At 42.9% G+C, this 230,686-nt stretch carries 192 protein-coding genes, 1 tRNA gene, 1 pseudogene and 1 riboswitch (2 of these 195 only partly in view); of the genes and pseudogenes, 101 read left to right on the top strand and 93 right to left on the bottom strand.

Annotated features, from left to right (window positions below):
• The 5 genes from BN8908_RS08920 to BN8908_RS08900 all read right to left on the bottom strand — a co-directional run.
• Positions 1–692: the 5' portion of a toprim domain-containing protein gene (locus BN8908_RS08920; protein WP_068690151.1), read on the bottom strand. The gene continues 196 nt to the left of window position 1, outside the view; 692 of the gene's 888 nt are visible here — the first part of the coding sequence; it begins with the start codon at positions 690–692; its stop codon lies beyond the left edge, outside the window.
• Between the two features lie 105 nt (positions 693–797).
• Positions 798–1,898 (bottom strand): AAA family ATPase, encoded by a 1,101-nt coding sequence (locus BN8908_RS08915; RefSeq protein WP_005807066.1) that lies wholly within the window; start codon positions 1,896–1,898, stop codon positions 798–800.
• The gene (locus tag BN8908_RS08910; RefSeq protein ID WP_008781592.1) at positions 1,876–2,250 is read right to left on the bottom strand and encodes a helix-turn-helix domain-containing protein; all 375 of its coding nucleotides are present in this window, start codon (positions 2,248–2,250) and stop codon (positions 1,876–1,878) included. Before BN8908_RS08910 ends, BN8908_RS08915 begins: the two co-directional genes overlap by 23 nt.
• A 200-nt stretch (positions 2,251–2,450) precedes the next feature.
• Positions 2,451–3,143, bottom strand: a complete 693-nt coding sequence (locus BN8908_RS08905) for a hypothetical protein (RefSeq protein ID WP_068690148.1) — start codon at positions 3,141–3,143, stop codon at positions 2,451–2,453.
• Positions 3,144–3,348: 205 nt separating this feature from the next.
• A complete protein-coding gene (locus BN8908_RS08900) occupies positions 3,349–4,482 on the bottom strand; it encodes a site-specific integrase (protein WP_005807062.1) in 1,134 nt (377 codons plus the stop codon).
• 383 nt (positions 4,483–4,865) lie between these two features.
• Between BN8908_RS08900 and BN8908_RS08895 the strand changes: the two genes are divergently transcribed.
• From BN8908_RS08895 to BN8908_RS08880, 4 genes are all read left to right on the top strand, one after another.
• Positions 4,866–5,279 carry a dihydrofolate reductase family protein gene (locus BN8908_RS08895; RefSeq protein WP_068690146.1) on the top strand — a complete coding sequence of 138 codons (414 nt, stop codon included), beginning with the start codon at positions 4,866–4,868 and terminating at the stop codon, positions 5,277–5,279.
• Between the two features lie 246 nt (positions 5,280–5,525).
• Complete coding sequence (locus BN8908_RS08890; RefSeq protein WP_004315320.1) at positions 5,526–6,137, top strand: RteC domain-containing protein; 612 nt, start codon at positions 5,526–5,528, stop codon at positions 6,135–6,137.
• A 128-nt stretch (positions 6,138–6,265) separates the two neighbouring features.
• Positions 6,266–7,720 (top strand): ATP-binding protein, encoded by a 1,455-nt coding sequence (locus BN8908_RS08885; protein ID WP_004315321.1) that lies wholly within the window; start codon positions 6,266–6,268, stop codon positions 7,718–7,720.
• 5 nt (positions 7,721–7,725) lie between these two features.
• On the top strand, positions 7,726–8,139 hold the full coding sequence (locus BN8908_RS08880) for a hypothetical protein (protein WP_048927473.1): 414 nt from the start codon (positions 7,726–7,728) through the stop codon (positions 8,137–8,139).
• Between the two features lie 94 nt (positions 8,140–8,233).
• Here the strand turns inward: BN8908_RS08880 and mobC are convergent, their stop codons facing one another.
• The 4 genes from mobC to BN8908_RS19090 form a co-directional block, all read right to left on the bottom strand.
• Positions 8,234–10,243: a conjugal transfer protein MobC gene (gene mobC, locus BN8908_RS08875; protein ID WP_068690144.1), complete on the bottom strand. Its 2,010-nt coding sequence runs from the start codon at positions 10,241–10,243 to the stop codon at positions 8,234–8,236.
• Between the two features lie 41 nt (positions 10,244–10,284).
• Entirely contained in the window at positions 10,285–11,535 is a 1,251-nt protein-coding gene (gene mobB / locus BN8908_RS08870; RefSeq protein WP_008645860.1) for a conjugal transfer protein MobB, read from the bottom strand.
• Positions 11,514–11,942 carry a conjugal transfer protein MobA gene (gene mobA / locus BN8908_RS08865; protein WP_005776212.1) on the bottom strand — a complete coding sequence of 143 codons (429 nt, stop codon included), beginning with the start codon at positions 11,940–11,942 and terminating at the stop codon, positions 11,514–11,516. Before mobA ends, mobB begins: the two co-directional genes overlap by 22 nt.
• A gap of 320 nt (positions 11,943–12,262) precedes the next feature.
• Positions 12,263–12,454, bottom strand: coding sequence for a hypothetical protein (locus BN8908_RS19090; RefSeq protein WP_438356996.1), 192 nt, complete (start codon positions 12,452–12,454; stop codon positions 12,263–12,265).
• A gap of 170 nt (positions 12,455–12,624) precedes the next feature.
• Between BN8908_RS19090 and BN8908_RS08855 the strand changes: the two genes are divergently transcribed.
• From BN8908_RS08855 to BN8908_RS08770, 18 genes are all read left to right on the top strand, one after another.
• Positions 12,625–13,380 (top strand): ParA family protein, encoded by a 756-nt coding sequence (locus BN8908_RS08855; protein WP_005643916.1) that lies wholly within the window; start codon positions 12,625–12,627, stop codon positions 13,378–13,380.
• A gap of 5 nt (positions 13,381–13,385) precedes the next feature.
• Entirely contained in the window at positions 13,386–13,835 is a 450-nt protein-coding gene (locus BN8908_RS08850; RefSeq protein WP_004311202.1) for a DUF3408 domain-containing protein, read from the top strand.
• Positions 13,832–14,221, top strand: coding sequence for a DUF3408 domain-containing protein (locus BN8908_RS08845; protein ID WP_287647342.1), 390 nt, complete (start codon positions 13,832–13,834; stop codon positions 14,219–14,221). The genes BN8908_RS08850 and BN8908_RS08845 overlap by 4 nt, the downstream gene beginning before the upstream one ends.
• On the top strand, positions 14,218–14,958 hold the full coding sequence (locus tag BN8908_RS08840) for a hypothetical protein (protein WP_005643920.1): 741 nt from the start codon (positions 14,218–14,220) through the stop codon (positions 14,956–14,958). Before BN8908_RS08845 ends, BN8908_RS08840 begins: the two co-directional genes overlap by 4 nt.
• Positions 14,959–15,159: 201 nt before the next feature.
• Complete coding sequence (locus tag BN8908_RS08835) at positions 15,160–15,471, top strand: DUF4134 domain-containing protein (RefSeq protein WP_004311205.1); 312 nt, start codon at positions 15,160–15,162, stop codon at positions 15,469–15,471.
• 10 nt (positions 15,472–15,481) lie between these two features.
• The gene (locus tag BN8908_RS08830; RefSeq protein WP_004311206.1) at positions 15,482–15,814 is read left to right on the top strand and encodes a DUF4133 domain-containing protein; all 333 of its coding nucleotides are present in this window, start codon (positions 15,482–15,484) and stop codon (positions 15,812–15,814) included.
• Positions 15,811–18,315, top strand: coding sequence for a TraG family conjugative transposon ATPase (locus BN8908_RS08825; RefSeq protein WP_005643922.1), 2,505 nt, complete (start codon positions 15,811–15,813; stop codon positions 18,313–18,315). The genes BN8908_RS08830 and BN8908_RS08825 overlap by 4 nt, the downstream gene beginning before the upstream one ends.
• A gap of 37 nt (positions 18,316–18,352) precedes the next feature.
• Positions 18,353–18,736 (top strand): DUF3876 domain-containing protein, encoded by a 384-nt coding sequence (locus tag BN8908_RS08820; protein WP_004308928.1) that lies wholly within the window; start codon positions 18,353–18,355, stop codon positions 18,734–18,736.
• Between the two features lie 30 nt (positions 18,737–18,766).
• Positions 18,767–19,396 (top strand): DUF4141 domain-containing protein, encoded by a 630-nt coding sequence (locus BN8908_RS08815; protein WP_005643923.1) that lies wholly within the window; start codon positions 18,767–18,769, stop codon positions 19,394–19,396.
• Positions 19,397–19,399: 3 nt separating this feature from the next.
• Positions 19,400–20,404: a conjugative transposon protein TraJ gene (traJ, locus tag BN8908_RS08810; protein ID WP_005643924.1), complete on the top strand. Its 1,005-nt coding sequence runs from the start codon at positions 19,400–19,402 to the stop codon at positions 20,402–20,404.
• Positions 20,405–20,435: 31 nt separating this feature from the next.
• Complete coding sequence (gene traK / locus BN8908_RS08805; RefSeq protein ID WP_004308925.1) at positions 20,436–21,059, top strand: conjugative transposon protein TraK; 624 nt, start codon at positions 20,436–20,438, stop codon at positions 21,057–21,059.
• 5 nt (positions 21,060–21,064) lie between these two features.
• A complete protein-coding gene (locus tag BN8908_RS08800) occupies positions 21,065–21,373 on the top strand; it encodes a TraL conjugative transposon family protein (protein WP_005643926.1) in 309 nt (102 codons plus the stop codon).
• Positions 21,354–22,703: a conjugative transposon protein TraM gene (traM, locus tag BN8908_RS08795; RefSeq protein WP_005643927.1), complete on the top strand. Its 1,350-nt coding sequence runs from the start codon at positions 21,354–21,356 to the stop codon at positions 22,701–22,703. The genes BN8908_RS08800 and traM overlap by 20 nt, the downstream gene beginning before the upstream one ends.
• A gap of 69 nt (positions 22,704–22,772) precedes the next feature.
• A complete protein-coding gene (traN, locus tag BN8908_RS08790) occupies positions 22,773–23,759 on the top strand; it encodes a conjugative transposon protein TraN (RefSeq protein WP_005643929.1) in 987 nt (328 codons plus the stop codon).
• A 2-nt stretch (positions 23,760–23,761) separates the two neighbouring features.
• Positions 23,762–24,337, top strand: coding sequence for a conjugal transfer protein TraO (locus BN8908_RS08785; protein WP_005643932.1), 576 nt, complete (start codon positions 23,762–23,764; stop codon positions 24,335–24,337).
• Positions 24,338–24,345: 8 nt separating this feature from the next.
• Positions 24,346–25,224 (top strand): toprim domain-containing protein, encoded by an 879-nt coding sequence (locus BN8908_RS08780; protein ID WP_068690141.1) that lies wholly within the window; start codon positions 24,346–24,348, stop codon positions 25,222–25,224.
• A gap of 18 nt (positions 25,225–25,242) precedes the next feature.
• Positions 25,243–25,749, top strand: a complete 507-nt coding sequence (locus BN8908_RS08775; protein WP_005643936.1) for a DUF3872 domain-containing protein — start codon at positions 25,243–25,245, stop codon at positions 25,747–25,749.
• Entirely contained in the window at positions 25,746–26,273 is a 528-nt protein-coding gene (locus BN8908_RS08770; RefSeq protein ID WP_005827312.1) for a glycoside hydrolase family protein, read from the top strand. Before BN8908_RS08775 ends, BN8908_RS08770 begins: the two co-directional genes overlap by 4 nt.
• Positions 26,274–26,335: 62 nt before the next feature.
• Here the strand turns inward: BN8908_RS08770 and BN8908_RS08765 are convergent, their stop codons facing one another.
• From BN8908_RS08765 to BN8908_RS08725, 10 genes are all read right to left on the bottom strand, one after another.
• Positions 26,336–26,557, bottom strand: a complete 222-nt coding sequence (locus tag BN8908_RS08765) for a DUF7688 family protein (RefSeq protein WP_004310300.1) — start codon at positions 26,555–26,557, stop codon at positions 26,336–26,338.
• Positions 26,558–26,673: 116 nt separating this feature from the next.
• Positions 26,674–26,982 (bottom strand): hypothetical protein, encoded by a 309-nt coding sequence (locus BN8908_RS08760; protein ID WP_004310301.1) that lies wholly within the window; start codon positions 26,980–26,982, stop codon positions 26,674–26,676.
• Positions 26,983–27,035: 53 nt separating this feature from the next.
• Positions 27,036–27,341, bottom strand: a complete 306-nt coding sequence (locus BN8908_RS08755; protein ID WP_005643944.1) for a DUF6956 domain-containing protein — start codon at positions 27,339–27,341, stop codon at positions 27,036–27,038.
• Positions 27,281–27,511 carry a DUF3873 domain-containing protein gene (locus BN8908_RS18170; protein ID WP_005643946.1) on the bottom strand — a complete coding sequence of 77 codons (231 nt, stop codon included), beginning with the start codon at positions 27,509–27,511 and terminating at the stop codon, positions 27,281–27,283. The genes BN8908_RS08755 and BN8908_RS18170 overlap by 61 nt, the downstream gene beginning before the upstream one ends.
• Positions 27,512–27,531: 20 nt before the next feature.
• Complete coding sequence (locus BN8908_RS08750) at positions 27,532–27,789, bottom strand: hypothetical protein (protein WP_005827305.1); 258 nt, start codon at positions 27,787–27,789, stop codon at positions 27,532–27,534.
• A 24-nt stretch (positions 27,790–27,813) separates the two neighbouring features.
• Positions 27,814–29,079 carry a PcfJ domain-containing protein gene (locus BN8908_RS08745; RefSeq protein WP_004310303.1) on the bottom strand — a complete coding sequence of 422 codons (1,266 nt, stop codon included), beginning with the start codon at positions 29,077–29,079 and terminating at the stop codon, positions 27,814–27,816.
• A complete protein-coding gene (locus BN8908_RS08740; RefSeq protein ID WP_004310304.1) occupies positions 29,076–29,495 on the bottom strand; it encodes a PcfK-like family protein in 420 nt (139 codons plus the stop codon). The genes BN8908_RS08745 and BN8908_RS08740 overlap by 4 nt, the downstream gene beginning before the upstream one ends.
• A 23-nt stretch (positions 29,496–29,518) precedes the next feature.
• Positions 29,519–29,740: a hypothetical protein gene (locus BN8908_RS08735; protein WP_005643956.1), complete on the bottom strand. Its 222-nt coding sequence runs from the start codon at positions 29,738–29,740 to the stop codon at positions 29,519–29,521.
• Positions 29,741–29,751: 11 nt separating this feature from the next.
• Positions 29,752–29,967 carry a hypothetical protein gene (locus BN8908_RS08730; RefSeq protein ID WP_005643957.1) on the bottom strand — a complete coding sequence of 72 codons (216 nt, stop codon included), beginning with the start codon at positions 29,965–29,967 and terminating at the stop codon, positions 29,752–29,754.
• A gap of 7 nt (positions 29,968–29,974) precedes the next feature.
• Positions 29,975–30,310 carry a hypothetical protein gene (locus BN8908_RS08725; RefSeq protein WP_004310306.1) on the bottom strand — a complete coding sequence of 112 codons (336 nt, stop codon included), beginning with the start codon at positions 30,308–30,310 and terminating at the stop codon, positions 29,975–29,977.
• Between the two features lie 453 nt (positions 30,311–30,763).
• Between BN8908_RS08725 and BN8908_RS18795 the strand changes: the two genes are divergently transcribed.
• Positions 30,764–30,919: a hypothetical protein gene (locus tag BN8908_RS18795; RefSeq protein ID WP_004314171.1), complete on the top strand. Its 156-nt coding sequence runs from the start codon at positions 30,764–30,766 to the stop codon at positions 30,917–30,919.
• 73 nt (positions 30,920–30,992) lie between these two features.
• Here the strand turns inward: BN8908_RS18795 and BN8908_RS19040 are convergent, their stop codons facing one another.
• From BN8908_RS19040 to BN8908_RS08680, 10 genes are all read right to left on the bottom strand, one after another.
• The gene (locus tag BN8908_RS19040) at positions 30,993–31,121 is read right to left on the bottom strand and encodes a hypothetical protein (protein ID WP_262361108.1); all 129 of its coding nucleotides are present in this window, start codon (positions 31,119–31,121) and stop codon (positions 30,993–30,995) included.
• 237 nt (positions 31,122–31,358) lie between these two features.
• Positions 31,359–33,506 carry a polyribonucleotide nucleotidyltransferase gene (pnp, locus tag BN8908_RS08720; protein WP_021988285.1) on the bottom strand — a complete coding sequence of 716 codons (2,148 nt, stop codon included), beginning with the start codon at positions 33,504–33,506 and terminating at the stop codon, positions 31,359–31,361.
• Positions 33,507–33,660: 154 nt separating this feature from the next.
• Positions 33,661–33,930, bottom strand: a complete 270-nt coding sequence (rpsO, locus tag BN8908_RS08715) for a 30S ribosomal protein S15 (RefSeq protein ID WP_021988286.1) — start codon at positions 33,928–33,930, stop codon at positions 33,661–33,663.
• A gap of 112 nt (positions 33,931–34,042) precedes the next feature.
• Positions 34,043–35,116, bottom strand: coding sequence for a DUF1573 domain-containing protein (locus BN8908_RS08710; protein WP_068690137.1), 1,074 nt, complete (start codon positions 35,114–35,116; stop codon positions 34,043–34,045).
• A 14-nt stretch (positions 35,117–35,130) separates the two neighbouring features.
• Positions 35,131–36,195: a DUF1573 domain-containing protein gene (locus BN8908_RS08705; protein ID WP_161945859.1), complete on the bottom strand. Its 1,065-nt coding sequence runs from the start codon at positions 36,193–36,195 to the stop codon at positions 35,131–35,133.
• Between the two features lie 250 nt (positions 36,196–36,445).
• Positions 36,446–38,212, bottom strand: coding sequence for a (Fe-S)-binding protein (locus BN8908_RS08700; RefSeq protein ID WP_068690133.1), 1,767 nt, complete (start codon positions 38,210–38,212; stop codon positions 36,446–36,448).
• A gap of 29 nt (positions 38,213–38,241) precedes the next feature.
• Positions 38,242–38,571 (bottom strand): 4Fe-4S dicluster domain-containing protein, encoded by a 330-nt coding sequence (locus BN8908_RS08695; protein ID WP_021988291.1) that lies wholly within the window; start codon positions 38,569–38,571, stop codon positions 38,242–38,244.
• Positions 38,572–38,599: 28 nt separating this feature from the next.
• Positions 38,600–39,628, bottom strand: a complete 1,029-nt coding sequence (locus tag BN8908_RS08690; protein WP_068690131.1) for an FAD-dependent oxidoreductase — start codon at positions 39,626–39,628, stop codon at positions 38,600–38,602.
• Positions 39,629–39,787: 159 nt separating this feature from the next.
• Entirely contained in the window at positions 39,788–40,858 is a 1,071-nt protein-coding gene (locus BN8908_RS08685; protein ID WP_021988293.1) for a heterodisulfide reductase-related iron-sulfur binding cluster, read from the bottom strand.
• A 73-nt stretch (positions 40,859–40,931) separates the two neighbouring features.
• Entirely contained in the window at positions 40,932–41,621 is a 690-nt protein-coding gene (locus BN8908_RS08680; RefSeq protein ID WP_021988294.1) for a 4Fe-4S dicluster domain-containing protein, read from the bottom strand.
• Positions 41,622–41,895: 274 nt separating this feature from the next.
• On the opposite strand from BN8908_RS08680, the gene rbr reads away from it, so the two are divergent.
• The 7 genes from rbr (at position 41,896) to BN8908_RS08645 (ending at position 52,487) form a co-directional block, all read left to right on the top strand.
• Complete coding sequence (rbr, locus tag BN8908_RS08675; RefSeq protein WP_021988296.1) at positions 41,896–42,474, top strand: rubrerythrin; 579 nt, start codon at positions 41,896–41,898, stop codon at positions 42,472–42,474.
• A gap of 87 nt (positions 42,475–42,561) precedes the next feature.
• Positions 42,562–44,412, top strand: a complete 1,851-nt coding sequence (locus BN8908_RS08670) for an OmpA family protein (protein ID WP_068690129.1) — start codon at positions 42,562–42,564, stop codon at positions 44,410–44,412.
• Between the two features lie 2 nt (positions 44,413–44,414).
• Positions 44,415–45,167: a biotin--[acetyl-CoA-carboxylase] ligase gene (locus tag BN8908_RS08665; protein ID WP_235837427.1), complete on the top strand. Its 753-nt coding sequence runs from the start codon at positions 44,415–44,417 to the stop codon at positions 45,165–45,167.
• 7 nt (positions 45,168–45,174) lie between these two features.
• Entirely contained in the window at positions 45,175–47,871 is a 2,697-nt protein-coding gene (locus tag BN8908_RS08660) for a transglutaminase-like domain-containing protein (protein WP_235837426.1), read from the top strand.
• A gap of 147 nt (positions 47,872–48,018) precedes the next feature.
• Entirely contained in the window at positions 48,019–50,166 is a 2,148-nt protein-coding gene (locus tag BN8908_RS08655) for an HRDC domain-containing protein (RefSeq protein ID WP_068690127.1), read from the top strand.
• 212 nt (positions 50,167–50,378) lie between these two features.
• Entirely contained in the window at positions 50,379–51,335 is a 957-nt protein-coding gene (locus BN8908_RS08650) for a carbamate kinase (protein ID WP_021988301.1), read from the top strand.
• Positions 51,336–51,485: 150 nt separating this feature from the next.
• Positions 51,486–52,487 carry an ornithine carbamoyltransferase gene (locus BN8908_RS08645; RefSeq protein WP_021988302.1) on the top strand — a complete coding sequence of 334 codons (1,002 nt, stop codon included), beginning with the start codon at positions 51,486–51,488 and terminating at the stop codon, positions 52,485–52,487.
• A gap of 53 nt (positions 52,488–52,540) precedes the next feature.
• Here BN8908_RS08645 and BN8908_RS08640 read toward each other — a convergent pair whose 3' ends face one another.
• Positions 52,541–52,885, bottom strand: a complete 345-nt coding sequence (locus BN8908_RS08640; protein ID WP_068690125.1) for an STAS domain-containing protein — start codon at positions 52,883–52,885, stop codon at positions 52,541–52,543.
• A 380-nt stretch (positions 52,886–53,265) separates the two neighbouring features.
• Between BN8908_RS08640 and gcvT the strand changes: the two genes are divergently transcribed.
• The 6 genes from gcvT (at position 53,266) to BN8908_RS08610 (ending at position 62,727) form a co-directional block, all read left to right on the top strand.
• Positions 53,266–54,363 carry a glycine cleavage system aminomethyltransferase GcvT gene (gene gcvT, locus BN8908_RS08635; protein WP_021988304.1) on the top strand — a complete coding sequence of 366 codons (1,098 nt, stop codon included), beginning with the start codon at positions 53,266–53,268 and terminating at the stop codon, positions 54,361–54,363.
• A 169-nt stretch (positions 54,364–54,532) separates the two neighbouring features.
• Complete coding sequence (gene serC / locus BN8908_RS08630) at positions 54,533–55,609, top strand: 3-phosphoserine/phosphohydroxythreonine transaminase (RefSeq protein WP_021988306.1); 1,077 nt, start codon at positions 54,533–54,535, stop codon at positions 55,607–55,609.
• Between the two features lie 83 nt (positions 55,610–55,692).
• Positions 55,693–56,613: a 3-phosphoglycerate dehydrogenase gene (locus BN8908_RS08625; protein ID WP_021988307.1), complete on the top strand. Its 921-nt coding sequence runs from the start codon at positions 55,693–55,695 to the stop codon at positions 56,611–56,613.
• 96 nt (positions 56,614–56,709) lie between these two features.
• Positions 56,710–57,963, top strand: coding sequence for a DUF1015 domain-containing protein (locus BN8908_RS08620; RefSeq protein WP_021988308.1), 1,254 nt, complete (start codon positions 56,710–56,712; stop codon positions 57,961–57,963).
• A 72-nt stretch (positions 57,964–58,035) separates the two neighbouring features.
• A complete protein-coding gene (locus BN8908_RS08615; protein WP_068690123.1) occupies positions 58,036–60,246 on the top strand; it encodes a S9 family peptidase in 2,211 nt (736 codons plus the stop codon).
• Positions 60,247–60,486: 240 nt separating this feature from the next.
• Positions 60,487–62,727 carry an inorganic phosphate transporter gene (locus tag BN8908_RS08610; protein WP_068690120.1) on the top strand — a complete coding sequence of 747 codons (2,241 nt, stop codon included), beginning with the start codon at positions 60,487–60,489 and terminating at the stop codon, positions 62,725–62,727.
• A 21-nt stretch (positions 62,728–62,748) separates the two neighbouring features.
• Here BN8908_RS08610 and BN8908_RS08605 read toward each other — a convergent pair whose 3' ends face one another.
• From BN8908_RS08605 to BN8908_RS08560, 10 genes are all read right to left on the bottom strand, one after another.
• Complete coding sequence (locus tag BN8908_RS08605; protein ID WP_021988311.1) at positions 62,749–63,786, bottom strand: linear amide C-N hydrolase; 1,038 nt, start codon at positions 63,784–63,786, stop codon at positions 62,749–62,751.
• Between the two features lie 233 nt (positions 63,787–64,019).
• Positions 64,020–65,369, bottom strand: coding sequence for a TolC family protein (locus BN8908_RS08600; protein WP_068690118.1), 1,350 nt, complete (start codon positions 65,367–65,369; stop codon positions 64,020–64,022).
• A 39-nt stretch (positions 65,370–65,408) separates the two neighbouring features.
• A complete protein-coding gene (locus BN8908_RS08595; RefSeq protein ID WP_021988313.1) occupies positions 65,409–66,506 on the bottom strand; it encodes an efflux RND transporter periplasmic adaptor subunit in 1,098 nt (365 codons plus the stop codon).
• A 35-nt stretch (positions 66,507–66,541) separates the two neighbouring features.
• Complete coding sequence (locus BN8908_RS08590) at positions 66,542–67,798, bottom strand: ABC transporter permease (protein ID WP_021988314.1); 1,257 nt, start codon at positions 67,796–67,798, stop codon at positions 66,542–66,544.
• 40 nt (positions 67,799–67,838) lie between these two features.
• The gene (locus BN8908_RS08585) at positions 67,839–69,083 is read right to left on the bottom strand and encodes an ABC transporter permease (protein WP_068690116.1); all 1,245 of its coding nucleotides are present in this window, start codon (positions 69,081–69,083) and stop codon (positions 67,839–67,841) included.
• A 73-nt stretch (positions 69,084–69,156) separates the two neighbouring features.
• Entirely contained in the window at positions 69,157–69,858 is a 702-nt protein-coding gene (locus tag BN8908_RS08580) for an ABC transporter ATP-binding protein (protein WP_021988316.1), read from the bottom strand.
• A 220-nt stretch (positions 69,859–70,078) separates the two neighbouring features.
• Complete coding sequence (locus tag BN8908_RS08575) at positions 70,079–71,413, bottom strand: ABC transporter permease (protein ID WP_068690114.1); 1,335 nt, start codon at positions 71,411–71,413, stop codon at positions 70,079–70,081.
• A 29-nt stretch (positions 71,414–71,442) separates the two neighbouring features.
• Positions 71,443–72,360 (bottom strand): ABC transporter ATP-binding protein, encoded by a 918-nt coding sequence (locus tag BN8908_RS08570; protein ID WP_021988318.1) that lies wholly within the window; start codon positions 72,358–72,360, stop codon positions 71,443–71,445.
• A 60-nt stretch (positions 72,361–72,420) separates the two neighbouring features.
• Complete coding sequence (locus tag BN8908_RS08565; protein WP_021988319.1) at positions 72,421–72,732, bottom strand: biotin/lipoyl-containing protein; 312 nt, start codon at positions 72,730–72,732, stop codon at positions 72,421–72,423.
• Between the two features lie 18 nt (positions 72,733–72,750).
• Positions 72,751–74,295 (bottom strand): acyl-CoA carboxylase subunit beta, encoded by a 1,545-nt coding sequence (locus tag BN8908_RS08560; protein WP_021988320.1) that lies wholly within the window; start codon positions 74,293–74,295, stop codon positions 72,751–72,753.
• A 381-nt stretch (positions 74,296–74,676) separates the two neighbouring features.
• Between BN8908_RS08560 and BN8908_RS08555 the strand changes: the two genes are divergently transcribed.
• Positions 74,677–75,306, top strand: coding sequence for an NAD(P)H-dependent oxidoreductase (locus BN8908_RS08555; RefSeq protein ID WP_021988321.1), 630 nt, complete (start codon positions 74,677–74,679; stop codon positions 75,304–75,306).
• A gap of 35 nt (positions 75,307–75,341) precedes the next feature.
• Here BN8908_RS08555 and BN8908_RS08550 read toward each other — a convergent pair whose 3' ends face one another.
• The 6 genes from BN8908_RS08550 to BN8908_RS08525 all read right to left on the bottom strand — a co-directional run bounded on the left by BN8908_RS08550 (position 75,342) and on the right by BN8908_RS08525 (position 85,337).
• Positions 75,342–76,532 (bottom strand): FprA family A-type flavoprotein, encoded by a 1,191-nt coding sequence (locus tag BN8908_RS08550; RefSeq protein WP_021988322.1) that lies wholly within the window; start codon positions 76,530–76,532, stop codon positions 75,342–75,344.
• A gap of 119 nt (positions 76,533–76,651) precedes the next feature.
• Entirely contained in the window at positions 76,652–77,842 is a 1,191-nt protein-coding gene (locus BN8908_RS08545) for a C1 family peptidase (RefSeq protein WP_021988323.1), read from the bottom strand.
• A gap of 199 nt (positions 77,843–78,041) precedes the next feature.
• Positions 78,042–78,944, bottom strand: a complete 903-nt coding sequence (locus tag BN8908_RS08540; RefSeq protein WP_068690112.1) for a CPBP family intramembrane glutamic endopeptidase — start codon at positions 78,942–78,944, stop codon at positions 78,042–78,044.
• 14 nt (positions 78,945–78,958) lie between these two features.
• The gene (locus tag BN8908_RS08535; RefSeq protein ID WP_068690110.1) at positions 78,959–81,532 is read right to left on the bottom strand and encodes an FtsK/SpoIIIE family DNA translocase; all 2,574 of its coding nucleotides are present in this window, start codon (positions 81,530–81,532) and stop codon (positions 78,959–78,961) included.
• A 371-nt stretch (positions 81,533–81,903) separates the two neighbouring features.
• The gene (locus BN8908_RS08530; protein WP_068690108.1) at positions 81,904–83,550 is read right to left on the bottom strand and encodes an AMP-binding protein; all 1,647 of its coding nucleotides are present in this window, start codon (positions 83,548–83,550) and stop codon (positions 81,904–81,906) included.
• A gap of 140 nt (positions 83,551–83,690) precedes the next feature.
• On the bottom strand, positions 83,691–85,337 hold the full coding sequence (locus tag BN8908_RS08525; protein ID WP_068690106.1) for an AMP-binding protein: 1,647 nt from the start codon (positions 85,335–85,337) through the stop codon (positions 83,691–83,693).
• 192 nt (positions 85,338–85,529) lie between these two features.
• Between BN8908_RS08525 and gad the strand changes: the two genes are divergently transcribed.
• Positions 85,530–86,930, top strand: coding sequence for a glutamate decarboxylase (gad, locus tag BN8908_RS08520; protein WP_021988327.1), 1,401 nt, complete (start codon positions 85,530–85,532; stop codon positions 86,928–86,930).
• Positions 86,931–87,156: 226 nt separating this feature from the next.
• A complete protein-coding gene (locus tag BN8908_RS08515) occupies positions 87,157–89,409 on the top strand; it encodes a PAS domain-containing hybrid sensor histidine kinase/response regulator (RefSeq protein WP_068690104.1) in 2,253 nt (750 codons plus the stop codon).
• 240 nt (positions 89,410–89,649) lie between these two features.
• Here the strand turns inward: BN8908_RS08515 and BN8908_RS08510 are convergent, their stop codons facing one another.
• A complete protein-coding gene (locus BN8908_RS08510; RefSeq protein WP_068690102.1) occupies positions 89,650–90,879 on the bottom strand; it encodes an LruC domain-containing protein in 1,230 nt (409 codons plus the stop codon).
• A 255-nt stretch (positions 90,880–91,134) separates the two neighbouring features.
• On the opposite strand from BN8908_RS08510, the gene BN8908_RS08505 reads away from it, so the two are divergent.
• The gene (locus tag BN8908_RS08505) at positions 91,135–91,629 is read left to right on the top strand and encodes a GNAT family N-acetyltransferase (protein WP_068690100.1); all 495 of its coding nucleotides are present in this window, start codon (positions 91,135–91,137) and stop codon (positions 91,627–91,629) included.
• A gap of 221 nt (positions 91,630–91,850) precedes the next feature.
• Positions 91,851–93,251 (top strand): class II fumarate hydratase, encoded by a 1,401-nt coding sequence (gene fumC, locus BN8908_RS08500; protein ID WP_068690098.1) that lies wholly within the window; start codon positions 91,851–91,853, stop codon positions 93,249–93,251.
• Between the two features lie 99 nt (positions 93,252–93,350).
• Here the strand turns inward: fumC and BN8908_RS08495 are convergent, their stop codons facing one another.
• Positions 93,351–93,743 carry a hypothetical protein gene (locus tag BN8908_RS08495; RefSeq protein WP_068690096.1) on the bottom strand — a complete coding sequence of 131 codons (393 nt, stop codon included), beginning with the start codon at positions 93,741–93,743 and terminating at the stop codon, positions 93,351–93,353.
• Between the two features lie 391 nt (positions 93,744–94,134).
• On the opposite strand from BN8908_RS08495, the gene BN8908_RS08490 reads away from it, so the two are divergent.
• From BN8908_RS08490 to BN8908_RS08480, 3 genes and pseudogenes are all read left to right on the top strand, one after another.
• Positions 94,135–94,905 (top strand): hypothetical protein, encoded by a 771-nt coding sequence (locus BN8908_RS08490; protein ID WP_068690093.1) that lies wholly within the window; start codon positions 94,135–94,137, stop codon positions 94,903–94,905.
• A 203-nt stretch (positions 94,906–95,108) separates the two neighbouring features.
• A complete protein-coding gene (locus tag BN8908_RS08485) occupies positions 95,109–95,480 on the top strand; it encodes a hypothetical protein (protein WP_021988335.1) in 372 nt (123 codons plus the stop codon).
• Positions 95,481–95,486: 6 nt separating this feature from the next.
• Positions 95,487–96,965, top strand: a pseudogene (locus BN8908_RS08480) (FAD-binding oxidoreductase); the annotation flags it as partial.
• Positions 96,966–97,061: 96 nt separating this feature from the next.
• On the opposite strand, the gene BN8908_RS18150 reads toward BN8908_RS08480, so the two are convergent.
• Positions 97,062–98,291, bottom strand: coding sequence for an IS4 family transposase (locus BN8908_RS18150; protein ID WP_068688501.1), 1,230 nt, complete (start codon positions 98,289–98,291; stop codon positions 97,062–97,064).
• A gap of 85 nt (positions 98,292–98,376) precedes the next feature.
• Between BN8908_RS18150 and BN8908_RS08470 the strand changes: the two genes are divergently transcribed.
• The gene (locus tag BN8908_RS08470) at positions 98,377–99,762 is read left to right on the top strand and encodes a (Fe-S)-binding protein (protein WP_235837425.1); all 1,386 of its coding nucleotides are present in this window, start codon (positions 98,377–98,379) and stop codon (positions 99,760–99,762) included.
• A gap of 49 nt (positions 99,763–99,811) precedes the next feature.
• On the opposite strand, the gene BN8908_RS08465 is transcribed toward BN8908_RS08470, so the two are convergent.
• Complete coding sequence (locus tag BN8908_RS08465) at positions 99,812–101,173, bottom strand: deoxyribodipyrimidine photo-lyase (protein ID WP_148453248.1); 1,362 nt, start codon at positions 101,171–101,173, stop codon at positions 99,812–99,814.
• 228 nt (positions 101,174–101,401) lie between these two features.
• Between BN8908_RS08465 and BN8908_RS08460 the strand changes: the two genes are divergently transcribed.
• The 3 genes from BN8908_RS08460 to BN8908_RS08450 all read left to right on the top strand — a co-directional run bounded on the left by BN8908_RS08460 (position 101,402) and on the right by BN8908_RS08450 (position 104,555).
• Positions 101,402–102,190, top strand: a complete 789-nt coding sequence (locus BN8908_RS08460) for a M48 family metallopeptidase (RefSeq protein WP_068692180.1) — start codon at positions 101,402–101,404, stop codon at positions 102,188–102,190.
• 284 nt (positions 102,191–102,474) lie between these two features.
• Positions 102,475–102,987: a ferritin-like domain-containing protein gene (locus BN8908_RS08455; protein ID WP_068690083.1), complete on the top strand. Its 513-nt coding sequence runs from the start codon at positions 102,475–102,477 to the stop codon at positions 102,985–102,987.
• Between the two features lie 326 nt (positions 102,988–103,313).
• Positions 103,314–104,555: a cupin domain-containing carboxymuconolactone decarboxylase family protein gene (locus BN8908_RS08450; RefSeq protein WP_068690081.1), complete on the top strand. Its 1,242-nt coding sequence runs from the start codon at positions 103,314–103,316 to the stop codon at positions 104,553–104,555.
• A 120-nt stretch (positions 104,556–104,675) separates the two neighbouring features.
• Here the strand turns inward: BN8908_RS08450 and BN8908_RS08445 are convergent, their stop codons facing one another.
• The 4 genes from BN8908_RS08445 to BN8908_RS08430 all read right to left on the bottom strand — a co-directional run bounded on the left by BN8908_RS08445 (position 104,676) and on the right by BN8908_RS08430 (position 108,913).
• Positions 104,676–105,596, bottom strand: a complete 921-nt coding sequence (locus tag BN8908_RS08445) for a FimB/Mfa2 family fimbrial subunit (protein WP_068690079.1) — start codon at positions 105,594–105,596, stop codon at positions 104,676–104,678.
• A 111-nt stretch (positions 105,597–105,707) separates the two neighbouring features.
• Entirely contained in the window at positions 105,708–107,117 is a 1,410-nt protein-coding gene (locus tag BN8908_RS08440; protein ID WP_068690077.1) for an Mfa1 family fimbria major subunit, read from the bottom strand.
• 106 nt (positions 107,118–107,223) lie between these two features.
• Positions 107,224–108,288: a DUF3868 domain-containing protein gene (locus BN8908_RS08435; protein WP_068690075.1), complete on the bottom strand. Its 1,065-nt coding sequence runs from the start codon at positions 108,286–108,288 to the stop codon at positions 107,224–107,226.
• Between the two features lie 43 nt (positions 108,289–108,331).
• Positions 108,332–108,913, bottom strand: coding sequence for a DUF3575 domain-containing protein (locus BN8908_RS08430; RefSeq protein ID WP_021988344.1), 582 nt, complete (start codon positions 108,911–108,913; stop codon positions 108,332–108,334).
• 309 nt (positions 108,914–109,222) lie between these two features.
• On the opposite strand from BN8908_RS08430, the gene BN8908_RS08420 reads away from it, so the two are divergent.
• Together BN8908_RS08420 and BN8908_RS08415 are read left to right on the top strand one after the other, a co-directional pair.
• Positions 109,223–110,191: a hypothetical protein gene (locus tag BN8908_RS08420; protein ID WP_068690071.1), complete on the top strand. Its 969-nt coding sequence runs from the start codon at positions 109,223–109,225 to the stop codon at positions 110,189–110,191.
• 247 nt (positions 110,192–110,438) lie between these two features.
• On the top strand, positions 110,439–112,601 hold the full coding sequence (locus BN8908_RS08415) for a hypothetical protein (protein WP_068690069.1): 2,163 nt from the start codon (positions 110,439–110,441) through the stop codon (positions 112,599–112,601).
• Positions 112,602–112,915: 314 nt separating this feature from the next.
• Here the strand turns inward: BN8908_RS08415 and BN8908_RS08410 are convergent, their stop codons facing one another.
• Positions 112,916–113,989: an alpha/beta hydrolase gene (locus BN8908_RS08410; protein ID WP_068692178.1), complete on the bottom strand. Its 1,074-nt coding sequence runs from the start codon at positions 113,987–113,989 to the stop codon at positions 112,916–112,918.
• 112 nt (positions 113,990–114,101) lie between these two features.
• On the opposite strand from BN8908_RS08410, the gene BN8908_RS08405 reads away from it, so the two are divergent.
• From BN8908_RS08405 to BN8908_RS08385, 5 genes are all read left to right on the top strand, one after another.
• Complete coding sequence (locus BN8908_RS08405; RefSeq protein WP_068690067.1) at positions 114,102–114,326, top strand: hypothetical protein; 225 nt, start codon at positions 114,102–114,104, stop codon at positions 114,324–114,326.
• 170 nt (positions 114,327–114,496) lie between these two features.
• Positions 114,497–115,510 carry a hypothetical protein gene (locus BN8908_RS08400; RefSeq protein ID WP_068690065.1) on the top strand — a complete coding sequence of 338 codons (1,014 nt, stop codon included), beginning with the start codon at positions 114,497–114,499 and terminating at the stop codon, positions 115,508–115,510.
• A gap of 244 nt (positions 115,511–115,754) precedes the next feature.
• Positions 115,755–116,288, top strand: a complete 534-nt coding sequence (locus tag BN8908_RS08395; protein ID WP_068690063.1) for a TetR/AcrR family transcriptional regulator — start codon at positions 115,755–115,757, stop codon at positions 116,286–116,288.
• Between the two features lie 8 nt (positions 116,289–116,296).
• A complete protein-coding gene (locus tag BN8908_RS08390; RefSeq protein WP_068692175.1) occupies positions 116,297–116,671 on the top strand; it encodes a DUF6463 family protein in 375 nt (124 codons plus the stop codon).
• A 68-nt stretch (positions 116,672–116,739) separates the two neighbouring features.
• Positions 116,740–117,252 (top strand): DUF2867 domain-containing protein, encoded by a 513-nt coding sequence (locus BN8908_RS08385; protein WP_068690061.1) that lies wholly within the window; start codon positions 116,740–116,742, stop codon positions 117,250–117,252.
• A gap of 476 nt (positions 117,253–117,728) precedes the next feature.
• On the opposite strand, the gene BN8908_RS08375 is transcribed toward BN8908_RS08385, so the two are convergent.
• The 8 genes from BN8908_RS08375 to BN8908_RS08340 form a co-directional block, all read right to left on the bottom strand.
• Entirely contained in the window at positions 117,729–118,601 is an 873-nt protein-coding gene (locus BN8908_RS08375) for a hypothetical protein (RefSeq protein WP_068690057.1), read from the bottom strand.
• A gap of 145 nt (positions 118,602–118,746) precedes the next feature.
• A complete protein-coding gene (locus BN8908_RS08370) occupies positions 118,747–119,202 on the bottom strand; it encodes a hypothetical protein (RefSeq protein WP_068690055.1) in 456 nt (151 codons plus the stop codon).
• Positions 119,203–119,268: 66 nt separating this feature from the next.
• Positions 119,269–121,125, bottom strand: a complete 1,857-nt coding sequence (locus BN8908_RS08365) for a DUF6714 family protein (protein WP_068690053.1) — start codon at positions 121,123–121,125, stop codon at positions 119,269–119,271.
• Between the two features lie 276 nt (positions 121,126–121,401).
• Positions 121,402–121,791 carry a RhuM family protein gene (gene rhuM, locus BN8908_RS08360; RefSeq protein WP_227461945.1) on the bottom strand — a complete coding sequence of 130 codons (390 nt, stop codon included), beginning with the start codon at positions 121,789–121,791 and terminating at the stop codon, positions 121,402–121,404.
• 329 nt (positions 121,792–122,120) lie between these two features.
• A complete protein-coding gene (locus BN8908_RS08355) occupies positions 122,121–122,795 on the bottom strand; it encodes an ion channel (RefSeq protein WP_068690051.1) in 675 nt (224 codons plus the stop codon).
• Positions 122,796–122,844: 49 nt separating this feature from the next.
• Positions 122,845–123,807, bottom strand: coding sequence for a glutaminase A (gene glsA, locus BN8908_RS08350; RefSeq protein WP_068690049.1), 963 nt, complete (start codon positions 123,805–123,807; stop codon positions 122,845–122,847).
• Positions 123,808–123,825: 18 nt separating this feature from the next.
• Positions 123,826–125,397 (bottom strand): glutamine/gamma-aminobutyrate antiporter GadC, encoded by a 1,572-nt coding sequence (gadC, locus tag BN8908_RS08345; RefSeq protein ID WP_021988360.1) that lies wholly within the window; start codon positions 125,395–125,397, stop codon positions 123,826–123,828.
• 116 nt (positions 125,398–125,513) lie between these two features.
• A complete protein-coding gene (locus BN8908_RS08340) occupies positions 125,514–126,707 on the bottom strand; it encodes an MFS transporter (protein WP_068690047.1) in 1,194 nt (397 codons plus the stop codon).
• Positions 126,708–126,823: 116 nt separating this feature from the next.
• Here BN8908_RS08340 and BN8908_RS08335 point away from each other — a divergent pair, with 116 nt between their 5' ends.
• Together BN8908_RS08335 and BN8908_RS08330 are read left to right on the top strand one after the other, a co-directional pair.
• A complete protein-coding gene (locus BN8908_RS08335; RefSeq protein WP_068690045.1) occupies positions 126,824–128,281 on the top strand; it encodes a bifunctional metallophosphatase/5'-nucleotidase in 1,458 nt (485 codons plus the stop codon).
• Between the two features lie 107 nt (positions 128,282–128,388).
• Positions 128,389–129,729 carry a radical SAM/SPASM domain-containing protein gene (locus BN8908_RS08330; protein WP_021988363.1) on the top strand — a complete coding sequence of 447 codons (1,341 nt, stop codon included), beginning with the start codon at positions 128,389–128,391 and terminating at the stop codon, positions 129,727–129,729.
• Here the strand turns inward: BN8908_RS08330 and BN8908_RS08325 are convergent.
• Positions 129,726–130,913 (bottom strand): class I SAM-dependent methyltransferase, encoded by a 1,188-nt coding sequence (locus BN8908_RS08325; RefSeq protein ID WP_068690043.1) that lies wholly within the window; start codon positions 130,911–130,913, stop codon positions 129,726–129,728. The genes BN8908_RS08330 and BN8908_RS08325 overlap by 4 nt on opposite strands.
• Positions 130,914–130,950: 37 nt before the next feature.
• Positions 130,951–132,378, bottom strand: coding sequence for a sodium:proton antiporter NhaD (gene nhaD, locus BN8908_RS08320; RefSeq protein ID WP_068690040.1), 1,428 nt, complete (start codon positions 132,376–132,378; stop codon positions 130,951–130,953).
• 152 nt (positions 132,379–132,530) lie between these two features.
• Between nhaD and BN8908_RS08315 the strand changes: the two genes are divergently transcribed.
• A complete protein-coding gene (locus BN8908_RS08315; protein WP_068690038.1) occupies positions 132,531–132,923 on the top strand; it encodes a hypothetical protein in 393 nt (130 codons plus the stop codon).
• 132 nt (positions 132,924–133,055) lie between these two features.
• Positions 133,056–133,586, top strand: a complete 531-nt coding sequence (locus tag BN8908_RS08310) for a hypothetical protein (protein WP_068690036.1) — start codon at positions 133,056–133,058, stop codon at positions 133,584–133,586.
• Positions 133,587–133,637: 51 nt separating this feature from the next.
• Here BN8908_RS08310 and BN8908_RS08305 read toward each other — a convergent pair whose 3' ends face one another.
• Positions 133,638–134,018, bottom strand: a complete 381-nt coding sequence (locus BN8908_RS08305) for a helix-turn-helix domain-containing protein (protein ID WP_068690034.1) — start codon at positions 134,016–134,018, stop codon at positions 133,638–133,640.
• Positions 134,019–134,585: 567 nt separating this feature from the next.
• Here BN8908_RS08305 and trxB point away from each other — a divergent pair.
• From trxB to BN8908_RS08285, 4 genes are all read left to right on the top strand, one after another.
• Complete coding sequence (gene trxB, locus BN8908_RS08300) at positions 134,586–135,542, top strand: thioredoxin-disulfide reductase (RefSeq protein ID WP_021988369.1); 957 nt, start codon at positions 134,586–134,588, stop codon at positions 135,540–135,542.
• Between the two features lie 750 nt (positions 135,543–136,292).
• Positions 136,293–136,766: a hypothetical protein gene (locus BN8908_RS08295; RefSeq protein WP_021988370.1), complete on the top strand. Its 474-nt coding sequence runs from the start codon at positions 136,293–136,295 to the stop codon at positions 136,764–136,766.
• A 33-nt stretch (positions 136,767–136,799) separates the two neighbouring features.
• Positions 136,800–137,459 (top strand): porin family protein, encoded by a 660-nt coding sequence (locus BN8908_RS08290; RefSeq protein WP_068690032.1) that lies wholly within the window; start codon positions 136,800–136,802, stop codon positions 137,457–137,459.
• Between the two features lie 84 nt (positions 137,460–137,543).
• Positions 137,544–138,263 carry a hypothetical protein gene (locus tag BN8908_RS08285; protein WP_068690030.1) on the top strand — a complete coding sequence of 240 codons (720 nt, stop codon included), beginning with the start codon at positions 137,544–137,546 and terminating at the stop codon, positions 138,261–138,263.
• Positions 138,264–138,494: 231 nt separating this feature from the next.
• On the opposite strand, the gene BN8908_RS08280 is transcribed toward BN8908_RS08285, so the two are convergent.
• Positions 138,495–139,484: a DUF2027 domain-containing protein gene (locus tag BN8908_RS08280; protein ID WP_068690028.1), complete on the bottom strand. Its 990-nt coding sequence runs from the start codon at positions 139,482–139,484 to the stop codon at positions 138,495–138,497.
• Between the two features lie 183 nt (positions 139,485–139,667).
• Here BN8908_RS08280 and BN8908_RS08275 point away from each other — a divergent pair, with 183 nt between their 5' ends.
• The 7 genes from BN8908_RS08275 to BN8908_RS08245 all read left to right on the top strand — a co-directional run bounded on the left by BN8908_RS08275 (position 139,668) and on the right by BN8908_RS08245 (position 151,057).
• The gene (locus tag BN8908_RS08275) at positions 139,668–140,507 is read left to right on the top strand and encodes a phospholipase A (protein WP_068690026.1); all 840 of its coding nucleotides are present in this window, start codon (positions 139,668–139,670) and stop codon (positions 140,505–140,507) included.
• 563 nt (positions 140,508–141,070) lie between these two features.
• A complete protein-coding gene (locus tag BN8908_RS08270; protein ID WP_068690024.1) occupies positions 141,071–143,980 on the top strand; it encodes an RHS repeat domain-containing protein in 2,910 nt (969 codons plus the stop codon).
• A gap of 100 nt (positions 143,981–144,080) precedes the next feature.
• Positions 144,081–148,073 carry an RHS repeat domain-containing protein gene (locus BN8908_RS08265; protein WP_068690022.1) on the top strand — a complete coding sequence of 1,331 codons (3,993 nt, stop codon included), beginning with the start codon at positions 144,081–144,083 and terminating at the stop codon, positions 148,071–148,073.
• 9 nt (positions 148,074–148,082) lie between these two features.
• Positions 148,083–148,733, top strand: a complete 651-nt coding sequence (locus BN8908_RS08260; protein ID WP_148453244.1) for a hypothetical protein — start codon at positions 148,083–148,085, stop codon at positions 148,731–148,733.
• Positions 148,734–148,884: 151 nt separating this feature from the next.
• Entirely contained in the window at positions 148,885–149,538 is a 654-nt protein-coding gene (locus BN8908_RS08255; RefSeq protein WP_068690020.1) for a hypothetical protein, read from the top strand.
• Between the two features lie 147 nt (positions 149,539–149,685).
• Complete coding sequence (locus BN8908_RS08250) at positions 149,686–150,336, top strand: hypothetical protein (RefSeq protein WP_068690019.1); 651 nt, start codon at positions 149,686–149,688, stop codon at positions 150,334–150,336.
• Between the two features lie 241 nt (positions 150,337–150,577).
• Positions 150,578–151,057 (top strand): hypothetical protein, encoded by a 480-nt coding sequence (locus BN8908_RS08245; protein WP_068690017.1) that lies wholly within the window; start codon positions 150,578–150,580, stop codon positions 151,055–151,057.
• A gap of 120 nt (positions 151,058–151,177) precedes the next feature.
• Here the strand turns inward: BN8908_RS08245 and BN8908_RS08240 are convergent, their stop codons facing one another.
• Both BN8908_RS08240 and BN8908_RS08235 read right to left on the bottom strand, forming a co-directional pair.
• Entirely contained in the window at positions 151,178–152,620 is a 1,443-nt protein-coding gene (locus BN8908_RS08240) for a TlpA family protein disulfide reductase (RefSeq protein WP_068690015.1), read from the bottom strand.
• A gap of 420 nt (positions 152,621–153,040) precedes the next feature.
• The gene (locus tag BN8908_RS08235; protein ID WP_074042459.1) at positions 153,041–155,734 is read right to left on the bottom strand and encodes a leucine-rich repeat protein; all 2,694 of its coding nucleotides are present in this window, start codon (positions 155,732–155,734) and stop codon (positions 153,041–153,043) included.
• A gap of 214 nt (positions 155,735–155,948) precedes the next feature.
• Between BN8908_RS08235 and BN8908_RS08225 the strand changes: the two genes are divergently transcribed.
• The gene (locus BN8908_RS08225; RefSeq protein ID WP_068690010.1) at positions 155,949–157,958 is read left to right on the top strand and encodes a urocanate hydratase; all 2,010 of its coding nucleotides are present in this window, start codon (positions 155,949–155,951) and stop codon (positions 157,956–157,958) included.
• A 42-nt stretch (positions 157,959–158,000) separates the two neighbouring features.
• On the opposite strand, the gene BN8908_RS08220 is transcribed toward BN8908_RS08225, so the two are convergent.
• From BN8908_RS08220 to BN8908_RS08210, 3 genes are all read right to left on the bottom strand, one after another.
• Positions 158,001–158,071: transfer RNA gene (locus BN8908_RS08220), tRNA-Gln, on the bottom strand.
• Positions 158,072–158,157: 86 nt separating this feature from the next.
• The gene (locus BN8908_RS08215) at positions 158,158–160,092 is read right to left on the bottom strand and encodes a SpoIIE family protein phosphatase (RefSeq protein WP_082989235.1); all 1,935 of its coding nucleotides are present in this window, start codon (positions 160,090–160,092) and stop codon (positions 158,158–158,160) included.
• Between the two features lie 312 nt (positions 160,093–160,404).
• A complete protein-coding gene (locus tag BN8908_RS08210) occupies positions 160,405–162,090 on the bottom strand; it encodes a peptide MFS transporter (RefSeq protein WP_021988385.1) in 1,686 nt (561 codons plus the stop codon).
• A gap of 94 nt (positions 162,091–162,184) precedes the next feature.
• Here BN8908_RS08210 and BN8908_RS08205 point away from each other — a divergent pair, with 94 nt between their 5' ends.
• From BN8908_RS08205 to BN8908_RS08185, 5 genes are all read left to right on the top strand, one after another.
• Positions 162,185–163,729 (top strand): NAD(P)H-hydrate dehydratase, encoded by a 1,545-nt coding sequence (locus tag BN8908_RS08205; protein WP_082989234.1) that lies wholly within the window; start codon positions 162,185–162,187, stop codon positions 163,727–163,729.
• On the top strand, positions 163,726–164,856 hold the full coding sequence (locus tag BN8908_RS08200; RefSeq protein ID WP_068690004.1) for a DUF4831 family protein: 1,131 nt from the start codon (positions 163,726–163,728) through the stop codon (positions 164,854–164,856). Before BN8908_RS08205 ends, BN8908_RS08200 begins: the two co-directional genes overlap by 4 nt.
• 52 nt (positions 164,857–164,908) lie before the next feature.
• Entirely contained in the window at positions 164,909–166,687 is a 1,779-nt protein-coding gene (locus BN8908_RS08195; RefSeq protein WP_021988387.1) for a chloride channel protein, read from the top strand.
• 14 nt (positions 166,688–166,701) lie between these two features.
• On the top strand, positions 166,702–167,580 hold the full coding sequence (locus BN8908_RS08190) for a cation diffusion facilitator family transporter (RefSeq protein WP_068690003.1): 879 nt from the start codon (positions 166,702–166,704) through the stop codon (positions 167,578–167,580).
• Between the two features lie 95 nt (positions 167,581–167,675).
• On the top strand, positions 167,676–167,897 hold the full coding sequence (locus BN8908_RS08185) for a DUF2795 domain-containing protein (protein ID WP_009135471.1): 222 nt from the start codon (positions 167,676–167,678) through the stop codon (positions 167,895–167,897).
• Between the two features lie 229 nt (positions 167,898–168,126).
• Here BN8908_RS08185 and BN8908_RS08180 read toward each other — a convergent pair whose 3' ends face one another.
• Positions 168,127–170,946 (bottom strand): PD-(D/E)XK nuclease family protein, encoded by a 2,820-nt coding sequence (locus BN8908_RS08180; RefSeq protein ID WP_068690000.1) that lies wholly within the window; start codon positions 170,944–170,946, stop codon positions 168,127–168,129.
• Between the two features lie 172 nt (positions 170,947–171,118).
• On the opposite strand from BN8908_RS08180, the gene BN8908_RS08175 reads away from it, so the two are divergent.
• Positions 171,119–171,682 (top strand): nitroreductase family protein, encoded by a 564-nt coding sequence (locus BN8908_RS08175; RefSeq protein WP_021988390.1) that lies wholly within the window; start codon positions 171,119–171,121, stop codon positions 171,680–171,682.
• A gap of 13 nt (positions 171,683–171,695) precedes the next feature.
• Positions 171,696–172,262, top strand: coding sequence for a hypothetical protein (locus BN8908_RS08170; protein ID WP_021988391.1), 567 nt, complete (start codon positions 171,696–171,698; stop codon positions 172,260–172,262).
• Positions 172,263–172,408: 146 nt separating this feature from the next.
• Here the strand turns inward: BN8908_RS08170 and BN8908_RS08165 are convergent, their stop codons facing one another.
• From BN8908_RS08165 to BN8908_RS08155, 3 genes are all read right to left on the bottom strand, one after another.
• Positions 172,409–174,091, bottom strand: a complete 1,683-nt coding sequence (locus tag BN8908_RS08165) for an AMP-binding protein (RefSeq protein ID WP_068689998.1) — start codon at positions 174,089–174,091, stop codon at positions 172,409–172,411.
• A 158-nt stretch (positions 174,092–174,249) separates the two neighbouring features.
• Positions 174,250–175,710: an aminoacyl-histidine dipeptidase gene (locus tag BN8908_RS08160; RefSeq protein ID WP_068689996.1), complete on the bottom strand. Its 1,461-nt coding sequence runs from the start codon at positions 175,708–175,710 to the stop codon at positions 174,250–174,252.
• Between the two features lie 111 nt (positions 175,711–175,821).
• On the bottom strand, positions 175,822–177,948 hold the full coding sequence (locus tag BN8908_RS08155) for a S9 family peptidase (protein WP_235837423.1): 2,127 nt from the start codon (positions 177,946–177,948) through the stop codon (positions 175,822–175,824).
• Between the two features lie 348 nt (positions 177,949–178,296).
• On the opposite strand from BN8908_RS08155, the gene BN8908_RS08145 reads away from it, so the two are divergent.
• The 7 genes from BN8908_RS08145 to pfkA all read left to right on the top strand — a co-directional run bounded on the left by BN8908_RS08145 (position 178,297) and on the right by pfkA (position 185,223).
• Positions 178,297–179,613, top strand: coding sequence for an MATE family efflux transporter (locus tag BN8908_RS08145; RefSeq protein ID WP_068689992.1), 1,317 nt, complete (start codon positions 178,297–178,299; stop codon positions 179,611–179,613).
• A 214-nt stretch (positions 179,614–179,827) separates the two neighbouring features.
• Positions 179,828–181,192, top strand: coding sequence for a FimB/Mfa2 family fimbrial subunit (locus tag BN8908_RS08140; protein WP_068689990.1), 1,365 nt, complete (start codon positions 179,828–179,830; stop codon positions 181,190–181,192).
• A 123-nt stretch (positions 181,193–181,315) separates the two neighbouring features.
• Positions 181,316–181,837 (top strand): O-acetyl-ADP-ribose deacetylase, encoded by a 522-nt coding sequence (locus tag BN8908_RS08135; RefSeq protein WP_021988397.1) that lies wholly within the window; start codon positions 181,316–181,318, stop codon positions 181,835–181,837.
• A 19-nt stretch (positions 181,838–181,856) separates the two neighbouring features.
• Positions 181,857–182,396 (top strand): NUDIX domain-containing protein, encoded by a 540-nt coding sequence (locus BN8908_RS08130; protein ID WP_021988398.1) that lies wholly within the window; start codon positions 181,857–181,859, stop codon positions 182,394–182,396.
• A gap of 217 nt (positions 182,397–182,613) precedes the next feature.
• Positions 182,614–183,309: a (d)CMP kinase gene (cmk, locus tag BN8908_RS08125; RefSeq protein ID WP_068689986.1), complete on the top strand. Its 696-nt coding sequence runs from the start codon at positions 182,614–182,616 to the stop codon at positions 183,307–183,309.
• 27 nt (positions 183,310–183,336) lie between these two features.
• Positions 183,337–184,188, top strand: coding sequence for a 4-hydroxy-3-methylbut-2-enyl diphosphate reductase (locus tag BN8908_RS08120; RefSeq protein WP_068692173.1), 852 nt, complete (start codon positions 183,337–183,339; stop codon positions 184,186–184,188).
• A gap of 51 nt (positions 184,189–184,239) precedes the next feature.
• Positions 184,240–185,223 carry a 6-phosphofructokinase gene (pfkA, locus tag BN8908_RS08115; protein ID WP_021988402.1) on the top strand — a complete coding sequence of 328 codons (984 nt, stop codon included), beginning with the start codon at positions 184,240–184,242 and terminating at the stop codon, positions 185,221–185,223.
• Positions 185,224–185,357: 134 nt separating this feature from the next.
• On the opposite strand, the gene BN8908_RS08110 is transcribed toward pfkA, so the two are convergent.
• Positions 185,358–186,194: a TonB family protein gene (locus tag BN8908_RS08110; RefSeq protein ID WP_068689984.1), complete on the bottom strand. Its 837-nt coding sequence runs from the start codon at positions 186,192–186,194 to the stop codon at positions 185,358–185,360.
• Between the two features lie 226 nt (positions 186,195–186,420).
• Between BN8908_RS08110 and priA the strand changes: the two genes are divergently transcribed.
• On the top strand, positions 186,421–188,856 hold the full coding sequence (gene priA, locus BN8908_RS08105; RefSeq protein WP_068689982.1) for a replication restart helicase PriA: 2,436 nt from the start codon (positions 186,421–186,423) through the stop codon (positions 188,854–188,856).
• A gap of 17 nt (positions 188,857–188,873) precedes the next feature.
• Here the strand turns inward: priA and menA are convergent, their stop codons facing one another.
• Positions 188,874–189,773: a 1,4-dihydroxy-2-naphthoate octaprenyltransferase gene (gene menA / locus BN8908_RS08100; RefSeq protein ID WP_068689980.1), complete on the bottom strand. Its 900-nt coding sequence runs from the start codon at positions 189,771–189,773 to the stop codon at positions 188,874–188,876.
• 85 nt (positions 189,774–189,858) lie between these two features.
• Positions 189,859–191,148: an arginine deiminase gene (locus tag BN8908_RS08095; RefSeq protein WP_068689978.1), complete on the bottom strand. Its 1,290-nt coding sequence runs from the start codon at positions 191,146–191,148 to the stop codon at positions 189,859–189,861.
• A gap of 247 nt (positions 191,149–191,395) precedes the next feature.
• Here BN8908_RS08095 and BN8908_RS08090 point away from each other — a divergent pair, with 247 nt between their 5' ends.
• A complete protein-coding gene (locus BN8908_RS08090) occupies positions 191,396–193,468 on the top strand; it encodes a M3 family metallopeptidase (RefSeq protein ID WP_235837422.1) in 2,073 nt (690 codons plus the stop codon).
• A 90-nt stretch (positions 193,469–193,558) separates the two neighbouring features.
• On the opposite strand, the gene BN8908_RS08085 is transcribed toward BN8908_RS08090, so the two are convergent.
• From BN8908_RS08085 to BN8908_RS18790, 6 genes are all read right to left on the bottom strand, one after another.
• Entirely contained in the window at positions 193,559–193,921 is a 363-nt protein-coding gene (locus tag BN8908_RS08085) for a hypothetical protein (RefSeq protein WP_222860028.1), read from the bottom strand.
• Positions 193,922–194,058: 137 nt separating this feature from the next.
• Positions 194,059–196,251 (bottom strand): peptidase domain-containing ABC transporter, encoded by a 2,193-nt coding sequence (locus tag BN8908_RS08080; RefSeq protein ID WP_068689974.1) that lies wholly within the window; start codon positions 196,249–196,251, stop codon positions 194,059–194,061.
• A gap of 38 nt (positions 196,252–196,289) precedes the next feature.
• Positions 196,290–197,582: a radical SAM protein gene (locus BN8908_RS08075; protein ID WP_068689972.1), complete on the bottom strand. Its 1,293-nt coding sequence runs from the start codon at positions 197,580–197,582 to the stop codon at positions 196,290–196,292.
• Between the two features lie 58 nt (positions 197,583–197,640).
• Positions 197,641–197,853: a hypothetical protein gene (locus BN8908_RS08070; protein WP_147379541.1), complete on the bottom strand. Its 213-nt coding sequence runs from the start codon at positions 197,851–197,853 to the stop codon at positions 197,641–197,643.
• Positions 197,854–197,907: 54 nt separating this feature from the next.
• Positions 197,908–200,220 (bottom strand): TonB-dependent receptor, encoded by a 2,313-nt coding sequence (locus BN8908_RS08065; RefSeq protein ID WP_068689970.1) that lies wholly within the window; start codon positions 200,218–200,220, stop codon positions 197,908–197,910.
• A 117-nt stretch (positions 200,221–200,337) separates the two neighbouring features.
• Positions 200,338–200,997, bottom strand: a complete 660-nt coding sequence (locus BN8908_RS18790) for a hypothetical protein (RefSeq protein ID WP_068689968.1) — start codon at positions 200,995–200,997, stop codon at positions 200,338–200,340.
• Positions 200,998–201,167: 170 nt separating this feature from the next.
• Between BN8908_RS18790 and BN8908_RS08055 the strand changes: the two genes are divergently transcribed.
• Positions 201,168–201,920 carry a helix-turn-helix domain-containing protein gene (locus BN8908_RS08055; RefSeq protein WP_021988414.1) on the top strand — a complete coding sequence of 251 codons (753 nt, stop codon included), beginning with the start codon at positions 201,168–201,170 and terminating at the stop codon, positions 201,918–201,920.
• 1 nt (position 201,921) lies between these two features.
• Here the strand turns inward: BN8908_RS08055 and BN8908_RS08050 are convergent, their stop codons facing one another.
• The 4 genes from BN8908_RS08050 to BN8908_RS08035 form a co-directional block, all read right to left on the bottom strand.
• Complete coding sequence (locus BN8908_RS08050) at positions 201,922–202,680, bottom strand: ThiF family adenylyltransferase (RefSeq protein WP_068689966.1); 759 nt, start codon at positions 202,678–202,680, stop codon at positions 201,922–201,924.
• 139 nt (positions 202,681–202,819) lie between these two features.
• Complete coding sequence (locus BN8908_RS08045) at positions 202,820–203,590, bottom strand: 4Fe-4S binding protein (RefSeq protein WP_068689965.1); 771 nt, start codon at positions 203,588–203,590, stop codon at positions 202,820–202,822.
• Between the two features lie 11 nt (positions 203,591–203,601).
• Positions 203,602–204,834, bottom strand: a complete 1,233-nt coding sequence (locus BN8908_RS08040; protein WP_068689964.1) for an MFS transporter — start codon at positions 204,832–204,834, stop codon at positions 203,602–203,604.
• Positions 204,835–205,075: 241 nt separating this feature from the next.
• Positions 205,076–205,678 (bottom strand): nitroreductase family protein, encoded by a 603-nt coding sequence (locus BN8908_RS08035; RefSeq protein WP_068689962.1) that lies wholly within the window; start codon positions 205,676–205,678, stop codon positions 205,076–205,078.
• A 266-nt stretch (positions 205,679–205,944) separates the two neighbouring features.
• On the opposite strand from BN8908_RS08035, the gene BN8908_RS08030 reads away from it, so the two are divergent.
• Complete coding sequence (locus BN8908_RS08030) at positions 205,945–206,811, top strand: bile acid:sodium symporter family protein (RefSeq protein ID WP_021988419.1); 867 nt, start codon at positions 205,945–205,947, stop codon at positions 206,809–206,811.
• Here the strand turns inward: BN8908_RS08030 and mgtE are convergent.
• Positions 206,808–208,172 carry a magnesium transporter gene (mgtE, locus tag BN8908_RS08025; RefSeq protein ID WP_021988420.1) on the bottom strand — a complete coding sequence of 455 codons (1,365 nt, stop codon included), beginning with the start codon at positions 208,170–208,172 and terminating at the stop codon, positions 206,808–206,810. The genes BN8908_RS08030 and mgtE overlap by 4 nt on opposite strands.
• Before the next feature lie 11 nt (positions 208,173–208,183).
• Positions 208,184–208,966, bottom strand: coding sequence for a 16S rRNA (adenine(1518)-N(6)/adenine(1519)-N(6))-dimethyltransferase RsmA (rsmA, locus tag BN8908_RS08020; RefSeq protein WP_068689960.1), 783 nt, complete (start codon positions 208,964–208,966; stop codon positions 208,184–208,186).
• A gap of 259 nt (positions 208,967–209,225) precedes the next feature.
• On the opposite strand from rsmA, the gene BN8908_RS08015 reads away from it, so the two are divergent.
• The 4 genes from BN8908_RS08015 (at position 209,226) to rho (ending at position 214,613) form a co-directional block, all read left to right on the top strand.
• Positions 209,226–210,236 carry a lysylphosphatidylglycerol synthase transmembrane domain-containing protein gene (locus BN8908_RS08015; RefSeq protein ID WP_021988422.1) on the top strand — a complete coding sequence of 337 codons (1,011 nt, stop codon included), beginning with the start codon at positions 209,226–209,228 and terminating at the stop codon, positions 210,234–210,236.
• Positions 210,237–210,258: 22 nt separating this feature from the next.
• Positions 210,259–210,900 (top strand): 16S rRNA (guanine(527)-N(7))-methyltransferase RsmG, encoded by a 642-nt coding sequence (gene rsmG / locus BN8908_RS08010; protein WP_068689959.1) that lies wholly within the window; start codon positions 210,259–210,261, stop codon positions 210,898–210,900.
• A gap of 239 nt (positions 210,901–211,139) precedes the next feature.
• On the top strand, positions 211,140–212,609 hold the full coding sequence (locus BN8908_RS08005; RefSeq protein ID WP_021988424.1) for a glycoside hydrolase family 125 protein: 1,470 nt from the start codon (positions 211,140–211,142) through the stop codon (positions 212,607–212,609).
• A 126-nt stretch (positions 212,610–212,735) separates the two neighbouring features.
• Entirely contained in the window at positions 212,736–214,613 is a 1,878-nt protein-coding gene (gene rho / locus BN8908_RS08000; protein ID WP_068689956.1) for a transcription termination factor Rho, read from the top strand.
• A gap of 90 nt (positions 214,614–214,703) precedes the next feature.
• Here the strand turns inward: rho and BN8908_RS07995 are convergent, their stop codons facing one another.
• On the bottom strand, positions 214,704–215,900 hold the full coding sequence (locus BN8908_RS07995; protein ID WP_068689954.1) for a C1 family peptidase: 1,197 nt from the start codon (positions 215,898–215,900) through the stop codon (positions 214,704–214,706).
• Between the two features lie 1,277 nt (positions 215,901–217,177).
• Between BN8908_RS07995 and BN8908_RS07990 the strand changes: the two genes are divergently transcribed.
• The 7 genes from BN8908_RS07990 (at position 217,178) to BN8908_RS07960 (ending at position 228,879) form a co-directional block, all read left to right on the top strand.
• Complete coding sequence (locus tag BN8908_RS07990; RefSeq protein WP_068689952.1) at positions 217,178–218,353, top strand: AAA family ATPase; 1,176 nt, start codon at positions 217,178–217,180, stop codon at positions 218,351–218,353.
• Positions 218,354–218,460: 107 nt separating this feature from the next.
• Positions 218,461–221,997, top strand: coding sequence for a pyruvate:ferredoxin (flavodoxin) oxidoreductase (gene nifJ, locus BN8908_RS07985; protein WP_068689950.1), 3,537 nt, complete (start codon positions 218,461–218,463; stop codon positions 221,995–221,997).
• Positions 221,998–222,262: 265 nt separating this feature from the next.
• Entirely contained in the window at positions 222,263–222,562 is a 300-nt protein-coding gene (locus tag BN8908_RS07980; protein WP_068689948.1) for a hypothetical protein, read from the top strand.
• A gap of 156 nt (positions 222,563–222,718) precedes the next feature.
• Positions 222,719–222,816, top strand: a riboswitch (TPP riboswitch).
• A 27-nt stretch (positions 222,817–222,843) separates the two neighbouring features.
• Entirely contained in the window at positions 222,844–225,129 is a 2,286-nt protein-coding gene (locus BN8908_RS07975) for a TonB-dependent receptor (RefSeq protein ID WP_068689946.1), read from the top strand.
• A gap of 127 nt (positions 225,130–225,256) precedes the next feature.
• A complete protein-coding gene (gene pnuC / locus BN8908_RS07970) occupies positions 225,257–225,820 on the top strand; it encodes a nicotinamide riboside transporter PnuC (RefSeq protein WP_068689945.1) in 564 nt (187 codons plus the stop codon).
• 102 nt (positions 225,821–225,922) lie between these two features.
• Positions 225,923–226,567 carry a thiamine diphosphokinase gene (locus BN8908_RS07965; protein ID WP_068689942.1) on the top strand — a complete coding sequence of 215 codons (645 nt, stop codon included), beginning with the start codon at positions 225,923–225,925 and terminating at the stop codon, positions 226,565–226,567.
• A 137-nt stretch (positions 226,568–226,704) separates the two neighbouring features.
• The gene (locus BN8908_RS07960) at positions 226,705–228,879 is read left to right on the top strand and encodes an alpha-galactosidase (RefSeq protein ID WP_068689939.1); all 2,175 of its coding nucleotides are present in this window, start codon (positions 226,705–226,707) and stop codon (positions 228,877–228,879) included.
• Positions 228,880–228,913: 34 nt separating this feature from the next.
• Here the strand turns inward: BN8908_RS07960 and BN8908_RS07955 are convergent, their stop codons facing one another.
• Positions 228,914–229,288 (bottom strand): response regulator, encoded by a 375-nt coding sequence (locus BN8908_RS07955; protein ID WP_021988434.1) that lies wholly within the window; start codon positions 229,286–229,288, stop codon positions 228,914–228,916.
• Positions 229,289–229,814: 526 nt separating this feature from the next.
• On the opposite strand from BN8908_RS07955, the gene tgt reads away from it, so the two are divergent.
• Positions 229,815–230,686: the 5' portion of a tRNA guanosine(34) transglycosylase Tgt gene (gene tgt, locus BN8908_RS07950; RefSeq protein ID WP_021988436.1), read on the top strand. 259 nt of this gene lie beyond the right edge of the window; only the first 872 of its 1,131 coding nucleotides appear in the window; its start codon is at positions 229,815–229,817; its stop codon lies off the right edge, out of view.

Here is a 230,686-nt window from a genome sequence, read left to right as displayed (position 1 = left end):
GAGTTCATGACAAGGTAGTCGCAAGGCTGGTCTATACAAATGGTCCAGTTGCATGACTGCTTCAATGTCAGGTAAGACAGAAAGTCCATGAACCCCTCGAACACGCAGACCCGTTCCTGTATCTCTCCGCACTGATGTCCGATCAGGGAGATGTCCTTGTTCTTGATACATCCTTTATAATAGGCGTTGCGCATTTCATATCCGCCCGAAACATTACCGAACGCGAGGGCAAAATAATGCCGGTCACGCAATTCATAATGGATTTCCTTGCAGAACATACGTCCTATGTCAGCATCTATTTTCCGGGACTGAAGGTAAGAGTATAACGCGTGATGCCGTAACGGGACGACAATCAGATTTTTCATATCCGATTCCACGGGACGGGGCGGAAGAGCCTGGAAACGGACTTTCGGCAAAGGCATATCGCAGGAATGCCGCCCGATGTATGCCAGTACCTCGCTTACACTTTCAGTCTGGTAAAGGTATTTACCCAATTCCACGAGGTCGCCTCCGGTGGCCGCCCCAAAATCATACCATTCGTTCAACCGGTCATTGACCTTGAACGACGGCGACTGTTCATCCCTTAACGGCGAGAGATACCAGTACTGATCCGATTTAATGTATTGCGCATGGTGGCCGAGCTGCGCCAGAAAGTCCACTATGCGTACCTGTTTTGCTTCTTCTATAGTCATGGCTGTTTTCTTTCACTTGTTCACACGGGAATGGTTTAGTTTAGTTTTATTCCCTATATATATACATACTAAAGTAAACTGAAATATATATGCCCGCGCCCGGCTTCATTCTTCATCAAAAAGCCTTGCTTCCGCGGGGGTCATGTCATAGTAGAACAGCTTGTCCTGCTTGACAACAAGTTTCAGGTTGTCCGTCAGGTACTGCAGCAGTTTTATCATGACACTGCGGCCACGTTTGAAGCCTATGTTTTCATAAGAGGCGATCAGACGTTGCAGTACATTCTCAAAGCCCCTGATGGGTTTGCCGTCAAAGGCAGCGGAAAGGGCTTCCCGGTGCTGCTCGATGCTCAGCTCCGTAAAGCTTGTCCGTTGCCTGGGCTTCGGGGTGTCACCGAACGTGTGCCCTTCGGCGATGACCGGGAGCCCGTTGTCGTCCACGGTGAACGCGAAGGGTTTGAACTCCTTTTCCCGGATATGCAGGGCATGGACTTCACTGACAGACGGATTCTCGTTGCATTTGCTGATGACCAGTACTGTTTCCGCCTTGTTGCTCATCTCCGTACCGATATGGCCTCGTACATTGTTGTCCCCTTTGTTCAGGTGCAGCACGCAATGGATATGCAGGTCGTAACGAGAGGACCATTCCATCATTTTGTTGATTACCTCCACCGATTCGCTGGTGCTGTTGATGTCCAGCATAAGATCGCGGATACCGTCAATGATAACCAGCCCGTAACCTTTACCCTGACGCAGGGCATAGTCTATCACACTTATACGGACTGTCGGAGAATACTCCCGCAGGCAGATGAAATCAAGGTTCTCGCTGTCTGCTGTGGTAGGAAGCCCGGCCAACCGCAGAATACGTTCCAGCACCGTGTGACAATGATAGCGGCTCTGCTCGGTATCGACATACAGGATCCGGCGTTTGCCTTCCGGCAGATGCGCCCGGTAGTTCAGCACCTGCTTTCCTGCCAGGGAAGCGGCGACAAGGGCGGAGACATTGAATGTCTTCTTGGATTTTGCCTTGCCGGTCGATGCACTGAAATTGCCGAGAGTCGCTATGGTCGAATTGTCAATCCAGATAATTTGCGGCGGGGTCTCGTATGTATCCGTCGCCTTGATTTGGGAAGCTGAAAGAATATCTGACAGACGGGTCTCTTCCAATCCCATTCCCGTCTTCTGGTCAGTTCTTCTTTCGTTTTCCATGGCGTTTCTCGTTTAAGAAGGGTTGTACTGCTGCCGCCTCGTGTGCCATCCGCGTGGCATCATCGACGGCAAGTTCATGATTCTGCAGGAGCCATTCGTCCAGTTCCTCCTTGGCAAAGTAGATCATCTTGCCGCGAGGCTTGTAGTGAGGAATCTCCTTGTTGGCCGTAAGTTTATACAGCATACTTTCTGATACCCCGATGTACATGCAGGCTTCCGAAAAAGTAAAGACCTTTTTGGTCGCGTAAATGTTCTTTTCCAGCAATTCCACCCGTTCCAGAAAGCTCTCGACCGGCTCCAGTTTCCGGATAATCGCTTCAAGGGCCGTGAGCCGTTCGCTCAACCTTTCCATGAATGTCAATCTGTTGGACATATTATTCGTGATTAAATTAGACAATAAGAGATGCACCTCTGTTTGTAACGCGTTGTATACAGAGGCAAAGGTAGAGTGTGAATATCTAAAAGCATTGGATGACAGTATGATACCGGTTTGGTATCATATCAGTTATCATACTTTTGCTTTTCACATGGTTGACTTCTTAGCACTTCCTTTCATTCCTTCAGTTGGCTTACAAACTTTCTGATATTGTAAGCGGTTGAAGTCATTTTGTTCCTGACCAACGAAAGCGTGGTGGATATGCTCGTTGCGGATATGAAGTGCGAGCCGTCCTTGGATTGCAGGAAACGCCCTCTTTCGAGGACTGATTGCCAGTAAGGCTGAATGAATGAATTCTCAAGAAGGGCATCGAACAGGATAGCCACACGGCGCACGCTGTTCACCCGAAGACAGAAACCTATCTTGCAGGAGAAGAGAGATTCCATGTCGTCAATAGTTACGGGAGAACAGAACAGATGATAAGTATTGGCGCAAGAAACGATACCGGCCAGTTGTTTGCACGAAAGACTGCAGTCAAAAGAAAGAAATGAAAACTTTGCCGGATTACAATCGGAAGATGCCAGTTCCGATGTGTCATACTTCCGCTTTAGTTCTATGCACTCCTCGAAAGAGAGGCTCGGGGCGGAAAAAAGCGGTTGGATAAGGTAGGGGCAGTCGGTCAGCAGTCCCTTGACGATGTGGATGTTCATTTCGTGGCAGTTCCGGCAGACCGCGTTATCGCAGTCAATATACCGGTGACTGTTCACAAAATCCTCCACATAACGGCGATACTGTTTGCCGTGGATTTTGACCTCCTGGAGATAAACTGTTTTTGCTTCGGTAAGCAGGGCGAAAAGTTCTTCCGCCACGTCCTGTGCCGATTCAATGTGATGCGGGTGTTTGCTCCCCTCAAAAAGAGAGAAGGCCTTTGTCAGCTCTTGTCATGTCGATTTACATTTTATTGGTTTATAATAATATATCATCATAAAGGTATCGTTTTTCGATTGTATCTGCAATCGATGACGCCCTTAAAATATCTACTTGTAAATTTGACATGATATGGTATATCATTGGTCACTCAAACAATCCGTTGACCAGGTTGACCGCATCATCCTTTTTCTGGTTGATGATTTTGGCGTACACCTGTGTCATTTTCACGTCAGCATGGCCGAGCAGCTTGGATGTCGTATATAAGTCTGCTCCGAGTGTCAGCATCATCGTCGCGAACGTGTGCCGCGCCGTATGGAATGTAAAACGCTTGTTTATTCCCGCCGCTTTTGCCCATGGTTTGATAAGAATATTGACCATTGCTGGGGACGGCAGGTCAAACACATGGTCATCAGGAGTTTTGTCTCCACGCGCAGGCATCCACTTCAACGCTTCCGGGGAAAGCGGGAGATAAATCGGTTCTTTGGTTTTCTGCATGGAAACCGACAGACGGTATTGTCCACGGTCAACGAATACATCTTTCCATTGCAACTTGATTATATCACTGATTCGCAGACCGCAGAAACAAGAGAACAGATAGGCACCTTTCACGGATTCATTTTTCATCGGGGTTGCGATCAATGCACGCACCTCTTCAATGGTCATGTATGACCGTTTGCTTTCAGGCAGACGGATCTTTTCCGACTTGCTGATTTTCGTGAAAGGATTGGACTTGATGATCTCGGCCCTGACAGCCGCATTCAAGGCTCCGTTCAATACCCGGTAATAAGTATGCAGTGTGTAATTCGACACTCGTTTACCTCTGGAACGGTATTCGGACTGAAGGTAGTCAAGATAATTCTGGCAGAATGTCTTGTCTATTTGATCCATCAACATACGTTCTCCCGCATAATCCTTCAAGATGCGTATAGTGATGTCAATCTGATAACCGTCCTTTTTGCCACGCTTGGCCTGGTTCTCCTTGTAGGTGTTCATCCAGTCAAGCAGGTAAACTCTCTCTTTGGTTTCTATACCGGCCTCGCCGTTGGTCAACTCGATAATACGTTTGGACTTGATGGCATTGGCGGCATTCATGGTCGCCTGATTCTGCCGACGGGCATTGTTGTCCGTTTCCGGAATGAGATACAACTTGAGATATTCGTATGTTCGTTTTCCGAAACGGTATATATCAAGATACAGACTTTGGCTTCCATCTGCCAGCTTCTTTGTCCGAAGGCGGACAGGCTCTTTTACTTTTGTAGGCTTCTTTACTCGTGGCATATCGATCCCTTCATAATTTTGTTTCTGTTGCAAAGATATGAATAAAGGTCGATATTGAGAAACAAACAAGAAACAAAATTGCACCGAAAAAGAACCAATCAACTGAAAAGAAAGAAAACAACTGAAAACATCAAGTACTCTATAATCAACTGTAAATAAGCGGTTTTATTTACACTTGTTTAGCTCTTATTTTCATTTTAGGGCTTTACTTTATAAATCTGGTAAATTGAAACTACGGAGACGATTGCGTGATGCTTATGCTATGCTTACGCATAGCGTGCATTCACGTACTCTCCGTAAAGGCTTTACCAGAGCCATCGCTTGAAAGTAGTGTGAATTGCACGCTACTTTTTTGCCTCGCCAAAAAGGAAAGAAAATACGTTATGGCGAAAATACAATTACTTGCCGTTATCTCAATAGATGGCTGTCCGATGAAACTGCATCCCCGGAAGCGGTTGCTTCAAACCGAAGATTACGGTATGGATGAAATACGTGCCAATGCCCTGTATAAGCTGACATCCGACTATTCGGTATCCGTGCTTCAAGAATGGGGGGAGGAAGGTGGAAGCATTTGTCATTTGTTGGAAGTAACTGCCGGGAATACCGAATATGCCAACGGACTGTTACGGATGAACGTGATAGATGAAATCATACTATACGTTGTTCCAACCATCGACGGAAACGGAGCGCATTTTTTCAAGTCAGCACTACCTATGAATGACTGGCGGCTTATGGAGAACAAAACTTATAGGGACGGAGTAATCCGGCTTACCTATCATAAAGAGCCACGGGCATAAAATGTTCAGATTATGAACATCTTGGCGGGATTTCCGTGCTCAGAAAGTGAACACATGTTCAGAATCTGAACACATTTCACAAGGGATGCAATCAAGGATAAAATTATTTTTGAATTTTATCTTTCTGAAAAACAATGTAGTACAATTTTCTCACAATCTTTTCTCGTGTTTAGGGCTATGATTTGCACCATATATCAGTGTGCGCACACTGATAAACAAGTGTAAACCCTCAAAACAGAAAAGAGAATGAACCATCTCATACTGGCGGAAACACAGTTTTTCGCCATGATAAACGGAAAAGACAACGGTAGCACGGAAACGGCATACGGCGGATTCGTGCAGGAAGTAATAAACCTGTGCTACGGCGGCAATGATGCCAAGCATATTATTGTGGCGTTGGCTTTTGCCGAAATCGAATTACAGCACCATCCACAGAACTTGTCGGTATCGGAGGAGAATGTCGTCACTGTGTATATCCGCAAGGCGTTATCCTTCATCCGAAAGATGCAGAAGATAGTATCCGCTTCTGCAATTACCTCCGTGCCACCACTAACATCCACATCCGAAACCAAAGCCACAGTCCCAGCCCTGCAATGGACCGGTAATGCCGTCGAGTTGGTAGAGCTAATCTATGCCCTCTACGCCACCGGCTGCATCAATGGCGGCAAGGCTTCGCTGAAAGAGCTTGCCCCTGTCCTCTATTCCTTTTTCGGTGTGGAGTCCAAAGACTGCTACCGCTTCTATACGGACATCAAACGCAGGAAAAGCGACAGTCGCACCTACTTCCTTGAAAAGATGCAGGACAAACTGAACGCGAAGATGCGACATGACGATGAATTGGAGCGGATGAGGAGATAAACGAATGCCAAACAAAGGATAAGCGGCCGGATTATACGGTTTCTTATCCTTCTTCATTTACAATCACTCTATTATCTGCCGGAAAGCCGATTAAAATCATTAACTTTGCAAGTATTAATCAATGACGGATGAAAATAGATAACCTCGAAATATTGAATGGACTGATTGCCGGAGCCGAAGGCGGGACAGTTGAGTTCAAAGAAACTACCGGGCAGTTGGAGCGTGGAATGGAAACTCTTTGTGCCTTCCTGAACGGTACGGGCGGCACGGTGCTGTTCGGTGTAACCGACAAGGGAAAGATTATCGGTCAGGAAGTGAGCGACAAGACGAAGCGCGATATTGCGGAAACCATCAGACGAATCGAGCCGTTTGCGACCATTGATATATCCTATACAGACATTCCGGGAACGAACAAAAGTGTTATAGCTTTATCAGCGGAAGAACAACGATATATGCGCCCGTTCACCTATAAGGGGAGGGCTTATCAACGGATAGAGAGCGTTACATCTGCCATGCCGCAGGGTATATACAACCTGTTGGTTATGCAGCGAGGCGGAACCTATGCTTGGGATTCCATGCAAAATCCCAGCTTGAAAATATCCGACCTTGACGAAACGGCAATCTTGGGCGCAGTACGTGGAGGAATCAGAGGCGGACGTTTGCCGGAAGGTTCTATGCAGGAGGATGTCCGAACCATCCTTGAAAAATTTGACTTGTTGAATGATGGAAAGCTGAACAATGCTTCCGTTGTCCTATTCGGACGAAACTTCTACCATTATCCCCAATGTCTGCTCCGTTTAGCCCGGTTCAAAGGAACGACAAAAGATGAATTTTTAGATAATCAGCGTGTGACAGGCAATATATTCAACTTGCTGGATGCTGCAATGGCATTTTTCTTCAAGCATTTGTCCCTTTCCGGTAAAATTGAAGGTTTGTACAGAGAAGAGGAACTGAATGTGCCATATAAGGCATTGAGAGAATGTTGCATAAATGCTTTTGCACATCGTGTTTACCATCGCCCCGGCAGTTCAGTCGGGATTGCTATCTATGATGACCGCGTGGAGATTGAAAACAGCGGAACATTTCCGCCTGATATTACCATTGAGAAACTGTTGGGTGGCCACAATTCCGAACCACAAAATCTGATAGTAGCCAATGTGCTGTACAAAAGTGCAGTATTGGAGAGTTGGGGACGTGGCATAGCCCTTATGGTAAACGAATGTCGCCGTGTCGGTATTCCGGATCCGGAGTTTCATACCGACGGCAATGCTGTATGGATTGTGTTTCATTATACAAGAACTACAGTAGGACAAGACCCCACAGCAACCCCACAGCAACCCTATAGTAACCCCACAGTAACCCCACAGTTAGGAAAACTGTTGTCTGCTATTGGGAACAACACTCTCTCTGCTAAAGAAATCATGGAGAAAACGGGAATGAAAGATAAAAGGAATTTCTTAAAGAACTATATCCATCCGGCAATAAATTCCGGTTTGGTCCTTTCACTTTATCCCATAGGCTCCAAGAGTCCGCAACAGAAATACTATCTTACTGATAAAGGTAAAGGTTTCCTGCAACAATAACGGGTATGGCTAAAAAGAAGAAACATAAGAATGATGTAAAAACTGATTTACCGATAATCATGGATTATGGTATCGGCAGTATATCCGTTTATGACCCGGCAGACATAATGCCATACAACGAGCCGCCAATTAGCGAACAAATCCGCTTCAAGAAACTCGGCAAAGAGATGAAATCCGAGTTCAAGTGGCTGGTATCTTCCGTAGTGATTGAGTATTGGCAAGAAAACCGACAGATACCTTTCGGTGAAGAAATGTCGAAACTCAGAACCAGACTGTTGAGAATGTTTGCCGAAGAATACAGCATACTGCTTAAAGACGATACAGAACTGAAAAATTATTTGCTGACGCTTGCCATTACCACCATCAACAAGCATCTCAAATCTGAGAATAAAAAGAGGGTGTCAAAACTCTCTTTTTAACAAAATTACCCTTGCTACAGATATCTGTGACAGGGGTAATTTTCATATTTTGGGTGTTTTGACACATCCCCTTTTTCATATATAAAGGAATCTGTTATTTCTGCTGCAACAGGTGTTTCAAGTTTTCATCATTTGCGATACGTTCCAGTTCCTCTTGAACAATCTGCTTCACTTCCTCCTTGATGCGCCTGTAATTCGCCTGAACCGTTTCCTTCATGCGGTCGTTGCCGTCCCCGTCCGTAAAGTCGGTAATGACGGGGATTTTCTTGTAGGCTTTCTCCTCGCGCTTCACCTTCTCGGCATCCACGACAATCTCGCAATGGAAAATCTTCTGCTCGATACGCTCGTTGAAGTTGTCGGATACCGAACCGACAAACATACCCTGCGTCAAGCCGGAAATCTTGCTCGGCGGGATGAGTGAATCCATCTGCGTGTTGATGGAGGTGGAAACATCCTGCCGGTTGATGGAAATGGACTGCCGTTTCTGCAACACCTTACCGAAGCGTTCGGAAAGCGTCTTGGCGGTTTCACCCACCACCTGACCGGAAAAGATATTGCCGACGGTGTTCATCACGACCTTCGCTTCTTTATCACCGTAGTCGCGCACCAACTGGCTGAAATCCTGAAAGCCCAGACACACGGCAACCTTGTTGCTTCGCGCGGTGGCGATAAGGTTGTCCAACCCCTTGAAATAAATCGTGGGCAGCTCGTCGATGATGACCGACGACTTCAGCATCCCTTTCTTGTTGATGAGTTTCACGATACGGGAGTTATACAGACCGAGAGCGGCCCCGTAGATATTCTGACGGTCGGGATTGTTGCCCACACAGAGTATTTTCGGTTCTTCGGGGTTGTTGATGTCCAGCGTGAACTCGCTGTCCGACATCACCCAATAGAGCTGCGGGGAAATCATCCTTGACAAAGGGATTTTCGCGCTTGCTATCTGCCCCATCAACTGCTCCGCAGCCCCTCCGAGCCATGCGTCCATGAACGGAGAAAGATAGTTTTCCAATTCCGGGTAAGAGGTCAGTATCGGGAAAATATCCTCATAGCGGCGGTTCAGGAACTCAATCGCATGGGGGAATGTACAATACTTGCCGTTCTGGAAAATTTTGAGATACCAGATAATAGCCGCGAAAAGGATGATGGGCGATTCTACGAAAAAGTCGCCCTGCTTTTGCACCCAACTTTTATTTAAGTTGAGCATAATGGTGTACGCACTCTCATAAGCGTCCGTAATATCCTCCATGAAGTCCGGGTGAATGGGATTGCAACGGTGCGAACGTCGCGGGTCATCGAAGTTTATCACATAAAACTTCGGTTTCACCTTGTAGCCCTCCGGGTGGTTCAGCAGATGGTTGTATGCTATCGTGGACAAGTCGCTGAATTTGAAGTCGTACACATACATCGAGAAGCCCTTTTCTATCTGCTGCTTGATGAAATTATTTACCACTGCATAGGATTTACCGCTGCCCGGAGTACCCAACACGATGGAAGCCCTAAAAGGATTCACGACATTGATCCAGCCATTGTTCCAACGCTTTTTGTAGTAAAACCGTGTCGGAAGATTGACCGAATACTCGCTTTCGATAAGCCGCGTTTCCTGCATGAAGCTCTCGTTCTCGTTGTTGAACACATCATCCATGAGGTTGTGCTTCAACAGGCGGCTCAACCACAGACCGCCCATCAGCAGGAATACATAGCCCGCACCAACGGCCAGGATATACAGTCCCGTCACCGCCTCCACCGGCAATGGCAGGACCAGTATCCACCAGTTGAGGAAGAACAGCACGAAGCCCACGGCAAGGACCGCCCAGATTTTCCCCCACGTGATTTTCTCGCCCTTCACGCCCTTTGTCCCCAGACAGGACAGGGCAAGCAGGAGGACGGCAAATAGTTTCGTGTAGAGGATGGAACGGAACAGCCCCGCCGTGCGGTTGAAGTTCATCAGTATCCTGTCCACCACACCGATGTCCACACCCCAGAGCCGTATGGCTTCATAACAGAACCAGTACACGTTCATGACCACTAAAATAATACTCACGGCACGCAGAAAATCCATGATTTTCGCCAATGCCCTCAAATCGTCTTCTTGTTGTGACATACCTTGAAATTGTTTTGATTGTTGATACTTTGTCTGACTGATTACATTCCCAAGCCCTTGCGCTTCTTCTTTTTCTTCCTGCGCTGCATCGCCCGGATGAAGGCTTCCTCCTCGGCGTCCACTGCTGGGCCTTCGGGAGAGAACAAGCCCATGCCGTCCAAGTCCCTTCCGTATTCGGGAGTGGACGGAGCTTGCGTTTCCTCCTGACCCTCCGTGGTAATGAAAAGCGGAACCGGCGGCTGTCCGGCGTATGGCAGCGTGAAGTGTTCCTGCAAGGCGTTGGCGGACAGTTCCCTGCCCATGCGTGAGCCGTTCAACACGCATCCTGTTCGGTGGTCGATGAACGTGGCCCCGTAGATGCGTCCTTCCTCCGTATAGCGCAGCACGGTGTCAATACCTTTCTCCTTGAGTGTGGCAATGAACCTCTCCTTGTCATACGTGCCTTGCAGTACGGAAAGGACGGTGCGCTTCGTCATGTCGGCGAGTTTTCTGTCCTTGATTTCCGTTTTTGAACGGGCGAACTTTCTCTGTACGGCATCATAGCCGACGGACTTCCCGAAGAGCGAGGACTTGAAAGGATTGCCGACCTTGTTGCCACTGTCGTCCGTAACGGAATAGACCAGCCCATTATATTCCCGTCCGCGCACGTTGCCCCGCGCTTCCTCCACCGTCATATTATATAAGGAAAGGAGGGCGCGGTATTCGCCCATCGTCTGGAAACGGTAACGGCGGTTAAGTTCCTTTACCACATTCCCCGCCTGTTTCTTCACATCGCCCGCCAAAACATCCACTTTATGCAGCGGCATATCGGTACGGCGGCTTTTCCGTTCCGCGTCATGCAGCCCGTATTTCCGTTCCAGCTCGCGGGTTATCTGCTTGCTACGGTAAAAGTTGTTTCGGGTGTCTATGCTCCTGCCGTCCCCGTCCACCCGCACCGTCACGATATGCAGGTGGTGGCGGTCTATGTCCTCATGCTTGTACACCATATAGGGCTGGTTGCCGAAGCCCATCTTCTCCAGATACTCCCGCGCGATGTCCTGAAGCTCGGTGTCGGTCAGCATATCGTCGGGATGCGGGTTGAGCGAGATATGCACCACCGGCTTCTCCACCTTCGACCGCACGGGCATCAGGGCGAGGAAGTCCTCCATCGCCCGGCGGATGTCCACCGTTCCCGTACCGTCATTGTAGATGCGGTTGGTCGTCAGCAGCCGCCCTTCCTCCTTGTTGATCTTCTCCCCGTTGTAGGCAAGTGCGCCGTACAACGAGTTTCCTACGCTGATTTTTGCGACCATTTTTCCTGCATCTCTTTAGACAGTTCCACAATCTGGCGGCTCAGTTTCACGAGTTCGACGGTCTGTTGCTCCAGTTTGTAGAGCAATGCCATCGCCTTTTTCTCGGAAAAATGCAGCCTCAGTTCCTTCACGACTTGGTTGTAGTTCGTGCCTATTGCGCGGAACTGCGCATGAAAATCAGATAGCTTGGTGTAGTAATCCACCAGCGTTTTATCCACTTTCAGTACCTTGAACGGTTGCCCGAAGAAGTGCGCCTTCAGGAAAACCGACTTGGCGTAAACGCCCGACTTCTCGAACATGGAGAGGAAACGGTTGTGTTCCTCCTCGCTGAAACGGACGGTGTATCTGAACACCGCCGGATCGAGTTTGGGATTTCTCCCGCCTTTGTTTCTTTTTTTTTCACTCATATTACTTTGGATTTAGCGGTTTGACGGCATAAGCCGCCGCTTCATGGCACAGACACCGTAGGTTTGAGAGGCTTCCCGACTTCGGAGGGTAAGCCCGCCCCCTGCAAGGGCAAGGCGTTTTCCGGGATGCTCAAAATATTTTGAGCGGCTGAAAACATACCTTGCTATGTTCAGGTGAACATAAAAATCCGTTGGGGACGGATTGGGGATGATTTCTTTCAAACTCCGGGCTGCGCCACCTGCGGCGTACCCTGCCGTTCAGGTGCAAAGTTACGCCCTTAAAGCGATGTCGGACAGAGGCTTGACCCAGACAATCAGTGTCAACCGGCGCAACGTGCTGCCACTTGCCGGAGAAGTGATACAAGTTCCAAAATATCCTTGTTTATTTGCAGTGTGATTCGGATGTGGGACTGAAAATACACTCCTTCCGCCAGATGTTCGGACAGCAATCCGGGCATCAATCCAAACGGTTGAAAACAGGTGTATGTATACAGATAGTTTTCCAAGCACACGTCCGTGCGGACGGATAAAAGCATGGACGGTTGGACAAACCGATGAATACCCGCAGGCACAGCCGGATTAAGGAGTGAATAAATAAATGAATGGGAGTGCGTGCGTACGTACTAATGACAATACGCTACCGCCACCGGACAGATGTATAACCAAATAAATTATCAAAAAAATGAAAGAAGCAACTTATGTGGCAATCTCCACGCAGAAAGGTGGAGCGGGTAAGACAACCCTGACAGTGCTTGTAGCAAGCTATCTGCACTATGTGAAAGGCTACAACGTAGCCGTGGTGGACTGCGATTTCCCGCAGTACAGTATCCATGACATGCGCAAGCGTGACATGAAAGCCGTCATGGAGGACGGGCATTACAAGGTGCTGGCGTATGAGCAGCTCAAACGACTGAAGAAGAACCCGTACACCATCAGATGCAGCCGTGCGGAAGATGCGGTAAAGACCGCCGAAAATCTGGTGGCAGCGCAGCCCGACCTCGATTTCGTGTTCTTCGACCTGCCGGGAACAATCAACAATGCCGATGTGGTGCAGACCATTTCCCAAATGGACTATATCTTCACGCCCATCATCGCCGACCGTGTGGTGATGGAGAGTTCCATCAAGTTCGCCACTGTCATCAACGAACAGATGATAAGCACGGGCAAGTCCGGCATCAAAGGGATTTACCTCGTGTGGAACATGGTGGACGGACGCGAAAAGACTGAACTTTACAAGGCATACGACAAGGTCTGTGCCGAGTTCGCCCTGCCCATTCTGGAAACACATCTACCGGACAGTAAGCGCTTCCGCAAGGAGACGGCGGCAGAACGCAAGGCGGTATTCCGCTCCACGGCGTTTCCGGCGGACAAAATACTGGTACGCGGCAGCAACCTCGACAAACTCGTCGATGAGATTCTCGGCATCATCAAAAACTGAACGGCATGGCAAAGAAAACAAGAATCGAGGACATCGACAGCGAAGCCGTAATCAACTCATTTCGACTGGACGATACAAGCATTCCGCCGGAAGCGAGAAGCACGGACGGGAACGCTCCTGTCCCACCTCCGAAAGAAGCGATACAAGAAGCCGTTTCTCCACCCGCCTCGCACTCCAAAGAGGAGCCGGAACGCAGGCGCAGGAACAGCAAGCCGGAAAAATTGGATTATGACACAGTATTCATATGCGGTTCCAATATCACGGCAAGGCTCGGCAAGCAGGTCTATATCCGCAAGGAGTACCACGACCGCATACAGAAGATGCTTCATGTAATCGGAGGCAACGAAGTGACTATCGCGGCATTTCTTGACAACGTGCTGACACACCATTTCACGCTGTTCCAAGACGAGATAGCCGAATCGTTCAAACGGCACATGGAATCCTATAATTTATAAACACTCAAAAACAACAAAGAAGTATGAAAAGAACAAATAAGAACCGTCAGGCTGAGTATCTGCAAACAGGAAAGAGTGAAAGAACCGCTGTCCGTGCAGCAAAGTGTGTAACCGACTACGGACAGGAAAATACCGACGTTGACTTCCGCAAGGATAAAGGCAGAGACAAACCGCTCTCGACTTTCCTGCAAGCATCGGAAATCAAAACGCGGCAATGTATATACATCAGCCGAGAAATTCATGAGAAAGTCGCTATCGTTACCAGTCGGATGGGAAACGGTTTGAGCATCGGCAAGTTTGTGGATAACATCCTCCGCGACCATTTCCGACAATACGGGCAGCAGTACATGGAACAGATTGAAAACGCCCAAAAAGTAAGATTATGACAAAGGCGTTTTTAATCGTATCGGTTGCTTGCAACGTGTGGTTTCTGTTTCTGCTGTTCTATGACCGCATCATGGACACGAAGCTCATCCGTTTCTTCAGACATATTGCCGGGCTGTGGCGGTCATTGGACAGTACGGTGGCAGAGCAAGGAAAGGATAAGGAAATACCTCACGCAGACACCTCGGACATCATTGGCAAGAGCCGTTTCAAGATGGCATCGACCCGGACAACCGCTGCCATACCGACGCAAGAAGCCGCCACTTCGGAAAAAGGCATTGAGCTGTCGGAGGAAGAGGCTACTTTTGACGACGGAAACACGGAAACCGTCTCACGCCCGACACAAGTACCGGAGGACAAACTCGATGAAACCTTCACGAGCATCCCGCCCTCGGAACTGGAGTACGGAGAAGATGAACCGGAGGATGAAGAACCAGACAAAAAGCAGGCTTCGGGAAGTAGCTTCGAGGATATTGACATGGCAGTACACACCATACGGAAGGAATCACCATCCGATGAGGAAATGCGACACGCCGGAAAGGTCATGACGGAACTGGACGGGACAGAGCTTTTCACAAGAATAACGGAACGCCTGACCGATGAAGCAATGAGCGAGAGGATTGCAAAGGCGATGGCAGTTTTCGTGGACACGGTGAACATGACCGTGACACAACAAAAGGAAAAGGTGTTCGTGATTCCCGACAACATCGAGGAGTTCGACTTCCGAAACTATGTATAACAACTAAAAAAGAATGGAAATGAAAACGTAAAATGACGACACCCACGCGCACGGCGGTACAAGGTACAGCCAACCCGCAACGGACAGCCCCAAGTCCGTAGAAACAAACGGGCAACCACTAAAACCAAAGTAAAGTAATCAAGTATCAACCGCCCGAAAAAGGACTATCCACCCTTTGGACGGCACAAAAAAGAACAGTTTATGAACAAGAACATCAGACAAAAGTTAATCATCGCTGCGGCACTTATGATTGCCGCAACCGCCTCCGCTTTCGCACAGGGAAACGGTCTGGCTGGCATCAACGAAGCCACCTCTATGGTGAGTTCGTATTTCGACCCCGGCACGAAATTAATCTACGCCATCGGCGCGGTAGTCGGGCTTATCGGTGGCGTGAAAGTGTACGGAAAATTCTCGTCCGGAGACCCGGACACCTCGAAGACCGCCGCCTCGTGGTTCGGGGCTTGTATCTTCTTGATTGTCGCCGCCACTATCCTGCGCTCATTCTTCCTTTAATAAACAATGTATGGCTGAATACCCGATAAACAAGGGTATCGGCCGTCCGGTCGAGTTCAAGGGTTTGAAGGCTCAGTACCTCTTCATCTTCTGTGGAGGTCTGCTGGCTCTCTTCGTCCTGTTCGTCATCCTCTATATGGTCGGCATCGACCAGTGGATATGTATCGGCTTCGGCGCGGCATCGTCTTCCGTCCTCGTATGGCAGACCTTCGCGCTGAACGCCCGGTACGGCGAACACGGGCTGATGAAATTGGGAGCGGCAAGGAGCCATCCCCGATACCTTATCAACCGACGGCGGATCACCCGATTACTCAAACGGCAACGAAAGGAAGAAACGACATGAGAAATACATCCAAAATGATAACACTGGAAAACAAGTTCCCCCTGCTGGCGGTGGAGCATGGCTGCATCATCTCCAAAGACGCCGACATCACGGTGGCTTTTGAGGTGGAACTGCCGGAGCTTTACACCGTGACGGGCGCAGAGTACGAGGCGATACACGGCTGCTGGTGCAAGGCTATCAAGGTGCTGCCGTACTTCTGCGTCGTGCATAAGCAGGATTGGTTCATCAAGGAGAAATATATGCCGGAGTTACAGAAGGACGACATGAGTTTCTTGAGCCGTTCCTTTGAACGCCACTTCAACGAGCGTCCGTACCTGAAACACTCCTGCTATCTCTACTTGACCAAGACGACGAAAGAACGTAACCGTATGCAGAGCAACTTCAGTACGCTGTGCCGGGGACATATCATCCCGAAGGAGCTGGACAAGGAAACCGCCGGGAAGTTCATGGAGGCCGCCGAACAGTTCGAGCGCATCATGAACGACAGCGGCTTTGTGAGGCTGCGCCGCCTCTCCACCGACGAGATTGTCGGGACGGAGAAGTCCGCCGGGCTGATAGAGCGTTACTTCTCGCTCATGCCCGAAGGCGACACGACCTTGCAGGACATCGACCTCTCGGCAAAAGAAATGCGTATCGGTGACAACCGCCTGTGCCTGCACACCCTCTCCGACGCGGAGGATATGCCCGGAAAGGTGGCTACCGACATCCGCTACGAGAAACTCTCCACCGACCGCTCGGACTGTCGCCTCTCCTTCGCCTCCCCCGTGGGGCTGCTGCTTTCCTGCAACCACATCTATAACCAGTATGTGATTATCGACAACAGCGAGGAAAATTTGCAGAAGTTCGAGAAGTCCGCAAGGAATATGCAGTCGCTATCCCGATACAGCCGGAGCAACAGCATCAACCGCGAGTGGATAGACCAGTACCTGAACGAAGCCCATTCCTACGGGCTGACCTCGGTACGGGCGCACTTCAACGTCATGGCGTGGAGCGATGACGCGGAGGAACTGAAGCATATCAAGAACGATGTGGGCAGCCAGCTGGCAAGCATGGAGTGCGTGCCGCGCCACAACACCATCGACTGCCCGACACTCTACTGGGCGGCGATGCCCGGCAATGCGGCGGACTTCCCGGCAGAAGAGAGTTTCCACACCTTCATCGAGCAGGCGGTGTGCCTCTTCACGGAGGAAACCAACTACCGCAGCTCGCTCTCGCCCTTCGGCATCAAGATGGTGGACAGGCTTACGGGAAAACCGTTGCACCTCGACATCAGCGACCTGCCGATGAAGCGGGGTATCACGACCAACCGCAACAAGTTCGTGTTGGGTCCTTCGGGCAGCGGCAAATCCTTCTTTATGAACCACCTCGTGAGGCAATACTACGAGCAGGGTACGCACGTGGTACTGGTGGACACGGGAAACTCCTATCAGGGCTTGTGCGAAATGATCCGGCGCAAGACAAACGGGGCGGACGGCGTGTACTTCACCTACACGGAGGAGAAACCGATTTCGTTCAACCCGTTCTACACCGATGATTACGTGTTTGACGTGGAGAAGAAGGACAGCATCAAGACATTGCTGCTGACGCTCTGGAAGTCGGAGGACGACAAGGTGACGAAGACGGAAAGCGGTGAACTGGGCAGTGCGGTGAACGCCTATATCGAGCGTATCAGGGCTGACAGGAGCATCGTCCCCTCGTTCAACACCTTCTATGAGTATATGCGCGACGACTACCGCCGCGAACTGGCAGAACGTGAGATAAAGGTGGAGAAGTCCGACTTCAACATCGACAATATGCTCACTACCATGCGGCAGTATTACCGGGGCGGACGCTACGACTTCCTGCTCAACTCCACGGAGAACATAGACCTGCTCGGCAAGCGGTTCATCGTCTTCGAGATTGACAGTATAAAGGAGAATCGCGAGCTTTTCCCTGTGGTGACCATCATCATCATGGAAGCCTTCATCAACAAGATGCGCCGATTGAAAGGCGTAAGGAAACAGTTGATAGTGGAAGAGGCTTGGAAGGCTCTATCTTCGGCGAACATGGCTGAGTACCTGCGCTATATGTACAAGACCGTGCGCAAGTATTACGGGGAGGCAATCGTGGTGACGCAGGAGGTGGACGACATCATTTCCTCGCCCGTCGTCAAGGAGAGCATCATCAACAACTCCGACTGCAAGATACTCCTTGACCAGCGGAAGTACATGAACAAGTTTGATGCCATACAGTCCCTGTTGGGTCTGACGGAGAAAGAGAAGTCGCAGATACTCTCCATCAACATGGCGAACAACCCGTCAAGGCTCTACAAGGAAGTGTGGATAGGACTGGGCGGCACGCAGTCGGCAGTCTATGCCACCGAAGTTAGTGCTGAAGAGTATCTGGCGTACACCACCGAAGAAACGGAAAAAGTAGAGGTTTACCGTCTGGCGGAACAGTTGGGCGGCGACATTGAAGCCGTCATCCGGCAGCTTGCCGAAAGGCGGAGAAAAAAGGAATAAATAGAAACAGATTCATCAACTAAAAAAGAAAATGCGTATGAGTATATCAAGAACGAAAATGCTGCAAGTCAGCAAGTGTTTAATCGGGCTGGCGGTCATGGTGCTGCAATCCTGCGACATAACGGACAACCGACGCGACCTGCTTTGCGGAAACTGGGAGAGTGTGGAGGGCAAGCCCGACGTGCTTATCTACAAGGAGGGCGAAGCCTATAAGGTGACGGTATTCAAGCGGAGCGGCATCCGCCGCAAGCTGAAGCCGGAAACCTATCTCTTGCAGGAGGAGAACGGCAATCTGTTCATGAACACCGGATTCCGCATCGACGTGTCCTACAACGAGGCGACGGACATCCTGACCTTCTCGCCGAACGGGGACTACGTGCGTGTGAACCCGAAACCGGACCATCCGATAGGCGAGCAATAAATAATGAAATCCACTAAAATCCAAAGTAACATGAGAACAAGAATAACACTTATTATCTGCCTGTGCCTGTTTGCAGTCGGCAGGGCAAGCGCACAGTGGGCGGTGATAGACCCGTCCAACATCGCGCAGAGCATCGTGAACACCTCGAAGAACGTGGTACACACTTCCACGACCGCCCAAAATATGATAAAAAATTTTCAAGAGACCGTGAAGATTTACGAACAGGGCAAGAAGTATTACGACGCACTCAAATCCGTGAACAATCTGGTAAAGGACGCCCGGAAGGTGCAGCAGACCATCCTGATGGTGGGTGACATCACCGACACCTATGTGACCAGTTTCCAGAAGATGATGCGTGACGACAACTTCACGGTGGAGGAACTGGGAGCCATCGCCTTTGGCTACACCAAGTTATTGGAGGAATCCAACGATGTGCTGACGGAACTGAAGAATGTGGTGAATATCACCACGCTCTCCATGACGGACAAGGAGCGCATGGACGTGGTGGAACGCTGCTACTCCAAAATGAAGCGTTACCGCAACCTCGTGAGCTACTACACCAACAAGAACATTAGCGTGAGTTACCTGCGTGCGAAGAAGAAAAACGACCTTGACCGCATCATAGGGCTGTACGGGAACATGAACGAAAGATATTGGTAGCCTATGAATTTCGACAACCTTCACCAAATTCTGCGCTCGCTCTACGAACAGATGATGCCGCTATGCGGGGACATGGCGGGCGTGGCGAAAGGCATCGCCGGGCTGGGCGCACTCTTTTATGTGGCCTACCGGGTATGGCAGTCGCTGGCGAGAGCCGAACCGATAGACGTGTTCCCTATGCTCCGCCCGTTCGCTATCGGTCTGTGCATCATGTTCTTTCCGACGGTGGTACTGGGTACGATAAACAGCATCATGTCGCCCGTCGTGCAGGGTACGGCAAAGATGCTGGAGGCGGAAACGCTGGACATGAACCGATACCGTGAGCAGAAGGACAAACTGGAGTACGAAGCGATGATGCGCAATCCCGAAACCGCCTACCTCGTGTCAAATGAGGAGTTTGACAAACAACTGGAAGAACTGGGCTGGTCGCCCGGCGACATGGTGACGATGGCGGGGATGTACATCGAGCGCGGGATGTACAACATGAAGAAGGGCATCCGCGACTTCTTCCGCGAGATACTGGAACTGATGTTCCAAGCCGCCGCCCTCGTGATAGACACCATCCGCACGTTCTTCCTCGTGGTGCTGGCGATACTCGGTCCGATAGCCTTCGCCATATCGGTGTGGGACGGCTTCCAAAGCACGCTTACACAGTGGATATGCCGCTACATACAGGTCTATCTGTGGCTGCCCGTGTCGGATATGTTCAGCACCATACTGGCGAAGATACAAGTGCTGATGCTGCAAAGCGACATCGAACGGATGCAGGCTGACCCGAACTTCTCGCTGGATTCGAGCGACGGGGTGTACATCGTCTTCATGATAATCGGCATCATTGGTTACTTCACCATCCCCACGGTAGCAGGCTGGATTATCCAAGCCGGAGGCATGGGAAGCTACGGTCGCAACGTGAACCAGACGGCAGGACGAGCCGGAAGTATGGCGGGCAGCGTGGCGGGCGCAGCCGCAGGAAACGTGGTCGGACGTGCCGGGAAACTACTGAAATAATCAACTGACAATTAAAAACGAATAAACAACAATGGAATTTAAGTCACTTAAAAACATCGAATCATCGTTCAGGCAGATACGCCTGTTCGGTATCGTCTTCCTCTCGTTGTGTGCCGTAATAACGGTATGGAGCGTGTGGAGTTCCTACCGCTTCGCGGAGCGGCAACGGGAAAAGATTTACGTGCTGGACAACGGCAAGTCGCTGATGCTGGCTCTCTCGCAAGACTTGTCGCAGAACCGTCCGGCAGAAGCGAGGGAACACGTGCGCCGTTTCCACGAGCTGTTCTTCACGCTCTCACCCGAAAAGAGCGCGATAGAGCATAATGTGAAACGCGCCCTGCTATTAGCGGACAAAAGCGTGTACAACTACTATTCGGACTTCGCCGAGAAAGGGTACTACAACCGCATCATCGCCGGGAACATCAACCAAGTGCTGAAGGTGGACAGCGTGGTGTGCGACTTCAACGGCTATCCCTACCGTGCCGTGACCTACGCCACGCAGAAGATCATCCGGCAGAGCAACGTCACCGAGCGCAGCCTCGTGACCACGTGCCGCCTTTTGAACTCGTCCCGTTCGGACGACAATCCCAACGGTTTCACCATCGAGGGCTTCACCATCATCGAGAACAAGGATTTACAAACCATCAAAAGGTAACGGACATGAAGAAAATCAGAAAATCATTTTGGCGTGCGTACTGGAAGCTCCACGACAAAAAGAAAATGCTGGTGGCAAGGCTCAAAGGCTATCTGGACGGTTTGCCCCCGAAAACACGCAAGCGCATCGTGCTGGCGATGCTCGCCGCCTTCACGGTGCTTGCCCTTTACACCTTCGGCAAAGCTGTCTATGACATCGGCAGGAATGACGGCAGCCGGATAGTAACAGACCATGCCGGACAGGTGGAACTGTCCGTAAAGCCGGAAAACAATCATAATGTAATACCTTATTTATATGGAACAGACGAAGAATGAACCTAAAAACGAGAACAAGGCGGCTCCCGACAACGGGAAACCGAAGAAGGAGCGCAAGCCGCTGACCGAAGCCCAAAGGCTGAAACGTCAGAAAATGATAGTGCTGCCCGCTATGGTGCTGGTATTCATCGGTGCTATGTGGCTGATATTCGCCCCGTCTTCCGACAAGGAGCAGCAACCGGGAACGGGTGGTTACAATATCGAAATGCCCGACGCTGACAAGGCGAACCGTCAGATCATCGGCGACAAGGTGAAAGCCTACGAACAGGGGGCGATGGAGGAACGGCAGGAGAACCGCAGCCGCACCATGCAGGAGCTGGGCTATATGTTCGACCGCGAAGTGGCGGAAACGGATAGCGGCAGGGACTTCGACCTTGCCAATCCCGGAGGCATGGAAGAGAATGTGAAGTCCGCCCCGAAGACCATCCAATCATCCGCAGCCGCCTACCGCGACCTCAATGCCACGCTCGGCAACTTCTACGAGCAGCCAAAGAACGACAATGCGGATATGGACGAACTGTTAGAGCGTATCGCCTCGCTGGAATCGGAACTGGAAACCGAGAAAGGCAAGGCATCCGCTATGGATGACCAAGTGGCACTCATGGAGAAGTCCTATGAACTGGCGGCGAAGTACATGGGCGGGCAGAACGGCACACAGCCACCTGTCGGACAGGCGGCAGAGCCTTACCCCGTGCAGAAAGCCGGAAAGAACACGGCTGCACCTGTCAGGCAGGTAACGCATCAGGTGGTATCTTCGCTCTCACAGCCGATGAGCAACGCTGAGTTTGTCGCCTCCTTCTCGCAGGAGCGCAACCGCAGTTTCAATACGGCGGTGGGTGTCACGACTGTATCGGACAGGAACACCATATCGGCGTGTGTCTATGGGGCGCAGAGTGTGACTGACGGGCAGGCGGTAAGATTACGGCTGCTGGAGCCGATGGCAGTGGCGGACAAAATCATACCCCGCAATGCAGTGGTGGTAGGCACGGCAAAGATTCAGGGCGAACGACTCGATATTGAAATTACTTCGCTGGAGTACGCAGGTACGATTATACCGGTAGAACTGGCGGTGTATGACACGGACGGACAGCCCGGCATCTTCATTCCAAACTCGATGGAGATGAACGCCGTCAGGGAGGTTGCCGCCAACATGGGCGGCTCGCTGGGCAGCAGCATTAATATCTCCACCAACGCAGGGGCGCAGCTCGCCTCCGACTTGGGCAAGGGGCTGATACAAGGCACGAGCCAGTATATCGCCAAGAAGATGCGTACCGTCAAGGTGCATCTGAAATCCGGATACAAGGTCATGCTATATCAGGACAGAGATTGAAAACAATAACAATCAACGACTAAAAAAACAACAACCAAATTTTTATTTACCACTAAAATCCAAAGTAGAATGAAAAAAGTAATCATCATACTTGCCCTCGCTATGGGCATCGTAACTGCCAACGCGCAGGAGAACGTAACCGTTGTAACGGACAACGGAAGTGAACAACCGACCTTGACAAAGGAGGTCTATCCGCAGAAGGAGGCGGACGGCGATCTGTATCACGGGCTGACAAAGAAGCTGACCTTCGACCGCATGGTTCCCCCGCACGGCTTGGAAGTGACCTACGACAAGACCGTCCACGTCATTTTCCCCTCGGAGGTGCGCTACGTCGATTTAGGCTCGCCCGACCTGATTGCGGGTAAAGCCGACGGAGCGGAGAACGTCATCCGCGTGAAAGCGACCGTGAGGAACTTCCCGAACGAAACCAATATGTCCGTGATAACGGAGGACGGGAGTTTCTATACCTTCAACGTGAAATATGCCGATGAACCGCTGCTGCTCAACGTGGAGATGTGTGACTTCATCCATGATGGCGAGAAGGTGAACCGCCCGAACAACGCGCAGGAAATCTACCTGAGGGAGCTGGGCAGCGAAAGCCCGATGCTGGTGCGCCTTATCATGAAGTCCATCCTGGGGCAGAACAAGCGCGAGGTGAAGCATATCGGCTGCAAGCGATTCGGCATCCAGTACCTGCTGAAAGGTATCTATACGCATAACGGGTTACTCTATTTCCACACGGAGATAAAGAACCAGAGCAACGTGCCTTTCGATGTGGACTACATCACATGGAAAATCGTTGACAAGAAGGTGGCGAAGCGTACCGCCGTGCAGGAGCAGATCATCCTGCCGCTCCGTGCGCAGAATTACGCCACACTCGTGCCGGGAAAGAAGAGCGAGCGCACGGTATTCACGATGGCGAAGTTCACCATTCCCGACGACAAATGCCTCGTGGTGGGACTCAACGAGAAGAACGGAGGTCGCCACCAGTCTTTCGTGATTGAGAACGAGGATTTGGTACGTGCCAATACCATCAACGAACTTCAAGTGCGCTGACCATGAGAAAGTACATCGCAATAGTCATCGCGTCGCTTGCCCTGTTCACGGGGCAGGCGCACGCCCAGCGATGCCTGCCGAAGATGCAGGGCATCGAGGTCAGGGCGAACATGGCGGACGGTTTCAATCCCGGCGGCAACGACGGCGGGCACAGCTTCGGGGCGGCTCTTTCCACCTACACGAAAAAGGGGAATAAATGGGTGTTCGGCGGCGAGTACCTGTTGAAGAACAACCCTTACAAGGACGGGAAGATACCCGTGGCGCAGTTCACGGCGGAGGGGGGATACTACTTCAAGATACTCTCCGATGCCCGTAAAATCGTGTTCGTCTATGCAGGGGCTTCGGCTCTTGCCGGATATGAATCGGTGAACTGGGGCGAAAAGGTGTTGCATGACGGCTCCACGCTCCATGACCGGGACTCCTTTATCTACGGCGGTGCATTGACGCTCGATGTGGAGTTTTACGTGGCAGACCGTATCGCTCTGCTCGCCAACCTCCGGGAGTGTTGCCTGTGGGGTGGCGACACGAGGAAGTTTCATACGCAGTGGGGCGTGGGCGTGAAGTTCATCATAAACTGACGCACCGCATGGAACGGACGGAAATCGATGCCATGAGGCATATACCCCTTGCGGACTTCCTCGCACGGCTGGGACATGAGCCTGTACGAAGAAGCGGCAACGAATTGTGGTATCGTGCGCCATACCGCAATGAGCGCACGCCCTCTTTCCGTGTGAACGTGGCGAAACAGCTCTGGTACGACTTCGGTACGGGCAAGGGCGGCGACATCTTCACGCTTGCCGGGGAGTTTATCGGAAGCAACGACTTCATGGAACAAGTGAAGTTCATAGCGGAAACCGCCAATATGCCTATGCCTGTTTCCGAAATGAGTAAACCGACTTTCCTGCCTAAACCGTCAGAACCTGCCTTTGAAGGAGTGGAAGCCACCCCGCTGTTTCGTTCTCCACTGACGGACTATCTGGCGGAACGGGGTATTCCTTACGGCATTGCATCCCGGTATTGCTGCCGACTGAATTACGCTGCGCGTGGCAAGCGGTATTTCGCCGTCGGTTTTCCGAATGTGGCGGGTGGCTATGAAATCCGCAGCCGCTTCTTCAAAGGATGTGTGCCTCCGAAGGATGTGTCGCTGGTCAAGGCGGAAGGCTCTCCGGCTGACGTATGTAGCGTATTTGAAGGATTCATGGACTTTCTTTCCGCTGCCACGCTCGGATTGGAAACGGGTGATTGCCTTGTGCTGAACTCCATTTCCAACGTGGAAAAGGCTATGAGGTATCTGGACGGTTACGGGCGCATAGACTGTTACCTCGACCGTGACGAAGCCGGACGGCGCACGTTGGAAATGCTGAAAGGACACTACGAGGAACGTGTCTGCGACCGTTCCGCCCTCTATGATGGTTGCAAGGACTTGAACGAGTATCTGCAACTGACAACGAAAAAAGAACAATAACTTAAAAATCAAAAGACAATGAACATACTGAACAACAAGAACAAGAGAACATCAATCTTCAAGGCGTTGGCACTCTGCCTTTTCGCCGCCGTGTCGCTCACCGCCGTATCGTGTGACGACGATATGGACATCCAGCAATCCTATCCCTTCACGGTGGAAACCATGCCCGTGCCGAACAAGGTAAGCAAGGGGCAGACAGTGGAAATCCGCTGTGAACTGAAAAAGACGGGCGACTTCGCCAACACCCTCTATACCATCCGGTATTTCCAGTTTGAGGGGGATGGTACGCTGAAAATGGACAACGGCATCACGTTCCTGCCCAATGACCGCTACCTGCTCGAAAACGAGAAGTTTCGGCTGTACTACACGGCGCAAGGTGACGAGGCGCACAACTTCATCGTGGTAGTGGAGGACAATTTCGGCAACTCCTATGAGTTGGAATTTGACTTCAACAACCGAAACGTGAAGGATGACGGGGTTATCACTGTTGTCCCCATCGGGAACTTCAAGCCCCTTACACGATGATGCGTGTATTCATGGCTATCCTCTGTTCGCTTCTGGCGGTCTGTTCCGTGTCCGCACGGAACAGACGCCATGAGGGAACGGACGGGCAGGCGGCTATCTACCGGCTGCCACCATTTGAGAGGGCGGTGCGATGCACGAAGTATTTTGAGGGCTGGCATTCGGAAAAACATCACCCGTATGTAGGATATGGACATCGGTTGCAGCCGGGGGAAAGGTATTCGGCACGCACCATGACGAAGCGGCAGGCGGACGCGCTTCTGCGAAAAGACCTGCGGAAGTTCTGCGCGATGTTCCAGCAGTTCGGGAAGGATTCGCTTCTGCTTGCCACGCTCGCCTACAATGTCGGTCCGTACCGTCTTTTGGGGAGTGGGAAGATACCCAAAAGCACGCTAATCCGAAAGCTGGAGGCGGGTGACAGGAACATCTACCGGGAGTATATCGCTTTCTGTAACTATAAGGGGAAACGCCACGCCATGCTGCTCAAACGAAGGAAGGCTGAGTTTGCGCTGCTGTATGTACCATAAAGAATAAGTGTCTGACGAAAGAAACTCCGATGAAGCCGCCAACTTCATCGGAGTTTCAGTTTTCATACATTCGGGATTGTCCCTTTGCCTGCAACCTCACCGTCCCTGCAATGCTCTATGATACCGGGTGAAAATCCCATGCTGCCGATTGCGATATGCCGGATATAGTCTGTATATTCCTGACCTTGAAAATTCCTGCCCGTAAGGTTCTTGAAAACCATCTTTATGCTTATGCCGTCGTTGCTGTACAAGATGGTTTTTCCGTTCTGTCTGATTGTTTCCATGATTAAAACTTGTTTTTGTGAATACTATCGTAGATTGGTACAAAGGTTTCTTTGCCTACTTTCTTATCCGCCATCATGCTCATGAAAGAAAGTAGGCGGCTTTTGCCGCCCACCCCTCAAAAGCGGGTGTAAAGTCCCGTTACCATCGTGAACATTTCCTCCAGCATATCGCAATATATCCCCTCGTGCGTTTCAATGTCCTTCGTCCTGCTCTCGAATGTCTTTTTGCTGAACGTCTTGCGGTAGAAACGCATATTGTATAGGTCTGCCCCTCCGTCATAGATGATGTCAAGGCGGTTGGCACTGGTCTTGTTCCTCGCAAGGCTCATGCGCAAGCCGTTGCCCATGTCTGTGAAGTCTTTGCTTCCCGTCATGGCGGCAAAGCGTCTGCCGCCAATCTGCTCTAAAATTGTCTTTGCTATCATATCCGTTGTCTTTTAGGTTTATGGTTCGGGCGGTGCGGACACCGCCCCAATGTTCAAAATTCTGTTTTCTCGGTTATGGGTGTGCATTTTTCCAGCCACTCTTTCAGACATTCCATGTTATACTCGCTCGTGATGACTGCCGTATGGCTGTCAATGGCAGTGAAACGGCTGCTTTCATAGCTGTCTATCCACCCCTTTAGGGTATCAACTCCCCACGCTTCGGCATCGTCAAAGATGCCGTCCAATGCCGTAATGGGTTCGCTGAATTTGACTATCAGCGTTTGGTAGCCTGCTTCGTTCATCGCTTCTCCTCCTTCCTTTCCTTTGCCGTTAGCCACTTGTCCCGTGCGGCTCGACATTCGTCTAATGTGGGTTTGACACAAGAGAAAAGTTCCCCGTCCGTGTGGCGGTAGTCGTATTGCACAAGGGTGCGTTTGCGTCTGCCGATACCCGTTTGGAATTTCTCGTAGTTCTCCGTTCCTGCCGATTGGCAGGTGCTTACTCCGTTAATTGTCATTTTTGTTGCCATAGTCGTTGTTATTTAGATGATTAGAAATGTACAGACAGCACTCTGTGTTGCATCACCATTTCGGGGTCGCTCGTGTAGCGTTGGTGCAGGTAGAAATGATGAGAGCCGAAGCCGTAAAGGAAGAACTTGTCAAGTTCGTGTTTCTCGGCAAAGTCCTTGACGCTCGCCCTTAATTGCTCCTCACTCTGACAAAGAGTGAGGAGGTTCATAAATTCAAGGAACATCGTGGGGATTTTATCATCCCATAGGAAAACCATGCTTTCAAATCTTACTTCCATAATGTTAGTTGTTAGATGTCGATATTATGCCGCTTTCATCCGCTGGCGGATAAGGTTGGCGTTCTTGTTCACAAGGGCGATGATGCGGTCGTGGTATTCGGAGTTCTCGTTGCATACGCCACGACACTGCACCACCTCAAAAGTTTTTAGTGACACCTCTATCGTTTCAATTCGTTTTCCGTCAATGGTGGCGGATAGGATAAGGGAGTCTTTTCGTTTGTGGTAACCGCCCACACAATGATGCATCGTCCTTCCTTCCTCTGCCATTTCTTCCACGCTCTCTATGACTTTGACGCAAATAAGGCTGTCGGTAAAGGCAAGTCCGAAGAATATGCCCTTAGCTTTCAGATATTGTTTCTCGTCCTCAATCGCTTTCCTGCGTTGCTGTTCAGTCCGCTCATGTTTCCTTTGCAGGTTGCGCTTTGCCACCAACTTGTCGTGTTCAACTTTGAGGTCGGCAGGGCAAACGTATTTCGGGCTGTTTGTGTCCTTGCCGAAATGACGCAGGAGGTCTATGGTGTCACGCCACATTGAGCCGTCCTCAATAGTATAGCCGTTGCGGATACATATCTTGATTGAAGCCCAATACTCTCCAATATTGAAAGAGTGGTACAGATAGTAGCGCAACATGGGATATTGCCCTGCCTTCAACAGCGTTTCCGCACGGCTGTCCGACAATAATGCCGGTATTAGTTTGGTGGGTACAATGTCGTGGAAATTGCCGTTAAAGCCGTTTCTGCGGAGCGTCGGCAACACCTTATATCTTGGATATATCGGGGAATATGAGATATGGCGGTACGCTTCATTGTCATTGCGGATAGCAAAAGGAGAAGCGAATGAGAACGTGTCGATGTAGCATCCCAATGTGCGTGGAATGGCAACAACAGCCTTACGCCCTTGTTCATTCCACCAATACTGCCCGATTTCAAGGGCATAGGACTTGGCATTAACCCCTTTCTCCATACCCACGACAAGCAAGAACATTCGTAGCACTTGGTATTCTCCGCTTGTGGTAAGGGTTGTGAAATACTGCTTTTGTCTTACCTTGCGCTGATAGGTGAGGCAGACTTTCAAACTTGCTCCACATTCGGGACACGTACAATGCTCGGTCTGCTCCGTCATTACCCAACTATGACCGCAATCCATACAAGTGGTACGACCTTTCGGCAAGCGGTGTGCATAATGCTCCACGCAATTACGGAATGCCCAATTTATCTGTATCGGGGTTATCGGGCGTAGTTTCTTGCTTTGGGCAAGAACTGCTTTTTCAAATTTGTTTCTCGGTTTCATAAGCCAAAATCAAATAATGAGGGTTGAACTTGGGTTTCTGTTTTCGCCTTTGTCGGCTTGGTGCGGTTCTGCAACTTGCGGAGTTCCTCGTCTTGGTATCTGCGGACTGCCTGCTGACGTGCTTCTGCTTTTTCCTCTGCCGTGAGTTCCACAATGTGGTTCACCGCCACTTGGCATTGGATAGGCTTGCCCACCTCAATCTCGTTCTCGTCATAGTAGTGTACTGCTTGTCCGTATATCTCTCCGTCCGTGAAGCCGTTACAACCGCTTTTCTGCACATAGTTCAGAATGTAGGTTACGCAATCGTCAATGTTCTTGGCTGGATTGCGGTAGTTCTTCGCAAAGAGCGTGTCTTCCTCCGCACGTTGTTCCAAATACATCTGTATCGTTCTCTTGAAATGGTCTGTTCCTTTCATATCGCTGTCGTTTTTATGAGTTGTCAAATAGTATGTTTCAAAATCTCCCTCCAATAAATCGGCTCAACCTCGCTCAATAGGAAGTCTATAAAGTCCTTCCGTGCGTTCTTGTTCAGTTCGTGGTAGAGTCCACGGAACACGGACATATTACCGTTGAGGTATGTTTCCACCATGTACTCGAAGATGTTGCCCACCTCGTAGTATCTGCATTGTTGCTCCACTGTCTTGCTTCTTCTCTTTGCCATGTCGGTAGGGATTAAAGGGTGAATAACCAAAGAATGAAGCCGAAGAACAGGATAACGGAAAGAATAGCCACGATTACCCCTATTGCCACTCGGAACACTCCGTTTATTATCTCTCTGACGATGTACCAAAGGATGCCGGACACCCAAAAGGCGGTGCGCATGATTAGGGTGCATATCGCAAGCCCTATGTATTGCGCCATTTGTCTGAAATTTACCGTTGCTGTCATAGCCGTATCATTTGTTAAGTTCCACGATGCTGTCTATCCTGCCGTATAGGAAACTGCGGAGTGCGGTCTTGTCGGTAGCCTTGTATTCCGCCCAATGTCCATACTGCTTTACAATGTAGGTTCGGAGAATGTCGGAAAAGTCAAACATCCAACCTTGCAAGGGTACTGCGCTCTTGAAATAGGTGTTGCTGTTCACGTTGCGTGTAAGCCAATCCTTTTCCTCTCGGCTCAATTTCTCACCATTGTTCAGTTTGGTGCGAAGTCCGTACACCTTGCTGCCTTGCAGGTTCTCCAAACTTGGTACTTCCCATGCCACGAATTTTGTTGCTATTGCCGTTCTCATATCCGTTTTGTTTTTGATTTTTTGTTTTTTAATGCGGATTCAAGAGCTGAGGGAGTTGAGTTTCAAACTATCTTATCTGCCTCTCGTTTATCCGACATTTTTTTTAATGCGTCTTTCTGTCGCATCGGTCGTTTTCGTTTCGGGTGCTTAAAAAGGTAGGGATTAGGGAATGCAAGGTTTTTCCGAAAAACAGGAGGCTTGACCTTGCTTTCCCGTACAATCCCGGAGTTACCTTTGCACCCAGCACGAAAATGACTGCCTGATGCGGCTCACTGAAAGGCGCGAAAATGGAGGTAAACGGAAGTAGAGGCAGATTAGACAGGAAAACTTCAAAAGAGAAATCCGTGAAAAAGACATCCCCAACAGAAAAGAACATAGCCGGTAGCGTGAAACCGGGCAAACCATCGGCAAGGAAGTATGTTTTTATCTGTTTGGCCAAACGTGTTTGGTCGGATGGATAAAATCATTCTTCCCGGTTTGTCTGCCGTGAGTGACGGCTTGTTCCATTTATGGAATGTGCGGTCATACACGGCTTTCCGCTTCCGGCTCAAAAGGACAACGAAAAAAGAAAAATCGTCAAAACCCCGTAAAAGCACCTCTTTGGCATAAGCACAAAAGAAAGGGGCCTTGTCTCATCAGTCTAAACTATTGTTTAGGCGTGAGGCAAAGCCCTTTTCTCCGCTTATGCGGCAGTCGGCACACGTTCGTTCAAAATCTTTTTGGGCGATGGTGTGCTGACGGATAAAATCGCTTTTACGGAAAAACTTGTGTGAGAAGAAAAAATCAGGAGATTCATTTCTAAATCTCCCATTTTATTGTTACTTTTGCATACGAAGAGTTCTTTGAAGGTTACGCAACGCACAGAAGAATAATGCAGTAGATAACTAACTAATTCGTAACCTATTACTATTATGAGCGATTACCCAATGCTCATTTCCAATAAATTACACTCTTTTCGTAACTTCGCTTATGCAAAGATAAACTAATTTTATATTTGTATTGGGATTTGGCTTTGTTTTCTTGAGGGAAGGGGTATAAAAAAAGAGGCTTAAGCCTCTTTTTTGTTTGGGTTTTCCGGACTTTTACGTTCGGGCTTCGGCAACAGGGCCTTGCGTGACAAACGAAGTTTTCCGGTTTTTTTATCTATTTCGAGCAGTTTGACCTGTATACGATCTCCTTCTTTCAATACGTCTTCGACTTTTTCGATACGTTTGTAGTCGATTTCCGATACATGGAGTAAACCGTCTTTACCCGGCAGGATTTCAACGAAGGCGCCGAAGGGCATGATTGATTTTACAACCCCTTCATATACTTCTCCTTCTTCCGGTCTGACGACAATAGCGCGGATACGTGCCAGTGCCATATTGATAGAATCGGCATTCGATGCAGCTATATCTACGATACCTTTGTTGTCGACTTCTTCGATATTAATGGTAGCACCTGATTTTTCCTGGATATCCTGGATGATCTTTCCGCCGGGTCCTATTACGGCACCGATCTGATCTTTATCGATGATAATGGTCTGGATACGCGGTGCATGTGGTTTGAGATCCGGACGCGGTGCAGGTAATGTTTCTGTGATGATATTCATGATATGCATACGTCCGCGTTTTGCCTGATCCAATGCTTTTTCCAGAATTTCATAAGGCAGACCGTCCACTTTGATATCCATTTGGGTAGCTGTGATACCGTCTACGGTTCCGGTTACTTTAAAGTCCATATCGCCCAGGTGGTCTTCGTCGCCGAGGATATCCGACAGTACGGCATATTTTTCACAGCCTTTGTCGGTAATCAATCCCATAGCAATACCGGTAACCGGTTTTTTCATCGGTACACCGGCATCCATTAAGGCCAAAGTTCCGGCACATACGGTTGCCATCGATGAGGAGCCGTTGGATTCCAAAATATCGGAAACAACACGGATGGTGTATGGGAAATCTGTCGGTATCATGCGTTTTAAAGCACGGTGAGCCAGATTACCGTGACCGATTTCACGACGCCCTACGCCCCGGCTCGGTCTTGCCTCTCCGGTAGAGAACGGGGGGAAGTTATAATGCAACAAGAAACGTTCTTTGCCTTGTTCCGTTGCTTCGTCGATAATCTTTTCGTCCAATTTGGTTCCCAAAGTCACCGTCGATAAAGATTGAGTTTCTCCACGGGTGAAAATCGAGGAACCGTGAGGTCCGGGCAGAGAGCCTACTTCGCACCAGATCGGACGGATTTGTTCGGTGGTACGTCCGTCTAAACGTACACCTTCGTCCAGAATCATGCGGCGCATAGCCTCTTTTTCAACATCATGATAATAACGGCTTACCATCATTTTCTTTGCTTCTCTTTCTTCTTCCGGAAGGCTTGCCATATAGTCTTCGCCTACCTGATGCAGCAACTCGCTTCTCAGGTGTTTGTCGGCATTGCATTGGCGGGCTACATCGTATGCTTTTTGATAGCATTTGGCCCAAACGTCTTTGCGCAATTCTTCGTCATTTACTTCATGACAATAGGTCCGCTTTGCTTTTCCGACAGCTTCAGCCAATTCTTTCTGAACCAGACACTGGTCTTTGATGGCTGTGTGAGCAAATTTGATCGCATCCAACATTTCCTGCTCGGATACTTCGCTCATTTCTCCTTCAACCATCATGATGTTTTCATAGGTTGCACCGACCATGATGTCGAGGTCTGCATTTGCCAGTTGTGAGCAAGTCGGATTGATTACCAATTCGCCGTTGATACGGGCAACCCGTACTTCTGAAATCGGTCCGTGAAATGGAATATCGCTGACTGCAATAGCAGCGGAAGCTGCCAAGCCGGCCAATGAATCCGGCATCGATTCTTCATCGGCAGAATATAAGGTAACCTGTACAAAAGTTTCTGCGTGATAATCATCCGGGAATAACGGACGGAGCGCCCTGTCAATCAAACGGGATACGAGAACTTCGTAGTCAGATGCTTTTCCCTCTCTTCTGGTAAAACCTCCGGGGAAACGACCGATGGCAGAAAATTTTTCTTTGTAATCTACGGATAACGGCATGAAATCGACATCCGGTCCTGCTTCCTGGGCAGATACTACGGTGGCTAAAAGCATTGTGTTGCCCATCTTTAACATGACAGCACCATCAGCTTGTTTTGCCAGCTTGCCGGTTTCCAGTGTAATTACTCTTCCGTCATGCAGAGTAATACTTTTTTCAATAATGTTCATAATTTTACTGTTAAAATAAATTCATTTTAACGGAATTCTTCAATAGATGATAACCCCAAACCGGAGTTTGAAATTATATAAGGAGGAGTGGAGGGAGGTAAAAATAATTAAAAACAAGCCCGGGAATAAACCCGGGTTTGTCTGAAGCGTATGATTATTTACGAATATTCAAAGCTTTAATGACAGCACGATATCTTTCAATATCTTTTTCTCTCAGATAGTCAAGCAATGCTCTACGCTTTCCTACTAATTTAATCAAGGCACGCTGTGTAGCAAAATCCTTGTGATTACTTTTCAAATGATCGGTCAAGTGACTGATACGGTAGGAAAATAAAGCGATCTGAGATTCTGCAGAACCTGTATCTTTATTAGACTTCCCGTAATTTGAAAAAAGCTCTTGTTTTTTTTCAGGAGTTAAATACATAATTTCTAAACTTTTAATTGAATTAATATCGTTAAACGGCGCAAAATTACAATTTATTCCGGAACAAACCAACGGAAGGGAAAATTATTTTACTCTTTCGGAGCAAAATAACTTATTTCTTATTGGCAATATTCCCGGATATGGTCAATTGCGTTTCCGGATGTTGAGGGTCGTTGGTAATGACCGTTATCGATTTATATTGCCGGCCGCTTTTTCCGGTAGAGTCGAAGGTCGCCCGGATTGTCGTAGATTGTCCCGGACTAAGTATCGTTTCTCCCATCGTTACGGCTGTGCATCCGCAACTGGCTTTTGTTTTCCGGATGATCAGGTCGGATTTGCCGTTGTTTTTCATCACAAAATCACAATTTGCTTTTTCTCCCGGTTTGATTTCTCCGAATTCGATGGTATTTTTTTCGAAAACGGCAACGGGAGCATTGGCCAGTTCTTCTTCGGTCAATTTGCTGAAATCTTCTGTGATATGAGCGCTGATGCTCAAACGGTTTTTGTATGAATTGTCGTTATCGATCGACAAAATGACATTGTCGTAAACATATCCGTAATCATTCCTTTTGTCAGCATCCAGAGAAACGATAATCATGCCCTTTTTACCGGGTTTCACAATTTGCGGTTCGACTACGGCTGTAATGTAGGAAGGTTTGTACCGGATACTTACACTTACCTCTTTTTGCCGGCTGTTGAAGAAATAAACGGTGTCTTTTTTTATTTCTCCGAAATGTATTTCTCGGAAAGACAGATTGTTGGATTTGAATTTCAAGCTATCCATGTTTAATTTATAAAGTAAATCCGGATACCTGGGGTTGTCTACGATGTTTCCGCGTATTCTCAATTGTTCCCGCGTCGATGATGTGTTGGAATAGACCGTAAGCGTATAATTGAAATTCGTGGATATCTGTGTCGTGGGAAAAGAGATTTTGATCGTACCGGTTTTGCCCGGAGCTACCGGCTGTTCGTTCCAGGTGGCTTTTACGAGTGTCGTAACCGGAGCTACCCGGCTGATGATGATCGGTTGTGTTCCGGTATTTTTAAATCCGAATGTTACAGTCGTCGGTGTTTCGTCTGCTTTCAGGTTTTTCAATTCGATTTCTTTGGTTTTGAAATCAAAAACTCCCTGAGCCTGTGATAAGAATGGACTGAAGAGTAGTAATATCCCAACAATGAGTTTCATGTGAATGACTTATTTTATTGAACGGTTGCTGACAATCTGTAAGAGACGATCGTGTTTTTGGGATCGTTGAACGTGAAGGAAATAATTTTAGCCTTTTTGCCCGGCGTATCATTCGTCTTTAGGGTAAGCGTCACTTTGGCTTTCTTACCCGGTTTGATCGTCATTTTTGCCGGAATAACGGTAAGGTTTTGGTCGTCGGATGTTTTTATTTTGCGAATGATCAAATCTGATTTCCCCGTATTTTGAATGTAAAATTCGTGTTTTTTAGTGGTATTTTTGGCTAATATACCTAAATCGAATTCGTCTTCAGAAAGCTTAACAACGGGTGCCTTGTCGTAGTTATCGGCCTTATAGGCAGAAAAATCTTCTGTGATATTGGCAACTACAGGTATTTCTATCTGTTTTCCATGGTTTGTGCCGATTGACAGTTTATCGGATACAAAGCCCCAGTCGTTTTTGGCGGCGGCGTTGTATTTGACGGATATTGTACCCTTTTCTCCTTTTTTCAGGGTTTCCGGTTGAACGGTAACTGTGATGTGGAGAGAAGCCGGGGTTGTCGTAATTGTTAACGGCTGTTCTCCCAGGTTTATCATTTCGATTGTTTTTTCGGGAGTGTCGGTATTTTTGATCGTACCGAAATTAAGATTTGAAGCAGTAAGTTTTAAATTACCGATGCTCTGTATATAGTTTGCGTAAGGGTCTCTGGGTTTCCGTTCTATTGTTCCCCGGATGGTCAGGGAAACGACGGCATTTTCTGCGTTGGAGTTAACAGTTATACTTTTTGTGAATGGACCGCTGCGCCGAAGTGGGTTAAAGCTTACCCTGATATGGCCCGTTCCGTTCGGAGCGATTGGCTGCCGGTCCCATTCCGGGGTTGTACATCCGCAACCGGCACGTACGTTCGTCAGGATCAAAGGGACGGTTCCTGTGTTTTTAAATACAAAATCATAAACGGCATTACCTCCCGTCTCACTGATTTTCCCAAAGTTGTGGGATGTTTTTTCAAATTCAATTTTCGCTTTCTGGCTGAATGCCAGCACCGGAATAATTGTAAAGCACAATAACAACAACTTCTTCATTGCTTCCATTTTATTTAATCATATTATATGTTTGCAGACAAGGCGATAGTAATGACAGAATAAACTATCATTATTTTTCTATAAAAATCTTACAAAGATAAGAAATATATAGAAAAGCGGGTAGATTTAAAAAAAATTATTGAATATTAATATAGCGGATAAAAGTTTATTCCGGAAAGAAGAATGCTTATATAAGTATTTTGATTTACGGTTAGAAAGGAGGGGTATTACTAACCGTAAATCATAAGGTTTAACAGTTTACGGCTACGACTTCGGCTATGTCTTTTACCGGTATGGATGTCGATTTTTTGGCAAATGTTTTTTTGCACAGCGGGCAGGCGGTTACGATGACATCCGGCCGGTAGGCGGCATAGGCGGCTACGGCATCGGCGGCGATATGGCTTTTCTGTTCAGTGGAGATGTGGTTATTGGCTAACGATCCTCCGCAGCATAAGGAGTCTTTGCCGTCGTAACGGGTTGCCAGTTTACGGCTGACCTGCCTCAATACTCTTTCGGGAGCGGCATATACTTCACTGCCCCGTCCCAATTCACAAGGGTTGTGAAAAACGGTTTTGTCGTCACTGACCGTCGTTTTTAGAATGTTGTTGGATATCAGGTAATCGATGTATTCGGTATGGTGCATGATTTGCATGGACAGTCCGTATTCTTCCTTAAAGGTTTTGTAGCATATCGGACAGGACGTGACCAGTAGTTCCGCTCCTGAATTTTCGATTATCGCTTTGTTTTTTTCGACGATGACGGAAGCGGCACTTTGATTGCCCGAAAGCATCATTGGACGTCCGCAGCAGATGCCGTCCTGTTCGTCTATAAATGTATATCCGACACCTGCTTTGCTGAAGATGTGTTTCATGGCCTGGATGACCGATGGGGTAAGATGTCCCATACATCCGGCAAAATAGGCTACTTTCGTTTTTTGGGGGTCGGCAGGTTTTACATAATTGTAAGTGTCTTTGGTGATTTGTATCCGGTCCGGGCGTTTGCTCAAACGGATGGCATTCAGTTTGAGGTCGACCGGGCATGCTGCTTCACAACGACCGCACATCAGGCAGTTTTCGGTCTGTTCGGAGTAGTCTTTGTGATGCCGTATTTTTTTGAGAAAATATACGGGTTGAGTGTTGTTCATACCCAGCGATGTATTGAGCTGACAGCGATCGATACAAATACCGCAACGCGAACAGGCGTAAAGTTGTATTTCGCTGAATGCATTGAATGTTTTTCCTTGTTTGATACCCCAGTTTTTTAAGAAAATATACACGACTTCCGTCGGGATATGCATATAACGGGAAAACGGCAATAGCAGGAAGAACAGGCCAAGGGCCGAGGAGTAGGCCCACCAGGTCGGATAAGCCAGAGATTCCAGCGGTAGGGTATCGGCAAAGAAATTGCCCGCTGTATGTGTCAGAAAGCTACCGCCTCCGCGAAGTCCGCTGGTAAAACTCTCTGCCAGGAAACGCAGCGGAAAAATCAACCACAACACCGTAAGAATGAGCAAATCGAACGGACGATGGCTGGTCGTTTTTTTTAGTCCCAGGGCTTTGGAATAAAGTCTTTTCATCAAGGCCAGGAATAAGCCGGAAAGGATCATCAGCAGGATCAGGTCCATGATGAAGGCGAAGACATTGCTGTAAGGAAATGTTTCTTTGGCCGGATGAAAAAAACGGAAAAAAATGGCAAAATAAGGGGGATTGAGGGCACTGGTATGGTAGACCATGGATTCCGTTTTGCCGATGACAATCAGCAGAAACCAACCGAGTCCGAAACACATGTGCATGTATCCCAGGAACGGATTCGTACGATAAATTTTACGATGTACCAGGCATTCCAGAAAAGCCTCTTTTATGGCCTTAACGGTTTTCAAACTAAACATGCCTTTCCGGATCATTTTCTTTTCCGGCTTGGAAAAGGTTTTGATCCAGCGGAAATATTTAACGACGAGAAATATAAGCAGTATATTCAGGCCAATGGTAAAAGGAAGTACAAAATTATCGTAATACATAAAAGATGGAACTTGCTAGTAGTTGAACGTTATTTTTTTATATAATCGATCATGGTCAGTATCATTTTCCGGGTATCGACGCCCCTGGGACATACCAGCAGGCATTTCCCGCAAAGCATGCATTTTTGCAATTTGGTCCTGGCTTCTTCGTTTTCGCCCCGCTTTACCAGCATTTGAAGCTTCCGGATGTTGAAGTCCGTCAGATTGCCGGCCGTACAGGTTGCAGTACATCCCCCGCATCCGATGCAAAGTTTACTACTGGGTGCATTTTGTGCCAGATAGGCGATAAAAGCTTTGTCGTTTTTATCGTAGTCGATGCTTCTGGTTTCCGGTATGGAATATCCCCACAGTGTTGTCATTGTTTGAGCGATTTGAGTTTATACTATATCAGGCATTCCCGGATTTTTTCAGGTAGGCCGTAATGTTACAGGCTGCGGAACGGGCATCCGCCAGGGTATCCGTCAGGTTCATGGGGGAGGTGCTGCAACCGGCGACGAAAATGCCTTCTTTTTCTGTCAGATTCGTGCCGTAATGGGGATCGGCGGGACGGATGAAACCGTTGGGCGACAAGCCGAGGGATAATTGTGCTGCTGCTTTACGGCTGCCCTCGGAGGCCTCCATTCCGATCATCAGCACCATTAAGTCCAATGTCATTTTAAGCGGTTTGCCGACTAAGGTGTCTTCTACTTTGATTACCAATTGCTTGCTTATGTTTTCAGAAGCTTCGGACAGGCGGCCCCGGACAAATTTGATGTTGTATTTTTCTTGTGCATCGCGGTATAGTTCTTCATAGCCGGGACCAAACATACGCATGTCCATGTAAAAACAGAAAATTTCGGCATCCGGCAATAGCTCCCGTGCTTCGATGGCTTGCTTAACGGCTGTGATGCAGCATAGCTTGGAGCAATGGTAGTTGCATACTTTTTCGTCCCGTGAGCCTACACAGTGGATGAAACCGATCCGTTGCGGCTTTTTTCCATCGGCAAGTGTGAGGGAGTGGTTGGTAAAAAGGTTTTCAAGTTCGACAGAAGTAATCACATGGTTGTATATACCGTAACCGTACTCTTCTTTCCGGTGGGCGTCGAATAACCGGAAGCCGGTGGTCAGCAACAGGGCATCTGCGGATAAAAGGGATTTATCGCTCAGAGTGACCGTATATTTACCCGTTTCGTTTTTGGACATTTCGACGGCCTCTGTATCCAGGTGAAGGGTTATATTGGGATGATCGAGGTTGTTTTTTAATTTTTCCGTGATATCCCTGGCGTTTTTCCGGTCCGGGAAAAGTTGATACCAGTTGTTAAGGTTGCCGCCGGTCGTATTTTCTTTCTCGATCAGATCGATCTTAATGCCTTCCTGTGCCAATCTGTAGGCTGCCTCACATCCGGCCGGTCCTCCTCCGATAATGATTACGTTCATACTATTGATAAATTTATGATGGATTTCAGATTTAAATAAGCTAAGATATTTATGTTTCAACCACTTTTATTCAATGTAAATACCCAAATGGCAGAACTAAATCGATGACTTAAATGGATGAATCGCTTTATTTAATTCTAAAATTATAGTTTGCTGTTATTATTTCACTTTCAAATACGTCGGACAGGTCGGTTCTCCCAAAGAAATTCCCTTACTGTTTTTGTATTTGGCCTCCGGATCGTAGTCTATTCCCATTTTATCCAGAAGGGGCTCTACTGCAACCTGGTGCATCTGTAATCCGATTTCCCACGGATCGTAGCCTAAAATCAATGCAGTCAGTTCTTCATAGGTCAGGACGGGGATACCGTAGCCGTCCGTTCCGTAAGTGGTGCCTTCCATTTCGCTGATCGTATATTGCCATTTGTCGAGGAACATCGCACACCCCGGACAATTGGCTACGATAAAATCAGGCGCATAAGGCTGCATGGATTCGAATTTCTTCTTGGAATTGGCGACAGAAAATCCGCGATTTGCCATAACAAGGTAGTTTCTGAAACCGAATCCGCAGCAATGCCGGCGTTCCGGGTAGTCGACGGGATCTCCGCCCCAAGCTTCTATCATGCCGGTGAGTACGGCGGGAAATTCTGCTCCTCCGATTCCTTTGGAAGGAAACATTTTGGCGTAATGGCAGCCGATGTGGTCAACCCCGCGCAAGGCTCGTCCGGTATGAACGTCTTTTAATGTATATTTCGCCTGAATTGCAATTTCATTCCGGAATTTATAAATGATATCCGAAGTATGAGCCAGATTTTTAGGCTTTTTAAATTCCCGTTTTGTCGCTTTCCATAAGAATTCCCGTATTTTTTCCTCTATTTCCGGGTGATGTTCCCAGGTATCGAGAATTTCCGTATAAATACCGAATGACGTAATACAGGAAGGGGTCATGTTTTCATAACCGGCTTCGGTCATCAGGGCGAAATGGCGGGCGACGACGGTCATAATGGTTTCTGCCGGAACGATATCCGAATGGTAGCCGATACCTGTACAGGTTGTATGACGTGCGTCTTCCATGACCTCTTTTTGCAATTTGTTACGAAGAATGTCCAGATAAGCCCATTCCGATCCGGGAAAAAATGTCTGGCGAATACAACTGCGTGCATAGAAGTATTTATCTTCTGCAATTTCTTTCTGGTATTCGTTCCATATCTGTTGTTTGCCGAGTAAATCCATCTGTTAGAAAGTCAAAATTTAAAAAGTCGAAAGGAAAAAAGTTTAAATCTGAAAACTTTTGACCTTATTCTGATTATGAATGTTGTCCGTTGTTTTGGGTATATACCGACATGAGGTATTGTTCCATGTCGGCGCCTTCTTCCGCTGCTTTTTCTTCGGAGCATTGCTGTATCCGGTTCATAAAATCGGTACCTCCGGTGACATCGAATATTTTACGGAGTTCTTCCATGCTCGCTTCATCGATTTCCCGCAAAGCTCCGGGCCCCGGCTTCCGGTAGTTGGCGTGTACCCGCTCGAATACATCGTCGAGGTGAGCATACACCCATTCCCATACCGGCCCTTGTTCCGGATGCATTTCCGGTTTGACAATATCCGGAGTGACACAGTATCCCCGTTCCAGAATATTGTGGTCGATGACTCTTTTAAGCGCGTATTGCTGTCTGCCTTTTTCAGAACAGGTGAACGTACCTTCTTCCTGGGCCAATTTACGTAACGCCATAATGATGAGGCCGGGCGTGTTGCCCCGGGGACAACGGGTTTTACACGACATGCATTCACCGCAATACCAGATGGCATCTGAGCGGATGAATTGGGCAATCGTTTCTTCATCGCCTCGTTGTACCGAATCGACGATCATACGCGGATCGTAATTGTAAAACTCGGCAGCCGGACAAATAGCCGTACATACCCCGCAGTTCATACAACTGTTCATCCCTTCGATGTAATGAATATCTTTTTTCAGTTTCTCAACTAATCCGGACATCTTCTTCGTTTTTTATCTTTTCCCTAACGGGTATATTATTACACATGCAAAATTATATTTAAAAAGAAGAAGGTTAAAGTAAGTAAATGCGTATTGTCGATGTGTATTTATACTTATGTGGCCGGTATAAGGGCCGGAATGGGAAATGGATAGACAGGACAAAGCCGGTTGTAAAGAGGGAACTTTGTGCCTGTTTTTACGTAGACAGGATGTTGTCGGGAAAATTTAAGAATAAGGGTTTTCGATTTTTTTGTATCATATAAAATTTAATAAAATGGACAGATCATTAAAAGGAACGCTGACGGAGCAAAATTTACTGAAAGCTTTTGCGGGAGAGTCGCAGGCTAAAAACCGGTATACATTTTTTGCCGAAGTAGCCCGTAAAGAGGGATATGAGCAGATTGCCGGTATTTTTTACGAGACGGCTTTACAGGAAGAGACTCATGCGAAACGTTTTTTCAGTTATCTGGAAGGCGGGATGGTTGAGATTACGGCGGCTTATCCGGCCGGGGCGATTTTGCAGACGGAGCTGAATTTACAGGAAGCGGCAGAAGGGGAGTATGACGAATGGCATAACCTGTATCCCGCATTCGGAGAGATTGCTGCCGGAGAAGGATTTAAAGCCGTTGCTTCTCTTTTCAGGCATGTGACGGAAGTTGAGCAGATGCATGAAAACCGTTATCTGAAATTGTTGGATAATTTGCGGACCGGTCTTGTATTTGCCCGTCCGGAAGAGGTACGGTGGTATTGTCGGAAATGCGGATATGTGCATGTGGGTAAAACGCCGCCCAAGGTGTGTCCGTCCTGTTTGCAACCGCAAGGTTTTTTCGAGTTGTTTCCGGATAATTATTGAAAATTGTTCAGGAGTGACTCTGGATGATTCCGATAAAATTGCGAATTTGGGATTTAGTTCTTAGATTCGCAATTCAAATCGGAAAATATGAAAAAGTGGTGTTTTGCAATAGGGATTGTGTGGGGATGTTTATCTGTGGCTGCCGGACAGGATATGGATAAAAAATTTCAGCGGCAGTTTCAGGTCATAAAAGAACTGGTGCGTCAGCGGAATTATGATGCTGCTATACAGGTCTTGGATAAAATGGGGAATGATGCCGGACGTTATGCTGAATTTTCTTTTTTGCGTGCGGATATATACGATCGACTGGGAGATACCGATCGGGAGATTGAAGCGATACATCAGGGATTGTTGCTGGATTCCGTGCATTATACCAATTACTATTATTTTTTAGGGGAGTGTTATTTCGGGAGGGGGGATTATGTGAATGCCCGGCAAAATTATAAGTTATATCTTGAGCGGGATACGAAGTTGAGCCGTAAGGAGGCTGCGAATCATCGCGTGATTAACTGTGATTTTGCTCAAAAGGCTTTGATGACTCAGGAAAAACGTCCGGTTGAATTGTATATCGGCTCGGATAAGGATGTGTATTGGCCTTCGTTGGATGTTACGGGGAGGACAGTGCTTTATACATGTCTGGACAAGGGAAATGAGGATATATGGTCGTATCGTGATGGTGCGGGAATACCTTTAAATTTCAATACGACGGAAGGAAATGAAGGTACACAATCGCTTACCGCCGATGGGCAGATGATGTATTTTACCGGTTGCGAGCGTCCGGATTCCCGCGGTAGCTGTGATATTTACGTGGCTTACCGGATTTCGGATACACTTTGGTCCGAACCGATTAATCTGGGATATCCTGTCAATACGGATGCCTGGGAAGCGCAACCGGCGGTATCAGCCGACGGGACTAAATTGTTTTTTGCTTCGACCCGGCAAGGAGGTAAGGGAGGAAGTGATATCTGGTTTTCTACATTGTTGCAAAGAAATCCGGACGGACGACAACTTTGGTCGCAACCGAAACCTTTGTATTTCAATACGTCCGGTAATGAAATGGCGCCTTTTCTTTATTACGATGGGAGAGTTTTGTTTTTTGCTTCAGACGGTTATCCGGGGATGGGAGGTATGGATATATACCGGGTAGATCTGGACAGTTTGAATGAACCGGAAAATATAGGGATAACGGTGAATAGCTATAAAAATGAAATGGGGTTTGTCGTCGATGCTACCGGAAGATGGGGGTATTTCTCTTCCGATCTGGATGGAACGAAGAATATTTACCGGTATGAGTTGGAAGACTTTTTGCGTTGTCAGGAAATGGCTTATCTGCATTTGATAACTGAAAATGAAGAAGGGGAGAAAGTCGTCCCGGATCGGTTGTTGGTGATACATCCGGAGAAAGGAGATACGTTGGCTTATTATGACGGGGTGTATGCTCCGGCAGAAATGTTGTCGTGCGTACCTGCGCAGAGTCTTTTGTTGCTTAGTGTACAAAAAGGCGGATATTTGTATTATTCAGATACGATACATGTCGGTCGGGCCGATTATGCACATCCTCAGACCCGGGTGATCGTACTGAAAAAAATTCGGAAAGAGGCTTCACAGGTTTTGAACGGGATCTTTTTCGATGTGGATGATTATAGTCTGCGCCCGGAGTCGCGTTTTGAACTGGAACAATTGGTTGAGTTTCTGAAAAATAACCCTTCAGTTAAAATTGAGATTGCCGGATTTACGGATAACAGCGGATCGGCAGAATACAATGAGCATTTATCGGATGCCAGGGCTTTTGAAGTGTATAAATATCTCTTTGTGAATCATATTAAGAAGGAGCGTATGAGTTATAAGGGATATGGTATGGCTCATCCGGTGGCTTCCAATGAGACCGAGACGGGAAGAGCTCGCAACAGGAGAACGGAAATTAAAATAATGAATTGAAGATGGAGAACGAATTGAAAAAATATAGTTTGGCCGGCTTTCGGGTTTTAGAATACAATGCGCTCGAATCCACCAATACTACGGCTGCGGCATTGCCGAGGGAAGAACTGAGGGATAAGACGGTTGTATTGACTTATAGGCAGGCTGCGGGCCGTGGGCAGGGAAGCAATACATGGGAAAGTGAACCGGGGAAAAATATCTCTGTCAGTATCGTATTTTGTCCCCGGGCGTGTGAGGCGTCCCGGCAATTTGCCGTATCTATGGTAATAGCATTGGGTTGTCGTGATTTTATTCGTAAATTTACAGAGGATTGTACTGTAAAATGGCCGAACGACATTTATGTCGGGGAGTGCAAAATCGCCGGTATTTTGATCGAGCATTGTATTTCCGGTAACCGGATCGCCAGTTCGGTATGTGGGATCGGACTGAATGTCAATCAGAAACAGTTTTGTTCTGATGCACCCAATCCGGTATCCTTGTTGCAATTGACGGGTAAAGAGTTGAATATACAGCAGGCCTTGGAGATGCTACTGGCATGTATAGACAAGTGGTATGGGCGGATTGAAGATTATGCGTGTCTGGAAAAAGAGTACCGGGAGAGTATGTATCGCCGGGAAGGTGTTTATAAATGGGAGGATGAGCGGGGACGTTTTCGGGCTTCGATCGCAGGTGTGGATGAATATGGCCGGCTTGTACTGAAAGACATTACAGGAAAAGACCGTGTGTATGGTTTCAAAGAAGTGAAATTTTGTTGAGAAATATATGAAAATAATGATTCGCGTGGTGTGCAGCCTGATACTGGCTGTAGCCGTATTGACAGCCTGTAAGAAGGAAAAGCATTTTCTTACGGATGAAACTTACCGGAAAACGGTGTTGCAGGATTTTGAAGGTAAAAAATTGTTGTTATCGGATGCTCCGGAAAATCTGTTTGCCGTATTCGATGAACCGATGACGCTGGAAGAACGGGAGGCTCTTCAATTTTTGTATGCTTATGCACCTTTGGCTGATTTGGCCTGGTATGGAGGGGAGTTTTTATTGAAGAATGTAAGGATGTCATTCCAATTGAGGGAAGAGATGCCTTGGGGTAGGCATATCCCGGAAGATATTTTCCGGCATTTTGTATTACCGGTACGGGGACATAACGAGGGATTGGATTCGTCGCGCTTTGTATTTTATCGGGAGTTGAAAGATCGGGTCACGGCCTGCCCTACTATGGAAGAAGCTGCTCTGGAAGTCAACCACTGGTGTCATGAGAAGGCCATTTATCAGCCTACGAATGCGCGGACCTGTGCTCCTTTGACAATGACGACAACGGCTTACGGACGTTGCGGGGAGGAATCGGTGTTTACGTTGGCCGCTATGCGTTCGGTCGGAATACCTGCCCGGCAGGTGTATACTCCGCGTTGGGCGCACTGTGACGATAATCATGCCTGGGTGGAAGTATGGGTCGACGGGCAGTGGAAATACCTGGGGGCTTGTGAGCCCGAACCCCGCCTGGATATTGCTTGGTTTACCGCACCGGTACGACGGGGATTGTATATGGAAGCCCGGGTTTTCGGTAAATATCCGGCAAACGAAGAGGTGGTAGCAACGAATGCAAATTTGACGAGTGTCAATGTTACGGGTAATTATACCGGAGTAAAAAAGGTCGTTGTCTCAGTACAGGATACGGATAGAATGCCTGTGGCCGGAGCTGTTGTACAATATAAGATATATAATTACGGAGAATATTATCCGGCTGTGACTTTAACGGCCGATGAGGCCGGAAAGTCGTCTTTAACGGTCGGTTTGGGCGATTGGATTGTCTGGGCTTATAAAGATGGAAATTACGGTTTTGCAGAATTACGGGCGGCAACTGCCGATACCGTTGTGATTGTTCTCGATAAGAAAGAAAGTGAAGCATACCGGGATGTGTTCGATATTGTACCGCCCCCGGAAAAAGAATATCAGGCTTTGACTACAGATACCGAACGGGCATTGAATGACCGTCGTTTTATGTATGAAGATTCCTTACGAAACGCATATATCGCTACGTTTATGAATAAGGAGGAAGCCCGGCAACTGGCGGAAGAGTGGGGCTATGATCCGGATTCGTTTTTCAGGTATATCAAAACTGCCCGGGGAAATTATAAGGAAATCGTCCGGTTTTTGGAATCGGTAAAGGATCAGAGTACGGTTCAGAAGAGAACAGCCTTGGATTTGCTCGGTGTTTTACAGGATAAAGATTTACAGGATATTACCGCTGTTATTTTGTCGGATCACCTGCATGAGGCCCGGAAGTATGCTGAAACTCCTGTTTACGCCGAATATAATTTATCCGGTATGGCGTACCCTGTTTTCTATAAAAATTATATTTTAAATCCCCGGATCAGGAACGAGTTTATCACGGCTTACCGGGAGCCGTTAGCTGCTTATTTGCAGAATGAAAACATCAGAACCCCGGAGGACCTGACCGATTGGATGCAGAAAATCCGGTTAAACGATTCTATAAATACGATTAATTTCGTGACTCCTCCTGTCGGAGTATTGCGGGCAATGGTTACCGATACCCGCTCTAAGGAGGTGTTTTTTGTGGCGGCCTGTCGTACTTTGGGGATTGCTGCCCGCTTGAATCCTTTGAACGGCAAGCCGGAGTATAACGCAGGTGAAGGCTGGCGCCCGGTTGTGTTTGCGAGGGAGCAGGGGGTGATGCCTAAAGGCAAGCTGATGATCCATAATGTGGGAAAAAGTATTTCAGATCCCGTTTATTATACGCATTTTACAATTTCTAAAATTGAAAACGGTCAGGCTCACTTGATCGATTTGGGTAGCAATTCGCAAGTCGATATGGGAGGTGGAATGAATTACAGTGCAATATTTAAAGAGCCGGTGGAATTGGAAAACGGAGATTATATTCTGGTAACGGGGAACCGGAAAAGTGACGGTTCGGTGTTGTCCGGCATTACTTCTTTCCGGGTGGAGTCGGGGAAACTGACGGAGGTGGATATGGAGATAAGAAAGGTGGTTGAGTCGTTGAAAACATTGGGTATAATCGATACAAAAGTAAAATATATGCCGGAAGAAGGTCCGGAGATGAAGTATTTACCGTTGCCAGTCAAAGGATATACGGCACTGGCGCTTATTGGGGCAAATCAGGAGCCGACCAATCATTTACTTCGGGATATGAGTGGGATGAAGGCTGATTTTGAGGCGAAAGGGATACCTATGTTGTTTTTGTTTACAGACCGCACACAGGCCGGGAAGTTTTCACGGCATGATTTCAGGCCCTTGCCTTCGAATTTGTTGCTCGGATATGATAATGACGGGACGATTTTACAGATGCTGGAAACCCGTTTGAAATTGAAAAATGCAGGAAATCTGCCTTTGATCGTTATGGTAAATGCGAAGGGTGAGGTTGTCTTTTTATCCCAGGGTTATCGGGTCGGATTAGGGAATCAGCTTATTAAATATATGGAATAAGAAGTAGGATTTAGAGGAGAGCTGATGCCGTAATTGGGCAGATGTTTTATTAACTGATGATTTACGATTTTAGATTTACGGTTAAAATCCGGAGTTCGTTTCGGCGGGAAATGTTAAGATCGTAAATCCGGAATTCCAATGTGAGTTATGGAGACGAATAAGGAGTTGGATTTGGCTTATCGTTTTTTGCAATATACCGGTACGAATGTTTTTCTGACCGGAAAGGCGGGTACGGGTAAAACGACTTTTTTGCAACAACTGAAAACGAAATCTCCTAAACGCATGGTTGTTCTGGCACCGACGGGTGTAGCTGCAATCAATGCCGGAGGAGTGACGATACATTCTTTTTTCCAGTTGCCGTTCGGTCCTTATGTCCCTGGTCAGAAAGCAGAGGGAACAACGGCTTCGAATCGTTATTCCCACCGGTTCGGCCGGGAAAAGATAGACGTTATCCGTAGTATTGATTTGTTGGTGATCGATGAAATCAGTATGGTGCGTGCCGATTTACTGGATGCTGTAAGTGATATGCTTTGTCGCTACCGCGACCGGAACCGGCCTTTCGGCGGTGTACAATTGTTACTGATCGGGGATTTGCAACAACTGTCTCCGGTGGTAAAGGAAGAGGAATGGGATTTGCTGAAAGCATATTATGATTCGCCTTTCTTTTTTAATAGTAAAGCTTTACAGCAGACATCCTATATCAGTATAGAACTGACCCATGTGTACCGTCAGGTGAACGACGAGTTTATCGGTTTGCTCAACCGGATCCGGGCCAATCAGGTGGATGAGTTTACCTTAAAGAAGCTGAACAGTCGTTATATTCCCGGCTTCGTACCTGATGACACCGAGGATTATATTACGTTGACGACACACAATAGCCAGGCACAGCAGATCAATGACCGTAAGCTGGAGGAAATCGGGTTTACAGCATATTCGTATACGGCAGAGATTCAAGATAATTTTCCGGCTTTTGCATTTCCGACATCCGAATGTTTGGTGCTGAAAAAAGGGGCACAAGTGATGTTTGTAAAAAATGATTCTTCTCCGGAGAAGCGTTATTATAACGGTAAAATCGGAAAAGTGACGGAAATCGGTCCCGGCCGGATAAAAGTTCTTTGCCGTGGAGACAAAGAGGAAATAGAGGTAAACCGGGAAGAGTGGATGAATACAAAATATTCTGTTGATCCGGAGACCAAAGAGATAACCGAACAGGTTGAAGGTATTTTTCGGCAATATCCTTTAAAAACGGCCTGGGCCATTACCATACATAAAAGTCAGGGGTTGACGTTTGAACATGCGATTATCGAAGCTTCGGCGGCCTTTACTCACGGTCAGGTATATGTAGCGTTGAGTCGTTGTAAAACGCTGGAGGGCCTGGTATTGAATTCTCCTTTGAGCAGTCATGTTATGATCCGTGATAAGGCGGTAGAATATTTTACGGAACAGGTCGGACAAAATCGCCCGGGATTACCGGAATTGAAAGAGGCCGGTCGTCGTTATTATATGGAGTTGGTGACCGAATTATTCGATTACACGGTTTTGTGGAAGAAATTGCAGCAACTTGCCTGGTTGTTTGGAGAGCATCTGGCCAAATTGTATCCGGATTTGACGGGGCGTTGCCGGGAAGTCCGGGATTGCTGTTACAGCGAATTGACGGCTGTCGGAGAAAAGTTTCAGAATCAATTGCGTCAACTGATAGTCCGGAGTGATGATTATGAGCACGATAGTCAGATACAGGAGAGAATACAGAAAGGGGTTATCTATTTTGAAGGAAAAATGGAACATTGGGTGGTTGCGTTTTTATCTGTGGCACAACCCGAAATAGATAATAAAGAAATCCGGAAAACAATAGAGAAAGCTTTGGAAGCTTTACAGCGGGAAGCAGACGTTAAAATGGAAACTTTAGGTGCTGCGGAAGACGGATTTTCTGTAACGGCTTATTTGTCGGCGAGAGCGAAAGCCGCTATTTCTAAAGGGAAGGCGAAAGCGAAATCCAGATCTAAAAGTACGACGGGAACAGGGCTTGCTTCGGATAGAGCCGAAATTTCGGCGGATATCAGGCATCCTGAGTTATACAAGCTTTTACGGGATTGGCGGAAACAGGAAGCCGATGCCTTGAAATTGCCTGCTTATATGGTTATGCGACAAGCTGCTTTGGTCGGGATATGTAATTTGTTGCCTGCCGATGGTAAGGAATTATTAAAGATTCCGGGGATAGGGAAGAAAGTGGTAGAAAAATACGGAGCAAAAATATTCAGCCTGATTGATGATTACAGATTCGGTACAAAGGAATAATTTTTGCCGGTTGAATTTTTCTCAAACGTTTTCAAAAAAAACGGATTTTTACGCTGCATAATTATATAAAATGAAAGAATAATTATACTAATCGTTGGTGTTCAGAGGTTTAAAAATCAACAAAATTATTTTTTCCTATTTTTAGTAAATTTCCTATTCTTTAAATTTGTACAGTAATCTTCAAAAAGAAGGAACTAACAAAATTAAAAGAAATGGAAAAGAAATTAGCAGTGGTGGCATTGGGAGGAAATGCGATCCTCCGGGGCAATCAGAAAGGAACTGTAGCCGAACAGAATCAAAATATACGGGAGACGTTGGAAAATTTGGTTTATTTGATCCGGGACGGTTATAATTTGATTATTACGCACGGTAACGGCCCGCAGGTCGGAAATATCTTGATGAGTGATGATGCCGGCGTGAGAATGTACGGTTTGCCTCCGATGTCGTTGGATATGTGTGTGGCTTATTCACAGGGACAGATCGGGTATATGATCGAACGGAATTTGCGCAATATATTAAAGGAGCATAATTTAAGCCGGCATGTCATCTCTATGATTTCGCAGGTTGTAGTGGACCAGCATGATCCGGCTTTACAGAATCCCACGAAGCGGGTGGGTAAGATTTATACGAAGGAAGAAGCGGATAAATTACACGCTGAGCACGGTTGGATTTTTAAGGAAGAGATAAAGGTGGAAGGCGGATGGCGTCGTGTGGTACCTTCTCCTGCGCCGGTTGATTTTAAAAATGCTCCTTTGGTAGAACGTATGGCTCGTGCTGGAAGTATCGTCATTACGGGAGGTGGCGGCGGTATACCGGTGTATGTCGATGCGGAAGGTATGTTGCAGCCGATCGAAGGTGTTATCGATAAAGATTTGGCATCGGCCATGATCGGAGTCCGGGTGAAAGCAGATGAGTTGTATATATTGACAGATGTACCTTATATATATAAGGATTATCGTAAACCGACCCAGGAAATTCTGGAATTTCTGGACTATGCGGATACTGTAAAGTATCTGGAAGCCGGTATGTTCGGTGAAGGAAGTATGGCACCCAAAATCCGGGCTTGTCTGGCTTTTGTGGAGAAAGGCGGTCAGAAAGCGGTTATTACGGAGGCCACGAAATTGGAGGACCGCCGGTACGGTTCGAAGATTACCATGCATTATGATTAAGTATGAAGAATCGGAAATCTGGAGTTCTGAAAATAAAAAATGAATCCTTCGCATTCAAATTTTCAAATCTCCAAATTAAAATTATACATTTGTCTTCGACATGAAAATTTAAGATTACTGTTTGAAATTTACAATTTAAATTGATACGATATGGCTTTTAATTTGAGAAACAGAAATTTTCTGAAGTTGTTGGATTTTACTCCGACGGAAATTAAATATTTATTGGATTTGGCTGCTGATTTAAAGAAAGCCAAATATGCCGGTATAGAACAACCCTGTTTGAAGGGGAAGAATATAGCTTTGATATTTGAGAAGACCTCTACCCGTACACGTTGTGCTTTTGAGGTGGCCGCTTATGATCAGGGTGCGCATACGACTTATCTGGGCCCTAGCGGATCGCAGATCGGTGTAAAAGAATCGATGAAAGATACGGCACGTGTGTTGGGACGTATGTATGACGGTATTGAGTATCGCGGATTTACCCAGGCTACTGTAGAGGAACTGGCAAAATATGCCGGTGTTCCGGTATGGAACGGTTTGACAAATGAATTCCATCCGACACAGATTCTGGCTGACTTCCTTACGATGTCCGAGCATGTGGATAAACCGTTGAATCAGGTAACTTTTGCTTATTTAGGGGATGCCCGGTTTAATATGGGTAATTCTTTGATGGTCGGAGGCGCCAAAATGGGAATGGATGTACGGATCGTTGCCCCTAAAGCTTTACAACCGGATGCTGAATTGATTGCTACCTGCAAGGAAATAGCGAAAGAAACCGGAGCTAAGGTTACTGTAACGGATGATGTTGAAGCCGGTGTAAAAGGATGTGATTTCTTGTATACGGACGTGTGGGTTTCTATGGGAGAGCCTGCAGAAGTATGGGCAGAACGTATTAAATTGTTGATGCCTTATCAGGTAAATGCTAAAGTAATGGAAATGACGGGCAATAAAAAGTGTAAGTTTATGCATTGTTTACCGGCCTATCATAACCTGGAAACACAAGTGGGACGTGATGTTCAGAAACAATTCGGATTGAACGGCATTGAAGTGACAGAAGAGGTTTTCGAATCGCCGAATTCCATCGTTTTTGATGAGGCTGAAAACCGAATGCATACGATAAAAGCTGTTATGGTTGCGACATTGGGATGCTGATTTACAAATCGGATATAATAAAATGAGAAGAGGGTGCTTGCGCACCCTCTTTTTTATTCCCGGAAACTTTGAATACCGGCTTCCACATCGGGATAAATATCGAGAATCATTTGTAAATGCAATAGATCGAATACTGTTGCGACGTCTTTGTTCAGACAACATATTTTGAAAGTAGAATCGTTACTCTTGGCTGTTTTGACGAGAGAAATGATACATCCGATACCACTACTGTCGATAAACGTGATGTCTTCCAGATCTAAAATCAGTTTGGTTTTCGGAATACTCAGCAATGGTTTCAATTCATTTTTTATTTCTTCCGTAATAGATAAAGTGAATCTGGATAATTCTGCTAACCTTGCAATTTTGATACCCTCTTTTTCTTGCAATTTAATAACCATGGTCATTGTTTTAATTTAGTTTTTATTCTTCAATTTGTATTTAGGCGTCAGTTAATAGTTCGTCTTTCAATGCTATAGAAGCGGATAGATTTCGGATGTGTTATATTCATATAGAAATAAAATTTATCTGCAATTCCAAACTTTAAAGTTACAATAAAAGAATCGAAAATTCAAAGAATATGTCTTATTTTGTTTATGATTTGGGAAAATAAAAAGCGGATGAAAAAGGAGAGGAAAGGAATAAATCTTATATCTTTGTAAAGTTTTGCATGGATGGGCAATTTTTAAAAATGAGTTGTTCTGAGCCTTGTTGAGTGCTAACGTTTGCGAGTATTGTACTTGAAGTAATAATTATATAAACATTAAAAAAATAACAACAAATGAAAACCACACCGTTTACGCATTTTCATGAAGCTTTAGGAGCAAGGATGGCTCCTTTTGCCGGATATAACATGCCGATAGAATACAGCGGAATTAAAGATGAACATCTGACTGTCCGTGAGAAAGCCGGCGTTTTTGATGTATCTCACATGGGAGAATTTTGGATAAAGGGTCCGAAAGCATTCGATTTGGTGCAAAAGCTGACTTCTAACGATGTGGCTGCTTTAACGGATGGTAAAGTGCAATACAGTTGCTTCCCGAACGAAACCGGCGGGATTGTTGACGATTTGTTGGTTTATCGTTTCAGCGCTGAAAAATATTTGCTGGTGGTTAATGCAGCCAATATTGAAAAAGACTGGAATCACGTTGTGAAGTATGCAGAAGAAATGGGTATGAAACCGGGAGTTGATCTGGAGAATACATCCGATGATATCTGTCAGTTGGCTATCCAAGGTCCTTTGGCATTGAAAATAATGCAAAAACTGACCAAGGAGAATGTTACGGATATGGAATACTATACATTTAAAGAGATTCCGTTTGCCGGAATAGATAAGGTTATTTTCTCGACAACGGGGTATACCGGATCCGGCGGTTGTGAAGTATACGCTTATAATAAGGATGCCGATAAGTTATGGAATGCCATATTTGAAGCCGGGGCAGAGTTCGGTATCAAGCCGATCGGTTTGGGAGCCCGGGATACCTTGCGTCTGGAAGCCGGTTTCTGTTTGTACGGACATGAAATCGACGACGAACATTCACCGATTGAAGCCGGTTTGGGTTGGATTACCAAGTTTGTACCGGGTAATGATTTCATCAACCGTGCTTATCATGAAAAACTGAAAGAAGATAAACCTTCCCGTTATTTGAAAGGATTTGAGGTATTGGATAAAGGTATCGCCCGTCAGGGATATCCGATTGAAGATGCCGAAGGCAATGAGATCGGTGTTGTATGTTCCGGTACGGTATCTCCTTTGACGGGGAAATCAATCGGAACCGGTTATGTAAAGAGCGGTTTTCATAAGCTTGATACGGAAATTTTTATCCGCGTAAGAAATAAAGCATTGAAAGCCAAGATTGTCAAAATGCCTTTCTTTTAAAAAGATGTTTTCCTCTTTTGCCGGAAAAATCTGAATAAATAGAATGATTTTGATTTTGAAGAAAAGGGGAACAATTTCTTATAAAAAGGATGTTTTTAAAGATAAATATTGCATATTTGTAACGTTTCCGAAAGAAACTTAATTTATAATTTCATTAATACTATACGATATGAGAAAGCATATTTTTAACGCCGGGCCGTGTAAGTTGCCCGATTCTACATTGAAGAATACAGCAGCTGCCGTATTGGAATTTGGTAATACCGGTCAGTCTATCATGGAGGTATCCCACCGTTCGGCTGATTTTCAGGCTGTATATGATGAAGCTGTGGCTTTGTTTAAAGAAGTATTGAATATTCCGGAAGGATACCATGTACTTTTCTTAGGAGGTGGTGCCAGTATGCAATTCTGCATGATTCCGTATAACTTCTTGAAAAAGAAAGCTGCTTATGTAAATACAGGAACCTGGTCTACGGCGGCTATCAAAGAAGCTAAGCTTTGGGGTGAAGTAGAGGTTGTGGCTTCTTCTGAAGCAGACGGTTTTACTTACTATCCCGAATTTACGATTCCTGCGGACGTGGATTATATGCATATCACTTCTAATAATACGATCCGTGGTACGGAAATTTTTAAAGATCCGGTTTCTCCGGTACCCTTGTTGGCCGATATGTCTTCAGATATATGCAGTCGTCCGGTAGATGTTTCCAAATATGCAATGATCTACGGCGGTTGCCAGAAGAACCTCGGACCTGCCGGTGTAACTTTTGTTATTATTAAGGATGAATTCCTGAAACATGTGGTTGCTGACAGACCTATTCCTACGATGTTGAAATACCAGACCCATGTGGACAAGGAATCTATGTATAACACACCTCCTTGTATCAATATCTTCGGTGTAAAAGAAACCTTGAAGTGGGTAAAAGAAATGGGTGGTGTGAAAGAGATGGAGAAACGTGCTATCGAAAGAGCTGACGCAATTTACAATTACTTGGAAACCAGTAAGGTATTCCGTCCGGTTGTCAAAGAAGGCTCTCGTTCCCGTATGAATATTCCTTTCTTATTGAGAGAAGGATATGAGGCATTGGAAAAAGATTTTCTGGATTTCTGTAAGACCAAGAATATCGTAGGTGTGAAAGGTCACCGTTCAGTGGGTGGTTTCCGTGCATCTACCTATAATGCTTGTACGATGGATGATGTGAATGCTTTGTTGGCTGCAATGACAGAATTCGAAAAAGCACATATAAAATAATACAGTTTTAGATTATAGATTTTAAATTGTAAATTTTAAGTTTACTTTTTAAAGTCTATAATTTATAATTAAAAATTGAAATCATGACAAAAGTATTAATTGCTACCGATAAACCTTTTGCTGCGGTTGCTGTAAAAGGGATCCGTGAAATCGTAGAAGCCCAGGGTTATGAACTGGTATTATTGGAAAAATATACTTCTCAGGACGAATTGATTGCTGCGGTTGCTGATGTGGATGCTATGATCATCCGTTCAGATAAAGCTACCAAAGAGGTGATCGATGCTGCGAAGAACCTGAAAGTAATTGTACGTGCCGGAGCCGGGTATGACAATATCGATTTGCAGGCTTGCACGGATCGGGGTATTGTCGCTATGAATACTCCGGGACAGAATTCAAATGCCGTTGCCGAATTGGTATTTGGTATGATGGTTTATATGGCCCGTAATTTCTATAACGGGAAATCGGGAGTTGAACTGAAAGGTAAAAAGATCGGTATTCACGCTTACGGGAATGTCGGACAAAATGTCGGACGTGTCGCTAAGGGCTTCGGAATGGAGGTATATGCGTTCGATCCGTTTATGACCGACGAGCAAATCAAAGCTGCCGGAGCTATTCCATTGCATTCGGTAGAAGAGATGTACGGTATGTGTAATTATGTTTCTTTGCATATTCCGGCTACGGAGAAGACGAAAAAATCAATCAATTATGAATTGGTTAACCGGATGCCGAAAGGAGCTGTATTGGTAAATACGGCCCGTAAAGAAGTAATCGATGAGGAAGGTTTGTTGAAATTGATGGCTGACCGGCCTGATTTCAAATACATTTCTGATATCGCGCCGGATAATGCTGCCGAATATGCACCGTTTGAAGGCCGTTATTTCTTTACTCCGAAAAAAATGGGAGCCCAGACCGAAGAGGCTAATATTAATGCCGGTCTTGCAGCTGCCCGTCAGATTGTAGCTTATCTGGAACACGGAGATGCTAAATTCAAAGTAAACAAATAATGATTTGAAAATTTGAAGATGTGGGGATTTGAATATATTGAACTTCCACATCTTCTGTTTTTATTCTGATTTTCAAATTTCCAAATTTATAATTTTATGGCTATAGTAAAACCATTTAAAGGCTTACGTACTCCGAATCAAGTTGTGTGCGAAGAGTTGGCTTGTCTGCCGTATGACGTGATGAATTCGGAAGAGGCTGCTCAGATGGCTGCCGGGAAGCCGAAGTCTCTCTTACACGTGACACGTGCCGAAATAGATTGCCCTCCGGGAACGGATATTCATTCGGAAACCGTTTACCACAAGAGTGTGGAGAATTTCAAGATGTTCCAGGAAAAAGGGTGGTTGGTACAGGATAATGAAGCTAAATTTTATATTTATGCCCAAACGATGGACGGACGTACTCAATACGGGATCGTCGGTTGTGCTGCCTGTGAGGATTATATGAACGGGATTATTAAAAAACATGAATTGACCCGTCCTGACAAGGAAGAGGATCGCATGGTGCTTACCCGTTATGTAAATGCGAATCTGGAACCGGTATTTTTTGCTTACCGTGCTGTACCTGAGATTGATGCGATCGTTGAAAACGTTGTGAAGAATCAGAAAGCGGATTACGATTTCGTAGCGGAGGATGGTTTCGGACATCATTTCTGGGCAATCCATTGTCCGGAAACCAACAAGCGGTTGGAGGAACTGTTTGCAACGAAAGTTCCGTATACCTATGTAGCTGACGGGCATCATCGTACCGCAGCAGCAGCTCGCATCGGAGCAGAATATAAAGCTAAAAATCCGAATCATACCGGTAATGAAGAATACAATTTCTTTATGGCCGTTCATTTCCCCGATCATCAGTTGAAGATTATCGATTACAACCGGGTGGTAAAAGATCTGAATGGTTTGACGGAAGCTGAATTATTGGATAAGCTGAATGCCTGCTTTAAAGTTGAAGATATGGGTACGGAGATTTATCATCCGGCCAAACTGCATGAATTCAGTATGTATTTGGGTGGTAAATGGTATCGTTTGACGGCTAAACCCGGTTCATATAACGATAATGACCCGATAGAAGTGTTGGATGTGACCATTTTATCCAAACACGTTTTGGCTGACATCCTGGATATCCAGGATTTGCGTACTTCTAAGCGAATTGATTTCGTCGGAGGTATCCGTGGTCTGGGTGAATTGAAAAGACGTGTGGACAATGGTGAGATGAAAGTGGCATTCGCTTTGTATCCGGTATCTATGGAACAATTGCTGAATATTGCCGATACGGGTAATATTATGCCGCCGAAAACGACATGGTTTGAGCCTAAGTTGCGTTCAGGCTTAGTCATTCATAAGATAGATTAAAGAGTAAAGCCGCTTTCGGGCGGCTTTTCTTATAAACAGGAGTGTGATTTATTTAAAACTCGGGATGAATAAATGAAAAAGATAATTTTATTAAGCTTGTGTCTGGGATGGAGTCTTTGTATTTTGGCACAGGTAACACAAGCAGATTACCGTCGTATCGATACCTTGTCGGCTAATGCCCAGCGGGTGTATGACAATGCTGTAAATCCGGTGTGGATCGGGGATTCCCATTATTTTTGGTATCTTAACCACGGTCGGGAAGGAGATGTTTTTTGGTTGGTGAATGCTGAAACCGGAAAAAAGGAAAAAGCTTTTCAGGCTGAAAAATTGGCACTGGCTTTGACTAAAGCCAGCGGTGAAAAAGTAAATGCCATGAAATTACCCTTCCGTAAGATTGATTTTCGGACGGACAGGAGTGGTTTTGAATTTGAGTTTCAAGGAAAAAAGTGGTTTTATCATGTTCGTACAAATAAGTTGACAGAAAAAGGAACGGTTGAAAAGCAGGAGAGAAAATGGGAGCGTTACGATAGAAAAGCTGAAAAGCGGGTGATGTCTCCCGATAAAAAATGGGAGGCATTCAATCGGGACAACAATATATACGTGCGCGATTTATCGGACAATAAAGAATATGCTTTGAGCATGGACGGTATAAAGGATTTTTATTATTCTTCCGATATCAATTGGTCGCCGGATTCTAAAAAGTTAGCCGTAATTAAAGTGCGGGATATGGAGGAGAGGCGGATTCCTTTGATCGAGTCGAGTCCGAAGAGCCAAAAACAACCGATTCTGCAATGGCGCGATTATGCTAAACCGGGGGATGTGTTGCCGGTATATTTGCCTGCGTTGTTTGATGTTACGTCAAAGCGTCAGATTTCTTTGGAAACTTTGCCTTTTGAAAATCAATTTTATTTGAATCTGACGGGTTGGCGGGAAGATAGCCGGGCCTTTACTTTCGAGTTTAATCAACGGGGACATCAACGTTATATCGTTGCCGAAGTGAGTGCGGAAGACGGACATATCCGGCCGTTGATAGATGAACAATCGCCGACGTTTATTTATTATGGCCGTAATTTCCGGCATGATCTGAACGGCGGTAAAGAAATATTATGGATATCAGAAAGGGACGGTTGGAGACATCTTTATCGCTTCGACGGTGAAACGGGCAAGGTAATCAATCAGGTGACGAAAGGAGAATGGGTTGTCCGGGAAGTGGAACATGTGGATGAGGCCAATCAAACGATTTTGTTTACTGCTTCCGGACTTCATGCAGGAGAAGATCCCTATAACCTTCATTATTGCCGGATCAATTTTGACGGTAGCGGTTTTGTCGACCTGACACCGGAGAATGCCGATCACTATGTTGTTTTCTCAAAGGACCGGAATTATTTTACAGATGTCTATTCCCGTCCGGATATGCCTTATGTCAGTGTTGTGAAACGGGCAGACGGGAGTCGGGTGGCAGAAATACAAAAAGCGGATATCCGTGATTTGCTGGCTACCGGATGGCAGATACCGGAGGTGTTTTGTGCTAAGGGACGCGACGGTAAAACAGATATTTGGGGAAACATATACCGCCCGTCCGGGTTTGATGCTCAAAAATCTTATCCGGTGGTGGAGATGATTTATGCCGGACCGCATGATTCACATGTCGATAAATATTTCCGGGCATACAATCATCTGACTTCCCGGCTTTGTGACCTGGGGTTTGTCGTCGTGACAATCGACGGTATGGGAACGGCTAACCGTTCGAAAGCTTTTCATGACGTATGTTGGAAAAACCTGAAAGATGCCGGTTTCCCGGACCGGATTGCCTGGATAAAAGCAGCGGCACAGAAATATCCTGCGTTGGATACTTCCCGTGTCGGCATTTACGGTTGGTCTGCCGGCGGTCAGAATGCAATGGCGGCATTGTTGTTTCACAATGATTTTTACAAGGCGGCAGTTGCTTTGTGCGGGTGTCACGATAACCGTATGGATAAAATCTGGTGGAACGAACAATGGATGGGATATCCGATCGATGAATCATACAGCGCCTGTTCAAATGTGGATAATGCCTGGCGTTTGAAAGGTAAGTTATTGCTTATAAACGGGGAACTGGACGATAATGTGGACCCTGCTTCCACTTTACAGGTGGTGGATGCCCTTGTCAAAGCGGGTAAGAATTTCGAGCAGTTGTATCTGCCTAATCATACTCACAGTCTGGGAGGTAATTTTGAGATGCGCCGGATCCACGATTTTTTTGTCAGATATTTGATGCATCAGGATGCTCCTGAATGGGAATAATATATGGGATTTTGGATCGTTTGCGAATAATCCGGGATCATTCAGAAAAAGCACAGTGAATTTTTTCACTGTGTTTTTTTGTTGGAGGAGTTTGCTTTTATGAGAGAATGATACGAATTTGTTACGCTATTAGAATATCCGGACAGGAATATATTTGCGTCGTAATAATTTTGTAACAATTTTGAAACAGGAGCGTAACATTCGCTTCATATTTTTGCATTTGTAAGCAAAAATATAAGAATGGAAACAATTTATCTGGGGATCATTATTTTTCTCTTTTTATTAGCAATTTTTGATCTGTTTGTCGGGGTTAGCAATGACGCCGTTAATTTTTTAAATTCAGCTATCGGCGCCAAAGCTGCTTCTTTTCGTACGATCATTGTTATTGCTGCCATCGGAATTTTTTGTGGTGCTACGATGAGTAACGGTATGATGGAGATTGCCCGTCACGGAATTTTCCGGCCCGAAGCATTTTATTTTAATGAGTTGATGTGTATTTTTCTGGCGGTGATGGTGACGGATGTGGTATTACTGGATATTTTCAATACTTTGGGAATGCCTACGTCAACGACCGTATCGATGGTTTTTGAGTTGCTGGGAGGAACTTTTGCTTTGGCTCTGGTAAAGATTGCATCGGGTGGAGATGTCCTCACTTTTGCCGAGCTGCTGAATACCGAAAAAGCACTGACCGTTATTTTGGGTATCTTTTTGTCGGTAGCTGTTGCTTTTTTCTTCGGTTCTCTGGTACAATACCTGTCCCGTATCCTGTTTACGTTCAATTATAAAACAAAATTGAAGTGGACGATCGGACTTTTCGGGGGCATTGCAGTTACGGCAATTATTTATTTTATGCTGATTAAGGGAGTTAAAGACGCCTCTTTTATGACGGCAGAGCTTAAATTGTGGGTGAAGGAGAATACGGTTTTAATAGTTAGCGGATGTTTTGTATTTTTTACCGTATTGATGCAGCTTTTGCATTGGTGTAAGATAAATGTTTTCCGGGTTGTGGTGTTGTTGGGTACGTTTGCTCTGGCGATGGCTTTTGCCGGGAATGATTTGGTGAACTTTGTCGGAGTACCTTTGGCGGGATTGGCTTCTTATTCGGATTTTATGGCTAACGGAAACGCTGATGCATCCGGTTATTTTATGAGAGCTTTGAATGAACCGGCACGTACGCCTTTTTTGTTTTTATTCTTGTCGGGTGTTATCATGGTTATTGCCTTGTTTACCTCCAAGAAGGCCCGGAATGTCATTAAGACATCCGTAGACCTTTCCCGTCAGGAGGAAGGCAATGAGATGTTCGGTTCTTCGGCTATTGCCCGTAGTCTGGTACGCTTTTCCACAAGTCTGAATAATACGTTATCGAGGGTATTACCGGAAGGGGTGAAGCATTGGCTGAACCGTCGGTTTAATAAAGATGAGGCGATTATTGCAAACGGAGCGGCGTTTGATTTGGTCCGGGCTTCGGTGAATCTGGTGTTGGCCGGGTTATTGATTGCTTTGGGGACTTCCATGAAGTTACCGCTTTCCACAACTTATGTCGCTTTTATGGTAGCTATGGGCTCCTCTTTGGCAGACCGGGCCTGGGGCAGGGAAAGTGCCGTATTTCGGGTGACAGGCGTACTTTCGGTGATCGGCGGTTGGTTTATTACGGCGGGGGCTGCTTTTATCATTTGCTTTCTGGTAACATTAATCATGTTTTACGGGGGGATAGCGGCGATGTTGATTATGATCGGAGTCGCTGTATTGATGTTGATTAACAGTAACAAGCGTTACCGCAAAAAGTTGAAGAGCGAAAAAGAAGACGAATTGTTTCAGTGTATTTTGTATGCTAAAGATAAGAAGGAAATCTGGAGTCTGCTTCGGCGGCATGTAAGTGAGAATCTGGTAAAAGTACTGGGATTTGCGTCTGCAATTTATTTACAAATGACGGACGGATTTATTCACGAGGATTTGAAGAGTTTGCGGAAGGCTGTTGCAGTGACGGATGAGGAAAAGGACAAGCTGAAAAAAATCAGACGAAAAGAGACATTGGGGATGCGCCGGATAGAACGAAATGTTGCCATCGAAAAAAATACGTGGTTCCATCTGGGCAGTAACAGCAGTGAGCAATTGATGTATTGCCTGAAACGGATTTGTGAGCCTTGTAAAGAACATGTGGACAACAATTTTAATCCGCTACCGGTCAAAAGTGCTGCAGAATTTATTCCGGTCAGGGATGAGTTGATTGCTTTATTGCAGCAAACCCGGGAAATTATTTCTGCCGGACAGTATGCACAAGCCGAGCAGACATTGGCAGAAGGGGAGAATCTGAAAGTAAAGTTATCAACTCTTCACAAGCTGCAGATCGAACGAATGCAGGAAGAAAACGGCAGTGTAAAATTGTCGTTGGTGTACCTGAATTTATTACAGGAATCACAGGAGTTGGTGAGTATATTGCGGCATATGCTCCGGGCAAGCCGGAAATTCCAGGAGTCTTAACCTGGAATTTCCCGCTTTGTCTCATTCGAACAGAAATTTGAACGGCTGACTGGTTTTGAATTGTGAAGCTGCATTACCGGCATATATTTCACCGTTCGAGAGATTGAGTTTTTTGACCGGCGCATCGGAAGAAAAATCCAGATCCCGGAAATTGACCCAAAATATGTTCGGCGTCATTGTGGATTCAAAGAAATAAATTTTGTTTTTCTGGTCAGAGACGGTACGCCAACGGGTAGAGGCAATGTTGGGTTGATCGGGGGTGGAGATTCCCAAGGGCACCGATACATTGCGCATAACACTGAATACACCTGCGACTGCTTCTCTTTGATCGGCGGTTTGCGGGATGGCGTTTATGTAAAAGGAAGCTCTGACAAAGCGGTCGGCTGCCCGGTTGGTTCCCGGTAACATGACTAAACCGCCTATTTGTTTCCAGTAGTTGTTGAGGGTGATTTGCTGTTCGTAAGTCGGAGAGTTGGTCATTACCTGACATTGGCGTCCTTCGTGAATAACAAGATTGCCGTTGATGTATTCGAAGATTGCACTGTTGCCGCTTGTATCCGAAATTGCCAGATGAAGTGTGGATTTCGATCCGTTTGGCATGTCGGGAGCGTCGATGCGGAAAAGCTCTTTCCGGAGTTCCTTAACAGCCTCGTCGACTGTGGCAAAATTATCCAGGACGTATTGGGTCCAGATGCTGATACCCATTACGGGGCGGGTGTCGTTGGGGCGGTCGTAAGAGGATTCGGTGAGATAGAGGATATTGGCCACCAGTCCTTTTTCGTTCATCCCGTCCGAGGTGCCGATATCATAGCCGGCGGTGATGACACTCCCGTATTTGGAGGTCCAGTGGATCGTGTTGCCGCTGTCGGCTCCGGCTCTTTTTATTCCGCGTGGAAAAAGATAAATATTGGATTTTAAATCTTCTTTCCAATCCATGGTACGTCCTGTAATTACCATGTTGTCGGGACCCAGATAAACGGCCCGGGTACATGCCTGTGAAGGTAAAGCCAGATAAGAAGTCAGGAGTAAAATACCGATAAATGTCATTCTTTTTTTCATATCTTTTTTTTAGATAAGGAACGTGAAATCGGGAAGAAAGATTTATAAAAGATATTGAATTTATTATTTTATCGGGATTAAGGAATTAATTTACGGAGACGGGGAATTGTCGGAGTTGTAATTTTGCATTCAGAACCGTTTGTAAATGAAGGGGGTACTCTAATATTGAAAATGCCTCTCAAAATTATCGTTTTGACATTTGAGAGGCACATTTGTTATCTGCTTGTTTCTGGTTAATACAACGGAGCTCCATTGTAAAAATCCAGGATTTTAGACCGGAAGATAAAATCATACTTGGCTTGTAAGACTTCCGACAAGGATTTGGCCAAACGGGTTTTGATGTCATTGAATTGGTAGCTGGTAGATTTTCCCGCCTTGTATTTTTGTTCTTCGTATTGGAAAGCTATTTGTGAGGCTTCAACCGATTTTTCCGAAGAACGGTATTTTTCATGTGCGGCTACGGCATTGTAATAGGCCTGTTGGATTTCTTTGTATAAGATCAGGCGGGTATTGTCCAATTGTAATTGCTGGTTTTCAATATCCAAACGGGCCATACGCACCTGATTACGGGTGGCCATGCGGTTGAACAAGGGAATATTTATATTTAATCCGACCGATTCGCTTCCGTTATTGCTCAGCTGAGAGGAAAAAGACGGATTGCGGGATCCTTCAAGATTATAGGTATGATAGTAGGCATTGCTGTAGGAAGCGCCCAGTGACAGGGTCGGATAGTAGGCAGAACGTGTAACTTTTAAATTTTTCTCACTGCTTTGCAGTCTGAATTCTGCGGCTTTTATTGCCGGACGATTGCCGGCTGAATGCGTAAATACTTCTACCGGAGTTTGCAGGTTCAACATTTCTTCTACAATGATATTTTCCAGATCGGGCATTACAATATCGAATTTTTCCGGACTTTCCAGGTTGAGTAGCTGGCTTAGGTCGAGTAATGATAATTTTAAGCTATTTGCTGCCTGGGTAAGGTTTAATTCTTCCCTGGCTAAAGCGGCTTTTGCATCAAATAATTCCGACTCCGGGCTTTTACCGTTCCGGACCAGTATTTCAGTCTGTTCAACCTGACTTTTACTTAACTTTACCTGTTCTTCTGCGACATTCAGTAATTCCTTATTCAGTAATACCTGAAGATAATAGGAGGTAATATTTAAAGATAAATCCTCTTTTGTCCGGTTTAGTTCTTCTACGGCAGCCTGTAAGCTCATCTTTTTGGCTTTTACGTCGTTGTGTATCCGGAACCCTGAAAATACGGGTACGTTTGCCGATACGTTAAGCGAGCTACTGGCCTGTGATTGATCCTGATATGTTCCGTCCCGCCCCGGCCCCCGGCCGAAATAAAAGTTCTGTGATCCGCTTGCGTTCAGATTGGGAAGGCGGCTGTATTGTGACGTATTCAGATTCAGTTCCTGATTCATCTTTTCCAGTATACGCTGGCGGACATCGATGTTGTGCTCGATGGCATATTCGACACATTGCTTTAGCGTCCAGACTTCCGGTGTCTGCTCTTCCTGTCCCCAAATAGCTATCGGCGATAGTATGAAAATCAGTATATATATTCCTATTATTTTCATCTTTTTTTACTTTAGAGTCTTTATAATCCTATCTGCTGCTTACTTCTTTTCTTTCATTCCTCTTATCCGGTCCTCAGCCGTAATGCCGCTGATGACTTCAATATTTATTCCGTCGGATAGACCGAGTTTTACCTGACGTTTTTCAAATTTTTGTTCCGGGATTTCGGTAAGGACGATCTGCACAAAGGCTGAATCCTGCTTAAATTCGACCGTACTTTCCGGAATGGTCAATACGTCTGTCCTTTGGTCCAAAATGATCTCTGCATTTGCACTGTAACCCGCACGCACGAATACCGTATCCGGAATTTCCGCAGCCGCTTTGATTTCAAAAAGTATAGCGCCGTTTTCTTCGATACTCTTTGGGGATATGTATTCCAGTATGGCTTGGAATTTAGAGTCTTGTAATGCTCCGACGGTCAGTGTCAGAGGCATACCCTCCTTGATCCGTCCGACCTCTGTTTCGTCTATTTTTCCTTTGAAAATCATATCGGACATATCGGCAATTGAAGCAATGGTGGTACCGTCGTTGAAATTATTCGATTGAATGACAGAGTTTCCTACTTTTACGGGTACGTCCAAAATCATACCTGTAATGGTCGCCCGGATTTGGGTATTGCTGAATTGAGAGGAACGTTTGGCAATACCGTCTCTTACAATTTCCAGATTATCCTGTGCATTTTGTAATTCTTCTTTGGCCCGGTTCAGTTCGGTTTCCATTTTTTCGAATTCTTCTTTGGAAATAACTTTTCCTTCGAACAGCCCTTTGTTACGGTCGTATTCCCGTTGTGTCTGCGAAAGATTTATCCGGGCTACATTCACCCGGGATTCGGCTGCATTCAATGTTCCCATTTCCGGAATGACTTTTACTTTTGCCAGTACATCTCCGGCTTTTACTTTCTGTCCGGCTTCTTTATATACCTCCGATACGATTCCCGATATCTGCGGCTTGATCAGCACTTCATCCCGGGGTTCCACTTTTCCGGTTGCCACTGTTTTTTTCTGTATTGTACCGATGGTGGGTTGTACGATTTGGTAAACCACTTTTTCCGGTTGAGATTTTTTCCAGAGAAAGATAAATGTCCATACCAATATAACGACAAACAGTCCCAGGAAAACAAACTTAATGTACTTTTTCATAATATGTTCTTTATTTTATTTTCAATTATTACATGTTATTCTTCCCGTATGGCATCGATGGCTTTTATCTGAAGAGCCCTCCAGGCCGGGATAACACCGGCCAGCAAACCGCAAATCAGTAAGACAAAAGCAGCGATTACCGCAATATAAAACGGGATTTGAGGGTGTTGGAAAAAGGTGTCTTTACTCATGTTTGCGCTTAAGACATTGTCTACCATACTGAGTATTCCGACGCCGAAGGCCAGTCCGAAAAATCCGGCCAGGGCCGTTAACACCAGACTTTCACTCATAATTTGAGTCAGGATGGTTTTCGGTTTCGCGCCCAGGGCTCTCCGTATGCCTATTTCTTTTGTCCTTTCCCTTACCGTGACCATCATAATATTGCTCACTCCGACGACACCGGCCAATAATGTTCCCAATCCGACAATCCATATCAGTGCGCTGATACCCAGGAAAAGCATGCTGAACATCCGGAATTGTTTTTCTACATTCATGCTTTGTACGGCCATCGGATCGGTCGGGGATATGGAATGCCGGGCTTTCAGTAAATTTTTGATTTGATCTTCATAATCGCTTACCCTGGCTTCGTCGTATAAGGTCAGAGCGATACAATCGACGATATCCCCGCGGTTGTAAGTTTGTTGCATTACGGTATAAGGCAATATGATGGATTCATTGGAATTACCTCCGATGTTTATTTCTGTAACGGGTTCGTTTACTCCTATTACCTGATAATAGATGCCGTTGATTTTTAATAAATGTCCCAGAGGATTACCGGTGCCCTGAAACATTTCATCGTACACTTTTTTTCCGATTACACAGACTTTCCGTTTGTCACGTATATCCACTTCATTTAAATAACGTCCGTAAATCATCGATTGGGGTTCGATAAAGTTGTACATGGGATTTAGCCCCTTGATGTAATATGTACCGTATTTATCGCCCCGGACCGTATTGTTGTCACTGCGGCCTCCGAATAGAATGGGGGAGATGTATTTTATTTCGGGGACCTGGGCCGCCAGCATGTCCATATCGTTGTTACGCAGGTTCCAGTAGCGTCCTTTGCGGAAACCTTTGTAAGCTTCGGTAGTGACATTGCTGAAAAAATAGGCCGAATTTTCCGCGAATCCTTCCACGCCTGCCAGTACTCCGTTTTGCAATCCGTAACCGGCCCCGGACATGACAACCAACATAAAGATACCCCAAAATACTCCGAATGCCGTCAATACACTCCGCATTTTGTTCCGGGTTATCGTAATCCATATTTCCTGCCAACGATCTATATCAAACATGTGAATTGAATATTACAAATTAATAATGAATGAGAAGCATTTATTCATAACGTAAGGCTTCTATGGGTTTAATACTGACCGCTTTTTTGGCAGGGAAGTATCCGGCTAAAAGCCCGGATATAATCAATACCATTGTCGCTGCTATGACCACCGATATGTCGACTGTCGGATTTTTAAATACACTCATATCATTGTTACCGCCACTACTTATTGCGCTGTTGATCAATTCTGTCAGCCCGACACCGGCTATCATTCCGATGTATCCGAAAAAGCTGGTGATTAACAAGGCTTCCAGTAAGATTAATTTTAAAATGGAAAAAGGAGTTGCTCCCAATGATTTCCGGATGCCGAATTCCTTGGTTCTCTCTTTCACCGTAATCAGCATAATATTACTTACACCGACTACACCGGCTATCAATGTCCCGATTCCGATCACCCAGACAAATAAGTTGATACCGTTGAATATTCCCATGGTTTGCATATAATTTTTCAATTTATTCCATACCCACATGGCTCTGCGGTCGCTTACATCGAAAGCATGCCGCACCGCCATATTGGCCCGCATATTCTGATCGAATTCATCATTGGCTTCCTGGGTAACCAGGTCTTCAACCATAAAGGAAATTTGGCCGAATCCGTCTTCCGGATTATAGATGCGCAGAGCCGTTGTCAGTGGAATGAATACATCCGGCAATTGGTTCATATTGTCGTCTTCGTAAATACCGATGACCTGATATGCTACTTTATCTACTATGACATATTTTCCCAAAGGAGGTACTTCCCGGAATAACCCGTCGGCTGTTTTCTGGTGGATGACAATTACTTTCCGCGCCTCTTTTATGTCGGACTCGTTGATAAAACGTCCTTTTCCTGCTTTTATTTCTACGTTTTCGATAACAGCATAATCCGGAGTTATTCCGCGTAATGAGTTTGTCCCGTATTCTTTCCCGTAAGAAATGACTGTATTCCAGCGGCTGATGCTGGGAGAATAATATGAAATGTTGGGAAATTCCCGTTTCAGGAAAAATTCGTCGTTGGCATCGAATTTAATGCGGCGTCCTTTTTGTAGTCCCTGGTACGGCATACTCGTTTTGCCCGGCCACAAACTGACCGTATTTTTGGCTGAATTTCCAAAATTGGAGGAGACGCCGTTTTTCAAACCGTTGCCTGCTCCGAGTAAAAGGATCAGCATAAAAATACCCCAGGCCATAGAGAAACCTGTCAGAAAAGTCCGTAGCTTATTCTTTTTTATCGTACTGAATATTTCACGCCAGACATCGAACATAAAACGATATTATTTGAGATTATGACTGCTGTTTGTTCTGCATCTTGTATAAAGAACCCCATTTCCGGCCGGTTTATAATAAGATTTTTTCCGCCGGGGCACTTTCCGTTGTTTCAATGGAGCCGATCAATCCGTCTTTGATGTGAATGATCTTATGGGTCATGGCAGCTACGTCAGGGGCGTGAGTAACGATAATCATCGTCATCCCGGTTTGGTTGACGTCTTTTAGGATGTTCATTACTTCGATTGACGTTTTGCTATCCAAGGCGCCTGTCGGCTCATCCGCCAGGATTACCTGAGGTTTGCCTACCAATGCCCGCGCTATAGCCACCCGTTGCTTTTGTCCTCCCGACAATTCGTTAGGCATGTGTGTGGCCCATTCTTTTAATCCCAGTTTATCGAGGTATTCCATAGCTATCATGTTCCTGCGTTTCCGGGATATGCCTTGGTAGTAAAGTGGCAGGGCAACATTTTCCAACGCATTTTTGAATGAAATCAGATTGAAGGACTGAAATACGAAGCCGATCATTTTGTTCCGGTATTCGGCGGATTGAGTTTCACTTAAATTTTTGATCAGTATGTTATTGAGATAATATTCCCCTGTGTCGTAGTTATCCAGGATGCCTAATATATTCAATAATGTTGATTTTCCGGAACCTGAAGCTCCCATGATTGATACAAACTCCCCTTTTTCGATTGTCAGATCAATTCCTTTCAATACATGTAAAGGAGCTCCGTTGTTGTATGTTTTGTTGATATTCTCGAGACGAATCATTTACCCCGCGTTAAGATTAGAAATATTTGAGTTCAAAATCGTGTTTTGATTTTGCTTATTAGACGCTTGAATATATAAAAAGTTACGGTCTAAAAGAAAAGATTGTAAAATTATTTTAATGTTTACATAGCAGAGGAAAACATTGTCCGGACTTCTTTTTACAGCCCGGTGTTATTTTTATCTGATTAAAAAAGCGACTCCATCCAGAGTCGCTTTCAGATTAATATTTTAGCCACTTGTATAATTCCTTCCAGGTGACTTTTTTACCGTACATCAATATACCGATGCGGTAAATCTTTCCGGATAACCAGGTAAAGAAGATGAAAGCGGCGATGAGAGTGACAATGGAAGTGATGATTTCCCATGCCGGAACTCCGAACGGTATGCGTACCAGCATAACGATAGGCGAGGTGAAGGGGATCATCGAGCTCCAGAATACCAGGGGCGATTCGGGGCTTTTCATAGCAGCAAATCCGATATATACGGCAGCAATCAGGATAATAGACAGTGGTGTCATGAATTGCTGGGAATCGGTTTCGTTGTCTACGGCTGCGCCTATGGCTGCGAATAGAGAGGCATATAAAAGGTAACCTCCGATGAAGTAGAAAATAAAAGCACCCAGGAATGAAAGAATGAAACCGGGTTCGATTGTTTTGACTACATTCTGGATGATCTGAAGTTGTTCCGGATTTACACCGCTGGTTTGGCTCATCATAGCAATATTGGATGAATTACGTAAGGCTTCCATGTCGATGTCCGGAAGGAATATGGCTTGCAGTGCGATCATTGCAGCACCTCCCAGAATGATCCAGATCAGAAATTGTACGAGACCGACGGAGGCAACGCCGATGATTTTACCGAGTAAAAACTGGAAAGGTTTTACAGAAGATACCAATACTTCGATGATCCGGTTATTTTTTTCTTCGATAACTCCTTTCATGACCTGGGCTGCATACATAAAGATAAAGATATAGATGATAAAGCCCCCCGCCAATCCGACAATTGAAGCTATTTCTGACGAACTTTCCTTTGCTTCTCCGGATTCTGTAACCATTAATGTACGTACGGTAACCGGTGTGCGGGTAGCTGCCAGTTTTTCTTCGAGATCGGGTATTTGTGATTCGGCAATAACGACACTTTTTTTGATATTTTCAATTTTACGCCTTAGTTGTGATGATATTTCTCCTTTTAAATCCATTGTAATTTGGGAAAAGGAATAAATCGGAATTTCGGCACTGTCCATCACATTAGTCGGAATCCACATCACGGCGTAGTAATTTTCTTTATTTAAAAAGTCTGCGGCATTGGCTTCAGTGACATTTTGATCCGTATATTCAAATTTTGTGTTATTGATGGTTTCTAACGGATTTTCTAAGGAAGAAGCGTTAACAACTGCGATTCTTCTTTCCTGGGTGTCGTCTTTCAGCATCATCCACATGAGGAAAGCATAGAATAGGATGAACAGTATCGGTACGAATACCGTGACGAGCAGGAAGGTTTTTTTCCGTACTCTGGTCGAGAATTCCCGGCTTATGATGATAAATGTTTTATTCATGATCTATGAGGTTTTAGAGTATCGTAAATTTATTGGCCTTTTACCAGTTTGATAAAGATATCATTCATTCCCGGGATGATTTTCTGATAGGAGATAATATCCGTATGGGGCAAAATGCGGGCCAGTAATGTATTGGCTTCACACGGTTTTATCCGTTGCAGGATGATGTCCTGGCGGTTGCCTTCTGTTTTCTGCGAAAGGATTTCGAATTCTTCGCCGGTGAATTGTTCCGGCTGGAAGTCAGGATTATACTTACAACTCAATTCATAGGTGTCGTTTGCATATTTTTCCCGGATTTCATTGATCGGTCCTTCGATGATTTTTTTCGATTTGTTGATGAGGGCAATGTGGCTGCATATTTCCTCAACGGAAGCCATATTGTGGGTAGAAAAAATGATGGTGGTTCCTTCTTTGCGCAATTCCAGTATTTCCCGTTTTAAAAGTTCTACGTTGATCGGGTCAAATCCGCTGAACGGTTCGTCGAAAATAAGCATTTCCGGTTTATGGAGGACTGTCGTGATAAACTGTACTTTTTGGGCCATCCCTTTGGAAAGTTCTTCTACTTTTTTATCCCACCATTCTTCTATTTCGAACTTTTCGAACCAACTTTTCAGTTGTTTGATGGCTTCATTGCGGTTGAGTCCTTTTAAACGGGCTAAATATACGGCTTGTTCACCTACTTTCATTTTTTTATACAATCCTCGCTCTTCCGGCAGATAACCGATGCGATTCATATCGGCAGGCACTAACGGTTTACCGTCGAAAAAAAGTTCTCCGGAGTCGGGGCCTGTGATCTGGGTAATGATCCGGATCAAAGAAGTTTTTCCGGCTCCGTTGGGGCCGAGCAATCCATAGACAGCACCTTTGGGAATATCTATGGATACGTCATCCAATGCCTTGTGGTTGGCGTAATTTTTTACGATGTTTTTTGCAACAAAAAAACTCATGTTCTTATGTGGTTTGGGGTTAAAAAGGTAAAAGGCCGCCTTTAGACGACCTTTTTGTAATTATTCCAGTTCGATCATTAATGTTCCTTTGGGAACCTGATCTCCTTTAGTGACATAGATTTTTTTTACTTTGGCTGTAAATGGAGCAATAATTTTGTTGTCCATTTTCATTGCTTCCAGAATCAGTAAAGTATCACCTCCTTCGACGTCCTGACCTTCTTTTACGTTGATTTGAAGAATTGTCCCGGGAATGTAAGCTTCAATCAGATGCGGATTGGGTTCCGTCCAGGCTTTCCGGTTTATCCACTTTTGCGTAAAAGTAGTTTTGTATTCAACTCCGTCGATTTGTAATTTTTCGTATTTTGTAGCCATACTGTGTTCTCCTTTCTGCTAAAATGGTGGGATACCATGTTTTTTCTGCGGAACCATGACGGTTTTGTTACTGGAAACTTCGATGGAATGCTTGAGTAACATACGTGTTTCTTCCGGTTCGATTACAGAATCAATATATCCTTTAGAAGCAGCTACATAAGGGTTTGCGAATTTTTCACGGTATTCGGCCACTTTTTGCTTACGTGTTTCGTTCGGATGATCGGATTCTTTGATTTCTTTTTTGAAAATGATATTGGCAGCACCTTCAGGTCCCATAACGGCAATTTCAGCCGTCGGCCATGCAAACATAAAGTCTGCTTTCAGGTGACGGGAGTTCATGGCGATATAACCTCCGCCGTATGCTTTACGCAAAATGACAGTGATCTTGGGAACTGTAGCTTCGCTATATGCATATAATACTTTGGCCCCGTGACGGATTACACCCATGTGTTCCTGTTCTACACCCGGCAGATAGCCCGGCATATCTTCGAAAGTCACAATCGGGATATTGAATGCATCACAGAAACGGATAAAGCGTCCGGCTTTATCTGCGGAGTCACAATCGAGTACTCCGGCCAGTACCAAAGGTTGATTGGCTACAAAACCGACGGTTTCTCCGTCAATGCGTCCGAAACCGATCACGATATTCTGGGCAAAGTCCTGTTGTACTTCCATAAAATCCGAATCGTCGGCTATAGCCATGATGATATCGCGTACATCGTACGGTTGTGTCGGGTCGGCGGGAAGTATGTTGTTGATTTTGTATTCCGGTTTTGGCGGTTTTGCCGGGAAAGCTTTGGCTTTACGCTGGTTGTTCCATGAAATAAAGGTAAGCAGGCGTTTGATTTGTTCGAAACATTCCTGCTCCGTCATGGCAAAGAAATGGGCATTACCGCTGATAGCTGCATGTACCCGTGCTCCCCCGAGGTCTTCCATGGAAACAACTTCTCCCAATACGGTTTTTACAACTTCCGGACCGGTAATGAACATTTTGGAAATATTATCTACCACGAAGACAAAGTCCGTTAATGCAGGAGAATATACGGCACCACCGGCACAAGGACCGAGGATAACAGATAACTGGGGAATAACTCCAGAAGCCATTGTGTTTCTGAAAAATATCTCGCCATAACCGGCTAAAGAGTCTACACCTTCCTGAATACGTGCACCACCGGAATCGTTGATACCGATAAGCGGCATCCGCATTTTGAGGGCATGATCCATGATTTTGGTGATTTTCCGGGCATGCATCAATCCCAATGAACCTCCGGCTACGGTGAAGTCCTGTGCATAGATAGCAACCGGCTCTCCGTAAACGGTACCGGTACCTATTACTACACCGTCTCCGTGCAGCACTTTTTTGTCCATGTCGAAATCCTTGGATTGGTGCTCTACGAACATATCGTATTCATGAAAAGAACCTGCATCAACAATACCCTGAATTCTTTCCCGGGCTGTCAATTTCCCCATGGCATTCTGTTTCTTGATCGCCTCTTCACCACCACCCTGGAGAACAATTTCTTTTCTCTTCCTTAAATCGAGAATATTCCTTTTAAGTGACATATTTATTGTTTTTGTTAATAATTTGCACGTCGTCCTAAAGAGGTGCGTGCATATTTTTTCAGACGGCAATGTTAATAAAAAAAAATGATTAAAAAAATAACCTCGGCTCGCTATAAGTGTTAAAATATTGATTGATTGTATTTTAATACCAGTTTATTTTACCTTATTCAAATTACGGAAAATTATAAAATCTTAAGGAATCCGGTTTTAAAATGGCTTTAGCCCCTCTGTTTGTCATTTTGATTTAAAATTAATGAATTTTCTTCATTTCGTCTGGAACCGGCTTCTGGTTTACGTTTCTCAGTCTTGTTTCCGGAAGTGTAACCCGTTTTCGTTTTACCCGTTTAATTATGGACTGATTTTAAATTAAAAATGACAACAATGCATACGAGTTTTAAAGATAAAGACGGAGTAAGGAGCAAACATTTGATTATTCTGGCACATCCGGATCCCGAATCTTTGAGTGTTGCTTATAAGGATGAGGTAGTAAAATTAACACAGAAAGCCGGTAGCGAGGCAATTGTCCGGGATTTGTATAATATCGGTTTCCATCCGGTATTGAGTGGGGAGGATTTTGCTGCATTCAAGGAGGGAAAAGTACCTGCAGATATTAAATTGGAGCAGGATTACATTCGTTGTGCAGATTTGATTACTTTTATTTATCCTATTTGGTGGGCAGGTATGCCTGCCATGATGAAAGGGTATATCGACCGGGTGTTCAGCCGCGGATTTGCTTATGATATTGTCGGTTTAGGGGAGATTAAAAAGTTATTGACCGGGAAAAGAGTTGTCGTTCTGAATAATTTTGGGATGACTTATGACGAATATGAGCAATCGGGTATGTTGGATGCTTTGAAAAGAACAAGTGACACCGGTATTTTTGAGTTTTGCGGAATGGAGGTTGAAGCGCATCATTTTTTCGGACGTATGGATAAAGCATCGCGGGAAGAATGCTGCGGTCATGTACGGATGTTGGGCTTTTTGTATGAGAAATTTTTACCGGCGCGTTGATAAAATAAAATGGAGGCAAATAACTGCCTCCATTTTTAAGCTTTTAATTTTTCCGCCATAGCGTAGGCGATGGCTTTACAATCTTCGACATCCTGATTTTTCGGATGGCCGGATGCGTCGGCATGGGGAGCAACGATTTCCCATTTCATTTTATCGGCGAATTGGGTAAAACGGGGAAGAGCTCCTCCTGACCAGGTTTTGTTGGCAAAAAAGGCCAGATAGTGATTCTTTACACCGATGTGCTCCAGTTCGCTTAATAAGGTTTCCATCGTGGGAAATATACCGCCGTTATACGAGCAACTTCCCAGTATTACTCCTTTGTACCGGAAAATATCATTGATCAGGTAAGACGGATGGGTTTTTGACGTATCGTGAATACGGATTTTCCGGATACCTTTTTCTGCCAGGAAACGTCCGATCATGTCTGCCATGTTCTCGGTGTGTCCATACATACTGCTGAATGCAATAACAACACCTTCCTCTGTTTCATATCTGCTCCATTTATCATATTTGGCTATGATGTCTTTTATATGGGAACGCCAGATCGGCCCGTGTGTGGCGCATATCATATCGATGGGTAAGGTACCCAGTTTTTTCAATGCCGTTTGTGCCGGAACTCCGTATTTACCGACAATGTTCGAGTAATAACGGCTGATTTCTTCCTCCAGATAGTCAAGGTCGAGCTGATCGTCGAAAATACCTCCGTCTAATGTTCCGAATGCACCGAATATATCTCCGCTGAACAATATATGTTCGGAGGGAAGATAGGTAACCATTGTTTCAGGCCAATGAAGCATGGGAGCCATGTAAAATTGCAGTTTACGGCTTCCCAGATCCAGTGTACTTCCTTCTTTAACTTCCAATAAGTTATGGTGTATGCCGTAAAAATTTTCCAGCATGGGGAAGGTTTTGCAGTTGCCTACAATAGTCATATCCGGATAGTGGCATAATAAAGCTTTTATTGCTCCGGAGTGATCCGGCTCCATATGGTTCACAATCAGGTAATCTACCTTTTTACCGTTTAATGTCGTTTCCAGGCTTTCCAGGTAATCATCCATACGGCTTCTTTCAACCGTATCTACGACAACGACTTTTTCATCTACGATAACGTATGAATTGTAAGCGACTCCTTTGGGTAAAGGCCAATAGTTTTCAAACAGATGAGTCCTACGGTCATTTACACCGATCCGGTATATCCCTTTCTTTAATTCTACCGCTTGGTTCATGATTTGATATTTTTAGTTGTTCTATTTTTGTGCAAAAATTCTTTGTTTTAAGAGATACAAAGATAAAAAAAAGTCGCCACATAGCGAGTGTAACGACTTTTTAAGGATTTTTTCCGTTATTATTTGATACCCAACTTCTTTTTCAGATCTTTAGGAAGTGCATCCTTATGGATCATAATAGACGTGGTTTTGTATGCAAGGAACGGATAAGATACATATAAGTAACCGTGGTATTTATTATAATCTCCCCATGAATTTTTTACGACAAAATATTTGTTACCTGCTTGATCGACAGCCTTTCCGACAACGTGCATGCCGTGATCGTCCTGGGTCTGGTAATTGTCGAAAGCTTCCTGGCGCATTTCCTGGGTAATTTCTTTTTCTTTGCCCGGTTTGTCGAATTTATACAATTGTGCGTCTTTTTCTTTTTTAGAAAGAGCGACCCATTTTGTAATTTCGGCATTACTCATGTCTTTGATATCTGCTGTGGGTACGATTGCTATACCATCACGCGAGAATCCTCTCTCGGAAACATCCGAACCCCAGGAGAAACTGTAACCTTTGTCGATAGCCTTGTCCAATACATCCATCAATTCGTCCAGCGGAATATTGTAACTCATTTCTCCGATCCAGTTGTCCGGAACTTCCAGAGCAAATTGAGTATAGAAAGGGTGATGAGTGAAGGAAGTCAGACTGATGTAATCGTCCATATTTAATCCCGTGGCTTCTTTGTAGAAAGTCATAGGTGTATATTCTTTTCCTTTGTACGTGAATTTTTCCGGAATTTCCCCCAGATAAGCATCCAGAACTCCGTCGTATCCGCGTTTCCAGGCAGTGCTGAGTTTACGGTTGGGATTGGAAACGACGACATCCAGATAAGCTTTTAAAATGCCGTCCAACTCTCCGTGTACATGTACGTCTTCACCGTAGTTCAAACCTTTGTATACTTCCAGGGGTACAATACCGTAATTTTTAATGGCCCAGGTTACATCGGCAGAAGCACCTCCCTGACCGAAATTGAGTTTACCGTGCATACGAACGTATTTGTCTGCTTTTTCATTGTACGTATGCCAAACGATAAACATTGGGGACAGGCTGACAGAATCTTTCCCCAGACGCATCATTTCAGTTTCCAGAAAAGATATGGTTGACCAGGACCAGCAGGTACCTGCTCTGTCTTGAGACTTTACGGAAGTTGCAGGTAATCGTTTGAGTTCCGTAAATTTGTAACCTTCGGCTTCTTTGTTATCCTGTGCATAAACAGATAAAGCCAAAGCCAGCATTAAAACCAATGATGTGATTTTCTTCATAGAGATACTCATTTAATCGTTTGTAATTATAATTGTATATTTTATTTAGCAAATGCTTTCAAAGATAATTTGAAAATTTGAAAATACGAAGATTTGGAAACGTTTTCGTGTTATTTTATTACTAAAATAGGCAGAAAAATATAAAATCCTTATTCGTAACGGATGTGAACTTTACGAATAAGGAGAATAACGGCTGATTTTATAAAGAGGATTCCTCCGGACGGATGTTGTCTTTCAGAAATTTGTATTTTTTGTTGCAAATACCGATAAAGATGACTCCGGCAATGAACATGATGATGGCATCGAGATGCGAGCCTGTCGGGTTCATGTCTTTGAATAAGGCGTGCGTTTGTAAAGCCGAGGCTTCTGATGTGAAGGTAATGGCTGCCATAAAATTATTGGCCAGGTGGAGTCCGATAGCCAGTTCCAAACCGTCGTCCATGATAGCGATAAACCCTAAAATCAGTCCCATGAGGATATATTGGGGAAGGGCAACTTCTACGCCGAATGCTTTTATTTCCGGATTACTGATATGCATCAGGCCGAAAAGAATGGCGATAAAAAGGAAAGATATCCATTTGGATTTAAAGAACAATGCGGCACCCTGCATTAGGTAGCCCCGGAACATGATTTCCTCAAATCCTGTCTGAAAAGGAAGAAACAGGATGGAAATCAATACCAGCATAAAGAAATTCAAAGGATCGAACTGGAAGACGATGTCTGCATCTTCGGAAGATAATATCGTGATTGCAAGAGAAATCAAGGTCAGTATGGCCCATACGGCTGCTCCGAAAAAGAGTCTTCCCCAGTCGAATTTCGGACGGGCGGTAACGATATCCAGGTAATTTTTTTTATGTAAAAACTTTGCACAGAAGAATAAAGCGAAGAATCCGCCGACAAAAGTGAGCAGACTGAGTGCCAAACCTGTATTCGTGGATGTTATGGTTCCGATATTGCCTTGCATGGCAGCTTCCGGGTTACAAATGAACAGGTAAACGGCTAACGGGATGCCTGACAGTTGAATGGCAATAAAAACGATGAGTATCGTAACAACGTATAAGAACCAATTGTTTTTTCCGGTGTATGCTTTTTCGATGAACATGATTTTTGTAAATTTTAAAATTTATCACCTAGGTTTTTCAATAATATTTCCAGACTATATTCGTCGGGGATCAGTACTTGCCGGGCTTTACTTCCTTCGAACGGACCGACGACACCGGCTGCTTCGAGTTGGTCGATAATGCGTCCGGCCCGGTTATAGCCGATGGAGAAACGGCGTTGTATGGATGAGGTCGAACCTTGCTGAGAGTTGACAACTAAACGGGCCGCCTCTTCAAAAAGCGGGTCTTTGGTACCTAAATCTGCTTCGGAGATACTGCCTCCTCCTTCATTTTCAGGTATATATTCCGGAAGAGCAAATGCCGAGGGATAAGATTGCTGACCGGCAATAAAGTTGGTAATGGCATCTATTTCCGGAGTATCGACAAAGGCACATTGTACCCGGGTCATTTCGCTGCCGACAGAAATCAGCATATCCCCCCGTCCGATCAACTGATTGGCCCCCGGAGAGTCTAAAATGGTGCGGGAATCGATCATAGAGGCTACTTTAAAAGCTATACGTGCGGGAAAATTGGCTTTTATGACACCGGTAATGATATTGGTCGACGGCCTTTGTGTAGCGATGATCATGTGGATACCTACGGCCCGCGCTAATTGTGCAATACGGGCAATCGGTTGCTCAACATCTTTGCCGGCGGTCATGATCAGGTCGGCGAACTCATCGACTACAACTACAATATAGGGCAGATATTTGTGTCCCTTGTTCGGATTCAGCTGGCGTTTTACGAATTTTTCATTGTATTCTTTAATATTTCTGACCTGTGCTTCCTTTAAAAGGTCGTATCGACTGTCCATTTCTATGCACAGGGAGTTCAGGGTGTTGATTACTTTGGAGGTTTCCGTGATAATGGCTTCGTCTTCATCCGGTAGCTTGGCCAGGAAATGTTTTTCGATAACCGAATAGATGCTCAGTTCTACTTTTTTGGGGTCGACCATGACAAATTTTAATTGGGCCGGATGCTTTTTATACAGCAAAGAGGTAATGATGGCATTCAGTCCTACTGATTTTCCTTGTCCTGTGGCTCCTGCAACCAATAAATGAGGCATTTTGGCCAGATCGAAAGTATACGTTTCGTTTGAAATGGTACGTCCCATCGCAATCGGAAGGGCATATTTGGATTCCTGGAATTTTTTCGATGCGATAATTCCCCGCATGGAAACAACTTCCGGATTCTGATTCGGAACTTCGATACCGATGGTACCGGCTCCGGGTATCGGGGCTATAATACGTATCCCTAAAGCAGCCAGGCTTAAAGCAATATCGTCTTCCAGGTTCTTGATTTTTGAAATCTTTACTCCGGGGGCCGGGATGATTTCATATAAAGTAACGGTCGGTCCGATGGTAGCTTTGATTTTGACAATCTCGATTTTATAGTTTCGAAGGGTTTCGACGATCTTATTTTTATTTTCGTCCAACTCTTCCTGGGTTACTTTGGGATTGCCGCTGGAGTGCTCCTCCAATAAATCCAGATTGGGGTAGCGGTAGTTAGAGAGATCCAGTGTCGGATCGTAGTCTCCTTGCGGTTGGAGATTGGTAGACAGGGTTTCTTCCTTATTTTCGTCATTGATCGTTAATTCGACAGCTTCCGAATCCGGCGTGTCCGGCTTATCTTTTTCCGGAATATCGGTACTCTGAATGTCTGAAAGATCGTTTGGAAGTTCGAAATCTTCGATTGAAACCGGAATATTTTCAAAACCGGGTTCCGGCCTCTCTGCCTCCTGTTTTTCGGCCTCTTTTTCTGTTTCAAAGGTAAAGGGTGCATTCAGATATTCATCTTCCGGAAATTTGTCGAATTCTTTGCCCGGATCGAATTCCGGATCTTCGGTTGTATTTGTCAGGAGATCTTCCGGTAAGTCTGCAAGACCGGCGACAGTCTCCTTAATATCTTCCGGGGCTGTTACATTATCCGTGGTTTTGACTACCTTGGCTTTGGGAGAAAACAGATGCTTGATAAAGCCGATACATTTGTAAAATGTTTTTTCGAATCCGAAAAATAACAGGATTGCAAAAGTCAATAACAGGATAAAGAAAGTCCCGATACCTCCGATAACGGAATTCAGCCATTGGGAAACAAAATAGCCGTGTGCACCTCCCGGGTATAAATAGGAAGAAGAAATATTCAGGAGTGTATAGGATAACTCAGAAACATAACCTAAAAACAAAGATATCCAGATGATACCGAATATACTGAGGATGATTTTTTTCGGAAAATTACGGATGGTTTTTCCGGCAATGCATATGCCGGCCAATATAAAGATATAGCAAAAAATGAAGGATGATAATCCAAACCACCGGTTGATCAGTAAATCAGAAAACCAGGCTCCTATCTTTCCGGCCGGATTTCCGGCTGTAATTTCCGGGTTTGCGATAATTTGACGCAAGCCTCTGTCGATTAAACTTTGGTCGATTCCTCCCGTAAAGAAAAATCCGATCATGGAAAAAAGAAGATAGAGAGAGAATAATATCAGAGTTAGGCCCACAATAAAGCGGGTTCGGGGTTCTTTTAAAAATGACAGATTAAAATCAACCTGTTTTTTTTCAGCAGGTCGCCGACTCGTTGTTTTTTTCATCCTAAATACTTATTACTAAAACAGGATAAGTTTAAATACCTGATTGAAAACCAATTGTAAAGATTGTTTTTAGAAACGCCATTGTCGTGTTTTTCGCATACGAAGATACGAATTAATTGAAAATTGAAAGTTGAAAATTGAAAATTATTTGAAACCGCTTCCGTGCCGGAGCAGGTTATGGAAAAATAGAAGCCTGATGTAACGGAGGTGTTTCGTGTCGTATGGGAATATCAGACAACTAAAAGATTACAGGAAAATAATATTGGAATGAGCGGATTTACTCATTTTTATTTGAAAAGAGCCTGACACTTAGATCGTCTTTATCCGTGGTTATGAAATTACGACCACGAATAAAGACAAGGTTATTATTTTTACTTGTATAAGAATCTTTTAATACTTCTTTTCGGTGTTTTTTCAAATTCTTCGTTATAGATTTTGATTCTGGAAATCTGACTGTATGCAGGTAGCAGGTGATTGAGTTCCTTCAGATTCGTTTCCAGTATTTTAGGAAGATCGGTATCGCTGATTTGATTTGCATTTACCGCATCAAAATCCGGATATACGAGAGCTACTAATTTGCCATCCTGTTCTACGACGATAGATTCGGTGACATACAGCATATTGTTCAGCCGGTCTTCGATTTCCTCCGGATAGATGTTTTGTCCGCTGGGCCCCAGGATCATGTTTTTGCATCTGCCTTTGATGAACAGATAACCGTCGGCATCTATTAAGCCGAGGTCACCGGTATGTAACCAGCCTTCTTTGTCTAATGCGGCGGCGGTTGCTTCCGGGTTTTTATAGTATCCGGTCATGACACAATCTCCTTTGGCCAGAATTTCCCCGACGACATGTTGCGGATCGTCTGAGTCGATACGAAGCTCTACCCGGGGAACGGCTTTACCGCAAGACCCTTGTTTGAAGGTTTGCCAATCGTCATAACTTAGCAACGGTCCGCATTCCGTCATACCGTATCCGACAGTATAAGGGAAACGGATCGATCTCAGGAAGCTTTCCACTTCTTTATTTAACGCAGCTCCTCCGACAATGAGTTCTTTGAATTTTCCTCCGAACGCCTGAATTACTTTTTGCCGGATGGTATCTCTTATTTTATCATTGATGATCGGAATGTTCATCAATATTTTCATATGTGGCTTCTCAATGGTAGGGAAGATTCTTTTTTTGATGATTTTTTCGATAACCAACGGTACTGTGATGATTAAATTCGGTTTTACCTCGGCGAATGCGTCGGCGATAATTTTGGGCGAGGGAGTACGTGACAGAAAATGAATGTGCATTCCGCTGGCAAATTCGTATATGAATTCAAAAGCCAGTCCGTACATATGTGCCATAGGCAGCATACTGACGATCTGTTCTCCCGGAGTAAGTCCGAAAACGCCGAGGGCGAATTTGAGATTGGTCCACAAACTACGGTAGGGGAGCATTACTCCCTTAGAGGAACTGGTTGTACCGGAGGTATAGTTGATCATTGCCAGTTCATCGGGGCGGTCGTAATTGTATTTTACATTCTCTGCCATGAAGCGTTCCGGAAATTTTTTTCCGAATAATTCATTCAAACGTTCGCGTGCTTCCGTAAGGGATTTTTTATTGGAATGACGCAAGGAAAAATCTTCAATCCGTATAGCACCGTCGATGTCGGGCATAGCCGATTCGTCCAGATTTTCCCAGACGACATCGCCGACAAAAAGCAACCGGGCTTCCGAATGATTTACAATGTGGTGTATGTTGTCCGGTTTGAATTCGTTCAGGATCGGTACTGCAACGGCTCCGTATGTAAGAGTTGCCAGAAAAGCAATTCCCCACGTCGACATATTTCGGCTGCATAGGGCAATTTTATCTCCTTTGCGAATGTTGCTGTGTTCGAAAAGAATGTGTAGTTTTTCGATTTTCCGGGCTACATCTTTGTAAGAAGAAGTTGCTCCTTTAAAATCGGTGAGAGAAGGTTTGTCCCAATTATTTTTTATACTTTGTTCGATATATTGAATAAAGCTTTCTTCCATAATGACTTTTTTTAAGCCTTCAAATATAATTTTTTTAATAATAAATCGGAAAGAAAAATTGAAATTTAAGGATTTGGAAAAAGGTTAAATTGCTGACAGTTATTTGTTTGTCGTTTTATAAATGTATCCCGTGTGTGGACTTATTGGTACAAATAGCGTTTGATGCTTCGTTTAGGCGTTTTCTCAAATTCTTCCTGGCGAATGCGTATGCGACTGATTTGACTGTATCCCGGTAGAATTTCATTCAGTTGTTTCCGGTTTTGTTCCAGTTGTTTGGTCAGGGCAGTGTCTGAAAGTTTAGCGTTTCGGGCTGCTTCGAAATCCGGATAAATAAGAGCAACCAGTTTGCCCTCGTGCTCGATGACTAAAGATTCTGCCACATAAGGCATAACATTCAGCTTGTCTTCTATTTCCTCTGGATAAATGTTTTGCCCGCTCGGACCGAGTATCATATTTTTGCTTCTTCCTTTGATGTAAAGATAACCGCTTTCGTCTATAATTCCGAGGTCTCCGGTATGTAGCCATCCCTCTTCGTCCAGAGCTGCGGCTGTGGCTTGCGGATTTTTATAATATCCTTTCATGACATTGTCGCCTCTGACTAAGATTTCTCCGACAATGCGGTGGGGATTTGCCGAATCGATTTTTAGTTCGATCCGGTCTATGGCTTTACCGCAAGAACCCAAACGGAATGTCCGCCAATCGTCGAAAGAGATACCCGGACCGCATTCGGTCATTCCGTAACCTACGGTATAGGGGAAACGAATATCTGCCAGGAATGCTTCGACTTCGTGATTCAAAGCTGCACCTCCGACAGCCAATAACTTGAATTGTCCTCCGAAAGCATCCAATACTTTTTGTTTGATGGAGGCTTTTACTTTGTTATTTAGGATCGGGATTCTCATAAACAGGCGTATATGCCTTTTTTGAAGGTGGGGTAAAACACCTTTACGGATAACTTTTTCAATGATCAGAGGAACGGCAACAATCAGGTTGGGGCGTATGTTTTGGAAAACTTCCGCAATGACCCGCGGGGATGGGGTTTTAGCCAGGAAATAAACCTGTGTGCCGCTGGCAAAAGGATAAATAAATTCGAATGCCAGTCCGTACATGTGAGCCATTGTCAGAATGGCGACCAGCTTTTCTCCGGGGTGATATCCCATTTGGTCCAATGCGAAACGGAGATTCGACCACATACTTAGATAAGGCAGAACGACGCCTTTGGAAGCACTGGTCGTACCTGAAGTATAGTTGATCATGGCTATTTCTTCCGGTTGGTCTTTCCGGTAGCTGACGTCGTCGACGGTGAAACGATCCGGAAATTTTTCTCCGAAGAGACGATTGACTTGTTTGCGGGCATCTCTGATAACGGGTTTGCTGATTTCTTTGACAACATAGTCTTCCATGCGTATGACACCGTCCAGGTGTGGCATGTGTTGGTGGTCCAGTTGTTCCCAGTTCGAATCTCCGACGAACAGTAAACGGGCTTCGGAGTGGTTTATAATGTGATGAATATTATCGGCTTTGAATTCGTGTAATATCGGAATGGCAACAGCTCCGTAAGTCAATGTCGCCAGAAAAGCGATTCCCCAATTGGCACTGTTCCGGCTGCAAAGTGCAATTTTTTCTCCTTTTTGGATGCCGCAGGCATTGAAAAATAAATGTAGTTTTTCAATTTTTCGAGCTACATCCCGGTAGGTGTAAGTTACACCTTTATAGTCGCATAAGGCGACCAGGTCCCAATGGCTTTTAATACTGTATTCGATAAGGTATATAAAACTGTTTTCCATACGGATGTTTATTGGTTTTTCTACTTATACTGTTAATTCCGGAAAAAGTTAAAACGGAGAAGGTGAAAACAGTGTTAGGGCTTGTCTTTCTTCGTTAAATAATGTGAGGTGTGAAACTAAAAGGATATCAGCCCGTACTTAGTGAACGAACTTAGAAATGATTCTATTTTAATATTTTAAAGTTATTTGGTTATGAAAAAAACAGAAAATCCAAACACGCCTATTTTTGGAACTTCAGAAGAAGCTCGTGTAGCACCTAAATTTGAAATGCCGGAGAATTCGATGCCGGGAGAGGTGGCTTATCAGATCATACATGATGAAGCTATGCTGGATGGTAATTCTCGCCTTAATCTGGCTACGTTTGTTACTACCTGGATGGACGATTATGCACGCCGGGTAATGACGGAAAATATGGATAAAAATATGATTGATAAAACGGAATATCCTCAAACGGCCGAAATTGAACGTCGTTGTGTAAATATTCTGGCTAAATTATGGAATTCTCCGGAGCCTCCTTATTGCACCGGTACCAGTACCGTAGGTTCTTCTGAAGCTTGTATGCTGGGGGGAATTGCTGCCTTGAAGCGGTGGCAGAAACGTCGTCGGGCAAAAGGACTTCCCACCGATAAACCCAATTTTATTATTTCTACCTGTATGCAGGTTGTATGGGAAAAGTTTGCCATCTATTGGGATGTAGAAATGCGTATGGTGCCGGTTACGGCTGAAAAAATCACACTGGACCCGCAAGATGTTGTCAAAATGTGTGACGAGAATACGATTTGTGTCGTTCCCATTCAGGGGGTAACCATTACCGGATTGGATGATAATGTTAAAGAAATCAACGATGCATTGGATAAACTCAATAAAGAAAAAGGCTGGGAAATTTGTATTCATGTGGATGCGGCTACCGGTGGTTTTATTCATCCCTTTATCGATCCGGAAACACTTTGGGATTTCCGTTTGAAATGGGTGTTATCCATCAGTACTTCCGGTCATAAATTTGGTCTGGTATATCCGGGCGTAGGCTGGGTGGTTTGGAAAGACAAAAAATATCTGCCTGAAGAAATGAACTTTGCCGTGAATTATCTGGGGGCTAATATTCCGAGTATTTCCATTAACTTTTCCCGTCCGGGTAATCAGGTCCTGGCACAGTATTATCAGTTTTTGCGTTTAGGAATGGAAGGCTACCGTCAGATACAGCAAAATTGTCTCGATGTTTGTGCTTACTTGCGGAAACAACTGAAAGAAATGGGTATTTTTGAATTTTTGAGTGAGAAAAACCCGAATCCGTTATTTATCTGGAAGCTGAAAGATGATCCGAACCGGAAATGGACTCTTTATGATTTATCGGATGCTTTGCATGTCGAAGGCTGGCAAGTACCGGCTTATACGATGCCTAAAGCCATGGAGGATGTCGTAATCATGCGGATTGTCGTTCGTCAGGGAACAGGAATCGATTTAGCCGATTTGTTGATGCAGGATATTCGCCGGAGTGTTGAAGTTTTGAATAAATTGGAAGAACCGACGAACAGTGCTATTCAATGGAAGAATAAGATTCCGCAGAAACCCAGAGGTTTCAATCACGCTCGATAGAGTTGTAGTAAATTGTTAAATATGGCCTTGGAACAATGATTTTATATTGTTCCAAGGTTATTTTTTGCAGACAGGTTATAATAGAAGCGTCTTCTGTCTTGTTTACGGATTGAATATATAGTATCCGTAAGGGGGATATCTTTTTTTCAATATAGTTGAATATCATATTTATTTTCGTTTATTTTTCTTATCTATGCGGCGTAATTGTGCTAATAAAGTCCCGGTTATGAAGATTTCTGATGAATACATAGAGATATTTTTGTCACAGGCGACAGAAGTCGGAAATATCTTATTCTGGAGATATTTTTGCAGATCGGCAAAGTTTGAAATATTGGGGAAAAGGAATTATTTTTTCGAAGAATTACAATTACCTGTAAGGGAAAAAAACGATATTTCTGTTTATTGCTGTTGCATTTTCCCGGAAGATCAGCAGCATTTTCAAGATATTGTATCGGGAAATTTTCCGGAAGAAGGTGGGGATTATACTTATCGATTGTATGCTGCCGGAGAAACGAGATACCATAAATGCCGCTACAGCCGGTTGAAAACAGAGGAGGGCGATATCGTACTCGGCACATTGGCGGACGAGACATATAAAGTCAAATCCCGGGAAAAGGAAACCTTGTTTGAGTATATCGCCAAATATTCGAATATCGGGATTTTTTCTTATGCCCCGGTTACGGGCAAAGGAGAGATGAGCGAAACGTGGTGCGAGAATTTTGGGATTCCTTTCGGACTTCCTTTTAAGGAGTCTATGCAGGAATTTATGAAACATATACATCCCGAAGACCGGGACCGGATTAAGCAGGTCGGATTACAGCTTCGGCGTGGAGAAAAAATATTTATGGATGAAGAGTTCCGTATCAATACCGGTGATTCCGTCAAATGGATGAGATATATTGCTATTGTCCGGAAATATTCCGGGGACAATGATTTGCAGATTATAGGTTTGAATCAGGATATCACTCATATAAAAAAGCAGGAAGAACGGAATCAAAAGATTTTGGAAGCTTTACCGGATTTCATTTTTATTTTCGATACTAATTTCTTTATCTGCGATTTATTGAAATCGGCTGAAATACAACTTTTACACTCCTTGGAAGAATTGGTAGGGGCTGATGGGCGTACTATTTTTTCTGAAGATGTTTCAGCGCTATATATTGAATCGATAAATCAATGTCTGCGGTCGGGCAAGTTAATTGAAATCGAATATTATCTGGATGCCCGAGGGAGTAGACATTATTTTCAGGCCCGAATGGTTCCCTTTGAAAATAATAAAGTGCTGGCATTGATTCATGATATCAGCGACCGGGTAAAGTATATGCAGGAATTGATCGATGCTAAACAGAAAGCAGAAACTGCCGATAAATTGAAATCTGCTTTTTTGGCCAATATGAGTCACGAGATCCGTACTCCTCTGAATGCTATTATCGGTTTTTCAGATTTACTTATGACAGCCGTTGAGCCGGAAGAAAAAGAAGAGTATATACAAATTATCAATGCTAATAATGATTTATTACTGAAACTGATCAATGATATATTGGATCTTTCGCGGATAGAGTCGGGATCGATGGAACTGAAATATGAAGAATTCGATTTGGCCGAATATTTTAATGAAATTGCATCTTCTATGCAGCAAAGGATGAATAATCCGAATGTACGTTTGCTTTCTGTGAATCCTTATACCTGTTGTATCGTGAAGCTGGATAAAAGCCGGTTCGCGCAAATTCTGACGAATTATGTTACGAATGCCATTAAATACACTTCCAAAGGGTTTATTGAAATGGGATATGGGGAGGTGGATGGGGGCATTCGTTTGTATGTTAAGGATACCGGAATAGGCATTGCCGATGATAAAAAAGCAAAGGTATTCAGCCGTTTTGAAAAACTGGATGAGTTTGCGCAAGGCACGGGACTCGGGCTTTCGATATGTAAAGCTATTGCAGATGTGTGCGGAGGCGGTGTGGGGTTTGAGTCTGAATACGGACAAGGTTCCGTATTTTGGGCAATTTTACCCTGTTCCGTAAGTGTGACGGGTGATAAGGGAGAAAAAGATAATAAGCAGGAATCAGTAATTGAGGATTGGACGGAAAGAGAGGTTTTGACCGATGTAAAATCAATGAACCGGAAACTCATACTGGTGGCTGAAGATATTCAAAGTAACTATTTGCTGATTTCTGCATCACTTCAGAAAGATTACGATTTAATTCGGGCGGTAAACGGGAAGGAAGCTGTTGAGATTGTACGAACGGTACCCGGGATCGATTTGGTATTGATGGATATGAAGATGCCTGAAACGGACGGGATGACGGCTACAAGAGAGATCCGGACGTTTAATAAAAAATTACCGATTATAGCTTTGACAGCTTATGCTTTTGATACGGATAAACAGGCTGCATTAGCTGCCGGATGTAACGATTATCTTGTAAAACCCATCGATAAGGTAAAATTGAAAGCTGTTTTGCAAAAATACGGCTGAATGAATTCTCAGTTTACCGGATCGTGTATCCCATTGTCCGGTATTCGGAGGGGAATATTCGTGGATAGAGTCGTTTTATATTACATTTAAATAATTAAAAACCACCATGAGCCGGATGGCTGCATGGTGGTGTAAAATTTAAGTTATAATAATTTCGTATAGATTTAAAATTACCCGTCTACCTGATTCGCTATCAGATTCTTTAATTTAAAATCATAACTCAGCAATGAAAACGTTCTTTTAATCGATAACCTTGCCGCTTACCGGATATTTGTACCAATCTTTGTTTTGAGTACCATTGCTGCTTACCCATTTTCCGAACTTGGGATAGGCTTCGATAAAATCGGTTTTTTCAATAGCATGCTTAATATTTACCGGAACTTTAATGCCCCATACAAAACCGTCTTTGTCGCAGTAAGGTGTAGACGACATTAAACCATTGGCATCCGTTTCGTAATTCTGGTAATAAGCCGTAGGAGAATAACCTCTTAAATGAATTTCCTTGTCTGCTGTCAGAAAGAAATTCTGATTGGTCGTTGCTACAGATGCAACTAAAGCCTGAGTTTTTTCAAGGTTACTAAAACTATTTATTTTTAATTTTATGGTAGCTGTAATGAGTTGGTTTTTATCAACTTCGTGTCCTTTTTCTGTATTGTAGAATTGCGCTCCGTTCTGTCCTTTTAAAGCAGATGTGCCTTCAAATACAAATACTGCCGGTCCTTCTTCATTCGGATTTAAGAATTTTACTTTTACGATTTCCTGATCCTGGCTGATATCGTAAGAGTCGATGTATTTAGCCGGCAGGGCATCCAATTGAAGGCCTAACTGATAATTATATGATCCCCCGATGGCCTTGAACTGGATGTTGATGTCCAATCCTTCGTGATTGTATACCTCCGGTCTGCCGCCTCCGCTTATTCTACCGGTAATGTCGTAATGGATCACGAAATCGTTGAAATCATAGTCTCCTTTGACAGGCCAATAGTCTTCGAACATAATCGTTCCCCGGCTGATATAATGTGTGAGTTCATATTTGTAAATATCATCGTTTTTTATTTCATATTCTGCATCTTCCGGAAGTTTGATTGCCTGTGCAGCCCTTGTTGCCTTGACAGCAACAGGCATGACTTCTTTTTTTCCGTTCTGTAACGGAAATTGCAGGTATAAAGTCTGGGTTGAAGCCGGGTACTCTAGCATAATTTCGTTCGGCGTTGCAGATACAGGTACCTGTGCAATCAGTTGATCTTCATTGCAGCTTTCATCTGTAAAAATAGAAGCTACGGTCTCGACCGGTGCACTGATAATATAGTTGGCACTTGCCGTCATTTGCCAGTTAAATCCTTTGGGAACAGCTAAATCTGAGGTATGTTTAACTTTATCCGGATCGTACACTCCGTGATCTTTTTCACAGGATATCAATAGAGTGACGATACTTAATGTACTGATAAAAAATAAGTAAATCTTTTTCATGATTCAAATTTATGACACTACAAAGATAATATATTTAAATATAATTTTTTTATATAAAAAAATAATTTTATATAAAAAAGTGTTTTACATGATCGGTTATTTTAAAATAAAGAGATTTTCTTTATAAATTCGGGAAATATTGACGTTCTTCGGTTTTTATTTTGTTATTTTTATTTTTTAATCAATTCGGTTGATCACATGGTATGACGATATTTTCCGGGACAGGATCTATACCGGATGTAAAAATGATGAATGATGGATATTATTTCAATTCGGAAACAACCGCAGTATTTGGAAAAAGCGATTGCTTATTTTCAGGATAAATGGGCCGGTAATGTTAATAAAATGATATATGATGATTGTCTGAAACATGGCATAGATGCGTCCAATCCTTTGCCTCAGTTTTATCTTTTGGTAAAACAGGACGAGATTATTGGTTGTGCCGGTCTGATTACCAATGATTTCAATTCCCGAATGGAGCTTTATCCGTGGTTGTCAGCTCTATTTATCGAAGAAAAATACAGGGGAAATAATTACGGACGTCTTTTAATCAAAGAGGCTGAAAAAGATGCTTTGAAAGCAGGATTCACCAAGTTGTATTTGTGTACAGATCATACTTCTTATTATGAACGGTTCGGATTTACCTATATAGGAGAATGTTATCATCCCTGGGGAGGACATTCCCGGGTTTATGAGATCGGTTTATGTAATAAAGAGGATCATAGAAAAAGAACATCGATTTCCCGTTGAATGTATAGAGGCCGGACAGATGCTTCTGTTTTGTGATTGACACAGAATTCACGAGGAAGACCGGATACTTTACGCACAAACAAAACGAAAACTTACCCGGTAAACGTGGAAATATGTACGGGGTTGTGCGGATGCGAAAACAGGAGTTGTCCGGGATATTTTAAACGGGTAAACTTAAATAGCCGTTTCTCGTAATTATAGGGTAGATAAAATTGATCGTTATGGATTATCGGGTTGAAAAAGATACACTGGGCGAGGTAAAAGTTCCTGCCCGGGCTTACTATGGGCCCCAGACACAAAGAAGTGTCGATAATTTCAAGATTGCCCGTGATACCGACCGGATGCCGATGGAGGTGATCCGGGCATTTGCTTACCTGAAAAAAGCGGCTGCTTTGACTAATTATGAGGCCGGTATTCTGGAGAAAGAAAAATGTGATCTTATCGGCCGGGTCTGTGATGAAATTCTGAACGGAGAATTGGACGATCAGTTTCCACTGGTCGTATGGCAAACCGGTAGCGGTACACAAACCAATATGAATGTGAACGAAGTGATTGCCAACCGGGCACAGGTATTAAGCGGCGGAAAGTTGACAGACCGATTTAAAATTTTGTCGCCGAATGACGATGTCAATAAATCCCAATCGTCAAATGATACTTTTCCCACGGCTATGCATATTGCCGCTTACCGGATGCTGATGGAAATAACAATCCCCGGGATTGAAAAGTTAAAGGATGCTTTGGGAGAGAAAAGTCAGGAATTTATGTCTGTTGTAAAAATCGGACGCACTCATTTTATGGATGCTACACCGCTGACTTTGGGGCAGGAATTCAGCGGATATCTATCACAATTGGAACATGGGTTACAGGCGCTTCGAAACAGTTTGTCTCATTTGACAGAACTGGCATTGGGAGGGACTGCTGTCGGAACAGGAATCAATACCCCTCCCGGGTATGCTGAAAATGTTGCGAGGCATATTGCAGAATTAACGGCTTCGCCTTTTGTAAGTGCGCCGAATAAATTTGAGGCTTTAGCGACTCACGATGCTTTGGTTGAAACTCACGGTGTATTGAAAGTTATTGCTGTAAGTTTGATGAAGATAGCCAATGATATCCGGATGCTGGGGTCGGGACCGCGCTGCGGTATCGGCGAATTGCATTTGCCTGAAAATGAACCGGGCTCTTCCATTATGCCGGGTAAAGTCAATCCGACTCAATGTGAAGCTTTGACGATGATTGCCGCCCAGGTGATGGGAAATGATGTAACTGTAGGGATCGGAGGGGCTAACGGGCATTTTGAATTAAATGTGTTTAAACCCGTGATAATTCGTAATTTCCTTCATTCTGCCCGGCTGATTGGTGAAGGCTGTTTCAGTTTTTCCCAACGTTGTGTAAAAGGAATCCGGCCGGTGAAAGAGGTTATCGCTAAGCATCTGGAAAATTCTTTGATGCTGGTTACTGCTTTGAATCCGTATATCGGTTATTACAAAGCGGCGGAAATCGCTCAGCGGGCTTATCGGGAAGGAAAAACATTACGTGAAGTGGCTGTCGGATCCGGGTATGTTTCCGCTGCCGATTTTGACCGTTGGGTTGACCCTGCTAAAATGGTAGGTAAGAGCCTGTGAGTTTAAATATGCGTGATTTTATTATAAAATAAACTGTGCTAATTGTAAATAATTACTTTTAACACAGTTTATAGGTATACTTAAACTCAGATTTTCCGGTCAAATCAGTGTCGTCATTCCGGTAGTCGGAGTTTCTTCCTTTACAAACTCTCCGGCTTCATTGAAATATACGGTTAATTTCGTATCTTCTTTTTTGATGACCAGTTTGTAGCTCTTGTCGGAACCTTTACTGGCTTCTTCGATCGTATAGCCTTCATATTTCGCTTTAACAGCCGTTGTCACGTTTTCCGGAACCTGGGCTACTTCGATCTTCGTGTAAGTAACTTTTTCCTGGGCCAGCAATATAGAAGTATCTTCTTTCACGACAGTGTCTTTTTTTACGACAGTATCCTGTGCACTTATCGGAACTACTACGTAATTTTCGGCGGATGCCGGGATTGCAAATACACATACTGTCATTGCTACGAACGCGCTTTTCACTAAATTTTTCATGGCATTTTGATTTTAATGTTAATAATGATATTTGAATACTTATTTTTTATCGTACTCGTAAATGAATAATGAAAAATGTATGCCAAAGAATTTTTTTTAAAATAGTAAAGTAATAAGTGATTGTATATTAGTGATATAATGTGTGTTTAATAACCCTATTTTAGTTCCATTTACAAAAATTATGTAGAAAGATGAGGAAATTTATCTTTTTTCCGGGGAACAATTCCTCATTTTCAGAACGAGAACTCTTAAAATGCGGATTTAAAAGAACTGGATTTTTATTCGGGTGTTTTAAAAAACAAAATGGAGTGTATCGATAGGATCGGTTATTTATTTTTTACTTTTGTCACGAATTGTAAATGCTGTTTTAGCGTTTGTTTTTATTTATTGTATGGAAACGAGTCACAAACTTTATTCACAGGCTGCGATAGCCTTAGCTACTTTTTTTGGCGGACCTTTTGCCGCTGCTCTGCTGATCCGTAAAAATTGTATCGTATTGGGACAGGAGCGATGGGGATTCAATGCACTGATATTGGGAATTATCACGACCGTTTTGCTTTTCGGTTGTATTTTTATGATACCCGAGCCGGTGCTTGATAAAATACCGAATGCGTTGATTCCGGCAATATACACTGCTATTATTTGTATGATAGTGGAAAAGGTGCATGGAAGAGAGTTAAGAGCTCATAAGGCGAAAGACGGTTTATTTTATTCCAATTGGCGGGCTGCCGGGATCGGTCTTGTTTCTTGCGTTGTTATTCTGGCCGTGTTGCTCGGCGGAATTTATCTGGGGGAAGATAATTGGAATTCTACAGAGTATGATGCGAAGATAAAACAGTTTGCCCGTAACGAGGAAGTGGCGTTGTCCCTTTATAACATTCTGGAAGAGAAACCGGCGGAAAAGGCAGTCGAATTTATAGAAACGACCGGTATTCCCAAATGGAAAGAAAATATAGAACTGCTTAAAGCGATGGATACTCTGGAAGGTATACCTTCGGAATTTACAGAATATAATGAATTACTGCGTAGTTATTGTCAGGTTCGTATTGATATGTATACGTTAATCGCCAAGATACTAGATGAAGATTCGGAATCCTATCAGGAGGAATTGCAGAAATTAGACAAACGGCTGGAGGATATTATAAGCCGGCTGAGCAAATAAAAAACGGCAGATTCATTATAACTTTTTTATACGGGTAAATACAAGGTTTCCGATTGTTCCGGAAGCCTTGTATATTTTGTTTTGAATGATTCGTATATTAATTTCATGTTATTAAAATATAGTTTTGCCGGAAATTATTACTTTTTCTCGTAACAAATCGATATAGGAACCTGTTTAACCGGTAGGTACTAAAACTTATATCGATGAAACCTGTCTTTACTTTTGGCCGGATCATGCTGGGATTGGCATATATTGTTTACGGCTATCTGCATTTTGCTTATACAACTGCTGATGCCGCTCTGGTGCCGCAAGGCGTGGGGCGTCCGGCTGTTTGGGTCATTTTGATCGGAATCTGTTGGTGGGCGGTGGCCTTGAGTTTTTTTACCGATATTCTGACTCGTTTGAGTGGAGTGTTGGCATCTGTATTGCTGTTTTTCATATTATTTTTTGTGATATTACCGGATTTTAACGGAGTAAGTTCGTGGCTTTCGATGGCTTCTGTTTTTGCTTTGATCGGTGGTTCGCTTCAGGTGGCTGTACACGGAAAAATGTGGTATAGACGTAAAAATATATAGAAGGATATGGACAAACGGCTTTTACACAAATTGACTGCTGTATTTGATTCTCACCAGATATTGTCTTCCGGACTTTACCGGGAAATTTATTCCCGGGACGGTTCTTATTTTAATATCAAACCCGAAGTTATTGTACGTCCCGATACATTGCAACAAGTGCAGCGGTTATTGGCTATTGCTTCAGAAACAGGGACAGGCGTTACCTTCCGCACCGGAGGTACCTCGCTGTCGGGACAGAGCGTGAATACCGGCATCATCTGCGAATTGCGTACAGCCTGGAAAAAAAGCGAGGTGCGTGACAACGGCCGTAAAATATGGTTTGAACCGGGGCTTACAGCTCATCAGGTGAATACGATTTTAAAGAAATATCAAACTAAGATCGGACCTGACCCTGCTTCGGCTATTGCAGCCATGATGGGGGGTATTCTTTCTAACAATAGCAGTGGCATGCAAACCGGAACCCGGTACAATGCTTACCATACATTGAGTTCTATCGAATTTATGCTGGCTAACGGACATTGTTATAATAGCCGTCTCACAGCCGACCGACGGCGTTTTGAACAGGAAGAAGAACAATTGTGTAAAGGATTGTTACAGATTCGTTCACAGATATTGGGTAACGACGGGATACGTAACCGGATTATAGAAAAATATAAAATTAAGAATGTGACCGGATACAGCATGAATGCTTTTGTCGATTTCGATCATCCGGCGGATATTTTTGCTCATCTGCTGATCGGGGGAGAAGGTACGCTTGGGTTTATCGTATCGGCAGAATTAAATACCCTGCCTTTGCTGCCTGTTTACAGTTCAGCCATGCTTTATTTTAAAGATGCAACAAAGGCGGCTGCTGCGGCCGCTTTTTTGGGAGAAAGCGGGGCATTGTCGGTCGAAATGATGGATTATGCGGCATTGAGTAGTTTGGGCGACCGTCCGGAACTGCCCGGAGGAACGACGGCCATGCTGATCGATTATGGGGCCCGATCTTCAGAGGAGATGCAGGATATGATAAAGTATCTCGGACCTCAATTGAAAAAATTGGATGGCCTTGTGAACCTGGAGGAGTTTACCCGTACGGTAAATGAACGTGAGAAGCTATGGAAAGTGCGCGATGGAATTTTTCCGTGCGTTGCCGGTGCCCGTATACCGGGAGATTCTGTCATACTTGAAGATGTTGCGGCTCCGGTCGGGAAATTGGATGCTTTGGTCGGAGGATTACAGGAACTGTTTCATAAACATGGGTATGAAGGCTCTGTTTTCGGCCATGCCCGGGATGGGAATGTACATCCTTTGGTGACTTCCGGAATGAAAACGGTGGACGAAATCAATAATTTTTCCCGTTTTATGGAGGGGATGGTGACCCTGGTACTTTCCCTTGACGGATCGCTGAAAGGAGAACATGGTACGGGACGCGCCGTTGCACCTTTTGTCGAACGGGAATGGGGGACTGAAATTTACAGGATGATGCAGGAGATAAAACGTTTGGCCGATCCCAGTCATGTTCGGAAGAAAAAATATTGTCCATGGTTGTCTTTTTCCATATATTCTTTTTTTCTGGTCTTCTCAAGTGCTCCTAAATTTTCAGACAGGAGGTCTGAGTTGCGTTTTATTCAGATCTCCCCCGCTTTCAATAACGATAATGGCCATAATCAGATTTTCGAGTTCAATGCCCATTCTTCTGACAGCCGTGGTATATCCGATATTATTTTCCCGTTTATAAATCATCACCAGCATAGCCGTAATCAGGGTCATATACATCACAATCTGTATTCCGTTTTCATTCATGGAGAGAAAATGGCTGAAATTCAGTTCCTGTTTGATAAAACGAAAAAAGACTTCAATATCCCACCGTCGACGGTATATCTGAGTAATAGTCTGAGCTGTAAGTTCCAGACAGTTAGTTATGAGTAAAATTTCGCCTTTACCCTGAGGTTTAAAACGCACTACCCGGAAAGTTTCATCAACGAGTCTGGTTGTTACTACTTTTCTTCCTTCTTTATTGAGTTTTTCTTCCCGTTTATAAAGTTTAACCAATTTGTCTTCAAGAAGGTCTCCGTCTGTGAAAACATCATTTCCCTTTTTCAGGTCCTCCACCACCAGCATTTTCCGTTTATCGGTCAGTCTGCCTACAAAAAGGAGTCCATCCTGACTTTTCATTGTCCTGAATGCTTCGGCAGAATTCTGACCGCGGTCAAGGATATAAACAGAAGAGTGATCCTTTATCTTTTGAAAATGGCTGAGCACATTCTCAGGAAGTACATGGGATTCGCTGGCTTCACTATCACCCGAATGAGTCGTTGCAAAAGAAGCAAACATTCCGTCAAAATTGATGGTATATTTCATCATTTTCTTTTTCCCGTAAAGATTGCCGCACGGCATTCCCTGTTTGAGGTGATTGCAGGCTTCACTTACAAGAGTACTGTCCACACGCTGAAGACATAAGTTTTCGATCTCTTTCGTACTGTATAAAGAACTGAAAATATGATAGATCGTTTCGTAGCACTCCCGGAAGAAATCAGTATTCATGGTGGACAGACGATCGGATATGGAACTATGGGATATCGTTGGTTTACCTTTAAAATTAAATAAAGTACGAAAAAGAGGAGAGGAAAAGGAATCAGCCAGACCACGCTGGCTCAATTTATCTGTACGAAGGATTCCTGATAAAAGCAAATAAAACATCAAACGGCCATTCAATACTTTGGCATAATGATCAACTTTACTTTTAGTGGCTATTTTTAGGATATGTTCATCAGGAATCTGACGCAATAGCTGAATCAAATCAATTTTCTGATTAAAGATGGTTGACATATATCTATTGTTTATGAAAACAAATATAGATATTTAAATACAAGTCAATACATTATAAAACAATTAGTTACTAACAAAATAATACATGATTGTTAATAACTGGTATGTTTTTTTTGATTTCCAAAATTGGAGGGACTGTTCTTCCGAACATGACTGGGCCGATCCACAGGGAATATTGAATAAAGGGGTGATTCTGAATTCCGATCCTGATGCTCATTTGCAGTCGGTAAAAGAGATGACGCTTTTTTCTGAAGATTTACACTACAAAAAAGCAGATACCTGTATCGAATGTGGATTTTGTGAGCATGTTTGTCCGTCCCGCTATGTCACGTTAACACCCCGTCAGCGTTTACAGGCCAGGCGGATTATTGCCCGGACAGGCAATCCGCAGTTGGAAAAGGAATATGATTATATCGGAGAACAGACCTGTGCGGCAGACGGCATGTGTCAGATGCCTTGCCCTATGGGGATCAGTACGGCTGTTGTAACCGATGCTATCCGGAGTAAAAAGGCAACGAAAACAGCATCGGATATCCTGCATTATGCCGCCGGACATTTCGATGCAGTGGAAACCGATCTGCGGGCCATGCTGAAATTGGCTGTCGGAACAGAACGTGTTGTTTCGCCTTATCCTTTAATTTGGGCGACAGACTTTCTGCACAGAATGTTCCGTCAGATGCCCCATTGGTCGGCTCATTTCCCGATGCCCCGCAAATTACATTACCGGGAAGAGACTGATCCCGATTATATTTATTTTCCGGCTTGTGTGACCCGTATTTTCGGTGCTTCAGCTTTACATAAAGACGATTTGATGACAGTCATATTGAGAATCGCCGGTAAAGCGGGAGTACGTGTAAGCCTGCCTGCTGAAGCGCATGGACTTTGCTGCTCACAGATTTGGGAACACAAGGGAAATGTTGAAGGACAGAAGATTACGGCCAACCGTACCGTTGCCTGTTTTTATGATTGGTCTGAAAGAGGACGTATTCCCATATTTTGTGATACGACATCGTGTACGCATACGCTGTTGTCCGAAACCGGAGGAAATATCCTCACACCTGAAAATCAGGAGAAATATAAGCAATTGAAAATTATAGATATTACACAATGGTTGAATGAGATTATTTTACCTAAAATAAAGGAAATCAAGCCGAAGAACAGGGTTTTATTACACCCGACCTGTTCCTGTCAGATCATGAATCTGACTCCCGTTATGCTCGATATTGCGCGGAAATGTGCCCGGGAAGTGATATTGCCTGATAATTGGGGGTGTTGCGGGGCTTCCGGCGACCGGGGATTTATTTTTCCGGAACTATCCGAATCGGCGACCCAGGATGAACGGTATGAAATTTCTGATCAACAGTTTGACGGTTGCTATTCGCTGGCACGTACTTGTGAAATCGTCATGCAGGATCATATCAAACAACCTTACGAGTCAATTGTTTACCTGGTAGATGAAACGATTGGTTGAAATTGTTCTGCAAGCCGGCGGCTATTTACGATCGTAATATTTTAATCGGTTAAAGTAAAAATTTTTTGCAATAAGTATTCATATCGTATTTGCGTGCCAATCCTTGGGCAGTCATACTTCGTACTGTACCGAAAATGGGTTTTGAGGGCCACGGACGATCGTGCAGACCGAAACACCAACCTACTCCTGCATAGCTGTTGGCGTCCCGTCCGTCTAGAAAATAACGGTTGTTGAGGGTTATAATTGTGGTATAGGCTTCTTCTGGGGAACGGCTCCATTCTATGATTTTCTTTCCCCAATACATACGCATGGTGTTTTCCATGAATCCGGTTTTTTGCATTTCGTACATTGCTGCATTCCAATAAGAATCAGTTGTAGTTGCATTTTCGAGTTCTTTCGGTGAATAGAGTTGTGGCCGGAGATCGGACCGGTGTTCTTTCAGTGTTTTACGGCTCCAGGCCGGAAGGATGGTATAATCGTCATAATGAGGCGTAAAATAAACAAAATTGTGAGCCAGCTCCCGGCGTATGAGTAATTCTTCTATGAAAGCACCGGCATAAGGTAAAGTATTGATTTTTTGTAATATTTGTAAAGGAGAAATCTGTCCGAAGTGCAGGTAAGGGCTTAAACGGGAAGATCCGGCTAATGACGGATCTTTACGATTTTGACTATAATCCGTTAGTTTATTCTCAATGAAATCGTTCAGTATTTTCTGTGCTGTTCTTTCTCCGCTGGAAAGATCGGCCGGTGCAAGATATTTGTTTTTTCGTGTTGTTTCGAGAAAACGTTCGGCTGTTTCATTGTTGTGGCTGGCATTGTTCCGAAAAGGGTATTTCAATGGCGGTAACTTGGTTTCGGCATCACCTGCAAAATAAGATATTTTTTTCATCAGTTTGGGACGAATTGTCCGTGCACTCCATTCAGCCTTGTTGGAAGCCGAAGCGATAGGTATGATGAGATTGTCTTCTACTGTTTCCATCAGACAGGAAACATTTGCAGCTATATCGGTCTGCCATTTTTGTTGCGGATAAAGGTAACCCTGGTCACAGATAATGGCTGCTGCCTGATTGAGATAATGTGAGTATAGCTGTTCTTCCGGCAGGTCAGATAATTCGAATCCGATACCGAATCCGATGGCATCAGTCGCACATTGGAGAAGGCCGTCTACCATAAATCTGAAATGACGGTAGTTGGCTTCCGGATAGTCCGGTTTCAGATGAAACACGATAAGCAAGGGTAAACCGGTTTCGTTTGCTAGATGTGCGGCTTGACATAAGGCCAGATTACAATGAAGCCGTTGGGAGGTCTGCATTAGATACAATATATACAGACCTTGCTTGATCGGAGCTTTGTTTAGCCGGTGAATTCGTTCGGATTTCATGTTATTTCCTGTCAATTTATTAAGTTTCACTCTGAAAACTTTTACTGGTTTAAAGAACGAGGCTTAAATCAGGTTTGTTTCCGATTGTCGTCTATTTTTCGGATCGGAAGAAAAATTTATACTGGTTTAAACGGGGCTTTTCAGGTAGGATTTTTCAGTTAATGGCGTTCTTTTGTAGCGGCAATGTTCTGTCTTTTGGATTGCCGGAGAAATAGAATTTTATATTTTTGTGAGGTTTTAATGAAAAATACAATGAAAATGAAAAAATGGATATTACTTGTTTTGGTTGTGGCTGGAATAATGTCTGTAGGACAAGCGCAAATAAAGATCGGAAATCGTATGATCAATACAAAAAAAGTATTGAATGCTGCTTCGAATGTGGCATCGGCAATTACTTTGTCGGATGAAGATGTGGCTGCTTTGTGCCGGGAATCGGTGAAATGGATGGACGAACATAATCCGGTTTCAGCTCCTGAGTCTGCTTATTCCAGACGTTTGGATTCACTGATGCAAAACGTGGGAGATGTCGAAGGGCTGAAGCTGAATTATAAAGTTTATGAAGTGGTCGATATTAATGCTTTTGCGTGTGGTGATGGCAGTATCCGGGTATTTTCAGCTTTGATGGATATGATGAACGATGATGAATTGATGGCGATTGTGGGCCATGAAATAGGTCATGTCGTGCATACCGATAGTAAAGATGCCATGAAAAATGCATATCTTGCTTCTGCAGCAAAGAACGCTGCCGGGGCTGCCGGAGGGATGTTGGAGAAATTGACGGATTCTCAGTTGGGAGATATTGCAGAAGCCTTGTCAGGTGCACAGTTTTCACAAAAACAAGAATTGGAAGCAGATGATTATGGGTTTGAATTTTGTGTGAAACATGGTTTTAATCCTTATGGAATGGCCAATGCTTTGGATAAACTCAGTCGGTTATCGGACGGGCAAAAATCGTCTATGTTCCAGAAAATGTTCTCGAGTCATCCGGATAGTGTCAAACGTTCGGCCCGGATGAAAGAAAAAGCAGAGGCTTACGTGAAAAAATGATGGGGAGAGAAGTACGTTAAAGATGCGAATTTATCGGTGGAATCCGGAGATCTCAGTGAAATATACTGAGGTCTCCGGAATTTATTTTGTCAGATAAATCTTCGTAATCGGGTCATCGGGAAAGGCAAACCGATGGGTTTGTCTTTGTCGTTGCTGCGGCTTTCCGGGATTTTGCGTTGGATAAGAAAATAGAAATCCTTGTTAAAATTTGAAGCTACTCAAACAAAAAAAAATCTTGTCCGTTACACGTATAAATAGAACCAAATAAACTAAATCCTAAAATTATGGCTAAAGAAAGTGTAAAAATTCTCCAAGGAAAATTGGACGTAGAAAAATTGATCTCACAGTTGAATGCTGCACTGTCTGAAGAATGGTTGGCTTACTACCAATATTGGGTAGGCGCATTAGTCGTTGAAGGTGCTATGCGTCCCGACGTACAACGTGAGTTTGAAGAACACGCAAATGAAGAACATCAGCATGCCCGGATGATAGCCAAGCGTATCATTGAATTGGAAGGAGTACCCGTTTTAGATCCGCAGAAATGGTCTGAGTTGGCAAGATGCAAATACGATACCCCCCAGGACTTTGGTTCTGTCAGCTTACTAAAAGACAATATAGCTTCTGAACGTTGTGCTATTCTGAGGTATCAGGAGATTGCCGACTTTACGAATGGAAAAGACTTTACTACTTGTGATATCGTAAAAAAGATATTGGCTGAAGAAGAAGAACATGAACAAGATCTTCAGGACTACCTGACCGATATTGCCAGAATGAAAAAATCATTTCTCGAAAAGTAATTTATTAAAAAATATGAATTGCTGAAAGTCCCGTCTTTTAAGGAAAGACGGGACTTTTTTTATATATCATTGTCTTTTTGCAGGAAGAACATGAGGTCCGTTTTCTTACTAATTATACCGGTTATTTTGTAGTTTAACCTGTAAGCTGTCTGTAAAATTCATTTTTTATAAGGATTGGTATTTGTCGGTTCCGGATAATGAAAAATCTGTAATATGGGTAGGACAATCCGTAATTTGTTTACCTGTAAAATAGGGCAGATTCGGTAGGTTTGTCATATCTAATAGAAACGAAAACGATAACCCTTATGAAAATCAGAAGAATTATAATGGCGGCAGTAACTTTGATGTTACTGTTCCATACAGGAAATCTATTAAATGCCCAGAATATGAAAAAAGAACTCCGTAACTTAAGTGCATTTCCTGTGGGAGATGCGAATGTGCAGTATGCAAAGTTTTTTATCGGCCGGTCTTGGCTGGCTCGTCTTACCCAGAATAAGGATTTGAATTGTCCGGTGAGTAATGTTACCTTTGAGCCGGGGTGCCGGAATAATTGGCACAGTCACACGGGTGGTCAACTCCTGATAGCCGTCGGTGGCAAAGGGTATTACCAGGAGAAAGGAAAGGCCGCACGGGTATTGTTTCCCGGTGAAATCGTTGAAATTGCCCCGGATATAGTCCATTGGCACGGTGCAGCTCCCGACAGCTGGTTTTCGCATCTGGCAATCGAGTGTAATCCGCAGACGAACAAGAATACATGGCTGGAGCCCGTGGATGATGCGGCTTATGCTGAGGCCACTTTGCAAAATGGGGAACTTTCATCTGATGCTGCCCGTAATTACCGCCAATGGTTTCCGGATCCTGACGGCACGTTGGCTGCTACCGATCCCGAGCTGGCAGAGGTATTTGGTAATTTTGCTTTCGGAGAAACACAGCAATGCGGCGAACTGGATACCCGTATCCGCATTCTTATAACGATGGTCTCGGCTATTGCTATGAATACAGAAACCGAATATTGCAAGACTTTGCAGGCAGCCCTGGTCAATGGGATCAGTCCCGTCGAAATCAAAGAAGTGCTTTATCATGCTGTTCCTTACGCCGGAATGGCAAAGGTGGAGGAACTTTTAGCAGTTACCAACGAATTTCTTATCGGGAAAGGTGTGCCACTTCCTTTGGAATCCCAAGCCGTGACTACTTCCGAAACCCGTATGGAGAAAGGACTTGCCTTGCAAAAATCTATTTTTGGTAGCGGGCACATCGATAAAATGTACGAAACATCTCCTGCTAACCAGTTGCATTTCCAAAAATATCTTTCTGCCAACTGTTTCGGCGATTACCAGACCCGTCCGGCTCTGGACGTGAAAACGCGTGAATTACTTACGTTCTCTATCCTTATTTCGTTGGGTGGTTGTGAAGCACAGGTCAAAGGGCATATCCGGGGAAATCTAAATGTAGGCAATGATAAAGCTATCTTGCTGGCTGCTGTTACCCAGCTGCTTCCATACATTGGATATCCCCGTACGCTTAATGCTGTGGCTTGTTTGAATGAAGTTATTCCTGAAAATAAATAAATCACAGATAAATTCATGGACTTATTTGATATTTTCTTGATTACTTTGTTTACAGATTGTTAATGGTATGAATGTATAGTCGTTTCGTACTGTGTTGATTTGTAGGAAGAAGCCCCGGGATTATCCGAGGCCGCTTTCTTCGTCGATGATTTCCCAGCCGTTGATTTTGATGCTGACGGGGACGTAGGCGTCGTTGAAGGTGATTTCGATGATGAAATCATGGGTGTAGTCGAAATCAATGCCGGGGTAGGCGCTGAGTAGTTTACCAATCAGGGCTTCGTCGTATTTTGTAGTCCCTGTCTCGTCTTTGATTTTCAGACGGGCTGCCCGGTCGTTTTGTAAACGCATGACGTTGAAATCGGCAATCAATGGAGAGGTCTGTGCCCGGGTCTGGGCGTATACCGGGATATAAGTCAGGAGATCGTCGGGGGCGATTTCGGCAGAGTGGTAGTAGGTGCCGTTGTCATCTTCGATGCTGATGGAGTGGTTGACAGTTGCAGGTAAATTATGGGCGATGACACGAATCGTATTGGTGATCCGCAGCAGGCCGATGGTAATGGTTTTCGATTCCAGGGGCTTGAATTCGGTCACTTCTTCGTAGCCGTGATAAAGCAGGGCCGGGTGGCGGGGAATGGAGTTGTCCGTTTCCCGTTCCAGTTGCAGGATAAAATCTTCCATCCGGGTTTCTCCTTTGATGCAGGTGGGGAGGATGTAGTGTTCGTCCAGTCCGGCCCATACTACAAACTGATAACTGCCCGGTTTGAGCGGAAGCGTCATAGAGTAGGCATCCGTAATACGGATGCCGTCGTCGTCTGCCCGGAAAACGAATATGCCGGAACCGTCGAAAACGAATACCGAGAGACGGTCGATTTCCGGAAAACTAGTACCGGCACGACTTTCCGGTGCAGTGCGGTACCGGAATTTCAGTGTCAGGCATTCTTCGCAATTGGAGCGGTCTTCTTTGATACATCCTCCCCACAGGAGGGTGATTCCGCTGATGAACAGGGACAGGATGAAATATTTTATCCGGGATGTTTTCATCGTATAAGGTGTTTATAAAGTTTCGATTTTGGTTGCAAAGCCCGCCGGGCTTGTTTAATGGTTCATAAAGTCCTTTCACAAAACGGGAAGGACTTTATGAACGGATGCGGGTTATAGATCGTGGTTTTCTTCGATCAGTTCCCACTCTCTGACTTCGATCTCTACGCTGAGCCATGCATTCGGCTGGATGGGTTTGCCTTTGTCGAAATTTTCGTCGGGGTTACCCGGAGCCTGGATAGAGTTGAGGTTTACTTTGTAGTATTGGTTACGGTATATGTTGTAAGGCGCTTGCGGGGCGTTGGCTTCACCGTTTACAAACAGGTGGTAGTAGCATCGTCCTTCGTCGTACCTGTTACGGTTGATATCGTAAGGCTCGGAGAGTTCGGGCATACCGTCGGCTCCCTGGTTACAAAGTTGTGCGAATGTCTCAGCTACCGATGCGTCGGCGAAATAGTTGGCTACGCCGTCGTCAGTACGGACGATGTAGAACGTGGTTCTTTCGGGATTCGGATTGTCGATGATTTCGAAGTCCGAACCGCTGGACGGATAGGCGCGGCTGGCCTGCGGTCTGATCCGGATGACCTGATCGGGACGGAAGTAGCCTGAAATGCTCAGGTAGGTAGCCTCGTCGGTTAGAGTCACGTTAGGAACAAAGTCGAAAGCGTTTTCCATGGCATAAGAGAACATGTCGATGGGCGCACCGGATTCGTTTACGGGTAAGTGATCGTCGCCCGGGTTGAAATCCCAGGGGGAATAGCTCGACCAGTTATGGTCTTTGATGATTCCGTTTTCCATTTTTTGTACAAAATAGAATGCCTGGTTGATGTTACGCCAGCCGTAAGTGAGGTCGGTCATGGTGCCTCCGCCGCTTACCACAAATTCGGGACCTTTTGCAACAGAGGCTTTGACGCTGATACGGTCAACGGGAATCGAGAGCTGTGCACCCGGATTCTGCGCTTCTTCTTCTGTCGGGTAAAGTTGGTCTGCCATAGTCCTTGGGGGATATGCGGCATTGAACATCACGAATCCTTCCGGCCCGGTGGCTTGCAGGATGGGTAGTGAAAATTCATGGAAATTGAATGCTCCGAATCCCTGGCTTTTGATTGCATCGATGATCATCGGAGGGAGGTTGACGCCTGCAAAAATGTATTTGTCGGCTTTCTTGGTTTTGATGGCTCTGTTGGTTTCCCAAATGGAAGTGCTTCCCGGCCGGAGGCTCAGGCTACCGTCAGCCACACTAAATTCGGCGAGTGTCGGCGTGTAAGGCGATTCGGCATCATAGATGAACACGTGCAGGGTGTTTACCGCATATTCTTCGGGAGTGCCGGGGTCGGAAGCCCGGGTCATAGCTTTGGCCCTGGGGACATTCGGAATGTTGATGGCAAAGGCCGTGTACGCATCCGGTGCGTTTGCATTCGGGTTTTCCGATTCCCTGCCGTCATAAATAGGATCTTCGTTACTACAGGCTGCCAAAGCTAATCCTGCTAATGCTAACATAAAAAAATGTTTGATTATTTTCATTGCGTTTAGTTTTAAGTTAAATAAATAATGAATTAAAATTGTTCAGTTGAAACGATTTATTTCTTTCGGTTCTTCCTGGTCCTCCTTTCTTTTATTTAATAGTTTTTTATTCCTCTGTCTGATAATATATTTTATAATCTACCCGTCGTAATTTCGGGAAATAGTATTCGTTCATATAGCGATAGGATTTGCCCTGGTCGAGTTCACGGAATTGTCTGATGCGTGTGTCGTTTACACCGGTCTGTTCGATGATGTCGATGATGCGCTGTTTCTCAGGCATATCCGAAGCGGTTACCAGCTCATAAAGTCCTGTCCAGTCTTCACCTCCCCAGGAAATGTGATAAATGGAATAGGGAAGCTGGTATTGTTCCTTCAGGTAGGTTGCCAGAGCTTCAGCCCGTCGTTGCGATAGTTTTTCGTTGAAGGCATGGGGACCTTCCGGAGATGCATAGCCGGTCAGTTCGACGGCTGTGATTCTGGCCTGCTGGTTGCTGAGCAGTTCATCCAGGGTAGTGTGTATTTTAGCGAGTTCGCTACGGTTATCGCGGAAACCGGGTAATATCCGGGATTGGCTGACCGGGAAATTCACGAAAGCCGAACCTTCTTTGGTGTAAATCACCGGGGCAGGCATCGGAGCGGGCTGGATGATTGTGTCGGGGACTATCGGTTTTTCCAGCTTCAGTGCTGTGGGGAACATATTAATGGCAATGAGTTGCCGTTTTCCGGCACAGCCACAAAAGTCTTCATAAAGATTCAGTGTAGCCCCGGCCATCCACTCTTCAAAAGGAACGGTCAGGTCGTAAGATATTGTTTCGTTACTACGGCCGTCGATCCGTTTGACCAGATAGGGGGCTATAGCCGGACTTTTTTGTTTGTCCAGTTTCAGGGAACGTTGGTAAACTTTGTCGCGGTTTGTTCCATTCAGGACGACGGAAGGCAAAACGAGGTCCATCGAGTCGGCTTCCAATACCGGGGTTAGTTCTATGGTTTGGCGTGGTTTCACGGCTATCCCCGAGTGGTCGATGTTCATTTGCAGGAAAAGGGTATCGCCTTTTTGTTCGAAACGGTTTTGCACGATCCGGATTTCTCCCTGGTACGACCGTTGGGAAAAGGCCGGGGCTACAGAGATGACTGTCAGAAATAGGGTACTTATCAGGGCTGTCTTTTTCATATTTATTGGATTATAAGATTTATGAATAGGGGTTGACCGTATGTTATTTCAGGAAGTAGACCAGCGATACGCCGATTTTCGTAGGACCGAAGTAGTTTTTCCTGCCGTCTTTGATGAAACGGCCACACGTTTCTTTATCATATTTGTCGTATTTCAGATGGGCATATCCTAAGCCAAGGGTTGCTTCGAGATTCAGACGATTGGAGAGAATCCATTGGTAACCGTAGGATATTCCGGCACCCCAGAGATTACCCTGATAGCGGTGGTCTTTTAGCCCCAGCATTTTGATGCCTCCTACATTATATTGGGCATAGTGTCCGTGGATACCGAAGAAATGTCCGTTAAAACGTTCACAGGTCCAATAACGGAGTTCGGGTTGTACCAGCCAGTGTTTCAGTTTTTTGTTACCGCTGAATTGCCAGGGATTGTAAGTACCCAGTAGGTCGAGTGTCAGTTGCGGATGAAGTCCGGCTTCTAAGGCAAGGTTGGGAGTGGTTGTTCCCCAATACAAGGCATTTGTTTTCAGGGCCCAGGTCGGTAGGGTATAGCTTTCGTATCCTTGTGCCGGAGTTTTTGTAATTCCAAGTAATATACCCAAAACAGTTAAAAAGTAAAGTTTCATCATCTCGTTTATAGTTTAGTTATGATATCAGATTTGCGGTTTATGATCTTCCCGATTGTTGGGGGATGTTTATTTTTTCGCCTGAATCGTCCATCAAAATTTTTGTGCCTTTGTTCGAATACAAAAATAGAGGCTGTATATCTGTGTTTTGTGACAAAACCTGAACCGGAATGCTTTTTTTCGTGTCTAATACTGGAGGAATTCCCGGCCGATTTTTCGTGTCGTGCAACATTTTTTTAATCCGGTTAAAATTGTTTCATTTTGCGAAACAGAACATTCTCTAAGTTCGTTTAACAGACAAACTATGAAATGATGAATCAATATAATTTGAATGAGAGTCTGATCCAGACTATGCGTAATTGTCTGCCCGAGGGAATAAATCTGGCTAATATCCTGATGGAAACCTTAAATTTAGGAAAAGAAGCAACCTATCGCCGGCTGAGGGGAGAAGTGCCGTTTACACTGGCAGAAGCTGCTTTGATAACCCAGAAGATGAGGCTTTCACTGGATAAGCTGGTGGGGGCACAGGCACATAAAAATGCTCTGATTAACCTGAATATGGTGGAGTATGAATTTCCGGCGGATACTTATTATAATCTGGTGAGTAGCTATATTAAGGTATTTGCCAGCGTAACGGAAGATCCGACTGCAGAATTGTGTACATCGTCGAATATATTGCCGCAAACTTTGTATTTGAAATACGATGCATTGGCAAGGTTCAGAATGTTTAAATGGATGTATCAGCATGAAAAGACTCATTTTTCCAAACGGTTTGAAGATTTGGTGCTGCCCGAAAAATTATTGGATAAACTGAAGGAGTTTGTGGCATATGCCCAGTTGTTTCACCATACTTCACATGTGTGGGACCGGGAGATGATTCCCCATTTGGTGAATGACATCAATTATTTTGCCAGCCTGAACCTGATTTCCGAAGAGACGGTAAGGCTTTTGAAGGAGGAGGTACTTTATTTGCTGGACGATTTAGAGCATATTGCAGCTCAGGGAGCTTATAAAAATGGCAATGAGGTATTAATCTATTTGTCGAATATTAATTTTGAGGCCACTTATAGTTATGTGGAAACTTCTTCTTTTCATCTGAGTATGATCCGGGTGTTTGCTATCAATTCCCTGACTTCTGATGATGATAATTTATTTGTGAGGCTGAAAGCCTGGATACAGTCCCTGAAAAAGTTTTCGACTTTGATTTCACGGAGCGGAGATATTGAAAGGGTACAGTTTTTCAGTAAGCAGCGCGAAATTGTCAGGGGGTTGGGGAGGTAAATACTATCTGAGAATGGCAGGATATTATTTTTGTTTCGGAAAACGACACAATTTTCTGACGGTGTAACGCAAAACGGGAAAAAAAACGGGGGCGGGCAGGTAAGTTGCAAAATTTATCCCGGAAAACCGGAGAATATGCCGAATTAGAAAAAATGTCTTTCCGGGATACATGCTGAAGGGTACAAAAATCTTCTTTTAATGCTTCAATTTTGTCTTGAAATGAATAACCATTAAAATGAGAAAGACAATGAAGCATTTTATTTTACTGTTAATGATGGGGGTAATGGGGATTGCCTGTTCGGACGATGCTTTCGTTTCCGATGCCACCGGCAGTGGCCAGGGGGATGTACCCATCCGGCTGACGATTACTACTCCCGCAGCAACCGTGTATACCCGGGTTGGGAATCAGTTTCGTACTACCGATCGGGAGTCTGCAATCAGTGAGATTCAGGTATTGGTGTTTGAAAATGGAGAATACCGGTATCGGGTTCCCGGGATTGCTATCAACAGCAACGGGTCGCGGACGACGTTTGATGCCCGTTTAAGCAGCAGCAATCAGCCTTTGAAATTATTTATTGTAGCCAATGCCACGGCTGCTGTGATTGCAAATGAACCTCAACAGGGAGATTCGGAGATCACGGTAAAGAAACGGATTCGTCAGCCTTTCGGAACTTCCGGGCTGAATGCAAAATTTCCTATGTTTGCCGAATATGAGATCAATGGCGGACTGGATGGCGGACAGGTGAACAATATTACCGGCTTGCAGGCCTTGCGTTCAATTGCCCGGGTAGACGTACAAGCCGGGACAGTGAATAATTTCCGGTTGGCCAGTGTACAGGTGTTCAGGGCAAACTCCCTGATTCAGGTGATGCACGAAGGGACGGGGCTGACGATGACGGCTCCGGTAGTGCCTGCTACGAGTACCGGGACTGTCAATACTGTGCCTGTGGTTGTCGACGGGTATGAATCGGTGGGACAGCTTTATCTGCCTGAATCGGTCGTTGTCCCTGAGGCAGACCGCCGGACAGAGGCGACCTGTATTGTCGTGGGCGGCTATTATGAGGAGGATGAAACTCCTACTTATTACCGGATGGATTTCGATCCCAGGGATGAAAACGGGGTATTCGGACAAATTCTCCGGAATCACAAGTACATTTTTAATATCCGGAGTGTTTCCGGTTCCGGTTGGCGCGATCCGGAAGATGCGGCAGTCAATGTTTCGAGCCATATTGAAGTGGAGATCAAAGCCTGGGACGACAATACCCAGGATATGTATTTTGACGGGGAGCATCACTTCGGTGTATCTGCCCGGGAAGTGATCCTGAACAGTAAGGTCAATTCGGTGAAGCCTTTGTTTGTGAATACGGATATTGCCGATTACACTCTACAATGGTCCGATTCGCAAGGGAATACAAGCGGAAATCCGGCTACTTTGTTAACCAATGCCTCCTTCAAAGTGGAGAAAAGCGCTGATGGAAAACAGATTGTCGTGACGGCTTTACAGGATAATTCGGAGGCTGTTGCCGATAAGGTGGAATATTTTGTGGTGACAGCCAACCGCTGGCAGGTGCTGATCACCATCCGCCAACGGAATGGCGTGATTGCCGGCCGGATGATAAATATGATGACTTTCAATGCCGGATTGGGTGCGCTGGGGCAGAATATCCTGCCGCCTTTGAACGGGGGAGAAAGCCGGAGCGATGGCTTGCGGGGGATTCTCACCAACAAAAATAATTTCGGACCTTCAGGCGTAGTGGAGTGCGGCGGTTTTAATCTGTTGCTCGCCAATGCTTCCAAAGATAATTTAACGGATGACCTGTTTGCTACGGCAGATATTATTTATGTCAATTATATGGCAAACAGTTCATTTGGCAGCCAGGATGCCGCGAAAGTACACAATTGGCTGAAGGCCAGTCGCAACCGGGTGCTGATCGTATCTTATGATGCTTACGATGTCAGTGTTCCTCTGATGACGGAGATTCTAGGTACAACGGACAATCTGATTTGGTTGCGGAAAACGGGCAATCCGTTTACACTCACCGGGAAATCGTCCGGAAATTATTTTACGGATGCCGGACCGTTCACTCAAAAATACGGAGTACTTCCTTTGGATTTCAGCCTGAGAAATTATGATACTTATCATGGTGAGATCGGGGCTGGGAGTGCGGTCGGAATTTTTCCTATTCTCATGGGACCCGGTACCGGTATTGAAAACGGTATTGTTTTAGGGGTTGATTTCGATCGCCGGATTATTTACTGGGGCGATGTGGATCTGGGGAATACAAGCACGGGAAACCTGGGTAATTCCGATAACCGCATTCCGAATACAACCGGAGAGATTACCAACAATGCTTCTAAGCTCATTGCCAATGTGATGGCCTGGGCAGTAGGTGTTGTACTCGATGAATAATCCCTCCGTACAGGACGAAAATCCACCCCGAAAACCGATCGTAGTTTCCGGGGTGGATTGTGATATGTTGTATGGGTCTTCTCCGTTAGGTATCCGGTCCGGAAAACAGCTTCATTTTCATAGGATTGGCATTTATTTTTTTTACTGGTCATGTGCAACCTCCATTTCATAATCATTTTCTTAGGTGTATTCAAGTATGGGGAGGTTTTACATCCCGATGTTTCTGATGAAATTGTTCTGGCGTAAAGGTAAAAGAAAAGCCCCGCAACGTTTTTGCTGCGGGGCTTAATTTATTTTATTCGGAAGTTCTGTGTTTATTTTCCTTTCAGGGCTTCCTTGAAGAATTTGTCCAGCTTGTCGAAGGGAATCACGTTCAGGTTATCGTATAGGTCGACGTGATTGGCTCCGGGAATAATCAGCAGTTCCTTATTGTCGCCCGTCAGCCGCTTGTAGGCATCTTCGCTGAAATAACGCGAGTGGGCTTCGGCGCCGTGTATCATCAGGACGGCACTGCGTATTTCACCGATGTAGGAAAGGATCGGCATATTGATGAATGCCAGGGAACTGGTCTTGCTGATTCCTTTGTTGGAGTTGGGCGAACGACGGTGATAACCCCTTGCTGTCTTGTAATAGTCGTGATACTGGCGGACAAAGAGGGGGGCATCTTCGGGAATGGGATCGACTACACCACCGTTGAGCTCATAACTGCTGTTGCGGTAATCTTCGGTGCGCTGGGCATTGAGCTGTTTACGCAGTTTGTAGCGGTCGTCCACCGACATGGCATCGAAATACCCATTGGCATTCACGCGGCTCATGTCGTACATGGTGGAGGTTACCGTAGCCTTGATGCGCGGGTCGTTAGCAGCAGCGTTGAGGGCGAATCCTCCCCAGCCGCAAATACCGAGGATACCGATACGCTCCGGATCAACGTCATCACGGGTCGTCAGGTAGTCGACAGCTGCACTGAAATCTTCCGTACTGATTTCGGGCGAGGTCAGGGACCGGGGCATACCGCCGCTCTCTCCGTAGAACGAAGGATCGAAGGCGATGGTCAGGAAGCCGCGTTCGGCAAGGGTCTGGGCATAACGGCCCGATACCTGCTCTTTCACAGCCCCGTAGGGACCACTGACGGCAATGGCTGCCAGCGGTCCTTGCGCTGCGTTTTTCGGTTTATACAGGTCTGCGGCAAGCGTGATGCCGTAGCGGTTGTGAAACGTTATTTTCGAGTGTTCCACTTTGTCACTCTGTGGGAAAGTTTTGTCCCACTCCTGTGTTAATTCTAATGTATCCATGGTTGTTGATTTAATGTTTTTTACCGTTGTTATCCCGGATGCCATGACGTTCGTAAAAGTCAGACATGTCAGGAAGGCGATGGTTTGTATTTTCATCGTGTTCATATCTATTGTTGTTTAATGAATAATGCAGAACAAAGATAGCTCAGCTTGATTGGGGCTGCATTAAACAAATTACGGATTAAATGACCATTTTTACAGATTTTCGATGTCCTGCCTGCTTTTGCTGATCGGTATTGTAACGGTTTCCTGCCACCGGAATGGCACTACCGGGTGTTCCGGTTTTTTCCATGCTTCGGGTGAAAGGGAAAATTCAGGTGTACGCAGATTTGCTGCCGGATGTAAAACGGTTTTCTTTTCCCCTTCCCCGATTTCCAACCGGGATTTTCTGATCCGGCAGAAATCACTGACAGGACCGCCTTCGTCCCCGTGATTATTTCAGAATAAAGATTATATTTGTGGGGAAGGGATGATCCGGTATTCCCGGAAGATTGCAGAGGCCGGCCGATGAAAGGGCAGGAGGTGGTGGTAAACAGCTTATTGGGCGTGGGAATGATGAAGGGGGGATAAATTCCGGATGCGCTAAAATCAGATACGGATAAAATGAATTCGAAGAATAACAGTGAAAAACGTTGCAGACAGAAACATATTGCAGCAAGAAGGCGGAGGGAACGTTCTGTGTACCGTGAAAAATACAAAGAACAGAATCGTCAGGAAGAGGAGTTAACCGGGAATAATCTAAAGCTGGAAGCCGGCATAAAAAGAGCCGGGATCTGGTTTGGCGTTACTTTTATATGGGCTTGGGTGATGTTTGTTTTCGTGGTTTTGTTTGTCGGTCTGTGGTCTGAATCTGTTTTTCTCAATGGGTTGTTTTCTCTGCTGTTCATCGGTTCCGCATTTATGGCAATGTGGGTTTTTGCAAACTTTGTGAACAGGTGTCATTTTTATATATCGCTGGCAGAGTCTCCTGCTGTACCATGCGGGATACGGATACCTGTATATTTTGTTGACTGGGCCAGGCGTCGTTACCTGGATGATGTATTTGAAGAACTGAATAAGGAGGAAGTTTTTACACAATGTAATGCAAAGCAAATGGTGCTGACGAATGGTTCGAAGAATAGTGGGGCATGGCTTCTGCTGTTAGGGGCATCTTTCTTCCTGTTATGGGTTTCGCGGGGGAATGACGGTGATTTTTGGGAATCTGATGCGTATGCGGGAGTACTTCTGTGTCTTGTTTTTTTTATGGCAGCCGTGTTTTTGTATGTTTACAACAGAAAGAAGGTATTCATAATCGACCGGGAGGCAAAAACGATTACAATACCTCCGGTTTCGGGTCTCGGTAAAAGCAAGGTTGTACCCTGGCAGCAGGCTGTCGTCGCGTTTTGTCCGGGTCTCGTAAGTAGTGGCTCGCGTTGGGGAACGATAGTCAAAGATTATCTTTCATTGACGACGAAAGATAATCTGCCTTATGGACCCAGCCTCGGGTTCCGCTGCGATTCGTTCACCCAATACCGCTTTGCGAAGTTGATTTGTGAATATATGACCGTTTCGGATGTGGATGATATACCCGATATACAAGGCTTTGAGGATATCATCGCTAGGGTAAAGGCAAAATAACACATTTACCCCGTCCCCCCTGTGTTTGAAACAAGAAATGTGATTGTAATCTATTGAATAATAGATTTTTGAAGAAGAAGAATATAACAATGGGTAACGGTGTAGAAACGAGCGAACTTCTTTAGTCTGCTGTGTTTTTCCATTGTTTCAAATAACTCTTTTTCGCAAAGTTAGTGTTTTATTTGAAATTATTTCTATATTTGCAAACAATACTATACGGTATGGTTTTATAAAATTGAAAGATATGAAAAAAATAGAGCGAGAAGACTGGTTTACAACGGGTTTAGAAATTCTTAAAAATGATGGGTTCTTAAAGATTACTATAGACAATCTTTGCGATGCTCTGAAAGTAACAAAAGGCTCATTCTACCACCATTTCAAAAATGCCGATGGTTATATTGACGCATTAATGAAATATTGGGTAGATAAAAATACAAAGTCATTGATACTACAAGTTGACAAAGTAAAAGCACCATATGAAAAAATAGAAAAGCTCAACAAATTAGTACTTCAACGTTCCCATAAAACCGAACAAGTTATACGAGGATGGAGTTTTTCCAATGAGGTCGTAAGAAAGTATGTTACAGAAGTTGATGAGATGCGGATTGAATATACAGCAAATTTAAAAATTCTATGTGGAGAACAAGCAAATATAGCAAGGCAGTTAGCTATATTAGAATATGGATGTCTGATAGGTATCCAACAACTATATCCTGATATGCCAGAGAAAAAACAATTAGAATTATACGAACTCTTTTCTAAAGGAATAGTAAAATGATAGAATATATAAAACTTTGGAAATACAGTGGAATGCTTTTGTCTACAACAGGTATAATCCATATTATTGTTGCGATAACACAAGAATGGGACATATATAAAGAATTATTCTTTAATGGATTGATAAATTCAATAAGTAATAATACTCAAAAAGCTCTTTCTTTTTGGTTTTTTATAATTGGAGTGATTCTTATTATGTTTGGGCAATCTTTACACTATTATATAAATAAAGAGCAATTGCCAGCACCATTATTCTTAGGGTACGCGTTATTAATTTTCTCTATTTTAGGATGTTTTATTGTACCCATATCGGGCTTCTGGCTTTTTATTCCACAAGCATTAATAATCATATTTGCAAAAAGGAAACATAATAAATTGGCGTAAATAGACATAATAAATTATTTTTCAATAAATAATACCATTTAGTATGGTATGTAAAAAAAACAAAAAAGATGAAAACAAAAAAGATTTCAATTTCTCAAAACAGCTTAGTATATAACTATCTTCCTTCCGACTATTCAGATTCTTTTGAATGTAATTTCATTTCTTCAAAAGATATAAGACCGGATGATGTACAAATTGCTTTTTGGACTACTAAACCAATATGGATAGATTGGCTTCTACATTTGAGAACAATACTTGTCAAACCTTTCGGAATAAAATCCGATATAAATGATTATGCCGATAATCTTAGAGAGTGCCTTATAAATGGTATCTCATATAAATATATACCAGCTATTTCAAAGTCGAACGATGAGACAGTTACATGTAATGTAGATAAGCATTTAACATTCTATCTTTCAATCATTGTCCGAAAAGGAGAAGAAAATAAAAAATCAGTTATAGCCACGACTTTAGTAAACTTTCATAATCTATTAGGGCGTTGCTACTTTTTTGTCATATATCCATTTCACAATATTTTAGTTAGAGTTATGTTGAAATATTTAGTGAAAAAGATTAGATAAAAAATAAAATGATTAGGCTTAATGCCTTATTACATCATTCAGCATAAAATAGGACTTATTTCTAACCATCAATATTCACATTTTATATTTATGCTTATGAATGATTTATTACAGACGAGGATATTCGAACTATTGTTTGAAACCTCACAAGAAGTAACTAACGAAGAAATGCAAGTAGCCTATGGCGAATTTCTTGAACAGATCAAAAATATAAGCGATGGTATATAGCACCCGGGGACGGGGGTAGGATGCTATGAGCCGGGTATGCCGTTCATTTATTCTATAGCACTTGGGGACGGGAGTAGGATGCTATCATCACATTGTTTCCATGTAATGAAATAACTCACGGGGACGGGGGTTTTGAGTTATTTACCCCGTCCCCCTGTGTTCGGTGGGTTCATCTTTTCGGTGAAGTGATCAGCAATCCTGAGCTCCGCTTGTTTGGTACGATATGGATTCTCATTCCCAACCCCGGTTTATTTGAATTCTTTATGGTAAATAGCTGTGATTTTCTCACTTACCCTGGCATTTGCCACGGGGTATATCATGGGCTGTGAATATGATTTTTTATACTCAAATTCACGTGCAGAGGGAATTTGTGTCGATGTCCCTTTTATATTTTCAATTCCGGATGTATTCCGGCTGTAGGTATATTCCCCGCTTTCCCGATCACCGTAGTTATATTCAATGTGATACGATAAAGTCGGATCAGAAATTTTATTCATCCGCTTTTTCAGGTATCTGTCTTTTTGTATGACTTCATATACATTCATTTTATCGTCATAATAATAGGTTGTTTTGTATTCGTATTTCAGGTCCGAATGAGGACTTTGTATCCGGTTCAGAGTCGTGCCGATGCGATATTTCTCAAAATGAATACCCCAATTTAAATTTAACAGGGCAATCATTTCGTCCGGATAATCCCCGAGACAATCGCTTAACATATCAGCCAGTGATAATATATTCAGATGGTCTCTGAACCGGATATAGCTTTCAGGATACAAATGATAAATATCATCATTAATATATACCAGATTGTCTTTGCAAGCTATCTTTAAGCTGTCAAATACAACTTCATTTTCATAAAAACAGAACGAAAAGCTATCCTTTGAGAGCTTTTTCAGCTCTATTTTGATTTTATTCTTTTCAGTAGTGTATATCAATACCGAATCTTTTATTGAACTGAAAACTCCGACGTAGGTTATTGTGTCTCTTGCTGTCTGATTTTCAGAATCATTACTGCTGGTTTGTTCGTATTCACACCGTATCACTGATAATTTTATTTCGTTTGCTGCAGCCCGGTATGAAATAATGGATATGAAAAAAACAAGAGGTAAAAATATTTTCATAATAAACTTATTTTATTTGTCGGAACATACGTAGCACCCGGGGACGGGGGGAGGATGCTATGAGCCGGGTATGCCGTTCATTTATTCTATAGCACTTGGGGACGGGGGTAGGATGCTATCATCACATTGTTTCCATGTGATGATATTACTTTGACCGAATGTATGAAGTCAATGCTGTATAGTCTTTTCTGACGATAATAGTGAATTTCAAGGTTTCCGGTTTTATCCCTCTGACTTCAATTGTGGCGAAGTATTTTTCCAACCGTGCGACAGTAACATCTTTTCTGCGGGCAATGATGAGATTCACTTCCTTGTCGCTCTCTATTATTTCATCTCTCAGAGCCATGACGGTATAATCTGCTGTGCAGGCTATCCATAGCCAAAACTCATTCCCGTTTCTGAAATCCGTTGAATAGCTTGCATTCTGTACTGAGGTATATATAATTTTCTGGCCAATCTTTTTTTCAACCTCTTTGATAAATGAGGGTTCCATTGCTTTCCATCTTTTCAGGTTTCCGGCAGCCCGCACGAAGATGAAGTATATGGTAATCAAGATGATTATCGATAAGATGATAAATAATATAAATTTTATTCCAAGCATATTTTTGATTTATACATATTGTATTTTATCCTGTTTTTCCTGAAACTCGTTTCCTCCCTGTTCCCCTTATTCTTCATACCGTAGCCACCAGCTTTCGGTTGCCTGCTGCAATTGCGATGAATGGACGGAAGCGTCGTTATGGTTTGCGGCCATCCATTCGAGACAATGGTAAACGGCTTTTCCCTGTTCGGAGGAGAAAACAGCGAAATGATTCCACCCATATTCCGGAGACATCCGGATATAAGTAAGGGAACGGAGCAGAGGAGCGAGAAGATTTTTTTCCGGATTGTCATTCCGGATCGTTTCTGAGAGAAAAGCCGGCAGATAATACCGGAATCCTTGGGGGGTGAAGCACGATAGCGCCTCTGCATTTTGGTAGAGCGTAGCGGCGGGGATTTCCTGCCAGGTGTAGCGCCTGAATATTTCCCCGATCTCTGACCGTTTGCCGATTTCCATCTCATCGAGCAGTATGGTTTCTACTTCAGGACGGGGTGCATCGGCAAAGGCATTTTCCAGTTCTTGTAAGAGTTCTTCCCGGCTATAATTGCTGTTCCGGCGGTTTGCACGGTAATATTGTTCTGTCTTAGCCATTGTTGCTGTTGTACAGGTCTTGTTGGGCCAGGTTTCCAGTATTTTGTCGAGTATCCGGCGGCAGAGACTGATACATCCGTCATTCCAGCGGCGTGCCCAGAAGGAGTATGCCCAGATCACCTGCATATCATCGCAATCACTGTGCAGAACTGCATACGGCTGTGTGAAATAAGGAAACAAATCGGCCGTCTCCAGGTGAAGAAAATCATCCGAAGCCATTTCGTTGTAAAGGGCTGCCAGTTTTTCATCTTCAGGCGATTGCAGATCCCGGTAGGCATAATCCAGCAGATTGATCAGCGTTTCCAGTTGTGAGCCAGAATAAAGATTGTTGTCATTTAATTCCTGTACGACAACCGGTAATACCTGATCACACAGGGTTTCATAAACTTCGTCTTCGTTCAGGTCTGTCTGGCCGAGGATCGCCGATGTCAACAGGTAGAGAGGATAGCAATCCCCGGCATCGATCCATTTCATTTTGTCTGACCACGGATGACTTTCGGCGGCATAGTTTTCATCGGGTTTTTCCTGTTGGAGGTCGTGATAATCCATCAACAGATTAGCGGTGAAAGTAAGGCCTGCCTTGGGCTTGTTCTGTATGTATTCCTTACAATAGTGGACGAGACTGTTTCCGGCTTCATCCATCCATCCCGGTTCGTCGTCCATCTCTTCCCATTCCTGAACGTTGCCCGTCATATAGTCTGTTTCTGCCACCGGATCATCATTTTCAATGTATTCATTGGGAGAGGAGTTCTCGCAGGGATTGTTTGTGTTGTAGGAAACGTTTAATACAGTAATCAACCCGAACCAATTCAGGGAGATGGTTACGATGAAAAACAAAAAACACAGCAGGATGAGCCCGATCTTCCGGGTATGTGCTCCTGCATAAAGCAAGGCGGAAGCAAATGCGATGGTAATAATATGAAACAGGTAGAAATTAATGAGATCCTGACCGGAAATCTGTATGGCGTCTGTCACCAGACGTTGCATGAAAAAAGAAGAAACGGCCCATATTGCCGCGATAAGTGTTCCTGTGCAAGCGAAAAGCTGCAGGTAGTTCAATCGCCGGAGTAACGGTCGGTTGCGTTCTTCATCGGTTAAAGACTCTAGCGGAACCGTCAGCCTTAGTAATGCCCACACCAGCAGCGTAATGATAGAAGTAACCCACAAGGGAACCAACGGAATGAAGACAGTTGCTGATCCGTACCATCTTTGTGCCTGAAGATCAGTGGGGAGGAACAGGTATAAAAAATCGAATATAATCAGACAGAGAAGATAAAGCAGGCCTATTGTCCTTTTGTAGGTCTTTCTGCTCATTTGTTTCCTGGGTTCCATGGGTGGTTTTATTAGTTAATGAAATTTGCATTTCCCGGGCAAAAATAATATAAAGTTTAAATATTCTTGCGACAAAATATTATACATTCTGAAATGTCTGTTTTATTTTTATTAATACATATTCTTGGCTGTTATATTGGCGGAATATATTGCCGTAAGCAGATGGGATACAGGTTGTATCCGTTTAAAGTAAGGAGTTGAAAGGAAGTGGTGTCCCTGTGCTGCAGGACACGATGTGTATGGGGGGTATCGCACAATAGCTCTGTTCTCCTGTGCTTATATATGTGTCAGTATGGTTGTTGTTTCTATCTGAAGTTGCTGATAGACATGTTTATCCAGAGAGTTTAGGTCGTAAGTATAATCTGTAATGACTTGTAATAATCCATTAGCTTCGTTTGGAGTTAATTCTTTTTGTTCAATAACATGAGAAAGAAACTTGATAGTGTTTTTTAAATCCGTTAATTGCTTGATTTGAATTTGTTGATTGATTGTATAACCTTCCAGCAGATGTTCTTTCAATATTTTATTGGCCCAAATCCGGAATTGTGTATCATGTTCGGATTTAACGCGATAGCCGACCGAGGTGACTATTTCGAGATTATAATACTCCATTTGACAGGTTTTTCTATCATTGGCAGTTGTCGCAAAACTTGCGACAACCGGGATACCTCTTAATTCTTCTTTGAGTGCGTTATTTATATGCTTACCAATGGTTTTTATGTCACGACCGAATTATCCGGCCATTTGCTGGCGGTTTATCCGAAATGTTTCGTTTTTAAACTTGACCTCAATAGAGGTTCCTTCGTCTTTTGTCTGGTAAATAATGATATTGTCTTCCGATTTCATGGGTTTGACAAATTTAGACTATATAAATTTAAGCAATTTATATAGATGGTCTTTTTACATAGGCACCGTTTTTTTTAAAGAATTTTTATGGAGTAATATGTAGTGGAAATTTGAAAATTGTTTCAATTTTTGCACTATTTTGCTACCAATTAATTATTCTCTGTGCCTTTTCTTTTATTCTGGAATTTTGTGGTCACGTAGGCGGTGAAGATCGGGAAAAATATCATTCCGGAGGCCGCCAATAATACGGCTAAAGATTGACCGATTTTAGTGACACCGAAGATGTTCGATCCGACAGTCGTCACATTCATCATGGCCCAGTTAAAAGCATCCCAGTATGTTTTAACCGGAGGATTGACCGGATGTTCCATAAAGAAGAATACGATGCTGGAAAAATAAATAATGACAAAGAGGATGGCCAGATAGGTGATGAATAGATTGGTGATTTTACTTCTGGTGATCCAACTGACTATTAAAGAAATACCGTAGATACCCCGGGCAAGAGGTATCAGCCGGAGGGTAATCCATAAGTTGTGGGAGATCACCGGAGTGAAGGCTGTAACCAGATTGAGATAGGGAATCGATACAAATAAAAAGAAGAGGTTGCGCCATACGAACGTCCAGCCCTGACTGCTGTAATACCAACGTACGAAAAAATCCAATAAGAAGATTGTACATACGACCAAATGGGAATTTAAAATGAAACGATTGCTCAAAACAGGAGTCGTCGAGAGTAATTCGATGGATAGAATGATGATAATAAATATACTGCCTAATATGACCAGTATATTCAATATGTGTTCCAATGAGCGGTTGTTTTTCATGTCGAGGCGTGTATGAGAGGAGGATGTCCATTAGGACATCCTCCGGATTTTACATTTCAAAGTCGATATTGTTATTACGGAAAATATTGAGACCCAGTTTCTGTGTGATGTATTTGATGGCGGCCTGTGCTTTGACCGAGTTTCCAAATTCATCCAAAGGCGGTGCAAAAGCTGCAATACCGAATGCTCCGGGCATTACGCCGAGAACACCTCCTCCGACTCCGCTTTTTGCAGGAATACCGCTATTGTAAAGCCAGTCTCCGGTATGTTCGTAAAAACCGACGGTTGCGATTAACGATGTGATTTTCGGAGATAACTCTTCCTTGAAAACCTGTTCTTTGGTAACAGGGTTCAAGCCTCCGTTGGCGATAGTACATCCGGCTATGGCTAATTGTTTAGCCGTAACACCCATAGAGCACTGGCGGGTGTACAGGTCTAAGGACATATCCGGATCGTCGTAAATACGGCCATAGTTTTTCAATAACCAGGCGATGGAACGGTTGTTGAAGTTCGTAGCTGTTTCCGATTTGTATAATTCGTCCAGCAGAACTAATGTGCTACCGCTAAGTGCTGTCATATTGTCGGCGATCGCACCCCATTTGCCGTTGCTGTCGCCGAGTGGTTTTACCATACTGTCGGCACTGATAGCGCCGGCATTAACCAAAGGTGTACTGGGGTGATCTTTTTCCAATAATATGGCCATGATCGAGTTGAAGGGCAGACCGGTGGCATCGGCTCCGATCTTGTTGAGAATCTCATCGGCTCCGTATTGTCTGAGTACAAGTACGGCAGTATATACTTTAGATACCGATTCAATGCCGAAAACATAATTGGTGTCTCCTGCTTCGATCACTTCTCCTGTCGGGAGGCATAAAGCAATACCGAATAATTGGGGATCGATTTTGGCCAGGAAAGGGATATAATCGGCATTCTTTCCGCCTTGCATGGTTTTTACTTTCTCATAAGCTTCCTTAACCACGCTTCGTATATCGTCTATTTTTATTTTTTTCATCTATTTCGTTTTTAATCGTTATTTACCGGCAGGAGGTGTAGTGGGTTTACTACTGCCTTCACTGTTGTTCGTTGTTGTTGTATTATTGACTGCATTGTTGCTGGCTTGTGTTGCTACAGCCGGAGTTTCTTCCCAATGGAAAGGAGCGAATTCTGCGTTCGGGTCTTTCCAGGACGGTTTACGCATAGCGTAGATAAGCAACGGAATAGCTACAAATATGACACATCCGAGAATTAATACGGTAAACCATACGGTGTTGCTTCCGGTGTTGATCTGAGAAGGCGGAATGAAGCTCAAAACGAATGCCAATAAAGCACCCAGGAAGCCGATTCCGGCAACGATCCAGATCAAGCCGTTACTTTTGCGGCCGATAGCAAAAGGCCGTTCGGCTTTAGGCATACGGTAGCGTAGGGCAATGGCAGCGGTGAACATCAACATGTACATGATCAGATATAACAGTACCGTTAACTGGGATAACATCTGATAGAACGATTGTACGGAAGGCATCACGACGAAAAGCAAGGATAGTAGAGTAACGATACAGCCTTGTATAATCAGAATATTTTTCTGAACTCCGATTTTATTCGTTTTTTGGAAGAATGGAGGTAGATACCCGGCTTTTCCGACAGCGAAAATACCTTTTGACGGACCGGCAACCCAGGTCAGTACACCGGCCAGAACGCCGAACATCAAAGCGATGGCGATAATCGGAGAGGCCCAATGCAGATGCAGGTAGCTCAAATAGTTGTCGAATCCGACGAGTAAGCTTTGTGTCAGGCTGATGTCTTTAGCAGGGATAATCAGGCCCAGTGCAAAAGTACCCAGGACGAAAATGATAACAATCATGATAGCCCCCATAAAAATAGCTTTCGGGTAGTTTTTACTGGCAGGAGGCTGTACATCCATTACGTGGATACCCATCATTTCCATACCGGCATAAAACAGGAAAATACTGGATGCCAATACCAGGTTGTTGAAATTGGATAAATCCGGGAAGAAGCCCTGACTCATGTCCATGTTGTTGTGCCCTCCGGTTGCCAGGTAGATAATGCCGAAAAGAATTAATAACCCGGCAGGTATGATCGTTCCGACCATCGCTCCGATTTTGGAAATTTTGCTAACCCAACCCAATCCTTTCAGAGAAATAAAGGTAGCGACCCAATAGATGACCAGCACCGTAATCAGAGTGAATATTTTATTCGAAGCGAGAGCTGCATCGTGTACGTCATTCATACCGATGTATGCAATGGAAACAGCACCGAAAGTCAATACCGTCGGATACCAGATTGTACTTTCGATCCATTGCAGAAAAATAGCCAGAAAACCGTAACGTTTTCCGTAAGCTTCTCCTACCCAGCGGAATACACCACCTTCTTTATTGGAGAACATTGCAGCAAGTTCTGCGGCGACCATTGAGGTCGGGATCAAAAATACAATTGCTGCGAACAAATAGTAAAAGGCGGAGCTAAGACCGTACTCCGCTTCAGCCGGGAGTCCGCGGAGGCTTACTACCGCTGCAACATTCATAATGGCGAGTGTTACTACGCCGATTTTTGCTGCATTCCCGATTTTTTTGGAATTTGTTGCCATAGTTTGAATTACTTTAGTTTGTTGATATTTAAATATAATCGTGTTTTGATTTTTGGATTATTGGGATAGATACGTGTGTAAAGAAATGAATGTTCATAGGCATGCAATATTTAACATTATCCGTTCGGCATACCGACAACCGGGGTGTTTTTGCGGAAATAGGCATATACGGTGAAAACGGATGCCAGAATCAAACTGAAAACGAAGGGGAAATAGGCTGTATCTGTAGTTATCCAGCTTAGGATAAAAGGATAGGTGATGATGGCTATATAATTCATGACCATAACCAGTGAGAGCGCATAGGTTGCATCTTTATTTGCTGCTTGCCTGGCTGTTTTATCATAAATGATGGGTTGCATGGTTCCATAACCCAGACCGGTTAATACCACACCGATGATAAGGAGGAAAATATTACTTTTAAAAACGAATAAAATAAGTCCGGCAGCTATGGCTGCTAAAGAGATAAAATTTGTGTAGCCTTTAAACCAGGAGATCACCCGGGTAATATCGAATCCCGGTAAGGTGATGGCCAGGAAAAAAACGGAAATGAGGGTACCGGACGTTCCCGGATTCCCGATGTGTAGATTCTGCATATATAGCGAGAGGTTAAAAGGAATGGTCAATACCACAAAGGTGATAAAGTAATAGAAAAACATCAGATTGAAAGGCCATTTGAAGCCTGCTGACGAACCTGCTGTATGTGACTGGGCCGTTTTGCTTTGGGAATCTGTCAGGTAGGGAGGTTTATCGTCTAAGTAGAAGGCAAAAAATAAAGAAATACCTGCAAAGCAATATACTAAGAATGAGTAATGCCAATCTATACCGGCCAGAAAGCCGGACAATAATGTAGCGAGTACCAAAGTGAGGTTATTGATTGCGGAGGCAATACCGAGCTGGCGGGTGCGGTGCGAACCGGTGAAATAATCTGCAATCAATCCGGTGGAAAACGGAACGACCATGCCGGCTCCGATACCTAATAAGGCGCTTATGATTAAGAGCAAGGTCAGGGTTTTGGCAAACGGGTATATGATACTACATGCGAAAAATATGGCTAATCCTGCGATCAGTAATTTCTTTTTGTTGACAATCAGGGACAGGCGGCCTGCTATGAGTATAAAAGGTACAATGATAAGGGAGGGGAGGGATTCCAGCATTTGTAAATCCAATTTGCTGGCGTGTTTGAATACCGTTTCCATTTTTCCTAAGATGGGAGAAATAGCCAAACCCGGAAGTGAAGTAACCATGGAAATGGAATAAATGGCCAGTAAAAGGGTCAGTCCGATGGTTCCCCGTCCTGTTTTTATTTTCATAATATGATGGTTTAAGGATGATTTGTTTTTTATTTAATTGTGGTATATACGCTGAAAAAAAGAGAAAAGTTGATTTTTATTATTATTTTCGGGCGTCAAAACAGAAATCAGATATTATGCGGTTCAGAAAAAATTATTCGTTGATTTTATTGCTTTTTGCAGTAATATTTTCTTCTTGTCGTACAGAGAAAGGAGTTACGACACGTGTCGTCATTATTTCCACGAATGACATCCATGCTCAGATTTCAAATTTCCCGAAATTTGCCACTTTTGTAAAGCAGATACGTGCGGAGAATCCTCATGTGTTACTGGTGGATGGGGGAGACCGTTTTTCCGGTAATGTGTATGTAGATAATGCTAAAGAAAAGGGGAAACCAATGTTTGACTTGATGAATAAAGTCGGTTTTCAGGTGGGAAATTTCGGAAATCATGATTTTGATTACGGACCTGCTGTGTTGAAGCAGAGAATGGCGGAGTCGCAATTTCCGCTTGTTTGTGCTAATGTGCAGGCTGCACATAGCGAATTGGGCCAACCTGAACCTTATGAGATGATCGATGAGGCCGGAATAAAATTTTGTTTTCTCGGCCTGATCGAGACGAATGCAAAATCTCATATTCCGGCTACCAATCCGGATAATTTGGAAAATATTACTTTTCGTTATTATAAAGAAGTTGCAGCAGAGAATAAAGCGTTGAAAAATCAGTGTGATGTGTTGATCGGGCTGACACATATCGGTTATACGGCTGACTCTATATTGGCGGTGCTTATGCCTGAATTTGATGTGATTATCGGCGGACATTCCCATACATTGATCGAGAATACCCGTTTGATCAATCATGTGTTGGTCAGTCAAACGGGTTCCAATCTTAAATATGCCGGCCTGACATATCTTGATTTTCATGGGAAGAAATTGGTGGGCAAGACTTATAAAGCAGTCAAACTGGATTCTTTTGCCGAAGATCCCGAGATTGCCGCTATGGTGGAAAATTATATGAATTGTCCGGAATTTCACGAGAAATTGGGAACGACATCAAAGGGAATGAAATACAAAGAAAACGTGGCCTGTATGGTAACGGATGCCATGTGTACGGCTGCTAAATGTGATTTCGCATTTTATAATAGCGGCGGAGTACGTTATAATTCGATACCTGCCGGAGATATTACTCTGGAAACGATATACAGAATAGAGCCTTTTGCCAATCATATCGTTGTTCAGGAATTGACATTACCGGAGATAAAAGAGCTGATATTGAATCGTTTTAACGGAATAAAAGATCCGGACCGCCGGCGGATTGATTTGTTTGTTTCTCAGGGAAGATATACAATTGTAAAGAATAAGGACGGGCAAGGAGTGGATGTTGTGTTGGTGGATGCCGCAGGGAAAAAAGTAACGGATACGACCCGGAAATATAGAATCGGATTGAGTAATTATGTGAATAGTACGTATGATTTTGTGGGAAAAGGCAGGGGAAAGAATACAGGTATATTGCTGGTGGATGCCATGGTGAAATATGTAAAAGCAAAGGGGGATGTCAGCTATGATCAACGGCGTACATTTATAACAAAGCAATAATCCGGCGAACCGGTTTAAAATACCGGTGAAACTTATTTATCGGTTATGCGTTTATAGGAAAAATTGAAAATCTTATAAATACATAACCGATAATAATTTTATAGCCGATGAAGACCTTTAAGACACAGATGCAAGCTTTTGCGATGAAGAAGATACTGAATTATGTGGAGAGAAATCCGGAACAAAATGCACCTAAAGCTTTGAAATGGATGAGGAAATTGGATTCTGACGGAACATATGGGTCTTCCTGGGAAGCTTTGGAAGGATATTTGAAAGATCCGCAAAATAATTGGACCCGCCTGGTTATGAAAGCTTATAATGACTGGGATCCTTATGTACGGAGAAAACTTTTTGAAGCCCTGATATGTAATGCTGCGATTATTGGAAACAGTGCTATAAAAATTACCAGTAAAAAATACGGTGTCAATGTACCCTGGACAATATTGATGGACCCGACTTCTGCCTGTAATTTGAAATGTACAGGTTGCTGGGCTGCAGAATACGGTCACCGGATGTCGATGGATTTTGAAACCCTGGACCGGGTGATTACGGAAGCGAAAGCCTTGGGGGTTTATATGTTTATTTTTTCGGGAGGAGAGCCTTTGGTAAGAAAAAACGATATTATACGCCTTTGTGAGAAACATCCGGATTGTTATTTTCTGGCTTTTACAAACGGGACGTTGATAGACGAAGCTTTTGCCGATGAAATGTTGAGAGTCGGTAATTTTGCTCCTGCTATCAGTGTAGAAGGTTACGAGGAAGAAACGGATATGAGAAGGGGGAAGGGAACTTATCAGTCGGTGTTGCGGGCCATGGATTTATTAAAAAAGAAACGGCTCATATTTGGTATGTCGACCTGCTATCACCGGAAAAATGTGGATGTTGTGGGGTCTTCGGAATATATTGATTTTATGATTGAGAAGGGGGCGGCATTCGTATGGTATTTTACTTATATGCCGGTTGGAGGGGATGCTATACCGGAGTTGATGGTAACGGCCGAACAGCGTAAATTTATGTATAACCAGGTACGGGAATTCCGCCGGACGAAGCCTATTTTCGCCATGGATTTCTGGAATGACGGAGAGTATGTGAAGGGGTGCATTGCCGGAGGCCGTTATTATTTCCATATTAATGCGAACGGGGATGTGGAACCTTGTGCATTTATCCATTATTCCAATGTAAATATTAAGCATATGTCGTTGCTGGAAGCTTTGCGTTCGCCTTTATTCAAAGCTTATCAGGAAAGACAACCTTTCAATAAAAACCATTTGCGGCCTTGTCCTTTGCTGGACAATCCGGACAGCTTAAAAGAAGTGGTACATGTCTCCGGTGCCCGTTCTACAGACATGCTGAAACCTGAAGACGTAGACGTTTTGACCGATAAATGCCGTGATACTTCAAAGAAATGGGGAGCTGTCGCCGATAAAATCTGGTATCGGCAATCCTAAATTTTCCGGCATTCGATGATGATTTTCCGGGCATTACCGAGGGTGGTTGCGAATAGATAAACTTCTCCCCCTTCGATGATGCCCGAACTTTTTCGGATAGCTTCTACCGTCAGAGGAAAATTCCGGGTCGTAATATTTGCCTGTCCGATGCTTTTTCCCAATTGTTTCAGTTTCTTGCCTGAGAATTCATGTACATTCGCTACTTTAAAAATACGTCCCGGAAAATTCCCGATCTTTTGCCCGGAGGTGTATAAATGACTGTTCAAATGCAATTTTGAAATGTTGTATTCGGTGGCGATTAGCTTGAAAGCCCCGCTTTTCAGAATAGCGGCATTCGGTTCGTAAAGGTAATCGCCTATTTTTTCTGCCGCTTGAAATGGACTTGTTTTTTCTTTTTGCCACGGGAAAGAAAATACTTGTTGTTGTCCGTCCGATGTATAGTTTATCGTGACGACACGGATTCGTGGCGAGAAAGTTACGGTGTTTTCCAGTACAAAGATAACTTCCTTGCATTCGTTTCTGACGGCGATGATATGTACTTCGGTCGTTTCCGGAAGTTGTCTCAGAGTTTCCGAAATATCGGCCATAGGCGATGTTTTGAGGATGAGTCGCCCGGCTTTTGGAAGAAGGATATTCTTGAATTGTAATACATCCGGTTCGCAGTCGGATAAGGCAAATACCCGCCTGTTGCATTCAGTGCGTCTTGCCGGGTCAATATAAAATGTATCGGCGGTAAGCGTGGAAACGATTTCCCGTACATCGGCCTCTAAGATCCGTATATTGGTAGCGCCGAGTGTCTTGAAATTATGTTCTGCTGCCCGGCAATATTCCGCGAAGCGTTCGATATATATCAATTCTTCGGCTTGTTGTGACAATTGCCAGCTATCGATACCCAGACCTCCCGTCAGATCGCATATCCGGGGGCCCCGGACCAAAGACTGTTTGTAATGAGCAGTGATTTCCGACGAGCATTGCTCAGCAGAAAGGCGGGACGGAAAGAGCAGATCGGGGTTGGCAAACCAGGTGGGCAGCTTTTCTTTGATTTGTCGTCGTGCTCTGATTTGATCGACGGCAAAAGGGACATCTACAGGTGAGTAACGTTTGGCATTCAACAATAATTTGTCCGTATCGTCAGTGAAATGTTGCCGGATAAAATCTTTTATTTCTGGAGTCAGAATCGCCATGTATACTTGATTGCTTTTTGCAAAGGTATAAAAGATTCTAGATTCCGAATATTGTTTTTTGCAATATGTAGATTCCGATTCCACTGAAAAATCCGACGAGGGCTAACCAGGATATGTGTTTCAGATACCATATAAAGCTGATCTTTTCCAGTCCCATAACGACGACTCCGGCTGCTGATCCGATGATCAGAAGGCTGCCACCGGTACCGGTACAATAAGCTATCAATTCCCAGAATGTGCCGTCTTTTACAAAATTAAGCATATAGCCGGGTTCCGGCATTTGCGCTGCTGATTGCGGACTGATAACCGGATACATAGCCATACAGGCTGCCACTAAAGGAACGTTGTCGATAACCGAAGAAAGAAGACCGAAAATAATACTGACAAGGTATACATTGTGTATTTGTTTGTCTGAAAATACGGCCAGTTTGTTTAAAATACCGATCGCATCCAAAGCCGCTACTGCTAGTAGTATTCCTAAAAAGAAGAGAATGGATGAAAAGTCTATTTTAGACAGGACGTAAGACATCCGGTATTGATTTTGGGTAGGCAGTCCTTTTTGGTGATTATACATGATTTCCGTATAGACCCAAAGCATGCCTAATGCAAGCAGTATTCCGGCAAACGGAGGCAGTTGAGTGAGTGACTTAAATACAGGGACGGCCAATAAGCTGAGAATACCGAGTATTAAAATATAATTGCGTTCTTTAGGAGTGGGAGAGGCGGAAACGGAGGATGAAAGAGGTGGGGTATCGGAATGTGCAATGTTTCCTTTCAGTTTCAAAGAGACGAGCCATAGCGGGATGATTAATGAAATGAGGGCCGGAAAAAAAAGAGTTTGCATAATGTGTCCGGAGGTGATGTTATCACCTATCCATAACATGATGGTCGTTACATCGCCGATCGGGGTCCAGGCTCCGCCGGCATTGGCTGCGATAATAATTATGCCACCGAAGGTCCATCTGTCTTGCAGTGTATTCAGAATTTTTTGTAAAAGAGTCATCATAACGATGGCTGAAGTCATATTGTCTAAAACAGAAGACATAAAAAACGTAATTCCTCCGGTTAACCATAGTAATTTTTTCTTATTGTTTGTTGTAATACGGTCGGTGATTCCTTGAAAACCTTTATGTATGTCGATTAATTCGACAATTGTCAGGGCACCCAGCAGGTAAAATAAGATTTCAGCTACATTGCCCAGTTGATTGACAATTTGTGAATTTACGATGAACTTGACAACCTGTTCGGCCTTGGTTAAAGAAATATAATCGGGATGTGTTGAAAGAAATTCGTGGAAGGCTGCCGTATTGGCTTGTATAATGGTTTCCGGAGAAGCAAGTGTATATAATGTCCATAATAACGGAGCCATTATCAGGGCAATTGCTGCTTTGTTGATGTGAATTTTACTTTCCATAGCAATAAGCAGATAACCCAGAATAAAAATGAGAAGTATTATCGTTGTCATAACGTTCTGATTTTTAAACTTTATACATACGGTTGTAAAACAGATCGCGTTACAGTTTTAACTGTCAGAATTGAAATATCCATTACTTTTTTTATTTTCCGAATCCGGATTACGTAAAACATTTGTATATTTGGGGTGAAAATTCTGTATTTATGCGATGTAAAATATTTTACATATTACTCTTATTTGCAACGGTGTTACTATATGACACTCTGAGGGAAAAGCATATTACAGAAGAAAATACCGTTTTTGCAGAAATCAAAGAAGATCATGAGAATGTAGAGCATTTACTGGCAATTCTTACGACCAACAGTGTGGCCGATCTTTCTTTGCAACAAAATAATCCGGCCGGCGGGTCTCAGTCTTTTAAGCGTACTTCTTCTTTCCGGACACTGACGGGAAAAGAAGCGCTTGCTTTTTTGAAGAACTCTCCGTTGTTCAGTTTTGAGGCTTTGCAGGTTTTTCAGGCTCATTTCCGTGATTACTATGCACGGCAAAAAATGGAGGGGTATTATCTTTATACCCTTTGTAAACTTCGGATTTAAAAAGTAGATATCCTTATCAATTTTTGTAATCAACCTTATTTTTAACCGTATTACCGGAAATAATTCCTGTGCCCCGGTCGTTACTGAACGAAAGGGAGGAGTACGATATCCGGTAAGTAAATTTATAAAGTCATGTCTAAATATAAAACAATTGTTGAAGATATTGAAAATGTAACCGAACGTAAAGTTATCAAACAAAACAAATTTTCGGTAATCGCTTTGGGAACTTTTGTGATCGGAGGAGTGTGTGCCTGGGCCGGTTTCTCGATAGAAGACCCTAATTCCTCTGTTTCTACTTTTCTTTTTACCGCTTCTGTTTGCCTGATTATCGGAAGTATTGTCAAATTTTGTATGGGGCGTGAATATTATTTGTTTAAGCCCACCGGTAGCCGTTTACAGAAAACGACGGTCTATTTCGATAATAAAGAAAGTCAACCTTTACAATATTGCATTGAGGAAAGAAGATTTGAGGATCTGAAACATATGAAACGGCAGGTAAATACGGGTATAAAACTGGAAGCGATGGTTGCTTCCGACCGGAAGTTTGCAGCTGTACAAATTTCAGAATATGTACCTTATACGTATGAAGCTGTTTCTCCTGTTGTTTGTTATTATGATAGCGATGCCGAAAGCTTTTTGAATAATCTTCAGTTCGGGCGTTAAAAATAAATGCCAGAAAGACCGATAGCGTTTTTCTGGCATTTACACATTCGTTTAGTTTTGTGAGGGAACATCCGGTATTTTACGGATCAATTGTGTGATTTGCATATCTTTTTCCCTTATGCATTCATGTTGTTTGTCGAGTAGATTCAATAACCTTTCGATGACCAGTTTTTCATTTAAACCGACTGGCGTTTGCTGATAAGCGACTTCCGGTTCTTCCAATAAATATTTGGGACCTTCTCCTGTTTGCAACCAACTTTTGGATACTCCTAATAATTTACTCAGTACGGACAACTTCGTCGGATCGGGTCTGGTTTTGCCTTTTATATAATTCCCGATAGTACTGGCAGAAATGTCAATGGCTTTGGCAATTTTGTATTTGGATATGCCGCGTTCTTCAATAATCTCTTCTAAACGTTCCGAAAATCCCATAATTATTCAGATTAATTCAAGTAATGCATTTTTGCTGTAAAATAGTTCAATATTTATTTGCATGTAAACAAAAATTGTACTACTTTTGTGCTCCGTATATATACAAATATAATTATAAACTCTTATATTATCAATAAGAATAAAAATTACTATTGAATTTTGCCGCCAAGCACCTTATTTTTAGTATTTTACAATAGATATAATCATTTATCATAATAGAATTTCAGACTTCTGTTCGGATTGTTTTTTATTGATTTGTATATTTTAATTACATGAATCGCTTCATTCCAAATAGTAATAAAATAATGCAAAATTGGATGATTTATTGGCGTTTTGATTCGCTATTGATATTTTACAATTTTTCCTTTTTTTATCAGAGTTTACTTGAGGAATGTCTCCTGTAATTTGTAAATTTTTGAATTGTAAATTTTAAATTGTTTAATAGACTGATTTGTTATCAATTCATTTCATTTTAAATCTGAAATCAAAAATCTACGATCAAAATGTTGGTTTAAAAGTTGACATGATGAGTTTTAATTGATATTTTTGCATATAAAAATTTGAAATATGGCAGAAGAAAATTCAATTGAACATGTAAAATGTCTGATTATAGGTTCAGGTCCGGCCGGGTATACGGCGGCAATTTATGCTGCGAGAGCCAACCTGAAGCCTGTATTATATACCGGTATGCAAATGGGTGGACAGTTGACGACCACCACTGAAGTAGAAAATTTTCCCGGTTACCCGGAAGGTGTTACGGGACCTGTTATGATGGAGGATATGCGGAAACAGGCCGAGCGTTTTGGTACGGATATTCGTTTCGGAGTGGCGGATGAAGTGGATTTTACGGGACCGTTGCATAAGGTGAGGATCGACGGTGAAAAATGGATAGAGGCCGATGCTGTAATTATTGCGACAGGAGCGACGGCAAAATACCTTGGGATTCCTGCCGAAGAAAAATTCAAAGGAGTGGGAGTGAGTGCGTGTGCTACTTGTGACGGTTTTTTCTACCGGGGAAAAGATGTAGCAGTTGTCGGTGGTGGAGATACGGCTTGTGAGGAGGCGACTTATTTGGCCGGTATATGTAATAAGGTTTATCTTATTGTGAGAAAGCCTTATTTGCGGGCTTCGAAGGCCATGCAGGAGAAGGTTAATAAAACACCGAATATCGAGGTTTTGTTTGAACACAATACAAAGGATTTGTTCGGGACGGATATGGGATTGGAAGGTGCCCGGTTGATTTATAAGATGGGTACTCCGGAGGAGAAAGAACATGATATAAAGATTGACGGATTCTTTTTGGCGATAGGTCATACGCCTAATACGGAAGTTTTTAAGAAATATATTCATACCGACGGGCAGGGGTATATCCTGACAGAGGGGAGATCATCGCGTACGAATGTGCCGGGGGTATTTGCTGCGGGAGATGTTATGGATCCTGATTACCGGCAAGGTATTACTTCCGCCGGAGCCGGTTGCCGTGCAGCAATCGATGCGGAACGCTATTTGACAGAACGGTGTTAAACAGAAGAAAGTAGTTATAAATAAAATCCGATAAATTTATGTAATGAATAAAATTTATCGGATTTTTTATATTGTGTTTGTCGGGAGAAGTATTCCTGCCCTTTGTCTCACGACCTGCTCAGGCCGATAATTTTTTGTCTGTAAAACGATTCATTTATCCTTCCATTTATTTTGAACCTGCCTTAATAAGCCTTGAACGAAGGAGGAAGTCATGTGAGGCCGGTAATCTTTTATTTTACCAGGTTCTTTTCATTTATACTCTTATTTTTTATAGCCAGAACGCTAAATACCCTCTTGGCTTGTGTCTGTTTTTTAACTTATAAACTGTTTGAAAAAATAATTTTCGGAAGGAATTTGCTGTTCAAAGCTATCGTTGGTTTGTCCGTATTGTATACTTTGACTTTACAGATTTTACAAATTTTCAACTAATTTAAACGAACGATTAATTTTGTTTTGTGTTAGTTAATGGATGCAAAAATATAAAAAAGATAACATGTTTCATATTAATCTGTTAATTTTTTTCCCCTTGCCTGATCTTTTCTTTTGGTTTGCCTGAAAAATCGTTCATTTTATTAGGTTAATGTGTACTTGGTAGATTGTATGCAGCACTGTCTGCTTCTCAGAAAAGATTGATAATTAATGTATTATCTGTTGATCTGATGATGATAAATAAGCACCGGAAATGGCGATCGATATGCCTGAACCGTATAATCAGGGTGGAAAGAATGTTTAATTTTAAAATAAAGAAAGATGAAAAGTTTTAGATTAGTTGTATTATGTGGAATTGTTGTAACGTTTTGTTCTTGTGCAACATTGAAAACCAGTTTCAGTGATACCCAGGCCCGGGTGCAGGAGGTACACACTGCCGCTTATGCCAAACCACTGACGGTTGAGTTGGTTGTGGATACACTCAAGGGACGTATACACGATGTCTGGGTTTTTACCAAAGAACAGGTTGAAGTTGATATGAGGGGAGATTTGGCGAATATTCGTAGTCGTGCCGTTTACCTGTCTTCGCAGAGGCACGATGCTGATGTGATCGTAGCACCGATGTTTAAAATTGAATCCTCGGAAGACGGAAAGGGATACAGCGTGGTGGTAACCGGATTCCCGGCAAATTTCAAGAACTGGCGTCCGGCCCAGGAAAGTGATTATGAATGGATACGTACGGAGAAGTTCGTTACTCCCCTGACATGGGAAAAAGTTTCAGCTATTGTAAAATAAATAAAGTCAGTTTGATATAAAATTTTTAAGTGTATGAAAAAAGTAGTTTTATTAGCTATTGCCGTATTGTTGTATATCGGCGTTAATGCTCAGATTGTATCTTCAAGAAGTGTCGGCGTTAATGCTGCGAAAAGTACTTCCGAAACTTTGAATTACTTTCGTGCAGGTATAAATATGATGAAGTTCGCAGGGGATGCGGACGATTCGGAAAGTAAAACGGGATATTCTGTGACTTACGGTTTTATGAAGCCGATGGGGAGCTTTGGTATGTATTGGGGGATGGAGTTCGGCCTCGGCTCGAGGGGAGGTAAAAGTGGCGATGAATTTACTCAAATTGCTCATAACGTACAGTATTCTCCGTTTCATTTAGGCTATCGTTATGGGTTTACCGATGCTTTGAAAGTAGATGTACATGTCGGTGCTTATGCCAGTTTCGATTATGCCGGAAAAATCAAAATCGACGATGACGGTGATAAAAGTGAGTTTAATATAGGCGACTGGAATGAAGATTTGGGGGACGGTGGTTTGGGGATGGACTGGCGTCGTTACGACGTAGGGCTGAATGCCGGTATTGGGATTTGGTACAACAATTTTAACTTGGATTTTAATTTTCAGCGGGGATTTATTGAAGCGGAAAAAGACGGTGAGTATTATACATCTAATTTTATGATCCGTTTGGGGATTGCTTTCTGATAGACTGCTGTTGTATTTACTATGCAAAATTCATATGTCTTTGCCAGGGGCAGGCGTTGTATTTTCTGATATAAATAAAATATTATGACAAAATTACGGATATGGATGTTGTGCTGCCTGTTTTGGTGTACATTACCATCGGTAGCGCAGACTTTTATAGAAACGGGGAAAAAGTACCCGCTTATTCAGGAGGCCGGTAAATATGTGGTTAGTGGGTTCGTGCCTTTTGCAAATGTGAGGGATGAAGATATTTATGCCAATGTTTTGCTTTGGACGATAGAAAATGTTTGTCCCCAGTTGAAAGAAGGCATTACGGAAATGAATGTCGCGGCCCGAAGTTTTACTTGTAATCTTGCTCTCACTTCTCCGGAAGGATCAGGACAAAAAAGTACGTATTATTGCCGTGCTATTTTCCGGGTTGCCGAGGGTAAACTCACGTATTATCTTTCGAATATAACAGTTGAGGCACCTATTTTGGTGATTAAGAAAATTACCCCGATGGAAAAGCTAAATCCAGAAAAAAAAGAAGCTCACCGGCAGATAATGGACGATTTTGTGGTGTCCGGCTCGCAGTTGCTAAATAATATATTCGATTTTGTCGTTACCAACCGTCCCTCGGCTATTACCCATTGGCAAGAGATCAGTATCGGGAAACCGGTGAAAGGTATGACGGAGGATGAATGCCGTTTAGCTTTCGGTAAACCGCAAACAGTGATGGAAGCTAACGGAGAAGTACAATGGATGTACAACAGTTCCTTTTATCTGTTTTTTAAAGACGGGCATGTACAAACTATCATTAAATAGTGAGGCAGGTATCGTTATATCTTGGATATACATGGTCTTATGGTAGTTGTGGGAATCGGCTGTGCTGTGATCGTGGTATACTTGCGGCGAAGGTAAAGGCAATATTGTTTTTTACAGATGTTGTTCTCTCCCTGCCGGTGTAAAATGTGCACCGACAGGGAGTTTTTGATTTTCCCTGCTCATGAATAAGGCTGTCCTTATTTTCCTGCCCGAACCGGACAGCCCTTTATATTATTTGATTGTTACCAGTGTCGCTCCATAACCGTATTGTTTGAAAGAAGCATCCTGATGGTGGAAGCGTTTGTATTTTGTCTGTAATTCCCAAAGGATGCGCTGACGTAAGATGCCGTCTCCTTTCCCGTGTATAAATACGATTTTCTGTCCCCGGCGTAGTTTGTATTCGTCCAACGTTTTACGAAAAACGTCCAATTGATATTCCAAAATATCCTTATTACCCATTCCCGCTGTCGTTTCAAGAATCTGATCACAATGCAGATCGATTTCGACGACATTGTTTACAATTTGCTTTTGAGGTCTTTTAACGGATTCGGCTGCTTTTTTGACTTTTTCGGCCTGGATCAGTTCTTCTGGATCGATTTCTATCTCTTCTATCGTTTGTTTTTGATCCAACGGTTTTAGAAAACTCATCGGACCGAACCATTTCGTGTGTTTGTAATTGCCTGTTTTACAAAGCGATGTTAAGTTGAGTTTTACGTGTGTATCTATTACCGGCCGGGGGCTGTAATTCCCTTTTTTATAGTAGATAGCCTGGATATGCAGGGATTTAACGGAATCCAGTTCTTTCAGCGTATACGTGCCTAACAGAATTGTGGCGTCCGGATTACAGTTACCGGCAGACAATGCCGTGTATTTTTCTCCGTTAAAATACCCCGCACTGTATAAACAGGTAGAAGCGGTATCATTTATCAGGTAGATTTCGAACCGGCTTGCTGCAAGATTCTGAAAATTGTCCGGGACGATTCCGATGAACAGGATATCTGTGGGTATTACGGAAACATTTGAAGTGTTCTTCCCTTTCTTTTCCGTTGCAGAGGAAATGAAATCCGATTGGACAACTACCAGGTCATTTGTATTTCCCGGTATTTCAAAGCCGTATTCCTCGCAATAAACATTTACCGTGTTCGTATCGATGATTCCGGTAACTTTCCCTTCTAATTTTTCAGAAATGAATCTGACTGTGTCTCCTATTCTTATATCCATAAAGTATTCGATGTATTTGATCTTATTCTGTATACGGAAGCTGCTGAGCCTCCTGTCTGGCAAAATTAATCTTTCCTCTTGAATTCTGTTCGGAAGAAAGTATAAAAAGCTGTTATTATCGCGAAGTATTGAACTTTCCCGGTGTTTATTGCGTAAATCTTTTGCCTGATAAAAAACGGATGTATGAAAAATGGGATTTTTTTTCTTTGTATAATGCTTTTTTGCGGTATTCGGTCGGTAAGCGGTCAGGAGGTGAATTCGGAAAAAGACGTACGGGCGGATAGCATTGCGGATGATTTAGGGACAATCCCGGCCTTTACTATTTATAAGGATAATTATATTATAACCGGAACCGATTTTTCGGGAGGTAAAATCAATAAATATAATTCTGATGCAAAGTTTCAGATCAGTTTAAGACACCGTCTTTATAAACGGATGTTGCCTTGGAGAGTGTATCTTTTTTTTACATATACCCAGAAATCTTTTTGGGATATTTATCGTAAATCTGCTCCTTTCAAAGAGACGAATTATAACCCGACCCTGGGATTCGGACATAATTTTATCAGAAATAACCGTATTGCGGCTATGGCCTCTTTGCAATATGAACATGAGTCTAACGGACGGGACAGTATATGGTCGCGGAGCTGGAATAAAATCAGTTTTATGGGATTGTATTCTTTTAACCGGAATTATACCCTGCAAGCTAAATTCTGGATTCCGGTTATGGTGGCGGATGAAAATAAATATATGCCCCGTTATTCGGGTATTGCGCAGGTTGCCGGTACTTATATCAGCGACAACCAACGGTTTGTTTGCAGTGTACTGATGGTGAAATGCGGCGGTTGGAACCTGAATGCCAATTGGCAATTCGAACTTGCCTACCGGATGTTTCGTTTTGACAATCAATATTTCTTTTTGCAATATTACAATGGGTATGGGGAGAGTATGATCGATTATAACCATTTCCACCATTGGCTGCGTGTCGGTATCGTTATTAAGCCGAATTCATTCACTATTTTTTAGATCGAATTCTACATTTTGCTTCGCTGTTTTTTTTCAAGTATATAGGTGAGATACTTGAAGCCATGATATCAGCACCGATTGTGAAGGCCGGTATCCGAATCTTCTTTTTTCCGCCTGTTTCCCCGATAAAATATGACCGTTTTTGAACTGATAAGGTTTTTGTAAAAAACGGTACTCAAAATCAACCACTTACAACCCCGTTGATAAGGTTATTTTTTTGCAGGTCGTTTTTTTGTTAATTAAATTTATTACAAACAATCGGACTGTATCATAAAATCTGTCGGGGTCATTCCGGAATCAAAATTTTCTTTTGTTACTGTGTTTTATCGGAAAGACCGATGATTTATGAACTGTTCGCTTAAAACTTAAAGCCTATGAGAACGGTTTGTTAATTGTTGGTTATCGAACGGGTATATCTCGGATAACCGCTTTGACCGGTGGAAAGTTTCTACTGCTTCCCTTGGGCTATTTTACTTTTTGTAAAACAGTTCAAATCAGAATTGAAGTGCTTCCTTACTTGGTGGGAGTTTACTTGCAGTGTGTGTTAATTTAAATTATTTGTTATGAAAACAGCTGTTTCTTTTTTTTATTTAAAGTCTTATAAAGCGGTCTGTTGTCTGGTTTTTCTATGGGTTGCTAATGTGTGTCTGGGGCAGGATGATCCGAATGTGACCTTCCCTTCTCCACAGGCATGGAGTTTTATCCGTTATGGGAATACACCTGTCAACTTATATACAGGCACGGTGATGGCAGAAATACCTCTTTACAGGTATACTGATCCTGATTTTGATTTTCCGGTGTCGGTTAAATATGCCAGTAATGGTTTTCTTCCGAATAAAGCCTCGGGGGTGGTCGGTTATGATTGGTTACTGAATATCGGGGGTGTCATATCGCGTACTGTGAGGGGAATGCCGGATGATGAATGTAATATGGAGGGTGTGAAGGATATTTACGGTAATAAACGGGAAGTAAAAGGGTATTATTACTTTTGGAATAATTCGTTATCGGTAAATCCTGAAACATGGGTTTGTGAAATGTTTGCCTCCGAACGTTATTTTCCTTTTTTTTATACATATTTCAAATTGGGAGACCGTTATTATGATGTCCAGCCGGATATTTTTCATTTTAATTTTATGGGATATAGCGGTAGTTTTCAACTGGAAGCTAATGGCCGGATCCATGTTTACAATACGAGTGTAAGCAAAGGAGATATAAAAGTTGAAACGATTCATTTTAATACGTTGAGTGATTCTTATTTCATTTTGCGTACGGGAGACGGTTACCGTTACCGTTTCGGTACTTTCGGCGGTAACGGGATCGACTACTCGTACCCCGAGACAGGGACTTTACCACACAACAAAACCATTTCTTCCTGGTATCTTTATGAAATTTCGGCTCCTAACGGTCGTAAAGTGTCCTTATCTTACAATCAAAGTGGAGAATCACGGATTTATTCCCCGGTGGTAAATACTACTTTTCATCGGAATAGTACTTCCAGCGGTGCCGGAATACGTACAAACCCGGTTCCTTTGATAAGCCAGACAGCCCGCCTGTCGTCGGTAAATATTGATAATAAGGTGTTTTTGAATTTTCAGTACGATACGGCCCGGGCAGAAACGACTGTGAGTAAAGGACTCCTGGCAATGGGTAAAAAGCTGACAAGCATTATTGTTACGGAAGAGTTATCGGGTCATCGGGAACAATTGAAAAAGTGTGATTTTTTTTATACTTATCCGTCATTGGGGAATGCAAAACTTTTCTTGGAAAAGGTCCGGATTTCCGGAGAGGGTGATTATAGAATGAGTTATCATGATTTAACGTCTTATTGTCCCCTTACGGCGACTTATCAAATGGATCATTGGGGATATTATAACGGTAAAGGAACTGACGAAATTCCTGCGGCAGTAAATCCTGTGACTCATGAGGAAGTTTTGACGAGTACTCTTCGCGATCCGGTTTTTTCCAAAGGGATTTACGGCATGTTGAAAAAGCTAACCTATCCGACACAAGGCTATACCTGTTTTGAATATGAGGGACATTCATATGCTAAGGCCGTAAAACGGGATTTGGAAGGTGCTTTTTTAGCAACGCTGCGAAATGTTGTTAATAGTGTGACAGGAGGAGTTCGCATTCGTAAAATTACGGATTACACAGGTGAGCAGGCCGTCTTTTCAAGAGAGTTTCTCTATCAGCAGGAAGATAAGACCAAAAGTTCCGGAATACTCCTTCATTATCCGCGTTATTCGCTTTGTGTGAAAGTAGCTCGTTCCAAGTCAGAAGAGTTTTATTTCCAGCAATCTTCGTGTTATAATTATAATTCTTTGGATGCCAATCATATCGAGTATAGCCGGGTGCTGGAAAAACAGACTGACGGTTCGGCTGTGGAGTATTGTTTTTCTAATTATGCTACTGTGCCGGATCAGGTGGGAGGCATTCCTGTTTTTACGGTATCGGTACCCCAGCTTGGAACCTGGCAGATAGTAAATAACTTCGATTATTTTAAAAATCTGACGATGGAGCCTGTTTCTTTTCATAATCAACGGGGTAAGTTGGTTATGAAGAGAGTTCTTAATCCCCAGGGACATGTTGTGAGCCGGGAGGAACAACTTTATGGTAAGAAGCCGTTAGCTTATACCGAGCGGATTCTGATAACGGGAAATGCCGGTTATAAAGCGCGTACTTTGGTCGATGATTATACTTTGGATAGGGTCAGGCAGGTCGATTATTACGGAACAGATTCGATTGTGAGTCAGATAGCTTATCAGTATAATGCCTGGGGACAGCCTGTTATTGTAGATAATAGCTGCGGAGATGGCTCTTTTCATCGTACTTATACGACTTATGTGACGGATATTCCGGAGGCATCCCGAACGAATATAGACAATCAGATGTTGTCAGATCATCAGATTCGGTTTCCGCTTCGTACAGAAATCAAACGACGTCAGGCGGATGGGTCGGAAGTACTGACCGGCGGGGAAAAGAATACCTATGCACTTTTCAACGGATTGATACAGTTGAGAGGACATTATAAAAGGGATATTTTAATGGATGGATATAGTTTGTTGTATAGTTGTGATGCTTATGATAAGCAAGGGCGTTTACTTCAGTATACGGATGCGTTGGGATTAAAAACGGTTTATGTTTGGGGATATGGCGGATTATATCCGGTTGCTTCTATCCGTAATGCCGAATTAGCAGAGGTGGCGAAGGTGACAGGTTTGTTCGGAATTCGTCAAACACCTTTGATTGCCGGGTTAAGTTCCGAACAGGAAACCGAATTACGTAAACTTTCCGGCGCACATGTGATTACCTGTCAGTATGCTCCTTTTAAAGGTATTTCCCGGTATACGGACCCGGCAGGTGTAACCTGTAATTATGAATACGATGCGTTCGGACGGTTGATACGGGTCACGGATAGAGAAGGCCGTTTGAAGGATGAATATGTCTATCATATTTGGCAGGCTCATCCCTGATAAAGTATATTGCAGATTTCGGTTTGTTCCGGTGATATCGGATATAACGGGATCAATAATTGTCGGTGTTTAGGTTAGAATAATCTTAAAATATAAGCTTATGAAAACGATTTTTTTGTTCATTTATTGCTTTTTTTATTTTTCTGTTTCGGTTTATCCGGCAGGAAATACATTTGGCGTATTTTATCCGGAGGCTAGTTCTGGGATCTCCGCGACTTACCCATTTCTGGTGGATGCTTCCGGCCTCAGGTTCGATTTTAACGTAAGAGTTTCGGATAACTATATTGTAGTGCCTGATGTAAATGGTCCGGATCCCGGTTATGAAGACTTAAAACCTGTCGGTTCGATAGGGACTGCAAGACGTTTGCCTTCCGGGCCGATATTGTCTATTGATACACTTGTACAGATCGGCAAAACCCGGTGTCGGTTTCGTTATAATGGATTTGTAGATAATGGCAGCCAGGTGGAGTCTTTGGTTTGTCGTTACGGAGGCGAGAGTTATGTGACGTTTAAGCCTCAAAAGCCTTCGGGAGTTATTGATGGGGTAATTGCTGTCCGTTATACAATAATACGGATTGACGGCTCTGCTAATCCGTTTCAGGAAGAAGATCAAGTGATGTATCTTTATTACCGGCGTGGGACGGAAATAAAAGACAGGCTTTACGGGGGAACGCTTCCGGCGATAGAATGGGTGGGAAGTTATCCGTTTACCTGCCGAATAGAGCCGGGTCCGCCTTCCGGTGGTGACGGTACTTATGTTTATGACTGGGAGGTTTACACCTCTTCGGGTTGGTCTGTACTTCCCGGTATTAAAACCTCTTTTTGTGATCTTCGCGTCTCTTCAGATATGCAATTTGTGCGTCGCAGGGTGCGTTCTCAAAACCAGGTGGCATATACCAATCCGATGGAATTCCGTCTGGGCTTGTTATCCAATCGTAATTATATCGCTCACGTGACATCGATGCCTGCCGGTCATCAGGCTAGCGGAACCTGTTATGCGGCAGACATAACGTATTACGACGGATTGGGTAGGGCCGAACAGTTGGTGAATCAATATGCTTCTCCTGCCGGAGGAGATATAGTGACTCCGGTACATTACGATAATGCCGGACGTAGCGATAGCCGTACTTACCTGCCTTATGTGCGGGTACTTTCCTGGGGACCGGGTACTTCAAGTGTTTACGATCCCAATGCTTTCAGTAATCAGTTACGGTTCCATAATTTTGAAAGTGCATATCGGTCAAAAACCTATGAGAGTCTCTCTTCTTCCCGGCTCCTTTCCGAACAACAGATCGGCAGAGTCTATGTTGATGCCGGGAAAAAAATAGATTACATTTATTCTGTTAACGGTAACCAGGAGGTTTTTCGCTTAAAATTGACTGCAGACGGCGGTTTCCAGGTTAATGGTTATTATCCGCGGGGACAACTTTACAAGATAAGTTGCCGGAATGAAGATGGCCGTTTGACGGAGACTTTTACAAATGTCAGCGGGGAAGTGATCCTGGTGCGACAGAAATTTGACGGTACGCAGGCTGACCTTTACCGGGTGTATGATGCGGCAGGACGCTTGTGTGTAGTGATCAGTCCGGAAGGTTCCGGTAAACTTTCATCGGGATTGACTGTAGCTCGTACGGATGTGATTGCCGATCGTTATTGTTATCTTTATACTTATGACGGTTTGGGACGGCAGGTTGTGAAAAAGATGCCGGGAACCGGTGAAATACATTATGTCTATAATTCAGCCGGGCAGGTAGTGATGATGCAGGATGCCAGGTTGCGTTCCGCTTTGCGCTGGAAAAAAAACGTTTATGATGTATATGGCCGTTTGACCGAGGAAAAAATGATTACCCTGGCTGCTTACCGGCCTTCTCTACAGGCAGCATTGGATGCCGGAACTGCTGCACCTACAATACCGGTTGCAGAGACATTACTCGCTAGCTACCGGTATGACCGCAATCTTGTCGCTAGTCCCGGCCCGGGTTTTTCTACCGGTGGATCGATATCCGTAAAGGAAGAGGGCGGTACTCGGCTCCGGTCTGAAAACAAATTGTCTCCGGTCAGGGATATATCATCCGTAACAAGTCTTGCCGGTTACAATGCTAATCCCTGCGGGCAAAAGACCTGGGAGAAGATTGCTATCGTGGAAGGGGATACGGTGATAACCGGCTATATGGAACGTACATATTATTATGATTGGGAGGGACGTCTGGGGTATATAGCAGAATCCGGTCCGGAGGAAATAGGACGGACACTGACGTATTCCTATGATTTTACAGGAGCACTGATCCGGTGCTTGGAACAGTTGGAATTGGGCCGGCAATCATTCAGTCTGGAAACCTTTTATAGTTATGATACCCGGGGCCGCTTATTGCGAAGTGAAGTGTGGTTGAATGATGCGGTCCGTGGTTTGCTGTGCTGCAGTTATGATAACCTCGGCCGTTTGAGCGGTAGGATTTATGGTAATAATGTATGTTCGGAGAACTTAAGCTATAATCTTCAGGGGTGGTTAACGGGAATTTCCTCTCCTTTCTTTTCGATGAATCTGCAATATTATAAGCCTGCGATGAACGGAAGTAAAGCTCTTTACGCGGGAGATATCAGTGAATGGTCGTGGAAACAGGGGAGTGATCCGCTTCGGACTTATTCCTTTCATTACGATGGTTTGGGGCGTTTGGCGAAAGCTCGTGCTTTTACCGGAAATATGTGTGATGATGCTTATACGGAACGTGGCTTGACGTATGATCGGAACGGTAATTTCAAAACATTGCAGCGGACAAACGGGAACGGTCTGACCGTTGATAGCCTTACCTATGGGTATACGGGTAATTTATTGACATCGCTGACTGAAAATGCAGCTACTTTACCGGGCGATGTATATGTACGCGGAGCCCAACCTGTGGGGAATTATACGTACGACGGAAACGGTAATTTATTGACAGACAGTCGCCGCGCTTTGAATTATCGATATAATTACTTAAATTTGTTGGAGCAGGTGAAATCCGGAGCAACGGAAAAGGTGCGCTACTGTTATACGGCGGGAGGAGAAAAACTGGGAGTTCGGGGAAATGACGGTAAGGGATATGATTACCGGGGAAGTTTTATCCTGACGCGTAACGGCAGTTCTTTGAGTTTATCGGGAGTTTTGTTCGATGGCGGACAGATTGTAGTAGGAGGTGGTAATCAGGAGGTATACTATTATTTGCGGGATCATTTAGGGAGTGTCCGGGTGATTATCGATAGTCTGGGGCGGGTTAAAGAGCGCAATGATTACTATCCTTTCGGTTTGCGTCAAAAGCGTAGCGGTTATGCTTTGTCTACTGTTAACCGTTTTAAATACAACGGTAAGGAAGAGCAAACCATCGGCGATTTGGGGCATCTGGATTACGGCGCCCGCATGTACGATGCTGTTTTGGGACGGTGGTTTACGGTTGATCCGTTAAGTGAAAAATACTACGGATTGAGTCCGTATAATTATGCCGGCAACAATCCGATACGCTATATTGATTATAAAGGATTCGGGCCAAAGGACAGGATTAAGGCAGCAAAAAGTATGATTGGGATAGGATATAAGCAAGAAACGGGGCTACTCAGAACAGCGAATACTGCCGCTGCAAAAGAATTTATGGATTGCTCGGAGTTTGTATGCAGGGTGTTAGCTGCAGATGAGATTACCGATGGAGTAGTGGCCAAGAATTCATCGGCTTTATATGAATTTTTCAGTAATGAGGAACAGTTTATTCATTCGGAGGATGAGCCCTTGGAGGGGGATATAGCCGTATGGGCCGGACATGTCGGGGTTGTAACGGGAGTGAATGGGGTGGGAGAGATCAAGCTGACACATGCAAGAGGAGGAAGCAGACCATCTATGGAGAATCCTGGTTTTACCACACCCGATAAATATCGAAATTCGAAATTTTACGGTTATTACAGACCCCGACAGGAAACCCGGGATGGGAAGCTGGATGATTATGAAAATCCGCTACCGGAATCTGCTTCGGAGGTAAGGGATGTTGCAGCGGATTGGGCATCCGTTTACGAAAAATTAAAAGAATTTATGCAAAGTCTTATAGATCAGTTTAAAACAAATAATTAAATGCAAAATATGAAAACACTATTTTTTCTATTGCTCTGTTTTTTGATTACTAATATATGTTATTCAAATCCCGGAAATAGCCGAAACGTTGTTTGGGAGATCGATCCTTTATCGGGTAATCATTTGACTGATAGTATTACGATATACGAAGTTTATAGAAAATCGGATACGTTGAGTATTGTGTCGGATGATGATCATCTGTACTATCCTTTCGGACAATATGATACATGGAATGATTTTGAGAAAAATTATATAAGAAAACATTGGATGAATTTACAAATAGATTCTTTATTTAATGATTATGCTATATATCATATAAGAATAGGCTCTAATTATTTAGAGTTATTTAAAGATATAGAAACAACCGGAAAAATGGAAATGTTACGGGGTATGCTTTATGACAATCGTATAGGATTATATAATGATATTAAGATTGGAATGACCAAAAAAGAATTTCTGTTGAATTTTATTAAAAACGATATGAGATATTATAAATCAGCTGCAAAATTTCGGACGGATTTTATTAAAGATGAATCTCAGTATAAAAATATTTCTGTTATAGAAGTAATTTCTGTCGTTGCTGGTATTTGGTATTATTACTTTTTTTCTCCTGATCAAATTTTAAAATCTATTTGTATAAAGACAGATTGTCAAATGTAAATAAATTTTAATAAGCTAATAGATCACAGGGACGGAACTTTCAGTTTATTGCAATTTAAAAGCTCCGTCCTTGTGAACTGAATCTAAAAGATGTCGAATATAATTTAATATAACATTTGGGGATCATTTTAAAACCAATAATTAGTACCGTATGAAAACACTATTTTTTCTATTGCTTTGTTTTTTGATTACCAATACCTGTTATTCGAGTCTGAAAAACAGTCGAGATTCCGGATTGGAAATCAGTCTTTTATCGGGTAATCATTTGACTGACAGTGTTACTATATACGAAGTTTATAGAAAATCAGATACGTTGAGTATTGTGTCGGATGATGATCATCTGTATCATCCTTTCGGTCAATACGATACCTGGAATGATTTTGAAAAGAATTATATAAAGAAACATTGGACGAATTTGCAAACGGATTCATTGTTTACCAATGATGTAGATGTATATACTATAAGAATGAGCCCTAACTATATCGAGTTTGTTCAAGACATAGATATCACCGGGAAGATAGAAATCGTACGGGGACTGATATACAACGATCGTATTCAACTGTATGATGGCATTCGGGTCGGAATGACCAAAAGAGAATTTCTGCTGAATTTTATTAAAGATGATATGAGATATTATGAATCAGCCGCAAAATTTCGGACGGATTTTTTTAAAGATGAGTCTCAATACAAAAATATTTCTGTCATAGAAGTAATATCCGCACTAACAGGTATCTGGTATTATTACTTTTTTTCTCCGGATCAAATTTTGACGTTTATTTGTATAAAGACAGATTATACACTGTGAATAATTAGCTAATAACTTACAGGGACGGAGCTTTTAAATTGTAATAAACTGAAAGTTCCGTTCCTTTGAACTGAATTAAAAAGAGGTCGAATATAATTTAGATATAATATTTGGGGGGATTTCAAAAACAAATAATTAATATACCGTATGAAAACACTATTTTTTCTATTGCTCTGTTTTTTGATTACCGATACCTGTTATTCGAGTCTGAAAAACAGTCGAGATTCCGGATTGGAAATCAGTCTTTTATCGGGTAATCATTTGTCTGATAGTATTACGATATGTGAAGCTTACGTAAAGTCGGATACACTGATTATCGTTTCGGATGATGATCATCTGTATCACCCTTTCGGTCAATATGATACCTGGAATGATTTTGAAAAGAATTATATAAAAAAACATTGGACGAATTTACAAACGGACTCATTGTTTGATGAACTATCTATATATATTGTAAGGATGAACCCTAATTATATCGAATTTGTTCAGGATATAAGTATCACCGGGAAGATAGAAATCGTACGGGGACTGATATACAACGATCGTATTCAACTGTATGATGGCATTCGGATCGGAATGACCAAAAGAGAATTTCTGCTGAATTTTATGAAAGACAATGTCGGATATGATAAATCAGCCGCAAAATTTCGGACGGATTTTATTAAAGATGAGTCTCAATACAAAAATATTTCTGTCATAGAAGTAATATCCGTACTAACAGGTATCTGGTATTATTACTTTTTTTCTCCGGATCAAATTTTGACATTTATTTGTATAAAGACAGATTATACACTGTAAATAATTAGCTAATAACTTACAGGGACGGAGCTTTTAAATTGTAATAAACTGAAAGTTCCGTTCTTTTGCACTATACTATTACCGGCAGGGGCATTTAGGGGGACGGGCGATTGTCGATAGTCAGGCGCGGGTTAAAGAGCGCAATGATTACTATCCTTTCGGTTTGCGTCAAAAGTGTAGCGGTTATGCTTTATCTGCCAATAACCGCTTTAAATACAACGGTAAAGAGGAATAAGTGATTATGGAAAGAAGAAATAAAAAAAGAATTTTATGGGGGATATTGCTGTTATTTGTATTCTTTTTATTCTATTATCTATATGTGTTAATGCAAATATTTTCAGTAATAAACAAGACAGAAGAACATTCAACGACAATAGTCTATGAAGAAGTAGATCAATGTATTTTTGTAAAATCAATAATGTGGGGTTTACTAGGAAATCATTACAGAATCTTTTTTTCTGATACAGACCATACATATCCGGAAGAGCGTGATGTTATTTTTTATGATTCGGAAATCTTTTATAAATCAAATGGCATAGACTCTTTGTATATTTATAAACCGTCGAATATAAGAAAACCGGAGGAAAACAGGCAATTAGGAAAAGTTAAGGTTAAAACAATTACTGTTGTAAATGGTACACAATGGGATAATTACAAACGGAATTTTAAAAATCTTGGATTATCCCGAATCAGTGTATGTGACGGGATAGAATTACCTTAATTGTAATGAATTGATCCATATATCACATTTTACACTAATGTGAGGGGATATGTCGGAAGTCACAGACAAGAATGCATTAACGAAAGCTTGCTGTTACAAAAACTCTCATAAAAAAAGTCATTAAAAGCCTTTATTATATAGTAATTCTTCAATGGCTTTATAGAATTTTCCAGATGAAGGTCTGGGCAACGTGTTTGAAAGCAAATTACCTTCTTCGTCAAACAACAAATATCTCGGTATTGTCATGGTATTTCCCAGGAAATCGGATAGCAGTTTATCGGCTTTAGAAGTTATAAAGTAGTGATAACCGTTTAAATGATATTTAGATACGTCGTTTTCCCACTTTTTGGAATTGTTGGGAAAATCCACGCTTACATATAAAAGTTTTATTTTTTGAGAATCAAGCCATTGATGGACTTCCTTGTTATATAAGAACTCTTTTTTGCAGGGAGCGCAATATGTTGCCCACATATCGACTAAAACCGGTGTCCCCTTAAAATAGTCTTTAATGAGTGCCCGAAGGTCCATCGAAGGATATTGGGCAAGTTTGCCCAATCCGCTCATCTCATTGTATACGAACACTCCATGCGCATTATTGGAATTGTGGCTGTCTTGGCTATACATCTCCAAAGCCGGCAAATAAATACTTGCGGGAAAGCTTTTCTTCAAGAGCTCAATGTTGGAATAATATTGTGCATCGCTTTCAATACCCATGATGTTTCGTCTGATCTGCAATCCATTGGCAAAGCTTGCTTCCTGACAATCCATCGGCATATATTCTTTGAATTTCTGGTCTTCATTCCATAGTCCGGTCGGATATATGTCGCCTTTCGGAATAACCCCTTCACTCATCAGCCGTGCCACGTTTGACATATTGGATAATCTCATGGAGTTGCCAGCATATTTGCTGTCGAACGGATTATATTTTGTATAAAAATGGCAAAGTACCTCTTTCTTTTCCTGCTCTGTCAAGTTTGAATGGTGAATTTTTCCCCGTATGGCGTGGCAAAACACCATATCGAATTCTTTTTCAAAAAAGTTCAGGAAATCTTTGCTGATTTTTTTATCTTCATATAGCTTATCTATTGGAGCAAATAATATCTGCTTTTTATTTTCAAGCTCTGAAATTATTTTTTCTTTTGATGAGGATGATTTCAGTTCTTTCCCGATGTCGATGGTACCGCTGGTGAGCAGATTTTGTTCCTTGAGCAAATTATTTCCTTCTGCATTCGTACCTTCGAATACTAAATTTCCATCTGATTTAATCTGTATGAAGATGCTATCTCCCGGACAAAGTATGATTCTTTGTTTCGGACAGTATTTGTTTCCTGTAATCATGATGAATACGGGTTTGTCCCAATGGAAGTTTCTGGTGGTTTTGCCATTGTTGAAAATAAAAAAATCTGCTGCTTGCATGAAGTGTGCCGGATCGTTATCAACAGGGCGTCCGAAAGATAAGTATGTATTGTCTGGGCATTCCGCATTTGCAATTGTGATGGAAGATTGTTGTGCTTCCACAGATATAGCCAATAGAAAAAATACAATAAGAATATTTACTTTCATTTTGGTTGATAATTTATTCTGATACTATATTCATACTGACAAAGATAGAAAAATGTGCTGCTCATTGTAAGTAATGGATGGTATTTTTGTTGTTTACCAGTGGAATAAATTGTTTGCGGCTTTTATTTTTTGCTTTGTTGTTGCTGTCGTGGAGGCTGGCGTGTCGTTTACCGGAGTTTGTTGAATTTTTATTACCTTTTATGCTGACCTTGATTATTTGCAGGTTGATTTTGTTAGTATAAAAATGCGATGAAATAAAGCTTTTAAGTTGTATAGATTAAATTACGGAATTATATATTAAATTTCCGGTAAAGATTCTACCGGAAATTTTAAGTTGTTTTGTCTGTTGTTTTTTTAAGAAAGTCTTACAAACCTGTATGAATATATTGCAAGATTCTGAGTTCTTCGGACTGAAATACTTTAATGACTGTTTTCAAACATTCCGACGTGATTTTCATATCCTTTGAATAAACCCCAATCGTTTTCCTCCAACTGGTTGTATACATCCGGCAGGAAGTATATTTTAAATGCTGCGTTTACATTTCCGAAAATCTCGGGAAAGCTGCGCATGTCCAATCCTGTAGGACTATATACATATAGAGCAGTCAGCGAAGTACAGCCCTTAAATGCGTCCGGAAACAGATAGTTTAAAGTACTTGGTAAAGATAAGGCTTCCAAAGCCGAAGCTCCTTCAAAACCTGATGTTGAAATGTATTCGATTCCTTCGGCCAGAATAACGGATTTTAATGACGTACAATTATAGAACATACTTTGGCCTACTTCATTCAGTTTACCGTACACATTCATCAAAGAAGTACAGGTCGAAAAAGCGCCGTCACCGATGTCATGTAAAAAAGTTCCTTCCTGAAAATAAACTGCAGTAAGGGCAGATCCTGCAAAAGCGTGAGTACCGATTTTACCGACTGAAACAGGTATACGTATGGTTTCCAGTCCGGAATTATAAAATGCTCTTGTGCCTATCTCCTGTAATCCTTCCGGTAGAGTGATATTCTTTAGGTTTGTACATCCGTAAAATGTATTCAGTCCCAATATTTGAAGACCGGCCGGCAGTTGAACAGCCTTTAGGTTGGGAAGCATCCAACCGCTCAGTTCGAGCCGGGTGAGGTTTGTTCCTGAAAGATCAAGTTTTTCGAGTTTTTCCATGGCATTGATATAACTCAGATCGTTTTCACTGAGTGAACCGCTGATTTGAAGTTCTTTTACCTGACTGGCTTCACACTCCCGTATCACGGAACGGAGCTGATCCGCTTCTACAGTAATATTCCATTTTTCCGGGTACCCTTCCGGGGCAGATGCCTGGCGGATCGTTATCGTCTTTTTTACGGTGTTGTCGATGGTGTAGAGTCTGATTTGCATTTCTCGTTCGGCACTGAGAATATTTTTGTTGACGGTAACGTGAAACACCCAGTCTGCCTCATTGCTATTTCCTCTTTCATCGGCATTGACATCTCCCCATCTTTCTCCCTTAAAGTTTACCTCATATTCGAAAAACTCGTCGTTTGTGCTGAAAGGTATATCAAATCTTTGCTGTCCGTCCAAAAGACAGTCGCTGTCTGCTATATCTCCTCTCCAGGGGATATCGTATGTCGTTTTAGGGATATGGATATAATAGTCGACATTGGGGAGAAGTCCTATCAGAATCGTATCTTTGAGTTGATAATGTTGATTTTCTACAAAAATGTGCCCCAGAATCATTTGCTGAGAAAGATTCTTGGCAATATAAAATTCGTATTTGTCTCCTGTTTTTGATTTTTCTTTTATCCATGTACTGTCTTGGGGGTTCATCGAAAGTTTATAATCCACATTGGCATCTATTTCAAAATTGATGATACCGCCGTCTTTTTGGACGATGAAACCGTCGAAGTCCTCATACGGGTATTTTATTTTAATGTATGGGTTTGCGATGTCTGATCCGTTCTGTGTGATGAAAAGGGTGTCCGTCATAGACTTTGCTTTGTCCCGGAACAGCACGAATGCGGAGCGTTTGGACTGACCTTCGTATGCTGCGATGTTGAATTTATGATTATAGGTTTCCAAGCCTTTTGTTTTTAATTCTGTAATCCACCCTGCGTTTTCCGGCATTACTACATTATAGTCGGTATTCGATAGTAATTCCACATTGATAATGCTGCCTTCCGGTCCTACGGTGTATCTTTTTTCAGAAAGTATCAATGCATTTTTCTGTGCCTGGGTAACCGTTAACGTATCTGCCAATGCCGAATTTTTATCTTTAAAAATAACGTTTAATGTACGGTTGTCGTACCCGGTATTTTCATCTGTTGAAAAGCTTACCCTGTCTACCCGCATGGCTCTTGTCTCTACCCTGCGCAGCCAATCGCCTCCCCTGATGATGACTTCGTACTCGATGTTCGATCTTAATTCTACATCAAAAGATTGTGCCGATGCGTCTATATTTTTTGTCCGTTGAGTCAATATTAGCCCGTCTTTGCGGGCTTGATACACATATACCGTATCACTTAAGTTTTCACTATTGAAAATAATGGTTCCCTGCCTGTTTCCGTCAAATGATCCGGAAGAGACGCTGAAATGTACATTCGATGTCTGAAGGGCTCTGCTTTCGATGACTTGGGACAGCCAATCCTTACCATTTTCATCTATAGTAACCTGATAACTGACATTACTTTTTACTTCTACGCTGAAACGTCCTCCTTCGGGAGAAATTTCATAGCGATCTTTCGATAACAATAAAGCTTCCTTTTTCTTTTGTGTAACCGTGATGATTTTTGTTACGGAGCCTGCTTTTATTTTCATATATGCATTGCGGTCGTCGTAGTCTTCGTTGGCTTCGGTCGTTGTGACCGTCAATGTAACGTCTCCTGCTTTTCCGCTTGTGGGAGAGACGGTTAACCAATCCGGTGAAGATCTGGTATTACTCACTTCCAGCGTCCAGGGAGCGGATGCGGTGAAATTAGCTGTTGTACTGCCGTCGGAGATTTCCGGTAATGTAATATCAGGAACTTTAATTTCTATGACAGAGGAATCTTTATCTGGATTTGTTTCATTTTTGCTGCATGAAAATAAAGATATTATGAGTGCAGCGGATAGAATTGACCGTCTGTTTAAAGTGTGCATATCTCTTGTTTTTTGATTCAATATCAAAATAATTAAAAATTATCGAAATAATTGATGTTCAGATTGGTTCAAGTTGGTTCAAATCGGTTTTTGTTCCGTAAACAGGTCTTGGAGTTTAAAATTTGTAATACAAGATAATAGAAAATTATTTTTCGGAATCGTTTTAAAGTCGTAAATTAGCCTGTTCGTAAAAAGTAATTAATTAAGATATACTATGACATTAAAGGAATTTCAACAATCTATCCGGGAAGGTATACCGTCAGAATTGCCTGCACAGAAACCTTATGATCCGGAGGTAAATCATGCGCCGAAGCGGAAAGACATTTTAACCCGGGAGGAAAAGAAATTGGCAATCCGGAATGCATTGCGGTATTTTGAACCGCGTCATCATACTGTATTGGCTCGTGAGTTTGCAGAGGAATTGGAAAAATACGGACGTATTTATATGTATCGTTTCCGTCCCGATTATGAGATGTATGCACGTAATATATACGATTATCCCCACAATAGTTTGCAGGCGGCAGCTATTATGCTGATGATCAACAATAATCTGGATAAAGCTGTGGCTCAGCATCCGCATGAGTTGATCACATACGGTGGGAATGGGGCTGTTTTTCAGAATTGGGCGCAGTATCGTTTGACGATGAAATATTTGTCGGAAATGACGGATGAACAGACGTTGGTCATGTATTCCGGACATCCGATGGGCTTATTTCCTTCGCACAAGGAGGCTCCACGGGTGGTGGTGACGAATGGAATGGTGATTCCGAATTATTCCAAGCCCGATGACTGGGAACGTTTTAATGCTTTGGGAGTATCTCAATACGGTCAGATGACAGCCGGTTCGTATATGTATATCGGTCCGCAAGGGATTGTTCACGGAACAACGATTACGGTGTTGAATGCCGGACGTAAAATTTCGAAGCATGGGGAAGGATTAGCCGGTAAATTGTTTGTGACGGCCGGTTTAGGGGGGATGTCCGGAGCGCAGCCTAAGGCGGGAAATATTGCCGGTTGCGTAAGTATTACGGCAGAAATCAACCCGAAAGCGACGCATACCCGTCATTCCCAGGGATGGGTGGATGAGGTGATCGATGATCTGGATGTTTTGATGACACGCGTCCGGAAAGCAAAAGCCGGTAAAGAAGTCGTTTCCATTGCTTATCAGGGCAATGTGGTGGATTTATGGGAGCGTTTGGCAGAGGAAGATGTGGTTGTCGAACTTGGGTCAGATCAGACTTCTTTGCATAATCCGTGGGCCGGCGGTTATTATCCGGTAGGAATAAGTTTTGAGGATAGTAAGCGGATGATGGCTGAAGAGCCGGAAAAATTCAAAGAAAAGGTACAGGAGTCATTACGTCGTCATGTTGCGGCAATCAATAAATGTGTGGCGCGTTTCGATACGTATTTTTTCGATTACGGAAATGCATTTCTGCTAGAGTCTTCCCGTGCGGGAGCCGATGTGTTGAAACCGGACGGAGATTTCAAGTATCCTTCTTATGTGCAGGACATTATGGGACCGATGTGTTTCGATTATGGTTTCGGGCCGTTCCGCTGGGTGTGCAGTAGCGGTGATCCGAAGGATTTAGCTAAAACGGATGAGTTGGCTTGTAAGGTATTAAATGAATTGGCTGCCGGTTCGCCCCGGGAGATCCAACAGCAGATGCATGATAATATCCGTTGGATAAAAGCTGCGGGAGAAAACCATCTGGTGGTCGGTTCACAGGCCCGTATTCTGTATGCAGATGCCGAAGGACGTATCCGTATAGCCGAGGCTTTTAATAAGGCGATTGCTGCCGGAGAATTATCTGCACCGGTTGTGCTGGGGCGTGATCATCATGATGTTTCCGGAACGGATTCTCCTTACCGGGAAACGTCCAATATATATGACGGGTCTCGTTTTACGGCCGATATGGCTATTCAGAATGTGATCGGAGATTCTTTCCGGGGAGCGACCTGGGTGTCTATCCATAACGGCGGAGGTGTAGGTTGGGGAGAAGTGATTAACGGTGGTTTCGGTATGGTTCTCGACGGTTCGGCTGAAGCCGACCGACGCTTGAAATGTATGTTATTCTGGGATGTGAACAACGGTATTTCACGCCGGAGTTGGGCCCGTAATGAAGGGGCCGTTTTTGCGATAAAACGGGCTATGGAAGAGAATCCGGATCTGAAAGTGACGTTGCCGAATATGGCCGATGACAAGCTGATCGAAAGTCTTCTTTAAGAGATGGTTATAAAAGAAAAACCCGGCGAAAGCCGGGTTTTGTTGTTCAACAAGGATTCGAACCTTGACTAACAGGACCAGAATCTGTTGTGCTGCCATTACACCATTGAACAGTGGTGTTGATTTCAACGGCACAAAAGTAAGCTTTTTTTTTATTTATACAAAAAATGAAAATATTTTTTTTGGAGGATTTCTTGCCCTATTTTTTATCCTTCATCCACTCTTCACCATATATGATGGTCAATAGGGTAAGGTCGTCGCTTTGTTCGTAATCCTGAACATGGGCTTGAATATCAGCCATGATTTTTTTGATGAATTCCCGGGGATGTAATTCCCGGTTGGTATGTACGATACTGATGAGGCGCTCCTTGGTATAAAATTCATTTTTTGCATTTTCGGCTTCAGTTACCCCATCTGTATAGAGTAATATTCCGGACCCCGGAGAGAACATATAGCTGTATTCTTCGTATGTGTAGTCCTTTATGATGCCTAAGGGAAGTTCTGCGTGAATGTCGAAAAACGATATACTGCGATCCGGATAGGTCATTACCGGGGGCATATGACCCGCATTGCTGTATTTCAGAAGACCTGTTTTCAGATTCAGGGTACCGATAAAGAAAGTAACGAACATGTCGGCTTCGTTTCGTTCTGTTATCCGGTTATTCAGATAACGGGCAATATCCGAAGGGGATGTCGGATTGGTAGAGAAAGACCGTAAAAGACTGAGTGTATATGACATCAGCAGGGAGGCTGGAATACCTTTTCCCGAAACATCTCCGATGGCAAAATACAGTTCGTCTCCGATCATGAAGAAGTCGTAAAAATCACCTCCGACGGCTTTGGCAGGGTATAATATAGCAAAGAGATCCAGATTCTCTTTTTCGGAAAAGGTAGAAAAATTTTTCGGTAGCATGCCCATTTGAATTTGGTGGGCAATACGCAACTCACTTTCCATTTTTTCTTTCAATGTGGTTGCTTCTTTTAAGTTGGCAATATACTGAGTCAATTGATTCTGCATGTATTGAAAAGAGTCGTGCAGTTCTTTCATCTCATCACACGATCGGATTTTGGGCAGAGGTGCATTGAAGTTACCGGAGGCAATACAGCGGGCTGATAAGGCAAATTTATTCAATGGAGCCGTTATTTTCTTGATGGACAAGGAACTTATCAGATAGATCGCTATCATAAAAAGAATGAATGAGAAGAGTACAATGAAGTGGAAATAGCGTAAGTTGACGAATATTTCATCATAAGGACAGATGATGGCCATATACCATTCTGTGCCTATAATCGGACTGTAGAAGGCATAGGATTTGATCCCTTTGTCGTAAAATATCCCTTTGCCGGTTTCTCCACTGACAATGCGATGGGCGACATCCATTGCAGACGGGTCTTTCATGCCGGCAGCGACATCGAATGCGGTTACGTTTTTTATGAGTTGGCAATCCAGTGTACTGATGACATAATTACCGTTTTTATCAACTACGATCGTATACCCGCCGGGATAATCGATGTTAGCTTCAATGAATTTACCGATGTATTGTAAAGACAAGTCTACAGAAAATACACCGATGATATTTTCATTCTGATCTTTTAGGGGGACCGAATAGGTGGTTGTCATTACACTTCTGTTCCCGAAATCGTGGTAAGGTCTGCTCCAACGGGAGGTATTCTTTTCTTTGGCGATACGATACCAATTTTTTTGGTAGTAATCGTAAGCGTCGTCAAGCTCGGTTGTTATAACAGAATCACCTTCCATGTATGAATAAGGGGCAAAGTATTTGCCTTTTTCCGTAAAATAGTATGGTTCGAAAGCGATGGCACATCCGAATATTTCATCGTTGCTTTCGACAATCTGGCGTGTTATACTGTAAATGGTGTTCGGATCCTGGATATATTCCGTGATCACCCACCCCATGTTATTGGGGATTTTTTCTACCATACGTAACAGACGGGTCATACGAAGATTGGTTTTCTCTGCTATATGGTTAAAATTTTCATAGGCATTGGTCTCTATAAAACGATTGGCATAATGATAGAATATGGCAGAGCTCATGGCAAAGAGTAGTGTAAGGAAAAAAAGTATATGGATTTGAAGTCGTGCTGCGAAAGAAGATTGTATTCGTTTTAACATGTTCCTGGTTGTTTATTAAAGCGAATATAGTGAAAAAAGCAACTCCTTGAACTGCTTTAGAGTTATTTGATTAAAATTTGGTGTTTGAAGATTTTTTGGTTATTTAAAAATAGCATAGAGTGGAGATAGGAGCAAACCCGTTATTATCGCAGGAGTGGAAATGTTTTTGTCGTCGAATGAAAGCTGAAAATATTTAAAGACCGGTAGTTTATTGATGCTTGTGAATTATTGTGGGAAGGAATAGAAAAGTAAAAATAAAAATAGGAGGAAAACAAAACAGTTTTCCTCCTATTTGGTTTATAGAATTCCTATTTATTTCGTTGCATTCTCCAAGCGTTTCATCATCATAAAAATGAATAATGCAGAGAGTAGACAAAGCGTAATGAGGATTGACCACAATGCCCATAGTTCCATATGTCCCCAAAGCATACCGATAATGGATACCAGGTAGTTACCGACAGCGGTAGCTCCGAACCAGAGACCCATCATAAGACCTTTGTATTTGGGAGGAGCTACTTTCGACACGAATGAGATACCCATGGGTGAAAGGAATAGCTCTGCAAATGTCAATACAAGGTAGGTGTTGATAAGAACAGAGGGAGATACAAGCAGGTCGTTAGCTATTACAGTTGCTCCGTCCGGATTGGGGGTAGGAAGTCCCATTGAAAAGAATGCCATCACTGCAAAACCTAATGCTGCGATAAGCATACCGATACCGATTTTACGGGGAGCTGAAGGTTCGTTGCCTCTCTTGGCTAAAGCTCCGAATACTGCAAGAGATACAGGAGTAAGAGCTACAACGAAGAATGGGTTGAACTGTTGGAACATTTGAGGAAGAACTTCAATAAAACTACCCGGCTGTAAACCCATATATTTGTATACTAAAATACCTATGGAAAGACAAGCTACTGCAGCCGATATCAGTTTTGATTTCATCTCTTTCGATTGGAACAAAGAGAATAAACTGTATATTAATGTAATAACGAATACCAGGTTAAATACGTTGAAGCTCATGCCTAAAGCACCGTCTGCGGTTCTGGCCGTATAGTCACGGGCAAAGAAGGTAAGGGTAAGTCCGTTTTGGTGGAATGCCATCCAGAAGAAGATAACAACAGCAAATACTAAAACAAGAGCTGTGATACGGGATTTTGTTTGCTCCGGTGTTAATTCCACAATATTTTCTTGTTTTCCGTTTGCAGCAGCTTGTTTTGTGTTGACATCTGCATGTTTGAAGGTTCTCTTGAATACCTGGTAGATAAGCATTGATGCGATAAGTGAAATACATGCCACGGCAAATCCATAGTGGTATGAAAGAGATAGCTCATCGATGTATTTATGAGAGAATGCAGCCAGGTCTCCGTTGAATCCGGATACTTGGTGAGCAAATTGAGTCAATGTATTGAGTGATTCGGTTGCCATTTCTTGTCCTTTATCCAAAAATTCGTGACAAAGGGCAGGAATATCGCCTTGGTATTTGAAACCGGCTTTTCCCATGAAATGTTCCGTAATTTTTGAGGCAGCTGTAGGAGCAAAAAGAGCACCGATATTGATAGCCATATAAAATAGACTGAATGCGGTGTCGCGTTTGTCTGAATATTTCGGGTCGTCGTAAAGATTACCGACCATTACCTGAAGATTGCCTTTGAATAAGCCTGTACCCAATGCTATTAGGAAAAGTGCCCCGAACATGGCAGCAATACCGAAAGCATCCCCCCCGGTAGGGATTGCAAGGCAGGTATAACCGGCAAACATGACAACGATACCGGCCGTTACCATTTTTCCGTAACCAAATTTATCGGCAAGAATACCTCCTAAAATTGGTAAAAAATAAACTAAGGCCAAGAAACCAGCAAAAATGTTAGATGTAGCTGTTGAACTAAAGCCAAATTTTGCCTGCAGGAAAAGTGTAAAAATAGCAAGCATCGTGTAATACCCGAAACGTTCTCCTGTGTTGGCAAGAGCCAGGGCATACAGTCCTTTAGGTTGGTTTTTAAACATAGACTTAATTATTTAGATTTAATTATTATTTTCAGCGGGGGCAAATATAAGAATTTTTCTTTATTTTTCGATTTTAAAACGTTTGAGTAGACAGATGAGAATGTTAAATAAAATCTTTAAAACCTTGCAGATCGCAGAACTGGATCGCTATACGATTGAACATGAGCCTATAAAATCGATAGACCTCATGGAGAGGGCTGCTATAAAATGGACTGAAAAATTTTTAGAAATTTATGGCAATTATGTCCGGTTTACGGTAATTGCAGGCAGAGGTAACAATGGGGGTGACGGTTTTGTCATTGCCCGGTTACTGGCAGAAAAAGGATATGCGGTTACTGTATTTCAGTTGGCCGGGACAAAAATGAGTCCGGATTGTGAGAAGAATAGTGAACGCTGGAAAGGGAAAATCGTCGTGGTATCGGGGGAGAATGATTTTGTACCGGAAGAGAATGCTGTAATTATAGACGCCATGTTCGGTTCCGGCCTCAATTGTCCTGTTACCGGACCGGCAGCAGGCGTGATTCATAAAATCAATGCGGTTCCTAACCGGGTAGTGGCTGTGGATATTCCTTCCGGGCTGATGGGAGAGGATAATTCAGGCAATGACAGGGATTGTATTGTACGGGCTGACTATACATTGACGTTTCAATTTCCCAAACTGGCTTTTATGTTTCCGGAGAATGCTGCTTTTGTCGGTAAGTGGAGTATAGTCGATATCGGACTTCATCCGGAGGGAATCTCACTTACATCTACCCCTTATTATTATTTAACGGAGCGTCTTGTTGCAGATGAATTACCGGTAGCGGAAACTTTTGCCCACAAAGGAACGAATGGGCACGGTTTGCTGATTGCCGGTTCACAGGGTATGATGGGAGCGGCCATTCTGGCGGCCAAAGCCGCGGTGCGTTCGGGACTCGGTTTGCTTAGTTGTCATATCCCGTGCGGGGAACGGCAATTGATACAGATGGCCGTTCCGGAAGCTTTGGCGGATACGGATCTTTCTGAATGTTGTTTTTCGGTGTTGAAGAATGCGGAAAAATACGATGCGATAGCCGTTGGTCCGGGATTGGGACAAAAGCCGGAAACGGTACGGGCGTTAAAAATGCTACTGGAAGAGTGGAAGAGGCCTCTTATACTGGATGCAGATGCTTTGAATATATTGGCAGCTCATCCTGCTCTGTTGGATAGGTTGCCCGAGGGGTCTATACTTACTCCTCATCCTAAAGAATTTGAAAGATTGGCCGGAAAAAGCGGAAATGATTTTGAGAGATTAAATAAATTAAGCATTTTTGCAAGTCGTTATAACGTATGTATTTTACAGAAAGGTGCTCATACGGTTATCGTATCGCCTGCCGGAAAATACTGGTTTAATATGACCGGTAATCCCGGAATGGCTAAAGGAGGGATGGGAGATGTGTTGACAGGGGTTATACTGGCTTTATCGGCGAACGGAATGCCTTCTGAAGAAGCTGTCAAATGTGCCGTTTATGCCCATGGACTGGTGGGGGATTATGTGGCTGAAGAGGTTGGAGAAAGAGGGGTATATGCGGGTTTGGTTGCTGAAAATATGGGGAAGGCCTGGCATACTTTGGAATTAGTAAAAAACGAAGTAATAAGGAATAAATCACAACGTTTATGAGAAAGATTGCTTTTGTATTGTTATTGACTGCCGGAATCTTTTTTTCCGTGACGGCACAGAAAAAGAAAGAAATAACAACGCCTCTTACGGTAAGTTACTGTTTGCCTAAAGTTGCTTATCAAGTGAAGGTTCAATTGGAATGTACGCATCAGGTTCCCGGACCTTTCTGGAAAAATGCCGAACGGGAGTTGGGGGTGAAACCCGACATTACCGTAGCCGGAAATTATTGGAGGATCGTTGATATTGAAATGAAGCCTTATTATATCCCGGATGAAAATGCAATGTACGCTATGACGAGCAGCGGCGATTATAATCCTGTCATGTTGAGTTTGAGTCCGGAGGGGTTTATTGCAGGTGTTGCAGCCCGTTCTTCGGCATCGCCGGTGCCGGATGCTGTTTGGAGTTATGTGCCTTTTCAGGAGGAGACTGAAGAGGTAGTGGATATAACATCGCTGAACACCTATAATCCGTTGAAAGAAGTGCTTGATACCAATTACACATATCAGGAGATTGACGGAGTGATGAAAAAAATATGGGATCCTATTGTCAGGTATACGACGAAGAGTGCGGAAGATAATATGAGTGAAGCCGTAAAAGAAATTTTTAGGATACGTTCAGAGCGTACCCGGTTGTTGGCAGCGGAGAACAGTGTGCCGGACGGAGAATCCTTGCGTATTATTCTGAAAGAATTCGATCGCATGGAAAAAGATTACCTGATGTTATTTATGGGGAAAGAGTCTGTACAGCGTTTTGAGCAAACATTTACCGTTGTTCCGGAAAAGGCCGGAGAGACCGTTGTGGCATTCCGCTTTACAGAAGCTGCCGGTATTGTGCCGAAAAGAAATGTTTCGGCAATGGCTTATGGAATTAGAGTAGACAATGTCATTGTTCCGTCAGCCCCTTCCGATAATACAACGGTGCCTGCTTCCAGTGCGATTTATTATCGTGTTCCGGCAACAGCAACCGTGAGTTTAATGAAAGTCAACGAGGTTTTGCAGAGTTTCCCTACAGTTGTTCCACAACTCGGCGTAATTAAAACAATTCCAACGGATGTCATCAGTAATGAGGGGTTGTCACTGGAGTTTTATCCGCAGTACGGTTCATTGAAAAGTATTAATAAAAAATAGACAAGACAAATGATGTTGCATACAGTGACAGGACTGTCTTAATATTGAAATCATGTCGTGGTGGAGTAATTGGTTCGGACGTTTTTTGATTTGGCGGGTACGCTATGTAAAAGAAAAGAATTTTATTCTGGTTTTGAGCCTGTTGGTGGGCGTCGTGACCGGACTGGCTGCTGTTATGTTGAAAAATATGGTGCATTATACCCATTTGTTTTTTACAGAACGGCTTCAGGTGGACGGGGGAAGTTTGCTTTTTTTTATTTATCCTTTTATAGGTATATGGTTGACGTCTCTTTTTGTCCGTTATTTTGTGCGTGAAGATATCAGTCATGGGGTAACGAAAGTGTTGTATGCGATTTCACGCCGGAACAGTATGATAAAGCCTCATAACAATTATTCATCGATGATTGCCAGTACGATTACGATCGGTTTCGGAGGGTCTGTTGGTACGGAGGCTACCATTGTGTTGACGGGGGCTTCTATCGGTTCGAATCTGGCCCGCTTTTTCCGGATGAATTATAAGGTCATGACACTAATGATCGGATGCGGTGCCGCCGGTGCCATTGCCGGTATATTTAAGGCTCCTATTGCCGGAATTGTCTTTACGCTCGAAGTGCTGATGCTGGATTTGACAATGGCTTCTTTGATACCGTTGATGATTTCGGCTATTTCTTCCTATGTTTTGGTGTACTTCCTGATGGGGGACGGGATGGTTCTCGATTTTACCGTACACGATCATTTTTCGTTGGCTAATGTACCGTATTATATTATTTTAGGCATATTCTGCGGTTTTTTATCGGTTTATTTTATCCGGATGAATATCCGTATCGAGCATTTTGTGGCTTCTATCAAGAATCCTTTTAAAAAGGTGTTGGTGGGGGGGGCATTGCTCGGTTTGTTGATTTATATTTTTCCTCCGTTGTACGGGGAGGGGTATACCTCATTACAGGACTTACTGACAGATAATGCAGACAATATATTGAACAATACCTATTTTTTCAGTCTGAAAGGGAGTATGTTCATGGTTGTATTGTATGTTATCGGTCTGGTATTCGTGAAAGTGATTGCTACTGCGCTTACCAATGGTAGCGGTGGTGTAGGTGGTGTTTTTGCTCCCAGTTTATTTACCGGCGGTGTAGGTGGCTTTTTGATAGCTACATTGATCAATATGTCCGGAATTGTTACGGTGCCTGTGAGTTATTTCGTTTTGGCCGGAATGGCGGGAGTCATGTCCGGAGTTATGAATTCCCCGCTTACAGCTATGTTTTTGATTGCGGAGATTACCGGGGGATACGCTATGCTGGTGCCGCTTATGCTTACATCTGTTGTGGCGCATCTGACGGGGAGGGGGATGGAGCCCCATTCTATTTATGCCCGCCGTTTGGCTATGAAAGGGGATCTGATCACTCATAATAAGGATAAGGCTGTGCTTACATTGATGAAGCTGGATAAAGTAATTGAGACCGATCTCAAAACCATATCGGTGGATGCTACGTTAGGAGATATGGTGAAGGTTGTATCCAAATCTTCGCGGAATATTTTTCCGGTAATCGACGTAAACGGGGAGTTGTTGGGAATCGTATTGCTGGATAATATCCGGAAAATCATGTTTAATCAGGATTTGTACACGACGACTTATGTACGGGATTATATGGTGACGCCGCCTGCTGTTGTAAATGTTGAAGATCCGATGGATGTCGTGATGAAAAAATTTGAGGAGACAGATGCCTGGAATCTTCCGGTTATTCAGAATGATAAATACATCGGTTTCGTTTCCAAGGCTAAAATTTTTAATACCTACCGAAGAGTATTGCAACACTTCTCCGATGAGTAAAATATTTGATAATTATGGGGAAATCTAATTCGAAGCTGGGGTACCAGGAAGGAGTTGTCTCCGTCATATTGAATTTGCTGCTTTTCGTGTTGAAATATTATGCAGGGATCGTATCGGCTTCTGTAGCTTTGATTGCAGATGCCTGGCATACCCTTTCGGATTCTCTTACTTCGCTGATGGTCATTGTCGGAATTCGTTTGTCAACCCGTAAACCGGATAAAGAACATCCTTTCGGTCATGGACGCTGGGAACAGATTTCAGCTATTATTATTGCTTTGTTGTTAGTGATGGTCGGTATCGAATTTATCAAGGATTCCATTGCTAAGTTTACGGCACATGAATTTGCCCGTTTCGGAGCATGGGCGTATGTTGCTACGATCCTTTCTATTGCCGTGAAAGAAGGATTGGCCCAATATGCGTTCCGGATTGCCCGGATAACCGGGAATTCTTCGGTAAAGGCAGACGGATGGCATCACCGGAGCGATGCGCTTTCTTCCGTAGTCGTTTTGGCGGGTATATTTTTGAGTCCCTATATCTGGTGGATGGACAGTGCTTTGGGAATTGTGGTTTCTTTGATGCTTTTTTATGCCGCTTATGGAATTATCCGGGAAGCCGTCAATAAAATTTTGGGGGAAGAGCCTTCTGCCGCTACGGTCAGTGAAGTAAAAAAGATCGTTGCCGAAGAAATGGGAGAAAGTGCGTTTCCGCATCATTTTCATATCCATAATTACGGGGATCATATTGAATTTACTTTTCATGTAAAAATCCCCGGGGAAAAAACCGTGGCAGAAGCACATGCCCTGGCTACCAGAGTAGAGGTTCGCATAAAAAAAGAATTGAATATGGATGCGACAATACATATTGAGCCTTTGCTTTTTCAAGCGTGTTTTTAGAATTATTAACAATAATTTGACCTCTCACTATTGTTTTTTCCCGTAAAAACTTTACTTTTGCGAAAATTTTGGAAAACGGTTAAAACGAATATACTATGTACTGGACCCTTGAACTTGCGTCGAAATTGGAAGATGCACCTTGGCCTGCATCTAAAGATGAATTGATAGATTATGCTATCCGTTCCGGTGCACCAATGGAAGTAATTGAAAATCTTCAGGATATTGAAGATGATGAGGAAATTTTTGAAAGTATCGAAGACATTTGGCCGGATTATCCGAGTAAAGATGATTTCTTTTTCAACGAGGACGAATATTGATATAAAATATGCGCTAAAATGTGCTGATACAATGTATTACGTAGAGGGCTGTCGTTTATACGATGGCCTTTCTCGTTTTATATAGAGGAAAACTCTTTGATTAAAATAGACATGGCATTGGAGACGATGTCATTTTTTGTGTCAAGCTTGTTGGTATCTATTTATTCGATTTTTCTCCCGGGGCTGTCGGAAATTTATCGGTGGTGGCTCTGGGGAATCTTTTGTATTTTTATTTTCTGCAAATGCCGGAATAGGGACAAGTCCGGCATTTTTTTTCATTAAGAGTTTGCGTAAAAGAGTTGTCTGAAGAAAAAAGACGACTCAATAATTCTGTAAGTAACTGATAAAAATCCTCTCTGTAAGCACTGAAATCGGAGATATAGGAATTGTTGCATTTTAATTTGTAGTTGTAATCTTTTCCGAAAAGCAGTTTTGTACTGTATATGCCCGGAGTAAGTACCGGATATTGCGGATGATTGTAGCCGAACATCAGGCAATAAAGAAGGGTTTGAAATGCAGCTTTGTTCCGGTTGTTGTCCGTCGGATCGAAGATCGACGGTATATCCCGGAAAACAGTTGTATCTGCTCCTGTTTTATAGTCAATGATCCGGACAGCATGATCAATTTGGTCTATCCGGTCGATAATGCCGCCTATGTATACGGATTTTAAACCGTTTGGCGTATTTATCGGGATGGGAACGGTGTATCTTTTTTCCATGGAGATAATGCGGAACGGACATATGGTTTTGTCATACTGAAACATTTGCCGGAGGTATTTTTTTATAACTTCCAGTATAAGTTCGTTGCTACCGCTGTCGATCAGGCGGATGACCTGTGAATCGTAAAAATTCAGGTACGATTTCCGGATGTGTTTATCGAGCTGTTCCCGGTTATGAAGTATCCGGTTAATTACGTCCGCAGTTATTTCCTGTTCAGCGACTGTTGCATATAACGATTGGGAACATTCGTGGAAGATATTTCCCAATAAGCGTTGATCCAATTCTTCGGCCATTTCTTCTTTTTCCTTGATTCCGGCAATGTATTTGAAATAGAATCTCAAAGGGCAGTCGATGTATATGTTTAAGGCCGAGGGAGACAGGGATATCTCCGGAGATTGTGTATATGCGTATAAGGTATCAAGAATTTCCTTGTTGTATACGATTTCTATTTTCCGGGCTTCTTCTACGGAGATATGGTTCTGGAAATTGTGTTCCGTGATCGGTAAGCCCGATTCGTATTTCATCTGGAGCAAAAAACGGCTTTTTTCTCCACCGGATAAGCCTTGTGTTACTGAATTATAAAGGATTTTTATTTGTCTGGCACGTTGTAGTACCCGGTAAAAGTAATAAGCAAACAGAGCATCCTGGTGTTCCGGAGTCGGGAGCTGAAAGCCGACTCTTAAATTGTAAGGGATAAAAGAGGAAATATGCCCTGTGTGTGGAATAATACCTTCGTTGGCGGAAAAAAGGATCAGGTTGTCGAAGTCCAGCATACGGGTTTCTTGCAGTCCCATGATTTGTAATCCTTCGAGAGGTTCTCCGCTAAAGGGTATTGTCGTTGTGTTGATGATTTTATTGATGATCTGTAAGTACAGTTTGTTCTCGGGCACGATTTTTTCTTCTTCGAACGTGTTTTTTAGGCACTGTATCTGTGTATAAAAAGTAAAGATAAATTCCTTTTCCAGCGGATAAAGTGTTCTTTCCGTGTCCGGAGAAGAGGCCGAAAGTAATTTTAAGATGCGGAGCAGATAATCGGGAATATTTTGTTCCTCTTCGGAAAAGATTACACGGGTTAGGGCGTTGAAGTGTAGATTTTTCCCGGCAATATATACAATATTTTTTTTTCGGATGTAATCCGTGATCTTGTCAATGTCTTCGGGGCAGCTGTCTTTGATCAATTTGTGGTTGAGTAAAGCAATGACCGGTTTATAATAGTAATAGGTGTTACCGTTTTCGGTTTTGCTGTAATTTTTCAATTCCCCCAGCATATACAGTAATGCCGCGACGGAGGTGTTTTGGGCCGGATAGCCCATGGTAATGTTTATTTTGGAGATATCTTCCGGGATAGAATGCATGACCGGAATTAACAGCCGTTCATCGCATAGTACCAGAGCCGTTTTCCGTGGATTTTTGCGGGAGGCATCATTCAGTAGGGTCGGGATAAGTTTGGCTTGCCCGATATTGGAAGGTACTGAGATGTATTCGATATTTTTACCGTTGTATTTGAAATTGTTGAAATGTTCGGGACCTAATTCATTGGGGAATAAGGTCAGGTTCTCCCGGATAAAGTTTCCGGCCTCGTGGAATTCATTTGAGGTGTAATATATGTCGTAATCCCAGTAGAATATAGCTTGTTTATTGTTTTTGTAAAAGGTGAATATTTGTTTTTCGCATTTGTTCAATGCATTGAAACCGGCAAAGATAACCGGTGTTTTTTGAGCATAGTTTTCGATATGCTCATAAAAGAAACGCTGTCCCATTCCTTCGTAACAGAGATTTTCTTTAAAAAGCCGTTCTTTGAATTTCAGGTAGGTCGGATAGAGGTTGTTCCATACTTTGAGAAATTCCTGTTGCTCCAGACTGTATTTTTCAGGATTGAAACTGCTCCAGAAGCTTTTTACGGCATCGATCTGTTCCGGAGAAAGGTAAGGAAAATTGATTTCAACTTCTTTCAGAGAGATTATATTGGAAAATAAAGCCTGAGGATCTGCCAGGTATTTGTCGATGTCGTCGAAATCTCCTAAAAGCATGTTTCCCCAGAAGTAGAAATCTTCGAATTTCTCCGTAGAACCGGATACCTGGGTATATGCTTTGTATAATTTAATAATTAGAGGGAGGTTGTCGGCTGTTTTCAGTCCGGTTTGCCGTTCGATAAACTCCGGAAGCGTGAGAATAGCAGGCATCCATATCGGTTGACCAATCCGCTTGGATAATGCTTCGGCCAAAAATAATCCGGCTCTTTTATTCGGAAACAACACCGTCAGGTCTTTCAGATTGTACTGATATTTACGAATCAGATCTTCGGCTAACAGTTGCAGGAATGAATTCATATACCCTTTTTTATAAATCCTGTGCCCGACGATTTTACTTTCAGGCTTTCTTTTTTTTTGTTATTTTTGACAACCTTGACAAAGATAAATTTATTTTGTCACCCGAAGGGATAAAATCGTCGAAAAAGTCGATGGATTACAAATATTGAGATTGGTATAATAAAATTGAATTATGTTACAGGATCTGTTACAGAAGAACCGGAGTTACCGTCGTTTTGACGAGCAGGTAAGGCTATCGGAGGATGAATTAAAAGAATTGGTGGCATTGACTCGCTGGTGTGCTTCCGGGCGTAATGCACAGCCGTTGAAATACCGTATCGTTTCTACAAGGGAAAAATGTGCCGAAATATTTCCGGCATTGGCCTGGGCCGGATATCTGACTGATTGGGCCGGTCCTGCCGAGGGAGAACGTCCGGCTGCTTACCTGGTTCAATTACTGGATACCCGGATTGTGGAGAATTGTTTGTGTGATGACGGAATACAGGCACAGACGATACTTTTGGGGGCGGTAGAAAAAGGTTACGGCGGATGTATAATCAAGGCTTTTAAGAACGACCGGTTGGTTAAAGTGTTGCAGTTGCCGGAATATATGCGGATTATGTATGTGATTGCATTGGGAAAACCAGTGGAGAAGGTGGTTGTGGATGATATGGAGGAAGAAGATTACAGGTATTGGCGGGAAGCTGACGGTACTCATCATGTACCGAAGCGTCCGTTAACGGAACTTCTTTTTTGACCGGGTATAGGATATGAAGCTTCTATGTGCAGAATATAACGAACAAGGTAGTTTTACGGTGGGGGTCATCGGGGATAATGCTTTGTTGCGTAATAACAATGATTTTTATTTTCCGGCATTTACCCGGGAATTGAGTTGTGTACCGCAATTGGTGTTTCGTGCCTGTAAGCTGGGGAAAGGTGTATCCGAGCGGTTTGCCGGCAGGTATTACAATGAGGTGGGCGTCGGTTTGCGTTTTTATGCGGACACATTGGAGAGCGAATTGAAAATGAAAGGGTTGCCGTGTGGTGTTGCTGCAGCCTTCGACGATTCCGCAGCGCAAAGTGAGTTGCGGGACTATCAGGGGGAGAATGTAAACTATTCTTTACAAGTGAACGAAACGACCGTTTTTACCGGAACGATGCGGGAATTACCGTTACATGCCGATGAGTTTGTTGCTTTGGCATCCGGATTTTATATGATTAAAATCGGTGATTTCTTTTACTGTGGAAACCCTTACCGTTACCGGGGACTTCAAATCGGGGACCGGCTGCGGATGTATATGGGAGAGGAGTGTATGATGGATTTTCACATCAGATAGTCAATCGTTATTTTATGGTCCGATAAACGAAAACAGCCCGGTAAAATACCGAGCTTTATTCAATTCTAAAAGCGCCTCTTAAATAATATTAACCGTCCAACTTTTGGGGTTCAGTTCAATTTTTCCGGCTGTTTTTTATGTGGTTCTTAAAGTTGAACGTTGTTGTATAAGAAACGTTTGATTTTATGTGTCGGCGTTTTTTCGAAAGGTTCGCTTTGGACCATAACCAATTGTAGTTTGGAAAAATTATTGACCCGGCTGTTGACGTATTCGAAAAGTTCTTTTTTCTGTTCTTCGATGTAATCGTTGATATACGCTTTGTAGTTTCCGGCCTGGGTTTTTAGCTTCTGATATTGTTTTTCCAACTCTTCCATGTTGAAATGAACCATTGCAACTAATTTCCCTTTGGACTCGACAACGAGGGACTCGTTTACAAACCGGAAATTGTTGATGATCGATTCGATTTCTTCCGGATAGATGTTTTCGCCGGAAGCCCCTAAAATCATGGTTTTTATCCGTCCCCGGATCGATAACCTTCCTTTCTTGTCGAAAGAGCCGAGGTCGCCGGTTTTAAACCAGCCGTCCTGAGTGATCGATTCCCGGGTTAATTCCGGTTTTTTATAGTATCCTTTCATGACGTTCGGACCTTTGATCCAGATTTCACCTTCTCCTTTGTTGTTCGGTTCGTTGATTTTCACCTGTACACCTTCCATAACGGGACCGACTCCCTGTAAAAAGGTTTGCGACGGGTTGCTGCCGGCTGTCATCGGGGCTGTTTCGGTCAAGCCGTAACCGATGGCGTATGGGAAACGGGCTTCACGTAAGAAACTTTCGACTGTCGGGTCTAATTTAGAACCTCCGACTCCGAAGAATACCAGTTCTCCGCCGAATGTCTGCATAAGCTTTTTACCGGCGAGGCGGTTTAGTGTTTTGCGTATGGGAGTGAATTTATATAAACAGCTCATCAACCGGGAAGAATTGAATTTCGGTAATATCTGAGTTTTGTATATCTTCTCGATAACCAGGGGAACTGATAGCATGACTGTCGGCCGAATCTTTTGCATAGCCGGCACCAGTAGCTTCGGTGTCGGAACCCGGTCGAGATAAAATATCTGTGCTCCGAACATCAGCGGCAGCAGTAACCCCAGCGTGTTTTCATATGTATGAGCCAGTGGTAAAATACTTAAAAACCGGTCGTTTGTACTGACGGGTTGTATGGTGCTGCATTGTTGGGCGTCCCACACCAGGTTTTTGTGACTTAGCTCCACGCCTTTTGAGAATCCGGTTGTTCCGGAGGTATAGATGATGGAAGCGGTGTCTTCTTCTTCGATGCAAATTTCCGGAAGCGGTTTGAGGTTATTTAACGGAATATCCTGTTCCAGTTTTTCGATGTTTTCCACCGGGTATCCTGCCGGGATATGGGCGAAAGTATTCATCAGGATTTTATGTTCCAGAAAGTTTGTTTTTATATCGGCTACCAGCTTATAAAGTAGTTTGGACACAAATATGATTTTAGCTTCCGAATGTTCGAATATATTTTGGATTTCAGTGGTACTGAAACCGGGAAGTACAGGCACGGCAATGGCTCCGATTTGTGCAATGGCAAACTGGGTGATTCCCCAGTTGGGCATGTTGGCACTTAGGATGGCCACTTTATCTCCTTTTCGGATTCCTAATTCTAAAAGATGATTGGATATAGAAAGAACTTCATTGTAAAAATCCCGATAAGTCCTGTTTCCTGATTGAACAAAATTTAAAGATAAGTTGTCTTTAAATTTGGAACAGCTATTTTTGAGCAATTCCGGTAGTGTCAATTTATTTAAGATCATATTTTAATTTTCGCATATACACTGCAAAGATACGACGTTTTTTTGAGGAAAGGGTTAAAGAAAAATAAAAAATAACCGGAAGGTAGTTAATTTACACTACGATTTTGAAAAAACAGAAAATAGTAACGCCGGGTAAAACCCGGCGTTATCTTGTGTATTTATTTTTTAGGAGCTTCCTTGAGAGTTTCTTTTAAGAATTCCCAGAATTTGCCGACAGACGGAATGTTTACTTTCTCGTCCGGGGAATGTGGGTGGCAGATCGTCGGTCCAAAGGAAATCATGTCCCAACCCGGGTATTTTGCACCTAAAATACCGCATTCCAGGCCGGCATGTACGGCCATAATACGTGCCTCTTTGTTGAACATTTTCCGATATGTATCCTGCATCGATTTCAGGATGGCCGATTGCGGGTTGGGTTTCCACCCCGGATAAGCACCGTCGAATTGGATGTTATCGGCTTTTGCCAGTTCAAAAACGGATTGCAGACATTCTGCCAGATAATCTTTCGCTGTTTCAACGGATGAACGCATGAGGGTGTTGATGACGATTTTATCGTCGCGGGTTTGTACGATAGCCAGATTGTTGGATGTTTCGACGGTGTCCGGCATAGAATCGATCATACGTACCGTGCCGTTGGGACATCCCAGGATCGCGTCGGTCAATCTCCATTGTAAATCGGCATCCATGACATGTGCCGGCATTTCGGTTTCTTCTGCCGATAGTTTTACATCGGGATCTTTTTCAATCAGTTCGGCTTTATATATGGCTTCTGCTTCTTTTATTTTAGCCAGGAATTTATCTGCATTTGCTGCCGGTAGAGTGATAACGGCAAATGTTTCACGCGGAATGGCGTTGCGTAGGCTACCTCCGTTGATGGTGGCTATTTGCAGATTCAGTTCCTGGGCGTGAGTTTTCAAAAAGCGGAATAATAATTTGTTAGAGTTACCCCGGCCGAGGTTGATGTCCATACCGGAATGTCCTCCTTTAAGTCCTTTCAGAGCTAATTTATAGGCTTTGCTTCCTGCCGGTACGGCAGCTTTTTTATAATTGAATTCTACGGTTGCATCAAGTCCTCCGGCACAACCGACATATAATTCGCCTTCGGTTTCCGAGTCCAGATTCAATAAGATATCTCCTTCCAATACACCCGGTTTCAGACCGTTCGCACCGTCCATACCGGTTTCTTCCGTCGCCGTGATCAGTACTTCGATCGGACCGTGCTGAATGTCGGTGGCCGTCAGTACTGCCATTGCCGCAGCAACGCCCATTCCGTTGTCGGCACCCAAAGTTGTTCCTTTGGCACGTACCCATTCTCCGTCGATATATGCGTCGATCGGGTCTTTGGTAAAATCATGCCGGGTATCTTCATTTTTTTGCGGAACCATATCCAGGTGACCTTGCAGAATGATGCCTTTGCGGTTTTCCATACCCGGGGTAGCCGGTTTGGTCATAATAATATTTCCAGCCTCGTCCATCCGGGCATCGATGTGGTGTTCTTTAGCCCAATTCATCATAAATTCCCGGGCTTTTTCCTCATGGTTGGAAGGCCGCGGTACTTGTGTTAACTTGTAAAAGTTTTCCCATATCGCTTTGGGTTGAAGGTCTTTGATTGTATCCATATATTTTGTTGATTAGTGTTTGCCTTGCTGCTGACTAATAGGCCTGAAAACATTCGTCTGCGGTAGTTCCCATCACCTGATTGACCGGAGCAAGGTTCACGGTTATAGATTTTATTTTTTCATGTGCTCATTCAGATATTTTACGAACTTTTCATAGAGTTGGCGACTGGTATTTCCGCCATATATGCTGTGGTTACGGTTGGTGTAAATACCCATATCGAATTGTTTATTGGCCTGTACTAGGCGTTCTGCCAATTCATACGTATTTTGAACATGTACGTTATCGTCGGCAGTACCGTGACAAAGCAATAAATTTCCTTTTAATTTGTCAGCCCAGTTCAACGGAGCATTTTCCTCATATCCTTTTTCGTTTTCTTTGGGTGTACGCATATACCGTTCCGTGTAGATGGAATCGTAGAATTTGTAATGAGTTACCGGAGCGACGGCGATGGCTGTTGTGAAAATATCATTTCCTTTCATGATACAGAGGGACGACATAAAACCACCGTAACTCCATCCCCAAATACCGATGTTTTGCTTGTCGATGAAAGGTTTTTCTGCCAGCCATTTAGCGGCAGCAATCATATCGTCACTTTCCAGTTTACCCAATTGCATATAGGTGCATTTGCGGAATTCTTCGCCGCGTGCTGCTGTCCCTCTGGGATCGATACAAGCTACTGCGTATCCTTCCTGTGCCAGATAATTCAACCAGTTGACGCCTCCCCAGCTATTTTTTACCTGTTGGGAGTTCGGGCCGCTGTATTGGGTGATAAGTAAAGGATATTTTTTGTTCGGGTCGAAATCCAGCGGTTTCATGATCCAGGCGTTCAGCATGGTTTTACCGTCGGCTGCCGGAATTTGTATGAATTCTTTCGGCGCAATGGCATAACCTTTGATGGTTTCCTGGGCCTGTTGGTTGTCTTCCAATACGCGTACCAGCTTATTCTTCGCATTATATAAACTGATTACCGGCGGTGTGTCTATGTTGGAGAATGTATTGATATAATACTGGTATGTTTTACTGAAAGTAGCGTTGTTCCAACCTTTGTTGGGGGTTAATTTCTTTTTTTGTCCTTTGCTGTCTACGGAATAAACATATTTTTCCAGAGGTGATTCCTCATAAGATGAGAAGTAGAACGTTTTTGTCGCGGGGTTATAGCCGTAGAAGTCTGCAATGTCATAGTTTCCGGAAGTGATGGCCTTCTTTTCATGTCCGGCCATATCGTAAAGGTATATGTGCATATATCCGTTTTTCTCACTGGTAATGATAAAGTGTTGGCCGTCTTCCGGAAATACCAGGTTGTCGAAATTGCTTTCGGCAATGTAATATTTATTTTCTTCCCGGTAAAGGATGTTGGATTTTCCGGTACGGGCATTGGCCAATAGGATTTCCATCTTGTTTTGCAGACGATTCAAGCGAATGATAGCCAGTTTTTTAGGATCCTGTGTCCAACGGATACGGGGAATATAGATATCTTGTTCCTCACCGATATCCATTGTCATCGTCGTTTTATCCTGTATGTCATATACATGTACCGAAACCAGTGAGTTGGCTTCACCGGCTTTGGGATATTTGTAGCTGTATACCGAAGGATATAGTTCGTTTTCTTTCAATGCCGGGGCTTGTCCTTCGAACATATTCATCGGGAATTCTTTGACGGCAGATTCGTCAAAACGGATGAAAGCCAGTGCCGAGCCGTCGGGAGCCCATTCAAAAGCCTTATTGAAAGAAAATTCTTCTTCGTATACCCAGTCGGGGGCTCCGTTGATGATGTGATTGTATTTGCCATCGAATGTGATTTGCCGTTCAGTGCCGAAACGCAGGTCGTGAATGAAGAGGTTGTTATCACGCATAAAAGCGATACGTAAACCGTCAGGAGAGAAAGTCGCCAGACGTTGACTGCCGTTTTCCGAAAGAGGTTTCAGTTCTTTATTTTTAAAATCATAGATATAATAATCGGCAGTATAGGAGTGGCGGTATATGGGGTTGACATTCGTACTGATGAGAATCCGGCTTTCGTCGTTGTTGAATGTGTAGTTCGAAATGTATTTTACCGGACTGTTCTCAATCGTTTTCAGGTCTACTAATGTTTCGACCGGTTGGCCTGTCTTATAACTGTATTTTACAATTTGGGTTCCATTATTGGCTAATACAGTATAATGTGCCCCGTCATTCATGGAGCGAATGCCATAGACTCCTTTGGTTCGGAAAGTTCCGTTCACAAAAAAATCGTCCATGCTTAATTTTTTTTGCTGGGCGTAGGAAGATACCCCTAAACTAGTTAAAATCAGTAAAATAAAGATGTAGTATATACGTTTCATCATTAAAAATTATTTGTGTTTTATCAATCGAGCCTCAAAGGTTTAAAAAAAAAAGATGTTTTCAAAGATTTTCTTTCGATAAAGTTTCTCATTTTCCCGGAAATCTCTGCCGGACGAGGCGGATTTTTTTGGACGTGGGAACACAAAAATCCTACGATTTTGATTTACGATTTTTCTTCGGCAGGCGAAGGTTGTGGAGCCAATCTGAAATCTAAAATCATAAATCTACAATAAATAGCTTTATCTTTGCAAAAAATTCAGTATATGAACCGCAGGATTCTTCGTTTGGCCATACCTTCTATTGTATCCAATATCACTGTTCCTTTGTTGGGACTGGTCGATGTGGCTATTGTGGGGCATTTGGGGACGGCTGCCTATATCGGAGCAATTGCTGTCGGAGGTTTGTTGTTCAATATTCTGTATTGGAATTTCGGTTTTTTACGGATGGGCACCAGTGGCCTGACTTCCCAGGCCTATGGCAGAAAAGATGCAAATGCTCAGATTCGGGTGTTGGCACAGGCAATTGCTGTGGGATTGATTTCAGCAATTGTCATACTGATTTTACAATATCCGATAGAACGTTTGGCTTTTTATTTTCTCGATACGAGTAGGGAGGTTGAACAATATGCGGTAACTTATTTCCGGGTTTGTGTATGGGGGGCACCGGCAGTATTGTCGATGTACGGATTTAAGGGGTGGTTTATCGGTATGCAGAATTCCCGTTACCCGATGTATATTGCAATTGCAGTTAATGTAATTAATATTGCCTGCAGTCTCTTTTTTGTTTTCGGATTGGGTATGAAGGTTGAAGGGGTTGCTTTGGGGACTGTCGTTGCCGAGTATTCGGGATTGTGTATGGCAATATGGCTGTGGAGAAAAGAATACGGTTTTCTTCGTTCGCGGTTTGTTTGGCAGGAAAGTATACGATTCGGTGCGATGCGTCGTTTTTTTGCCGTAAACCGGGATATTTTTTTGCGTACGCTTTGTTTGATTGCTGTAACGACTTTTTTTACTTCCAGTGGTGCCCGTCAGGGAAATGTGATTTTAGCCGTGAATACGCTGTTGATGCAATTATTTACTCTTTTTTCATATGTTATGGATGGATTCGCCTATGCGGCAGAAGCTTTAGCCGGTCGTTATATCGGTGCCTGTAATTTAAAGCATTTGCGTCATGCTGTGCGGAATTTATTCGGTTGGGGAATAGGCTTGTCCTTGTTGTTTACATTATTATACGGAATAGGAGGGAAACACTTTTTGGAAGTATTGACCAATGAAAAGGAGGTGATTGTTGTTGCCGGGGATTATTATTATTGGGTATTGGCTGTTCCTTTGGCCGGTTTTGCAGCTTTTTTGTGGGATGGAATCTTGATCGGTGCAACTGCTACCCGCCAGATGTTGTGGTCTATGGCTGCTGCTGCCGCAGTATTTTTTCTGATATACTACGGATTTTCAGGAGATGTTGATAATCATGTGTTATGGTTAGCTTTCCTCGCTTATTTATTCATACGTGGTTTGATGCAAACTATTTTGGGGCGAATTATATTTACACCTGCCTATTTGAAAAAAATGTCTTGTAAATGAGACAAGAGATGTTGTAAAGTAAGATATGTAAAATAAAATTTTATTATAAAAACAAAAATCTTATCTTAATTTTTTATTATCTATTGTTTATTTCCCAAAAAGTTATATTTTTATAAAGTACAATGCGCGTCTTGTAACTCTTCTATTCCTGTTCGGCAGGTTACTTGATTAAGATATCTTTGTATATCGGTGTTTTTATATTAATTTTTAGCTTATGAAGTGGTTAATTATCATTGTTATAATGGTAGTTCTCGGGGCGTGTCGTCGCGATTCGGAGCCTTGGTCTGAAGATGATCCGAAGCAAGAAGTTGCCGTTGTCGTGAGAACGGGTAGCAGTGTCGGTGCATTTTCACCGGTGAATTATCAGTTGTTTGTTTATGATGAGCAGAAACAGGAAACCGACTTTTGTGAAGTCCCTCCGGAAGCCGGAGATGCCCGTCGGTTCAGATGGAAATTGTCTCCCGGCACATATACCGGTTTTTGTATGGTGAATGTTGTCAATCAGACGGTTTTGGAATACAGTAAATCGAAGACTCCGGAACAAATATTCGTGAAATTAGAAAAAAATGCCGGGAATTATACGGAAGCTGCAGATTATTTATTGGGGCAGGCGGATTTTACAGTGACTGAGGGAGAGCCGGTGCCGGTGGTTTTCGATATGCAACGCAAAGTGGCACAGTTGCGGGTTATTGTTGAAAATGTGCCGGAAAATTTGACAGATCTGACAATTCATGTATTTTCAATTCCTTTGAAAATGAATTTACTGGGAAATTATACAAGTGAGACGGGTACTTTGATTAAAACAGCCGGAATTTCGGTTGCGGGTATTTCCACAACCGGGATTTTACTGTTTCCGCCTGTAGGAGAGAGTGGGTTGATGTTGTCTTATAGGGTCGGGAATACACCTTATCAGACTCCTGTACGTTCGATACAGACATTGACGGCGAACCGGATAACGGAGATAAAAGCTGTATTCGGGAGTATACCGGGTTCGGAATGGGTTGGATTTGAAACGGAAATATACGATTGGGAAGAAACGATTGTCCGGGAAAGAGATTGGTATATTGATATGCCGCCCGATGTGTGCAAAGGGGTAGGAAATGGGGTTAACTTGATACAAAACGGTGATTTTGAAGGAGGAGTAACGGAAGGGATACCGGAACACTGGAAATTGGATGCCAACGGAACGGATAAGAAAAGTGTGGTTGTCGATGCTCCGGTTTATCAGGGGAATAAAGCTGTCCGGTTGGAGGGGAAGACCTATTTGTACCAGGATGTACCGGTTTCTGAAGGACGATGTTACCAATTGCGGATGTATGTGAGAGCCGATGTTGCGGAGGTGAAGTGGCGGGTGTGGTGTACCTGGATGGCCGGAAACCGGAGTCTGGCTTCGGAGGAAATACGTTCTTCGGCCTATGGCTATCAGACCGAGGGGTATGTTGATGTATTCAGAAACGGGATTTTCAGGGCTCCGGCCGGAACAACTAAATTGCGAATGGAGGTCCGGACATATATGTCGTCATGGACAGGGGGAACCGGACTGTATGTGGATACCGTGGCGGCGGAATTGGTAGAATAGTTTTTATTGTGGTGTGATCAGAGCCTGTGGTCGTAAAAGACCACAGGTTTTTTTATTTTTTCTGTCTTATTTATGGATAACATTCTTATCTTTGTTAATATTGAAAAAACAGTTGATTTTTATATGAAACGTATAGAAATTATCCTGGGAGATATTACGAAATTGCAAGTAGATGCGATTGTCAATGCTGCGAATACGACTTTATTGGGCGGTGGCGGAGTTGATGGGGCGATACATCGGGCAGCCGGTCCCGGGCTTTTGGAAGAATGCCGGAAATTACAGGGATGCCCGACCGGAGAAGCAAAAATTACCGGAGGATATTGCTTGCCGGCTCGTTACGTCATTCACACGGTAGGCCCGGTATATCGGGACGGTAAACAGGGAGAGCCTGAGTTACTTGCCTCTTGTTATCGCAACAGTTTGCGATTGGCTGTGGCTCATCATTTGAAAACCCTGGCATTTCCTTGTATCAGTACGGGGGTATATCGTTTTCCGAAAGGTAAAGCAGCCGGTATTGCACTACGGGAAATAGGTGATTTTTTGGTACATCATACGGATTTTGAAAAAATAACGGCCGTTTGTTTTGAAGAGGAGGATTACCGGTTGTATCGGCAGCTCGTAAAGAAAATGGGGTTAGAAAGCTAAATCTAAAAATATAGGGATTATGGAAAAGCAGTATTGTTACAAATATCCGCGTCCTGCTTTGACAACGGATTGTGTTGTTTTCGGTTTCGATGGAGCGGATTTGAGTGTTTTACTGATCCGGCGGGCAAATGAACCTTTTCAGTATGCGTGGGCATTTCCCGGTGGTTTTCTGGAAATGAACGAGACGGTGGAGGAAGGAGTATTGCGGGAATTACGGGAGGAAACCGGTATTATACCGGCTTTTACCGAACAGGTAAAAGTCTTTTCGGCAGTAGACAGAGATCCGCGGGGACGTATTATTACCGTGGCTTTTTATACTTTGGTAAAAATGCAGGATTATGTACCTGAGGCCGGAGATGATGCTTCCCGGTGTAAATGGTGTCGTGTTGACGAGTTGCCGCCTTTGGCGTTCGATCATGAAGAAATATTGCAGGCGGCATTGGTGAAATTACAGGAGCGTCTGCATTTGACAGCCGATGACAGGGGAGCTGTAGAGACTTCATTTTCTGCTCCGGTATTACAACGTTTGTATGACGCAATCGCCAATAGCCGGGAATAGTCCGGAATTGTAAATGATCCGGATTTTTGATCCTGAATTTTCGGGAAAAATCATGTCGGTCTTTTATTTGGGGTTTACGATCGGTTGAGGCTTGTTCTTCGATTTGGATTGTGAATCCGTATTTTGTGTACGTTCAGTAACGTTTGCATAGATTTTAATTGTATTCCGGAAATCTATCATATAACTTTTTTAAAAATATTGTACCTTTGCGAAGATTATGGAAAAATGTAAAGCATTGATTATCGCGGTAGATGGACATTCGTCCACGGGAAAAAGCACTGTAGCAAAATTATTGGCCACCCGTCTCGGGTATGTATATATCGACACCGGTGCCATGTACCGGGCGGTTACATTGGCCGCTATGCGCAACGGATTGATCAACGGTGAATATGTGGATGAAGAAAAGCTGCGTATTTGCCTGAAAAATCTGGTTATTGATTTCAGATATAATGAGGGACATGCCCGGAATGAAATTTATTTGAACGGAGAAAATGTAGAGGAGAGAATCAGGGGGATGGAAGTGTCCGGAAATGTGAGTTTGGTTGCCAGAATAGGTTTTGTAAGGACTTATCTGGTGGAGCAGCAACGGGAAATGGGGAAGACCGGAGGCATTGTCATGGACGGCAGGGATATCGGGAGTGTGGTGTTTCCGAATGCAGATGTTAAATTCTTTATGACGGCTTCACCTCAGGTGAGAGCAATGCGTAGATATAAGGAATTGACGGCAAAGGGAGAGGCGGTTGATTATGCCGAGGTGGAGGAAAATGTGAGAAAGCGGGATTATATCGATGAACACCGGGAAGAGAGCCCTTTGAAGAGAACAGAAGATGCTGTTTTAATTGATAACAGCAATATGACGATAGAAGAGGAAGTTCAGGTTATGATGGCTGTTATCGAAAAAAAGAAATGTTGATCCGTTGTATTTTTTCGGATTATGGATATGCGGGTTGAGATAGATGAAAATTCGGGTTTTTGTACAGGTGTCGTAAATGCGATCTGTAAAGCAGAGGACGAACTGAAAAAAGGAACTCTTTACTGTATCGGGGATATTGTGCATAATAACCTGGAAATGGAGAGACTGGAGAAGAAAGGCTTGAAGACGATCGGACACGAGGAATTTGCAGGGTTGAAAAATTGCAGGGTATTGTTCCGGGCGCATGGAGAACCGCCTTCTTCTTACCAACGGGCCTTGGCCAATGGGGTTGAAGTGATCGACGCTTCCTGTCCGGTCGTATTGAATTTGCAGAAACGTATCCGTGAAGCTTATGAAAAGATAAAACCTGCAGGCGGACAGGTGGTGATTTACGGTAAGCGGGGACATGCGGAGGTGAGCGGATTGGTAGGACAGACAAACGGGGAGGCGATTGTTGTGGAGACGGAAGCAGATCTGGTACAGGTTGATTTCAGTAAGCCGGTGGTGTTGTTTTCCCAGACGACGAAGAGTCTGGACGGGTTCCGGAATATAGCCGGAATTATACAGGAGAAGGGACAGGATGAGGTGGTTGTTTATGATACGATTTGCCGAAAGGTGGCGAACCGAATTCCGCAGTTGATAAATTTTGCAAAAATGCATGATGTTATTATTTTTGTGAGCGGAAAAAAAAGCTCTAACGGCAGGCAATTATTTGCTGTGTGTAAAGAGGTTAATGAAAGGACATATTTTGTGCAGGATGTGCGGGATTTGAAAAAAGAGATGTTCTTGGGGGCAGAAAGCGTTGGGATCAGTGGGGCGACATCGACGCCATTGTGGGTAATGGAAGAGATTCAAAATGTGATAAAAAAGCAAGAATAAAAATATTCTTCAAGATAGAGTTAACATAGAAAGTAAAATTTTATATCTATTATGGGAAAAATTAAAAGAATCGGAGTTCTTACATCGGGTGGGGATGCACCGGGGATGAATGCTGCTATTCGTGCAGTGGTGAGATCTGCCATATACTATGGTTGTGAAGCTTACGGTATATATGGGGGATATCAGGGGTTGATCAATGGGGATATCAAACGGATGAAATCCTATGACGTAAGCAATATTATCCAGCGGGGGGGAACGATTTTGAAGTCTGCCCGTAGTACTGAATTCCGTACGCCGGAAGGAAGAACAAAGGCTGCAGCGGTGTTGGCAGAACACAAGATCGATGCTTTGGTGGTTATCGGTGGTGACGGTTCGTTTACCGGAGCCCGTTTATTGATTCAGGAGCACGATATTCCGGTAGTCGGTATTCCGGGTACGATCGATAATGACTTATACGGAACCGATTCGACGATCGGGTATGATACGGCTGTTAATACGGCTGTAGAAGCTGTGGACAAAATTAAGGATACCGCCAGTGCACACAACCGTTTGTTTTTTGTGGAGGTAATGGGACGTGATGCCGGTTTTATTGCTTTGCGGACGGCTATCGCTACGGGAGCAGAAGCCGTATTGGTGCCGGAGATAGATACTGATATTGCAGACCTTGAATCCTTCCTTGCCAAAGACTACGATCCGACGAAATCCAGCGGTATTGTTATCGTAGCGGAAGGAGAAAAAGAAGGGGGTGCCTACAGTGTAGCGGATAAGGTTTCCAAAGCTCATCCGGAATATGATATCCGGGTGTCTGTACTCGGACATATGCAACGCGGCGGATCGCCTTCGGCTTTTGACCGTGTATTGGCCAGCCAATTGGGGGTTGCTGCGGTAGATGCTCTTATGGATGATCAGAAGAGTATTATGGTCGGTATCATGAATAAAGAAATTGTTCATGTGCCTTTCAATAAGACGATTAAAAATTCCAAAGGGTTAAATCCGGAATTATTGAATCTGGTGAGGGTTTTATCGAACCGATAAAAATACATTGTAATATTGATAAAGCCGGGAATGTTTCAGTCCCGGCTTTATTGTTTTATGCTGCTTCAATTATACATTCATTTCCGATTTATACTCCTTTTTCATCATTCGGATTGGGTTGAGTGTATTGAAATTTAGTTGTGTTGATTGGCAGGCTGTGGCAGAAAAACCCGTGTCCAGTATTCTTTTCCCTGCAAAAGAGGATCAACCGATTGAAAACTGATCATCAACAGATTGGCATTGAGGAATTTAAAGTGAATTGTAATATCTTTTCCGGATAATTTAGGGTTCATAATTGATTCTGAAACGCTTTCTACATAGGTACTGTCTGATGTTTGGGTATAGGTACCGTTTGAGGTGATGACAGATACATGACCGGATGTATTCAGGGCCAGATTTGTGAAACGATTGTCCGTTGAAAGGATTTTCATATAAGGTCCGGCTGTAATACTGTATTTTTCGTTATCGGATGTGTTATTGAGTTTGCATATTTGCCATATACCTTGTAATGTTGTTCCGGTATCGTTGCTGATTTTAATATCGGAAATAGATGACATAGAAGGTGTTATTTTGAAAGTAATCGGAAGCGTGTATATGACCGGTACTTTTTTCCCTTTATTTTTTCCCGGAATCCATTTCGGCATGTTGGAGACAACCCGAATGGCTTCCTTGTCTAATAGAGGATGAGAACCCCGGCTGATTTCAGCCTGACTGACTTTTCCGTTTTTATTGACGACGAATTGTACGTATACCCGACTTTGGACTTTTTGTGTCAATGCTTCCCGGGGATATTGGATGTTGCTTTCTATATATTTGAGCATGGCCTCAATTCCTCCCGGATATTCCGGCATCTGGTCGGCAATATAATAGGCTCCGTCTTCACGTATCATACCGTTTTGTTGTTGGGCAGATAATTCCGGGCAAAAACATGTCCAGGATAGTAAAAGTAAACAGGAAATAATGGTTTTCATACGATGAATTTTAATTTGGTAATTAATAACTTGAAACTGTTTGTGTTGTAAAAATAAATAAAATATGGAGAAATGAAAGAATTATTTTAGTGTGAAGATGATTTCAGGATTTTTTATTATTATGAAAACGGTTATTTTTCTTCTTTTCTGTTGTCAGAAAAAAGCGGTTCTTATTTTTTCAGATGTCTGAAAAAGGCGTAATTTTGAGCAGGAAAAGAGAATAACGGTGAAATTTGCAGATATAATTATACCATTGGCTGTAGAAGGGGTTTTTACCTATGCTGTACCTGTTGCTTTGGAGGAAAAAGTGGGGGAAGGCAAACTTGTCATTGTATCTTTTGCCGGAAATAAAAAATATACGGGTGTCGTATGGCGGATTCATGAGAAACAACCGGTCGGCTATAAGGTTAAAAATATAGAGGCTGTAACGGATGATCGTCTGCAATTGTCCGGGGTGCATTTACAATTTTTATTTTGGATGGCCGAATATTATATGGCTTATCCGGGAGAGGTGCTTCGGGCTGCTTTACCGGTTGTGTTCCGTTTGGAAAGTTTTACGGCGGTTACATTGGGGGATACGGAGATTGATTTCGATGATCTGACTGATAATGGACAGGCATTGTTGCGTTTTTTACGACCGGGGCAATATGTCGCTATGCGGGAAATAGAGAAATATCTCGGTATCAAAAACGGGATGGGGCTTGTCAAATCCATGCTGGATAAAGGATATATACAAATCAAAGAAACAATAGACGAAATTTTCCGGGAAAAGACCGAAAAATGGATACTTTGGGCGCGTCCTTATGCGGAAGAGGAACTTTCCGGTATTCTCGATGCTTTGAGGCGGGCTTCGGGGCAGTATAAAATGTTGTGCCGGTGGATAGAAGCAGGGAAAGAACAAATGGAAAAACAGCATTTTTTGAAGCAGTCGGGTGGTTCTGCTGCAATTCTGAAATCACTTTGTGAAAAGAATATCCTGAAAATCGAAGAGCGAAAAGTGAGTCGTTTGGGGGAAGATAAAGCCGGGGAACAGCAGGCAAATCCGCTTTCATTGCAACAGGAGTCCGCTATAAAGCAGATCAGAGATTATTTTACGTCCAAAGATTGTGTTTTATTACGGGGGGTTACTTCGTCCGGAAAAACAGAGGTATATATTCATCTGATCCGGGAATATATATCCCGGGGTAAGCAGGTGTTGTACATGTTACCGGAAATAGCTTTGACGGTTCAGATTATACGACGTTTAAGACGGGTTTTCGGGGATACTATCGGAATTTATCATTCCGGAATGCCGGATAATATAAGGGCTGAATTGTGGAAAAAGCAATCCGGTCCGAAACCTTATCCGGTGATTTTAGGGGTTCGGTCTTCGTTGTTTTTACCTTTTCAGAAATTGGGACTGGTGATTGTGGACGAAGAACATGATCCTTCCTATAAGCAAAAAGAACCGGCTCCACGCTATCACGGACGGGATGCAGCCATTATGCTGGCCAATTTGTGTGGAGCGAAAGTGTTGCTGGGATCGGCGACACCTTCTTTTGAAAGTTATTATAATACGAAAACCGGTAAATACGGCTATGTACAATTGACTTCCCGGTACGGGGATATCCGGATGCCGGAACTTTTGTTGGCCGATCTGGCAGAGTATCGTCGTAAAAAACTGATGAAAGGAGTATTTTCACCGGTTTTGATTCAGGAAATGCAACGGACGTTGAATGAAGGAAATCAGATTATCCTTTTTCAGAATCGTCGGGGGTATTCGACATATTTGCAATGTGATTGTTGTGGTTCTATATTGAAATGCAGTCATTGTGATGTCAGTATGACTTATTATAAACAACGCGACTTGTTAAGTTGCCGGTATTGCGGAAGTATAAAGAGGAACGTATCACTTTGTACGGAATGCGGAAAAGGCCATTACCGTCAAAAGACGCCCGGTACGGAGCGGGTGGAGGAAGAAGTGGCTGCACTGTTTCCGGATGCCAGAATTGCCCGTATGGATTTGGAAGTCATGAGCAGTAAAGCAAAGTATCACCGGGTTATTCATGATTTTGAGGAGGGTAAGACGAATATACTTGTCGGAACTCAAATGGTTTCTAAGGGATTGGATTTTGCTAATGTTAAATTGGTGGGTGTCATCGATGCGGACAGTATGGTTAATTTCCCGGATTTCCGTTCAGAGGAAAGGGCGTATTGTATGTTGATGCAAGTGGGGGGACGTAGCGGAAGAAAAGGGGAGCAGGGAAAAGTCATTGTTCAGACTGCCGATCCCGATAACCGGGTGTACCGAATGGTGATGAACGGTGATTACGATGTATTTTATACGGAGATTGCCGCCGAACGGGAACAGTTTGTTTATCCTCCTTTTTGCCGGTTGATTCAGGTGGAGTTGAGACATAAGGAGGTGGTGGTGGTGAGAAATGCGGTGAATCTACTGGTGGGCCGTCTACGGGTGGAGCTGGGGCGTCGTGTATGGGGGCCTGCCGTGCCGGAAGTTAGTAAGATCGGTGAAATGCACCGGGTACAATTATTGATTAAAATCGAATATAAGGTCTCTCTTTCCAGAATAAAATCTTTTCTTAAGGAAGAATTATCGGCTTTGCAGTCGGACAAAGGATTTACCGGGCTCCGGGTGTACTGTGATGTCGACCCTCAGAATTGATGCTTCAGTTTTCTGGGTCAGTAAAGCGAAGTAAAACCGGTTGCCAGGGCCCACAGTAAGGTACTTACCGAAAGAAATTTGAGTTGAGGATCGAGTTGCTTACCGGAGTAACGATGCATTTTTAGCAGGTGGATGATGAAGAGCGGGACGACAATAAGATACCCCCAGTTTAGTAAATGAGTATAAGTCGTCAGGGTGTAAATGACCATACACAGAATTCCGCCGGCGATGAGAATCATATGGTAAGTTTTGGCTTTTTTTTCTCCGATAAGTACCGGTATCGTTCGTTTACCGCACTGTGCATCATTTTCGATGTCACGGGTGTTGTTGATATTTAAAACACCTGTCGTCAGGAACCCGATGGAGGTAGCCGGAAGTAATATATCCGGATTCAATTGATGGGTCATCAGGTAATAGGCTCCCAATGTGCTGACCCATCCGAAAAACAGAAAGACGAATATATCCCCCAATCCCCGGTAGCCATACGGATTTTTACCGATTGTATATTTTACGGCAGCTATGGCGGCTGCACCGCCGATGAATAGCATAAGAATACTTTTGTAGCTGAGTAATGAATGGAAAGCCGTAAGAATAAGGACGGTTCCGCTTAGTATTGCAAGTAAAATAAAGATAATAATCAACCGTTTAAAATCTTTGGTGGTGAGAATTCCGGATTGTAAGGCCCTGACAGGTCCCAGACGATTGGCATTGTCCGTACCTTTTTGCATATCTCCCAGTTCGTTGGCCAGGTTACTCAGGATCTGGAGGCACAGTGTTGTCAGGATGGCCAGGCAGAATACCGTTGGATTGAAATAACCGTCCGATTTTGCCAAAAGGGAACCGAGAATAATACCGGAGATTGACAACGGTAAGGTTCTTAGCCGGAAACTGCTGATGTAATATTTTATTTTTTTCATTGTGCAAAAATAACGAAATTACATACGAAAACGTGCCCTTCATGTATTTTTAATGAAAGGCACGCTGGGATGTATTGTGGATATTTTACCAGTCGATGTCGGTGCGGTTTACCGGCATGGTCATACAACGTGCGCCGCCTCCGCCGCGCGGCAGTTCCGAGCCGTCGATGGTAATGACATATCTGGGATAGTGTCCGAGATCGACGTGTCCGTCGATTACGTCATTGGCCTTGATAATTTCGAAACCGGCTGTGTTCATGGCTTCCATGGTATAGTTGTTACGGGCATATCCCAGGACTTGTCCCGGTCCGACACAGAAGAAATTAGCACCGCTGTGCCATTGTTCTCTTTCCTGATTCCATTCGTCGGTACCGCCGCAGAATACAGGTTCCAGGTCCATACCGAGTTTTTTCAAGGCACTGAGAAGATTCTTCTCTGTACGTATACCCAACAACTTTCCGTTTTGTATTTTTATATGTACGGTCTGGTAATTTCCCGGATTCATAATCAAGGGTTCGAATACCATACATTTATCGCGATCCAGAAGGGTGAAAACCATATCCAGGTGAATAAAGGATTCCGGCGTATGTGGTAATTGCTGTACAATGATGTGCTGTATTTTTTCGGTCTTCCGTTTGATGAATTCGTACATCAGCAGATCGATAGCCTGTGTACTGGTACGGGCTCCGTTGCCGATGACCAGGATATCTTCCCGGGCTACCAAAACGTCGCCGCCTTCTACAGTCCGGATACGATTTGCCGATCCGGGAATAGGAGGAATGGTCAATGTCGATGTTTTAAATTCCGGGGTGAAATCAAATATTGAACGCATGATTACCGATTCCCGGTCCCGGATAGCGTTGGCCATACGGCCGATCAATACCTCGTTGTTGACACTCATGGAAGCATCCCGGGTAAAGAGTAAATTATGCATCGGACGTAATGCAAACCAATCTTTGCTTAAATATTTGGTCAGATTATCCTTTACCATTTCCACGCCTTCGATGAGCAGACGGGAGAGGCTTTCTGCATTTTCTTCCATCAATTGTTCTTTCAGGCTGCCTTTGGGGGCTTGTTCTCCGATGAAAGGCTCTATTTTTTCGATGCGCTCCAGTACTTCCGCTTTGATTTTTTCATCTTTCAGTATATTGCATAAAAGGTCTTTTACCTCGAAAGTACGGGTCAGTTTCGATAAAACACCTTTGATTTGCTTGTATTCATCCCGGGCAATCGAAAGATTGATAATATCGCTGTAAAGCGCTCTTTCGGCATTTTCCGGAGTCATGTTCTCAACTTCTTCACCGGGCGTATGAATGATCACACCGTTTAATTTCCCGATTTCCGATTTGACATTTACTTCTATAATATCTTTCATAAATTTATTTTGAATTACTACTGTAAATCGTTTAGACAAAAGTAGATTATAATTCATTAATAACCTTATAATTACATCTTATAATTATGCAAATGGCGGAAATAATTATGCACTTAAACGGAAGAATTTTATATTTGATTTGAACGAATTTCAGGAATTGACTTTTAAATGTTAAATTCGCGGCTGAATGAGATAAACTAAAATATATTTATAACGTTATATTATTATCATGCGAAAAAATTTTTATATGGCAGCACTACTATTGATAAGTATGTCTTGTACACAAAAGGAGACGAATCCGTTGTTGAAGGATTTTACTACTCCTCATCATACGCCTCCTTTTGATTTGATTAAGACGGGTGATTATATTCCGGCTTTCGACGTATCGATTGAGGCGGCAAAAAAGGAAATAGAACAAATAGCGTCTTCTGCGGAAGCTCCTGATTTTCAAAATACAATTGTGGCTCTGGATGCCGCAGGAGAAAAATTGGGAAGGGTTTCTGCTATTTTTTTCAATCTCAATTCTGCCAATACAAATGATGAGATGCAGAAGATAGCCCAGGAAGTTTCACCTAAGCTGACGGAATTCAGCAATAGTATTTATATGAATCCGCAACTTTTCGAACGGGTGAAACAGGTTTATGAGAATAAAGCAAATTTAAATCTGAATCCGGAACAGACGACTTTGCTGGAGGATACCTGGAAGTCATTCATCAACGGAGGCGCTAATCTGGAAGGAGAAGCCAAAGAGCGTTTTAAAGCGATTTCAATGGAACTTTCCGGTTTGGGACTGAAATTTGAAGAAAATCTTTTGGCCGAGACCAATGATTTTGAGTTACTGGTAACGGACGAAAAAGATCTGGCCGGGTTGCCTGAAAGTGTAAAGGAAGCTGCTGTTGCCGCAGCCAAGGAAAAGGGAAAAGAAGGTTGGCTGTTTACCTTGCATGCTCCCAGTTACGGTCCTTTCCTCAAATATGCCGATAACCGGGATTTGCGGGAAAAAATGTACCGGGCTTATAATTCCCGTTGTAACCGGGCCAATGATCGTAACAATGGAGAGATTATCCGTCAGATTACCGCTTTACAACTTGAAAAAGCGAAGATTATGGGGTATCCGACCTATGCCGATTATGCCTTGACTAACCGGATGGCTTCTTCTCCTGCTGAAGTAAATACATTTTTACAGCAACTTTTAGAGGCTTCTCATTCCCAGGCTTTGAAAGAGAAGAAAGAGGTGGAGGAATTTGCCCGTAAAAACGGTTTTACCGGGAAATTACAACGTTGGGATTGGGCTTATTATTCCAATAAATTGAAACAGGAGAAATATGCGCTCGATGACGAGATGTTAAAGCCGTATTTTAAACTGGAGAATGTTCAGAGAGGCGTTTTCGATTTGGCAAATACGCTTTACGGCCTGACATTTAAGGAGGTAAATAATATTCCTAAATATCATGAAGATGTGCAGACTTTTGAAGTGTATGATCGTGACGGTTCGTTTTTATCTGTACTGTATACTGATTTTTTCCCTCGTGCCAGCAAAAGTGGCGGGGCATGGATGACGGAATTTTTGTCACAGCACGTCCGGGATGGAAAGGATGTACGTCCACAGGTTTCGTTGGTTATGAATTTCAGTAAACCTACGGCGAATAAACCTTCATTGCTGACTTTTGACGAGGTAACGACTTTATTGCATGAGTTCGGACATTCTTTGCATGGTATGTTGTCCCGCAATACCTATAACGGAACCGGCGGAACCAATGTTTACCGGGATTTTGTGGAACTTCCTTCTCAAATTATGGAAAACTGGGCTTTGGAAAAAGAATGGTTGGATAAATGGGCGGTACATTATGAGACGGGTGAAAAAATTCCGCAGGAATACATTGAAAAGATCCGCAAATCAGCCAATTTCCTGAGCGGATATTTGAGTGACCGTCAATTGAGCTTCGGTATGGTAGATATGGCATGGCATACAATTACGGCCCCTGTAACTGATTCTATCGTGGATTTCGAGAGAAAGGCCATGCAGCCGACAGAAATTTTCCCGGATGTGGAAGGAACTTGTTTTTCAACGGCTTTCGGGCATATTTTCGGAGGTGGATATGCTGCCGGATATTATAGTTATAAATGGGCTGAGGTATTGGATGCAGATGCTTTTTCGGTATTTAAGAAAAACGGTATTTTCGATGCCGCAACGGCGGAGGCATTCCGTAAGAATATTCTGGAGAAAGGGGGATCTGAGCATCCTATGACGCTTTATGTACGTTTCCGCGGTCAAAAGCCGACGGTAGATGCTTTGCTTGAAAGAAGCGGTTTGAAATAAAACACAGGACTTTGTTATGTCTGAACGAGGGCGTCAATCACATGACACCCTCGTTTTATTTGTTTTCGGCCAAAGGTGAAGCTTTCTAAGTTACCTGATGATGATTCGTTTTAAAAGATTGTCGTTTTTTATAAGGATGAAAGCTTGTCCATTTAAATGTTCGTATAAAGTTACTTTATCGTTGTGAAAGGTGATTTTTGAAATAAAAAAATTTTCTCCGTTTTTTTTGATGGGTTTTTTATCAATGAGTTGTACTTTTCCTTTTAGATAGCCATATTCTCTTGCATTATAGCCTTCGATTTCTATTTGAACGGGCATATCATTTTTTATCAGGCTTATATATCTGTAAGGAATATAAAGAGTGGATTCCCATGTTGTATCGGATTTTTTTATAAAATTTTCCGCTTTGACATTTACACTTTCAGGATAAGGAACAAACCAGGCAACAGCCATTATTCCGCATATCAGAATTGTTATTACGGTTATTCCACTCCGGATGATAAAAGGGGGAATCTTACTAATGACATTCCTTACTTTCTCGCTTCTGAGTCCTATATTATCATGTTCTTCCATGTTTTAATTTCCTTTGCTTAGTTTCCTAATTCCAATTGGTTTTTAACGAGATTATAATACGCACCTTTATTTTGGATAAGAGAAATATGATTACCTGTTTCTACGATTTTGCCATTATCGATTACGATAATTTGATCGGCATTTTTGACTGTACTGAGTCTGTGAGCTACAACTATTACGGTTTTACCTTTGTAAAATTCATTCAGATTTTCAACAATTACCTTTTCATTATTTGCATCCAATGCATTTGTAGCTTCATCCAGAAATATATATTCCGGATTTTTATAGACGGCTCTTGCAATAAGAATTCTTTGTTTCTGGCCCTGACTAAGTCCGATACCGTCGCGTCCGATGACCGTATTAAATTTCAACGGCAGGTTCATGACATAGTCCTTGATATTTGCTATTTCAGCCGCTTTTAATAATTTTTCTTTATCTATGTCAGAATCATCCACTGCAATATTTCTTGCAATAGACTCAGAAAAAATAATTCCGTCTTGCATTACCACTCCGCATTTTCGTCTCCATGATTTCAGGTTACATTCATTGATGTTGGTTTGTCCGATCGTAATACAACCTTTTTGAACTTTATAATAACCGAGTAATAATTTAATCATTGTTGTTTTTCCGCTTCCGCTGGTTCCGACTATGGCCGTGACTTTTCCTTTCGGGATGGAAACGTGAATATTGTCGAGTATTTTTTTCGATTTGTGTGGATCATACTTAAAATCAACTTTGTGGAAATAGAGATTCTGGTCGGTATTATTAAAATGCTGTATATGATTTGCATTTGTATCCTCATTTTCCATTTGATGAATTTCATTGATTCTTTCCAGGCTGATTTTTACATCCTGAATGGAATATAAAAATTGCATTAATTGCTCGACGGGTGAATTCAGTTGGCCTATGATATATTGAACAGCTAACATCATACCTAATGTCATTTGCCCTTTAATAACAGCTGTTGCTGCAAGTACGGTAATGACTATATTTTTGATTTCATTAATAAAGATACTGCCGGCTTCCTGTGTTTGTTGGAGTTTTATTAACTTCATGTTGACCTGAAAAAGTTCAGCCTGTACATCTTCCCATTCCCAACGGCGTCGTTGTTCGCAATCTTGTAATTTGATTTCCTGCATGGAGGTGATAAATTCATAGGTTCTGTTATTATTCGTTGCTTGTTTTTCGAAGAATAAATAATCGAGTCGTTTCCTTTTTTTCAGAAAAGCTGCGATCCACAATCCGTAAATAATACTTCCTGCAAGAAAAACTAAAAAAATAACTTTGTTGTAACAGAGTAAGACAATGCCGAAAATGATAAAACCGAGTAAGGAAAACATCACATTTAATATCTGATTTGTAAGGAATTTCTCCACTCGGTTATGATCATTCATACGCTGCATAAGATCACCCATCAGTTTCGTGTCGAAAAAGGACATCGGAAGTTTGAGTAATTTAATAAAAAAATCTGAGACGAGTGATATATTGATTCTCATACTGATATGCAAAAGAATCCATCGACGGATGAAGTCCACAAATGTTCTGCTGAAGATTAACATTAATTGTGCAAGAAGTATAAGATAAATGAAGCTGATATTTTGATGAATAATGCCGACATCTACAATTGCTTGAGTCAGAAAAGGGAAGGCCAACTGTAAAAGACTCCCGATCAATAAGCCGAGGATAATTTGTCCGAAATATTTACGATATTGTTTAATATATCCAAAAAGGAATTTAAATGAACGTTTTTTCGTCCTGTCTTCATTTTTATATTCATAAAAGACAGGGGTTGTTTGCATAAGTATAGCGATACCTATTTCTTCGCCGGATAGTTTGGTACTAAGCCAATGCGAACAAAATTCTTTAAGCGAATATTTTATTAACCCCTGAGCGGGATCGGCAATATAGAACCATTTTTTCTTTTTTATTTTGTATAGTACGACGAAATGGTTTTGATTCCAGTGTAAGATGCATGGAAGAGAAATTTCTGTAAGTTGTTCGACCTTAAATTTTCCACAAAGCGTATGAAGGCCTATCTTTTCCGCAGCTTCACTAATACCGAGAATAGATACGCCCTCATTGGTTGCAAAACAAATCCCGGAAAGTCTGTCAGAAGAAAATTCCTTACCAAAATATTTACAGACCATTCGTAGACAAGTTATGCCGCACTGCATGGCATCATGCTGTTTGTAGAAAGGAAATTCAGCCATAAATAGATTATTTACAAACCAACTTACTTCAGACCGGATCAGCTGTATTCACTGCACAAAGCTTTTAAACGGGATTGAATTTGCTGTTTTTTATCTTCCAAAGGAATATTTAACGGGCATCCGGATATATGCCTGGATTCGATTTTCTTTTGAGAACATATCGTACAAATAGGAAGTATGGGGCAGTTTTTACAATCGGCATTAAATCTGCTATTGATACGTTTTTTGTAATTATCAGTAAAACAAATGGTGCCGTTTGCTGTTAAAACGCCATCCCTTAACTCACTTTTAAAGTCTCTTGCCGTACATTTAAAAATGTCGCCATTGTAATTTACGACAACAGTATTGTCATAATCAGCATAACAGTAAGTAGAAATTGTACCTTTTCCTATCAGGTTACAATGAAATTCTTTTTCCTTTATGAGTTGTTTTATACGTTCTGTTTTGTCTCTCAGTGTTTCCGAATAGGAGGTTTGCCATATCTTTTGTAAAGAAACCGTAATTTGTTTTTTGTAGTCAGAAGCCAGTCTGTCTATATCAAGAATCAGTTCTTCAAAAGAATCGATATTGGTTAAATTGTAATTACAACGGATATTGATTTTAAATCCTTTTTTCAGCGCATTCAATACGTTGGTCAGTATTTTGTCATACGTTCCTTGTGCATTGCGCGTTTTTTTCACCTCGTTATGTTTTATTTTGCCTCCGTCAAATGGAATCTGAAAAGAAATGTCCTGGGTAACTGCCGATAATGCTTCGATTATCGAAGTATTGAGTAAAACTGCATTTGAGGTAAAATGAACTCTGAACTTTTTGTTGTGCAAATCGCAAATTTCTTTTATTTTATATATCAAAGGCAATGCGATTTTTTGAGCCCTGAGTAAAGGCTCTCCTCCAAAGAAGGATAAATCCATGACTTCGACTTTGGGATCGCTTAATTTTTTGCTTACGAGTTTAAGGACAGCATTTTTTGTTTCGTCATTCATATAGCTGTCAGCAATATGGGATTCATAACAATACCAACATCTCAGATTACAGTTTAGTGTCGGATTAATGATCAGTTTAAATGTGGTTGAAGCATTTAGTTTGTCGGTAATCTTTTTCATGACAAAATCTTTCTCGTCGATATTGTCATCGATAATAAATCCTTTATTACTCAATTCCCGGTATAAGTCAGGATGAATAGCCGCAAGTTTATCTATGTGGTGAATATTTTTATCGACTATGTCCAAAAGTTCTTTACACAAAAAGATGATCGAATCGTCTACATAATTATACAATATATATGTATGATCGTCTTTTTGACTTATAAAATTATAACGACTCCAGTTCATAATTGAATAATTTTAGTAGAGGAGTTATAAGCTCCTCTACGTAAGTTAAACTTCGGTTTTACGGTTTTTTAATTTCTTCCGTCGGTTTGGTTTCTTGTGAGGTACAATTTGAGCAACCACAGTTGTCGTTAAACCATCCATCCGAACTTGAGCAATTGCCATTACTAATTGCAGTTGATTCGTCAGTTCTGGATACACTTGTAAAACCACCTTTTAATTGTTCTTTTTCATCTTTTGTTAAAGGCGCAATAATTAAAGCTTTCTTTTCCATATCGCACATTATTTGTTTATTGTCTACTCTTTTATGGATTTTCGACTTCCTCCTTTATTTAGTATCTTCTATTTTTTCGTAACTCTGAATACTTTCTGTCCGTTTGACATTCACTTTTTTACCTCCTTTGAAGAAATACGTAAGAGAGAATCTGATATATTCTTCTTTGGTGCTATTGATCGCACGCGATTCGTATTCCGGGGTGTCGGTCAGCAGTATCCGCCCTTTCCGGTATGGTTTGAAACGGAATTGTATTTCAAGTTTATTATCAAAGAATCTTTTGTATATATTTCCGCTGACGTCACACACCTGCTTATAAATTCTGTCCATATAGTGATAATCGGGTTCATAAAAGCAATTGATACCTGCTCCGAATGAAGGCGTGAATTCAAAGGTATTATTCAATGCGAAATAGTATTTGTCCTGATTATGGACTGAAAAAGTAGCCGATTCGGCAGAATGTAAAACAAGTCTGGCTATTGCTTTGATTTTCCACCATTTGAAAAGTTGAAAACGTCCTTCTAAGCCAAATAGTTTCAAAGATTGATGGTCTCCGTTCCGGGGTATGCTATAGCTAACATTGGGGCTATCGGGATCGACTTCCGTTGCATAATAAATCTGATCTTTATAATAGATATAACCGCCCATCAGAGAAATTTTATTGAATAATACCATCATTCCCATTACCTGATGGCTGGTTGGTGAAATCAGATCCGGATTTCCCCTTGTATAAAAATTGGGGGATTCATAAAGTTTATAAGGACTTATTAAGCTATAGGGGATATCATCCATCATTCGTTTATATTGTAAATTAATAAGATGTCCTTTTTTCCCGTTTAGCATATACATCAGACTTGCGGAAGGGAAAACTCCCCAATTGCTGTTTTGGGTAGAAGTACCGGTTTCTTCTGCCACATATTTCATTTTATTTTGTTGTACCCTCAAGCCTACTTCATATTGCAGTGCTTTTTTCCGCCCTGAAAAACTGCTGAATATGGCAGGTACATAACCATACATTGTAGAGTGTTCGTTTTGGTCGGTATGTATATGATCCGTTAAATGTAATTTTGTCCGGATGTATTGGTAGTCGACTCCTGCAATGAGTTTTGAGTTTTTATTAAAAGGCAGGACAAATGCCGGCTTAATACGAAACATGTCTGTATTTTGCCGGGAGCGGCTGTCTCCGTCTGTTACTATTGTCGGCTCGGTCAGTTGGGATGTCAGTGTCTGACGCTCGTTATTCCGTAGATAATCGGCTGTCAGTGAAAAAGCAGTTCCTTTTTTGCCGATGGTCCAGTTGTAATTGAATGTACCCTGATACATATTATATCGGTAAGGGGAACGGGTTACGGAATGTTGTTCAGCGATTTGTTCGTTTTCTGTAATCTTTGTGTCTGAAATGCGGGTCGGATTTTCATTATTATTCGCATAAAAGAACGATATACCCAAGGTATGATTCGCCTTTATATCATAAGTCAGGCTTAACCGGTCATAGAAATATTTATACCAGTTCCTGTATTTCTCTTTCGAAGAGATAAGGGATTCGCTTTCTTTGAACCAACGGTTGTTTTCGGTATCTCCTATAGCCTGATTATGGCGGAACGATATCACATTGTAAACGTTTAATTTTTTATACTGATAGCTGAATACGTTTGAAATATTTTCGCCCGTATGTCCGTATTCCGGCATTTCCTGAATCTCTGCAAATAAATTTCCCGAATATCCCCCTTCATTTTCTTTTTTTAGTTTAATACGGATAATTCCCCCCTGTGCACTGGCCATTTCATCACTACCGGCCATATAATTGACTTCTACCGATTCGAGGTAGTCAGCGGGTATGGCCTGTAATTCCTGTTCATTTTTTATTTTTACTCCATTCAGGTAGATGGCACTTGCCGATTGGAATAAAATTTTCAAAGAGCCGTCTTCGCTTGTTATACCCGGTAATTGTGTCAATAACTCATCTGTTTTTTTCCCCTTGACAGAACGGTCGTTTTTTAAGTTTACAACATAGCCATTGGGGTTTCTTTTTATTCTTTCAGCCCTGATTACGACATCATTCAACATAAATGCCTGTGGTTTCAGAGTAATAACACGGTTTGATTCAGCCGGTATTATTTTCGTGGTATAACCGATAAGGGTGATCCGGAGGCAGGCGTCGGCCGTTATTTTCTCTTTTATATAAAAATGTCCGTTCACATCACTCACTGTTCCTGTGATAAAAGTGGAATCCGGTAAACTTAAAAGGACGATATTGGCAAACTCAAGAGGATTGTTATGCTCGTCTACAATTTTACCTGTTATTTGCTGTGCAAATAGGATGTTTGAGCTGATCATGATCAAGAAAAGTAATCCTGTGGCTTTCATCGTAATGTGTTTTAAAGGGTTCCTGTATGCAAAGTTCTAAATACTGTTGACTTGTGAATTACACAAAAGTGTAAAACGGTATGTTGTTCTGTGATTTCTACACTTTTGTGTAGTCGGTTAAGCCGTTTCTAATTGCACATTGTGTGAAATATTAAGATTACATAATAGATGACGGTGAGAATTGTAAAATTTACTCAGACCAAACTTTGTAGCATATAGCGGGATCGTTTCAGAACCCAGGTAAATGACGCCCGGCCCCAGGGTGTGAGTTTGAATGCCTAATAATTGCAGTATGCGTAATAGCTTACTATCTGTCTCTGCGATCATACAACCGTGGGTATCACAAATGATCTGGTGTACGGCACATATCATGAGTTGTTTGAATAATAGGATGGAAGACCTGCTATTCAGCGAATCTATTGCAAATCGTCCGATATGCCAGAATGATTTTGCTTCACTACAAGGAATGTATTTTTGTAGATTTATATTAAATATTTTATGAATGGGGAGGCGGGTTATTTTATCCCATTTCATTACCCGGATACACCCGATCAGTTTGCCTCGGTGATTTTCAGCAATGAATAGATAAGCAACGGAGGAAAATTGTAATTCTTCTTTATATACCTTCAATATATCCTCTTCTGTATTTTTCGAACAAACATCATTTGTATGATGTTTATAATTTTCAAGAACGACAAATTTGGCAATAGCATACAAATAGTTTTTATCGACTTGATAAATGTTGTAATCACCGTTTGTAATAATTAATTGTTTCATATCATTTTTATTTTGATATGTCAAAATTATTTTTCGGTGAATAAAGCATGTTACACAAAAGTGTATTTGAGAAGATGTGAACGGCATTTCTACACTTTTGTGTATTAATTGTTTGTAGATTTTACATAAATAATATATATTTACAATTGATAAATATTTAAATATATTCAATGACGATAGAAGATTATTTTACAGCCACGAATCTTATACATAATATATCCGAGGAGGAATATGAACGTGTAAAATCATTATCAAAAGTATTTGATGCGATATCCCGGACAACCTATCAGAGTCTTTATATTATCGATTATTATAAAAAGAATTTTTTGTATGTTTCCGATAATCCGTTGTTTTTATGTGGCCATACTTCGGAAGAAGTCCGGGATATGGGCTATTTGTTTTACATACAACATGTTCCGGAAAAAGAACAATCCATGCTGATGGAGCTGAATAAAGCAGGGTTCAATTTTTTTGATAAGCTGGATTTAGAAGAGAGGTTGTCTTATAGCATATCTTATGATTTTCATATTATTTCCGGACGAAAAGCAACATTGATCAATCATAAACTGACTCCTGTTATTTTAACGGATGACGGGAAAATATGGTTGGCGGCTTGTTTTGTATCCTTATCGGCACATGAATCTCCCGGTCATATAGAGATACGTAAACAAGGACAAACCGAGTTTTGGGAATATTCTTTAGAGGGACATCGCTGGAATATAAATGAGGGATTGGAACTGTCCGACAGGGAAAAGGATATACTTTCCCTATCTGCAAGGGGGTATACCATGAATGAGATTTCTGATAAACTATGTATTGCCATAGATACGGTTAAATTCTATAAAAGAAGACTTTTTGAAAGACTAAATGTAAAAAATATAACCGAGGCATTGTCTTTTGCAACCAATTATAAACTGCTGTAATTTAATTATTGTCGCAATAGATGGATGATAAGTAGAATTTGGGAAAAGTTTTTACTTCCTTTTCTGTTACCAGATTGTACATCACATTTACACAAAATCCTGCAGCAATCCAGGAGCCGATAGATAGCTGGGGAGCCGGTCGTGCATCCTTTTCTTTTTTGAACGTGTCTATCACCTGATCGAGCCAGGGCCTCGAAATATTCCAAAAGGAACTGTATTTGGAAACATATTGAGCCATCTTCACTTCAAAACCTTCAGGCGTATGCGACAATAGGGATAATTTAAATCCCTTTGGCTTTACTACGGTAAGAAAACCGGCCCAACCGAAATTATAGGGATGTAATACAGGGATATCGGATTTCTGGCATAACTTATCAAAAATAAAAGGGATATCGGATTTAAAATCCAAAGCATTGATAGCTACATCATGTCCTTTTATTAATTCTTCTACATTGTCTTTATTTATATAACAGGTATGAAAATCTATTTTAGCTTCCGGGTTTATACGTAACAGCCGATGAGCTAATCTTTCTGCCTTATAGTGACCGAGATCCGATTCTTCATAGTTTTGACGATTTAAATTGCTTAATTCAACCTTGTCACCGTCCACTATTGTGATATTCTCAAAACCAAATCTCAAAGCACATTCTGCGATTATACTGCCTATGCCTGCACCTCCTAGCAGAATCCTGTATTTCTTTATAGCTTCTTGTTCTGATTCCTTAACGTAAATACGATTTCTACAATATCTTTCTTCCATAATATATATTTTTGATAGACAATGTAAAAGTAGGACATTAGAATAAGATAGCTACTACACAAAAGGGTAATTTCGACTGTTTTATTTTAACGGTAAATCTATTTGTGCATATTACGTATGAAGTTTATAGATGACGATTTCAAAACCACGTTTCAGGTTCTTTCCGGGCGCTGCATTTTTCGAATAGCATAGCTGTGTAAGGGGTATTGAATATCCGGGCTTCGGCCGGACATTCTTTTACACAGGCACAACATTTGATGCAAAGGGCCGGGTCGCTTACGGGAATTGTTCCGGATATGGCTTCGGTCGGGCATACTTCCGAACATATACCGCATTGGATACATTTTTCGGAAGAGGTGACGGGGGCTGCCGGAGTTTTCGGACCTTTTATTTTATACGGATAATTTCCCGGAATATGCGGTTCCGGAAATACTGTTTTTTGTTTTGTCGCATTCCATTTTTCAACGGCTTTCCACCCGAATGTTATAGCTGCGGTTTGGTCGGCAGCATCCGGTCGTCCGCCTGCAATCGGCATATCCGTCCGGCTGTAGGAATGTTCGCCGATGAAGGCTGCTGCTGCCAGCGGACAGAACCCTGTATTTTTCAAATGGTCCGTCAGTTCCAGTAAGGCATCTTCATAATCCCGGTTGCCGTATACGACTACCGGAATAACGGGTGTCTGTTGCCCTTTTATCCATTGCAGACGCTCCATTGCCGTTTCTGCAACACGCCCTCCGTATACCGGAACGGCGACGATGGCTATATCTGCCTGTATTACTATCGGTTGGCCGGGGTGCCGGTAAGTTAAATCGGTTTCGGTGATATTGTCCGTATTGCATCCCAGGGCTATCGAACGTCCGATAGTACGGCTCGTATGTGTCGGTGAAAAGTAAACAAGATGTAATTGCATATAACTTTAGTTTATATTTTAGTATTTGTATGGCGTTTCTTTTTCTCCAATTGCATGATTGATGTGACGGAAAAAGAAAATATTCCCAGCAGGGTTATGATGGTGCCTGCGTATATAAAAGCACGGGTAATACCAATATGATCGGCAATGAATCCGGTAGCCAATAGTCCGATGACAGCCGGCAGCAAACTCAGGCTTCCGAATAGAGAGAATACCCGGCCTAAAGCCGTAGGGGCAATGTAGGTTTGCAGCAATGTTGTAAAAGGACTGCTGTAAAAGGGTGCGGACAGCCCTCCGATGACTGTAAGGAGAACAAACAGGGTGAAACCGCCGGTGGGTAAAAGCCCCGAGCCTATCAGATAGGCTCCCAGAACCAGATAGGATATGTTAATCAGGATTACTTTTCGTACTTTGAATTTCCAGATACCTATAATAAGTCCTCCGGTTAATGTGCCACCACCCCATATCATTTCTATCAGGCTCATTTGGAATGTACTGCCTTCGAAGTGTACGACTGTCATCAGAGGGAATAGGGTAGCAACAGGCATCAAAAAGAAAGTGACTAAAACAGAGATTCCCATTAACCAGGCAATGCCTTTGTGTCGTCTCACTTCTTGCAGACCTTCTTTCATTTCCCGGATAACACTCGGTTTTTCTTTTATCTCTTTTGGGGCCGGGTCGGGAATAAATACGAATAATAAGGCGGTGCAGGCGATCAGTGCTCCGGCAACGTCACAGAGCATCACTGTCGTCATGTTGAACGAGGTGATCAGGATGGCACCTAGTGCCGGTCCGGCAATGCTACTGGCCGACTGAATAGCCTGATTGACACCGGCTATACGCATTAATTCGGATTCGGGAGCAAGTAAAGGTATGGCAGCTTGCATGGCAGGGGAGTGAAACGCATTTCCGACGCTTCGTAAAGCCAGTAACAGATAGATGTATTCTAATTCCGCCATGTCGTAATAAAACAGTAATCCTAATATGAAAGAGCATAAAGCGACAAACATATCGGCAGCTATCATTGTCCTTTTCCGTTTCCACCGGTCTACATATACTCCTGCAAACGGGCCTAAAACAGCCTGTGGTAATAAGCTGGCCATGACAGATAGCGCAAGGACCTCAGCACTACGGGTCTCTATGCTCAACCAGAAAATGACGGCATAGCCGACGATAGCGCTACTTAATATAGAGAACAGTTGTCCTGCCCAGATGATGGCAAACTTTTTTTTCCAATTATCCATGATTATAATAAAATTAGTTATGCTACAACTTTCGAAGCAGCTGTATGTAATAAATAAAAGTGTTTTGTGTCACCTCACCTTAAAGGCCGCAAGTATTACAAACTTCATAACTAATTTTCTTTTGAAAAGTCGGGATAAAAATACAAAAAAATCCCATAGTTTTCTTTATCGGAGGAAAAAATGTAATTTCCGATCGAAAATTATGGGATAGGAGTAGTATCGTTTTATTTCAGAGCAACTCTTATTTGAAAATCTTCAGCCTGTCGTGGATCGGTTTTATTTCTTTTTTATCAGGAACGAGCAAAGGTGTTCCGAATGGCATTTGTGCTATCAGTTTCCAATGTTCCGGTAATTTCCACTCAGCAATAACGGCGGTATCAATCAATGGATTGTAATGTTGCAATGATGCTCCGAATCCGGCATCTTCGAGCATGGTCCATGTGGCAAGCTGATGCATAGCCGATGTGTGTTCCGACCATTCCGGGAATTTGCTTTCATATAAGGGAAAAGCTTTTTGTAATCCTTCAACGATGGCTTCGTCCTCAAAAAACAGAACGGTACCGTAACCGGAAGCAAAGGAGTTGTTAATTTTATTTTCAGTAGCTTTAAAAGCCTGTTCTGATATGATTTTTTGTAAGGTATCTTTTACGATTTGCCAGAATTTTTTGTGTTGTTCTCCCAACAATAATACCAAACGTGTCGATTGTGAATTAAATGCAGAAGGAGTCGTTTCCAATACAAAGCGGACGATTTCCTCGACTTTTTCATCGGGTATCGGTGATTGAGCCTCTATCGCATAGTAACTGCGTCTGTGTTTCAGGGCTTCTTTTAAATTTCGTTCCATAATAATAAGTTTTATCAGTTCATTTATTACTTTTTGATTTACAATATTTCTTTTCTGGCAGCATGGAATGACAAGCCCAGTTTAAAATCGTAAATCCAAAATCTACAATTACAATTTTACGTTGTTTTTTGTAAAAAGTGAACTTTATCATCTAAAAATTCTTATGGTCGGTATTTATTTTACTTTATCTTTGCAGACCTTGAATTTGTATGAAATGGCATTTGTAACTTTATGAGGTTACAGGATTTATTGATTCAGTTGGAATTATGAATACGATTTTTATAGTATTACCGATTCTTACCCTTTTGATGTTCGAACTGGGATTGGAACTAAATATCAGGGATTTTCTTCTTTTTTATAAGCGTCCCCGGCCGGTGTTTGTCGGGCTTGTCGGACAGATTGTGGTTTTGCCTCTATTGGCAATAGGGTTGGGCTTGTTTTTCCGTTTGGATGCTCTTTTTTTTATCGGCTTAGTGCTGATTGCTTGTTCTCCGGGGGGCAGTTCGTCCAATGTGTTTTCCATGATTGCGAAAGGAGATGTAGCGCTTTCCGTCAGTCTTACAGCTCTCAGCAGTGTGATTACTCTTTTTACGATTCCTGTGATCATGGCTTTTGCGTTTCATTTGGTGGGTAATCAGGAAGATTTTAGGATGCATTTGCCGGTGGGGCGTTTGATTATCCAGAATCTGGTCTTGACTTTACTGCCGGTTGTTCTGGGGGTACTATACAAACGATACGCTCCGGAAAGGGCAGAAAAAGTAAGGTGTTTGTTGAATAAAATAGCTTTTCCGGCACTTCTTTTATTGGCGACAGTATTTTTTGTACAGCATTACCGGGTGATTCTTGTACATATCGGACAATTAGGTGTGTGTATCGGAATGCTTATTTTGTCGGCTATGGCCGTTGGGGGCGGCTTATCCTGGCTTATGCGCCTGCAGGGGAGAGAAAGGCGTACAATTGTCATTGAAATCGGTATGCAGAATGCCGCTCAGGGGATAGCTATCGCAACCAGTCCCTTTATATTTAACAGTGAAATTATAGCCATTCCTTCGATTGTATATGCTTTGATTATGAATATTGTTTTACTGACTTATATCAGGGTGGCCGGCCGGACTATTCAACCCGTAAGTTAGAAACAGGATAAAATAGCATTGCCTGTAAGCAGGTATATGTTCAGGCCGATGATGTCATTGGTCAGTGTAATGAAAGGGCCTGTTGCTAAGGCCGGATCAATATTTAATCTGTTGAGCAGTAGGGGAAAGGCTGTTCCGAAGATCGAAGCAAACAGGATAACAATGAATAGGGAAAGGGTAACGGTCAACGGCATGGCCAATGAATTGAGATTGAAACAAAGAGTCAGGAGAAAAATAATGGAAGAGCAAATCGTAGCATTGATTAGTGCTCCGCCGATCTCTTTGATGATATTGTGGAATCCGTTTTTAAGGCTCAATGAGTTTGAGGCTAATCCTTGTACTACGATGGCTGAAGATTGAATGCCAACATTTCCTCCCATAGCTGTAATGACGGGAATAAACATGGCAGTTACCGGAAAAAGAGCTATTTCCGCTTCGTAACGGGAAATCATATACGCAGAGACCATTCCTCCAAAGAGGGCGATGATCAGCCAAGGCAAGCGGGCTTTGGTTTGCGACCAGATGCTGTCTGATGTCTCCACGTCCTGGCTGATACCGGACATCATCTGATAGTCTCTCTCGGCCTCTTCGCGGATAACATCGACGACGTCGTCGATTGTAATCCGTCCTGCCAGGCGTCCCAGAGAATCGACAACCGGAATGGCTACGAGGTCGTATTTCTGCATAATACGGGCTACGGATTCTGCCGGCTCATCGGTTTTTACAGATATAATGTCTTCGTAATACAGATTACTGATTTTGGCAGAGGTCGGGGAAAGAATCATCTTTTTCAGTGATAGACGTCCCTTTAGTTTGTTATCGTCGTCGACGACATAAACGTTGTAAATTTCGTCGATATTTTCAGCTTGACGGCTCAATTCGCGCAGACAGGTGAGAACGGTCCAGTTTTCATTGACGACCACCAATTCTTTTGCCATCAAACCTCCGGCAGTATCTTCGTCATAATGCAGCAAGTCGACAATATCTCCGGCTTGTTCCAGGTCGTCCATATGGGATAATACCTCGTGTTGTTGCTCGTCGGAGAGGCTCCCGACAACATCGGCGGCGTCATCGGATTCCATATGGTCGATGAAGCGTTTGGCAATAATTTCAGGAGGAAAAGAAGCCAGAAAGCGATTGCGTTCCTCTTCGTCGATTTCTGCAAGTACATCGCTGCCTTTTTCGTTATCCAGTAGTAAAAAGACGAATTGTGCCCGTTCGTTATCCAGTTCTTCTAAAATTTCTGCAACATCCGCCGGATGCAGATCTTTGAGTAACCCGGAAACTTGTTCTTTGTTACCGGCATCGATCAACTCTTCGATTTGACTCAGGAATTCGTGGGTAAGCTCAAACTGAAGCATGGCAATGAAATTTAAGATGTATGACAGGCATTAAATTCTTCGATCTGCCGGCAGAGTGTAATGAAATCGTCTACACTCAACTGTTCCGGACGTAGATTTAGATAGTCCGAGGTAAAGTTTGCCGGTGTGATCTGTCGTATTGAGTTGCGTAAAGTTTTACGGCGTTGGTTGAATCCGGTTTTAACGATATTGAAAAACAATTTTTCATTACAGGGCAACTGTTCCCTTTCGTTACGGGTCAGACGTATGACTGCGGATTTTACTTTCGGCGGCGGATCGAAAACATTTTCACTGACGGTAAAGAGATATTCGATACGGTAGAATGTTTGTAAAAAAACACTTAAAATGCCATACGTTTTATTTCCATGAGAGGCGGTTATTCTTTCTGCGACTTCTTTTTGTATCATGCATACCGCCTGTTTCACCAAGTGTTTATTTTCGATGATGCGGAAAAAAATCTGAGATGATATGTTGTAAGGAAGATTACCGATAATAGAGAAAGGAGAGTTGTACCAATGGCTGATGTCGGTTTTCAGAAAATCTCCGAATAAAATCCGTTCCCGTTGTTCCGGTAGTTCGTTATGTAAATATTCGATCGATTCGGTATCGATGTCGATTGCTCGTACAGAAAAACGGTTGTCGGCGAACAAATGTCGTGTAAGTACACCCATTCCCGGACCTATTTCCAGTACTTCGCTTGTCATCGGAAGCAGACTGTCAGTAATTTTACGTGCAATATTCTGATCTTTCAGAAAATGCTGTCCCAGACTTTTTTTAGCTCTAACAATACTCATGATGCAAAAGTACAATTTAATTGTAAATATTGGATTGTAAATTTTAAATTAATGAATGGGCAAGCACTTTATCAGGTACTAAAATTTAAAACAATTATGGGTATAAAAAGAGAATCCGGAATCCGGATAATGATTTTCTTTGGGAATAGCCGAAAATCATAAATTGAAAATCCGGATTTAAAAACTATATAAAATAGGTTGAAAATTATGTTCGATAAGCATTAATTTATATACTTTTGCAGCAATCAAAATTAGCACGATGCCTCTTGTTTATAAACGGATAGTTAAGTTTTTTGTTTTTTTAGGGATCACTTCCCTTTTATTTTGGTTGGTATATCGGAACCAGAACTGGAGCGAGGCGGAGAAAATATTGAAAGAGGATGTCGATTATACCTGGATTTGGGTAGCTATCGGCATGGGGCTTTTAAGTCATCTTTGCCGGGCATTGAGATGGCAATTGCTGACTCGTTCGATGGGATATAATATTCGTTTGGCAAATAGTTTTATGGGAGTGATGATCGGTTATCTGGCGAATATTGCTTTGCCCCGGATGGGCGAATTTACCCGGTGTGGGGTTGTCAGTAAATACGAGCGTGTACCTTTCTCGAAATTATTCGGAACAGTTGTGGCGGAGCGGGTTATCGATTTGGGTATATTGGTCGCATTGACATTAGTCGTAGTATTTACTCAGTTTAAGCAAATCGGAATTTTTTTAGAAGATAACCGGGAAGTGGAGGAAAAAATCGTTTCTTTTTTTCATTCTTCCTGGTTTTTTGTTTTTGCGGTGGGATTGGTATTGGCATTGTATATTGTATGGCGGCTTTTGAGAAAAACTTCTTTTCACGAACGGTTGAGAAATTTCTGGCAGGGAATGAAGGAAGGATTGTTAACCGTAAAGCGTGTGAAGCACAAGTGGTTGTTTGTATTTTATTCGCTTTTTATCTGGTTGATGTATTACCTGATGTTTTACGTTTGCTTTTTCTGTTTTGAATTTACATCTGATTTAGGTGCACTGATAGCCTTGACGATTTTTGTGTTGAGCAGTTATGGAATGGTTATGCCGGCTCAGGGCGGCATCGGTTCCTGGCACGCTATGGTGATAGCCGCTTTGTTGGTGTATTTGCCCCATACTCCGGGAATTGAAAATATGTGCCGTACATTTGCTTTGCTGACGCATGGAACAATGACGCTTCTGTATATTGTTGTCGGAGCGTTTTGTTTATTGATCATGCCTTTGTATAACACGAAGAGTTTGAAAAAGCAGGAATAAAAATTCCATATTAGATATATATATGATTGGAGCAGAACTTATCGCAAATTATTTCCCTGAATTGACAAAAGAACAAAAAGAGCTTTTCGGTGGTTTAGGTGAGCTATACCGGGAATGGAATGAGAAAATAAATGTAATTTCGAGGAAAGATATCGATTCATTGTATATTCACCATGTCCTCCATTCTTTGGCTATAGCTAAAGTGCTATCTTTTGAAAAGGGAACTCATATTATGGATGTCGGAACGGGAGGCGGTTTTCCGGGCATTCCGCTGGCTATTTTATTTCCGGACAGTCATTTTTATTTGGTGGATTCTATCGGTAAAAAGATAAAAGTGGTACGAGGAGTAGCTGAAGCATTGGGATTGGAAAATGTAAAAGCCGAACAAATCCGGGTAGAACAAGTAAAAGAAAAATTTGATTTTATTGTCAGTCGTGCGGTAACTGCATTTCCGGCTTTTGTCGGATTGGTGAAAAATAAATTCAATACGGAGTCCCATAATGAATTGGCTAACGGGCTGTTGTATCTGAAGGGCGGAGATTTTGAGGAAGAATTGAAGGCCTATCAACAGGCGGTAAAGATTTATAATATACCCGATTTTTTTAAAGAGGAATTTTTTGAAACGAAGAAAGTAATTTACCTGGATCGGAGTAAATTGAAATGAGAAGCTGAGAAATTTTACGATTGAGGGGTATAATCAGAATGCTATAACAGCAAAAGGGGGACGATCTAAAATCGTAAATCTGAAATCTGTAGCTTATATACAGATTTGAATTTTTGATTTTAAATTAAAAATTGTAAATTGCCCCGGTGTTCTGAATGACAGTTCGACGGTATCGTCGGAAAACGGAGAAATTTCTTATAAATTTGATCTCAAATCGTGGATCAACAAGCTGGATAATTATGGTAACAAGAAGAGATTTTATTAAAAAGAGTGGCTTGGCTATTGCTGCTGCCGCAGTTGCCGGTACACCCTTAAAATATGTGGTGGGTAAAGAGACTTCGGGGATAGCAGGGGGAATGCAGGCTGGAAGCGGTTTTACGACAAAACGTCCGGCTTTGGAAGAACGGCATTTTATTTCAAAAGCGGTAGAGGATACGATCATTCATACCAAGCAGCAGTTGAAAGATCCTAAATTGGCCTGGATGTTTGAAAATTGTTTTCCGAATACTTTGGATACGACGGTTGATTTCAAAATGAGAGACGGACGACCGGATACTTTTGTCATTACCGGCGATATCAATGCGATGTGGTTGAGAGATTCCGGTGCTCAGGTATGGCCGTATCTCCCATTATGTAAGGATGATGAACAATTGCGTTTACTGGTAGCCGGAGTTATCAACAGGCAGACGCAATGCATATTGCTGGATCGATATGCCAATGCTTTTACTCATGGTACGGAATCAAGTGAATGGGCTTCGGATTTAACGGAAATGAAACCTTATATACATGAGCGGAAATGGGAAATAGATTCGCTATGTTATCCGGTACGGTTGGCTTATCATTATTGGAAAATTACAGGAGATACTTCTGTTTTCGATAAAGAATGGACCCGGGCAATGGGTTTGGTGATTCAAACGTTTAAAGAGCAACAACGCAAGACAGAGAAAGGACCTTATAAGTTTCAACGCCGGACAGAACGACAATTGGATACTTTAAATAATGACGGTTGGGGTAATCCGGTAAATCCGGTAGGATTGATTGTATCCTGTTTCCGTCCATCCGACGATGCAACGACATTTGGCTTTCTGATACCCTCCAATCTGTTTGCGGTAACTTCTTTGCGGCAGATGGCGGAGATTGCGGAAAAGGTAACAGGTAATTCTACTTTGGCGGCGGAATGCAAGGCATTGGCGGCAGAGGTGCAGACGGCGATCAATCGGTATGCTATTGTTACCCATCCGAAATACGGTAAAGTGTATGCTTATGAAACAGATGGTTTCGGGAATCATTATTTTATGGACGATGCCAATGTTCCCAGTTTGTTGGCAATGCCTTATTTGGGGACGATATCTGTAAAAGATCCGGTATATCAGAATACACGCAGGATGGTTTGGAGTAATGATAATCCTTTCTTTTTCAAAGGTACGGCAGCAGAAGGAATTGGAGGCCCCCATATCGGATACGATATGATATGGCCGATGAGTATTATTATGAAGGCGATGACGTCTACAGACGACGGGGAAATCCGGAAATGTATCAGAACTCTTCGGGATACAGATGCCGGGACGGGTTTTATGCACGAGTCATTCCATATGAATAAGCCGGAGAAATTTTCACGTTCCTGGTTTGCCTGGGCGAATACGTTATTTGGGGAATTGATTGTGAAGTTGGTAGATAACGGTAAAATTTCGCTTTTGAATAACCTTTAATATTTAAATTTAATATTAACCATTTTGTTGTAAAAATATTTATTCGTAAATTTGCACCATATTCATTTCCATTCGGTTCTTGCCGGATGATATTTCTACAAATCAAAAATCCATTATCATCGTTATATGTACGACATTTTAGAGTTGAATGACAAATTGCTGACAGAGTTGCGGCAAATTGCAAAAGATTTAAATATCAAGCGCATCGAAGCTTATAAGAAACAAGAACTTATATATAAAATTTTAGATCAGCAAGCTGTCGCTGCTGCAGAAATCCGTCCGGTTGTTGCAGAAATTAATCCGGGACAACCGGAGGACGATAGGCGGAAAGAACGTAAGCCCAGAGTACGTGTTGTGCGTTCCGGTGCAGAAAAAGTCGGTGACTCCAAAGGAGGTGTCCAAAAATTTGCAAAACGGGAAGACAATAAACGGGAAGATAAACCGCTTGAAGAGAATAAGCGGGACAATAGCAGCCGGGAAGAGAACCGGAAAGAGGAAGTAAAACAGGATGTCAGGAAGGAAATTGTGGTGCAGGAAAGTGAGGATGGTACTAAAAAAAATACCGGAAAAGCATCGGAGCGGAAAGAGTTTAACCGTCCTAAATTTCAGGACCGTCAGAAGCGGGAGAAAAATGTACATATTCAGCATCGGGATGTTTTAGAGAAAGATTTGGATTTTGGAGTCGTAGAGCAGGAGGAAGATTATACCAGGGATAATTACGAATATCAGCCGGAGGTAGAAGAAATACCGTCTGTACAGCCGGATCAGCCGGTTGTTGCAGAAGATCGGTATGAGGAGAAGAGAGAAACCGGTAATCCGAACGGAAATACTTATTCCGGAAGCGGAAAGATGAAATTTGACAAACGGGATAAATATTATGAATTTGAAGGAATTATCTGCAATTCAGGTGTTTTGGAAATTATGCCTGACGGATACGGTTTTTTGCGTTCTTCTGATTACAATTACCTGAATTCTCCGGATGATATTTATGTATCTCAAAGTCAGATTAAATTGTTCGGTTTGCAGACGGGAGATACAGTTGAAGGTACCGTTCGTCCTCCTAAGGAAGGTGAGAAGTATTTTCCGTTGATTAAAGTGGAAAAAATAAACGGTAAGTCTCCGGAAGCTGTACGTGACCGCATACCTTTCGATCATTTGACGCCTCTTTTCCCCAATGAGAAATTCAATATAACGGGTAATGGACGTGCGACTATTTCTACCCGCGTTGTAGATATGTTTGCACCCATCGGAAAAGGGCAGCGGGGGTTGATCGTTGCTCAGCCGAAAACCGGTAAGACGGTTTTGTTGAAGGAAATTGCAAATGCAATTGCTGCAAACCATCCTGAAGTATATTTGATTATTTTATTGATAGATGAACGGCCGGAAGAGGTGACAGATATGGCACGTAGTGTCAATGCTGAAGTGATTTCTTCTACTTTTGACGAACCGGCAGAACGGCACGTAAAGGTGGCTAATATTGTGCTGGAAAAGGCTAAACGTATGGTAGAATGCGGACATGACGTCGTTATTTTACTTGATTCGATTACCCGTTTAGCCCGTGCTTATAACACCGTTTCTCCGGCTTCCGGAAAAGTACTTTCGGGTGGTGTGGATGCCAATGCTTTACATAAACCGAAACGTTTCTTCGGAGCGGCCCGTAATATTGAAGACGGTGGTTCATTGACTATTTTGGCCACGGCACTTACGGAAACCGGTTCTAAAATGGATGATGTAATATTCGAAGAGTTCAAAGGAACGGGTAATATGGAATTACAACTCGATCGTAAATTGTCGAACAAGCGCATTTATCCGGCTGTGGATATTACTGCTTCCAGTACACGGCGTGAAGATTTATTGTTGGATGCCAAAGTGCTTAACCGGATTTGGATCTTGAGAAATTATCTGACGGATATGAATTCAATCGAAGCAATGGAATTTGTAAAAGATCGTTTGGAAAAAACCAAGTCTAACGAAGAATTTCTGATTTCAATGAATGACCAGTAATGGTTTACATGTAATATATCGAATTTCAGTATAAAATAAAAAACCGGAAGTCTTGAAAAAGGCATCCGGTTTTTTTATCTTTTATTTTTATCAATTTTTGATTCCCAATTTTTCTTTTATAGCTTGAGGAATTGCATTTTTATGAACCAGAATTGCGGTTGTTTTCATACGTACGTAGGGTTCTGACATATAAAGATAGCCTTCAAACGGATTTCTGTCTGTCCCCCATGAATTTTTAGTTTTATAATAAAGAGTACCGTTCTGATCTTCCAGCAAACCTGTCAGGTGCATCAGGTGATCGTCGGTTGTTTCGCGCTTGTCAAAAGTTTCCTGACGGTTATTGTCATTTACTTGTATTTCAGGTACGGGAGAAACAAATGAGTAGAGATTGCTTTTATCTGCTGCCGGCAGTTTTTCAAAACGAGCCCGGTCACTGCTACTCATATTTTCCGGCTGGCTGGTCGGTAGAATAGCCAGACCATTGCTGTGGCTGAATCCTTTTTCGCTGACGTCTCCGTCCCAGGCAATAGTATACCCGTTTTTCAAAGCATTATTCATAATCGCCATCAAATCGTCAAGCGGAACGTTGTAATAACGGGCGTGTAACCAGTTATCCGGAATTTCCAGTTCCACTTGCTGATAAAACGGATAAGCCTGGTATGAGGTCAGTTCGATATAATCTTCCGGCTGAATACCGATTTCTTTGGCAAAAGATTCCGGTGTGTATTTTTTACCTTCGTAAGTAAATGTTTCCGGAGCTTTTCCCAGATAGGTTTCAATGATTGCCATAAATGCATTGGGCCAGGCTGTCGTGATTCCCCGGCTTTTATTGATTCCCTGGATATATCCGCTTAGGCCATTCACAAATTCCCCGTGTGAGTGATTGGTTGTACCGTATTGAAGACCTGGATATTCCTGTTCCGGAACGATACCGTATTTACTTATCATATCGATAACGTCGTGTGCTTGTCCGCCCTGACTGAAATTCGTGGTTCCTTGAAAACGGAAATAACGCATCCCTTTTTCAAAGTAAGCATTCCGTACGACAAACATTTCAGACAGATCATAGGTTTTATTGTGTTGCCGTAGTAATTCTGCTTCCAAAAAAGAGATTGTAGCGAAACACCAACAAGTACCGGTATTCGCCTGGTTTTTTACGGAAGTGACGGGAATGTCTTTAATCTCTTTAAATTTATACCCGGAACGGGGGGCTGACTGTTGAGCAGAAACAGGAAATAAAGAGAATAAAACAAGTACTCCCAAGGTAAGTGTAAATGATTTTATCATGATTTTTTCTATTTTAAATTAATAAGGTGCAAGATAGGTAAATTAATTTTAAATTTTAGATTTTAGATTTTAAATTGAGAAAAAGATCGGTGAAAAATTACACACTGGGACGGACTTGTTGTGTAATTTACGATTTTTGATTTTAGATTTACGATTGGGGTGAATGCTGATATGTAGAAGGGTTTCGAAGAGGTTGTTTATGATTTTAAATTTTAGATTTTAGATTTTAAAATTGAGAAACAGGTAGGTGAAAAATTACACACTGGGACGGACTTGTTGTGTAATTTACGATTTTTGATTTTAGATTTACGATTGGGGAGATTGCTGATTTGTAGAGGAGTTTCGAAGAGGTAGTTTATGATTTTAAATTTTAGATTTTAGATTTTAAATTGAGAAACAGGTAGGTGAAAAATTACACACTGGGACGGACTTGTTGTGTAATTTACGATTTTTGATTTTAGATTTACGATTGGGGTGAATGCTGATATGTAGAAGGGTTTCGAAGAGGTAGTTTATGATTTTAAATTTTAGATTTTAGATTTTAAATTGAGAAACAGGTAGGTGAAAAATTACACACTGGGACGGACTTGTTGTGTAATTTACGATTTTTGATTTTAGATTTACGATTGGGGTGAATGCTGATATGTAGAAGGGTTTCGAAGAGGTAGTTTATGATTTTAAATTTTAGATTTTAGATTTTAAATTTAGAAACAGGGAGGTGAAAAATTACACATTGGGACGGACTCATTGTGTAATTTACGATTTATGATTTTTGATTTCCGATTGGGGTGAATGTTGATATGTAGAAGGGTTTAGAAGAGGTTGTTTATGATTTTAAATTTTAGATTTTAAATTTAGAAACAGGTAGGTGAAAATAACACACTGGGACGGACTTGTTGTGTAATTTACGATTTTTGATTTACGATTTAAGATTGGGGAGATTGCTGATTCGTAGAGGGTTTTCGAAGAGGTTGTTTATGATTTTAAATTTTAGATTTTAGATTTTAAATTTAGAAACAGGTAGGTGAAAAATTACACATTGGGACGGACTCGTTGTGTAATTTACGATTTTTGATTTACAATGGAAATACAGAATCAATAAGTTGCCGGAAAATTTTCAGGTATATGAATGGAATGAAGTGATTAACTTAATGTTTTCCGAAATATTATTGGGAAAGTAATTGCTATATCTATAATCTGGAAAATATATAAAATTGCAATCTCAAGATTGCAAATAATTATATTTTATATTATTTTTGTATGGCAAAAAAGAGAAAATGGACAGTTTACGTAGTACGCACAATACATTATTAAAAGAGCGTGTTTCTGCTATTCGTCGCGGACTTGCAGATCAAATCAACAGGAAGAGCCGTTTGATTGCTGTAAAAGGGAGCCGGGGTGTAGGGAAAACGAATTTCTTATTGGATTATTGCCGCGACTATTATCCGGACGATGTTTCCTGTTTGTATGTAAATATCAATAATCTTTTTTTTGCTGCAGAAGGACTTTATCATTTTGTTGAACGTTTTTATAAGTTGGGAGGGAAAGTTCTTTTATTAGACCAGGTTCATAAATATCCCGGCTGGGACCGGGAGTTGCAAGCCTGTTATCATTCTTTTCCCGGTTTGCAGATTGTGTTTACGATTTCTTCCATCGTTCGGGTAAAATCGAATGAATATCTGAAAGAGATCGTGGATATGTATAATTTGAGCGGTTTGTCGTTCCGGGAGTTTCTGGAGCTTGAAACAGGGTATCAGTTTCCGGTATTTTCATTTAAGGAGATTGTGGAAAAGCACGAGCAGATCGTAGACGGTATTCTGGCTCAGATTCGTCCTTTGGCCTATTTCGGGAATTATTTACGATACGGTTATTATCCGATATATTTGGAAGAAAAATCACATATTGATTATTTGTTGAAAAATATCAATTTGACTTTGGAATTTGATATTCCCTACAATAATCAAATAGAACTGAAATATCTGCCCAAACTAAAAAAATTATTGTATCTTGTGGCGCGGGATAATGGTGGCAGTGTGAATATCAGTAGATTGAGTGCCGATATCGGCGTATCCCGGGCTACGGTGCTGAATTATTTGTATTACATGAAAAATGCCCGTTTGTTGACATTGTTGTTGCCGGCAGGGAATGAGGAAGATTGTTTGCGTAAGCCGAACAGACTGTATATGCACAATTCGAATTTGTTGAATGCAGTTTGTCTGGACGAGGTGGATAAGCAGGTATTACGGAAAACATTTTTTTTGAGTCAATTGTGTCCGGTGCATCGTATAAATTATACGGATAGGGCTGATTTCCTGATTGACGGTATGTATCATGTAAATGTTTGTGAGGAAGGAAAAGAAAAGGGGGCGGATGATGTTATTCTGATGGAAGATATGATAGAACGGGGAAAAGGAAATGTCATACCTCTCTGGTTATCGGGATTTACCTATTGACGGGAAGATTAAGATTGAGAATTAAATATAGTAATAAATCAAAATTGAATGTCGAAAGCCAAAATTATTTTTGTTTTCAATTTTCAGTTTTCAATTAATTTAAAAAGATGGCAAAAGAAAAACAATTCATGACTTGTGATGGTAACGCTGCCGCTGCACATATAGCATATATGTTCAGTGAAGTATCGTGTATTTATCCCATCACTCCGTCTTCGCCGATGGCTGAGAATGTCGACGAGTGGGCGGCTAAAGGGAGAAAGAACATGTTCGGAGAAACCGTACGTGTGATCGAAATGCAATCAGAAGCCGGTGCTGCCGGAGCTGTTCATGGTTCTTTACAGGCCGGTGCATTGACCAGTACTTATACTGCTTCACAGGGATTGTTGTTGATGATTCCGAACATGTATAAAATTGCCGGGGAATTATTGCCTTGTGTATTTCATGTAAGTGCACGGGCATTAGCTGCTCATGCTTTGAATATTTTCGGAGATCATGCCGATGTTTATGCAGCCCGTCAAACCGGTTTTGCTATGTTGGCTTCCGGCTCTGTACAGGAAGTGATGGATTTGTCAGCTGTTTCTCATTTGACGGCAATAAAATCCCGTGTTCCGTTTGTGAATTTCTTCGATGGTTTCCGTACCTCTCACGAGATACAGAAAATTGAAGCTTTGGATATGGAAGATTTGCGGGGACTGGTGGATATGGAGGCTTTGCAGGCATTCCGTAGCCGCTCGTTGAATTCCGAAACCCCGGTAACCCGTGGTACGGCTCAAAATCCGGATATTTATTTCCAGGGACGTGAAGCTTGTAATAAATTTTATGAATTAGTGCCTGACCTCGTGGCCGGTTATATGGATGAAATTTCTAAGCTGACCGGAAGAAAATATCGTCCGTTTGATTACTATGGTGCTCCGGATGCTGAAAATATCATTATCGCTATGGGATCGATAACGGATACCATTCGTGAAGTAATTGATTATAAATTGGCGCAAGGAGAGAAGGTCGGTTTGATAGCCGTTCATTTGTATCGTCCGTTCTCTGCCAAATATTTTATGGAAGCTGTGCCCGCATCTGTAAAACGGATTACAGTACTTGACCGTACTAAAGAGCCGGGAGCTAACGGTGATCCGTTGTATTTGGATGTAAAAGATATATTCTATGGAAAAGCAAATGCGCCTTTGATTGTAGGCGGACGTTATGGTATGGGGTCAAAGGATGTGACTCCGGCTCAAATCATCGCTATTTATAAAAATATGGCTTTGAATGAACCGAAAAATCAGTTCACAGTCGGTATCGTGGATGATGTAACATTCAAATCGTTGCCTTTGGAGCAGGAAGTAAAGGTGACCTCCGATTCCACCTACGAAGCCAAATTTTATGGGTTGGGTTCGGACGGTACGGTTGGTGCCAATAAGAATTCCATCAAGATTATCGGAGGAGCTACGAATAAATATTGTCAGGCATATTTCGCATATGATTCCAAGAAGTCGGGTGGTTTTACCGCTTCTCACCTGCGTTTCGGAGATGAACCGATTCGTTCTACCTATCTGGTGACAACTCCTGACTTTGTCGCTTGTCATGTGCCTGCATACATCCATCAGTATGATGTATTGAAAGGGTTGAAAAAAGGCGGTTCGTTCCTGTTGAATTCTCTTTGGGATGCCGAAGAAACGGCTAAGCATATGCCGAACCATATGAAGAAATATCTGGCAGATAACGAAATTAATTTCTATATCATTAATGGTACGAAGATCGGTCAGGAATTGGGATTGGGGAATCGTACCAATACGATTATGCAGAGTGCTTTTTTCAAGATTACGAATGTGATTCCTTACGAACTGGCAGTTAAAGAAATGAAAGCCGCTATCGTGAAATCTTACGGTACGAAAGGGGAAGCTATCGTAAATATGAATTATGCTGCCGTAGACGCCGGTGGTAAGGAAGGCAATCTGGTGAAAGTCAATGTTCCTGCCGAATGGAAGAATTTACCGGATGAAATGCCGGGTCATGATGGCAACCGCCCTGAATTTATCCGTAATGTTGTAGATGTGATGAATGCTCAGAAGGGAGACGATCTGCCTGTCAGTGCTTTTGTCGGCAGAGAAGACGGTACATTCCCTTGTGGAACAGCGAAATATGAAAAACGGGGTATTGCTGTGAATGTTCCGGAATGGCAGGTTGAAAACTGTATACAGTGTAACCAATGTGCTTATGTATGTCCTCACGCTGCTATCCGTCCTTTCCTGATGACGAGTGAGGAATTGGCTGCTGCTCCTGCCGGAACACAATCAAAACCGGCAATCGGTAAAGAGCTGGCTGGATATCAATTCAGAATTCAGGTATCTCCTTTGGATTGTACGGGGTGTGGTAACTGTGCCGATGTTTGTCCGGCTAAAACCAAAGCTTTGGTCATGAAACCGCTGGAATCTCAAGAGGTTGAAATGCCTCGTTGGGAATATATGGATAAGAAAGTTGGTTACAAACAAGTTGTAGAACCGAACAATGTGAAGAATTCACAATTTGTTCAGCCTTTGTTTGAGTTCTCTGGTGCCTGTGCCGGTTGTGGTGAAACTCCGTATATCAAATTAATCACTCAGTTGTTCGGAGAAAGAATGATGGTAGCTAATGCAACGGGTTGTTCTTCTATTTACGGTGCATCTGCTCCCTCTACTCCTTATTGTACAAATTATAAGACGGGGCGTGGTCCGGCCTGGGCTAATTCATTATTTGAAGATAATGCTGAATTCGGTTTCGGTATGGCAGAAGGTGCAAACCGTTTACGTGAAAGAGTGAAGAGATTGCTGGAAGAAAACATGTCAGCTTTCTCTGCTGCTGTACAAGCTGCTGCTACTGCATGGATTGCCGGTTTTGATGATAAAGACCAGACTTTGGCTTTGAGCGATGCATTGCTTGCTGCCCTGGAAAAAGAGACTGCTCCGGTAGCTAAGGAAATTTTAAGTCTGAAGGCTTATTTCACGAAGAAATCTCAATGGATATTCGGTGGTGACGGTTGGGCTTATGATATCGGTTACGGTGGTGTAGATCATGTATTGGCCAGCGGACATGACGTAAATATTTTGGTTGTCGATACCGAAGTATATTCGAATACCGGTGGACAGTCTTCTAAATCAACGCCGACGGGTGCCGTTGCCAAGTTTGCTGCCAGCGGTAAACGGGTAAGGAAAAAAGATTTGGGTATGATGGCTATGTCTTATGGCTATGTTTATGTAGCACAGGTAGCAATGGGGGCAAATCAGGCTCAATATATCAAAGCATTGAAAGAAGCGGAAGCATATCCGGGACCGTCTTTGATTATAGCTTACGCTCCCTGTATCAACCACGGTTTGAAGGCTAGCATGGGTAAATCACAGGCAGAGGAGAAAAAAGCCGTTGAGTGTGGTTACTGGCAGTTGTATCGTTATAATCCGTTGTTGGAGTGTGAAGGTAAAAATCCGTTCCAATTGGATTCTAAGGAACCTGATTTCTCTAAATTCCGTGAGTTCCTGATGGGTGAAGTACGTTTCAATTCTTTGGTAAAAGCTGCTCCTGCAGATGCAGAGAAGCTGTTTGAAACAACAGAAGCAAATGCCAAATGGAGATACGAAGGTTATAAACGTCATGCTGAAATGAAGTATGGTGAATAAATAAGATCTTTGGATCCGGATAAGGGCTGCATTTTGCAGCCCTTTTTTTATGGAATGGGGAGGAAAAGATACAAACCGGACTGATAATTGATATGGGAAGGATATATTGCAATCTGTTCTTATTCCGCTTGCCGAGCTTTTAGTGTTGATTGTTTTTTATAAAAATTTACATTAAATTGCATATCCTATTTTTTTTCGTATTTTTGACTGTAATTTTATGTCGTTAGGTATAAAGAACAAAAGTGTAAGTTTAAAAGATAATTTTATGGAAGAATTAGAAACAAAAAATCAGGAGCAACCCAAACAAACGATTATAATTCAGCAGCCTGTTTCCCGTTCGAATGGTTTGGGTACTGCGGGGTTTGTATTGGCATTGATTGCATTATTTTTAGGCTGGATTCCGTTTTTAGGCTGGATTGTATGGTTGTTAGGACTTATTTTTTCTGCCTGCGGTATGTTTAAAGCTCCCAGGGGGCTTGCTATTGCCGGACTGGTAATATCTCTGATCGGGGTGATATTATTGCTGGCTGTTTTCGGTGCCGTAACTGCTGCTCTTACGTTGTGATAAAAACGGGGGATGCGACTTTCTGAATCTTCACAGATTTAATAGAAGAAAAATAATGGGGCGATGAAAAAATATTTTCATTACCCTATTTTTGTTTCTATAAACTTTTTCTTTTGGGTATTTTCTTAATTTTTATTTACCTTTGAGCCATTATTAACAGTCAGAAAGGGGTGCCTGAATAGTACGGGCTGAGATTATACCCATTGAACCTGATCCGGGTAATGCCGGCGAAGGGAGTTATGTAACAGATGTGCGCCTTTCTGTTATAATTTAAAGCACAAATGAATAAAAAATTTTGGATCATTGCCACATTATTGCATTGTGGTTTGTATGCCGTTGCAGAAACAGAAACGACGGATTCTTTGCGTCATGTAAATCTTGAAGAGGCTCAGGTCTTTTCAACGCGTGCAACAGCGAGGACTCCGATTGCTTTTGTCAATATCAGTAAAGAGGCAATTCAGAAACAAAATGCCGGTTTGGATATTCCGTTTTTATTGTTGATGACGCCTTCCGTATTGACCACGACAGATGCCGGTGCCGGAATCGGCTACTCGACGATACGTGTACGGGGTACCGATGCGACTCGTATTAATGTAACCACTAACGGTATTCCGATGAATGATGCGGAGAGTCATGCTATTTTTTGGGTGAATACGCCGGATTTGGCTTCTTCTTTGAAAGATATGCAGATACAGCGCGGGGCCGGAACTTCAACGAACGGGGCCGGTGCTTTCGGGGGAAGTATCAATATGCAGACAGAGAGCTCTGCCATCAATCCTTATGCAGAAATCAGCGGTTCTTACGGTTCGTTTAATACACAGAAAGAAACGTTTAAAGTGGGAACCGGTCTGGTGAATAATCGTTGGGCTTTCGATGCCCGGCTTTCGCATATTAAAAGTGATGGTTATAGAGACCGGGCTTCTGCCCAATTGAAATCTTATTTTGCTCAGGCCGGGTATTACGGAGATAAAACGACGGTTAAATTTATTACTTTCGGTGGCAAAGAAGAAACTTATCATGCCTGGGACGGTATAACCAAGGATATGCTGGAAACCGATCGTACCTATAACCCGAATGGAGTAATTGAAGATGAGAACGGAAAGGCTGTGGGTTTTTATGATGATCAACTGGATGTGTATCGTCAAACCCATTATCAGTTATTATTCAACCATATTTTCAATCCGGCCTGGAATTTAAATGTTGCTTTTCATTACACCGGCGGGGAAGGATATTACCAGGAATACAAGAATGGCCGCTATCTGGCCGAATATGGATTACAACCTTATGTGGATGCTGAAGGCAAAACGGTTGAAACTTCGAATTTAATCCGGAGAAAGAATGTCGCCAGTGATTTCGGTGGTATGGTTTTTTCTTTAAATTATCAAACCGGAAAATTACAGGCATCTCTCGGAGGCGGAATGAATAAATACAAGAATGATCACGATGGAAATGTAATTTGGGTGAAAAATTATATCGGCGATCTTGCTCCCGATCATAAGTTCTATGAAAATACCGGAGAGAAACTGGATGCCAATATATACGGACGTCTGAATTATGAATTTGTACGTAATCTGAATTTTTACGTCGATTTACAATATCGTCATATTAATTATACGATAAAAGGAGTGAACGATAAATACGATTGGAGTGCGGGTCATATGCAGCCATTGAATTTGGATGAAACCTTTAACTTTTTTAATCCGAAAGCGGGACTTTTCTGGCAGATCAATTCTCAAAACAGTGCTTACGCTTCATTTGCTGTAGCGCAGAAGGAACCGACCCGAAATAATTACACTGACGGTTTCTTTACCCAACGCCCCAAAGCCGAACGCCTGCTGGATTATGAGCTCGGATATACTTTCCGCTCGGGCCGTTTTACTGCCGGCGTGAATTTGTATTATATGGATTATAAAGATCAACTGGTATTGACCGGACAGTTGAACGAGATCGGAGAAGCCGTATCAGCTAACGTAAAAGATAGTTATCGTACGGGTGCCGAATTGTCGGCCGGAATGAGGTTTACAAATTGGTTGCGTTGGGATGTCAATGCGACGTTGAGCCGTAACCGGATTAAGCATTATACGGAATATTTGAGCGATGTGAATGAAAACTGGAAAGATATGACAACAGCAGATGGCGGTATTTCTCAAACAGCCAATTATTTGGGATCCACTCCGATTTCTTTTTCTCCGGATTTTATGTTGAATAGTTTGATTGCTTTCAATTATAAGGGATTGGATGCCTCGTTACAGTCTCAGTATGTAAGTAAGCAGTACCTGAATAATTCCGGGGATAATGATTGTACATTGGATGCTTATTTTGTAAGTAATTTGAATGTAAGTTATACTTTCAAGCTGCCGGCGATGAAATCGGTAACGGTAGGGGTAACGGTGTATAACCTGTTCGATGAAACGTATGAAAGCAACGGATATGCCAGTCGTACGGCTGTTTACCCGACACCGGACAGAATCAAACCGGCAGGTGTCAAACCGGAAATAGTACCTTATGCGGCTTATTATCCCAATGCCGGAATTAATGCGTTGGCGTATCTGACGTTGCGATTTTAAAAGATAAGGTTGGAACCGGTGTTAATATCGGTTCCGATTGTAAATCAAAAATTTATGGGTTCGTATCTTGGTTTTTTGTAATTTTATTCTTTTATAGTCGATCTGAAATTTACATTTTAAAGCAGCTATGGATTATTTAGAAATTATCGGGACCCTTGTCGGATTGCTATATCTCTGGTTCGAATATAAAGCGAGTATCTGGCTTTGGGCTGCGGGTATTGTCATGCCGGCTTTAAGTCTTATGGTGTATTATCGGTCCGGATTATATGCGGATTTCGGTATTAATATTTACTATCTTTTAGCCGGTATATACGGTTGGGCGATGTGGTTAAAAGGGGCTTCCGGTAAGAAAGAGCTTCCGGTTATACATACGCCTATAAAACAGATTTTGCCGTTGACAGCTATAGCTGTCGGGTTATTGTTGTTTATTGCCTGGATATTGATTCGTTTTACGGATAGTACAGTTCCCTGGCTTGACAGTTTGACAACGGCATTGAGTATTGTGGCCATGTGGATGTTGGCTTATAAACATGCCGAACAATGGTTGGTATGGATTATTGTCGATGTTGTTAGTTGTGGGTTATATATTTATAAAGGTTTACCTTTCTATGCCGCTTTATATGGATTTTATACTATAATTGCCTTCTTCGGCTATTTCAAATGGTTGAAAATGATCTCCGAAGAAAGGTAATTTATGATTTCTGGATTCTGATTTATCTCCCTAACTAACCGTTTGTTTTAATTTAGAATTTGCAATTAAAATTCTACTTTTGCCTTGTAATTGTATTGAAAGATGAAGCATTATCCTTTATGTGGTAAGGGGCATTTGCCGGAGGTTGTTATATTGGCGGACGGGAATTTTCCGAGGACCCGTTCGGCTGTTGAGATGTTAAAACGATTGCCGATAGTATGTTGTGACGGGGCGACCGGTAAATTATTGCGTCATGGGTATAAGCCTCACGCTATTGTCGGAGATGGAGATTCGCTTTCATCTGTACTTCGGAAACAATATGCTTCTATTATTCATCTGGAAAAGGAACAGGAAACCAATGATTTGAGCAAAGCTTTCCGTTTTTGTCTGGAAAAGGGTTGGAGAAATATTCTGATCCTGGGGGCAACGGGAAAAAGGGAAGATCATACTTTGGGAAATATCAGTCTTTTGATGGATTATATGTCCTGTGCTCAGGTACAGATGTTGACGGATTACGGTTTGTTTACCCCTGTTTGCGGAGATTCTGAGTTTGAGTCTTTTCCGGGACAACAGGTATCTGTGTTTAATATGGGATGTACTTATCTGAAAGGTGAAAATCTGGCTTATCCGCTCTCTCTGTTTACGAATTGGTGGCAGGGAACTTTAAATGAGGCAACTGAAACCCGTTTCCGGGTTATTACGGACGGAAAGCTGTTGGTATACCGGGTTGGCGGTTTATTGAAATAATAAGAATGTAATTTTTATCATTATTTACAAAACTTCCTAAAATTTTTATCAATCTGATTTATGTTATATATTTGCGGAAATTTAGTTATCGGTTGCATGTACGGTAATCATTTTACGGTTTATTAAATTTATTTTTCATGAAAAGGCAATTGATTTCCTTATTGGTGCTATGTTTTGGAATATTTCAATTACAAGCAGCAGATAAACAGGTGATCCGGATTTCGACAGCCGCTACGGATTTAATTTTTCAGGTGGGGGCGAACGGGCGTTTGTATCAGTCGTATTTAGGTCCCCGATTTATGAACGGGACGGATATAGAGTGTTTGTCAAAAGACAGAAATGTAGCGGCACAAGGGTGGGAAGTATATCCGGGTTCAGGAATGGAGGATTATTTTGAACCGGCATTAGGTATCACTCATAATGATGGGAATATGGCGACTTTGTTGAAGTTTGTTTCACAGGAAGTCCGTCGGATAGATACGAATGTGGAAGAAACCATAATTACATTGAAAGATGAGGTTTATCCGATCGAGGTGAAGTTACATTATGTGTCTTTTGCCAAAGAGAATGTGATTAAATCCTGGTCAGAGATATGCCATCGGGAGAAAAAGCCGGTGACTTTATTCCGTTATGCTTCTGCTATGTTTTATTTTGAAAGTCCGCGCTATTTTTTGACTGAATTCAGTGGTGATTGGGCGCGTGAGGCGATGATGACTTCTCAGGAGCTACAATTCGGTAAGAAAATTATTGACACGAAACTAGGAAGCCGGGCTGCCATGCATGCACATCCGTTTTTTCAATTGGGCCTGGGGCATCCGGTGGCTGAAAACGAAGGATTGGTATTGGTCGGTACTATCGGATGGACCGGAAATTTCCGGTTTACCTTTGAAGTGGATAATGTGGGAAATTTGCGCGTAATTTCAGGCATAAATCCTTATGCTTCCTGTTATGAGCTTGTGCCGGGAGAGGTTTTTAAGACACCTGAATTTATTTTTACTCTCAGTGGGAATGGTGTCGGCGATGCCAGTCGCAATTTGCATGATTGGGCACGGCATTACCAGGTAAAAGACGGATTGGGGGCACGGCTTACTTTATTGAATAATTGGGAAAATACCGGATTTAATTTTAATGAAGAGATATTGCTTGGTTTGATGAAAGAAGCGAAGCATTTGGGGGTCGATATGTTTTTGCTCGATGACGGTTGGTTTGGGAATAATCATCCCCGAAATGACGACCGTGCTGGTTTGGGTGACTGGGAACCAATGAAGAGTAAATTACCTAATGGTGTTGGTCCTTTAGTCGAGGGGGCCGAAAAAGCAGGAGTCAAATTCGGAATCTGGGTCGAGCCGGAAATGGTAAATCCGAAAAGTGATTTGTTTGAAGAGCATCCGGAATGGGTGATTCATCAGCCTAACCGGGAACCTTATTACTATCGCAATCAGTTAGTATTGGATATGAGTAATCCAAAAGTACAGGATTATGTATATGGGATTATTGATAACTTAATGACCCGACATCCGGGAATTGCTTTTTTCAAATGGGATTGCAACAGTCCGATCACCAATATTTATTCTCCGTATTTGAAAAATAAGCAGTCACAATTGTATATAGATCACGTACGTGGGATATATAGCGTTTTGGAGCGGCTAAAAGAAAAATATCCGAATCTGCCGATGATGCTTTGCTCCGGGGGAGGAGCCCGTTGTGATTATGAGGCATTGAAATATTTCACTGAATTTTGGCCAAGCGATAATACAGAGCCGGTGGAACGTATTTTTATTCAATGGGGATTTTCGCAAGTGTTTCCTTCACAGGTTTTGTGTGCGCATGTCACTGGCTGGGGAAAACAATCCGTCAAATTCCGAACGGATGTTGCTATGATGTGTAAATTGGGATTTGACATCGGTATTGCAGATATGACAGCAGATGAACAGGCGTTTTGTCAGGAAGCTGTGAAAAATTTTAAACGCCTTTCTCCGGTTATTCTACAAGGAGATTTTTATCGTCTGGTTTCTCCTTATGAAACAAATCATGCTGCGGTTGTACATGTCGGAAAAGATAAGCGTAAAGCAGTTCTTTATGCTTATGATTTGTATCCTCGTTTTGGAGAAAAATTATTTCCGGTAAAACTACAGGGATTAAATCCCGTTAAAAACTATAAAATTGAAGAGATCAATTTGATGCCGGGACATCAATCCGATTTAACTGCCCACGGAAAAATATATTCCGGTGATTTTTTAATGAAGGTGGGGATAGACGTGTTTACAGGTAACAAGACACATAGCCGGATTCTTGAAATAACAGCTCAATAAATAATAAGAGGTGTGGTTTCAACCGCACCTCTTATCATTTAAGGAGTAAATTATTGATTTTTTCTTTCAATGTCTGGACATTTATCGGTTTGGCAATGTAGTCTGTAAATCCGTAGGACAGGATATTTTTAACATCCTGAGAGTAGGCATAGGCAGTTACTGCAATAACCGGAACGTTGGATGATATTTTGCGAATTTCAGAAAGAGCTTCGTATCCGTTAACTTCAGGCATACGGATATCCATTAGAAGTATGACAGGATTATAGAGCTTAAAAAGAGTGATTGCTTCGCGTCCGTTATAAGCATGTAAAAGCTGGAAGTCTGCTTTTAGAACATATTCCAACAACAGGTAATTATCTCTGTTATCTTCGGCTATGACAATAATAGGTTTGTTTTTTGAATTATGCATGTATTCTGTCTGCCTAAATTAATATTCTGTTGAATATAAATGCAATTCCGAATGTAAAAATTTTATGATTTCAATATTCTAAAGTCATTTATACGGAATACGACTTTATTTGATTCACACACACACCATAAAATAATACTTATGACCCTTTTAGAGGGAGATTCAAAGGTACGTTTTTTTTGTGTAATCACAAAAATTGACAGATAGAAATTAAAATCATTCATACAGGTTATTCAATACATCATAAACAACTGTATTTCAATAATTAAAAAAATATTTATATCTATTCTTCTTTCTTACATTTCTATTTGAATTTTTCCCATTTTTATAAACTTAAAAAACGTACCTTAAATTTGGCTGAAAGATACTATTTGTTATGTGTGTAATTTGCTTTTTTACATCGCTTTCCGTTTTTATGGCATGTCTTTTTCAACTTTCTTAAACACACTACCGTATCTCGTAAAAAAAGTATATCTTTGCAGTTCGTTAATGTTGGACGTTTAATATTTTTGTTTCCGGACAGATCATGCAATATACTTTATTGGCTAAAGATAAGAATAGTGAAGCTCGTTGTGGGGTGTTAACAACGGCGCACGGGGAAATTCATACTCCTATTTTTATGCCGGTAGGAACGGTGGGAACAGTGAAAGCTGTACATGCCCGGGAATTAAAAAATGATATTCGTGCAGAAATTATTCTGGGGAATACGTATCATTTGTATTTACGTCCGGGAACAGATATATTGCAAGCTGCCGGAGGATTACATAAATTCAACGGCTGGGACAGACCCATCCTGACGGACAGCGGAGGTTTTCAGGTTTTTTCTTTGACCGATCGGCGGAAGATTACCGAAGAAGGAGTCATATTTCATTCCCACATTGATGGCTCGAAACACATTTTTACACCGGAATCCGTAATGGATATCCAGCGTAAAATAGGGGCGGATATCATTATGGCTTTCGATGAATGTCCTCCGGGAACGAGTGAATACGGATATGCAAAAAAATCTTTGGAATTGACGCAGCGCTGGCTGGAACGCTGCGTAAAACATCTGGATGCCACGGAGCCTTTGTATGGTTACGAACAAAATCTGTTTCCTATTGTTCAGGGATGTGTGTATAAGGATTTGCGGGAGCGGTCGGCGGAGCATGCGGTAGCGCTGGATCGGGCCGGATATGCTATCGGCGGCTTGGCTGTCGGTGAACCGGCAGAAGACATGTATGCGATGATAGAAGTCGTAAACCGTATTTTACCGCAAAATAAACCCCGTTATTTGATGGGGGTAGGTACTCCGGAAAATATTCTGGAAGCGATTGCTTTGGGAGTAGATATGTTCGACTGTGTTATGCCCACCCGGAATGGACGTAACGGAATGTTGTTTACGACTGAAGGTGTGAT

This window comes from Culturomica massiliensis, assembly GCF_900091655.1.
Classification (GTDB): Bacteria; Bacteroidota; Bacteroidia; order Bacteroidales; family Marinifilaceae; genus Culturomica; species Culturomica massiliensis.
The sequence above is the reverse complement of the archived record's forward strand: the minus strand, read 5'-3'. Positions and strand labels throughout refer to the sequence as shown.

Excerpts from the sequence above, each read along its gene's own strand:
- BN8908_RS08395 (WP_068690063.1), top strand. The coding sequence starts at position 115,755 with ATGAAAAAAATAGAGCGAGAAGACTGGTTTACAACGGGTTTAGAAATT.
- BN8908_RS08700 (WP_068690133.1), bottom strand. The coding sequence starts at position 38,212 with ATGTATTACGATAATTTTGTACTTCCTTTTACCATTGGCCTGAATATA.
- BN8908_RS08050 (WP_068689966.1), bottom strand. The coding sequence starts at position 202,680 with ATGGAAGAAAGATATTGTAGAAATCGTATTTACGTTAAGGAATCAGAA.
- BN8908_RS08250 (WP_068690019.1), top strand. The coding sequence starts at position 149,686 with ATGAAAACACTATTTTTTCTATTGCTCTGTTTTTTGATTACCGATACC.
- BN8908_RS08165 (WP_068689998.1), bottom strand. The coding sequence starts at position 174,091 with ATGATCTTAAATAAATTGACACTACCGGAATTGCTCAAAAATAGCTGT.
- traM (WP_005643927.1), top strand. The coding sequence starts at position 21,354 with ATGGAACAGACGAAGAATGAACCTAAAAACGAGAACAAGGCGGCTCCC.
- BN8908_RS08830 (WP_004311206.1), top strand. The coding sequence starts at position 15,482 with ATGGCTGAATACCCGATAAACAAGGGTATCGGCCGTCCGGTCGAGTTC.
- BN8908_RS08090 (WP_235837422.1), top strand. The coding sequence starts at position 191,396 with ATGGCAGCACTACTATTGATAAGTATGTCTTGTACACAAAAGGAGACG.
- BN8908_RS07965 (WP_068689942.1), top strand. The coding sequence starts at position 225,923 with ATGAAGCATTATCCTTTATGTGGTAAGGGGCATTTGCCGGAGGTTGTT.
- BN8908_RS08095 (WP_068689978.1), bottom strand. The coding sequence starts at position 191,148 with ATGAAAGATATTATAGAAGTAAATGTCAAATCGGAAATCGGGAAATTA.
- BN8908_RS08195 (WP_021988387.1), top strand. The coding sequence starts at position 164,909 with ATGTCGTGGTGGAGTAATTGGTTCGGACGTTTTTTGATTTGGCGGGTA.
- serC (WP_021988306.1), top strand. The coding sequence starts at position 54,533 with ATGAGAAAGCATATTTTTAACGCCGGGCCGTGTAAGTTGCCCGATTCT.
- BN8908_RS08225 (WP_068690010.1), top strand. The coding sequence starts at position 155,949 with ATGACATTAAAGGAATTTCAACAATCTATCCGGGAAGGTATACCGTCA.
- BN8908_RS08690 (WP_068690131.1), bottom strand. The coding sequence starts at position 39,628 with ATGAACGTAATCATTATCGGAGGAGGACCGGCCGGATGTGAGGCAGCC.
- traJ (WP_005643924.1), top strand. The coding sequence starts at position 19,400 with ATGAATTTCGACAACCTTCACCAAATTCTGCGCTCGCTCTACGAACAG.
- BN8908_RS08145 (WP_068689992.1), top strand. The coding sequence starts at position 178,297 with ATGAACCGCAGGATTCTTCGTTTGGCCATACCTTCTATTGTATCCAAT.
- BN8908_RS08235 (WP_074042459.1), bottom strand. The coding sequence starts at position 155,734 with ATGCACACTTTAAACAGACGGTCAATTCTATCCGCTGCACTCATAATA.
- rho (WP_068689956.1), top strand. The coding sequence starts at position 212,736 with ATGTACGACATTTTAGAGTTGAATGACAAATTGCTGACAGAGTTGCGG.
- BN8908_RS08190 (WP_068690003.1), top strand. The coding sequence starts at position 166,702 with ATGGGGAAATCTAATTCGAAGCTGGGGTACCAGGAAGGAGTTGTCTCC.
- BN8908_RS08735 (WP_005643956.1), bottom strand. The coding sequence starts at position 29,740 with ATGGCAAAGAGAAGAAGCAAGACAGTGGAGCAACAATGCAGATACTAC.
- BN8908_RS08890 (WP_004315320.1), top strand. The coding sequence starts at position 5,526 with ATGAACCATCTCATACTGGCGGAAACACAGTTTTTCGCCATGATAAAC.
- BN8908_RS08895 (WP_068690146.1), top strand. The coding sequence starts at position 4,866 with ATGGCGAAAATACAATTACTTGCCGTTATCTCAATAGATGGCTGTCCG.
- BN8908_RS08755 (WP_005643944.1), bottom strand. The coding sequence starts at position 27,341 with ATGTCGAGCCGCACGGGACAAGTGGCTAACGGCAAAGGAAAGGAAGGA.
- BN8908_RS08775 (WP_005643936.1), top strand. The coding sequence starts at position 25,243 with ATGAACATACTGAACAACAAGAACAAGAGAACATCAATCTTCAAGGCG.
- BN8908_RS08900 (WP_005807062.1), bottom strand. The coding sequence starts at position 4,482 with ATGCCACGAGTAAAGAAGCCTACAAAAGTAAAAGAGCCTGTCCGCCTT.
- BN8908_RS07995 (WP_068689954.1), bottom strand. The coding sequence starts at position 215,900 with ATGATAAAATCATTTACACTTACCTTGGGAGTACTTGTTTTATTCTCT.
- BN8908_RS08610 (WP_068690120.1), top strand. The coding sequence starts at position 60,487 with ATGGAAACAATTTATCTGGGGATCATTATTTTTCTCTTTTTATTAGCA.
- BN8908_RS08135 (WP_021988397.1), top strand. The coding sequence starts at position 181,316 with ATGAAACGTATAGAAATTATCCTGGGAGATATTACGAAATTGCAAGTA.
- BN8908_RS08295 (WP_021988370.1), top strand. The coding sequence starts at position 136,293 with ATGAAAAGTTTTAGATTAGTTGTATTATGTGGAATTGTTGTAACGTTT.
- BN8908_RS08550 (WP_021988322.1), bottom strand. The coding sequence starts at position 76,532 with ATGAACCAAGCGGTAGAATTAAAGAAAGGGATATACCGGATCGGTGTA.
- BN8908_RS07975 (WP_068689946.1), top strand. The coding sequence starts at position 222,844 with ATGAATAAAAAATTTTGGATCATTGCCACATTATTGCATTGTGGTTTG.
- BN8908_RS08585 (WP_068690116.1), bottom strand. The coding sequence starts at position 69,083 with ATGTTCGATGTCTGGCGTGAAATATTCAGTACGATAAAAAAGAATAAG.
- BN8908_RS08750 (WP_005827305.1), bottom strand. The coding sequence starts at position 27,789 with ATGGAAGTAAGATTTGAAAGCATGGTTTTCCTATGGGATGATAAAATC.
- BN8908_RS08525 (WP_068690106.1), bottom strand. The coding sequence starts at position 85,337 with ATGGAAAACAGTTTTATATACCTTATCGAATACAGTATTAAAAGCCAT.
- BN8908_RS08075 (WP_068689972.1), bottom strand. The coding sequence starts at position 197,582 with ATGAACTGGAGTCGTTATAATTTTATAAGTCAAAAAGACGATCATACA.
- BN8908_RS08880 (WP_048927473.1), top strand. The coding sequence starts at position 7,726 with ATGGCTAAAAAGAAGAAACATAAGAATGATGTAAAAACTGATTTACCG.
- cmk (WP_068689986.1), top strand. The coding sequence starts at position 182,614 with ATGGAAAAATGTAAAGCATTGATTATCGCGGTAGATGGACATTCGTCC.
- BN8908_RS07955 (WP_021988434.1), bottom strand. The coding sequence starts at position 229,288 with ATGCATAATTCAAAAAACAAACCTATTATTGTCATAGCCGAAGATAAC.
- BN8908_RS07990 (WP_068689952.1), top strand. The coding sequence starts at position 217,178 with ATGGACAGTTTACGTAGTACGCACAATACATTATTAAAAGAGCGTGTT.
- BN8908_RS08770 (WP_005827312.1), top strand. The coding sequence starts at position 25,746 with ATGATGCGTGTATTCATGGCTATCCTCTGTTCGCTTCTGGCGGTCTGT.
- BN8908_RS08595 (WP_021988313.1), bottom strand. The coding sequence starts at position 66,506 with ATGAAAAAGTACATTAAGTTTGTTTTCCTGGGACTGTTTGTCGTTATA.
- BN8908_RS08780 (WP_068690141.1), top strand. The coding sequence starts at position 24,346 with ATGGAACGGACGGAAATCGATGCCATGAGGCATATACCCCTTGCGGAC.
- BN8908_RS08655 (WP_068690127.1), top strand. The coding sequence starts at position 48,019 with ATGGAGACGAATAAGGAGTTGGATTTGGCTTATCGTTTTTTGCAATAT.
- BN8908_RS07960 (WP_068689939.1), top strand. The coding sequence starts at position 226,705 with ATGAAAAGGCAATTGATTTCCTTATTGGTGCTATGTTTTGGAATATTT.
- BN8908_RS08430 (WP_021988344.1), bottom strand. The coding sequence starts at position 108,913 with ATGATGAAACTTTACTTTTTAACTGTTTTGGGTATATTACTTGGAATT.
- BN8908_RS08740 (WP_004310304.1), bottom strand. The coding sequence starts at position 29,495 with ATGAAAGGAACAGACCATTTCAAGAGAACGATACAGATGTATTTGGAA.
- BN8908_RS08695 (WP_021988291.1), bottom strand. The coding sequence starts at position 38,571 with ATGACAACACTGTGGGGATATTCCATACCGGAAACCAGAAGCATCGAC.
- menA (WP_068689980.1), bottom strand. The coding sequence starts at position 189,773 with ATGAAAAAAATAAAATATTACATCAGCAGTTTCCGGCTAAGAACCTTA.
- BN8908_RS08205 (WP_082989234.1), top strand. The coding sequence starts at position 162,185 with ATGAGAATGTTAAATAAAATCTTTAAAACCTTGCAGATCGCAGAACTG.
- pnuC (WP_068689945.1), top strand. The coding sequence starts at position 225,257 with ATGGATTATTTAGAAATTATCGGGACCCTTGTCGGATTGCTATATCTC.
- BN8908_RS08445 (WP_068690079.1), bottom strand. The coding sequence starts at position 105,596 with ATGAAAACATCCCGGATAAAATATTTCATCCTGTCCCTGTTCATCAGC.
- mobC (WP_068690144.1), bottom strand. The coding sequence starts at position 10,243 with ATGTCACAACAAGAAGACGATTTGAGGGCATTGGCGAAAATCATGGAT.
- BN8908_RS08760 (WP_004310301.1), bottom strand. The coding sequence starts at position 26,982 with ATGATAGCAAAGACAATTTTAGAGCAGATTGGCGGCAGACGCTTTGCC.
- BN8908_RS08820 (WP_004308928.1), top strand. The coding sequence starts at position 18,353 with ATGAGTATATCAAGAACGAAAATGCTGCAAGTCAGCAAGTGTTTAATC.
- gadC (WP_021988360.1), bottom strand. The coding sequence starts at position 125,397 with ATGGCAACAAATTCCAAAAAAATCGGGAATGCAGCAAAAATCGGCGTA.
- BN8908_RS08365 (WP_068690053.1), bottom strand. The coding sequence starts at position 121,125 with ATGGAACCCAGGAAACAAATGAGCAGAAAGACCTACAAAAGGACAATA.
- BN8908_RS08650 (WP_021988301.1), top strand. The coding sequence starts at position 50,379 with ATGGAAAAGAAATTAGCAGTGGTGGCATTGGGAGGAAATGCGATCCTC.
- rpsO (WP_021988286.1), bottom strand. The coding sequence starts at position 33,930 with ATGTATTTAACTCCTGAAAAAAAACAAGAGCTTTTTTCAAATTACGGG.
- BN8908_RS08670 (WP_068690129.1), top strand. The coding sequence starts at position 42,562 with ATGAAAAAGTGGTGTTTTGCAATAGGGATTGTGTGGGGATGTTTATCT.
- BN8908_RS08110 (WP_068689984.1), bottom strand. The coding sequence starts at position 186,194 with ATGAAAACCATTATTTCCTGTTTACTTTTACTATCCTGGACATGTTTT.
- BN8908_RS08410 (WP_068692178.1), bottom strand. The coding sequence starts at position 113,989 with ATGAAAATACAAACCATCGCCTTCCTGACATGTCTGACTTTTACGAAC.
- BN8908_RS08275 (WP_068690026.1), top strand. The coding sequence starts at position 139,668 with ATGAAAAATGGGATTTTTTTTCTTTGTATAATGCTTTTTTGCGGTATT.
- BN8908_RS19040 (WP_262361108.1), bottom strand. The coding sequence starts at position 31,121 with ATGGGAGATTTAGAAATGAATCTCCTGATTTTTTCTTCTCACACAAGT.
- BN8908_RS08745 (WP_004310303.1), bottom strand. The coding sequence starts at position 29,079 with ATGAAACCGAGAAACAAATTTGAAAAAGCAGTTCTTGCCCAAAGCAAG.
- BN8908_RS08140 (WP_068689990.1), top strand. The coding sequence starts at position 179,828 with ATGAAGTGGTTAATTATCATTGTTATAATGGTAGTTCTCGGGGCGTGT.
- BN8908_RS08210 (WP_021988385.1), bottom strand. The coding sequence starts at position 162,090 with ATGTTTAAAAACCAACCTAAAGGACTGTATGCCCTGGCTCTTGCCAAC.
- BN8908_RS18150 (WP_068688501.1), bottom strand. The coding sequence starts at position 98,291 with ATGTCAACCATCTTTAATCAGAAAATTGATTTGATTCAGCTATTGCGT.
- BN8908_RS08835 (WP_004311205.1), top strand. The coding sequence starts at position 15,160 with ATGAACAAGAACATCAGACAAAAGTTAATCATCGCTGCGGCACTTATG.
- BN8908_RS08385 (WP_068690061.1), top strand. The coding sequence starts at position 116,740 with ATGAAAACAAAAAAGATTTCAATTTCTCAAAACAGCTTAGTATATAAC.
- BN8908_RS08545 (WP_021988323.1), bottom strand. The coding sequence starts at position 77,842 with ATGAAGAAAATCACATCATTGGTTTTAATGCTGGCTTTGGCTTTATCT.
- BN8908_RS08565 (WP_021988319.1), bottom strand. The coding sequence starts at position 72,732 with ATGGCTACAAAATACGAAAAATTACAAATCGACGGAGTTGAATACAAA.
- BN8908_RS08640 (WP_068690125.1), bottom strand. The coding sequence starts at position 52,885 with ATGGTTATTAAATTGCAAGAAAAAGAGGGTATCAAAATTGCAAGGTTA.
- traN (WP_005643929.1), top strand. The coding sequence starts at position 22,773 with ATGAAAAAAGTAATCATCATACTTGCCCTCGCTATGGGCATCGTAACT.
- mobA (WP_005776212.1), bottom strand. The coding sequence starts at position 11,942 with ATGAGTGAAAAAAAAAGAAACAAAGGCGGGAGAAATCCCAAACTCGAT.
- BN8908_RS08665 (WP_235837427.1), top strand. The coding sequence starts at position 44,415 with ATGGAGAACGAATTGAAAAAATATAGTTTGGCCGGCTTTCGGGTTTTA.
- BN8908_RS08570 (WP_021988318.1), bottom strand. The coding sequence starts at position 72,360 with ATGAGTTTTTTTGTTGCAAAAAACATCGTAAAAAATTACGCCAACCAC.
- BN8908_RS08575 (WP_068690114.1), bottom strand. The coding sequence starts at position 71,413 with ATGAATAAAACATTTATCATCATAAGCCGGGAATTCTCGACCAGAGTA.
- BN8908_RS07980 (WP_068689948.1), top strand. The coding sequence starts at position 222,263 with ATGGAAGAATTAGAAACAAAAAATCAGGAGCAACCCAAACAAACGATT.
- BN8908_RS08535 (WP_068690110.1), bottom strand. The coding sequence starts at position 81,532 with ATGAAAAAAACAACGAGTCGGCGACCTGCTGAAAAAAAACAGGTTGAT.
- BN8908_RS08285 (WP_068690030.1), top strand. The coding sequence starts at position 137,544 with ATGACAAAATTACGGATATGGATGTTGTGCTGCCTGTTTTGGTGTACA.
- BN8908_RS08435 (WP_068690075.1), bottom strand. The coding sequence starts at position 108,288 with ATGAAAAAGACAGCCCTGATAAGTACCCTATTTCTGACAGTCATCTCT.
- BN8908_RS08405 (WP_068690067.1), top strand. The coding sequence starts at position 114,102 with ATGTCCTGCCTGCTTTTGCTGATCGGTATTGTAACGGTTTCCTGCCAC.
- BN8908_RS08580 (WP_021988316.1), bottom strand. The coding sequence starts at position 69,858 with ATGATTCGTCTCGAGAATATCAACAAAACATACAACAACGGAGCTCCT.
- BN8908_RS08450 (WP_068690081.1), top strand. The coding sequence starts at position 103,314 with ATGGCGGCAGTAACTTTGATGTTACTGTTCCATACAGGAAATCTATTA.
- BN8908_RS08495 (WP_068690096.1), bottom strand. The coding sequence starts at position 93,743 with ATGAAAAATTTAGTGAAAAGCGCGTTCGTAGCAATGACAGTATGTGTA.
- BN8908_RS08310 (WP_068690036.1), top strand. The coding sequence starts at position 133,056 with ATGTCTAAATATAAAACAATTGTTGAAGATATTGAAAATGTAACCGAA.
- BN8908_RS08375 (WP_068690057.1), bottom strand. The coding sequence starts at position 118,601 with ATGAAAATATTTTTACCTCTTGTTTTTTTCATATCCATTATTTCATAC.
- gcvT (WP_021988304.1), top strand. The coding sequence starts at position 53,266 with ATGAAAACCACACCGTTTACGCATTTTCATGAAGCTTTAGGAGCAAGG.
- BN8908_RS08605 (WP_021988311.1), bottom strand. The coding sequence starts at position 63,786 with ATGAAAAAAAGAATGACATTTATCGGTATTTTACTCCTGACTTCTTAT.
- BN8908_RS08725 (WP_004310306.1), bottom strand. The coding sequence starts at position 30,310 with ATGAGAACGGCAATAGCAACAAAATTCGTGGCATGGGAAGTACCAAGT.
- BN8908_RS08415 (WP_068690069.1), top strand. The coding sequence starts at position 110,439 with ATGAAGCATTTTATTTTACTGTTAATGATGGGGGTAATGGGGATTGCC.
- BN8908_RS08370 (WP_068690055.1), bottom strand. The coding sequence starts at position 119,202 with ATGCTTGGAATAAAATTTATATTATTTATCATCTTATCGATAATCATC.
- BN8908_RS08045 (WP_068689965.1), bottom strand. The coding sequence starts at position 203,590 with ATGCAATTACATCTTGTTTACTTTTCACCGACACATACGAGCCGTACT.
- BN8908_RS08505 (WP_068690100.1), top strand. The coding sequence starts at position 91,135 with ATGGATATTATTTCAATTCGGAAACAACCGCAGTATTTGGAAAAAGCG.
- BN8908_RS18170 (WP_005643946.1), bottom strand. The coding sequence starts at position 27,511 with ATGGCAACAAAAATGACAATTAACGGAGTAAGCACCTGCCAATCGGCA.
- BN8908_RS08155 (WP_235837423.1), bottom strand. The coding sequence starts at position 177,948 with ATGGACGATTTTTTTGTGAACGGAACTTTCCGAACCAAAGGAGTCTAT.
- BN8908_RS08200 (WP_068690004.1), top strand. The coding sequence starts at position 163,726 with ATGAGAAAGATTGCTTTTGTATTGTTATTGACTGCCGGAATCTTTTTT.
- gad (WP_021988327.1), top strand. The coding sequence starts at position 85,530 with ATGAAAAAAACAGAAAATCCAAACACGCCTATTTTTGGAACTTCAGAA.
- BN8908_RS08765 (WP_004310300.1), bottom strand. The coding sequence starts at position 26,557 with ATGGAAACAATCAGACAGAACGGAAAAACCATCTTGTACAGCAACGAC.
- BN8908_RS08290 (WP_068690032.1), top strand. The coding sequence starts at position 136,800 with ATGAAAAAAGTAGTTTTATTAGCTATTGCCGTATTGTTGTATATCGGC.
- BN8908_RS08270 (WP_068690024.1), top strand. The coding sequence starts at position 141,071 with ATGAAAACAGCTGTTTCTTTTTTTTATTTAAAGTCTTATAAAGCGGTC.
- BN8908_RS08800 (WP_005643926.1), top strand. The coding sequence starts at position 21,065 with ATGAAGAAAATCAGAAAATCATTTTGGCGTGCGTACTGGAAGCTCCAC.
- pnp (WP_021988285.1), bottom strand. The coding sequence starts at position 33,506 with ATGAACATTATTGAAAAAAGTATTACTCTGCATGACGGAAGAGTAATT.
- BN8908_RS08240 (WP_068690015.1), bottom strand. The coding sequence starts at position 152,620 with ATGAAAGTAAATATTCTTATTGTATTTTTTCTATTGGCTATATCTGTG.
- BN8908_RS08040 (WP_068689964.1), bottom strand. The coding sequence starts at position 204,834 with ATGGATAATTGGAAAAAAAAGTTTGCCATCATCTGGGCAGGACAACTG.
- BN8908_RS08315 (WP_068690038.1), top strand. The coding sequence starts at position 132,531 with ATGCGATGTAAAATATTTTACATATTACTCTTATTTGCAACGGTGTTA.
- rsmG (WP_068689959.1), top strand. The coding sequence starts at position 210,259 with ATGATTGGAGCAGAACTTATCGCAAATTATTTCCCTGAATTGACAAAA.
- BN8908_RS08660 (WP_235837426.1), top strand. The coding sequence starts at position 45,175 with ATGAAAATAATGATTCGCGTGGTGTGCAGCCTGATACTGGCTGTAGCC.
- BN8908_RS08600 (WP_068690118.1), bottom strand. The coding sequence starts at position 65,369 with ATGAAAATAATAGGAATATATATACTGATTTTCATACTATCGCCGATA.
- BN8908_RS08460 (WP_068692180.1), top strand. The coding sequence starts at position 101,402 with ATGAAAAAATGGATATTACTTGTTTTGGTTGTGGCTGGAATAATGTCT.
- BN8908_RS08080 (WP_068689974.1), bottom strand. The coding sequence starts at position 196,251 with ATGGCTGAATTTCCTTTCTACAAACAGCATGATGCCATGCAGTGCGGC.
- BN8908_RS18790 (WP_068689968.1), bottom strand. The coding sequence starts at position 200,997 with ATGAAACAATTAATTATTACAAACGGTGATTACAACATTTATCAAGTC.
- trxB (WP_021988369.1), top strand. The coding sequence starts at position 134,586 with ATGGCAGAAGAAAATTCAATTGAACATGTAAAATGTCTGATTATAGGT.
- BN8908_RS08490 (WP_068690093.1), top strand. The coding sequence starts at position 94,135 with ATGGAAACGAGTCACAAACTTTATTCACAGGCTGCGATAGCCTTAGCT.
- BN8908_RS08850 (WP_004311202.1), top strand. The coding sequence starts at position 13,386 with ATGGCAAAGAAAACAAGAATCGAGGACATCGACAGCGAAGCCGTAATC.
- nifJ (WP_068689950.1), top strand. The coding sequence starts at position 218,461 with ATGGCAAAAGAAAAACAATTCATGACTTGTGATGGTAACGCTGCCGCT.
- BN8908_RS08085 (WP_222860028.1), bottom strand. The coding sequence starts at position 193,921 with ATGGCTGTTGCCTGGTTTGTTCCTTATCCTGAAAGTGTAAATGTCAAA.
- BN8908_RS08170 (WP_021988391.1), top strand. The coding sequence starts at position 171,696 with ATGAAGCTTCTATGTGCAGAATATAACGAACAAGGTAGTTTTACGGTG.
- BN8908_RS08005 (WP_021988424.1), top strand. The coding sequence starts at position 211,140 with ATGGTAACAAGAAGAGATTTTATTAAAAAGAGTGGCTTGGCTATTGCT.
- BN8908_RS08280 (WP_068690028.1), bottom strand. The coding sequence starts at position 139,484 with ATGGATATAAGAATAGGAGACACAGTCAGATTCATTTCTGAAAAATTA.
- mgtE (WP_021988420.1), bottom strand. The coding sequence starts at position 208,172 with ATGCTTCAGTTTGAGCTTACCCACGAATTCCTGAGTCAAATCGAAGAG.
- BN8908_RS08055 (WP_021988414.1), top strand. The coding sequence starts at position 201,168 with ATGACGATAGAAGATTATTTTACAGCCACGAATCTTATACATAATATA.
- BN8908_RS08510 (WP_068690102.1), bottom strand. The coding sequence starts at position 90,879 with ATGAAAAAGATTTACTTATTTTTTATCAGTACATTAAGTATCGTCACT.
- BN8908_RS08035 (WP_068689962.1), bottom strand. The coding sequence starts at position 205,678 with ATGGAACGAAATTTAAAAGAAGCCCTGAAACACAGACGCAGTTACTAT.
- BN8908_RS08685 (WP_021988293.1), bottom strand. The coding sequence starts at position 40,858 with ATGGATTTACTCGGCAAACAACAGATATGGAACGAATACCAGAAAGAA.
- BN8908_RS08245 (WP_068690017.1), top strand. The coding sequence starts at position 150,578 with ATGGAAAGAAGAAATAAAAAAAGAATTTTATGGGGGATATTGCTGTTA.
- BN8908_RS08555 (WP_021988321.1), top strand. The coding sequence starts at position 74,677 with ATGCATACGAGTTTTAAAGATAAAGACGGAGTAAGGAGCAAACATTTG.
- BN8908_RS08455 (WP_068690083.1), top strand. The coding sequence starts at position 102,475 with ATGGCTAAAGAAAGTGTAAAAATTCTCCAAGGAAAATTGGACGTAGAA.
- traK (WP_004308925.1), top strand. The coding sequence starts at position 20,436 with ATGGAATTTAAGTCACTTAAAAACATCGAATCATCGTTCAGGCAGATA.
- BN8908_RS08620 (WP_021988308.1), top strand. The coding sequence starts at position 56,710 with ATGGCTATAGTAAAACCATTTAAAGGCTTACGTACTCCGAATCAAGTT.
- BN8908_RS08065 (WP_068689970.1), bottom strand. The coding sequence starts at position 200,220 with ATGAAAGCCACAGGATTACTTTTCTTGATCATGATCAGCTCAAACATC.
- BN8908_RS08785 (WP_005643932.1), top strand. The coding sequence starts at position 23,762 with ATGAGAAAGTACATCGCAATAGTCATCGCGTCGCTTGCCCTGTTCACG.
- BN8908_RS08330 (WP_021988363.1), top strand. The coding sequence starts at position 128,389 with ATGAAGACCTTTAAGACACAGATGCAAGCTTTTGCGATGAAGAAGATA.
- BN8908_RS08340 (WP_068690047.1), bottom strand. The coding sequence starts at position 126,707 with ATGAAAATAAAAACAGGACGGGGAACCATCGGACTGACCCTTTTACTG.
- BN8908_RS08440 (WP_068690077.1), bottom strand. The coding sequence starts at position 107,117 with ATGAAAATAATCAAACATTTTTTTATGTTAGCATTAGCAGGATTAGCT.
- BN8908_RS08070 (WP_147379541.1), bottom strand. The coding sequence starts at position 197,853 with ATGGAAAAGAAAGCTTTAATTATTGCGCCTTTAACAAAAGATGAAAAA.
- BN8908_RS08355 (WP_068690051.1), bottom strand. The coding sequence starts at position 122,795 with ATGAAAAACAACCGCTCATTGGAACACATATTGAATATACTGGTCATA.
- BN8908_RS08840 (WP_005643920.1), top strand. The coding sequence starts at position 14,218 with ATGACAAAGGCGTTTTTAATCGTATCGGTTGCTTGCAACGTGTGGTTT.
- BN8908_RS08515 (WP_068690104.1), top strand. The coding sequence starts at position 87,157 with ATGAAGATTTCTGATGAATACATAGAGATATTTTTGTCACAGGCGACA.
- BN8908_RS08705 (WP_161945859.1), bottom strand. The coding sequence starts at position 36,195 with ATGAAGAAGTTGTTGTTATTGTGCTTTACAATTATTCCGGTGCTGGCA.
- BN8908_RS08645 (WP_021988302.1), top strand. The coding sequence starts at position 51,486 with ATGGCTTTTAATTTGAGAAACAGAAATTTTCTGAAGTTGTTGGATTTT.
- nhaD (WP_068690040.1), bottom strand. The coding sequence starts at position 132,378 with ATGACAACGATAATACTTCTCATTTTTATTCTGGGTTATCTGCTTATT.
- rsmA (WP_068689960.1), bottom strand. The coding sequence starts at position 208,966 with ATGAGTATTGTTAGAGCTAAAAAAAGTCTGGGACAGCATTTTCTGAAA.
- glsA (WP_068690049.1), bottom strand. The coding sequence starts at position 123,807 with ATGAAAAAAATAAAAATAGACGATATACGAAGCGTGGTTAAGGAAGCT.
- BN8908_RS08560 (WP_021988320.1), bottom strand. The coding sequence starts at position 74,295 with ATGTCACTTAAAAGGAATATTCTCGATTTAAGGAAGAGAAAAGAAATT.
- BN8908_RS08420 (WP_068690071.1), top strand. The coding sequence starts at position 109,223 with ATGAATCAATATAATTTGAATGAGAGTCTGATCCAGACTATGCGTAAT.
- BN8908_RS08915 (WP_005807066.1), bottom strand. The coding sequence starts at position 1,898 with ATGGAAAACGAAAGAAGAACTGACCAGAAGACGGGAATGGGATTGGAA.
- BN8908_RS08325 (WP_068690043.1), bottom strand. The coding sequence starts at position 130,913 with ATGGCGATTCTGACTCCAGAAATAAAAGATTTTATCCGGCAACATTTC.
- BN8908_RS08175 (WP_021988390.1), top strand. The coding sequence starts at position 171,119 with ATGTTACAGGATCTGTTACAGAAGAACCGGAGTTACCGTCGTTTTGAC.
- BN8908_RS08185 (WP_009135471.1), top strand. The coding sequence starts at position 167,676 with ATGTACTGGACCCTTGAACTTGCGTCGAAATTGGAAGATGCACCTTGG.
- BN8908_RS08710 (WP_068690137.1), bottom strand. The coding sequence starts at position 35,116 with ATGAAACTCATTGTTGGGATATTACTACTCTTCAGTCCATTCTTATCA.
- rbr (WP_021988296.1), top strand. The coding sequence starts at position 41,896 with ATGGACAGATCATTAAAAGGAACGCTGACGGAGCAAAATTTACTGAAA.
- BN8908_RS08335 (WP_068690045.1), top strand. The coding sequence starts at position 126,824 with ATGCGGTTCAGAAAAAATTATTCGTTGATTTTATTGCTTTTTGCAGTA.
- BN8908_RS08540 (WP_068690112.1), bottom strand. The coding sequence starts at position 78,944 with ATGTTCATCGAAAAAGCATACACCGGAAAAAACAATTGGTTCTTATAC.
- BN8908_RS08030 (WP_021988419.1), top strand. The coding sequence starts at position 205,945 with ATGAATACGATTTTTATAGTATTACCGATTCTTACCCTTTTGATGTTC.
- pfkA (WP_021988402.1), top strand. The coding sequence starts at position 184,240 with ATGGGAAAAATTAAAAGAATCGGAGTTCTTACATCGGGTGGGGATGCA.
- BN8908_RS08615 (WP_068690123.1), top strand. The coding sequence starts at position 58,036 with ATGAAAAAGATAATTTTATTAAGCTTGTGTCTGGGATGGAGTCTTTGT.
- fumC (WP_068690098.1), top strand. The coding sequence starts at position 91,851 with ATGGATTATCGGGTTGAAAAAGATACACTGGGCGAGGTAAAAGTTCCT.
- BN8908_RS08015 (WP_021988422.1), top strand. The coding sequence starts at position 209,226 with ATGCCTCTTGTTTATAAACGGATAGTTAAGTTTTTTGTTTTTTTAGGG.
- BN8908_RS08485 (WP_021988335.1), top strand. The coding sequence starts at position 95,109 with ATGAAACCTGTCTTTACTTTTGGCCGGATCATGCTGGGATTGGCATAT.
- BN8908_RS08815 (WP_005643923.1), top strand. The coding sequence starts at position 18,767 with ATGAGAACAAGAATAACACTTATTATCTGCCTGTGCCTGTTTGCAGTC.
- BN8908_RS08265 (WP_068690022.1), top strand. The coding sequence starts at position 144,081 with ATGAAAACGATTTTTTTGTTCATTTATTGCTTTTTTTATTTTTCTGTT.
- BN8908_RS08530 (WP_068690108.1), bottom strand. The coding sequence starts at position 83,550 with ATGGAAGAAAGCTTTATTCAATATATCGAACAAAGTATAAAAAATAAT.
- BN8908_RS08470 (WP_235837425.1), top strand. The coding sequence starts at position 98,377 with ATGATTGTTAATAACTGGTATGTTTTTTTTGATTTCCAAAATTGGAGG.
- BN8908_RS08680 (WP_021988294.1), bottom strand. The coding sequence starts at position 41,621 with ATGTCCGGATTAGTTGAGAAACTGAAAAAAGATATTCATTACATCGAA.
- BN8908_RS08215 (WP_082989235.1), bottom strand. The coding sequence starts at position 160,092 with ATGTTAAAACGAATACAATCTTCTTTCGCAGCACGACTTCAAATCCAT.
- BN8908_RS08625 (WP_021988307.1), top strand. The coding sequence starts at position 55,693 with ATGACAAAAGTATTAATTGCTACCGATAAACCTTTTGCTGCGGTTGCT.
- BN8908_RS08255 (WP_068690020.1), top strand. The coding sequence starts at position 148,885 with ATGAAAACACTATTTTTTCTATTGCTTTGTTTTTTGATTACCAATACC.
- BN8908_RS08910 (WP_008781592.1), bottom strand. The coding sequence starts at position 2,250 with ATGGAAAGGTTGAGCGAACGGCTCACGGCCCTTGAAGCGATTATCCGG.
- BN8908_RS08130 (WP_021988398.1), top strand. The coding sequence starts at position 181,857 with ATGGAAAAGCAGTATTGTTACAAATATCCGCGTCCTGCTTTGACAACG.
- BN8908_RS08180 (WP_068690000.1), bottom strand. The coding sequence starts at position 170,946 with ATGAATTCATTCCTGCAACTGTTAGCCGAAGATCTGATTCGTAAATAT.
- BN8908_RS08855 (WP_005643916.1), top strand. The coding sequence starts at position 12,625 with ATGAAAGAAGCAACTTATGTGGCAATCTCCACGCAGAAAGGTGGAGCG.
- BN8908_RS08120 (WP_068692173.1), top strand. The coding sequence starts at position 183,337 with ATGCGGGTTGAGATAGATGAAAATTCGGGTTTTTGTACAGGTGTCGTA.
- BN8908_RS18795 (WP_004314171.1), top strand. The coding sequence starts at position 30,764 with ATGGATAAAATCATTCTTCCCGGTTTGTCTGCCGTGAGTGACGGCTTG.
- BN8908_RS08160 (WP_068689996.1), bottom strand. The coding sequence starts at position 175,710 with ATGGATACAATCAAAGACCTTCAACCCAAAGCGATATGGGAAAACTTT.
- BN8908_RS08885 (WP_004315321.1), top strand. The coding sequence starts at position 6,266 with ATGAAAATAGATAACCTCGAAATATTGAATGGACTGATTGCCGGAGCC.
- BN8908_RS08260 (WP_148453244.1), top strand. The coding sequence starts at position 148,083 with ATGAAAACACTATTTTTTCTATTGCTCTGTTTTTTGATTACTAATATA.
- BN8908_RS08590 (WP_021988314.1), bottom strand. The coding sequence starts at position 67,798 with ATGTTTGATATAGATCGTTGGCAGGAAATATGGATTACGATAACCCGG.
- BN8908_RS08305 (WP_068690034.1), bottom strand. The coding sequence starts at position 134,018 with ATGGGATTTTCGGAACGTTTAGAAGAGATTATTGAAGAACGCGGCATA.
- BN8908_RS08400 (WP_068690065.1), top strand. The coding sequence starts at position 114,497 with ATGAATTCGAAGAATAACAGTGAAAAACGTTGCAGACAGAAACATATT.
- BN8908_RS08825 (WP_005643922.1), top strand. The coding sequence starts at position 15,811 with ATGAGAAATACATCCAAAATGATAACACTGGAAAACAAGTTCCCCCTG.
- mobB (WP_008645860.1), bottom strand. The coding sequence starts at position 11,535 with ATGGTCGCAAAAATCAGCGTAGGAAACTCGTTGTACGGCGCACTTGCC.
- BN8908_RS08730 (WP_005643957.1), bottom strand. The coding sequence starts at position 29,967 with ATGACAGCAACGGTAAATTTCAGACAAATGGCGCAATACATAGGGCTT.